The organism is Microbacterium sp. UCD-TDU (assembly GCF_000340625.1).
GTDB lineage: Bacteria > Actinomycetota > Actinomycetes > Actinomycetales > Microbacteriaceae > Microbacterium > Microbacterium maritypicum.
In genome coordinates this window covers 114196-320052 of the sequence record NZ_KB454448.1, presented here as the reverse complement: position 1 = coordinate 320052, position 205857 = coordinate 114196, and the positions used below count along the sequence as shown (strand labels likewise).

The window sequence follows — 205857 nt, the reverse complement described above, 5'->3', positions numbered from 1 at the left end:
ACGCATCTCTGCGTCGGACCCGCGCCACGGGTCAGGCCCCGAACCGCCCGGCAGCCGACTTGTCGGTCTGCACGTACTGGCCCGAGATCTCCTCGGTCTTGCCCGCGATCTGCGTGAGCAGCTGCTGCATCTCACTCAGCGAACGGTTCCACTTGGCCTGCGCCTGGTCGTATGCCTGCTGTGCGGCACCGTCCCAGGAAGCCCGCAGCTTGCCGACCTCGGACTCGAGACGGTCGAGCTCGGAACGAATACCCTGCGACCCGCTGCGGATCTGCGCTGCCAGAGCGTTGACCTGCTCCGGGCGAACTGACATTGACTGCATCATGTTCTCCTTGAAATCTCTGTGGTCTACGCTCAGGAACCCATCATCGAGCCGAGGCCCGAGATGGTCTGCTGGTGCGCTTCTTCGGTCGCGGCCTGGTCACGCTCGGTGCCTGCGAGGGCATCTTCGAGCGTCACGAGAACCTCGTTGAGCTGACGAGCCTGCTCGTCCCAACGCGACATCAGCGTGGTGAACGATGCGGCAGCCGCACCCGTCCAGAATCCACGCAGCTGCTCGATCTCACTGCGGACCTTCTTGGTCTGCTGGTCGATCCCGGTCTTGGTCTCCCGCACCGCCTGGGCTCCGCGACGCAGAGCCCCTTCTTCTGCGGAGATGACATCAGCCATAACTCACTCCCTCCGGTCCACTAAGGACACACGTGCGGGGGAGCGCATCCCTGATCTGGGACGACTTCGAAACAACCCCCCACGAATCTGTTTCAGGAGCCAGGGTAGATCAGATCGCAGCCAATCACCACAAGCGAAGACGGATCCGCACCGATATTTGTGCCTTCGATGGAGAAATAGGGCCGAGCGAGTGCTGTGGTGTGTGCGGTGTCGCCGGATGCGGACCCCACGCTCTCGTTGACGGATGCAGCCGCCCGCAACCCTCAGGGTTCGGTAGTCGGCACGGTGACGGCAGCTTCACAGGTGATCGATCCCGACAGCGCCGCGGGATGCCGCTCGGCATCATCGGCCGTGACGTTCACATCGTCACCGGGCTCCCATCCCTCGACGACGGACACCTCACCCTTGGACTTCCGATGGTGAGCACGGCGTCTGATCCCGAGAGATCGAGTTCGGCCGCTTCGAAGAGCACCAGACCCTCATCACTTCCGGCACCGACGGAGCCGCGATGGTCGCCGTCGAGCCGAATAGAGAATCGCCCTTGCGGATCATTCGAGATCGCCAGCCCGTGCACACTGTCCGCATCGCAGGTGATCTGGTCGGGCGTGAGCGTCAGTGTCCGCTCTTCGCCGTCCACCGCATAAGTCACGGTGAGCCCGGCCGTAGCGCCGGGAGCGCACCCGGTAAGGTTCAGCGCCATCAGCGCCGTAGCGAAGAAGGCCGCCGCCATCCGCCGCCTCACCGTCGTGAGCGTCTCGCGAGGACGATGGCGAGGATGATGCCGCCGATGACCATCAGCACAAGGACGATCCCGCCGCCGATTAGCCAGGGCGACAAAGGCGCAATGCCCGATGGCGGTGGCCTCACATCGGATGTCGGGGGCGAGGGCTGCGCGGAGGTGTCGAGGGCTGCAGCCGCCCGTTCGACGTCGTCCAAGTTCGGAAACGCTTGCGGATCCTCCGAATCGAACAACGGATTCACATCTGGGTACTTCGTCGGGTCCACCGCCAACATCCCGGTCAACGAAGCTGCACCGTAGCCACCGCTTCGATCCCACACCGGCTCGTGCTCGCCCTTTGTGCCGGTGTTGTGGATGAGGCTCTGGACCAGTTGACGCCCGGTCGCGTCCGGGTACTTCTGCTTGACCACAGCAAGCATGCCGGCAACGATAGGTGCCGCATACGACGTGCCCGATCCCAAGAGCTGCTCATCCCAAGAAGCCGCAGAGCCCTGCAACAGAACGTTAAGGCCCGGTCCCGCGATATCAACGTCGTCACTCAGGTTCGGCTTTCCCGAGTCGCCGATCTGGATGTTCCCGTCCTCGCCGAAAGCCTGCACTGCGACGACACCATTCATCGCTGCCGGGAACCCCGCAGAGCCGCTGTCATTCGACATGGCAGCGACGACGATTACGCCTGCCGCGTGCGCCTTCGCAATTTGGGCAACGCTGTCAACGCCCCCACCGGACGAGATCGAGATGATGTCGGCACCTGCATCCACCGCGTCGGAGATTGCACGACCGAGCCCATCCTGCCCCGCGTCATCAACGCTCTTGCCGTTCTCGAGAAGGCACTCCGCGTCGCCACCCCACACACTGTTTTCACTCTCGACGCCATCCAGCACACCACCGGAGTTGTAATAGAGCAGCTCCACACCCGGCGCCACACCCTTGATCGGCACCCCGCCCGCCGGAGCATCACCCGTGCCCACGATCATCGACGCGACATTCGTCCCATGAGACGCCGCGACATAATCGGTCGACGTCGCCGGATACGGCTGGCCACCCGCATCAAAGCAATACGACGGCTCCACGACCTTCACATCGGCCCCACGGAGACCGACCGCGTCGGGATTGATCTGACTATCGATCACCGCGACGGTCACCCCGTCCCCATCGAAACCCGCATCATGCGCAGCCTGAATGTTGCCCCGGTCGAACCACCACAGCCCCGACTCAGCCGTGCCGGCAACAGCCGCCGACGGCAGAACGCCAACCAACCCCACCACCACGGCCCCCAGCGCCGCCGCGAGCAGACTCGACGCGCGCGCCATCAGCTCTCGTCCCGTGAAGAGGCCACGCCTCGCAGGGCCTCGTTCCGCCATCCCGGCGCCTCGACCATGATCCGCTCCCTCCGGTCCGCGTGCGGACACACATGCAGGGAGCACGTCCCGGACGGAACGTCTTCGAAACAACCCCCCACGAATCTGTTTCAGCATGCAGGCTAAGCCAGATCGCCGCGAACCGCCAGAATGCTGCCACCGCCTGCGGCCGGAGATGTGGATCTCTCGCGAGTGAAACGAGGCGGGATGCAGTCCTCCCCCCGTGCGGATCCGCGTCGAGATTCGTGACTTCGATGGAGAAATCGATCCTCTCCGCGGCTGCGTGCTGTCGTGCACCTCAACTAGGGTGAAAGGCGGAATGCGCAGCCACCGGGTCTCCTCCGTCCGGCTGCACACCATGGAGGGGGCATCGTTCCATGACTCAGAGCAGCGCAGCGGCAGGTACCGTGCTGCGGCTTTCCGTCGTCAGCGACGACCGACGGCTCGATGTCGGCGTACCGTCGCAGGTTCCGCTCGTCGAGATCATCCCGGGATTCGCCCGCAGTCTCGGCGTGCTCGACCCGACGCTCACCCACGGCGGATACGCGCTGCAGCGCGCCGACGGCACCGCCCTCGACCCTGCTCGTGGTGCTGCCGCCCAGGGCGTGCATGACGGCGAGCTGCTGACCCTGGTGCGCGGCGGACTCATGCACGAGCCCCGCATCTATGACGACGTCGTCGAAGCCGTCATCGACGCCACGGCCGAGCAGCACGGCTCGTGGACGCCCGCCGACAGCTCGCGTACCGCGCTCTTCGTCAGCCTCACGTTCCTCTCCCTCTGTGCACTGCTCCTCGTAGCCACACCCCCGACCTCGCTGATTCCCGCGATCATCGCCGGTTCCGGTGCCGTGGTGCTCAGCGTCGCCGCCGCCGTCCTCATGCGCCTGCACCAGCCCGAAGCCGGACACGCACTCGGGCTGACCGCTGCGGCCTACGGCGGACTCGCCGGCTACCTCGCCGTGCCCACGCAGAGCATCTGGGGCTGGCCCCTCGCTGCCATGGGCCTCGGCCTCGTCATCGTCGGCGGACTCGGACTCGCCGTCACTCAGGACAAGCCCGAGATCCACCTCGTCCCCATCGCGCTCGGCGCGTCGATCGGGATCACGGCCACGGCCGCCGCCGTGTTCGGCGACCCACTCGCGCCCTACGCCATCATGCTCGCGACCACAGCCCTGCTCGCGAACGGCATCCCGTGGCTCGCACTCAGCTCCACCCGCATCCGGGTGATCTCGCCGCAGAGCGATGCCGAGATGTTCGCCGCGCCCGTGCCGATCGACGCCGACGAGGTCAAGCGCCGCGCCGCCGCGGGCACCCGCACGCTGATCGCGCTGCGCGCCGCGCTGGGGCTCGCCGCACTGATCGCGACACCGCTCGTCGCGGCCAGCGGGGTGTTCGGCGCCGTGCTGTGCGTGCTCGCCTTCGTCGGGATGATGTTCCAGTCGCGCCAGATCCACGCCCGCCTCGGTGTGCTCGTGCTGATGGCGATCGGGGCGATCGGCCTGGCCGCGACCGGTGTGACCGTCGCCCTCGCCCTGCCGGATGTGCGCACCTGGATGCTGCTCATCCTGGTCGTGGCGACCGTGATCCTGGTCGGACTCACCCTGCTCACGCCCAAGGCGCGTCTGCGGCTCACGCGTCTGGGCGACACGGTCGAGATCATCGCTCTCGCGCTGCTGCTGCCCCTTGGCGTCATCACGGCGGGGCTCGTCTGACCGATGGCGACCAAGAAAGATCTGATCGAAGCCCAGGGCTTCAGCAGACGACGGCTCCTCTCCGCCTTCACCGGCGGAGCCCCCGGAGGCAAGGAACTCGACCCGGCGAAGCCGCTGCGTGCCGTGGTCGCCGGTGTCGCCCTCACCGTCGGCGTCATCCTGGTCGGAGTGTTCTGGGGCATCATGCAGCCCGGCCTTCCCGGCGACTGGCAGAACAACCGTCTGATCATCGCCACCGACACCGGGGCGCGCTACGTCTCGGTCGAGGGCACCCTGTATCCGGTGATCAACACCGCCAGCGCCCACCTGCTGATCCCGGCGGGCGAGTTCAAGGTCGTGCGCACCGACCAGTCGGCACTCGACGGCATCCCCGTCGGAAGCTCGATCGGCATCCTCGGCGCCCCCGACGATCTGCCCGCGCCGAGTGCTCTCATCAACTCGTCGTGGACCGCGTGCGTCGACGACTCCGCCGGGACGGCCGTGTCGCTGTCGAACGACCCGATCGCCGACGTCTCGAACGGCACGGGCACTGTGGTGCAGCGCGGAGACGAGATCTTCGTGATCGCCGACGGTCTCCGTCACGCCGTGCCCGCCGACGACGCGAACGCCGTGCTGCGCGCAGTGGGTCTCGGCACCAGCGAGGTGTATGAGGTCGACGGCCGCTGGCTGAACCTCTTCGACGCCGGTGCCGACCTCGAGCCGATCCGTCTCAACGCCGTCGGCGCCTCCGTTCCCGGCACCGACCTGACCGCCGGCACGATCGTGCACGTGCAGGGCAGCCCGGCCGACGAGCGCTACGTGGCCCTCGCCACAGGGGAGCTCGCGCGTCTCAGCCCGCTCGCCTACCAGCTGTACCTGCTCGGCAGCGGAGCGGAAGCCGGCACGGAAGAAGAGGTCTCTCCCGCCGAGGTCGCCAACGTGCCGACCGTTCCGAACGCGGGTGGCGACGACTGGCCGACCCAGCCGCTGAAGACTCTCGCGTCGGGAGAGACCCCCTGCGCCGTCCTCGGCGACGACGCTCGCACGGTGCTCGGCTCGACATCCTCCGAGCTGCCGGAAGAGCGCAGCCGCGTCGACGTCGCCGTCGGCGGCGGCGCCCTCGTACAGGTGCGCGGCGCGTCAGACGATGCCGTCGGCATGGCTGTGCTGGTCGACGAGTCGGGCACCGCGTACGCGATCCCCGGAGCGGTCGTCGAGCCGGATGCCGAGGAGGCCGCGAGCGACGCCATCGCCCAGCTCGGCTACTCCCCCGCCGACATCGGACGTGTCTCGAACGCGTGGATCGAGTTCTTCGCCGCGGGACCGGCCCTGACCACCGAGGCCGCGAGAGAATCGCCCGGATCCGGGACGAAGTGATGCGTCGACGCGCCGCCCTCGCGACCCTCGTTCTGGGCGCAGCCGTGTTCGGCGCCCCCGCCTCCGCTCTGGCATCGACCTCCGCTCCCGCCTCCATCGTCTCGGCGGCGACCGGTGCCTGCGAGCCCGGAAACGTCGTGTTCACACCCGAGGCTCCTGCCGCACTCGCCGCGCTCGGCGCCGAAGACGCGAACCGCCTCGCCACCGGTGCGGGCGTCGTCGTCGCGGTCGTCGATTCAGGGATCGATGCCGGCAACCCTCACCTCGCAGGAGTGGTCGTCGGTGGCATCGACCTCGTCGGCGACGGCGAACGCGGTGACGGGATGAGCGACATCGCCGGACACGGAACGGCCATCGCCGGCCAGATCGCCGGGCAGCCGGTCGCCGGGTCCGGCGTGGTCGGGCTCGCCCCCGACGCCCGCCTGCTGTCGGTGCGGGTCTTCCGCAGCGATTCGCCGCAGGATGTCGACAAGGGGTTCGGCCCCACCTCTCAGCGCATCGCCGACGGCATCCACTGGGCTGCCGACAACGGTGCCGACATCATCAACGTCTCGATGTCACAGGCATCGAACTCCGACGACCTCCGCGCCGCCGTGGAGCACGCCGCGGCGGTCGGAGCACTGGTCGTGGCGAGCGGGGGCAACAGAGCATCCGACACCGAGGCCGAAGACGGACCCCGCTACCCCGCCGCCTACGAGCAGGTGCTCGGGGTCAGTGCCGCCGACGCGAACGGCTTCGCCACGGACGCCTCGATCCACGGTCCGCAGGTCGGCGTCACGGCTCCTGGAAGCAACGTGCTCACGTCCGCGACCGGTGGCGGCGACTGCCTCTTCGCCTCCGACGCCCCGGCGTCGAGCTTCGCGACCGGATATGTGAGCGCCGCCGCTGCGCTGGTCGCCGAAGCGCACCCGGAAGACCCTCCCGCCGGCTGGGCCTACCGCCTCACCGCGACCGCCCTCCGCGCAGATGCCGACAACCGCGACGACGTGAACGGGTGGGGATTCATCCAGCCCTCCGCCGCCATCCAGCTCCTGCCCGACGCCACCACCCGAGGGCCCGTCAGCCCCTTCTTCGACACGGCCGACAGCGCGGTGCGCCCGCCCGTGGCGACCGTCGACCCCGACCACGGTGCGTCGCCGTTCGCCCTCACCCGCGAGGCCACGCTGTTCGCAGCGATCGGCGGGGCAAGCCTGCTCGGCGTGCTCGGCATCCTCATCGTGCTGCGGCGACGCAAGGATGTCCCCGCGGAGGATCCCGCGGCATCGGAGCGCTCTGGTGGACTCCTCGAACGGCCGGAGCCGGCATCTTAGAGCCGCAGGAGCACGGCCAAGGTACCGACTCCTCCTTCGTCGCTCGAATGTAGAAATCCGGCTGGAGCGCTGTTCATCGATCGTGTACGGTGAAAAGAACGTCGAAGACGGTGAGCCCGGGGGGGATGTTGGCCTACGACAACGAAGCGATCTACGAGCTCCACGAGCAGTTGACTCAGAAGGTTGCGCAGATGAGCGAAGCCATCGCGCAAGCGGGGTCAGAGCCGGCCGAAGATCCGAGCGGACAGGTGTCCGTACGAATCGACGCAGACTCCATCGACATCTCCATCGGCAGTTTCTGGCGTGCGTCGATCCGCCCCGAGGACCTTTCGGGCGTGATCCTGGAGACGGTGAACACCGTGCTCCTCTCCCGCCTCGAAGCCTGGGGGAAGAGCTTCACCGATGATGCCCCGAGCGCGCCTTCGCTGCCGATACCCTCTCCGGCGATCAGCGCGAACGAGATCTCTGACCTCGTCGCCTCAGCTGACGGCGACGTGTTCCACAGGAACGTCAATCGATTCATCGACACGTTCTCGACCCAGCTGGACTCGACCCTCGCGGCGCTCACTGAACGCGCGAACCAGGTGCACAGAGGCGAAGACGCGCAGAGCAATGTCAAGATCGATCTGGACAGCAGAGGAGTGTTGGTCGGCCTTGAGTTCGATCCCGAATGGCTCCGCAGCGCCGACGGCGGGGAAGTGACCGACACGATCCGCGCCTCGATGTCGAAAGCACGGGAATCGGTGACCGCCGCAACACCGTCCGTACCCTTCGAGGGAACCCCGCTCGCCGAGTACGCAGAGGGAATCGCGGATCCCGTCGAGCTGATCCGAATGCTCACGAGAGGAAGCTGAGACGATGCTCTCACCAGAAGAGATCAGAGTCGCTTCCGAGGCCCTCGGCAGCGACGCGGCGGTCTGGGACGGTGTGTCCTCGCGCCTGTCCACCGCTTCCTCCGCCACCAACTCAATGCACTCCTCCGATGCCGCTTTCTGCTGGAAGGGCGATGAGTTGTACGCCCAGTACAGCGAGATCCTCGCGGCAGTGACGTCGTATCTGTCCGCCGGATCGTCGGCCGCCGCCGACGGCGCTCAGGTGCTCCGGGATGTTCGAGACCTCTTCATCGCCCAAGAAGATGAGACCGTCAGCAGCCTCAACGGCATGTGGGAAGTACAACTGTGAACGATGATCGGATGAAGGCGCGGGAGAACCGCACCGTCTGGAGGCGTCAATGTCCATTCCTGTGAGTGGTTCCGGAACACCCGACTGGGGCCAGCTCGTCGAAGATATCGAACAGCGCATCGAAGAGGCGCGGACGAAGGTCAACAACCTGCTCTCCGACGTGTGGGACTGGCTGCAATGGGCGGCTGATCGTCTACGCGATGCCTGGAACTGGCTGATGGAGCGGCTCGGCGAGTTCTGGGAAGTCATCTCCGATCCGTATCGTCGCCCAGGCTACCGCGAGCAGATCCGCTCCCTCGCCGGCACGTGGCGTTCAGACCTCGCGACACCGCTCTCCAATGCGAAGGACCAGATCGACCCGTCGGTTCTGCGGACCGACGAGGAGTGGGGTGGCAAGGGCGCCGAGCGCTATGAGCAGACGACTGCTGCGCAGCGCACGACGCTCTCCGACTTCGAGTCGGGTATCGCCAACCCTGTCGCTGGCGGGCTGGAGAAGCTGGCGGGCGGCCTCGACACGTTCACCACCCTGATGTGGACGACAATGGGCACCTTGGTCGCCGGAATCATCTCCGGTATCGCCGCCCTGGCCACCCTTATCGCCGCGCCGGCCGGAATCGTCGCCATGGTCGGTGCGCTCGCTGCCGCGCTGATCCAGATCGCCAGCGCGAATGTCCAGCTCGACAACGCCATCGATTCCGCGAAGAGTCAGTTCGCCGGCGTCGCGGGCAAGGCCACCGGGTGGCCGAAGTTCACGACGAGCTGATGCTTCCTAAGCCGCGGCTGGGAGAAATCGAATGACCGCTGCCCCCTCTTCCACACCTGACGGCGTGCGCCGTTCTGCCCGCGTTCGCGGAGTCGTCGCGATCGTCCTCGCGGTGTTCAGCGCCATCGGAGTGCTGGTGACCCTCGATCTGTGGAAGCAGACCGCGGCGGCCGGCATGGTCTCCCTGCCGAGCAACCTCCTCCTCACGGTCGCCTTCGCTGTCGCGGCTGTTCGGTCTTTCGCCCTCGCCCGACGCGGTGGTCACACAGAGGGCAGCGCCGCCGTCGATCGGCTCATCGCCCTCGCCGGGCTGATCGTCATCTTCGCCATGATCTTCTCGGCGATGACCGCCGCCGGTCGCGACGGGTGGATCGGGCTTGTGCTGTACGCCGTGATCCTTTCCGTCGCGCTGGAGACTCTCCTGATCCTGAACTGGAAGGCGCGCTCACTCTCAGGACCCCTCGACGCACAGCGCCCCGTCGGAGAGCGTCGGCGCTGAGAGCTCACGATCGGCGCCGCGGGGCGACGCGGAGCCCAGGCCGGTCGGTTCGACCGACCGTCGAGACTCTGACGCCGATGGGCCGGAGAGTCAGTCGCCGGTGACCCTGACCTCGGCCTTGGCCTTGGCCCCGAGAACGTGGGCACGCAGTACACGGGCGCTGGCGATCGACACGACGAACGTGACCAACAGAAGGATCAACGCCACGACTGTTCCTTGGCTGCTCAGCGAAACGCTGACGAAGAACATCACCAGGACGCCTAGCACGCAGAGCAGGGATCCCATCATGGCGAACCAGGTCAGCAGGCGCACCGACGGCGCCTTCTGCGACGTTGTCCGGCTGAACCGGTGACCATAGCCCGCGAACGCGAACGCATAGACGGCGATGATCGCCGCGAGCACACCACACCCGAGCAGCGGGCCATCGTCGGCCGCGTTGGCGATCGAGGCGACCGCCACGATCGCCGCGATGGCGCCGAAGACAATCAGGAGAACCGTGGCGACCCGAGGCCTTGCCACGACGTCGCCCACGGGCGTCACCGCATTCATCGCGACACCATGGTCGATGACCAGGTGACACTGCTGTTGGGCTCGATGCAGGAATCGGGGACAACGCCCTCATCGTACCGCTCGGAGAACCGCTCCGTCTCGTCGCTCATCGACAGTCCCCCCTCAAGGACTCTGCTCCACCATACGCCACGGCCCAACCATGCGTGACGGCGGCGGCCCGCAATCGGAGCCGGTCGGGACACAGCGGTCAGTTGTGTCGAACACCGGTCAGCCGAAGACGACGAACCCGAGTGCCACGAGACCGGCGACCGACACGACGCACGCACCGGCAGCGGCGACGAGCGTGAGGAGACTCCAACGCTGTCCCTGCTTCGCGACGGACGGAAGCTCCGGCTCCTCGACGCGGGTGGGTGCAGCGGCCCCGACCACGACCGGCGGAGCGACGGGGACGAGCGGGGCCGGGCGGGGCTTGTAGACCGCCGGAGCCGGGCCGTCGGTGGGCGCTGCGAACGACTCGACGCGCCGGGCAGCGGTCGTCTCGTGCGACGACGAGGGATCGCTCCCCGCATCGGCGACGCGCTTGCGCCGCAGACGACGGGCCGGTCGGGAGACCACGACCGTGGACTCGTCGGCGGCGTCCGTCTTCGGCTCCGCCGAGCGGTCGACCACGACGGTGGCCTCGTCGAGTGGATCCGCCTCGCCCTCTTCTTCGAGCGCTTCGACGTCTTCCGACGGTTCCGGCGCTCCGGAGCCGTCGGAGCTGTCGGAGCTGTCGGAGCTGTCGGAGCTGTCGGGCGACGGTGCGGGCGCGGGCGCGGCATCCGACACGTCTTCCGGCGCGGTCTTCGCGCGATTCACCACGATCGTGGCCTCGTCCGCGTCCTCGGGCGACTCCGCCTCCGCGGCATCCGAGATCGTGCCGGCACGCCGCCGGTCGCGGCGAGTGAGGATGATCGTCTCCTCGGTCTCATCGTCGGTCATCGCGCCCGCACCGGAATCGTCGTGCCCTCGAGCATCGAATCGGTGAGGGCGGATGCCGCGATCCGCCCGCCCGTGCTGTCGTCGGGACGCGTGCGGGCACCGCCGGAGACCACGTCGATCACGATTACCGAGACGTTGTCGCGTCCTCCCGCCTGGAGCGCCCTCCGGACCAGCGCCGCGGCGGCGGTCTCGGGCCGTCCGGTCATCGTCAGTGTCGCTCGGATGGCCTCGTCGCTGACCTCCCCGCTCAGACCGTCGGAGCAGAGCAGCAGACGCTCGCCGTCGACGACAGGCAGCAGCCAGCTGTCCGCGGTGCTGTCGGGCGCGCCGATGGCACGCGTGATCACGTTGCGCTGCGAGAACGACGCGAGGTCCTCCGCGCGCAGCTCACCCGCGTCGACGAGTTCCTGCCCGAGGGAGTGGTCGATCGTCAGTTGGGTCAACTCGTTGCCGTGATGCCGATAGACCCGGGAGTCGCCCACATTGAAGACGAGCCAGTGCGGCGTCCCCTCATGTTCCAGCAGCGCGACGCCCGTGACCGTGCTGCCGGCGCCTCGTCTGTGCTCGGCCGCGATGTCTTCGACCACGGCCGCCGCACGGCTCAGCGCATCACGAACGTCGTCGATCTCCACCGCCCGCCCCCGCAGCGGCTCGAACGCCGCGACGACGGCCGCGCTCGCTCTGTCGCCCGCCTCGTGCCCACCCATGCCGTCGGCCACGAGGAAGACCGGCGATGCATCCAGCACCGAGTCTTCATTCGCCGTGCGCTTGAGTCCAGTGTCGGTCAGCGACGCGACGTTGAGGACGACCGAGGAGACCGTCACGAATCGCGCTCCGCGACGACATGCATGCCGACCTCGCCCAGGATGAAGCGCCCCGTGCCGATGACGCTCTCGCCCGGGTCGAGGAGCATCTCCGCGCCGTCATCGGCGACCACCACGACACCGTTCGTGGCGTGCAGGTCTGTGAGGCGCCACTCGTCCTCCTGCACGACCAGACGGGCATGCGTCTTGGAGAGCGTGCGGGTGGTGTCGGAGATCGCCAGACGCTGCTCGCCCGGATCGCCGACCGGGTTGCGCCCGATCACGACGCTCGCGCCCGAGAGGGAGAATCGCCGGCCGTCGTCCAGCACGAGCACGCGTCGTACGCCGCGCTTGCGGGCGACGACGACGGTGGCGTCGAGATCGTCATCCGTCGGACGCGGCGTGACGACCGTCTCGTCGACCTCGGGGTTCAGCCCGCCGGGCGCAGCGGCGGGCGGTGCCGCCGGAACGAACGGCGTCGCGGGTGCGAACGGGGCGGCCGGCGCGAACGGTGCAGCGGGCGCTGCGGGGGCGACAGAGGCGACCGGGGTGATCGGCTGCTCGGGAGCGAGCATCGACGCCACGGGTTCGGCTGCGGGCGAAGGGACAACGGGCGAAGGGGCGACGGATACGTCGGGAGCCGGGCGGATCGTCGGCGCCTGCGGCTCGGCCTCCGGGGTTCCCTCCTCCCGGAACGACGGAGGAACCGAGCGCACGACGCGCTGCGGCGGCTCGACAGGCGCTTCGGGGGCATATACCTCGGGAGCGACCGGCTCGACGCCGGTCGGCGGTACAGGTCGTGGGACCGGCTCGAACACCGACGTCGACGGATGGGCGGAGGGGACCTCGATGAACAGCGGGGGTGCCGTGGGCTGCGGGGCCTGGACTTCGGGAACAGAAACCGGAGCTTCGGAAGCAGCGGGCTGCGCTTCGGGAGCGGCAGGCTGCGAGACATGGGGCTCCGCAGAGACGCCACCCATGGCGGCCATGATCCCCGTCGGCGGATGCGCCTCCTCCGGCGCGGACGGGAGCGGTGCAGAGTCCGGCTGCGCGATCGGGGCTGCCTGCTCGAACGCGACTGACGGCTGCGGTGCGGGCGGCTGCACCGCGACGGGCTGAGATACGACGGGCTGCGGTGCCGGCGACTGCACGGGCGGGGGCGCGAACGACCGAGCGGGAGGATCCGCGACCGGTGGCGGCGAAACGAACTGCTGCTGCGGCGGCTGCGGCGGCGCTCCCCAGGCAGACGGCGCAGGCGCGGGCTGGCCGGTCGGTACCACCGCTGCGGCTTCGGTCCCGACCGGTCGGGACGGTGGTGCGTAATCGGGGAAGACGAGCGCCGGCGCATCCGCCGAGCCGTTACCGGATGGCGCCAGGGAGGGGATCGTGTAACCCGAGGCATCCCGAGCGGGGGCGGCAGTGGGAGGTGCGCTGCGACGCGGACCGGGCTGGAGGGCCGCCAGGCGGTCGCCCTCCGGATACGGCGCCGCTCCCCAGGCGAGCACGGTCGCCCACACCGGTGGCAGCAGGATCGCGAGCACGGTCATGCCGGCACCGCGGCCGAAGCGCTTGTTGATGCGGTGGGTGGCGACGATCTTCAGGTAGAGACCGTAGAGCTGCACCAGAGGGATGAAGTAGAACACCACCGACCAGGCGGGGACGCCTCCTCGCGCCAGGATCTCGGCCTCGTTGAGAACGGGGACCCACCCCTTCCAGCCCTCGCCGTCGATGCGCGGGAACAGGCGTGACAGGGCGAACGCGTACCAGACGTACACGGCGATGCCGATGAGCAGTCCGAGACCGCCGAGGATGACGAGCACCGTGGCGAGGCCGCTGTCTGCGGGCGCGGTCATGAGTCCCCCTTCTTCCGGTCGCCGAGCGAACCGGTCAGTCCGAGCGTACCGAGCACGGGCCCGGCACCGAAGAAACGGTCCCCGCCGACAGGCCTCGCCCTCACGATGAAGGATGTGGGTCGCACGCGCATGATCAGCCGGTGCCACCACTTTCCGGTGTGCGAGAGTTCCGTCCGTTCGGCATCGACGATCTTCCACGCGGCGGTCGCGTCGTCATCCGTGGGCGGATGCTCGGCGAAGACGGCGCGATCGACGAGCACGGCCAGCCGCTCGGCCGCCTGCCGGTCGGTCGACTGCGCACGCTGGGCACGAGTCCCCTGCGGTTCCATGGCCACCCCGTGGTCGGCATACACGTCGGCGAGCTCCTCCCAAGCGCCGGCGAGGCGCACCTCCGGGTCCGCGGCGGTGCGACGCACGTGGGCGCGCTGCCGCTTCGAGAGCAGGAGCACCAGGAACGGGAGGGCGAGCAGCACCAGTGCGAGGAGACTGAGGCCGACGGCGGAGAGGATCGGCAGCAGGATCGCCAGCACCTCGGACTGCGGCTCCTCGAGCGGCGGCGCATCGTTGTTCGAGTCGCTCTGCGCCTGGGGAGGATCCAGAGCCTCGGAGCGCGGCTGCTCGGGCACGGTCGGGTGCTCGGGAAGCTGTTCACCCTCGGTGATGGAACTCGGCAGCATCGCGTACTGGGGTGTCGTGTCGACGGCAGTCCACCTGTCGCCCGAGCTGCGCACTTCCACCCAGGCGGTCATGTTGGCCCCGGTGCACGTCTCCCCGCACGCGGGAATCCCCGGCACCTCTTCTGCGGAGGCGAGTCGCGCGCCGAGCACAACGCGCGACTCGAGGCCCCAGTGCTCGGCGAGGAGCGCGGCCGCCACGGAGAACTGCTCGTCGTCTCCGACAGCCGACACGAGCAGCTCGGGCGCGGCATCCGCTCCCGCCCGTCGCTCCTGCTCGATCAGATCGGTGAACAGCTCCTCGATGCGGGCGGCCGAGTGACCGGCGTAGCTCGGAGCGAAGGCATAGCCCTCCGCTTCCTTCAGCGATGAGATCCAGCCCGCAGCAGCATCGTCGTCGAGCAGCGCATGGCTGAGATATCCGCGGTCGCGGAGGCGATCGATGAGCTCGAGGTATCCGGCTCCGGTGCGGGGCTGCTCCTGCATCTCGGCCCATTCGACGAGCGCCGGGTAGAGATCCGTGTCGAGGTTCGATGCCCCGCCCTGGAGCGCGGTCACGTCGGACGGCTTCCCCGGAGCGTCGAGGAGCACCGTATAACGATCGCCGGGCACGAGCCCTTCCCCGCCGCTGGGCGCTTCGGCCACCGTGATCGCGGTGTCGCCGCCGGCGTTCACATGGAACCCGTCGGCGAGGTCATCCGCACGCGGGCCGGAGAAGTCGGGCGCCTCGGCGAGACCGGCGGGGGACGGGACCCAGATGCCTCGGTACGCCTCGCCGATCGTCACCCCGAGCGTCACCCGGCCCGTCGCGGGGAGAGCGGTGCGGGGCAGACGGCTGAAGCGATCGTCCGCAGCGATGTGGAAGTCCTCGCCGTCGTAGGAATCGAGGGTGACCAGACGGATGCGGTCGAGAGCACCGGTGTCGCCCTCGAGCTGCAGAACGGTCTCGTCGAGCCTGTCGCCGGCGAACCAGGAACGATAGGAGCTGAGCGGACTGGGCTGCTGCTGCACGACGATCATGGGCTCGATCTCGTCGCGGAGCACGGAGCGGTCGGACCAGCCTGCCGCCGCCGGGGCGATCGCGAAGCCGGCGATGAGCGCGACCACGGCGAGTGCGGCGGAGAGCAGGTGGCGACGCACGGTCAGCCACGCCGGAGTCGCGCGGCGCGAGATGTTCGCCGCGGCCACGGCACGCAGGGCTTCCGCGCGCTGCAGCCGTGCGCGACCGACGAGCCAGACCACGGAGGACACGAAGAGCGCGACACCGATCAGCCATTCGCGCGGGGCGGGAAGATTCACCCCCATCACGGTGACCGCCGACGAGGTGCCGCTGATGCCGAAGGCGATGCCGAAGATGCTCATCGCCGCCACGACGGGCACGGCGATCGTGGCGCGTCGCCCGGATTCGAGCACGAGGAGGGCGGCGAGGAATGAGCCGAACAGCATCACGACAAGGAAGGGGATGAGGACGGCCTGGTACTCGCCCAACGGCGGATTCAGCGTCAGCATCTGCTTCCAGCCGACGACCACTCCGAGCACGGCATCGCGGAGACCGCCGAGGAACGCGGGGGCGGAGGAAAGCGCCGACGGGATGGCGAGGGGCACCGAGACCACCAGGTATACGCCGACCGCGACGAGCACGGCGATGAGCGTGCCCCAGCGCAGAGCACGTGCCGCCACGGCGACGGCGATGCCGAGGATGCCGCCGACGAATCCGACCACCAGCGCGCGGGGCGATTCGTACACGGGCCAGGCAGCGGCGGTCGCGAGCAGCACGCCGACCACCACGTATCCCAGCGACCAGAGCGTCAGCGCCGACGGGACGACAGTGCGGCGCGACCGTGCGATACCGCGCTTCTGTCCCGCCGCACTCATCGGAGAGCTCCCCGCGCGAGCATCTGCGGGAGGTCGCCGAGTGCGCCCAGCGTCATCACCGCGAGCTCTCGCGCCGTGCGCATCGTCGGCTGCTCGCCGAGTTCGCTGCGCACCGCGACGGCTTCGACAGCCGCCGGGAGCTTCACCGCGGCGTGACGGAGCCTTTCGAGCGGCATCCGCGAGCCGGTCAGCAGGAAGCCGATCGACAGGTCAGGATACGACTGCGCGGTGAGGGCGGCGACGGCTTCGAGCCGCATGACGCGATCCGCGGGATCGATCGTCGAGGTGGCGTCGAGCAGAGCCTTGGGCGTCACGGTCGGCAGGGTGCGGATCGAGAGCACTTCGGAGCGGCTCTGCTCCGGGATCTCGTTGCTCACGGAGAACAGCACATCGCGACCGTCGCGCACGCCCTGCAGCGCGAGGGAAGCCGCAGCGCTGACGGTGTTCTCGAACTCGTCGTCGCTCTCGTAGGACTCGGCGTCGAGGTCGAGGATGATGGCGATGCGCGCGTGCCGCGATTCCTCGTACTGGCGAACCATGAGCGTGCCGGTCTTGGCGGTGGACTTCCAGTGCACGTGCCGCTGGGAGTCGCCGACGACGTACTCGCGCACGGCGTGGAAGGAGAGGTCGGCATCGACGAGCGTGGTGCTCGGCGTGCCTTCGAGGTCGCGGATCAGCCCGGCGCTGGTGCTCGGAAGGCGCACGGTCACCGGATGCACGTGGATGCGCTGCACGTCGGGCCAGCGCAGCTCGCGCCGGAGGATGCCGATCGGGTCGCCCCGGGTGATCGTCATGGGCCCGACGTCGATGACGCCGCGGCGGTGCGCGGCGATCGTGAGCTGTTCGCGGTGGTGGGCGCCCGGACGCAACAGCGGGACGTGGGCCTCGACGAGCCCCTCCCCCACCGGCACGTCGACGATCCCGGGCAGCGAGAGGCGGGCACCGTTGTTGCGCACGTCGAGGGTGGCGCCGATCTCCGCTCCCGCGACGACGCGATCGCGATCGAGGGCGAGGTCGATCCGGTAGTCGTGGGCGCCCAGGATGAAGGGGATGCAGGCGAGCAGCAGCACCAGGGCGATCGCTGCCACGGCCCAGGCCTCGACCCACCCGAAGAGCAGCCCTGCCACGACGCCGAGCACCAGGGCGACAGCCACCAGCATCCCCGCCGCGGTGACCGTCTCGCGCACCCACGCCACGGCTGCTCTGGCCGCGCGTCCGGTGTTGCGGGCTGCACGGCGCACACCGAACACCGCTCCGCGCACGGGGCCGCGACGTGTCGTGTCGTACCGTGTGACGGTGCTCGTGCGGGTCGACGTGCTCGTGCGTGCCGCGGTGCGGGTGACGCGGGATTCGGTACTGAAGCTCACGCAGTGCCGTTCTCGCGCGGCGGCTCGACGTCGAGAAGAATCTGTCCGATGACGGCCACGGCCGTCACGCCGTCGAACTCGGCCTCGGGCTCGAGCACGAGACGGTGAGCGAGCGCCACCACGGCGAGCTCGCGCACGTCGTCCGGCGTCGCGAACGTGCGACCGTTCTTCGCGGCCCACGTCATGACCAGGCGGGAGAGCGCGAGCGCACCACGGACGCTGGCGCCCAGACGCACCTCGGATGCGCGACGGGTCGCATCGACGATGCGCATGATGTAGTCGGAGACGAGCGGGTTGACGTACACGCCGCGCGACATCTCCCCCATCGTCAGGATGGTGTCGGTGCCGACGATGCCGTCCAGCACCTGCTTCGGTCGGCCCGCCCCCTGCAGGATGCGCATGGTCGCGGCCTCGTCGGGGTAGCCGATCGAGGTCTTGATCATGAACCGGTCGAGCTGCGCCTCGGGCAGGCGGTACGTGCCGCCCTGCTCGATCGGGTTCTGCGTCGCCATCACGAGGAACGGCGCGCCGACGGGTCGGGTCACGCCGTCGACGGTGACCGTGCCCTCCTCCATGACCTCGAGCAGCGCGGACTGGGTCTTCGGGCTCGCGCGGTTGATCTCGTCCGCGAGCACGATGTTCGCGAACACGGGACCCGCGTGGAACTCGAAGGCACCTTCCTTCTGGTCGTAGACGGTGATGCCCGTCACGTCGCCGGGGAGGAGGTCGGGGGTGAACTGGATGCGGGTACTCGTGCCGTTCACGGTCTGGCCGACCGCGCGCGCGAGCGCCGTCTTACCGGTGCCGGGGAAGTCCTCCAGGAGCACGTGTCCTCCGCTGACGGCGGCGGCGAGCACCAGCTCGACCACATGTCGCTTGCCGAGGATCGCCTGCTCGATGTTGCCGGTGAGGATCGAGAACGTCTCCGCGAACCAGGTCGCCTGTTCGGGAGCGATGGTCACAGGTGCGGCTGAGGTGGCTGGCATAAGGCAAGAGTATTCGTCATGGGCGCGCTCGATGTGCGACCCGCATCAGGGACACACACCCGTGACGCGGTGGGTGATCGGGGACAGGGTGGCATATGCGCCGGTCCAGGTGACCTTCACGTCGAAGGCACCGGGGGTGTCCGCCACGGGAGTGGATACGAGGGTGTAGGCCGCACGGGCGGCACCCGACACCGTCACGACATCCGCCTCGCGCGGTGGCATGCAAGGCCGGAACACCGCGTTGACCACGGTGGGAGCCGTCGTCGCGGTGATGTTCACCGGATCGGAGCACGATCCGCTCTGCGTAGCGTGGCATGCCTGCGCCCGCACCTGGCCCGGCGACGAGTCGGGGTTCACGCTGAAGTCGGGACGCCAGTTGCCGTACATGTAGTACTGCGCGACGAATCCGTCCTCGACGTCGATGCGTGGAGCCGACGACAGCCGGTACTCGTATCGGTCGCCGTCGCGCACGGGCGTTGTCGCCACAGTGTAGGTGGTGTCACCACCGGGCCCGTTGACGAACGTGAACGTGAACACCGAGGTCGTCGAGGACTCCGCGACGCCGTAGCCGTTCGAGGCGCAGGCCTTCACGGAGTACACCTGGTACTGCTGGAGGCCCTGCAGCGAGGGCGAGGAGGACTGCACCTCCGCACCGGATACGGAGAGGCGGCCGTTCCCATCGGCGCTGCAGCTCGCGTTGCCCGAGCGCCATGCCACGTAGACGACGTCGACCCCCAACGCGCTCCCGTTGGCCTGTGCGGCGATGCCGGAGACGTTCACCGAGGTGTTCGACGCGGCACCCGCCTGCGTCGAGCCGGGGTCGAAGTAGACGGTTCCGGCGGCCGTCACCGATGTGCGGAAGCCCCCTCCCTCGTTCCCGCCGCCGGTGGGCGGCTGGAACTGGCTGATCGGGACGATCGTGATGGTCTGCGCACCGGGGGTCAGCACGATGTCCGCGGACGTCGTCGCTCCGGTCCGATTGATGACCTCCCCCGTCTCCTCGATCCGGAAGGACAGCGCGTCGTCGGTGGCGTCGATCGACAGCGCGACGGCTCCACGTCCGCGGTCCGACGTGCCGGGACGATACACCGGCGACGCCGTCGCGTTCGAGACCACCGGGGCCGCGTAGGCCCAGCTGGTGTGCGGTGATGTCGACGCCGATGTGCCGACCGCGTTGACGGCGGCGGCGGTGAACGCATGGGGTGCGCCGTTGACCAGGCCGTTCACCGTGCAGCGGTACACGCCGCCGGCCGGACTGCATGATGCGTTCGCGGGGGATCCGTCCTGCAGGATCGTCACGCCCGAGACGGCGGGGTGTGCCCTGCCCGCCTCGCCGAGCGGAACCTCGAGCACGACGGTCGTGCGAGTGAACCCGACGGTCGTGACGCTCGCCGGCGCCTGCGGGAATCCCTGGAGATCGAGCGTGAGTGTTCCCGTGCCGGTGCGGCCCTGCGCGTCCGACACGACGAAGGGAATGACGCACTGGCCTCCGGGGGCCTGCCCACCGCCCGGCCAACTCGCGGTGATGGCCTTGCTGCCGGACGCTGAGATCGAGGCGACGTCGCAGCGCGCGCCCGCTCCGAGCGACACCAGCCGCAGACCCGACCCCGGCTTGCCGGCGAAGGGGTCGTACTCGCCCGCGACGTCGACGACGTCGATCGAGCAGTTCGCACTCGTGACGATGCACTGCTTCGTGAACGTCGCTCCGCGGGGTGCGTCCGGCGGGGCCGCCCCCACGACCAGGCGCACGGACGCCGACGGCTGGCCGTACTGCGCCACCGTGACGCTGATGTTCTCGGCATTGCCCGGCCGCGCGTCGGCCCGAGCCTCGACCGTCAGCTTCGCCCCGTTCTGGGTGACGACGAAGGCGGAGCCGGAGTACACGATCCGATACTCGAGCGATCCGACGTTGCCCTCGCGCCCGCCCTCCCACACGGCCATGTTGGCGTAGAGGTCGATGCTCTCCGTCGCGCCGGGGGCGATCGTGTGCGCGATCGAGGAGAGCAGCAGCTGCGGCTCGGCGGGGCGAATGCTGATGGGCACGTCGATGTACGACCAGCGCTCCTGGCCCTTCAGGCGCACGGGGACAAGGCAGGTGTCCGACCATGGCGCCTCACGCCCGGCACGGTACACGCCGCCGTTCGAGCCCTCCGCCGCGCAGGATGCCGCAGCGCGCTGTGCGGTGAACTGCCCCGTCCCGACCTCCACGGCATCCGAGGACGACAGGTCGACGTACTCGCCCACGCGGAAGGAGGCGGACGCGTCTTCGTCGACCACCACCGGGGTGGCGCCCGGCTTGAGCTGCACCTGCATGTCGTCGAATGCGGGGATGCGGAGGAAGCCGTAGGCGACGACGTCGCGCCCTCCCGACTTCCCGCTGAGCTGGAACGGCACCAGCGCGCCGTCTTCGGGGGCCGTCCCCACGATGCGGTTGCCCTGCACCGTGTAGCCCGGCTGCGTGCCCCACAGGCTCAGCGTGAGCGATGAGGCGTCGCCCGAAGGCCAGCTCACACGGTCGGTGACGACGTCGATCCCCCGATCGGCGAGATCGTCGCGATCCCGTGCGGTGAGGACGGTGTCGGCCACGCTCGGCTGGTCGGTGACGGCGCCATCGGTCACCGTGACGACGATGAGGCCCTGGGCAGTGCTCCCGGTCCGCTTCGACTTCACGGTGTAGAAGTACGAGTTCGTGCCCGCCGTGTCCCCGGCGCGCAGCACCACGCGGCCGTCCTTCAGCGACGTGTCGGAGTCGATCAGCGCGTTCAGCCGCTCATACAGCGGATTCCCCTTGACCGGCGGTGCGTTGGGCACCAGCTCCGTGATCTCGAGCTCGCTCTGCGCGGGGTCGAGATCGTTCGAACGCGGATCCAGCACGATGGGGGTCCGGGAACCCGCCTCGACACGGACGTAGTCGCTGAACGTCACCGGCGCGGCATCGTCGACATCCGCATCGAGCACGCCGATCCGGACGAGACCGGTCCCCTCTTCGCCTTGGGGGTCGCGCACGGTGTAGCGGAACGAGACCTGACCTCCCGAAACGCCCGCGGCAGGAGCCCGATAGACGATGGCCTCGCCGCTCGCCGAGATCGTCGCGGTTCCTGCGCCCTTCTCCGGCTGCTCGATTCCCGCGAGCACCACGCGGTCGCCGTCGCTGTCCATCCCCGTCGCCGGTACCCGCAGCGACACCGTCTGCCCGCTCAGCACGCGGCCGGTGAGGGTCGTCGGTGTGGGAGCGCGGTTGGTGCCGGGCGGAAGCACGGTGACCGTCACGACGCCGTTGTCGGACAGCGACGGGTTGCGCTCGAGAGAGACCGAGTACGTGAGCCGGTAGGTGCCCGGGGTCGTCGGGGCCAGATAGCGCAGGGCGTTGCGGTCCGAGAAGACGAGCTCGTCCGCTTCACCGGAGCCGGTCACCTCCGGGAGCACGACCAGGGGCTCGCCTCGGGGGGCGACATCGTTCGCCGTGACATTGATACGGGTGAGCGAACCGGCTCGCACCGTCACCGCATCGGGGAATACGATCGGCCGTGTGACACTCGACGGCGGGGCCAGGAAGACCGTCACCGTACCCTCCACAGCCGCACCCGAGCCATCCGCGACGGTCACGGTGGCCTTGCCGATGACGCCCGGCTCACCGCTCTCGGTCGTCCCGTTGACCCGGATGCTCTCGTTGCCGACGACGCGCACGTTGAGTTGCGGGGTCGAGCTCTCGGCACCCGACAGCATCAGCACCCGGCCGCTGGTGTTCTGCACGGCTCCGAGGATGTCGACTGTCGTGTCCTCGCCCTCGCGCACGAAGGCGGTGAGCGGCGCCATCGCGAGTCCGGAAGACCCGTCGACGGCGGTGATACGGATGACCGCCGACTGCTCGGCCTGGGTCGAGACATCCTGCGCGGTGTACGTCACCACGTACTGACCGGGTTCGGCGACCGTCAGCTCGACCGTGCCGGCAGCGGCGTTCGGGGTCACCTCCAGGCCCTGTGCCGTGGCGGCCGTCTGCACGGCGTCGACGAGGCGATACGAGCCCGACCCACCGGAGAGGTGATCCGAGATCCGGATGGACTGACGTTCCCCGATGCGGGCGGTCAGCGCGACCGGCGACGCCAGGAGCGCCGGGCTCCCGGTGACCTGGACGTCGAGGGTCTTCTCGGCGGTCGCACCGTGCACGTCCTGGACGACGACGGTCACCGAGATCACCGCATCCGCGGCGTTCGGGTCGGTGTGCCGGATGGCGACGCGACCGTCGGCCATCGGCACCACCATCACCGGTGCGGAGGCGTCGGTCTCGTAGGCATCGCTGAGGACGAAGGCGTCTCCTTCGGGATCGACCCACCCGGAGAGGGCGGAGACCACGGTGCTTCCTCCCGCGAGGAGCTGCGGCGACGGCCATTCCTGCTTGCAGGCATCGACCCCGCACCACACCGGTGCCGAGTTCACGCCGGGGTCGACGACCGTCAGAGTCACGGTCGCCGGCGGGGACACGGCGGCGCCGTCGGTCACGGCGTAGGTGAAACTGGTCTGCCCCGACCCTGCCTTCACGTTCACGACCAACGACTGCCCGTTGGCGACGAGGGCCAGCTCCCCGAAGGCCGGGTCGGCGAGACCACCCGACACCGAATCGGGATCGATCGTCAGGACGTCTTTCTTGTTCGGATCGTGGTCGTTCAGCAGCACGGGGAGGATGACCTGCTCCCCGGCGCGCACACCGAACGCGTCGTCGACCGCGACGGGCGGGAGCTGCTCCGCCACATCCTCGACGATGATGGTGCCCTCCTGCTGCTCCGTCTCGTCTTCGATCTTCCACTGCTCGAGAGGGATGAGCACGCCGTCCGGTGCGTTCCAGATGAGACCGGTCCGCGTCTCGCTGAGAACCGCACGATCGCCGTTCTCCTGGAAGACGGGCTCGATCGTGGCGGAGTCGAGCGTGTCGTCGGGCACACGCAGAGGCACCGTCTCGCCGTCGGTCCACAGGGTGCCGCCACCCGTGTCGAGCCACGCCGCGTAGGTCTTTCCGCGGACCGTGACCGGCGCAGCCGGGACGCCCGTCGCCTCGGCCACCCGTTCGGACTCGCCCGAAGCGAGCTCCACGGAGACGAGACCGTCGGAGTCTGCGACCATCACCACGTCGCCCGATGCGGCACCGCCCTGCAGCCGCGCGTCCTCCGCCATGTCGAGCTCGACCGGCTGGTCCCGCCCGGAGAGCCACAGTTCGCCGGAGCCGGAGCGCAGCATGGCCCAGCGGTCACCGATGACGGTGAGCGCCAGCCCTTCCCCGGCCTCGGGTGCTTCGGGCACGGATGTCGAGTCGCCGAGGAACCGGTGCTCGTCGATGTCGAAGCGCCGTACCGCCTCCTCGTCCGCGGAGTACAGCACCAGCAGACCTTCGGGGGACAGACCGATCGCATCCGCCGTATAGGTCGGCGGGTCTTCTCCCTCTTCGACCTCGACCTCCGCGAACGGATCGACGAGGGCAGTACCCGCGCCCGGCGCGAGCGTGGACACCGAGACCTGCCCGGTGTCCGTCCGGTACGCCACGTACGGCCCGGCGGAGAGGATCTCCCGGGTGCCGGCGGGGGTCGGTTGCGACGCGAGCGGTGTCCCCTCCTCGGAGGAGTCGGAGAGCAGATCGGCGGGGCTGGCCGCGTCGACGTCCCACCGCTGCCTGTTGCCCTGCGCGTAGAGCACCGCGGTCGAGCCGCTCTGCCACACCGCTTCAGGGTCGTCGACGTTGCGGACCGTGTCGATCTCGGCGAGCTCGGTGTTCACGCGCGCATACTGACCGCTGTCGCGCATGACCCACACCGAGGATTCGAGGCGCGGAACCTCCTGCGACTGGTATCCCTGCGCCGTCACCGCGAGGGTGAGCACCACCCCGAGTGTCGCGAGTGCGGAGATCGTCGCGATCAGCCGGCGGCGCGGACGAGGCTTCGCCTCCGCGCGATCGCGGTCGCCGATCGCCATCAGAGAACCCCCGTGAGGAAGAGGACGGCGGTGCCCGCACCCGCGATGACGGCCGCGCCGATCAGCGCACCGATGACTCCGATCAGGAGCGGCGAGCGCCCTCTCCGCCGCGGCTGAGAGGGAAGCTCGTCGCGCTCCCGTTGTGAGGCCTGCGGGCGCGCAGCGCGCACCGCCCGGCGCGAGTCGGGAGCGACCGTCGTGATCACGGGTCCGCGGACGGTGGAATCCGAGAAGCTCACCGGGGCGGCGGCGGCCCATTCCGCGGATGCCGCCTCGAACGCGGTCGGGGAGATCCCGAGTTCATACTGCGCCCAGCGCAGGCGCTCGGCGAACTCCGCCATGCTGGCCGGCCGCTTGGCGGGATCCCGGTGCATGGCGACCGCGAAGATCTCATCGATGATCGGGGGGATCCCCTCCACCGGCACGGCGGTGTAGCGGGCCTTGATGATCCGCTCGGTGAGCTGGTCGCGGGAGTTCGAGCCGCGATCGGGTCGCTCGAAGGGGCTGCGGCCGGCGAGCAGGGTGTACAGCGTCGCCCCGAGGCTCCAGATCTCACTCGGCACCGACCCGGACACGCGCTCCTGCAGCACCTCGGGTGAGCTCCACGGCACGGACATCGCGATGGTCTCGCCGTCGCCTTCGTCGAGCACGGCGGAGGCGATCCCGAAGTCGGCGAGCACCGGGGCGCCGAGCGAGTTGACGAGCACGTTCGACGGCTTGATGTCGCGGTGGAGCAGTCCTGCGCGGTGCACGGTCTCGAGCGCACCGGCCATGCGCACACCGATGTCGAGAACCTCCGCCAGAGGAAGCCGCGCCTTCTTGTACCGCGCACTCATCGTGTCGGGGCAGTACTCCATCGCGAAGTAGGGGCGGCCGTCTGCCGAGATCGATGCCTGGTAGATCGTGACGATCGAGGGGTGCGCGCTCAGCCGGGCGGAGATGTCGGCCTCGACGTTGAAGGTGCGCAGCACCTCGGGGTTCACGGCATCCGCCAGCAGCACCTTGACGGCGGCCACCCGACGCGGCATGTCCTGTTCGTAGAGGAACACGTCGGCGAAGCCCCCGGAGCCGAGCGGGCGCACATAGCTGTAACCGGCCAGCGTCGGCGGTGTCGCTGCCATGCGCGTTGCCACTCATGCTCCCTATGGTCGACGGGGAGACGGTGCCCTGCACTCCTCCGGCACACGGCGCCAGAAGATCCCCCCGGTCACCGAGTATATCGAGGGCCTCGACGATCTCGATGACACCTCCTGGGCGGTCGGTCGCTCAGGCCCGCCAGCACCCCGCGATGTGATCGTCGACCATCCCGCCCGACTGCATGAGGGCGTACATGGTGGTCGGCCCCACGAACCGGAACCCACGACGACGCAGCTCCTTGCTCATCGCGGTCGATTCCGGAGTGACGGCGGGGACGTCGGCGAACGACGCCGGACGAGCGCCGGATGCCGCCGGAGCGAACGACCACATCAGCTCGTCGAACTCCCCCTCGGCCATGCCGCGCACGATGCGGGCGTTGCCGATCGTCGCCTCGATCTTCGCGCGGTTGCGGATGATCCCGGCATCGCCCATCAGGCGCTCGACGTCGGACTCGTCGTACTCGGAGACGATCTCGGGCTCGAAACCCGCGAACACCTCGCGGAACCGCGGTCGCTTGCGCAGGATCGTGATCCAGGAGAGACCCGCCTGGAACCCTTCGAGCGCCATCTTCTCGAACAGCGCGCGGTCGCCGTGCAGAGGCGTGCCCCACTCTTCATCGTGATAGCGACGGTACTCGTCGTCGTCGCCCACCCAGGCGCAGCGGTCGCGGGCGTCGGGGCCGGTGAGAAGAGAGGTCATCCGCTCAGGCTATCCGCGGCGACCGACACCGCGCGCTGACACGAGAAGGACGCGTCCCACCGGAATGCTGTGCGCGCGAAAGCTGGTGACATCGGAGCAGTTCCACCAGACTGTGCGCATGGATTCTGTGAACGAGTGGCTGCTGACGTGGGGCGACAACCTGTGGACGTGGATCGTCCTCCCCCTGGTCGTCCTCCTCGGCCTGTACTTCACGATCCGCTCCGGCGTCGTGCAGTTCCGGTTGATCCCGGAGATGTTTCGCACGTTGACCGATCGCACCCCACGCACCGAGAGCGGCGAGCCGCAATCCGTCTCGGCGTTCCAGGCGTTCACCATCTCCGCAGCCTCGCGCGTCGGCGTCGGCAACATCGCCGGTGTCGGCACGGCGATCGCGATCGGCGGACCCGGCGCGATCTTCTGGATGTGGCTGATGGCGTTCATCGGCGGGGCGTCCTCGTTCATCGAGTCCTCGCTCGCGCAGCTGTACAAGACGCGGGACAAGGACGGGTTCCTCGGCGGTCCTGCGTATTACATGCAGCGCGGACTCGGCGCGCGTTGGATGGGAGTCCTGTTCGCCCTCATCCTCATCGTGTGCTTCCCGATCGCGTTCAGCTCGCTGCAGGCCAACACCATCCAGGCCACCATCGCGGGGAGCCTGGGCGGCGGGGCCCCCGCATGGCTGCCGTGGGCCATCGGCGCGGCGCTCGCCGTCCTCATGGGCCTGGTGATCTTCGGAGGCGTGCGCCGCATCGCCTCCGTCACCCAGACCCTGGTCCCGATCATGGCGCTGCTGTACCTGCTCCTCGGGCTCGTCATCGTGGTGATTCACATCGAGCGCCTCCCCGAGGTCTTCGCCATGATCTTCACGCAGGCGTTCGGGCCGAACGAGATCGTGGGCGCCGCGCTCGGCTACATCATCCTCACCGGCGTCAAGCGGGGCATGTTCTCCAACGAGGCCGGGCTCGGTTCCGCACCCAACGCGGGCGCGAGTGCCGCAGTGACGCACCCGGTCAAGCAGGGTCTGGTGCAGACCCTCGGCGTCTACTTCGACACGTTCCTGGTGTGCTCGATCACCGCGTTCATCATCCTCGTCTCGGTCCCCGACCTCGCGAACGCCGAGCGGGGCATCGGGCTGACGCAGGGAGCAGTGGTCGGCGCGCTCGGCAGCTGGTCGAACATCCTGCTGATCGTGATCATCTTCCTGCTCGCATTCAGCTCGATCCTCGGCAACTACTACTACGGGCAGACGAACATCGAGTTCATCACGTCGACACCCGCCGTCCTGCTCGGCTACCGGCTGTTCGCCATCGGAGCCGTGTTCGTCGGATCGATCGTGTCGGCCGATGTCGTGTGGAACTTCGCCGACGGCGCGATGGGCTTCATGGCGATCGTGAATCTCGTGGCGATCGCGCTCCTCTCCGGAGTCGCCTTCAAACTCCTCAAGGACTACACGCAGCAGCGACGCGAAGGACTCGATCCGGTCTTCACCAAGGCCCGACTCCCCGAGGTCCGAGGAATCGAGGTGTGGGAGGACGAGCTCTCGGTCACAGGGCCGATCGACCTGCCGACGTCTCGCCGTCGCTGAGCCGCCACGGCGGCGACGTCAGGAGCCGAAGGTCGCCGCGTCGATGACGAACCGGTACCGCACGTCGGATGCGAGCACGCGCTCGTAGGCGGCATTGATGTCGGATGCGGGGATGGTCTCGATCTCGGCGGCGATACCGTGCTCGGCGCAGAAGTCGAGCATCTCCTGCGTCTCCTGGATGCCGCCGATGTTGCTGCCGGCGAGCGAGCGACGGCCGCCGATCAACGACATCACCCCGACCGAGAGCGGTTCGCCGGGAGCCCCGACGCACACCATGGTGCCGCCGACGTCGAGCAGGCTCAGATAGGAGCGCAGATCGATCACCGCGCTGACAGTGTTGAGGATCACGTCGAACGACGACCGCAGCTCACGGAAGGTCTCCCGGTCGCTCGTCGCGCGATAGTGGTCGGCTCCGAGCCGCAGCCCGTCGTCCTTCTTGCTCAGGGTCTGCGAGAGCACGGTCACCTCGGCACCGAGTGCGTGCGCGATCTGCACGCCCATGTGCCCGAGGCCCCCGAGCCCCACGACGGCGACGCGGGTGCCCGGTCCGACGTTCCAGTGCCGCAGCGGTGAGTATGTGGTGATGCCGGCGCACAGCAGGGGAGCTGCGACGTCCAGGGGCAGCGCGTCGGGGATCTTCAGGACGAACGCCTCCGTGACCACGACCTGCTCGGAGTATCCGCCCTGCGTGACGGTGCCGTCACGATCGGTGCTGCCGTAGGTGAGGACGGCCCCCTGAGTGCAGAACTGCTCGTCTCCGCGCAGGCAGTTGCGGCACTCGCCGCACGAGTTCACCAGGCATCCGACGCCGACGCGATCGCCGACGGCATGCCGGGTGACGCCCGCGCCGACCGCGGCGATGGTGCCGGTGATCTCGTGGCCGGGAGCGAGCGGGTACTGCTGAGGACCCCAGTCGCCGCGCACGGTGTGGATGTCGGAGTGGCAGATGCCCGCGAACGCGATGTCGATCAGCACGTCGAGCGGGCCGAGCTCGCGTCGCTCGATGACGGTCTTCTCCAGCGGGGCCCCTTCACGGGGTGCGGCATAGGCGTTCACAGCAGACATCTCGGACTCCTCGGATCGGGTACCTGCCGAGACTACCCAGCACCGGATGAGAATCGGCCGTCCCGGGCGAATCGGCGATTGTCAAGGCCGGGTGCGCTCCGCTCGGCCACGCCTAGGCTCACGCCATGACCACCTCAGACGACACGATCTCCCGGTACCTCACCCGCTATGCGGACAGCCTGACCGCGTTCGATGCCGAGACCGCGGCTGGTCTGTGGTCGACGCCGGGGACGATCGTGAACGACCGCTCCTCCGGTGTGCTGGAATCCCGCGATGCGATGGTCGACGGTCTGCGGCAGTCCTATCCGATCTACCAGCGGCTGGGCCTGGCCTCCGTCGGATTCGACCTGCTCGAGCGTCGCGATCTCTCCGACCGGCTCGTGCTCGTGCGCGTGCGCTGGCTGTTCTTCGACGCCGGCGGCGTGCAGCTGACCGACACCGACAGTTACTACCTCCTGCGCGACGAAGACGATGCGGGTCTGCAGGCGTGCGTGTGCGTCGAGACCGACGCGGCGCAGAAGCTCCAGACCCTCGCCACCGAACGCGGAGTGGATCTCACCGCGGCTCCCTGACACCCGATCCGCATCTCCACGCACACCTGTCGGGAGGATGCACACCTGTCGGGAGAATCGCGCGGATTCGCCGTGCGCTCGTCACGAACTCCCGACAGGTGGATCAGGTCCGGGCTGAACCGCAGGCCGTCAGCGCTGCTTCTTCTTCAACGCCTTCTCCTGGATCGGCGCCTGACCGGTCGCTGCGAGGTCGGCGTAGTACGCGCGGGCCTCATCCTGACGCTGCTTCTCCAGGCCGCTCGCGATGGGCGCGCGCACGTGCTCTGGCTCGTAGCCGAACGCGTTCACGAGGTCGAGCGCGTATGGACGAAGACGCGCGCACAGGCGGTCGATGTAACTCGACACGGCCGCAGCGCGCTGCGTCGACAGGCGTCCGTTGATCAGGTGCCAGGCGAGGTGCTTCTCGATGAGCTGCAGGCCGAAGAGATCGCGCAGCCAGGTGAGCACCTTCCGCGTATCCTCATCGTCGATCTGGTGGACGGCGTCGGTGAACGCCTCCCACTGCAGCAGCTCGCCGTGTGCGCGGGCCGCCTCGATGAGCTCGGCCTGGTTCTCGTTGAACAGGCGGGCGCCGAGGGCCTTGTCCTTCGCACCGGGGCGCAGGCGGGAGGCGATGTCGGCCACCATCTGCTGCACGCGTCCGGCGAGCAGGTCGTGCTGCTGCTCCTCACGCAGGCCGCGCTCGACCGAGCGGCTCACCTGACCGAAGTCGGAGACGGCCTGGCCGAGCTGGCGGAGACCGGCGCCGTGGAACAGCTTGCCCGCGGTCATGCCGACGGCGAACTTCGCGAGCGCCGCGGCATCCTTGCCCTGGAACTGCTTGGCGTAGTCGGTCAGCAGACGCTTGCCGACGAGCTGCAGCAGCACGTTGTTGTCGCCCTCGAAGGTGACGTAGATGTCGAGGTCGGCGCGGAGTCCGACCAGACGGTTCTCGAACATGAAGCCGGCGCCACCGGTGGCCTCGCGGGCCTCCTGCAGCGTGTCGAGCGCGTGCCAGGTAGACAGCGGCTTGAGCGCGGCGGCCAGGGTCTCGAGGTCTTCACGGTCGGCCGGGGTGTCGGTGCGGCCGGAGAAGACGCCGTCGAACTTCTGCAGGAACTCGTCGTGCGCGAAGATCTGCGCGTACGTGGTCGCCAGGCGCGGGAGCAGACGGCGCTGGTGCTTGCCGTAGTCCATGAGCACGACCTCCTGCCCGTCCGCACCGTCGAACTGGCGGCGCTGGGTGGCATAGGTGATCGCGATGTGCAGGCCGAGCGCCGAGGCCCAGGATGCCGCGCCGTCGAGCGACACACGTCCCTGCACCAGGGTGCCGAGCATCGTGAAGAAGCGGCGGCCGGGGCTGTCGATCGCGCTGGAGTACGTGCCGTCCGCTGCGACGTCGCCGTAGCGGTTGAGCAGGTTGGTGCGCGGGATGCGCACGTGGTCGAACGAGAGGCGCCCGTTGTCGATGCCGTTGAGGCCGCCCTTGAGGCCGTCGTCCTCGCGGCCGATGCCGGGAAGGTCGACGCCGTCCTCGCCGCGCAGCGGCACATAGAAGCAGTGGACGCCGTGGTTGACGCCGTTCGTGATCAGCTGCGCGAAGACGGTCGCCGCGACGCCGTGCAGCGCCGCGTTGCCGAGGTACTCCTTCGTCGCCCCGCGGAACGGGGTGTTGATCACGAACTCCTCCGTCGCCGGATCGTATGTCGCGGTCGTACCGACGGCCGCGACGTCGGAGCCGTGGCCGATCTCGGTCATCGCGAAGGCGCCAGGGATCGAGAGGTCCATCACACCGGGAAGCCACTTCGCGTGGTGCTGCTCGGTGCCGAGCTGCAGGATCGCGGAGCCGAAGAGTCCCCACTGCACGCCCGACTTGATCTGCAGGCTGGGGTCGGCCACCACCAGCTCCTCGAAGCCCGCGATGTTCGCGCCGTTGTTCTCCTCGCCGCCGAGCGACTTGGGGAACGCGCGGTGCACGGCCTTGTTCTCGACCAGGAGGTGCAGCTGGCTGAGCACGCGCTCGCGGTGATCGTCCTTGCCGAGCTCATCCTTGCGCCAGAACGCCGAGTCCTTGATCATCTCGCGGGCCTGGCGACGCACGTCTGCCCACGTGCCCATCAGTGCGTCGTTGACGCGGGCGACATCGATGTGCAGGTTCGCATCCGCGGTGTCGGTGGAGGTGCGAGTCGTCTTCGGACGGACGGCGGCGTCGACCATGTGCGTTCCTCTCAGAGGGAAGTGGGATTACAGCCATGGTAGGTCTGCCACAACCAGAGACGAACTGCCCTGTCCACATCCTCCAACGCCCGACGGGCACATCTCGTCGCCGCGTTGTCGTCAGACCACAGTCCGGACAGGCGGGACCGCTTCGGGCGTCGCGGGCGGCGGTGCGGCGCCCGCTTCCTGCCAACGCCGCTTCGTCCCCGCGCTCAACCGCCCCCATGTGCGGTCGCGGATGAAGATCGCGTCGATCGCGATCATGGTGAGCGAGAACCACGGGAGCCCCATGAGCACCGCGATGCCGATGTGGAAGGAGAGGATGCCCAGCAGGCCGATCAGCCGCGTCGGACGCGTCAGCAGCATGAGGGGGAAGGCGACCTGCAGGAGGATCGACCCCCAGCTCGCGATCGTGACCATCGGCCCCCACGCGGTGACGAGGTCGCTCAACACCGGCCAGGTGCCGAACCGCGCGGTCTGCAGCGGGTTGTAGACCGCATACCCCTCTTCCCACGGCGCACCACCCGCCTTGTAGAGCGCACCGGATGCGTAGACGAAGAACACCTGGGCGGCGAGGGCCACGAGGGCGAGATTGTGGAACATGGTTCCCAGCAGCGCCGGCTGGCTGTTCGGGGCGAACCACTCCCCCGACTTCGCCCGACGCCTGGCATCCAGCGACCACCGGGCTGCGGGGTCGGCGAAGAGCAGCAGCAGCAGCGCGATGCGGAACATGTTGTCGCCCTGGTCGCCCACCATGTCGTTGGCCTCGATGAAGCCCACCCAGAGGCAGAAGAAGATCGGGAGCACGATCCGGAAGCGCCACCCGAGGACGAACAGCACGGCGAGCACTCCGAGGAGAAGGTAGAGCGCCGTGTAGAGGACGTCGTTGCCCATCGCGGCATGGAACGCGCTGAACACCCAGATCTTCGGGAACTCGCTTACCGGCTCCGCGAGCTCGCCGTTCCAGGCCGAGCCCGATCCGAAGGTGTACAGGCGGGTGCCGAAGTTCGAGGCCAAGAGCCCGATCGCGGTGACGCCGAAGAGGATGCGGGTGACCGCGAGCCCGTAGAGAGCCTTCTTGCCGTTGAAGAGCCAGTCGCCGACGAACGCCGAGATGCGATCGACGGCCGAGAGCACCATCGCCCAGAGCCCGGCGATCATCGACGACACGAAGCTCAGCAACCGGGTCGCGAACGACCTCGGCACGGTGTTCGCCGTCGCGGGCACCGGATCACGGGGAGCAGCGGGAGGGGCGGTCGCCGGGGCGGGTGCCGACGTGGTCGTGCCCTGCGGCGCAGGATCCTTCCACTTCTTCGCGTCGGACTTCCGCGCCGAGGTCTTGACCGGGGCGCTCACGGCTGGATTCTCTCGAACTGGCCACGGAAGGTGTTCGCGAAGTTCTCTCGACTCTGCCCTTCCTCTTCTACAGGGAGTCGCCATCCGGTGGTCGAGAACGTGGGGTCCGGCCGCTGTGCGCTCGGGTCGTTGCGATCCTTGTAGGGGATCACGTTCTGACGGCTCACGCGGTACTGCACCTTGACCACGGCATCCGCACCCCAGATCGCATAGGCCACCTGGGTCGCATATGCGGTGGAGAGATGCTCCTCGGCCATGTAGGCCGTCGTCGACGGGTTCTCGTCTCCGGGGAGTTCCTCGAAGGAGCGCACCATCCACTCCTCCCAGCCCTCCTTCGCGAAGTCGAGACCGACCACCGCCTGCTGGTCGGCGTTGAGCTTGTTGTAGGCGTTCATCTGTCCGCTCGCCACCTCACTCGACTGGATGCCGGCCCGCGGCGGGAACAGGTTGTACCGGATCATCGACAGCTCGACGTCCGTGGCACTCACCCAGCCGGTCTCGACTTCCTCGCCGTCCTTCTCGATGACGGCGCGGACGTTGAAGTGGTAGTCGCCGTTGATGGGCTCGGGTGCGAAGACGCTCCACGATTGGCCGAACATCGGCAGCATGTATCCCGCCAGCACCTCCTGCGTGGGGATCTCCCGCAGCGCCGAATAGGGAGCGATCCACAGGAAGGACGCGCTGATGTGCCACAGCGTCAGGAGGCAGGCGGCGAAGGCGATGAGCTTCACCCACCAGGTCGGGCGCGGATGCACCGCGGCCGTCTCCGACGACACGGAAACGTCCGCCTCCGGCGAGGACTCGACTGTGGTGCTCATCCACTTCCCTCCCACCGCCGAGGGTCGGGACCGCCGTGGGGAAACGGCCCCGACCACTCAGCGTTCCTGCATCGCGATCTACTCCGTCTGAACCAGGGGCCGGCGGGATCTCGCGAGTCTCATCGTCCCCAGCCCGAGCGTGAGGAGCAGCGCGGCCAGCGCGATCCACCCGCTCTGGAGCTGCCCGCCGGTCGTGGCCAGGCCCGATGCCACCAGCTGGAACGTCGCCGACACACTGCCGGAGGTCGCCCCGGTCAGTGTCACGGTGTGGGTTCCCAGATCGATGGCCGTGGGGACCGTCCAGGTGAAGGTGACCGTACCCTGGGCGTTCGCGATCTGGCTGCCCAGCGCGAGCGGGTCGGAGGTCATCACACCGGTGACCGTCTCTCCGGGCGTGAAGCCCGTGCCGACTGCGGTCTGTTGCTTGCCGCGCTCCAGCACAGGGGACTTGATCGTGATGGCGATGTTCCCGGTGGGATCGGCCGCCGCATCCGCCGAGGAGCTCGTCGTGGCGGTAGCGGAGGCGGAGGCCGCAGCCGTGGCTTCGGCAGAGGAGTCCGCCGCAGCCGATGCGGAGGCCGTGGCCGAAGACGACGCGTTCGCCGCCGCTGCCGCCGAGGCGTTCGGATCTGCATCGGCCGAGGCCGAGGCGTCGGCCTCGCTCGTCGAGGTCGCATCGTTCTGCGCCGCCGCCTGAGCCGCGGCCGCTGCCGAGGCGTTCGCCGCCGTGGTGGCCGTGGTGGACGCATCCGTGGAGGCATCGGTGGTCGCTGCGGCCTGGGCCGCGGCGCTGGCCGACACGTCCGCCGCGGCGGATGCCTGGCTGGTCGCATCGGCGAGTGCCGCAGCCACAGCGGCTGCCTCGACCGAGGCGTTGCTGTCATCATCCGCCTGGGCGGACGCCGAGGCCGATGCCGAGGCGTTCGTGTTTATCTCCGCCGAGGCGTCCGCCGAGCCGACCGCATCCGAGGAGGCATCGGTCGAGGCGCTCGCGATCGCCGCTGCGCTCGCGTTCGCCGCTGCACTCGTGCTGGCATCGTCCGTGGCCGAGGCTTCGGCCGCCGTGTCCGTCGTGGCGTCGGCCAGTGCTGCCGCCTGCGCGGCGATCGCCGCGCCGGCGTTCGCCTCGGAGGTGGCATCAGCGGTCGCCGCCGCGGACGAGGTCGCCGTCGCCGCGGCCTCCGATGCCGCCTCGGCTGCCGGATCCGCCGCAGCCGATCCCTCCGCCGTCGCGTCGGAGAAGGCCGCCGCCTGTGCGGAGGCCTCGGCGACCGCGGCGGTGGAGGCGTCGGCATTGGCCGAAGCGGATGCCGAGGCCGCCGCGTTCGCGTTGGCCGAGGCCTCCGACGACGCATCCGCCGAGGATGTCGCCGTCGCTGCGGATTCGGACGATGCCGCGGAATTCGAATCGGCTGCTGTCGATGCCGCGGCATTCACGTCGCTCGACGCGTCTGCCTGGGCCGCGGCCTGGGCAGCGACAGCCGCTGCGGCGTTGGCCGTCGACGTCGCATCGGTCGAAGCCGTCGTGGACGCCGTGGTCGTCGCCGCGGATTCCGCGGCGGAGGTGGCATCGGCCGTCGCCGCCGCAGATGCGGTGGAGGTCGCATCAGCGAGAGCAGCGGCTTCTGCAGCTGCCTGGGCCGAGGGATCGCCGTCCGCGGTCGCGTCGGCCGACGCCGAGGCCGAGGCCGCCGCGTTGGTGTTGACATCGCCGGGGTCGCCCGCGGTCACCTCGGTGGTGTCCGAGCCGGTGACCGCACCCGCGGTCGCCGTGAGCGTGTAGCCCGTGCCCGGGGTGGTGTCGATCGGCACCGGATAGTTCGCCGTGAAGGCCCCGGACGCGTCGGTGGTCACCGCCACCGGACCACCGACATCCGCACCACCGCCGGGAGCGGTCAGCTGCAACGAGACCGAGGTGCTCACCGGCCACCCGGTACCGGTGACGGCGAGGTTTGTGCCCGCCGGAACCGTCGCCGCCGCATCGACGACGACCGGAGCCGCGGTCACCTCTGTCGTGTCGGTCGCTGTCTGAGCGCCGGCCGAGGCCGTGACCGTGTACCCGGTTCCCGCGGGGGTGCCGGCAGGCGCCGGGTAGTCGAGCGTGAACGCACCGAGCCCGCCCGTCGTCACCGTCTGCGGCGTACCGATGGCCCCGCCTCCTGGAGCCGCGAGCTGCACGATCACCTCGGTGTCGGCCGGCCAGTTGGTGCCGGACACGGCCAGGTCGCTGCCTGCCTGCACGGTCGCCGCCGCATCGACGGTCGCCGCGGCGGTGACCTCGGTCGTGTCCGTGGCGCTCTGGGCGCCCACGGTCGCGGTCACCGTGTAGCCGGTGCCTGGCGTGGCCGATGCCGGCACCGGGTAGTCGAGTGTGAACCCACCCGCTCCATCGGTCGTGACCGTCTCAGGGCCGCCGACGTCCGCGCCACCGCCGGGCGCCGTCAACTGCACCGACACCTCGGTGTTCGCCGGCCAGTTCGCGCCCGTGACGGGGAGCGTCGTTCCGGCCTGCACCGTCGCCGCCGCATCGACGGCAGCAGCGGCCGTCACCGCGGTCGTGTCGATCGCCGTGACGGCACCGGCCGTCGCGGTCACGGTGTAGGCGGCACCCGGTGTCGCAGACGCGGGCACCGGGTAGTCGAGTGCGAACTCGCCGGATGCATCGGTGGTCGCCGTCTCGGGGCCGCCGACGTCGGCGCCACCGCCGGGAGCCGTCAGCTGCACCGACACCTCGGTGTTCGCCGGCCAGTTGGATCCTGAGACCGGAAGACTCGTCCCCGCCTGCACCGTCGCGGCCGCATCGATCGCCGCGACCGGAGCGTCGGTCACCTCGGTGGTATCGGTGGCGGTCTGCGTACCCGCCGTGGCCGTCACCTCGTAACCGGTGGCGGCCGGGGTTCCCGCCGGGACGGGGTAGTCGAGGGTGAAGGTCCCCGCGACGTCGGTGGTGACCAGCTCAGGGCCGCCGATGTTCGCGCCGCCACCGGGCGCCGTCAGCTGCACCGACACCTGGGTGTTCGCGGGCCAGTTGGTTCCGGAGATGCCGAGGTTCGTGCCCGCCTGCACAGCCGGTGCGGCATCGACCGCTGCTGCGGCCGTGACCTCGGTGGCGTCCGTGGCGGTGACGGCGCCGGCTGTCGCGGTGACCGTGTAGCCGACGCCGGGGGCGGCGCCTGCGGGGATCGGATAAGAGAGCGTGAACGCGCCGCCGCCATCCGTCGTGATGGGAACGCCGGTGCCGACCGCTCCGCCTCCCGGTGCAGTCACCTGCACGGTGACCTCGGTGTTCGCGGCCCACCCCGAGCCCGTCACCGCGAGGTCGGTTCCCGCCTGCACAGTGGCAGCCGCATCGATCGCCGCGACCGCCGCAGCCGCAGACTTCACCGTCGAAGACCCGAGATCGAGGGAGACTCCGCCGCCGACCGCAGGTAGCAGGTCCACTGCGAGGGCGCGCACCCTGAAGCTGTCTCCGGGGATGTCCCCCGTGGCGGGCTGTTCGTTGATCGTGATGTCGACGAGATCGGAGAGCACGCCCTGGAGCACAGGATCGAGCGTCGTGAGCACAGGGCCCGTCAACGCGGCGAGCGCCGGCTGCACGAGCGGGATCACGCTGTTCAGGGCGGTGTTCACGAGTGGACCCGTCGTGGTGGCGACCGCATTCGTGACGGCCGAGACCACCGGGTTGAGGAGGACGCCGATGTTGAGGCCGGCGAGCGTGATGTCCGTCGTGACCGTGGGCACGGGGGTCGCAGTGCCGGCGAACTGCGCCAGCGAGCCCTTGACCGTCACATCCCCCGACACCAATGGCGTTCCGGTGAGCGGAACAGTGAGGTCGACGCCGACCGTCAGCGTCACCTGGAGCGCGTCGAGCGTGGACTTCAGGATCGTGGAGACCTTGCCGTTGAGGCTGTTCGGGTGCGTACCCGTCAGCGCGGAGGTGATCCCCTGCTGGATCGCGGAGATGGTCGTGGCCGAGAGCACCGGGGTATTCGCGGGCAAGGTGTTGAGGTCCGCCCCTGCGCCGGTCTCGACGAGGATCTTGGCGAGATCGACGGAGACCGTCCCGGTGCTCAGGTCGAGGAGCACCGATCCCGTCGAGTTCTCGATCGGGGTCTGCAGCACTTGGGTGGTCACGGTCTGGCCGACCGTGTCGAGTCCGGCGATCCCGACTGTTCCTCCGGTCGCGGTGAAGGCTGCGAGCAGCGGCACATCGGGGATCGCGTTGATCGTGCTGACGAGGGTCGTGACGAGAGCGGTCAGCGCTCCACCGGGGCCTGCGAGACCACTCACCGGAGTCGCGGTGCCCTGGATCGCCGAGGCCAGCGTTCCCGACAGCCCGGCGACCAGGTTGCTGTGCAGATCGAGGTTCAGGTCCGCGATGCGGTACTGGGACGTGGCCGCCGCGGCGTTCGATTCGGCGCGCGACGCGAGGGCGCCGATGCCGACCGAGGCCTGATCGAGGACCGCGTCGGTGAGGCCGGCGACGGCGAGCTGGTCGAAGAGGTCGGTGAGCTCGAGCGTGCCGGGATTCACACCGCCGTCGATGGCGCCCGTGTCGATCGCCCCGCCCGTGGTGATCGTGCCCGACGACGCGATCGACTGCGTCTGCGTCGGCGACGAGCTGAAGCTCTGCGCGGCACCCAGATCACCGAGCCGCAGCAGACCCGGCCCGGTGCCGTCGGTCAGCAGCGGCACGTTCAGGGTGCCGACATCGATGGCGAGTGCCTCCAGCAGACCCACATCCAGCCCGCCGAGCTCAGAGCCCGGGGCTGCGGGGTTGCTGGTGAGCGTGTGACCGAGAGCCGCGATGTCCAGGCCCCCGAGCAGAGCGGCGGGCAGCTGGATGATCTGCCCCTGCGCGACCGCCGGATCGTTCGGATTCGCCGTGTCCAGCGCATTCGCCGCAGTCGGCACCAACGCACTCGCGAGGATCACCGCGCCGACGGTGACGCCGGCGATGCCTCCTCCAACTGCTCTACGTCGCCGCAGAACCCTCTCCTGCGATTCCATTCGCTACTCCCGTGTGATGCGATCTTCCGCGTCACATGGCCCCCCACGGGTCGACGTCAGTCGGCCGAGCGATGTTGCGCCCATTTTTACGGGATCGCAAAGGGGATGTCCAGCATTCGTCCAGAAATTGTCCTGATTCCGGCATCCTGCGAGACATCGCGCCCCCGAGGATGCGTGCGGCGAGACAGGGCGCCGCCGTCAAGTCCACGCAGACGAAGAAACCGCCCCGCTGACCGAGGGTCTGCGGGGCGGTTCCAGATCGAAAACGGTCAGAGCGAAAGCCCGTGGCCGAAGCGGAACAGCGGATCGGCGGTGTCGAACGGCACGTCGGGACGCGAAGCCTCGACCGCGGCCATCGACCGCGGAAGGTCGAACGGCAGCGTGCCCTGCGCGGGGAACGCACCGCTGAGCACATCGAGCAGTGCCGCACCCGAAGCGCCCCAGTTGACGGTCACCGCGGCGGCAGCTTCCACGATCGGCGTCAGGATCGGCGGACGATCGGCGAGCACGTCGACGACGGTCGGCACGGCGTGCGCGACCTCGCGCACATGCGCGACCACCTGCTCCGAGAACGCGAGGGAACCGGCGTGGAAGAAGTTCTCGAACATCGTCTCGCGCTCCTCGAACGGGGCGTGCACGCGGATGATCGCCAGATCGGCCTCGCCCGGTGTCTCCACGACCTCCCCGAAGGATGCCGCTATCTCGGCGTCGATGCCCTCGACGTAGAGCTTTCGGCCGCGCGCGAAGGGCAGAGCTCCGTCGTTCGAGAGCACCGTGATCGAGGCGCGCTGGGCGTCTTCCCCCGCGGCACGGAAATCCGCGCGACCCACGATGTCGTCGGCCGCGTCTTCGTCGACGTACGGGTTCTCGAACAGACCGAGCTCGAACTTCTCGCGCAGGATGCGTCGCGCCGAGACGTCGAGACGGGCCTCGGTCACCTCGCCGTCGGCGACGAGCTCGAGCAGGAGTTCCGGATTCGCCTCACCGCCGAACTGATCGGCACCGGCGTCCAGCACCTTCTTCATGCGCTCGCGCGGCGTGAGGTGCTCCACACCCCAGGCACGTGCGGGGAAGGGCTGGCCGAAGATCTCGGAGTCGCTGATCAGGCCCCAGTCGGTGCACACGACACCGTCGAAGCCGTACCGCTCACGCAGCAGGCCGGTGATCACGGACTTGTTGAACCCGAATCCCACCTCCTCGTACTCCGTGCCGACGGGCATCCCGTAGTACGGCATCATCTGCCGGCTGCCCGCGGCGAGCGCGTCTTCGAACGGCTTCAGGTGAAGCTCGAACTCGCCGCCAGGGTAGACCTGCTCCCGACCGTAGGGGAAGTGCGGGTCCTCTCCGTCCTTCTGCGGTCCCCCTCCGGGGAAGTGCTTGGTCATGGTCGACACCGAGCCAGGGCCGAACGATGCGCCCTGGAAGCCGCGGATGTAGGCCGCACCGAGCCTGCCCGACAGCTCTGCATCCTCACCGAAGGTCGCCGTCTGCCGGGCCCACCGCGGCTCCGTCGCAAGGTCGACCTGGGGGTGCAGGGCCACGCGCAGCCCGACCGCCGTGTACTCCTGACGGGCGATATCGGCGAAGCGCTCGACCAGTGCCTCATCGCGGGTCGCCGCGAGGCCGAGGGTCTCGGGCCACTGCGAGAAGGGGCCGGCGAGGATCGAGGCCCCGGGGTTCTCGCTGAAGGAGTGGCGCGGATCGGTCGACAGCGTCACGGGGATGCCGAGGCGGGTGGATGCCGCCAGGCGCTGCAGCGCGTTGTGCCACGCCGCGATCTCCCGACCGGTGGGCGCGGCGCCGAGCAGGTTGAAGTGGGTCATCCGCTTGGTCTCGAGGAACTCGCGGGCCGACGGAGTCGCGAAGACGGGGTTCGGCTCTTCGAGATCGCCGATCGCGATCATCGTGTGGAAGAACAGCCCCGCCTTCTCCTCGATCGTCATGGCGTCGAGGAGCAGCTGCACGCGTTCGTCGACGGGCAGATCGGCGTCCAGCCAGGGACGGACGGTGGATGTGGCCGTCGTGTCGGAGATGGTCACTTGACTCCCTTGATGCGGTAGACGAGAACGGCGCCGGCGAGCGCGACGAGCGCACCGAACAGGTACCAGGTGGTGTAGCCGCCGAGCGGGGTGGCCGCTCCCAGCGCGATGATGCCGGGGGCGATGGCCGGGGCGATCGACTGCGGAAGGGCGTTGGCGATGTTCAGCACACCGAGGTCTTTCGCCACGTCGTCGGGGTTGGGCAGCACCTCGGTCGCGAGGGCGAGGTCGACGGAGAGGAAGGAGCCGGCACCCAGACCGATGATCGACTGCGCGATGATGACGGTCGTGACATCGGGAGCGATCGCGAGGATGACCAGGCCGACGACCATGACGATCCCGGCGATGGCGACGAACGGGCGACGCTTGCCGATCTTGTCGGAGAGGAATCCACCGAGCGGGGAAGAGATCGCCATCGCCGCCATCGAGGCCAGGTTGGCGGCGAGGATGACGCCGACGGCACCCTGCTCGTCGAGCCCGAACTTGGTGACGAGGTAGAGCGGAAGGAACGTGGCGATGCCGGCGTATCCGAACATCACGAAGAACTTGGTGAGCCAGGTCCAGCCGAAGTCGGGGTGCTTGCGCGGGTTGAACACGAACGAGCCGAAGAACATCGCGACGGTGAACTTCTCTGCGGGCTTCTCGGTGAGGCGTCGGTCCTTGAGGGTCAGCACGAACACGATCACGAGGATCAGCGCGATCACGCCGGGGACGACGAAGCGCTCGAAGTCGCCGGGGAGGAAGTTCACCAGGAAGCTGCCGGCGAGGATGCCGATCGGAGTCGTGATGCCGATGATGCCGGAGACCTTGCCGCGGCTGGTGACCGGCACCTGATCGGGCAGTGTCGCGTTGGCGGCGGCCAGCACGGCGTTCATCGCGGTCTGCACGAGGCACCACGCGAGCAGGACCATCCACACCGAGGTCGCCGACCCGATGAGGACGAAGCCGCCGAGGCCGATGATCGCACCACCGAGGATCCACGGACGACGCATGCCCCAGCGCGACGTGGTGCGGTCGGAGAGCCGACCGACGAGCGGGTTCGCGATGAGGGCGAAGATCGCGCCGACGCCCATCACGAGCCCGAGGCTGCCCTCGGTGTTCACGGGGTCGATGTGCTGGACCTTGAACGCCATCGACACCATGACCGGGGTGAGCAGGGCCAGGTAGACGCCGAAGTTCACGGCGGCGAGGCCCGGCGTGTACCCGCGCGGGGTCTTCAGCGGCGTGGTCCCCGGGGCTTTGAACCCGGTGGTGCCGACCGCGGCCGCGGAAGCGGCGGATGACAACTCTGTCATGACAGTCCTTTCGATTCACCGCACGTCATCGGCGACGCGGTTCTGGGTTGACCATACACCAATCTCGACCGATTGGTAACTGAAACCAGACCGCTTGGTAATGAGCGAGGATAGGATGCACAAGGAGGATGCGATGACGACCACAGCGACCGGCTCGCGACATGCCCGCGCCGCCGCCACGCGCCAGCGCATCCTGTCTGCTGCGCACGACCTGTTCGTCGCACACGGTTATCGGTCGACGTCCCTGCGCGACATCGCCGCCGCCGCCTCCGTCAGCCACCCGGGCCTGCTGGGTCACTTCGCCTCGAAGGACGACCTTCTCGGCGAGGTCGTCGCCGCACTGGAAGCCGACAACGAGAGCGTATTCAGCGCGATCGCGGCGGCTGCCGAACCCGGCGAGCTGGTCTTCTCCGGCATCGCCGAGCGGAACGCGCGCACTCCGGGCTACCTCGAGCTGTTCGCGGCGCTCACCGGCGAGGCCTCGGCTGCCGGTCACCCCGCGCACGCGCGGATGCGTGAGCGCTACTGCCGGCTGCGCTCGCTGAGCGTCGACGTCCTGGAAGACGCGAAGTACCACGGAGTGATCGCGGCCGATCGCGACGTCGACGGCGAGACCGTTCGGCACACGGCCGGGTGGGACGGCCTGCAACTGCTCTCGCAGTACCTTCCGGAGCGAGTCGACGTGGTGGAGACGCTCGAGGAACGCGAGAACCTCTGGGCGCTGCCGGTCGCGTGGCGCGATCCCGACGACGACCTCTCATCCGACGCCGACGCGGCCGGTCCCCTGCCCGAGCTGCGCACGACGGCGACGCCGGACACCGACCCCGGTTATGCGGTCGGCCGTCGCCGCCGCACGCAGATCCTCGCCGATGCGACGCGCCTGTTCGCCCGCGACGGCTACGGCGACACCAGCCTGCAGGACATCGCCACCGCGGTCGGGGTGTCGAAGTCGACCCTGCTGCACCACTACCCGTCGAAAGAGCTGCTGCTCAGCGCCGTCCTCACCGAGCGGGACAGTGCCATCAACGACAACCAGAGGTTCACCGGTGCAGCGTCCGCGGGAGAAGTGCTCCGCAGCATCCCCGATGGCGCCGCGCTGAGCGCTCAGGATGAGCCGGGCCTGATCGAGGTGTATGCGGTGCTGTCCTGCGAGGCGGTCCCCGCCGCCCACCCCGCGCACGACTACTTCGCGACGCGATTCGCGAATGCGCTGGAGTACTTCACCGAGCTCTTCCGCCTCGCCCAGGCCGACGGTGACCTGCCGGCGCATCGCGACCCGGTGCACGAAGCCACATGGCTCATCGCGATGTGGGACGGACTGCAGTACCAGTGGCTGTACGACAGGGAGCGGCTCGACATCGCCACGCACTTGCGCGCCCACCTCGACGACGTGCTGCCTCCGCGCTGAGTGCTGCGGCCTCGGATCAGGCGCTGACCCCGCGTCGGATCAGGCGGCGGCGATGACCGCCAGCACGCCCTCGCCGTAGGCCTCGCGCTTCTTCGCCCCGATGCCGGTGATGCCGTCGAGGTCGGCGAGGGAGGCCGGACGATGCTCGGCGAGCGCACGGAGGGTGGCATCGCCGAAGACGATGTACGCGGGAACGCCCTGCTCGCGCGCCGTCTCGGCCCGCCAGGCGCGCAGCGCTTCGAAGAGTCCGCGATCCCCCGCGTCCAAGGCGTCGGCGGCGCTGGCCTTGCGAGCACGGCCGGAGGAGGTGGGTCGCCCGATCGTGTCCTTGCGCAACGGCACGGCGGTCTCCCCTCGGAGCACACCGGCCGCCTGCTCTCCGGGCGCGAGGGTGCCGTAGTCTCCCTGCGCGACCACGATGCCGCGAGCGAGGAGCTGCCGCACGACACTTCGCCAGTCCTGGTCGGAGAGGTCGTTGCCGATGCCGTAGGTCGCGAGCTTGTCATGGCCCTGCTGCCGGATGCGCTCGGTCGAGGCCCCGCGGAGGATGTCGATCAGATGCCCGGCGCCGAACGCCTGATTGCGCTCGCGCTTGAGCCGCACGATCGTCGAGAGCAGCTTCTGCGCGGGGACGAGACCGTCGAACGTCTCGGTGTCTTCCAGGCACGTGTCGCAGTTGCCGCACGGCTGCGACTCCTGACCGAAATAGCCGAGAAGGTTCTGGCGTCGGCACTCCACGGTCTCGCACAGGGCGAGCATGGCATCGAGGTGCTGACCCATCCGCATCTTGAACGTGCGGTCGCCGGGGCTCTGGTCGATGAGCCTGCGCTGCTGCACGACGTCGCCGAGGCCGTACGCCATCCAGGCCACAGAGGGCTCGCCGTCGCGACCGGCGCGACCGGTCTCCTGGTAGTAGCCCTCGACAGACTTCGGCAGGTCGATGTGCGCGACGAAGCGCACGTCGGGCTTGTCGATGCCCATGCCGAAAGCGATCGTGGCGACCATGACCACGCCGTCTTCGCGAAGGAAGCGCGCCTGGTTCGCCGCCCGCACCTCGGCGGGCAGACCCGCGTGGTACGGCAGCGCATCGAGCCCCTGCGCGGCGAGGTAGGTCGCCGTCTGCTCGACCGACTTGCGGCTGAGCGCGTACACGATGCCCGCGGGCTGCGCGCCGTCGTCGCTCGCCGGCGTCTGGGATCTGATGAACGCGACCAGCTGCTTGCGCGGGTCGACCTTGGGCACGATCCGATACTGGATGTTCGGACGGTCGAAGCTCGCGACGAAGTGCTTCGCGGCGCCGAGCTGCAGGCGCTCGGTGATCTCCTTGTGCGTCGCCGCGGTCGCCGTGGCCGTGAGAGCCATGCGCGGCACCCCGGGGAACCGCTCGCCCAAGTCGCCCAGGGCGAGGTAGTCGGGGCGGAAGTCGTGACCCCACTGCGACACGCAGTGCGCCTCGTCGATCGCGATCACGCTGAGCGTTCCGCGCTGAAGAAGAGCAGTGGTCTGCGCGCTGGAAAGACGCTCCGGTGCGACGTAGATGAGGTCGAGCTCGCCGGCGATGTACGCCCTCTCGACCTCGCGACGCTCATCGATGGCCTGCGTGGAGTTGAGATAGGCGGCGTTGACGCCGTTGGCCCGCAGCGCATCGACCTGGTCGTGCATGAGCGCGATCAACGGGCTGATCACGAGCCCGGTGCCCTCGCGCACGAGAGCCGGCACCTGGTACGTGATGCTCTTTCCGCCACCGGTCGGCATCAGCACGACGGCGTCGCCGCCCGCGATGACCTGCTCGACGATGTCGGCCTGATCGCCGCGGAACTCGTCGTACCCGAAGACCGTGTGCAGCGCCTCGCGCGCGGTCGGATAGCGGCTCGGGGCGGCGGTGCGCACAGTGGACTGCGCGGACGTGGCGGACCGCGGAGCCACCGGGGTGACCGGCCCCTGCCCCCAGTCGAGCGGGGGCTCGAAGCCCGCGCCCTGCGGCTCCCAATCCATCGGCTCCGGCGGGACGGACGACTCCCACCCGTCGTCGTAGGGCTCGTCGGCGTGCGGCAGATCCGCGTACGGGTCACGGGGAGTCTGCGGCATCCCTCCAGCGTAACCACCCCCGCCGACGCGGGCGGCGCGTCCTCCACAGGCGAGGGGCGCGATCAGCTCAGGGTCGACCGATCGTAGGCGCCGATGAGGCCATCGAGGAAGGTCGCGACCGTCGCCCGTTCCTGGGCGCTCATGGCCGCGATCTGCGCCTCGACCTCGTCGATCAGCGGCGCCACGAGGCGCTCAGCATCGGCAGCGGCATCGTCGGAGGCGGTCACGATGAGTTTGCGCCCGTCGGAAGGGTGACGATCTCGGCGCACATGACCGCGGTCTTCGAGACGGTTGAGGACGAGGGTCATGGCCGCGGTCGAGATCTCGATGCGATGCGCCAGCTCGGTGGGCGTCGCGGGTCCGCGCGAGATCAGATGGTCGAGCACCTCGAGACCCGGGGCATCGAGTTCGAGCTGCTTCGCGACCGACCGTTCGAAACGCTGCTGTCGCATCGTGAGCTGCTGCACACGGGACCGGATGTCGCCGTCATCGATCTCGCCGGCGTCGTGCCGACGCGACGGGTCGTACCCCGAAGCGGCTTTCGACACCCGCTCGGCTCGTTTGACATCCATGCCCGCAATGGTAATACTCCATATTGCTAATTTGATTGATAATCAAGAATTGAGATGACATGAGCGACGTGACCGAGGCCCCATACCGCTGGCGTTGGGCGATTCTGGGGGTGATGCTGGCTGCCGAGGTCATGGACATGCTCGATGCGACGATCGTCAACGTCGCCGGCCCGTCCCTGGAGGCATCGCTGGGAACGAACGCCCTGGGCCTGCAGTGGGTGATCGGCGGCTACGCGCTCGCGCTGGGAGCCGGGTTGATCCTCGGCGGCCGTCTGGGCGATCGCTTCGGACGTCGACGGATGTTCCTCCTCGGGCTCACCGCCTTCACGATCGCCTCCCTGCTGTGCTCCCTCGCCCCGACCGCCGAACTGCTGATCGCGTTCCGCCTGATCCAGGGTGCCGCCGGCGCACTGCTGCTCCCCCAGGGACTCGGACTGCTGCGCGAGAACCTCTCGGGTGCCGAACTCGCGGTCGCCTTCGGCATCTTCGGCCCGGCACTCGGCCTGGGCGGCATCCTGGGCCCGATCATCGGCGGCGGACTCATCGAGGCCGACATCCTCGGTCTCGGATGGCGCTCGGTCTTCCTCGTGAACATCCCGATCGGAATCATCGCCCTGGCCGTCGCATGGCGCATCCTGCCGCGACGATCCGGCGATCGAGCCGTCCGCATCGACCTCCTCGGCGCCACCGTCATCGTCGCCTCCTCCGGCATCCTCGTCCTCGGCCTGACCTTCGGCCCCGAGCTGGAGTGGCCGCTGTGGGCCTGGGCATGCGTGGCCGCAGGGCTGGGCGGGTTCGTGATGTTCGGCTGGCAGCAGCGGCAGCTGCTCGCCCGTGGGGGCGTGCCCCTCGTCACGGCGACCATGTTCACCCGTCGCGCGTACACCTTCGGACTCGTGGGCATCGCCCTCTTCTTCAGCAGCCTCACCGGTACACAGCTCGTGCTGACCCTGTTCCTGCAGGTCGGCAACGGCTTCAGCGCCGGGGAGGCCGGGCTGAGCAACCTCCCCCTCGCGCTCGGCTCTGCGGTCGGCGGTGCGGTCAGCGGCGCGTGGCTCGCCGAGAAGATCGGCCGATCCGTGCTGCAGCTCGGGGCGGTGACCCAGCTGCTGGGCGCCGCGCTCCTCTGGCTCGAGCTGGAGCAGCCGGGCGACTTCACCATCTGGACCATCGTCCCCGGCATCGCCCTGTTCGGCGTCGGCGGCGGCGCGATCATCGCCGCCCTGTTCAGCACGATCCTCGCGGCGGTGAAAGACGAGGAGATCGGTTCCGCCTCCGGCGTCCTCACCGCGGTGCAGGCGATCGCGAGCGCGGTCGGTGTGGCGATCTTCGCGTCGGTCTTCTTCGATGCCGCAGCATCCGGCACCCCTTCGCAGGCCTACCAGCAGACGCTCATCGTGCCCGCGTTGATGCTGATCGCCTTCCTCGCCCTGACCTTCCTCTTCCCGAAGAAGAGCCGCGACGACGCACACGCCGCAGCAGTCGAGGAGACGGCGCACTGACTCGTCACCCGGGAGCGACCAAGGCGCTTCCGGCGGGCGTAGGTTGGAGGCACCCCGTTCGAAGGAGCACCCGATGACCGAGATCACCGTGACCCGCAACGACGAAGAATCGCGCTACGAGCTCCGCTCCGACGACGTGCTCGCGGGCTTCGCGGCGTTCGATCTGCGCCCCGGATCCATCCGCTTCACCCACACCGAGATCGACCCGGCATTCCAGGGGCAGGGACTGGCGGGGAAGCTCGCATCGGCCGCTCTGGCGGATGCGGCGGAGCGTGGTGACGCGATCGTGCCGCTGTGCCCGTACATCGCGAAATACCTCGAGACCCACGAGGTGCCGGGCGCGGAGATCCGCTGGCCGAAGCTCCCATCCGCCTCCGCCGGTTCTGCGGGCGAGGACCCGACGGGCCGAGCGGAATGATCGGGCAGCGCCGCCTCATCCTCGAACCCCGCGAAGTTCCGCTCGGCGGCGTACGCGGCATGAACGTGCTGCGCGCACTGCCGCACCGCAACCTGCCGACGATCGGCGCCTGGTGCTTCCTCGATCGGTTCGGTCCCGCCGACACCGAGATGCGGGTCGAACCGCATCCGCACATCGGACTGCAGACGGTGACCTGGCCGCTCGTCGGAGAGATCCGCCACCGCGACTCGCTCGGCAGCGACGCCGACCTGCGCCGCGGGCAGCTGAACCTGATGACCGCCGGGAAGGGGATCTCGCACTCGGAGTACTCGGTCGGCGACGGGCCCGTCCCCCTCGATGCACTGCAGTTCTGGGTGGCGCTCCCCGAATCCGCCCGCCACGGTGCCCCCGGGTTCGAACGGCACACCGCACTGCCCGCGCTCGCGATCCCGGCCGACGAGGGCGCGGATGCCGAGGCCACCGTCGTGCTCGGCGAGTTCGCCGGGGTACGTTCCCCCGCCACCGTGCACACCCCGATCGTGGGCGCCGAGATCGTGCTCTCCCCGGGCTCGCGGGTGCACCTGCCGCTGCGTTCGGGCTGGGAGCACGCGCTGATGCTCGTCGAGGGCGATGTCGTGGTGGCAGAGCATCCGCTCGATCGCAACGGTCTGCTGTATCTCGGCGACTCGCGCGACGAGGTCGAGGTCTCGACGACCGCGGGTGCACTGCTGTTCGTGCTCGGCGGCGAGCCGTTCGAGGACGAGATCGTGATGTGGTGGAACTTCGCCGGCCGCACGCACGACGAGATCGTCGAGGCCCGCGAGGAGTGGGAGGCGGAGTCCGCGACGGGAGCGGCGTCACCCCGCTTCGGCGCGGTCGAGGGTCACGACGTGCGCATCCCGGCCCCGCCGCTCCCCGACGTGCGGCTCATGCCACGCAGCCGGAAGCTCTAGGCCGATGTCGACGTCGAACATCTTCCCCGGCGCGCTCGCGCCGATGCCGGACGCCATGTCCGCCACGCTGATCTGGCCGGGTCCCGAGCCGGTCGCGCCCCCGCGATTCGTTGAGGGCTTCGAGCTCTTCGCGGCCTTCGCGCGTGAGGCCGGCGCCGACCCCGCCGCCCTTGCCGCCGACCTCGGCGCACTGTGGGACTTCGTCGCCGCGCATCCCGAGCTCCTGGCCGCCCCGGAGACAGCGGAGGCGGCGGAACGGTTCCTTGGCAATGCGATCGCCGTGGCGCATCCGGCGGCGAGGTGGCGCTTCACGAGCGAACCCGAGGTGGGCACCTCGACGATCTCGGTCCCGGTCGCCGGCCTGCTGAGGGGGATCATCGAGCACCCGGAGCAGCGCGAGCCGTTCCGGGAGATGCTCGCGTCCTGGCCGCAGGCCGACCGCGACGCCGAAGAGCACGCCGCCCTCACCCACGATGAGGTCGACATCGACTTCGTCGTCACCCCGGTGCCGTTCACGCGTCCGGTGCTCTCGATCCCGGAGTTCGTCGACGAATCCGGCCATGTCATCCACTACGGATCCCGCTGGGCCGGTGGCTCGCCTCCGGAAGACGCCTACTCCCGGGTGACCCATCCCGAACGATTCGCCCCGGTGATGGGCGTCGTCGACGCCCTGGTCGACCACCTCGAGACCTGGTACGACGTCGATGTCGACCGACGGTCCGACGAGTCGGGGGCACGCATCTGGCACCTGCGCCCCACCACGGGAGCGCAGATCACCCTCACCGAGACGGCCGAATCCGTCTTCATCCAGGCCGGAGCCCTGACCCGGGAATACGCGCCCAGTTGCACCTGCGACGCGTGCGACGAGACAGCCGAGAGTGTCGCCGACCAGATCGAGGAGACCGTGCTCGCGATCGCCGCCGGAGGGCTGCGGGAGGTCTACCCCGTCGGACAGCGGCGCTGGTTGCATACCGAGCGGCGCACGCCCGACGGCGGAGGACGATCGGGCGGCGGCCAACCCGACCCGTCGCTCTCGGCCGACGAGCTGGACGATGCCGCAGACCTCCTGGGGCGTCTCCCTGACGGCTGGTGGCCGGCCTGGACGCTGCGCTCCGCCCAGTCCTGACTCCCCCGCCCTGACTTCCCCGCCCTGACTCCCCGGTCCTGACTCAGCCCCCTGACTCAGCCGCGCTCCGGCGTGTGCACGCGCGCGAGGAAGCGCTCGGAGCGCGGCGACGGGCCCCGCGGGTCGAGGATCGAGACCACGACGGTCACCGCCGTCGCGAGGGGAATGGTCCAGGCGGCGGGCTGGGCGAGGTACGGCGCCGCCGCCCCGACGCCATCGATCAGGGCATGCACGAGCAGCGCGAGGCCGGCGGCGAGACCGCCGGACAGCATCCCGGCGACCGCCCCACGCGCGGTGAGTCCTCGCCACCAGACTCCCAACAGCACGACCGGTGACAACGTCGACGCCGCCACGACGAACACCACACCGACACTCGATCCGAGACCGGCCGGGGCCGTGAGCAGCGCCACGGCGAGCGGCACCAGCGCACACAGCACGGCCGAGAGTCGGAACGAGCGCACCGATCCTGAGAACACGTCCTGGCTGATCACTCCGGCGAGCGACACCACGAGGCCGGCGGATGTCGCCAGGAAGGCCGCGAACGCCCCGGCGACGATCAGTGCCGTGAGCAGCTCGCCGAAGACACCGGGGAAGACGCGGGAGGGCAGCAGCAGCACCACGGTGTCGGCGACGCCCGGCACCGCGAGGTCGGGAGCGGCGATGCGCGCCAGCAGGCCCATCGTGCTCGAGACCGCATAGAACGCACTGACCATGCCGATCACGATCACCGTCGTGCGTCGCGCCGAGACCCCGGTCGGACTCGTGTAGAAGCGCACCAGCACATGGGGAAGACCCATGGTTCCCAGCAGCAGCGCAAGCAGCAGCGAGGCCGTCTCGTAGGCGTCGAACCCCGAGGGGCCGGCCTCGACCGGGAAGACCAGCGCGGGGTCGAAGTCGTGCGGACCGCCGCTGAGCGCGAAGGCGATGAACACGACCGGCACGAGGAGAGCGGTGAGCTTGAGCCAGTACTGGAACGCCTGCACATACGTGATCGCGCGCATGCCGCCCGCGGCCACCGCTGCAGCCACGAGCACCGCGACGGTGACGGCTCCCACCCATTCCGGCAGGCCGGCCACGACGAGCAGGGTGAGGCCGGCACCGTGCAGCTGCGGCACGATGTACAGCCAGCCGATCACCAGCACCGCGATGCTCGTGACGCGTCGGGCCGACGTCGACTCCAGGCGCGCCTCGATGAAGTCGGGGATCGTGTAGGCGCCGCTGCGGCGGAGCGGGGCCGCGACGAACGCGAGGACCAGGAGGTAGCCGGCCGCGTATCCGATCGGGAACCAGAAGCCGCGGGCGCCGTCGAGCAGCACGAGGCCCGACAGCCCGAGGAAGGTACCGGCAGAGAGGTACTCGCCGCTGATCGCCGACGCGTTCCACACGGGTCGCACGGTGCGCGACGCCACGAAGAAGTCTCCCGTGGTGCGGGAGATACGCAGTCCGTAGACCCCGATCAGCAGCGTCGCGACGATGACGAGCGCGACGCCGATGAGATCGAGCACCACGTTCATTCGCGGTCCCGGAGCGCCCGGTACCGGCGCTCGTTGCGTGCGGCGGTGCGCACGTAGAGCACCGCGAAGACGACGATGATCGGATAGAACGCGTACGCCTGCAACAACCACGACAAGGGCAGACCCCAGACCAGGACCTGTCCGATCTCGGGGACGAGGGCGATCGTCAGGGTGAGCGCGATCACGACGACCACGAACCCGGCGACCGTGCCGAGCGCGAGTCGGAGCTGGCTGCGCATCAGCGCCCGGGCGTACACGGCATCCGCCTCGTCCACGGGCGAGCCGGGCAGGGCGATGCCGCGGGTGAAAGTCGCTGGTCGCCGATCGGGCAGGTCGGCCGTGACGCGCACGCGCTTCGGCTTCTCGGTCATCCGGCGCCCTCTCCACGCAGCAGGGCATCGCGCACCGCCGGCACCAGACGCCGACTGACCGGCAGCGGGACCGCGCCGATCGATACGGCGGGCTCCGCCCCGGACAGACGCGCCTCGGTCACGGCGGCCGTGCGCACGAGCGAGGAGCGATGGATGCGCAGGAATCCGGCCGCCGCCCACCGAGCCTCCAGCTCCGAGATCGGGATGCGCACCAGATGCCCAGTGCCGTCGCCGGTGTGCAGCCGCGAGTAGTCTCCCTGCGCCTGCACCCAGCGCACCTCGCTGCGGCGCACGAACCGCACGACGGATCCGACCGTGACCGGCAGCACCTCGTCATCGCCGAGGCCGGCGGTGTCGCCGAGCTCGACGACCCGGTCGACCGCCTGACGCAACCGCTCGAGGCGCACGGGCTTGAGCAGATAGTCGGCAGCGCGCAGCTCGAACGCCTCCACCGCCCTCGCCTCGTCGGCGGTCACGAACACGACGGACGGCGGTTCGGCGAGGGCCATCAGAGCGCGCGCGAGCTCCATCCCGTTCAACCCCGGCATGTGGATGTCGAGGAACGCGATCCGCACCGCCCGCTCGGACAGGACCCGCAGGGCCTCAGCCCCCGACGATGCCGTGAGGATCTCACCGACACGGGGGTCGGTGCGCAGCAGGTGGACCAGCTCGTCCAGGGCGGGTCTCTCGTCGTCCGCGACGAGCACATCGATCGGAGGTGCGATGGTCATCATGATCGTCAGTCGTTGTCCGGGTCGTGCTGCGGCTGCGATTTCGGGACCCGCATGCGCACCAGGGTACCGGCGCCGGTGTTCGTCTCGACCACCAGGCCTCCGTCGGCGCCGTAGAGCTGACGCAGCCGGGTATCGACGTTGCGCAGACCCACGTGGACGCCGTCGTCGCCCGCCGTGAGGGTCGCTCTCAGCCCCTCGGGGTCCATGCCGACCCCGTCGTCCTCGACCGTGATCTCGGTGTGGGTGCCGTCGTCGCGCGAGGCGATGCGGATCTCCCCTCCCCCGACGCCGGGTTCGAGACCGTGACGGACCGCGTTCTCGACGAGCGGCTGCACCGACAGGAACGGGATGACCGTCGCGAGCGTCTCCGGCGCGATCTGCAGGGTGACCCTCAGCCGGTCACCGAAGCGGGCCCGCTCGAGCTCGAGGTAGGAGTGGATGCTGCCCAGCTCTTCGGCGATCGTGGTGAACTCGCCCTGTCGACGGAACGAGTAGCGGGTGAAGTCGGCGAACTCCAGCACCAGCTCGCGCGCACGCGTGGGGTCGGTGAGCACGAACGACGCGATCGCCGTGAGGGCGTTGTAGATGAAGTGCGGGGAGATCTGCGCCCGCAACGACCGCAACTCCGCCTCGGCCAGCTGGGTCCTCGACGCATCGAGTCCGCCGAGTTCGACCTGCGCCGCGCACCAGTCGGCGACCTCTTCGGCCGCCCGCACCAGCGCTGCCCGCACGGATGCCGCGAAGGCGACCACGACACCCACCACGCGGCCGTCGACGAGGATCGGAGCCCCGACGGCCTCGAGCTCACCGTCCCTTCCGCGTGCCGGGAAGACCTGCCGTCGACCGGAAGCACTCACCTGCGCGGCGATGCGGCGTGCCGCGGACTCCAGCCCGTCGGAGGGGCCGTCGAACGACACGGTGCCCTCGGCGCTCACGATCGCGACCGCTGCGCTTCCGAGCAGTACGCGCAGGTGCCGTGCGGCCTTCACGACGTCGGGGGTGGAGAGCCCTGCACGCAGGTGCGGCGCCGCCAGGCTCGCCTGGTGCAGCGCTGTGAGCGCGGCCTGTTCGGCATCGCTTCCCAGGTCGGCGGCCCCGCGGGCGAGTCGGCGCGCGAGCAGGAGGAGCACCGAGAGGGCGATGCCGCCGAGCACGCCCAGCACGGCGGCGAGAACGACGTCGGTCATGGTCCCAGCCTAGGCACCGACGACACCGCGCTCAGCAGCAGCGGGCACCGGGGTTGCGATCCTGGTCGTCCATCCGCTGCCGCCAGAACTGCCGTTCGGTCAGCGGCTCCTCGTCCGGGTGCTGGCGACGCTGATGGGCGACGTACGTCGCATAGGCACTGTCGCCCATCAGTGTCGTGATGTACCAGCGGATGCCGCGCCCGGCCCGCGCCACGGCGCCGACGAGCGTCCGCAGGAGGGTGGTCGCGGCATCCGTCCGGTTCATGGTGTCGGCCATCTCAGTGGGTCGACGCCTTGCGCTCGTCGGCCAGGAGCGGCTCCCACTGCTTCTCGAGTTCGCGCTCCTCGGCGCTCGGCAGGAACCCTGCCGGAGCGAAGCGGCGCGAGGCCACGGGGGCCTCCTCGGTGTTCTCGCCGCCGCCGTTGCGGATCGCCTTGATCGTCACGATCACGGCGGCCACCATGACGACGATGGCGAGGGTCACGAAGATGATCGAGAGCGTGCCCTGCACGGCGGTGTTGCGGATGACGGCGTCGAGCACCTGGGGCTCACCGAGCGAGGTGTCTCCGCTGTCGCGGGCGGCGACGTAGCGGAAGTGATTCGCCCAGTAGCCGATCGCCGGAACCGGAGACGCGATCTTGTACAGCGAAGCCGTGATGGTCACGACCGCGGTGAACGCGAGCGGCAGCCCGATGATCCACAGCCACTTGACGTAGCTCCGACCGCGCTTGGCGACGATGGCCATCACCACGGCGAGCGCGATCGCGGCGAGCAGCTGGTTCGCGATGCCGAACAGCGGGAAGAAGGTGTTGATGCCGCCGAGCGGGTCGGTCACCCCGAGGATGAGGATCGCTCCCCAGCCGGCCACCATGATCGCGGTGCAGATCCAGACTCCGGGGCGCCACGAGACGTCGCGGAACTTGGGGAACCAGGCGCCGATCGAGTCCTGCAGCATGAAGCGGGCCACGCGGGTGCCGGCGTCGACGGCGGTGAGGATGAACAGCGCCTCGAACATGATCGCGAAGTGGTACCAGAACGCCATCATCGCCTGACCGCCGAGCGCCTGCTGCATGATGTGCGCGAGGCCGAGCGCGAGCGTCGGCGCCCCTCCGGTGCGGGAGACGATCGACTCCTCGCCGACCGCGGCTGCCGTGCCGGTGAGCATCTCGGGCGTGAGGTTCACCCCCGTCAGGCCCAGCGAGTTCACGAAGGCCACAGCCCCCTCGACCGTGCTCCCTGTCGCGGCCGTCGGCGCGTTCATCGCGAAGTAGATGCCCTGGTCGATCGAGATCGCGGCGACGAGGGCCATGATCGCGACGAACGACTCCATGAGCATGCCGCCGTAGCCGATGAAGCGCGTCTGACGCTCCTTCTCGATGAGTTTCGGGGTGGTCCCCGACGCGATCAGCGCGTGGAACCCGGAGAGCGCCCCGCACGCGATCGTGACGAACAGGAAGGGGAAGAGGGGTCCTGCGAACACCGGTCCCATGCCGTTCTCGCCGAAGACGCTGACGGCGGGGACGCTGATCTCGGGGCGCACGAGCACGATGGCTCCCGCGAGCATGACGATCACGCCGATCTTCATGAAGGTCGACAGGTAGTCGCGTGGGGCGAGCAGCAGCCAGACCGGGAGCACGGCGGCGATGAAGCCGTAGACGATGATGCCCCAGGCGATGGTCGTGCGGTCGAGGTGGAAGATCGCCTGACCCCACTCGGTCCCGGCGACCCATCCTCCGCCGATGATCGCGGCCATCAGCAGCACGAAGCCGATGATCGACACCTCGGTGACCTTGCCGGGACGGAGGTAGCGCAGGTAGACGCCCATGAAGAGCGCGATCGGGATGGTCATCGCGACCGAGAACACGCCCCACGGGCTCTCCCCCAGCGCGTTGACGACGACGAGGGCGAGGATCGCGACGATGATCAGCATGATCAGCAGCGAGGCGATGATCGCGGCGGTGCCGCCGATCCGGCCCAGCTCCTGACGGGCCATCTGGCCGATCGTGCGTCCGCCGCGGCGCATCGAGAAGAACAGCACGGTGTAGTCCTGCACGGCGCCGGCGAGCACCACGCCCACGATGATCCAGATCGTGCCGGGGAGGTACCCCATCTGCGCGGCGAGCACGGGACCGACGAGCGGTCCGGCACCGGCGATGGCAGCGAAGTGGTGGCCGTAGAGCACACGCCGGTCGGTGGGGACGTAGTCCTTGCCGTCCTGCTTCACCTCGGCGGGCGTGGCCCTGCGGTCATCGGGTCGGGTGATGTACTTCTCGATCACCTTGGAGTAGAACCGATAGCCGATGAGGTACGTGCACACCGCGGCGAACACGAACCAGATCGCGTTGACGGTCTCGCCGCGGACGATCGCGAGCATGGTCCAGGCGACGGCGCCCAGCAACGCGATCGCGGCCCACAGGATGATCTTCGGCAGAGTCCAGCGGTTCGCCTTCTCGTGGTGCTCCTCGCTGAGGGCGACGGAGGGGAGTTTCGGATCGGTGACGATCACGGGCTCGTCGTCGACGAGTCCGGCGCCGTCGCGGCGGCGCGACGAAGGTGCGGTCATGGAGGTCTCCTCGGGATACGCGACGTTGCGTTCCCCCACGTTAGGAAAGCGATGCCGCCGCACGGGGCCGAGCGAGTGGATGCTGCGACGAGCGGCGCGGATCACGCGGTGAACGGATGCGCATACGCAGCACAGCACCCCGCGGTCCATCGACCACGGGGTGCTGTGCGGTGTCGCGTGCGGACTACTCCCTCTTCTCCCCACGCGGTGCCGGGGTCTCCGGTGCGGGGGTCTCGGGCGCGGGCGTCGCCGGGGCGCTCGTCTCCGGTGCCGGGGTCTGCGGTGCCGGAGCCTCCGGTGCCGGGGTCTCCGGTGCCGGGGTCTCCGGCGCCGGAGGCTCGGGTGCCGGAGCCTCCGGTGCCTTCGCCTTCGGCACGTCGACCGTCAGCACGGTGCGTACATCCGAGTCGCCGTACTGCACGAGCCCGAGGTAGCGCGTGCCGGCGGTCAGACCGGTCCAGCTGAGGTCGTACGACATCTGCTTACCGCGGACCGCGGCGAGCGGGTTCGGCGTGGCGGTGAGGTCGCCCTCGCCGTCGGGCAGCACGTTGGCGTAGGTCATGTCCCACGTCATCGGGCCCGTCGTGGAGTAGATGTTCGCCACCACGAGGTACGTACCGGCCGTCGGCGACGGGATCGTGACCTGCTCGTCCGCCGAGCCGGTCGCCGAGCGCCAGCGCTGGTAGTACTGCAGGTCGTCCGGGCTCACCACCCGGTACACGGTGAGGTCGAGGTCGCTGCCCTTGTCGTCGGACGAATCGAGGTCGAACCTCGACAGCGTCGTCCCCTCGGGCACGTTCACGATCCACGACACGTCCTTGTTCGCGTCGCCCGACTTCTCGTCTCCCGAGTGACCGTCGACGGGGTTGTCCGCGTCGGCGAGCAGCTCGAACGGCGTCAGACCCGAGAGTCCGAGTGCCAAATCACCGGTGAGGCCGGGGGTGATGTCCACCGTGGTGCCGCCGTCGACGCCGGTGCCCGTGACCTCCGCCGGAGCGTCGGCCGTGACGGGGAACAGCGCGATCGGCGACCGCACCGAGTTCTTCGCACTCGTCCAGGTCAGCGAGCCGGTGGCCCACTGCTCCACCGGGGCGCTGGCGTTGTCGAACGTGACCGTGAAGGTCTTCGTCTGGCCGGGGCGGTCGAACTTGAGCTGCTGAGGTGTGACCTTGATCTTCACTCCGGGCACGGAGGCCTTGGCGGTGAAGGTGCCCTTCTCGGTGGAGGTGACCGTGCGGGTGACGGTCTGCGCGCTGGTCAGCGAGCCGATCGAGATCGACGCCTGGTTCAGATCGCTGCCGTCGATCGGGTCGATGCCGGGGAAGTCCGACAGGCCCTTCCCGTCGAGGAACGCCGCCCAGTCCTTCACCCCGTTGAGGTAGAGCAGACCCGGGTTCAGGTACCGCTTCGGGTCGACCTGACCTGCGCCCTGCTCGAACGGGTTCTTGTTCTTCGATCCATCGGGCAGCACCGTGTCGTAGGCGGTGGTCATCATGGCCGACTTGATCTCTGCCGGCGTCGCCTTGGGGTGCTCGCCGAGGTACAGAGCCGCGAGACCCGCGACGTGCGGAGACGCCATCGACGTGCCGGAGAGGATGCCGAAGGTCGGCTTCTCGCCCGGTGCGTTCTCGGTCGCCGCGAGGATCGCGACACCGGGAGCCGCGACGTCCGGCTTCATCACATCGCTGCCGTCGGCCAGCATCGGTCCGCGGCTCGAGAATCCCGCGATCTGCGGCGTCGGGGTGGTCACGCCCGTGGTGTTCTCACCGACGAGGGTGATCGGACGGTCCACGCCGCCCTGCACGTACGCGAGCACGGCGGCGCGGTGCACGGCGTTCAGGTGCACGGTCGGCACGGCGTGGAAGTCGTTGTCGAGCGAGTCGGCTCCCCCTGGCACGTTCACGAGGACCATGCCCATGCCACCGGCGTCCTTGACCACCTGCGACTTCTCGGCGCGGGCGTTGCCCCCGCGGTCGCAGACCACGATGTGGCCGGCGACCTTCGCGGGGTCGAGGGTGCCGGGCAGGCAGAGCTGCGGATCGGCGGCTCCTGCGGCGGCAGCGTCCACGGCGGCGATCGACGGACCGGTGACCTCCTGCCCGAACGGCACGCTCACCGAGGCTCCGGCCTGCGCGAATCCGTCGAACTGCACGGTGCCTTCCCAGGTGGGGATGGTGGAGGCGGCGACCGTCGTGTACCAGGGCGATGCGTGATCGGCCGTGACCGGGTCGGGACCGTCGTTGCCGGCGCTCGTCGCGACGAAGACGCCCGCGGCTGCGGCGTTGAAGAACGCGAGGTCCTCCGGAGCCATCACGGTGCTCGCGGCGCCTCCGCCGATGGAGTAGTTGATCACGTCGACGCCGTCGGCGACGGCCTGGTCGATCGCGGCGATCAGGTCGCTCTGCGCGCAGATGTCATCCGTGGTCACCGTCGTGTCTGGACCGACGTAGCAGGCCTTGTAGGCCGAGATCTTCGCCGCGGGCGCGACTCCCGAGATCGTGCCGAAGTCGACGTTCTCGATGCTGGCCTTGACCTTGAAGTTGCCCGCCGCGGTGCTCGCGGTATGGGAGCCGTGGCCGTCGCCGTCACGCGGCGAGAGGTAGTCATACTGGAAATCGAAACCGGCCGCCTCGGCTCCGGCGTAGAAGTACTGTCCGCCGATGAGCTTCGACGAGTAGTCGCTGTTGTCCCAGTCCTGGCCCTCGACCATCGCGGCCTGGAACTGCCCGCCATCCGACTTGTCGAAGTAGACGTAGGTGCCGTCGGTGTAGGGCTGAGCGCCCTTGTTGCGGTTGTGCTGCTTCTTCTGCTTCTTGATCTTCTTGCCCTCGAACGAGGGGTGCTCGGGGGCGATGCCGGTGTCGATCACGCCGACGACGACGCCCTCTCCGGCTTTCTCGACCCCTCCGGTCTGCTGCCACACGCCGCCGCGGCCCTTGCGGTCGTCGCCGAGCCCGAGGTAGTCGGTCGACGTCTGCGCATCGGGGTGACGGATCTCATCCGGGTACACCCCGATGACGTCCTTCGACGCACGAAGCGCGTCGACCTGTTCGCCGCTGAGGTCGGCGCTGAAGCCGTTCAGCACCACCTGGTAGGTGGTGTCGGGGGTGACGCCGATGTCGCTGACGAGGTCGGTCTGCTCGGTCTGCAGATGCTCGACATAGCGCTGCGAATCCTGCGACTGCGTCTCCAGCTGCTCGCCTTCGGCGGGCTTGGTGGCCTTCAGACCCTTGACGTCGCCTTCGTAGGTGGCGAGCGGATCCGACTTCATCACCACGATGTAGTGCCCGGGGGTGCCTGCGACGGGGACAGGGTGCGTCACCTCCTCCGTCGCGGCGTAGCCGGTGGTTGCCGTCGATGCGATGAACAGCGTGGCCAGGGTGGTGGCGGCTGCCATCCGGAGGGGTGTTCGACCCATGTGGTGCTCCCGATGATCACGGCGCAGCCGCGTTGCTGCACCGCGGCCAACATAGTCCGGCTCTCGGCGATCGACGCGAGATCTGGCCGATCGACCAACCCGCATTCGCCGATCGACCAGGGTTATCCACGGCCGCCCTCCCGATAGGTCGACAGTAAGCTGGAGAGGTGGCCCGCACCTCCGTCCTGTCGACCCGCGTACTGCTCGTCTGCGCGGCGATCGGTGTCGCGACGGGCATCCTCGCGGGCATCGCCGGCTGGGTGACACCCGTCCTACTGGCCAGTCCGCTGCTGTTCCTCTACGGCCTCGTGCTCGGTTCGCACGTGCTGCCGGGGATCATCGCGCAGGAGGTGCTGCGACTTCCGCTCGTCGCGCTCATCACCCATGTGTTCGCCGCCCTGATCGCGAGCGCTTTCAACCCCGCCTGGGCGCTGCGCTTCATCGGCACCGCTCTGCTGTTCGGCCTGATCCAGGAGGGGGTGGCCGCGCTCACCCGCTATCGCTCCTGGGGACCGTGGCGCTTCTTCCTCTCAGCGGCGATCATCGGCGTCTTCGTCGCGGTCGTGGTGTTCTTCGCCGCTCACCTCTCGGTGATGCCGCTGTGGGCGCAGCTGCTGTACCTCGCGATCTCCGTGCTCGGGCCCATCGCGTGGACCGCTGTCGGCCTCGCGATCGGCTCGGCGCTCAGTCGCGCCGGCGTCGCCCGCCGGTAGCCACCGCTCCCAGCCGTCTCGCGACCGCGCCCGAGATCGAGCTCACGAGCGCTTCGAGCGGACCACGACGCTGCAGCGCGGCCAGGATCGCGCCGATGACGAGCGCCCCCAGGATGTGGACCCCGAGGATCCCCGGCCCGAGATACCACCACGGGATGTCGGCCGGCGCGTCGATCTGACCGACGGACGCCAGCGCGACGGTCGCGGCAGCCGCCGCGAGGACGTGGAGCGTGTAGACCGTGAGCGGTGCGGCTCCCGCCGCCCTGATCGGCTCCAGCACACGGAGGACGGCCTTCGGGAGGACGCCGGCGAGGAACAGCATGCTCGCGATGACGAAGAGGGCGATGCCGACGCCGCGCAGGATGTCGAGGGTCGTTCCCGTGTGCGGAGTCTGTAGCGCGAGCGCCCACCACTCCGGGGAGAGCGGTGCGCCGAAGCCCGGGGATCCGATCAGGCCGTCGATCGCCTCGGCGGACTCCACCGGCATCGTCGCGATCACCGCAGCGCGCCCGAAGAGACCGTAGACCAGGGCGCTGGCCGACACCGCGAGCACGGCGAGAAGAGCGCCGACTCCGGCCATCCAGGCGAGGAGACGGGGCTCCGCCGCATTCCGGCGTGCGCCGATCAGCAGCTTCGCCACGGCCATGCCCACGAGCACGTAGACGATCCAGGTGATGACGGGGTATGTCCCGGTGACGAAGACCGCGCGCAGAGCCACCAGGGGCTCTCCCCACTGCGGCCAGCTCACACCGCCGCCCTCTCCGACGACGCCGATCATCCCTCGCAGCTGGGCGTTGAGGATGGGGCCGACGACCGCCAGGACTCCTGCCCACACGAGCAGTCCCTTCGCACCCATCCGCAGGAACGGGATGCTGCCCAGCATCGCCACCCCGAAGTAGACGAGGACGACGACGATGCTCCCCGGCGCCTGGGCGAGCGTGGCCCCGATCGCGATGACGAGGAGACCGCGCACAGCCATCGCCCACCGGGCCGCCGCGATGTGGCCTCTCTCGAGGTAGGAACGGGTCGCCAGGACCACGCTGATCCCGCCCACGACCGCGAACAGCGTCGACGCGTTCCCGTCGACGATGCTCGACAGCCACGAGATGTGGCCCGGCATGCCGGCCGGCGGGAGGAGGTGCGCGCAGAACATGCCGATGATCGCCAGGAACCGGGCGAAGTCGATGCCGACCATACGGCCGAGCTCGCCCTGGGATCCTGTCCCGCCATCGCGGCGCGTCGGCACGCGTCCGCTCTCCTGCGGCTTCGCGATCGCGATCGTGTTCGTGTCTTCTCGCACGGTTCTCCCCTTGTTCCGTTCGGCGCACAGAATGACGCCTCTACGACGATGCCCTGCGTGCGGGTGCCGCGCGTCCGCCTTCGGGATGACCGCTGTCATCCCGAAGAGGGCTTCTGCGCGCATGGATTATCAGGTAAGGCTCAGCTAAGTTAGAGGGGTACGATCCACCGACCCGGGACTCCACCGTGCGCCCATCCGCGCCCCTGCTCCGCGTGCGTGAGCTCTCGCTCACCCACGCCGATGCGGTGCACCCCTCACCACGCGATGTGACCTTCGACATCGAGGCGGGCGAAGTCGTGCTCCTGCTCGGACCATCCGGTTCCGGCAAGTCGACGCTCACCCTCGCGCTGAACGGCCTGATCCCCCACGCACTCCCCGCGCGCATGGTCGGCACGGTCGAGGCGGGCGGGATCGACACCGCGAGCGCGCAGACGGCCGCGCTGAGCACACAGGTCGCGATGGTCTTCCAGGACCCCGATGCGCAGATGGTCACCGGAAGCGTCTACGACGAGGTCGCATTCGGCCCCGAGAACCTGCTGCTCCCGCTGGATGTCGTCGAGAGTCGCGTCGGACAGGCGCTGCGACGGGTTGGCCTCTGGGATCGGCGCGATGAGAACCCCGACCATCTCTCCGGTGGAGGGCGGCAGAGACTCGCGATCGCGGGCGCTCTCGCGATGGGATCGGCGCTGATCGTGCTCGACGAGCCGACGGCCAACCTCGACCCCCAGGGCATCGACGACGTGTACGCCGCCCTGGCGGAGGTCGTCGCCGCCGGAGACCGCGCCATTCTGCTCGTGGAGCACAACCTCGACGCGGCGATGGCGTTCGTCACGCGTGCGATCGTGCTCGACCGCGAAGGTCGCGTCGCCTTCGACGGACCGACCGCCGAGGTCATCCGCGAGCATGCCGATGAGCTGGTAGGGATGGGCGTGTGGCTTCCCGGCGCCACCCTGGCTGCGCTGCGCCTTCGGGGTCAGGGGATCTCCCTCGACCCGCTGCCGCTGTCGCCGCAGGAGCTCGCTGCCGCGCTCGAGCGCGAGGGAGTCTCCTCCCGCTCCGCCCGGCCGCCCGGCGCCGGAGGTTCCGGGCCGCTGAGCGACGAGAGCGACGGCGAGACGAGACGCCAGGCGCCGCCGATCATCCGCGCCCGCGGGCTGACCGTGCGCCGTCGCCGGACCGAGATCCTGCACGGGATCGACCTCGACCTCGAGGCCGGCAGCCTCACGGCCATCGTCGGGGCGAACGGTGCGGGCAAGACCACGCTGATCCAGGCGCTCGCCGGCGTCGTCCCCCCGCCGCGCGGTCAGGTGTCCGTGGACGGCGTCGACGCGGGGGCCGCGTCTCCGCGCGACCTCGCCGCACGCATCGGGTTCGTGTTCCAGAATCCGGAGCACCAGTTCATCGCGGCGACGGTCTTCGACGAGCTGGCCCACGGTCTGCGACTGCGCCACGTGCCGGATGCCGAGGTCTCGACCCGCGTCGACGAGATGCTCACCCGCTTCGGGCTGGAGCACAAGGCGGATGTGCATCCGTTCCTGCTCTCCGGCGGCGAGAAGCGGCGACTGTCGGTGGGTACCGCGCTGATCACCCGTCCGCGCGTGCTGGCGCTCGACGAGCCCACCTTCGGACAGGACCGCGCCAGGGCCGCCGAGCTGCTCGATCTGCTGCAGAACCTGCGTGCGGAGGGGACGACGATCGTGATCGTCACGCATGACCTCCAGCTCGTGGCCGAGCACACCACTCATGTCGTCGTCCTCGCCGATGGTCGGGTGCGGGCGGTCGGACCCACCGCCGCTCTTCTGCAGGACGAGCAGCTGTTCCCCGCCGCGGGACTGCGCCTGCCGGCCCTGCAGCGCGTGCTGACCTCCGCCGGGCTCGGAGCCACCTCGTGACCACGGCGACGTTCGATCCCTACGCACGGATGACGGCGACATCGCGGCGACAGTTCCTGTACGCGCTGAACCCGCTCGCGAAGATCGCCGGATTCGCGCCGGCGATGGTGCTGCTGGTCTTCGTGCGGGATCTGGCCACCCCCGTGGCCTTCCTGGTGCTCGCCTACGCCCTGATCCTGGTCGGCGCACGCCTGACGTGCAGACTCCTCGCCCTGCTGCTGCTCGGGCTCCCCGCCGGCATGCTTCTGATCGGTGTCGGCTTCTCGCTGTGGGTCGATGCCGGCCTCGTCGCCGGCAGTGCCCCCGTCCTGCAGATCGGGGACTGGACGCTCTACAGCGGAGCCCTGCTGATCGGTTTCGCGACCGCGCTGCGGCTCGGCTCCATCATCGCGCTCGCGCTCGTCGGCGGGCTCACCACCAGCGGCCCCGATCTCGTGAGGGCCAGTGTGCAGCAGCTGCGTGTCCCCTACCGCATCGGCTACACGGCCCTGGCCGCGTTCCGGTTCGTGCCGCGGTTCGGCCATGAGCTGTCGGTGATCAGGGCCGCTCATCGGGTGCGCGGGTACCACGGCGGACGCGGACCCTTCGCGCGCATCGCTCGGGGGTGGGGGTACATCGTGCCGCTGCTGGCCGGGGCCATCCGTCACGCAGAGCGCGTGGCACTGGCGATGGACTCGCGTGCATTCGGTGCGCACTCGACGCGCACCGAACGACACCTCGTCCCGTTCCGCACACGGGACACCGTCTTCACCGTCGCGACCCTGCTGGCGTCGGCGGCGATCTTCGTCGTGTCCTTCCCCTGGCAGCTTCCCTGAAAGGCGCATCGTGGCCTACAGCAAGATGGTCAAACCCGAGTCGGCCGATCTCATCCAGCTGGTCGTCCTGCGCACGCGACGGCTGTCGACGCACTGGATCCGTGTGACGCTCGGCGGCGGCGAGATCGAGAAGTTCCGTCCGATGGGGTTCGACCAGTGGTTCCGGCTGTTCCTCCCGATCGGGGGTGATGCGGGCCTGGAGCGGGTGCCGGCGAAGGCGAACAAGGTGTTCGGGTATCTGAAGTTCCTGCGCATCCCCGACGGCGAGCGTCCGGTGATGCGCAACTACAGCGTGCGGGCATTCCGCCCGGCGACCGCGGATGCCGGCGCCGAGATCGACGTGGACTTCGTGCTGCACGGATCGGCGGCCGACGGTACCGCCGGACCGGCCTCGCGGTGGGCCGAGACCTGCCGGCCGGGCGAGCATGTTCTGATCATCGACGAGGGGCTCACGTTCAATCCGCAGCGCGGCGTGGATCGCGTCGTGCTCGTCGGCGATGAGACCGCCCTGCCCGCGATCGCCTCAATCTGTGCCTCGCTTCCCGCTGGCGCCATCGGTACCGCGATCGTGGAGACGCCGAGCGAGGAGGATGCGCTGGAGTTCGCGCATCCCTCGGGTATCGAGGTCGTGCGGATCGTGCGACCGCACGGCGTCGCTCCCGGCTCGCTCGCTCTGGACGCGCTCGCCCGCACCACCCTGCCGGAGGCTCCGTTCCACGCCTATGCGGCGGGCGAGCAGGCGCTCGCCTCCGGCGCCCGCAAGCACCTCGTCGGTGAGCGCGGGGTGGACAAGAATGCGGTGAGCTTCTGCGGGTACTGGCGGGTCGGTGCAGCCTCCCCCGCGTCGAAGGCCGCTCGCGAGGCCGCGGCGGAGCCCCTGGCATGAGCGCGGATGCCGCGGGCCGGTCGCCCCGCACCGGCGGACGATTCCGCTTCCCCACCGTCATCCTGCTGACCTGTGCGGCGCTCGGTGTGGCGGGAGCGGTGCTTCTCGCACCGATGAACTGGTTCTCGACCGTGCTGACCGGGCCGCTCCCGTTCGTGGGCATGGCGCTCGCCGGTCTCTGGCTGCTGCCATCGGTGATCGCGCTGCGGCTGCTGCATCGTCCGCTCGTCGGACTGCTCGTCGCGCTGATCGCCGGTCTCGTGATGGTGCCGTTCTCCGGATACGGTTTCAGCACCGTGCTGACCAATCTCTGGTGGGCGGCCTTCACGGAGCTGCCGTTCCTGTTCGTGCTCTGGCGCTACTGGGGCACCTGGATGCACTACCTCGGTGCCGTCATCGTGGGCATCGTGTATCCGATCTCGGCGTGGGCGTGGTTCGACCTCGGGTCCATGTCTCTCTTCGCCCAGATCGCCTTCTTCGTCGTGGCGATCGCCAGCTGCGTCGGTGGCACGGCCCTCGGCATCCTGATCGCCGACCGTCTCCGCAGGGCGGGAATCGGCAGGCACCGCTGAACCGCGAGAGCGCAGCCGCACACGCCGGGCGGTGACATCGCCGGGCCGTGACGTCGAGCCGCGACGTCGTCAGGCAGCGACGTGGTCAGGCAGCGACGTGGTCAGGCCGCGATGTCGAAGCGTGCGCGGCCTCCGAGCCTCGGGGTTCGCGCAGAGTCGACGTATCGCGGCGGAATGAACCACACCCGCCCCGCCGCACCGCTCCCGCTCCCGCTCCCGCTCCCGCTCCCGCTCCCGCTCCCGGCAGTATCGATGCGGATCTGCCACCCGTTGTCGTGGATGCGATGGTGACACGTTTCGCACAGCAGCACCCCGTTGGAGAGATCGGTCGGCCCGTGGTCTCGTCTCCACCATCGAATGTGGTGCACCTTCGTCATCTCCGGCGGCAACCCGCACATCGCGCATCCCCCATCACGCTCCACCAGCGCCAGCCGTTGCGCCCGGGTGAACAACCGCTTCTCCCGTCCCCAATCGAGGATCTCGCTGTCTCCGCCGAGAACACACGGGATCACGCCACCCCCGGCCGCCATCCGCCGCGCGGCCCCGACGCTGACCGGCTGATCGACCCCGTCCACGGTCGCCGACCCCGTGCCGGCCTCCAGATCGTCGAGGTTCATCCGCACGATCACCGTCGCACCGGCGACCGGCACCCGCTGTTCGCACCCGAGCACGTGCGCGCAGAACACCGCGAGAGCATCGGCCTGGATCATCGGCACCGTCCGCCGATCCGCATCGGGCGCCTCCGCAGCGGTCTCGACATCGAGCACCGCGTTCAGATGCACCATTCCCTCACGCTCGAACAGTGTCAGCGCGCGCCTGCCGCGGCGCTCTTCCTCCCGAGGCTCCAGACCATCCGGATCGAGCCATGCTTCTGCACGGACCACGAGCTTTCGCACATCGTCGAGCGCCAGACCTGCCACCTTCTCCGCCAGCATGCGCTCGGCTTCGACGACACGCTCCACCCCCGTGGCGATCCGACAACGATCGAGCAACCCGATGATCATCGCGGCGGCGGGAGCGCCGAGCGCCCCAGAATCCAGCGCCTGGCTCACCAGCGGATACTTCGCCGGCAGACGCGCACCCAGAAGGTCGCTCCGGGGCGCCGTCGCTTCTCCCACCTTGACGAGACGCGACGCATCACCGGTCGACACCCCCGTGGCTGCCGCGATCAACGTCGCCGGGTTGCGGTAGCCCTGCTGCTTGGCCAGACTCTCCGCCCCGAGCTCTGGACGTGACTCGCGGGAGATGCACGCCGCCACCGACACATGCACGGCATCCAACCGACGCCGCAGCACCCCGATGGACGCGCTCACCTCGATCAGCTGCTCGCGGGACAGCTCCCCGGAGTCACCGGCATCTGACCACGCCTCATCGAGGCGTGACATCGCCTCGTGCAACGCGGTCAATTTCGACATACTCGATTCTACCGCGAACCGTCTCGACATTCGAAGTTATGTTCTATTGAATACCGGTACGACCAGCATGTCGTGAAGACCGAGCACCGGGTCAGCCGCCGGGCATGCGTCGCTCCGGATGCCCGGTGGCACCGAGGTCCGGCAATAGACCAAGGACGGGAAGAGGCCCCGGATGTCGCATCCGGGGCCTCTTCTGCGCAGGTGACGTCAGCGCTTGCCGACGATCTGACGGCCGACGAGATCGCGCATGATCTCGTTCGTGCCGCCGTAGATGCGGTGCACGCGAGCATCGGTGAAGGCGCGGGCGATCGGGTACTCCATGATGTAGCCGTAACCGCCATGCAGCTGCACGCCCGTGTCGAGCACCTCCCACTCGCGCTCGGTAGCCCAGAACTTGACCTTCGCGGCGTCCTCGGCGGTGAGCGTGCTGTTCTTGTAGGCGAGCAATGCGCGGTCGATGTACGCCCACATCGCGTCCGTGGTCGCGGCCATGTCGGCGAGCCGGAAGCGGGTGTTCTGGAAGTCGGCGATGCGCTCGCCGAACGCTTCGCGGTCCTTCGTGTAGGCGACGGTCCAGTCGAGGGCAGCCTGCGCGGCTGCGGCGGCGGCGACGCCGATCGAGAGACGCTCGAGCGGCAGGTTCAGCATCAGCTGGATGAAGCCCTGGCCCTCTTTGCCGCTGATGAGGTTCTCGTCGGGGACGAACACGTCGGTGAAGCTGAGCTCGGCCGTGTCCCAGCCGTGGAAGCCCATCTTGCTGAGCTTCTTGCCCTGGTCGAAGCCCTCCATGCCCTTCTCCACGAGCAGCAGGCTGAAGGCGTCGGGACGGTTGCCCTCACCGGTCTTGACGAAGGTCACGACGACGTCGGCCGTCGTACCGGAGGAGATGAACGTCTTCGCGCCGTTGAGGATGTAGCCGCCGTCGACCTTCTTGGCGTTGGTCTTGATGCCACGCAGATCCGAACCCGCACCCGGGTCGGTCATGGCGAGCGCGCCGAGCACCTCACCCGTGGCCATGCGGGGCAGCCACTTCTCCTTCTGCTCCTGCGTTCCCATGTGCACGAGGTAGGGCACTGCCAGGTCGTCTTGGATGCCGAAGGCACCGGCCAGCGAACCGGCGCCGGAGGCGATGACCTCCTCCATCACGATCGTGCGGAAGCGGTAGTCCTGCAGCATGCCGGCGCCACCGAACTCCTCCGGGACCGACAGGCCGATCAGACCCGCCTCGCCGGCGGCCAGCATCGTCGCCCGGTCGATCTCCCCCGCGGCGTCCCACCGCTCGATAGCTTCGCCCGTCACGTGGCGCTTGACGAAGTCCTTGACCAGGTCCCGGAATGCCTCGTGATCCTCGTCGTAGATGTCGCGTTCCATGCCGTCCTCCTGAACGTCTCATGCATCGTTGCTCCGGCGATTCTACGTCGCACGACCGGTCCAGGACAGGACGTTGTGAGAATGCATCCCATAAATCGTGACACTGGGTACCGCGGTTGTCGGATGCCGCAACCGCGGCGTTCCGCGCCGATTCAGTGCGCGTAGTCGGGGGCGGCCGGCAGCGCGAAGAACTCCTCGAGCGTGTGGAATCCGCCCTCGTGATAGGCGGCGGCGAGGTCGACGCCGACGTAGCGGAGGTGCCACGGCTCCGGCGCGTACCCCGTGACCGGGGTGCCGACCTGCTCGTAGCGCACGATGAATCCGTACTCCCAGGCGTGCGCCGCGACCCAGTCGCTCTGCGCCGTGGCGCCGAAGCCGTCGAGGCCGCCGCAGCCCGTCCCGCACGCGACCACGTCGAGCGCGAGACCCGTCTGGTGCTCGCTGTGGCCCGGACGCGCCGAGCCGGCATCCGCCTCCGCCTGCCCCTGCGATCGCACGTGCGAACCGTAGGTCGTCACCTGCAGGCCGTAGGAGCGGTATCCGTTGTTCGCGCCGATCCGCCCGACACCGGCAGCGACCGCCGCGTCCGCCATCTCGCCGACGGCAGCGGCCACGTCGGTACGCACGCGCCCGGACGGCGTCGTCATCTGCAGCGGCACCGAGGCGAGGTCCGTCGGCTCGTACTCTGGCGGGTTCAGCGGCGACGACTTGTTCACCACGACCCACAGCCGCGCCGGATCGTGGAGCGAGATGCAGGGAGCGTTACCCGCGACGACGGCCTCACGGAAGGCCACGCCACCCCCGAACGCCGCGATCGTCGCCGCGTCATCGCCGTTCGCGATCGCCTGCTGCACCGAGGACTCTGCGCAGGGGTCGGCCGCCGTCGTCGCGGCGACCTTGACCGGCGGGACCTGCATGACCGCGACCGGCACCGGCATCGAGTCGGCGCCTGAGGACGGCACCGGACCGGAACCGATCGACAACAGGACCCCGATCGCGGTCACGGCGACACCGATCGGCAATGCGGGTCCGCGGATCGGGGACCGCGGTGCCGCATGCTGAGGGTGCGGCAGGAAGGGCATTGATCCATCTTCTCATTCGAAGATATGTCGCAGAGTCGCTTGCGTTAACATCGTCTTTCTGTTCGAATTGTCGAATGAGGTGGCAGGGACAGAAGCTCGGCGAGACGGATGCGGCGGCGCTGCCCGGCCTCGAAGACCGATCGAGCGTCCTGCGCTCGGTGACGACTCCCGAGTTCGCCGGGATGACGTTCCACGAGGTGCTGTCGAAGTCGGCGCTGAATCATGTGCCCGGCGCCTCGCGCATGCCCTTCGCCTGGACGATCAATCCCTATCGGGGGTGTTCGCATGCCTGCGTGTATTGCTTCGCCCGCGGAACCCACGAGTACCTCGACCTCGACGGCGGGGCCGACTTCGACTCGCAGATCGTCGTCAAGGTCAACGTGGTGGAGGTGCTCGAGAAGGAGCTGCGGCGCGGCAGCTGGCAGCACGAGACCGTCGCCCTCGGCACCAACACCGACCCGTACCAGCGGGCCGAGGGCCGGTACAAGCTCATGCCGGGCATCATCGAGGCCCTCGCCGCGTCCGGCACTCCGATCTCCATCCTCACGAAGGGGACGCTGATCCGCCGGGACATCCCGCTGCTCGTGAAGGCCGCGAATCGGGTGCCGATCGATGTGCAGATGTCGATCGCGATGTACGACGACGAACTGCAGAAGGCGATCGAGCCCGGAGCCCCGACGACTCAGGCGCGACTCGACACCGTGCGGGCGCTGGCGGATGCCGGGTTCCCCGTGACCGTGTTCCTCATGCCGATCATGCCGCACATGACCGACTCGCTCGCCGCGATCGACAGTGCCCTCGTGCGCATCAAGGAGGCCGGGGCGCGCGCCGTCATCTACGGAGCTCTGCACCTGCGTCCTGGCGTGAAGCCGTGGTTCTTCGAGTGGCTCGGCGAGGCGCGGCCCGACCTGGTGTCGTCTTACCGCGGGCTGTACCCGGGAGCGTCAGCCGAGGCCCCGAAGGGGTACCGACAGTGGCTCGCCAAACGCACTCGTCCGCTGATCCGCATGCACGGCCTCGACGGCCGCCACGAAGACGACTACTCCCGCCGCGGGTTCCGCCCGGGGCAGGGGCACGTGCAGACGACGGTGTCGACCGCCGCGACGGTGCGCTTCACACCCAGCGCACGATCCGAGGCGTCACCCGCGCAGCCGATGCTCTTCTGACCCGACGGTCGAGCGCGCATCCCGCAGCCGCGTAGGCTCGGGGATCATGGCGATCGGTTCCACAGTCCACACATTCGAGGTGCAGCTCGCTGACACCGATCGCGGCGTCTACGAGGACTACTCACTGCGGGTGGCGCGGCATCCGTCCGAGACCGATGCCTACATGCTCACGCGCGTGCTCGCCTACGGGCTCGAGTTCGCCGAGGGCATCGCCTTCGGCGGCAGCATCTCCTCGACCGAGGAACCGGCTGTGCTCGTGCGCGACCTCACCGGCCTCATCACCGCCTGGGTCGAGATCGGTGCTCCCGACGCCGAACGCCTGCACTACGGCAGCAGGCTCGCCGAGCGCACCGTGGTCTATACCCACCGCGACCCCGCCAAGGTGATGGCGCCGTGGACGGACAAGCGCATCCACCGCCGCGAGGACATCCGCGTCCACAGCTTCGACCCCGGCTTCATCGACAGCGCGGCCGGGCTGATCGAGCGCCGCAACACCATGACCCTCACGGTGACCGAGAGCGTGATCTACCTCGACCTCAACGGCACGAACCTCACCTCCACCGTGCACGTGTACGGGCTCTCCTGACCGACGACATGCGAAAGGCCCCGCCCCGCGGAAGCGGGACAGGGCCTTCGGCGAGATGACTCAGGCGGTCAGATCGGCCGCGGTCGGCACGCGACCGGCGATCTCCTCGATCACGTCGTCGTCGAGACGGGCGTTCTCGAACGGCGCGTCGATCTCGGCACGGTCGAGCAGCTCGGTCATGCGACGCTGGCGCTGACGCGTGATCAGCGTGACGACACGGCCGGAACGACCCGCGCGGCCGGTGCGACCCGAGCGGTGCAGGTACGTCTTGTACTCGTCGGGCGCATCGGCCTGGACGACCAGGTCGATGTCGTCGACGTGGATGCCGCGGGCGGCGACGTCGGTGGCGACGAGCACGTTCACGCGTCCGGACGTCAGACGCTCCAGGTTGCGCGTGCGCTTGGCCTGGTTCAGGTCACCGTGCAGCGAGACGGCCGGGATGCCGGCGTCGTCGAACTGCTCGGCGAGCATGTCGGCATAGGCGCGGGTGCGGGCGAAGACCAGCGTCTTGCCGTCGCGGTCGACGAGCGAGGTGAGGATATCAGCCTTGTCGCGGTGCTCGATCACGAGCACGCGGTGCTCGATCGTGCTGGAGTCCTGGTCTTCTCCGGCGACCTCGTACACGGCCGGGTCGACGAGGAACTCGTCGACGAGAGCCGCGACCTCACGGTCGAGCGTGGCCGAGAAGAGCAGCTTCTGGCTGCCGTCGGCGGTGTGACGCAGAATGCGCTGCACCGGCTCGACGAACCCGAGCTCGCACATGTGGTCGGCCTCGTCGAGCACCGCGATGCGGCAGTCCGAGAGGTCGAGCTTGCCCTGGTTGATGAGGTCCTCGACACGACCGGGGGTCCCGATCACGATGTCGACGCCCTTCTTGAGCGCGCCCACCTGGCGTCCCTGCGGCACACCACCGTAGATCTGCGTGGTGAACAGGCCGACGCTGCGGGCGATCGGCTGGATCGTGCGGTCGATCTGCAGCGCGAGCTCGCGCGTCGGAGCGAGGATGATCGCACGCGGCGACCGTCCGAACTCACGGCGCTTGCCGGCCTGAGACTGCAGCACGCGCTCGACGAGCGGAGCACCGAAGGCGATGGTCTTGCCGGAGCCGGTGCGGCCGCGGGCGAGGACGTCACGCCCTGCGAGCACGGCCGGGATGCTGGCGGCCTGGATCGGGAACGGCGTGGCCGCCCCCATGCCGACCAGGGTCTCGACGATGTTCGATCCGAGTCCGAGGTCGCCGAAGGTCACGCCATCGACCTCGACGGCGGCGACGGACTTCGCCTCGAGGCGCTCGTGCACGACATCGTCACCCGGTGCGAACTTCGCTCCGGTCGAGGCCGGACGGCTGGTGGCGTTCCAATCGTTGCGGCTCGGACGCTCGTTGCGCGCCGGACGCCCCCGGGTGTCGGAGGTCAGCGGGCGCGGGCGCTCGGTGCGGTAGGCGCCGCCGGTCGACGGACGCGAACGCTCGTCGCGGCCGCCCTCGTACGAACGCTGTGTGCGGTCGCGGTCGAAGGCACGACGTGCACGGTCGGCGTCGAATGAGCGCTCAGGGCGCGCGGCGCCGCGGTCGTTCGACCGGGTCCGGTCACCGGCACGGTCGTCGCGACGCGGACGCTCGTCGCGGTCGAACCGCGCACGCTCGGCACCACGGTCGTTGCCGAAGCGGGGACGCTCGGCGCCACGTCGATCGTCGCGACCCGGACGCCCACCATCGCGGTGGTCGTTGTCGCGGAAGCCCTGACGCTGGGTGCCGGCACCGCGGTCGTCACGACGCGCGCGGTCATCGCGCTCGAACCGGGGGCGGTCGCCGCCGCGCTCGTCGCGGTAGGTGCCGGGTCCGGTCGGACGCTGTCCGCCGAGATCGTCCCGACGCGGGCGGTCGCCGAAGCGTCCGCCGGCGGTGGGCCGGTCGTTGAAACGGGGGCGCTCGGAGCGCTCGTCGTTGCGGTGATGCGGGGCCTCACGACGCCCGGACTCCGCGCGGTTGCGGATGCCGCGGGCCTCGTCGCGGCCGGCGCGCTCAGACGCACCCCAGCGCTGCTTGGGCGCACCCGACTCGGCTTCGGCCGGACGGTAGCCGCGGTGGCCGGCGCTGCGGCTGCCGGGGCGACGGTCGTAACCGCCTGCGGCAGGAGCGGTGCGGCGATCGCCGGCATCCGCTCGTCCACCGCGCTCATCGCGCGCACCGTCACGGGCGGGGCCGCCGTTGTGACGATCGTGGAAGGAGGTCTTCTTCGCGCCGTAGCGCGGCTCGAAGTTCGCGGACGGGCGTCCGCCGCGGGGCTTCTTGTTCTTCGGCATTGCGTGTCTTTCTGTGTTCTCGCACGAGAACAGCGCCGCGCGCACGCGCGAGCACCCTGCGCCTGGTCGAACTCGACCAGCGGGGTTCCGGACTGTCAGCGGCCGGGGCCATTCATGTGATGGTTGATTAGCGTCGAGCGACGCTCACCATCGGCCCCTGGACTCACACTTCACACACATAAAACGTCCGCGCCAACGCGCGGGTGTCCGAAGCCGACCGGTCAAGTGTAGCCGACGCGCCTGAGAGACTGCCGACCCGATGGTGGCCGTACGATGACGAGGTGAGTACCGCTTCCCCCACCGGCGCCCAGATCACCCTCCGACTCGGCGAGGTGGACGCGCAGATCGCTCAGGTCGGCGCATCCCTGCGTTCGCTGCGCATCGGCGGTGTCGACCTCGTGCCGCCGTACCCGCACGACCTGCCCACCCCGGCCTGCTCCGGCGTGGTCCTCACCCCCTGGCCGAACCGGGTGCGAGACGGGGAGTGGGACGACGAGGGCACCACGCGACGGCTCGCGATCACGGAGCCGAAGCTGCGCAACGCGAGCCACGGCCTGCTGCGATTCACGGCCTACGAGGTCGCGCACACCGATAGCGAAGCCGTGCTGCGGGCGACCATCGTCCCCCAGACCGGGTACCCGTACTTGATCGAGACGACCGTGACGTACACCCTCACCACCGACGGCATCGAGGTGACACACACGCTCACCAACCGCTCGAGCACGCCGGCGCCGGTCGCCCTCGGCACGCATCCGTTCGTGACGATCGGCGACGTCGATCCGCACGACCTCGTGCTGCGGGTGCCCGCGGAGACGGCGTTCGAGACCGACGAACGGATGCTCCCCACCGGCACCCGACCGGTCGGACCCGAGCTGCGCGAAGGTGTGCGCCTGGGGGATGTCACCCTCGACACCGGATTCACCGATCTCGCACGCGACCCCGACGGGCGCGTGCGCCACTCGCTCACCGCGCCGGACGGTCGTCGCGCCACGCTCTGGCAGGGCGAGGGCTTCGACTACGTGCAGGTGTACACGACGCCCGCCTATCCCGGGCAGAGCCTCGCGGTCGCGATCGAGCCGATGACCGCGCCCGCCGATGCGTTCAACAGCGGCCTCGGCATCCGTCGCCTCTCCCCCGACGAGACCTGGACCCTGCACTGGGGCATCACCTTCGCCACCACTCGCTGAGCGCGCAGCCGCCGGCCTCGTCCGTCCACAACTCAAGAGTATGCGACCGAAAGGCCCCGAATCACGCATCTGGATGCGGATCCGGGGCCTTTCTCCTGAGTTATGACCGGCGGTGACCGGCGCTACTCCCCGCGCTCGCGCAGTTCGCGGCGGGTGAGCTGCGACGCGTGCGGCAGGCCGGAGGCGTCGATCAGCACCGGCTGCCCCGATGCCGCAGCGGCACCGGACGCATCGGGTCCGACCGGAGCCTCCGGCGTCGGGATCCCGCCGGCGTCCGCTCCCCCCGCCCTGCGAGCCGCACGCCGCTCCTTGGCGCCCTCGACGAGGTTGTAGAGGGTCGGCAGCACGATCAGCGTCAGCACGGTCGACGAGATCAGACCGCCGATCACGACGATCGCGAGCGGCTGCGAGATGAACCCGCCGTGCCCGGTGATGCCCAGAGCCATGGGGGTGAGGGCGAGGATCGTCGCGAGCGCGGTCATCAGGATCGGCCGCAGACGCTTCTCGCCTCCGGCCTTGACCGCCTCGATGGTCGACAGACCCTTCTCCCGATACTGGTTCACGAGGTCGACCAGCACGATCGCGTTCGTCACCACGATGCCGATGAGCATCAGCACACCGATCAGCGACGCGACGCCGAGCGGCACGCCCGTGAGGATCTGCAGCAGGATCGCACCCGTCGCCGCGAACGGCACCGACACGAGCAGCAGCAGCGGCTGACGCAACGACTTGAACGTCGCGACCATGACCACGTAGACGATCAGGATCGCCGCGAGCATGGCGAGGCCCAGCTGCGAGAACGAGTCGGCCTGCTGCGAGGCGACACCGCCGACCTCGGCGGAGGCTCCGTCTGGCAGGTCGACCGCCGCGAGCGCCTCATTCACCGACTGCGTGGCGGTGGCGAGGTTGTCGGATGCCGGGGGCACGGTGATCGTCGCCGTCCGACGGCCCTGCTCGGTGGTGATCGAGGTGGGTCCGTTCTGCTGCTCGACGGTGGCGATGTCCTGCAGCTGCACGATGCCGGCGGGGGTCGGGATCGCGAGCGTCCTGAGCGCCTCGACCGTGGTCGGCGGGTTCGGGGTCACGATGTAGACCGTGAGGGCGGTGTCGTCGATCTCGACGGATCCCGCCTGCTGCGGGCGCATGGTGCCCGACACGATGCCTCCGACGGCGACCTCGGAGAGTCCGCGCTGTGCGGCGGCCTCCCGGTTGACGACGACGGCGATGTACGGCAGCGAAGCGGCGAGGTTGTCGCTCACCTGGCCGACCCCGTCGCGCCCGTCGAGCTCTTCGACCAGCGTGGTCGTCGCGGTCTGGAGGTCGTCGGAGTTCGAGGCGCTGACCGTGATCTCGATGTCGCTCGATCCGAAGCCGGCCGATGCCGAGACGGCCACGTCTCCCACGTCGTCGCCGAGTCCGTCGATCGCGTCCTGCACGTCGGCGCGGAGCTTCTCCTGATCGGCATCCGAGTCGGTCAGCACCGAGTAGGTGACGCCCGCACCGCCGGAGAAGGCATCGCTGAGCGCGGAGCCGCTGGTGCCGATCGAGGCCTGCACATGCTCGATGCCGTCGATGTCGAGGAGGGCATCCTCGACCGCGACCGCGGCATCCGACTTCGCCTGCAGGCTCGCCGACGGGCCGAGGTCCTGCGTGATGGTCATGGTGTTCTGCCCGGAGTCGCCGAGGAAGTTGACCTTCATCAGCGGCGCAGCGGCCAAGGTGGCGCCGAGCACGACGACCGCGAGGATCACGGTGATGCCGGAGTGCTTCAGCGTCCAGCCCAGAATCGGGCGGTACTGCCGCTGCAGCCAGGTCGGCGGGGCGTCGGGGTGCTCGGGGTCGATGGCGTCGCCGTGCTCGTCGAGCAGCGGCTTGCCGGGCTTGAGGAACCAGTACGCGAGGACCGGCACGATCGTGAGCGCGACCAGCAGCGACGCGACCATCGCGATCGTCACGGTCATCGCGAACGGACGGAACAGCTCACCGACCATGTCGCCGACGAAGACGATCGGCAGGAACACCGCGACCGTCGTGATGGTGGATGCGGTGATCGCCATGGCGACCTCGCGCACCGCGAGACGGATCGCATCGCCCTTGTCGGCATCGCCGACGTAGTGGCGTTTGATGTTCTCGATCACGACGATGGAGTCGTCGACCACTCGACCGATCGCGATCGTGAGCGCGCCGAGCGTGAGCACGTTCAGCGAGTAGCCGAACGCCTGCAACCCGATGAACGTGATGAGCACGCTGGTCGGGATCGAGATCGCGGTGACGAGCGTCGACCGGACCGACAGCAGGAACACGAGGATCACGAGCACAGCGAAGACCAGGCCGAGAAGACCCTCGGTGGCGAGCGTCTCGATCGACTGCACGATGAACGGCGCCTGGTCGAAGATCACCGTGAACTGGGCGTCGGGGAAGGCCTCGCCGATGGTGTCGAGCGCGGCGATCACGCCGTTGGACACCTCGACCGTGTTCGCCGCGGGGAGCTTGGTGATCGAGATCGAGAGCGCGTCCTTGCCGTCCACGCGCGAGATGGAGGTGACGGGGTCGGACTCCTGCACGACCGATGCCACATCGCCGATGGTGGCATCGGTGCCGACCAGCGGAAGCGCGGCGATCTCCTCGACCGAGGTGATCTTCGCCCCGGTCTGCACGGTGAGCGTCTGCCCGTTCTCGGTGATGTCACCGCCGGGGAAGAGCGTGCCGTTCTGCTTCAGGGCATCGCTGATCGCCGTGGTGCTCGTGCCGACGGCGGCGAGTTGCGCGACGTCGGGGGTGATGCTGATGCGCTGCCCGACCCCGCCGACGATCTCGGCGGCGTTGACGCCGTCGACGTCTTCGAGCTCGGGGATCGCGACGGACTCGAGCTCGGCCTGGGCGTTGTCGGCATCCTCGAAACCGGTGACGGCGACCTGGATCACCGGGAAGTCGTCGATCGAGACCGAGAGCACCTGGGGGCTCACATCCTCCGGCAGCTGGGAGGAGATGCGGTTGATCGCCTGCTGGATCTTCTGCTCGGCCGTGGCGAGGTTCGTACCGTAGGCGAACATGGCCTGCACGATCGACGCGTTGGTGGTGCTGGTCGCCGTGGTCGATTCCAGACCCGGCACGCCCTGGATCGCCGCTTCGACCGGCGTGGACACGTCGTTCTCCACGACCTCGGGCGATGCGCCGGGGTAGGTCGTCATGACCACGAGCGCCGGCAGCTCGAGCGAGGGGATGAGCTCCTGCTTGAGGTTCGTGAGTGCGAGCCCGCCGAACACCGCCGCGACGATGGTGATGAGGGCGATGAGCGCGCGGTTCTTCAGGCTCAGGATGGCGAGTTTCGACAAGGCGGTTTCCTCGGTGTCAGGGGGTGGCTGTCGCTGCGGAAGGGGTGGAGACGGCGTCTCCGAGGATCCGCGCCAGTGCGGACTCGATGAAGGACTGGGCGAGGCGGTCGTCGCGGATCTGCATGCTCCACATGACGCCGTCGATGAAGATCATCGCCGCTCTGGCGCGTTCTTCGCCGTAGGTCGGCGCGAGCAGTTCGACGAGGCGGTTCGACAGGTGTCGCGCGAGTTCACGAAGGCGAGGGTCGTGCACGGCTGCCGTGACCACGGCGCGGTCGGCCTGGACGGCGTGGTGGTCGTCCATGCTCTCGAACACGAGAGCGGCGATCACCTCGGGGCTGTCGCCGCGCTCGGCGAGGGTCTGCCGGACACCGTCGAGACGCGCGTCGACCTCTTCGGCGAGCGCGCGGAAGGCCGCAGCCCTGAGGTCGTCGAGGGTGTCGAAGTACTGGGTCGTCGCCCCGAGGGGCACCCCGGCGCGCGCGGCGACCATGCGGTGCGTGACGGCCTCTGCGCCCACTTCGACGATGAGCTCTGCGGCAGCGGTGACGATCTCGAGACGGCGCGCTTCAGGGTCACGTCGACGACGCGCACCATGCTTCATCCCGCCCCCTTGGACATCCGTACATGTACGTTTGTACATTTTCGGATTGTGAGGATGCTGAGAGCGGTCCCTTCGAATCGCGCGATGCGTTCCATCCAGGCCGCTGGTGCAGCCGGTCGCGCGATTCGAAGACAGTTGCCTCAGACCAGAGCGGCCTCGACCTGTCCCCGCTCGAAGTAGGCCACGAGCTCGGGATCCAGCGGCGGGATCTCGATCGCCGAGCCGTCACCGCGCAACGACGCGGTGGCGAGGATGCCTGCGGCCACCGCCTCGCGCGCCGCGACGGGAGAGGTCTCGGTCAGACCCCCGTGGCGGACGAACCGCAGGAACTCGGCGACGAGCAGCGCGTCGGCGCCGTCGTGACCCGCATCCGGCACCTCGGGGACGATGAAGGTCTCGTCGGCGTCGGCCGCGCCGGCATGCCGCCGATTCCACAGCTTGACCTCGCTGCCGGCCACATCCCCGAAGTTCTCGATGCGCCCCTCGGTGCCGATCACGGTGTAGTTGCGCCAGTAGTCGGGAGTGAAGTGGCACTGCTGGTACGACGCGAAGATGCCGCCCTCCAGCTGCATGTTCACCATCGAGATGTCTTCGACGTCGACCACGGGGTGGAGCCCCGTGAGCGCGGTGGGCGGCCAGTTGTCCATGCTGAACCAGTCCGGCATCCGCTCCCCCGCCCTGTCGCGGCGGTCGGTGATGTCGCCGTAGACGCTCAGCGCCCCCATCGCGGAGACCCGCTCGCTGTAGGCGCCGGCGAGCCAGTGGATGATGTCGATGTCGTGGGCGCCCTTCTGCAACAGCAGTCCGGTGGTGCGGCGGCGGTCGGCGTGCCAGTCCTTGAAGTAGAAGTCGCCGCCGTGGCCGACGAAGTGCCGCACCCACACGGCCTTGACCTGGCCGATGCGGCCGCTCTGGATCAGCCCGCGCATGAGCGTGATCACGGGCATGTGCCGCATGTTGTGGCCGATGTAGAGACCCGTGCCGGTGCGGCGTGCGGTCTCGAGCATCGCATCGGCGTCGGCGAGGTCGATCGCGAGGGGCTTCTCGCAGAACACGGGCACTCCGGCTTCGAGCGCATGGATGCTGAGGGCCGCGTGCGTGTCGTCTGGCGTGAGCACCATGACGGCGTCGACACCCGAGGCCAGCAGCTCGTCGAGCGATTCGGTGATGAGGGCGTCCGGCACGAGGGCGCGGGCGTCCTCGCGAGCGCGCGGGGCGAGGTCGCATACCGCGCTGATGCGTGAGCCCTGCCCCGGGCGATGCACCTCTTCCTGGAGGGTCGAGCGCGCGCCGAAGCCGATGATGCCGATCTGGAGATCCACGATGGTCCTTCTGTGTGATGAGTCTGTGCGGATGCCGAGGTCAACGGGCCCGCGATGCGGGGGCGTCGAGGTCGGTCGATCCGCCGGGGAAGAGCGTCCACGCGAAGTCGTGCAGGCGCCCGGGTGCGGAGTCGCTCTCGAGGGCACGGTCGACGATGATGCGCGCCTGCCTCTCGTAGAAGTCGGTCGGACCGACGGTCGTGAGCGTGGGCGCGATCAGGCGGGCGTCGGGGGTGTTGCCGACACCCACCACCGCGACGTCGTGCGGCACCCGGAGCCCGAGCATGTGCGCGGCGTTGATCGCGGCGATCGCGGCGAAGTCGGTCGTGGCGTAGACCGCGTGCGGCCGGTTCTCGCCCGACAGCAGCTCGACCGCGGCGGTGAAGGCGCTCGCCTGGGTGTCGGCGTAGGTCACCGTCCAGGCAGGGTCGGGCTCGATGCCGGCCGCGGCCATCTTCTCGACGTAGGGCGTGTAACGGGTGACCTGCTCACCGGCGAGGCGCACCGCTCCCTCCGCGGCGATGCATCCGATCGCGGTGTGCCTCTCCAGCAGATGATCCATCGCGATCTCGCACCCCGGGATCGCGTCGGAGCGGATCACGTCGAATCCCTCCGGCTCGAGATGCTCCGAGAACACCACGAGGCGCTGCCCGCGGCGCACGAGGTCGGCGAGGTTCTGCCGCGCCTGGTCGTCGAGTCCCACGCCGTCGAGGTAGGCCACGTCGCTCTCGACCCGGTCGAGCGCGGCGTGCCAATCGCCGTCGGCGAGGATCAGCGTGGTGAGCCCGTGCCTGTTGGCCTCGGCGTTCACCGCGTCGGCGACGGCCAGCGACCACGGGTCGCTGAGCATGTGCAGAGATAGCTGCACCATGCCGCTGCGTCCGGTGCGGATCGCCCGCGCCGCGCTGTTGGGCCGGTAGTTCAGCTCGTCGGCGGCCGCCAGCACACGCGCGGCGGTGGCCTCGGCGACACCGGCGCCGGATGCGGCCCCCGCCCGTCCGGAGAACACGTAAGACACGGTCGCTGTCGACACGCCTGCCCGTTCGGCGACCATGCGCAGGGTCGGGCGCCGGGGCGCAGGGTGCTCGCTCTTCGCCATGTCTCAGCCCTTCGATCCGCTGAAGGCGATGCCCTGGATGAACTGCCGCTGCAGGACCATGAAGGTCACGAGCATCGGCAGGGTCGCCAGCAGCGCGCCCGCCATCAGCACCGGGTAGTCGGTGCCGTGGATGCCGACCAGCTGCGAGAGCCCGACCGACAGCGGCATCTTCGCGGGGTCGGTCGTCACGATCAACGGCCAGAGCAGATCGTTCCAGGACCACAGCACGGTGAACACCACAAGTGCGATGATGCCAGGCTTCGCGAGTGGAACCATGATCCGCCAGAAGGTCTGCCACGGATTGGCTCCGTCGATGCGGGCGGCCTCCTCGAGCTCGGCGGGCATCGACAGGAAGAACTGCCGCATCAGGAAGGTGCCGAAAGCACTGAAGATGCCGGGCACGATGAGCGCCTGCAGGGTGTTGAGCCAGCCGAGCGCCTGGATGATCTCGTACTGCGGCAGCAGGTAGAGCTGCGAGGGCACCATGAGCACCGACAGGAACACCACGAACAGCGCGTTGCGACCGGGGAACGGGATGCGCGCGAACGCGTAGCCCGCCATGGTGCACAGCACCACCTGGCCGACCGTGCGCCCCACGGTGAGCCACACCGAGTTCAGGAACATCTGCCCGAACGGCATCGAGTCGAACACCTCGGCGAAGTTGGTGAACACCCATTCACGCGGCAGGAACGACGGCGGCACCTGCACCGAGTCGGACAGCGTCTTGAACGAGGTCAGCAGCTGCCAGACGAAGGGGAAGACCATCAGCACCGCACCGAGGATGAGCACGAGGTGCACGATCCAGATGCCGCGGTTCTTCGGCGTCCCGGAGCGGCCGGCGGAGGCGCCGACCACGGCGCGCGTGTCGAGCGAGACGTCACTCATAGTGCACCCACTTCTTCTGCAGACGGAACTGCACGATCGTGAGGATCAGGATGATCACGAGCAGCAGGAAGGCGACGGCGGCCGCATAGCCGCGGTCGTTGTCGAGGAAGCCCGCCTCGTAGAAGAGGTAGACGACGGTGCGGGTGTTCGGCATCGCGGGGTTGCTGCGTCCGAGCATCATGTAGATGAGGTCGAACACCTGCAGCGCCCCGATCACGCTGATCACGCTGACGAAGAAGATCGACGGCGACAGCAGCGGGATCGTGATGGAGAAGAACTTGCGCACGGGGCCAGCGCCGTCGAGGTCGGCGGCCTCCATGATCGTGTCGGGGATGCCCTGGAGCCCGGCGAGGAAGATGACGATGTTGGTCCCGAGCCCCGCCCAGATGCCGACGACGGCGATCGCGACCAGCGCGGTGTTCGGGTCGGTGAGCCAGCTGCGCCCCTCGATGCCGATCGCACCGAGCGCGGCGTTGAGCACCCCGTAGTCGCCGTTGTAGATCATGCGCCAGACCAGCGCGATGGCGGCCGGCATGGTGACGACGGGGATGAAGTACAGCGTGCGGTAGGCGCTGCGGCCCTTGAGCCCCGCCGTGTTCAGCAGAGCGGCGATCCCGACCGCGAGCGGGATGCCGATGAGGGCGATGATCGTGTAGATCGCGGTGTTGCGAAGGGCTCCGATGAGCTCGGGGTCCTGGAACAGGCGCGTGTAGTTCTCGATGCCCACCCACTCGGATCCGCCGAACGGGCCCGACTTCGTGAACGAGATGATGAGCGTGCGGACGGTCGGCCAGAGGTAGAACACGGTGATGCCCAGTGCGGTCGGTCCGAGGAAGACCAGCGCCCACCAGGGCGAGGCTCCCGGGCTGCGCCGGCGACGGCGGATGCCGGAGCCCTGCGGCTGCGGCATCCGCTGCGCCGTCTCGACCGCGCGCGGTGCGATGACGGTCATGCGGTCACTCCTGCTCGGCGTCCAGTGCCGCCTGCATCTGGTCGGCGAGGTCCTGCAGGCCCTCCTTCGGGGTCACCGCTCCCGACCACACCTGCGAGAGCACCTCGCTCTCGATGCTCGTCCAGGCGGAGGTGTTCTTCGACACCGGGTAGGGCACGGCGTTGTCGAGGGCGTCGATGTAGACCTGCAGGTCGTACTGCGGGAGGGCATCGACCCATGCCTGCTGCATGCCCGTGAAGGCGGGGATCACGGTGCCGGTCTCGGCCTGGATCTTCGCAGCCTGCTCTCCGGAGGCGAACTCCGCGAACGCCTTGGCCTCGGCCAGGTGCGCGCTCTTCGCATTCGCGACGTTGCCGACGCCGTGGATCACGCTCTGGTTGCCCTCGACCCCCGCGGGGAGCGGGGCGACGTCGACGATGTCGCCGATGTCGGCGTTGTCGGCGTAGGCGATCGCCGCCCACGACCCGTTCTGGAACATGGCGACCTTGCCGGAGAGGAAGAAGTCCTCGGGGTTGGTGTCGGTCATCTGCTCCGCCGTGGGCGAGGACCCGGCGACGATCAGATCGGTCCACAGCTCGATGCCCTCGAGCGCCTCCGGCGAGGCGTATCCGCTCTTCGTGCCGTCGGCGGAGATCACCTCACCACCGGCCTGCGCGATGGAGTTGTAGAAGTTCTCCTGGCCGTACTGGCTGGCCGCCACTCCGAACTGGCCCTTCGCGGGATCGGTGAGCTTCGCGGCAGCGGCGGTGAAGTCGTCCCACGTCCAGTCCGACGACGGGTACTCGACGCCGGCGGCGTCGAACAGCGCCTTGTTGTACCAGAGGGCGACGGTGTCGAAGTCCCTCGGGGCGCCGTAGAGCTTGCCGTCGTAGGTGTAGAGGTCGATCAGGCCCTGCGGGTAGTCGGCGGCGTCGATCCCCCCGTCATCGAGCGGGGCGAGCTGACCGTTCGAGGCGTAGAGCGGGAAGTTCGGGCCGTTCATCCAGAAGACGTCCGCCGCCGAGCCGCCGGTCGCGGCCGTCTGCAGCTTGGTGAAGTACTCCTTGTACGGCGTGACCTGGACGTCGACCGTGACGTTCGGGTTCTCCTTCGTGAACGCCGCGGCGATGTCCTCCATGGCCGGCTTCTGGTTCTCGTCCCAGATGGCGTAGCTGAGGGTCACGTCGCCGTCGGAGCCGCCGCCCGTCGAGGCGGAGCAGGAGCTCAGGGCGAGGACGGCGACCGCAGATGCGGCGAGTGCGCCGAGAGCGCGGCTGGTCGTACGGGGCATCGGTGTCTCCTTCGACAGGTGCACGAGTGCGGGGGTGTTAATCGATTAGCGTTAATCGATTAGCAAGGAGGATAACGCGACGGAACCGCCCCTCGCAACCCCGGATCAGAGGAGGGAGCCGAGAGCCAGCCCGAGGCCGGCCGCGAGCACGCCGAGCAGCAGCATCCCGATCGCATTGAACGCGGATGCCCGGCGTTCGCCGTCACGCCACAGAGCGACCGTGTCGAGCATCGCCGTGCTGAACGTCGTGTAGCCGCCGAGCAGCCCCGCCCCGAGGAGGAAGGCGGCATCCGGCAGCGCGGCGGTCACGAACCCGAGCGCGAACGATCCCGAGATGTTCACCAGCAGGATGCCCCAGGGGAAGCGGCGTCCGGCCAGACGAGCGACCCCGAGGTCGACGAGATAGCGCAGCACCGCGCCGATCCCTCCGGCGCTCGCGGCACCGAGGAACAGCAGCGGACTCACGATGCTCCCCCGGTGCGGGGGCGACCGAGATGCAGCCCCAGTGCCGCCGCGCCGAGACCGAGCACGAGGGTGCCCACCGCGTAGACGATGGCGAGGACCGGCGCGCCCGTCCACAGGTCGAGCGTGCCCGTCATGAAGGCGCTGTACGTCGTGAAGCCTCCGAGCACGCCGGTTCCGAGCATCAGCCGCAGGTCGGCCGATGCCGGAAGACGCGCGGCCAGCACGCCGATCAGCAGCGCCCCGACCACGTTCGCGATGAGCACCGCGACGGGGAATCCCCCGGTGTCCGGGAGCACGAGCCCCAGGCCGAGCCGCGCCGCCGTACCCATCGTGCCGCCGGCGGCGACGAGGAGGATGCGGCGGAAGTTCACGTCCGCCACTGTAGTCCCCGACTGGCAGTGCGCCGTTCGGATGTCAAGGCGGTGGATTCCGGCTCGCGAACAGCGTTGACTTTCGACATGAATCCCCTGTGGAAGCTCGACCGGACACTGCCCGCCGGATCGCCCTTCGAGCCCGGAGCCGTGCACGACGTCGTGATCGTGGGCGCCGGGATCACCGGCCTCTCGACGGCGGCGATGCTCACCAGGGCCGGTCTCGATGTCGCGGTGATCGATGCGGGCGGCATCGCCCAGCTCGCGACGGGCGCGAACACGGGAAAGCTCTCCCTCTTGCAGGGCGCACAGCTCGCGACCATCCGACGGCACCACCCGGCAGCGCTCGTCCGCGCGTACGTCGACGCCAACCGCTCGGGGATGGAGTGGCTGCTCGCGTTCGCGGAACTCGCGGGAGTCCCCTTCACACGCCACACCGATCACTCGTACGCCCAGGGTCCCGCCGGGAAGGACACCGTCGACGAGCAGCATTCCGCCGCACGCGAGGCGGGCGTGCCGGCGAGGCTGCTGCCGCCCACCGCGCTGCCCGCCACGCCGTTCCCCGTGGCCGCGGCCGTGGCGCTCGACGATCAGGTCGCGATCGACCCCGTGGCCGTGTCGGTGGCCCTCGTCCAGGAGCTGCTCGCCGCGGGCGGCACGCTCCACACCGGCGTCAGAGCGACGAGGACCAGGGCGCTGACCGGAGGCGTCGACACCACGCAGGGCCCGCTCTTCGCCGACCACATCGTGCTCGCGACGGGCACCCCGATCACCGATCGCGGCCTGTACTTCGCCAAGACGCGGGGGCTCCGGTCGTACTGCGTGTCCTTCCGGGTGCCGAACGCCCTCCCCGAAGGGATGTTCCTCTCCGTCGACGGACCGACGCGCTCCATCCGGCCGGTCACCGCAACGGACGGCCCCGGCGGCGACGCACGGCTCGTCGTGGGCGGCAACGGCCACCCGGTCGGCCGCTCGGATGGCGAGGCGGCAGCGGTGGAGGATCTCATCGCCTGGACGCAGCTGCACTTCCCCGGCGCCGAGGAGACCCATCGGTGGTCGGCGCAGGACTACGAGTCGCACGACCTCATCCCGTTCGTGGGGGCGATGCCCCGCGGCCTCGGTCGCATCCGCTTCGCGACGGGCTACGCAAAGTGGGGGCTCTCGAACGCTCCCGCCGCCGCGCAGCGGCTGACCTCCGAGATCCTCGGCACGCCCCGACGCGACCGCCCGAGCTGGATCACGACGATCGGCACGCGCCTGACGGTCCCCGCCGACATCCGTCGTGGGGCCGTGGAGGGCGGCAAGGTCGCCACGGCGCTCGTCTCCGGTTGGGCGGATGCCGAAAGTCGCCGCACCCCTGTCCCCCAGCCCGCCGAGGGTGAGGGTGTGGTGGCGAATCGGGCCGGGCGCCCGGTCGCGGTCTCCACCGTGGACGGTGTGACCCGTGCCGTCAGCGGCGTGTGCCCGCACCTGGGCGGGGTGCTCGCCTGGAACGACGCGGAGTGCTCCTGGGACTGCCCGCTGCACGCCTCCCGCTTCGCTCCGGACGGTACGCGTCTGGAGGGACCGGCGCTGCGGGACCTCACCCCGCTGACGCCGACGGACCCGGGGTGATGTCACCGGCGGGAGGGGCACCGTCCCACCCTTGCTGCGGTGTGTCGCCGTTCTCCCGGAAGACGTACTGCGACACGAGCTTGCGCTGACTGCTCGACCAGTCGATCGCCGGCCGGCGCTGTTCCGGAGGCAGGTAGCCCAGCCGATAGACGGCCATGAGCTCGAGGTCGTCCGGCACCCGCAGCAGTTGCACGATCTCCTCCCAGCGCCCCGGGACCTCCATCGGGAACGAGATGAATTGGATGCCCATGCCGAGCTCGACCGTGGTGAGCCAGACGTTCTCCATCGCCGCGCCCATGCTGAACACCGAGTAGAACGAGGAGAGCTGTCCGGGCCGGTACTCGCTGCGGTCGAGCATCACGCCCAGCAGCAGCGGTGATCCCGCGACGAGCTTCCGGTTCTCGGCGCCGAGGGTCTTCGGCACCCCGAAGGTGTTCATCAGCGTCTGCCCGCGCTTGGTGAACACCTGACTCGTGAACGGCCGAAGAGCGGCGGGCAGCTTGTCGAACAGCATGCCGCTGCGTTTCTCCTCCATCTCAGCCTGGCTGAAGCGGAAATAGGGCTTGTAGCGCTCGAAGAACGTGCCGTTCGACATCGCCTCGGTCATGCTCTCCCCCGAGATGCGGGCGATCTGCTCGATCGTGTCGCGACTCTCGATCACGACGAACCGCCAGGGCTGACTGTTCAGCTGCGAGGGGGCACGCCCTGCAGCCTCCAGGAGGATGCGCTGGTGATCCTCGGAGACGGGGTCGGGCAGGAAAGCGCCGTTCGTGGTCTTGCGGCGTCGGATGGCATCGAGCAGTTCCATGCGTTTCACTTCCGGTCGGCGGCGGATCGCGAGAGCACCAGCCCCGCGACGATGAAGGGAGCAGCGGCGAGCGCGACCAGCGGGTGCCGCCGGGTGTGAGTGCCGAGGTAGGGGATCGCCGCGAGGGGCACGGCCGCGGGCAGCAAGGCGAGAGCGGCACGGCGACCGGCGGTGCGGGCACCCCGCGACCAGCCCGCCACGAGGGCCGACACAGAGGTCGCGCACGTGGCGATGTACAGCGCGTGGTGCAGCCAGCGGAAGCGACGGGTGTCGATCAGGCGCAGGGCGACGGATGCTCCGAGCGCGACGTTCACGGCGTAGGCCGTGGCCGCAGCGATGAACAGTCCCGTCGATCCTGTGTCATCGCGCCGCCTCATGGCATGACCCTACGCCCGGACCCGGGCCACGACCTCCCCCTTGCACCCGGGCGAGCCGGTCCGGTACGCGCTGTGCCCGGACGGAGAAGCCCCCTCGTGCGCGAGATCGCACACGAGGGGGCTTCTGCCGTCGGGCCCGGAGCTACAGGTTGCCCTCCGCGTAGACGCGAAGCGCGTCGCGGACGAACTCGGCGCCGTGCGTGCCTCCGGATGATGTCGCGTAGTTCGCACCGAAGCGCGGGTCCGCGACGTACATCTCGCCGAGCCCGATCACGTACGCCTTGACATCACCGCCGGGGGCGGCGGCAGGTGTACCCGGGATGCCCGTGAGCCACTCGACGTGACGCCGAGCGACCTGCTGGGCCGCGGGGGACGCCGGGTCGATGCCGCTCTCCGCCGCGGCGATCCAGTCGCGCCCGAGGTCGGACACGCGCTGCTGCCAGTCGGTGCGCTCGGCGTCGGTCATCCCCCGCCACCAGCTGTCGCCGTCGGCGTACGCCTTCTCACCCCAGCGCTCCTCGACCTCCTGCTTGTAGCGGGTGTGATCGAAGCCGTCGAACATGTTCTCTGCCATGAGGTTCTCACCTCCTCTCAATGCCGTGATGGTGGATTCGACCGACGCGATCTGCCGCGCCAGCCGGGTCTGCTCTTCGCGCAGCAGCGCGAGATGGGTCTCGAGTGCCGCCGCCTCGCTGCCGGCGCCCTCTCCGACGGATGCCGCGCCGAGCACCTCCGCGATCTGCGGCAGTCCGAGTCCGAGCTCGCGCAGCAGCAGGATGCGCTGCAGACGCACGAGCGCCTGCCCGTCGTAGTGCCGGTAACCGTTGTGGGCGATGCGCGACGGCGGCAGCAGACCGATGTCGTCGTAGTGGCGCAGCGTCCGGCTGGTGGTGCCGGCGAGGCGGGCGATCTCCTGGATCGACCAGTCCTCCTTCTCCATCGCTCCTTCTTCCTTCGTGCTCTGCGTGGTGTTGTCTTGAACTCTAGAAGTTGACGTTGCGTCAAGGTCAACTCGCTCCTGAAAACGACGAACGGCCTCACCCCTATCCGAGGGTGAGGCCGTTCGTCGGCGAGGCGCGAATCAGTCGGCGGTTGTTCCGAACGCGGTGAGCGAAGCCGTCAGCGCGTCGGCGACCGCCTGAGCATCGATGTCGAACAGCACGTCGACGTTCGGCACGCCCTGCCAGCGATCGATCATCTGCACGACGGTCTGTCCGCGGGTGTGCGTGCCGTTCAGCTCGACATCCACACGGAGGTTGCGCACCGTGAACCAGTCGGGGTTGAGGGCATAGGCGACGCAGGGCACGTCGTTGAGGTGCATGCCCTCGGTCTTCCACTCGGGCATCTCGTCGGGGTCATCCTGACGATCCGGGTATCCGATCATCTCGCACAGCGCCAGGCCCATCGGCGCGCGCGACTCCCAGAGCGTGCGGACATGGTCCGGCGTGAGGGCGAAACTCCGGGAGACGTCCAGTCCCACCTGCGTGAGGGGCGCGCCGGACTGGATGACGATCTCCGCGGCTTCGGGATCGTTGAAGATGTTCGCACTCGCGACGGGGGTCACGTTGCCCCACGTCAGCGCCGCCCCACCCATGTAGATGATGCGGCGCACCGAGCGCGCGAACTCCGGCTCCAGCTTGATGGCCAGAGCGACATTCGTGAGGGGTGCGAGAGCCATGATCGTCACCTCGCCCGGAGCCGACATGACCGTGTCGATCATCCGACGCACGGCGTCCGGTTCGACCTCGGCATGAGGATCCGGATCCGGGTACTCCCAGAAGCCCACCCCGCCGGGTCGGTGGATGTGCTCCGCGAAGTGCGGCTCGCCCACCAGCGGTCGGCTCGCACCCTTCCAGATGGGCAGGTCGGAACGGCCAGCCACGGCGGCGATCTTGCGGGCATTCGCCGTGGCAGTGTCGACATCCACGTTGCCGAAGACCGTCGTCAGCGCTTCGATGTGGAAGGCATCCGAGGAGAGCGCCCAGAACAGCGCCCCCGCGTCGTCGATCCCGGGGTCGGTGTCAATGATCAGTCGTTCCATACTCATACTTTCTGTCATGTCCTAGCGGCGAGCGTGCCGGTCGGACTCTTCACTGAGCGCGGTTGCGTTCGCCGTCTTCGCCCGCGCGGCGCGCGCGACGACGAACAGATACCAACAGTTGATCGCGATCAACGTGATGTTGAGTGCGACCATGGGCGCGCTGCCGAGCATCAGGTTGTACGCCATGAGCAGCGACGAGGCTCCGAGGTTCAACCAGCGCAGGCGCGAGATCGTCGGCTGCAGGATCGAGATGATCAGGAGAGCACTGCCGGCCCAGCCGACGATCTCGCGCCAGAGATCCATCAGGAGGTCACTTGCCCACGAAGAGGCCGTTGCGCCGCTTCGCAAGGACGTAGAGCACCACGCTGATCGCGCACAGGGTCGCGATGTAGATCGGGAAGACCCACATCATCCCCTGGCTCTGCAGCCAGAGCAGCAGGTACGAGGCGGTGCCGCCGAAGATGGCGACGCCGAGGCCGTACCCGAGACCGAGTCCGGTACCGCGGATGTGCTGCGGCAGCAGGGAGTTGGAGACGACGACGAAGATCGTCATGTTGAGAAGCAGCACGATCGCACCGCCGAACATCACGCCGGCGAGCGTTCCGATCCCGGGCTGCGAGTAAAGCAGCGCCAGGAAGATCGTCGGGATGGCCGCGATGCGCGCGATGACGAACCACCGGGACATCGGGAACCGATCGAGGATGCGGCTCAGCGCGAAGGCTCCGACGGTCAGGAAGACGCCCATTCCGGTGGTGATGGCGAACACGGCGGTGGGGTCTTCCCCGAACGTTCCGTTGGCCAGGTTCGGCAGACCCGCGATCCACGTGTAGTTGTATGCCTGGATCGCGCCCACGATGAAGACGGTGGCGAGCACGCTCAGCCAGTACTTGCGCACGTCGCGCCACACGGAGTTGTCCTTGGTGGGGATTGCACCGACCGTGCGGATCGCCGCCGTGTCGAGCGTCTCGGGGAGCGTGCGACGCAGCCACAGCACGATCAGACCGAACAGCCCGCCCACGATGAACGGGATGCGCCAGCCGTACGCGGCGAGGGCTTCGGGGCCCAGCAGCAGGCTGATGAGGAAGATCGACGTGGGCGCGAGCAGGTTGCCCAGATTGTTGAAGAACGCGAAGAAGCCGGCGACATAGCCGGGGCGGTTCGGCACCAGCTCGAGCGCGTACGCCGTGCCGAGCGGTGCTTCGACACCGGCGGAGAGTCCCTGCAGGAGGCGCGCGGCGACGACGATGATCGGTGCGATGACACCGATGCTCTGGTAGTCGGGGAGCACGCCGATGATGAAGCTGCCCAGCGCGACAGCGCCGACGGCGAAGATCATGATCTTCCTGCGCCCGAAGCGGTCGGCGACGAAGCCGAAGACGACCCCGCCGAGCGGACGTGCGACGAATCCGACGGCGAAGACGGCGAGCGCGTTCAACGTCGATGCGAGTGGACTGTCGGAGGGGAAGAACGCCGCGCCGAGATAGACCGACAGCAATCCGAAGATCGCCCAGTCGTACCACTCGAGCGCATGCCCCCAGCTCAATGCTCGGAGGTTTCGGCGCTCGGATCGGCTCGCTTTGCTCGTCAGCTGCTGCGGTGCGGCGGCCACTACTTCTTCAGTGCTCATGGAGCTCCTTTGCTCTGCCCCCGAGAGGGAGGTGATCGACCCTAATATGCGGATATCTCCTGGTCATGAAGCAGTTCCTGCCAGTCGGCGAGGAGTGCTCATCTTCGGGAAGCAGATCCGAACACGACTATAGTATAGCAGGAATCCCTTCTGTGACAGAAAGAAGTGCATCGTGAACTCCTCGCTCGACGACGACGACAGACGGCTCCTCGACGCCGCATCGGAACTGATCATCCGCGCGCACGACACGAACCTCCACCGCGTCGCCGCCGCCGCCCGCGGGGCCTCCGGAGCGATCTACCTCGGCCTCAGCCTGCGCACCCCTCGGGAGAGCGTCTGCGCGGAGAGCACAGCCCTCGCCAACGCCCGGATCGGAGGGGAGCAAGAGGTGGAGGCCATCGTCTCGGTCGGTCTGCGCGACGACGGCACGGCGGTCATTCTCAACCCCTGCGGCGTCTGCCGCGAGGTCGTGCCCGCGATCGCACCGGGCATCCGCACACTCGTCGACGACGGCGGCCACCCGGTGTGGGTGACCGCCGCCGATCTGCTGCCGATGCCGTGGGTTCGCGCGCGAACCTACGACTGAGCCGCCCGCGTGACTCAGCGCCAGGGCAGCGGACGCCGCAGCACCTCGCCGATGCGCTCGAGCACACCGTCGAAGTCCATGTCGAAGATCACGCGGTGGATCGGTCGTGTCTCGTCCTTCACGGGATGCACCCCCGCGAGGAAGCGGTCGCCCGTCTCCTCGTCGAGGAAGGTCTCCAGTGGGCGCATGACCGCACCGGTCACCAGCTCGGGATGCAGAAGGCTCGCGACGGCCATGCTGTCGTTGATCCCCATGACCCGACGCCCCTCCGGCTGCGGGTAGGAGCGCGAGTAGAAGCCGGCGTAGTCCCGACTGATCTCGGTGATCAGCTGCGCCGGGGCGAACCCCGTCGTGGAGGCGATCTCGAGGAAGAAGTCCTCGGGGACGAGGGCCTGGCGGGTGACATACGGCCCGCACCACGTGACGTCGCCCTGATGCCGAGCCACCATGCGCGCGGCATCGATGTCGAACGACACGTTGGGATCGCGCGAGACCCGGAATCGCCGATCCTCCCACGGTGCGGTGTCGTGATACAGGGCCGGACCGAGCGTGCCGACGATGGTGGTCGAGCGGAGCCGCGTCAGAAGCTCGGGTTCCGCCTCGAGCGCCACGGCGAGGTTCGTCTGCGGGCCGAGGGCGAGATAGTCGATCTCCCCCTCGTACCGCTCCACCAGGTCGAGCAGGATCGGGACCCCGCGCGGCTCCGCCGGCACGGAACGGGCAGGGCGCAGGCCCGTGTTGCCGAAGCCGTCCTCACCGTGGATGCCCGAGTTCATGCGCAGCTCCTGCACGATCGGCACGTCGGCACCGCGGTACACCGGCACATCGGTGCGCCCGCAGGTATCCAGCACGTACCGCGCATTGTCTGCGGCGCGCTCCCCCGTGGTGTTGCCGAAGACGCTGATCACCGCCAGGATCTCCACCTCGGGATCGGCGGCCAACAGCATCAGGGCCAATGCATCGTCCACACCGGTGTCGGTGTCGACCACAACTCTTCTCATCAGTGCTCTCCTCGTACGGGGATCAGGGGCGTGACAGTCCGAACGCGGCGAACGCGTCCTGTGCCGACTTCTCGGTCAAGAGGGTGACGAATCGCGCCGCGTCGTCCCCGGCTCCAGGACGGGCGCCGACGGCGAACCGTCCGTAGGACTGCAACTCGTGGGGTATCGGCTCGACGACCTGCGCACCGGGCACCGAGCGCAGCTCGCTGACCTGCTGGATCGCGACATCGGCACGACCGTCCAGCAGTGCTTCGGCCGTGAGCCCGCTCGCGCACCGCACGGCGCGCTCATCGATGCGCTGGAGAAGTCCGCGTTCGCGGAGCATCTGCATGAAGTGCACACCGCTCGCCCCGCTGAGCGTGTAGGCGACGGCGCGGGCGGCGAGCAGGTAGTCGAGGAACGCCGATGCCGAGTCGTCGGCCGGCCCCGGAGCGCCGTCGAGCCGCGCGAAGCCCACGGATGAGACCGCGATCTCTGCGACATGCGAGGGATCCACCAGGCCGCGAACCGCGAGGTCGGTGACAGAAGACGAGACCCCGAGCACCAGGTCAGGCCGCGCGCCCGCGGAGATGCGCTCCAGCAGCACGGTGGTGGGCTCGAACGTCGCCTCGACACGTGTGCCGGTCTCGCGCTCGAACGCGGGGATGACGTGCTCGACGAGGGGGTTCTTGACGACGAGGCCGCTGTACAGGGTGATCACGAGGGGTTCCTTCCGGAAGGCGTGGCGAACGCGTGCAGCTGCGCCGAGGTGAGGGGCGATGTGGCGAGGCCGCGCGTGAGGAAGAACAGCTGCGCGGTGTGCTCGAGCTCCTCCAGGGCGTCGACGGCGGTGTCCAGATCGACCCCCGCGACGACGGGGCCGTGGTTGCGCAGGAGCAGGGCGTGGGTGACGCGCGCGGCATCCTCCACAGCACCGGTCGCAGCCGGGTCGCCCGGGGCGTAGTAGGGAAGCATCCGCAGTGTTCCCACACGCATGCCGTAGTACGCGGTCAGGGGCGGGATCGGGTTGTCGGCATCGATGTCGGACAGGCACGACACCGCAGCCGCGTGGACCGAGTGCGTGTGCACGACCGCATTCGCATCCGGCCGCACGCGCAGCATCGCGACGTGGAGGAACGCCTCCTTCGTCGGCGGCGGACCCTCGAGGTGCGCGCCGTCGAGGGCGACCACCGACAGCTGGTCCGCGTCCACGTCGGCGAGACTCACCCCCGTCGGTGTGACCAGCACGCGTTCCCCGTCGCGCACGGCGAGGTTCCCGGTGCGGCCGTGCGTGAGGCCGCGGCGGTGGATCGAGTGGGCGACGCGCACGATCGCGCGGCGGGCGTCGGCGCTCATGCCCCGCGACCCTGTCGCGCAACCTCGACGAAGAGGTCCTCCTCGCCGAAGTTCCCGGATTTGAGGACCAGGTGCACGTCACGCGCTTCGTCGTGGATCCACGGCGCGCCCGGCGCGACCTCCTCCCCCACCACTGCGACGGTCGTGCCGAGGGCGCGGATGACCTCGCCGGAGGTCTCGCCCCCGGCGATCAGCATGCGCTTCACGCCACGATCGGACAGCTGCGATGCGATGAGGCCCGCCGTCCGTTCGTACAGTTCCCCGGCGCCCGGCACGTCGTGACGGCGCTGCGCTGCGGGGCTGGACGAGTAGATGAGCGCGGCGGCGTCGGAAGGCTGCCGGTCCCACCACTCCACAGCGCGTGCGGCGAGCAGCTCGGCGGTATCACCGGGCTCGGCCACGACGCGGTGGGAAGGTTTCCCCGATCCGACGAAACGGTCGATCTGCTCGAGCGTGCGCCGGGAACAGCTGCCCGCGATGATCGCGGTACGACCCGAGGGGGGCGCCGGCGCCGTCGTACCGCCAGCGGTCTGCCGCAGAGCGATCGCTCCGACGAGTCCGGCCGATCCCGCGACGAGCGGCTCGCCGCCGAGGGCGCCGGCGAGGACGGCGAGGTCGGCATCCGTGATGGCATCGGCCACGAGGTGACGGATCCCCTCGGCGCGTGCCCCTTCCAGGGCCTCGCGCACGGCGTCGGCACCGCGCTGCACGATCTCGAGGGGCAGGAGTCCGACCGGTGCCGTGCACTGGGCCGCGAGCAGCCGCGGCACCGAGGAGTCGCGCATGGGGGTCACCGGATGCTCGCGCATATGGGTCTCGGCCAGCAGCACGTCACCGACGAAGAGGTGACCGCGATAGACGGTGCGCCCGTGCAGGGGCGCGGCCGGCGTCGTCACCACCAGGCCGGCCTGAAGGGCATCGGCGATCGCCTCGGTGATCGGACCGATGTTGCCCTCGTCCGTGGAATCGAACGTCGAGCAGTACTTGACGTAGATGCGATCCGCTCCGTGCCGTCGCAGGACCGCGAGCGCGGCGAGGCTCTGCGCGACGGCCTCGTCGACGGGAAGAGACCGTGTCTTCAGGCCGATGACGATGCCGTCGGCCGGGACAGCGGGCTCGTCGATCTCGGTGTCGAGCGCGAGGAGGGTGCGCAGTCCCGCGCGGCGCAGAGCCGCGGCGACATCCGTCGCTCCGGTCACGTCGTCGGCGATGACGCCGATCATCGGTGCTCGTCCCGGAGCACCGTGGTCAATCGTCGCGCGGCCGCGGCGGGCCCGTCCAGGACCGTGACGCCGAGTCGGTCGGCGAGTGATGAGGCGGCATCCGCGAGCGAGTACTGGGCGAGCACCACCAGATCGAAGGGCTCATCGACGTCGGATATGGCTGCGGCGAGTGTCTCGACGAGCTCAGGGGCGGAGAGGGGGGCGGCTGCTGCGGGGATCACGACCGGGTACACGTGCGCAGCCGATCCGGCTTCCGCGAACGCCTGCACCAGACGCTCTCCGCTGTCGCTCGCAGCCGAGGGCAGCGAGGCGACGAGCAGAACTCGCTCGGGGTCGGCGGCGACGGCTTCGGCGAAGAGAGGGCCGTCCGCCGAGAGGACGGTGCGTCCGCCGGCGTCGCTCTCGCGCCGGTCGGCGCGCTCCCCGAACTGCGAGCAGGTGAGCAGCACGCCGTCCGCTCCCCCGGCGAGGGCGAGCTCGATCAGGCCGTCCATGCGCGCAGCCAGCGGCGCGGTGATGCCGCCCTCGGTCTGCGCGTCGGCGAGCAGCCGGTCATCGAGCAGGTTCCACACGGTCGCTGCAGGAAGCGCGGCGGTGATGGCGGCGGTCGCCGGAGCGATCGCCAGTGGCGTCGCGCTGATGAGCGCGATCCTCGGTTCGGTCACCGGAGGTTCCTCTCGATCCAGGAAAGCCCTTCGCGGGTGCCCGCGACGGGGGCGTACTCGCAGCCGATCCACCCCGGGTATCCGCTCTGCGCGATCCGGGCGAGCACGCGCTCGTAGGCGATCTCGCCCGTTCCGGGTTCGCCACGACCGGGGTTGTCGGCGATCTGCACATGCACGACTGTCGGCTGGAGCTGCTCGAACCGCTCGATGACGTTCCCGCGGTCGACCTGCGCGTGGTAGACGTCGAACAGCACACCGACGACGTCGGGATCCACGGCCTGGGCCACCGCCGCAGCGGTCTCCATCGACGCGAGGCCGTAGCCGGGCTGATCACGCTTGTTGATCGCTTCCAACGCGACCCGCACCCCGGTGCCACGCGCCTGCGCGGCCGCCCAGGAGATGTTGGACACATACGTCGCGAAGGCCGCGTCGGCGTCGGCGTCGGACGGCGCGATTCCGGCCATGGCGTGCACCACGCCGGCGCCGAGGACAGCCGCGTACTCCAGAGCCCGCAGCACCCCGTCGCGGAACTCCTGCTCCGCGCCGGGGACGTACGCCGCACCGGATGCCGTGGCCGACCCTGCGGCTCCGGCCGGCGTGTTGATGAGGATCTGCGTCAGGCCGGCGTCGTCCAGCAGACGACGCACCTCCGCGGGGGCGAGCTCATACGGCGACGCGAACTCCACCGCGGTGAAGCCCGCCTCGGCTGCCGCGTCGAACCGCTCGGCGAAGGGGACCTCGGTGAACATCCACTTGAGGTTGGCGGCGAGGCGCACGGGCCCCGACGACGTCTCGACGATCATGCGGTCACCGCGTCGTAGTCGGGGTTCACCACGAACTCGGGCGCCTGGCCGCCGAGAACCGCGATCACGTTGCGCGCAGCCATCCGGCCCGACTCGCCACGTGCCTCACGCGTCGCGCCCGCGACGTGCGTCGTGGCGAGGATGCCGGGGGTGTGCAGGAGCGGGCTCGACGCTCCCAGCGGCTCGTCCGCGAAGACGTCGAGCGCGGCGGCGCCGATGCGTCCGTCGCGCACGGCGTCGACCAGCGCATCCTCCTCGATGATGCCCCCTCGCGCCGTGTTGATCAGCACCGCGTCGGGCTTCATCATGGCCAGGCGAGAGGCGTCGATGAGGTGCCGGGTGGACTCGTCGAGGAAGAGGTGCAGCGTGACGAAGTCGGCCTCCCGCAGCAGTTCGTCGAGCTCGAGGCGACGGATGCCGTTGGCCTCGGCGAAGCTCTCGTCGAAGTACGGATCGTACGCGACGACGTGCATGCCGAAGCCCGCGGCGATCGTCGCAACCGCCTTGCCGATCGAGCCCAGCCCGAGGATCCCGAGAGTCGCGCCCCGCAGCTCCCGACCGGTGAGCTGCTGCCACGTCCCTGCGGCGAGGTTGCTCACGTTCTCGGGGATGCGCCGGGCGCACGCCAGCGCCAGGGCGAAGACGTGCTCGGCGACGGCCTGCCGGTTGGCGCCGGGGGTGACGCACACGGGCACCCGGCGGGCGGTCGCCGCGCTCACATCGACGCTGTCGTAGCCGACGCCCGTGCGCACGACGAGCCGCAGCTCGGGGGCCTGCGCGAACTCGTCATCGCCCAGAGGGCGGGTGCCGGCGATGATCGCCCGGACTCCGGCGAGCGCCCGTGCGCGATCTTCGGCGTCCAGGCGCTCCAGCTCGGGCTCGTGCCAAGTCGTGAGTCCGGCGCCGCGCAGCATCCGGTCGACCTCGTCGCCGGGCTCGAGGAATGCGGTGGTGATCAGCACGTCGTGGGAATCGGTCGATGTCACCAGATCCCTCCTTCGTAGTCGGGGGCGGCGAAGGCGCCGCCGTGCAGGGTGGGTGCAGGGGCATCGAGGTCGACGCCGTCGGCGTGGTCGGCGGCGTCATCGCGGGGCACGTAGCCGATCGCCGTCCACCCCGCATCGCCGTTCCACCAGCGGCCGGTGTTGGCAGAGCAGCCGTAGACGACCTGACAGCCCGACGGGGCGCTCTCGATCGCGCAGCGGAAGAGCTCGATGCCGTCACGCCAGCTGAGCCAGAGCGCGAGCTGACGCCTGTCCTCGGGCTCCGGGCGGAAGGTGCCGATGCGCACGAGCACCGACTCGATCCCCCACTTGTCGTGGTACAGGCTGGCGATGGCCTCGCCGAACGCCTTCGAGACCCCGTAGAAGGTGTCAGGACGAAGCGGTGCGCTCTCGTCCAGGACCTCGCTCGCCGGGTGGAAACCGACGACATGGTTGGAGCTGGCGTAGACGACGCGACGAACGCCGGCCCGTCGCGCCGCCTCGTAGACGTGGTACGTGCCGTCGATGTTCACACGGCGGATGTCGTCGTACGGCGCTTCGTCGGCGATGCCGCCGAGGTGCACGATGACGTCCACGCCCTCGGCCGCTGCCGTGAGAGCGTCGAGGTCGCCGAGGTCGCCGATCACGATCTGCTCGCCGGGGAAGAGCGACTCATCGGCGTCGGCGCGCGCGAACAGCACGACGCGGTCGTATCGGGCGGCGAGACCCTCGCGGATCACCCGCCCCATGCGCCCTGTTCCGCCGGTGTACAGCACTGTCGTCATCATCGTCCTCTCTTGCGCGCTCGGCTGTCAGCCGATGCTGCGGTCCTCTTCACCCGTCGATGCGTCGGCGAAGAATCCGATCGCGGCCCGCGGGGCGTGCCGGCGGTGCACCTCGCCGTCCTCCCATCGCAGTTCCACGTCGTGCCCTGGCACGAGGCTGGCTCCGGTGTCGGTGAGCAGCGAGCGCATCGCGACGATCGTCGCCGCGCTGGCGTCGAGGTCGAGCGTCGAGTCGACCCGTCCTGAAGCCAGCTCATACAGGTTCTTCACCGCATCGCCGGCGAACACGCGCTTCTCGTCGGTGCGGTCGAGATAGAAGGCGAGGTGGTGCGGGGTGTGCCCGGCACTGTCGATCGCATGGATGCCGGGGAACACCTCCTGGCCCGCTGTCATGCGTCCGACCCGATCGGTGCGGCGAAGCAGCTCCTGCACGTGGAGGTCGGGGAGGAACGGGGTGCCGGACGGTTGCTCCGCGGCCCAGCGCAGCTCGCGCTCCCCCACCCAGGTGGTCGCGTTGGCGAACATCGGGAAGTTCGAGACGTGGTCCCAGTGCATGTGAGTCAGCAGCACGTCCGTCACGTCGTCCGTGGTCAGGCCGTACCGCTCGAGGCCGGCGTGGATGAGGGGGATATAGGCGGGTTGACCGGCATCGATGAGCACTCGCCGCACGCCGTCGTCGAGCAGCCATAGGCTGCTCCAGCCGAAGGCGCCGTGAGAGCTCGACTTGCCGGGGAAGCCCTCGACAAGAGGACGTGCGACGTACCCGGATGATCCTGCTGATCCGGTCGTCGACGTCGACATGGTGCCCTCATTCTGCGCGCTCACAAAAAATAGTATAGCGCAATCCACGAGAACCGACAGCTCCCGGACTCCGCGGAGCCTCTGCCGCTCAGGCCTCCAGAAGCCGTTCGGTGGCGCCGATGATGTGGTGTCGCATCGCTGCGGCCGCGCCTTCCGCATCACCGGCGACGATCGCCTGGTAGACCGCGTCATGCTCCGGAGCGGCACTCACTGCACCCGTGCGTCCGAACTTCGAGAACAGGCGGAACCGCTGGATCTGCCCACCGAGTGCCGCGTACGACATCTCCAGGAAGGCGTTGCCGGACTGCGCCGCGATCATCATGTGGAAGCGCGCATCACTGCGCCAGTAGAGATCGAAACCCTCGGTCTCGGTGTCGGCGACCTCGGCCGAACGCCGGAAGTCCTCCACCGCCCCGCGTAGGCCCTCCAGGAATTCGGGGGTCGTGCGCTGCGCGGCCTCATAGGCGAGACGGGGCTCCAGCAGCACGCGGGCCTCGCCCAGCTGTTCCACCTCGTCGCGGGTCATGACCGGGGCCACCCGGTAGCCGCGCAAAGCCTCGCGCTGAACGAGTCCGGTGTGCTCCAGCCGCGCCAGCGCCTCACGCAGGGGCGTCTGACTGACATCCAGCTCACGCGACAGGGCTCCGATGTTCAGGCTCTGCCCCGCCGCCCGCTCGCCCGACATGAACTGGTGCAGCAGCACCTCGTACATTCGGTCGGCGATGGGCTGCTTCGTCGATCGCCCTGCCACATCTTCTCCCCTCGAAGTCCTTCCGTCGAAGACTACCGGTCGGCCCATCGGCGCTCGGACGGACGCGCGGCCGTCGCGGCGATGCGCCCGCACCGGAAGAGGGGGTTGACAGTATCGAGATATATCGTGTTATTGTGACAATACACGATATATCGTGACCCTCAACCCAGGAGAAGCAGACATGACCGAGAAGTGGCTCATCGCCCCCGGCGAGGAACGCGTCATCGACATCGAATCCGTCACCCGCCTCAAGGTGGGCCTCGTCGGCGGGCAGGTCGACATCATCGCCCACGACGAACCGGGCATCCGCATCGAGGTGCACGGCGTCACCACCAAAGACCTGCGCGTCGAGGCGCACGACGGCGAGGTCGAGATCGACCACCCGCAGCTGGGTTGGGACAACTTCCTCGAGGTGTTCCGCAACTTCGGCTCCGGCGGCCCCCGCGCCGAGGTGAGCGTGGCGGTCCCCCGCGCGATCGCCCTGAACCTCGGTGTCGTCAGCGCCGGCGCGCTGGTGTCCGGACTCCGCAACGACGCCAGACTCAACACCGTGTCCGGCGACATCATCGTCGACACCCTGATCGGCGACCTCACGGTCAACTCCGTCTCCGGCGACGTGCAGGTGCGCGGCCTCACCGGCTCGATCACCGCGAACAGCGTCTCGGGCGACGTGGCCGTCACAGGCACCGTGCGCCGTGCGACCGTCGACATCGTGTCCGGCTCCACGCTGGTCGATGCCGCGGGCGACGTGAACACCATCAACGTCAACTCGGTCTCCGGCGGCACCACCGTGCGCCTCGACGAGTCACTGGCCGCGAACTACGTCATCCGTTCTCTGAGCGGACGCCTGCTGATCGACGGCGTCGAGCGCAGCACCTCGGGCCCCAGCAACTACACCGGCACGACCGGAGAGCTCGCCGGGCGCTTCGTCGATCTGCGCGCCAACTCCGTCTCGGGTGGGGTCACCGTGCTCCGTCGCACCCCGGCATCGATCACGGAAGACGAGGAGTGGGAAGCATGAGCCCCGCCGTCTTCTCCCACGGCGACCTGCGCCTGTACCTGCTGTCTCTCCTCTCCGAGGCGCCTCAGCACGGGTACGGCATCATCCAGTCGCTCACCGATCGCACCGGCGGCACCTACACGCCCAGCGCCGGCACCATCTACCCGCGGCTCGCGAAGCTCGAGGAGGAGGGCCTGGTCACCAAGACCGTCGACGGTCGCACCACGATCTACTCCATCACCGATGCCGGCAGGGCGGAGCTCGCATCTCGCGAGGGCGACCTCGCCGGCATCGAGGCCGGGCTCACCGACTCGGTGCGCCTGATCGCGAGCGAGGTGCGGCAGAGCGTGCAGGACGCGATGAAGAGCCTGCGCGCCGACCTGGCCGCGGCTGAGAAGGGCGAGCGCGCGGCGGCGAAGAACCGGCCTCGTACGGCGACCGACGATTCCCGTCTCGTCAGCCGCGAGGAGATGCATCGTGCCGACGCCGTGATCAACGCCTTCCGCGCCAGGGTGCGCACCGACCTGCGCACCCATATTGCGAAGGGCGGCACGCTGTCGCCGTCGGTCGTGACCGAGCTCGAGACGGCGCTGGACACCGCGGCACGCGGCGTGACGGTCGCCCTGAGCGCTTCCCGCTCGTGAGCGGGTCGACCCGCGCCGCAGCTTCTCCGCGGCCGGATGAGACCCCGACCCGGACGGAGCCTTCCTCTCCGATGACGCAGCCGTCGCTCGGCGCCGCGCCGGCCGCGCACCCCGCACCGTCGACACGACGTCACGGCATCGTCATCCACAGAGGGTGACGGGAACAGAGGGTGACGCGAACAGAGAAGAGGCCCCGCAGGCGATCCGCCTGCGGGGCCTCTTCTGTGTTCGGAACGGGCCGCTACTGCTCGGGCCAGATCTCCTTCTGCTCGTCCGGCACCGACTCGCCCAGCGGCACGACCAGGATCGAACGATGCTGTCGGTGCGCAAGACGTGCGGCGACCGATCCGGTGAAGAACTCCCTGATCGACTCGCCGATGCCGCGCTTGCGCGTGCCGACGACGATCAGCTGCGCGTCGAGCTTGTTGGCGAGCTGCTTGATGGCCAGGGCCGGGTCGCCGACCAGTTGCCGAGCCGTCCAGGTGATGTCGGTCCCGGCCAGAAGTCGGGCCGCAGTGGCCTCGACGGCCTCGAACTCCGCGGCGCCGGCGTCGAAGTTGATGTCGATCGGAGCCGAATGGACGTATCCGTCCGGGTCCTCGTAGGTCACGAAGCGCGTGACGTCGACGTGCGCGACGACGAGTGGCGCACTCAGCAAGCGCGCGTAGCGGACGGCCTCGTCGATCACGTGCCGATCCTGGTCGACCTGCATGCCGACGATGACGGCTTTCTGCAGCGCCACGTTCTGAGCGGCCTCGTCGGAGGGAGTAGAGGTGTTGTCGGTCATGGAGATCGTTCCCTTCACCTGCCTGGCGTCGGCCAGAGGGTCTTACCCGCGTGCTATTCTGAATGCTACTCTTACCGGCTTTAGACCGGTGTCGTGAAAAATGCCGCGGGCCTTCACACCCGCCGCTTAACTCGTGAGGGGGTCTCGCGCATGGGCCGTGGCCGTCAGAAGGCGAAACACACCAAGATCGCCCGCGAACTCAAGGCGTACAGTCCGTCGGTGAACTACTCCGCTCTCGAGCGCGAGTTGGCTCACCCGACCGACGAAGACGCATATGTCGACAAGTGGGCCGATGACTATGCCGACGAAGACGAGGACGAACTAGAGAAGGCCTGACCGCCCCTCTGTTCGTCACACCCGCACGTGGTGCGGGTGTTTCGTCGTGGCCTGGTGCCGAGGAGACACTCTCGGCACCAGTGCTTCATTCGTCGTGCGCGGGGTTCGGCAGCTGAGAGGATCTCCTCATGGCCCGCGTCGTCTCCCTCTATCGCCACCCGATCAAGGGGCTCACTCCCGAGCACCGCGATTCCCTGACCGTCCAACCCGATGGCAGGGTCGCCGGCGACCGCGTGCTGGCGTTCCGATTCGCGGATGCCGCTGAGCCGGAGCACCGCGACGGCGTCGATCACTGGCCCAAGGCCAAGGGACTCGCCCTGCAGGACTTCCCCGGGCTCGCCGCGCTGCACACCCGCTATGACGACGAGACGCGGCGCATCCGCATCGAGCACGCCGGCGCGACTCTCGTGGAGGCCGACCTCGACGCACAGGGACGGCGCGATCTCGCGGATACTCTCTCCGAGTTCGTCCTCGCGACCCCGGAGGGGCGCCGCCTTCGTCGGCCAGGCCGCCTCCCGCTCGTGCTCGTCGGCGACGGGCAGACGCCTCGCTTCCACGACCGCGCGCGCGGCTACGTCTCGGTGCATGGCCGAGGCAGCGTCCGCGCACTGGGAGAAGCGCTCGGGATGGGCATCGACGACCGGCGCTTCCGCTCGAACATCGTGATCGACGACGCCGCTGCGTGGCAGGAGCTCGAGTGGACCGGCGAGGTTCGCGTCGGCGATCTCACCTTCCAGACCGCCGGCCCCATCGTGCGCTGCCTCGCGACCCATGCGAATCCCGACACCGGCGTGCGCGACGCCAAGGTGCTCACCACTCTCACGGGAGCGCTCGCGCAGCAGGAGCCGACCCTCGGACGCCTGCTGCTGCCCGGCTGGACGCCGTCGGATGACGGCTCGACCCCCGGCGGCGGAGTGATCCGCATCGGTGACGAGGTCCGCGCGCACCTGGCGTGATCATCGAGTGCCTCGACGCGGTATGTCAGCGCTCCCTTTCAGCGGCACGAGTGCGGCTGTGTTGTGATCATCCCGGGGTTGTGAGCGCAAACATTTTCTGATTTGATGTGCATGTGATCGACGGCGCCTCGGCGTCACTCCCCCGCCCAGGGCGATCCGCAGGAACATGACCTCAAAGAGGAGAACAGCATGGCAATCACCCCTCGCTTCACCCGCACTGCCGCGATCGTCGCGGTCGGCGCGGTGTCGGCCTTCGGCCTCGCCGCCTGCTCGTCCGGCGATTCCGGTGGCAGCGGCACCGACGGCGAACCCATCACGATCGAGTACCTGCACCGTCTCCCCGACGGCGAGGGCATGACACCGGCGTCCGAGATCGTCGACCGCTGGAACGCCGAGCACCCCGACATCCAGGTGAAGGCGACGAAGTTCGACGGCAAGTCGAGCGACATGATCCTCAAGCTCGAGACCGACGTGAAGGCCGGCAACGGGCCCTGCCTCGCACAGACCGGCTACTCGGAGGTGCCGCAGCTGTTCGTGAAGGGGCTGCTGCAGGACGTCGCCGACGAGGCCAAGAAGTACGAGGACCACTTCTCCGCCGGAGCCTTCAGCGGCATGAAGGTCGGCGACGCCATCGTGGGCCTCCCGCAGGACACCGGCCCCCTCGTCTACTTCTACAACGAAGCCGAGTTCCAGGCGCTGGGCCTCGACGCACCGAAGACGCTCGACGACCTGACGGCCGACTCCGCCACGGCCGCAGCCGCTGGCAAGTACGTCACGGCCTTCACACCCGACGAGGCGCAGAACTGGCTCTCCGCCCAGTCGGCTGCCGCGGGCGACACCTGGTTCACCACCGCCGGCGACGAGTGGAAGGTCGACGCCGAGGGAGCAGGCTCCGCGCGCGTCGCCGCGTTCTGGCAGGGCCTCCTCGACGGCAAGCAGACCCTCGCGACCGAGCGGTGGGGCGAGGGCTTCACCGCCGCGCTCAACGACGGCAGCCTCATCGGCCACGTCGGGGCCGCGTGGGAAGCCGGGTTCCTGCTCGACTCGCTCGACGACACGCCGGCCGAGGGACAGTGGCGCGTCGCCCAGCTCCCCGACTTCGGTGCCGGCGCCATGAGCGGCCCCGACGGCGGCTCCGGCGTCTCGGTGATGAAGGGCTGCGAGCACCCCGCCGAGGCGATGGAGTTCAACGACTGGTTCAACACGCAGGTCGACGACCTCGCGTCGCAGGGCCTCGTCGTCGCCGCCAAGGGCGAGGTGGAGACCCCCGAGAAGATGCTGCGTCAGTTCGGCGGCCAGGACGTGCTCGCCGAGCTCGCCACCGCGACCGGAGATCTGAACCCCGACTTCCCGTATGCACCGGGCTTCTCGACGCTGTCGAAGATGAACGAGACCGCCGCGGCAGCCGTCGCCGGCACCGCATCGGTGGCCGACATCTTCACCACGGCTCAGGACACCGCGGTGTCCTCGCTGAAGGACCTCGGCCTTCCGGTCGCGGAGTAAGTCGACGAGAAGGCATCATCGGATGATCGACGGCGGAGTGCACGCGCAATCGTGCACTCCGCCGTCGTCTTGAGATCGAGAGGCGACACCATGGTCACAGTGACCGAAACGCGAGGTGCGGCACAGGCGCCGACAGCGCGCATACCCGCGGACCCCACCCGCCGGCGCCGGTTCGGGACCCGCCGCGAAGGCCTCACGGGGTGGCTGTTCATGACGCCGTTCGCCGTGCTGTTCGTGCTGGTCTTCCTGGTGCCGATCATCGTCTCGATCCGCTCGTCGTTCTTCGCGCAGGTGCCGGCAGGGGATGGACTCTACGGCGGCGGCGAGCTCGTCGACACGTTCGTCGGGCTCGAGAACTTCGTCACCGCCGCGACCAACGGAGCCTTCTGGACCGGGATGGGGCGCGTGGTCCTCTACGCCGCCCTGCAGATCCCCGTGATGATCCTCGTCGCCCTCGGACTCGCGCTGCTGCTGGACTCGTTCATCGTGCGTCGCCCGACGCTGTTCCGCCTCTCCTTCTTCCTCCCGTACGCGGTTCCCGGCATCATCGCGGCGATGATGTGGCTCTATCTGTACACGCCGGAGGTGTCTCCCTTCCTGCCGTTCCTCCCCGACGGCACCGACTTCATGGCTCCGGGCACGATCCTGTTCTCGATGGCGAACATGACGACCTGGACGTACACGGGCTACAACATGCTCATCTTCCTGTCGGCGCTGCAGGCTGTTCCGCGCGATCTGTATGAAGCGGCCCGCCTCGACGGCGCCTCCGGCTTCCAGATCTCGATGCGGATCAAGGTGCCACTGGTGCGGGGAGCCGCACTCCTGGCGGTGCTGCTGTCGATCATCGGCACCATCCAGCTGTTCAACGAGCCGGTGGTGCTGCAAGCCGCGAACTCGTGGATGGGCAAGGACTTCACCCCCATGATGCTCACCTACAACACGATGATGGGCGAGATCTCACCGTCCGGCAGCGGTCCGGCATCGGCCTACTCGCTGCTCATGGCTCTGATCGCGGGTGTGCTCGCGATCGTGTACGCGCTGCTGCAGCGCCGGAAGGGCGACGCATGACCACCACACGCCTCATCACCACCGAAGCATCCACACGTCGACGCCCTCGCCGTCCGCGCGATGTGGACGCCCCACCGCCCTCGATCGCGCCCACCCCGCTCGCGCGTGCGTTCGGCATCATCGCGCTCGTCGTCGCCACCCTGTACTTCCTGGTGCCGGTGTACTGGCTCATCGTCGCCTCGACGAAGAACAACACCGACCTCACCTCGACCTTCGGCTTCTGGTTCGCCGGCTGGAACCTCGACACCAACTACGACAGCCTGATGAGCTGGACGCAGGGACTGTTCTGGCGCTGGGTGGGCAACTCGATGCTGTACTCCGTGAGCGCGGGCGTCATCGGCACCCTGTTCGCCGTGATGGCCGGCTACGCGATCGCGAAGTTCGCGTTCCCCGGCAAACGCATCGCCGTGGGCGTGATCATGGCGGGGCTCCTGCTCCCCGTGGCGCTGCTGACCGTCCCGCTGTACATCGAGTTCCAGGCCCTCGGACTGACCAACACCGTCTGGGCGATCATCATCCCCTCGGCGGTGTCGCCGTTCGGCGTCTTCCTCGGTATGGTCTACGCGCAATCATCGGTGCCGACCGAACTGCTCGAGGCCGCCCGCATCGACGGCGCCGGCGAGGCGCGCATCTTCTTCACGATCGTGATGCGCCTGCTGGGTCCGGCGATGGTGACGATCTTCCTGTTCATCTTCGTGGCCACGTGGAACAACTTCCTGCTGCCGCTCATGATGATCTCGAGTCAGGATCTGAAGCCCGTGACCCTCGGCCTCTACGGCATGGTGAGCTACTTCGCCCCCGACAAGGGCGCGGTCATGCTGGGCGCGCTGCTCGGAGTGATCCCGCTCGTGCTGCTGTTCTTCGCCCTGCAGAAGTACTGGCGCTCCGGCCTCGCCGCCGGCGCCGTGAAGGGCTGACCCTTCAACCGGAGTCCCCTGGCACCTCGACAACGCAATGACCGGAGGCCGCGCGCGCGAGCCTTCGGTCATGCGTGACCAACGGGCAGCCGCGAGAGGTCGACGGCGGCGGCCGCGAGCGCGTCATCGGTCAGCTCTCCTCCACGGTTCAAGCCGCGCAACGCGGATGCCACCTCGACGGGAAGCAGATCGGGAGCGAGCAGCACTTCATCGGCCAGTAGTCGGTGAAGTGAAGAGCTCGAACCGACGTTGCAGAGCGCGTCGACCACGACGGAGGCGTCGACGACGATCATCGGTCGTCTCGCCCCTCTCTGATCGCCGCGACGATCGCCTCCGGCGAGATGGCCGGTGCAGCAGGTCTCTCCCCGAGAGCGGCCAAGAGTTCAGGAACGGTGGGGCGGGACGCGATGAGCGCCAGCTCAGATGTCAGGTACTGCTGCAGCGACTGCCCCCGTGCTTCCGGACGCACAGCAGAACGGCCCGGAGGATTCCCTCCGGGCCGTTCTGCATCAGCGGATCAGCTGTGGCGGCGCCTGCGCAGCCACAGCCCCAGACCGAGACCCATCGCGAGCAGGGCCGCGAGAGCCGCACCAGCCCAGATCGCCCCCTCCGCGCCGGTGGTCGCCAGGTTGCCGCTTCCCGCCGCCGCAGTGACGGCGAGGTCCCCGCGCGCCAGCTCGACACCCTGGGCGTCGGTAGCGACGAGCGCGTGTGCACCGGCGGGTGTCGCCGCGGGAATCGTGACGGTCGCCACAGCCTCACCGTCGGCAGACATGGTCAGCTCCCCGATGCGCACCGGCTCGGAGTGCAGCCAGAGCTGCACCAGAGCGTCGGGCTCGAAGCCGCTCAGCTGCACGGTCAGGGTCGCCCCGGCCGCCACCGATCCGATGGAAGGGGTGACGGTCGCCTTCTTCCCCGGCTTCGCCTTCTCGACCTTCAACGAAGCGCTGGCCAGCTCCGCACCTGCCGCATCCTGCACGATCACCCGGTGCTTTCCGAGCTGCGTGTTCGCCGGGATCAGCAGACGCGTCGTCAACGCGCCCTTACCGTCGACCGCGGCATCCGTCAGCTTCACATCGTCGAGCCAGACCGACACCGTCGTTCCCGGGCCGAAGCCCGTGAGCGCCATGCCCACGGTCTCCCCGGCGCGCACCGCGTCGGCGTCGAGTCCGAGCTTCGGATCGGTCACCGGGTTGCAGTCGCTCAGGTCGTCGTCGGGGCGTGTCTCGGGTGCGTGACCGTCCTGAGGGGCCGACGAACCGTACACAGCCATCTCCGCGACGGCGGCGAACTGCGTGCCCGAGATCGACGAGGTGGCGGTCACCCGGATGTAGCGGGCCGTGGTCTCGGCGAAGTCCACGTCCTGCCACTCGGCGGCGTTCTTCCACTCTCCCGAGGCGACGGGGGCGTACGTCTGTCCGTCGGTCGACACCGCGACCTCGTAGCCCTTGATCGGACCGTTCTGGTTGGCACCGCGGCGCAGGTACGAGATGCCGTCGACCTGTTCGGCGGCGCCGAGGTCGAACGTCACCACGTGCGGGTACGACGTCGCCGCCGAACTCCACCGACTGTGCCAGAACGTGCCGGCGTTGCCGTCGAGCATGTTCGCGGCCGCACCGTCTTCACCCGACGTCTCCTCGGAGCTCGCCGTCACGGAGATCTGCGAGTTGGGGATGCGGGCCCGCGAGGACACCGACACCTCCTGGGTGGTGGTGACCGAGCGCACATCGCAGTCCGCGAGGTACGTCGCGGCGATCCCGATGCCGACGGTCGTTCCCGCAGCCTCCGCCGGTGCGGTGACCAGCCAAGTGGTCTCCACACTGTCGCCGGCCGCGACCTCGCCGAACAGGTTCGACGAGCCGTCGACGACCTCGACCATGTAGCCCTCCGGCACCTCCAGCTGCACGCCGATGTTCTCGACGGCGATGGACTCGCTGTTGGTGAAGGTGGTCGTGAACGCGGTCTGGGCATCGGGGCTCAGCACAGCCGCTTCGCCGGACACCGTCGCGCAGGGAGTGCCGCCGGTCGTGGGGCCGAGGTCGGTGACTGTGAAGTCGTCCAACACGAAGTCCACGTCCGGTCCCCCGACGCGCTCGAGTCCCACCCAGGTGTAGTCGCCGCATCCGACGATCACGTCCTGCGTGAACTCCGTCGTCTCCAGTGCCTGCGTGATCCCGGTGCGGCTGAGCGTGGTCGAGGTGACCGTGCCGCCAGCCACCGCGTCGGTTCCGGTCAGCCAGCGGTACGCGCCGCTCGCTCCGACCTGGTAGTCGAACCCGATGCGGTAGGAGTGTCCCTCCTGCAGCGGAACCAGCGTCGGGTCGGTGCGGTAGACGACTCCGTTGTTCTCGGAGTGCGACATGAGCGAGTGATCGCCGTTGAGCGTCGTGTCCACCGCGAGTCCCGCGAGGGGGCCGGCGTCGAACGGCTTGGCGGTGTTGCGCCAGTCGCTGCTCGCATATGGGTCGTGCCGGCGCGAGATGCTCGTGCGCGGGTCGTCGATGCCGTTGGCGTCGCCCTTCACGAACGGCCCCCAGCCGGCCTCGTTGCCCTCGAAGTCGTTCGAGTACACCGTGCCGGCCATGAACGGCGCCGTGGTGTCGGCCGAGACGCGGGCATTGTCGATGCGGACCTTCGCGTCTCCCGCGACGGCACCGACGGAGACGGTGACCTCACCGGATGCCGGAGCCAGGAACGACGTCGAGCCGCGCTGGTAGTACTGGCCCGCCTTGGAGTCGGCCCGCATGTAGTTGTACGTCGGCGAGAGGTTCCAGGTGCGCGTCACCGCACCGGAGCCGGTTTCGACCGAGACGCTCACGTCACGGGTGGCGGTGGGGTCGATCTGCACCTGCGCGGAGAACGCGTACCGCTGCCCGGGCGTGAGTCCGGTCACCGTCTGCGAGATCGACGACGCCGATGCGCCGAGAACGGCGATGTTGTCGCCCCGAGAGTCGTTCTTCGCGCTGCCGAGGTCGGTGCGCTCGATCGTCACATCCCCCTGCGGGTTCCAGACATCGAGCGAGCCGGAGTTGAACCCGGGGTCGTCGAGGCCGGCGTCGCGGTACTCGACGGCCGCGCGCTGCGCACCGCCCTGGGGCACCACCACGTAGGCCGTTCCCTTTTCCGCGCTGAGCGTCAGCTCACCGCCTGCCGCGTTGACCGTGCCGATCTTGACGCGTCCCTGGTCGCCGAGCTCGAACACGTCGAAGGCGGTGTTGCCGCGGAAGGCATCGGTGAGCCCGAACGTCTTGTCTCCCCCGGAGGCCGAGTAGAAGTACATCTTGTCGGCGTCGACGGGCGAGCCGGAGTCCTGGTTGGATTCCAGCGACTGCCACGGCAGCAGGTACGAGTCACCGCGCAGCACCGTGGCACCGTCCATCGTGATGACCCTGGTGCTGCCGTCCATGCGCACCGCCACGTCGTCCGTCAGGGTCGCCTCGGCGCCCGCCTCGTAGGTGAGCAGGTCGAAGTGCTGCAGGAACTTGGTCGGCAGGCTCTGCTTCCAGATGTTGTCGACGAAGCCGTCCCAGTTGCGGTTGCCGACCCAGCCCTCGGCGTCGATCAGTCGCTGCTGCCCGAGCAGGGCGTCGTCGTTCCAGACGTCGGTCTGCCCGTTCTGGATGAAGCGCACCATGGTGGAGTTGATGCCCTTGTTGTCCTTGCCGCCGTAGGCCAGGTCGTTCGGCCAGTGCGACCAGACCGTGCTGTCGACGAACTTGTCACCCCACTCGGTCGCGACCTCGAGGTCCATGCCGTTCAACTCGTCCGCGAGCTCTTCGGCGACCCACCCGTTGGAGTAGTACACGTCGATGTAGACGCCGCTGAGGCCGGGGACCTCGTCACGCAGCTGCTGGAAGCGGTCGAGCACCCGGCCGGTTCCGAGGTCGGTCTGCTGGTTGATGTAGTACGACTGGTCGAGCCAGTTCCAGCCCGGCTTATACGGGGCCGCGCCGTCGAGGATCGCGGAGTCGAAGGCGTTCGCCTGCGGATAGATCTCGGTGGCGTTGACGTGCACGCTCATGTCGGCGTTGAGCTTCGCGCCCTCGTCGACGAGGTTGTTCAGGTCGGAGAGGCCGCCCGCGCGCTCGTTGTAGTTCCCGCCGTAGTCGGTGTTCGCCGAGTCGTGGCCTTCACTGCCGTAGCCCTTGTTGAGCACCCACTGGCCGAGACCGTCCGTCTGGTTCGCGATGCGCTTGGTGTTGTCGAGCACCAGGTCGAAGTAGTTCGTCGCGCTGGAGGCGAAGTTGAAGGGGATGCGGCTGACCACGCGCTCGGCGACCCGGTCGGCACCGAGACGCGGGGTGTCGACCTCGCGGTAGCGGATCGCGGCATCCTGCCAGTCGACTCTCGCGTCGGCGTTGCGGTCGGCGGCGAGCAGGACGGTCACCTTGGGCAGGGCGTACGTGGTCACCCGGCTGTCGACGGCGGTGGTCGGATGGATCAGCCAGGCGCTGGAGCCGATCTCGGCGGTGCGTCCTGCGGCCTCGGTCACGCGGGTGGTCAGGCGGGTGTTCCACGATGCGGTGCCGCCGGAGGCCTGGGTGGTCGCGTTGGTGATCACACTGCCCACGAGAGCCCCGTTGCCGAGGAATGCGAAGGCCGCACCCTTCTGCCCGGTCGCCGTCGATGCGTTCACCGCGATGTGCTCATCGGCATTCTTCGTGCTGTCGGGGCTGATCACCGTGCGATCGAGCACCGACCCGGCATCCGCGGCACTCGCGGAGAGGAAGGCGTTGTCGGGAAGACCGAGCGTGGTCACGGTCGCCGTGCCCTCGACCGCGGTGACCTCGAAACCGACGGTGCCGTCCTTCGCGACGCGGATGCTGCTGCGCACGGTGACGTCGATACCCGTCAGCGTCGACACGTAGTCGATTCCGGTGGCCGACGGCGTCGAGGTGGTCTGCGACGCGTAGGCGGTGCCGTTGACCGACCAGGTCTTCGCCGAGGAGCGCTGGCCGGCGATGCTCTCGCTGCCCACTCGGTACCCGGTGATGCGGGGGAACTCCGTCGAGACGACAGCGGTCGTGCCGCCATCGGCGATCTCGACGGTCTCATCGGTGTCGGGGATCTCGGGCTCGGTGACGATCGGCGGCAGCTGCTCGTCGGAGAGGACCTCGATCTCGCCGGCCCCACCCCCCGTGGTCCCCTGCGCGTCGATCACGAGCAGGGCCACGTACCGGCCGTCCTTCGCCGTGTCGAGCGTGATGCGCTGCTTCTCGTCGTTCGCGGTCGGCGCATGAAGCGTCGCCGTTCCCGAGGCTGCGCCCCACCCGCCCTCCGCAGGCGAGTTGCGCGCGACATCGGGATCATCGCTCACGTAGACCTCGACCGTCTTCGCAGCGACGCCCTGCCCCCTCTTGACCGAGTAGTCGAGGGCCTTCACCGAGAGCGACCGTTGCAGATCGACGACGATCCAGTGCGGGAACGGGGCGTTGGCGGAGTACCGCGATGTCCACTGCGTCGCGAAATCTCCGTCGAACGCGCCCAGGGCCGTGCCGTCGAGGGATGGCGGAGCCGGGTAGGGATCCGACTCGCTCGACACCGCATGCAGGCGGTAGTCGGCCTTGGGGACCGGGATCAGGTCGGCAGCCTGCGCGGCTGGCGCCTGAGTGAGCACGCCACCGAATGCGAGCGCCGTCGCCAGCAGGGAGCTGAGGGCGACGGCGGTGCGGGGCGGTCGGGAAGGTTTCGACACGTCTTGCCTCTCGGTCGGGGTGACGCCGGGAGCACAGACGCTCCGGTGCGTCGCAGATGATCATCGACGACCCTCATCGATGTTTGCGCTATCACACTAAGCGGACTGCCGCCTCAATATCAAGGCTTTTCACGGAGCGAGCGCAAACATCCTCGAACTGTTACTGCGACGAAACCCACACTCAGCGCCGAGGCCCACCCTCACAGCCGCCGGTGACGATGGGTCTCGGCGCGGAGGATGGGCCTCGGAATGCGACAGAGCGGATCAGGAGCCGATGAACTCCTCGGTCTCCCCGAACGACGGTTCGTCGCGGATCTCGACCGTCGCGCCGAGGCCGTCGGTGTCGAGCACCACGATCTCGTTGCGCCCGGCCCTCCAGAGCGGCGCCGGCGCATAGAGCGTCTCCTGCGGACCGACCTTCCAGTAGCGCCCCAGCAGGAAGCCGTTCAACCAGACCATCCCCTTCGACCCCCCGGGGAAGGCGAGCCAGGCGTCCAGCGGCTCGGCGATGTCGAAGGACGCGACGGCGACACCGTCTGATGCCTCCGCTGATCGGTCGAGGCCCGGCGCCGCGGTCGGCGCTTCCTGGGGAACCAGGCGATGCGTCCAGCCGTTGACCAGCCGACGACCGATCATCACGCCACGCATGATGCCCTTGCCCTCCCCGGTGTAGGGACCGTAGTTGATGCGCCCGAGGCTCTCGACGACGAGCGTGAGCCGTCCCGCTCCGCCTTCGACGGGCAGAGCGAGGGAGGTCTGGCCGTCACGTTCGAGCACCCCGAGCGCCTGCGCGTCGAGGAACACGACGGCACGATCGTGCAGTCCGTCGATCGTGAGCATCGCATCGGCGGGGAAGGAGACATCCGCCTCGTAGGCGACCATGCCGTCTTCGGCGCCGAGCTCCTCGAACGTGCACGGGCGCGGTGAGACCTCTCCGGTCACGGGAAGAGTGGCGACCAGCTGCAGCAGGGAGCTTCGCTGCTCGAGCGGTGCGGACGCTGCGGCCTGTCGCCGCGGGCCCGCCGGAACCGGAGGGAGCCCGGATGTCTGGAACGGCGCGAACATCGCCCGCAGCGCGTGGAACTTCTCGTTGAGCGTTCCGTCTTCGCCGATGGGGGCATCCGAGTCGTAACTGGTGACGGTGGGCTGCAGCACCCGGTCGTGATTCGCCCCGTTCCAGAGGCCGAAGTTCGTCCCACCGTGCGCCATGTACAGGCTCACGGATCCGCCTGCGGCGAGCAGTTCCTCGATCGTCCCTCCGGTGCTCGCGGCGGAGCGCACGTGGTGCCGCTCGCCCCAGTGGTCGAACCAGCCACCCCACAGCTCGCTGCACATGAGCGCATCCCCTTCACGACGCAGCTCCACGGCCCGGGCGACGCCGGTGCCGAACGTGAACGTCGCCATGGCGCCGGGAACACTGCCGTGCTCGATCATGTCGCCCGTGATGCCGTCGGCGGTCGTGAGCATCTCGACCATGCCACGACAGCGGAGCCCCTCGCGCAGGTGCGCCAGGTAGGCGGCATCGCTGCCGAACGAGCCGTACTCGTTCTCGATCTGGATCGCGACGATCGGGCCGCCGTGCGAGGCCTGGAGCGGGACGAGCCGGGGGATCAGCTCGTCGTACCAGGCGTCGACCGCTGCGAGGAAGCCGGCATCGCTGGTGCGCAGCGCGGCGACGCGCCCCGAGAGCCAGAACGGGATGCCGCCGTTGGACCACTCGGCGCAGATGTAGGGACTGGGCCGGAGGAACACGTCCAGGCCGATATCTCCGGCGAGGCGGATGAAGCGCTCGATGTCGCGCCACCCGTCGAAGCGCACGTCGCCCTCGACGCGTTCGTGGAAGTTCCAGGCGACGTATGTGTCGACAGTGTTCGCGCCCATCGCGGCGAGTCGGCGCAGACGGTCCTCCCACTGGTCGGGATGCACCCGGAAGTAGTGGATCGAGCCCGCGAGGATGCGGTGGGCGACGCCGTCGCGGAGGATCTCCCCGTCGCGCCAGGTCAGGGTGGGCGCGCCGATCGGCGACGCGGCGGCCGGGGCATCGACGGCAACGGAAGAGCCGTCGAAAGCCGAGGCGAGAAGGTCAGACATAGCGCTCCAAGCACGAGTGTTTGCGTTCACATTATCGCATCACACGACTCGCCGCCTCCTGGATTTACGCCGATTGATCGCTACCATTGAGCACATGTCACCTCGTCGCCCGAGAGACGACCGCGCCCCCAGCCAGGTCGATGTCGCCCAGCTTGCCGGTGTCTCCACGCAGACCGTCTCCCGCGTCATGTCGGGGCAGGACAACGTGCGCCCCGACACCGCCAGGCGTGTGATGGCGGCGGTCGAGGAGCTCGGCTACCGCGTGCACGCCGCCGCCGCCTCCCTCGCCTCCGGTCGCACCCGCGTGCTGGGCGTGATCGTCGTCTCGACCGACCGGTACTCGTCTGCGGCCCTCGGCGTCGGCATCCAGCAGGCCGCTGCGGCGAACGGGTACACCGTGTCGACGGCGGCCGTCGCCGACCATGCGTCGGCCGAGGCGTTCCTGGAGGCCTTCGACCGACTGGAGCGACAAGGAGCCGAGGGCATCATCCTCGGCGTGCCGGTCGAGCTCGAGAGCCCTGCGATGCGGGCTCGGACCGAGCGCACACCTGCGACCCGGAGCGAGCGCACCTCTCTCGATGAGGACGCCCCGCTCGCCGTCGACCAGAGGGCGATCGCCCGCCTCGCCGTCGAGCATCTGCTCGACCTCGGGCACAAGACCGTCTGGCACGTCTCGGGCGACGACTACTGGACCGAGACGCAGCAGCGCAGCGAAGCCTGGGAGCAGACGCTCCGCGATCGCGGAATCGTGCCGCCGCCGCTGATCCCCGCCGACTGGACACCCGAATCCGGCTACCGCGCGGGTCGCACGATCGCGGCGATCCCCGAGGCGACGGCCGTGTTCGTCAGCAGCGACGAGATGGCCTTCGGTCTGATCCGCGCCCTGCACGAGGCCGGCCGCAGCGTGCCCGACGATGTGTCGGTGGTCAGCGTCGACGACATCGCCCTCGCCGCGTACGCCTCCCCCGCCCTGACGACCGTCCGTCAGCCCTTCGAGGCGATGGGCCGTGCCGCAGCCCTCCGGGTCATCGCCCAGATCGAGGGGCACGATGCGGTCGGCGACATGCCCTCCACCGACCCTCAGCTCATCGTGCGCTCATCGACCGCACCGCCGCGATCCGCCCGATAGCGCTCGGCCTCTCAACGCGGCTCGGGCTACGGGGCGGGTTCTTCGGGGTTCACCAGCGACCGTGCCGGCGCTCCCACTCGTCCTCCACCGTGCGACGACGACCCGCGACGATGCCGGCAGGGATCGCGACGACGAGCACGCCCGCGATCACGAGCAGCGGGATCTGCCAGCCCGCTGTCGTCTCGTGCAGCAGCCCGACCAGCAGCGGGAAGGTCGCGGCGATCGCGTAGCCGATGCTCTGCACGAACCCGCTCAGCGCGACGGCGCTCTCCGGCGTGCGGGCGCGGATGCTGAGCAGCACGAGGCTGAGCGGGAACATGATGGCGGTCAGGCCGAAGATGCTCACCCACAGCGGCAGCGCGACGGTCGGGACGAACAGGAGACCGGCGAGCCCGACCAACCCGCCGCCGACGGCCACGAAGAAGAGCGGACGCGTCGCCTGGAACCGGACGACGAGGATCGGCACCAGCAGTGAGCACGGCAGACCGATCAGCGCGAACAGCGAGAGCAGGAAACCTGCGGTCGCCGGAGTCACACCGCCGATGTCGACGAGCATGGTCGGCATCCACGCGAACGAGACGTAGGCCATGGTGGACGACGCTCCGAAGACGACCGCCAGCGCCCAGGCGAGGGGCAGTCTCCACAGGCGGGCGAAGTGCCGACGGTTCGCCGGAGCGGTCGAGATCGGACCGGTCGCGACGGCCACCGCATCCTGCACGTCGTCGACACCGTCGGTGGGGTCGGGGACGAGCAGTTCCGTCTTCACCGGCTCACCCGCTCGCGGGCCGTTCTTCAGCAGAGGCGCCACCCAGGGCACCAGCGCGATACCCGCGACGATGCCCCACATGCCCAGAGACACCCGCCAGCCCAGCGAGTCGGCCACCGGCACCGCGACCAGCGGAGGCAGGAAGGTCGACACCGCCATGGTGGTCGAGTAGATGGTCATCATGACCCCGAGCCGATCGGGGAAGTACTTCTTGACCAGGGGCGGCAGCAGCACGTTGCCCGAGCCGACGCCCGCGAACACCACGGCGGTCGCCGCGAGCAGGGTCGTCGAGTCGACGGCGAAACCGCGCAGGAGCAACCCCAGGGCCATCAGCGTGATCGCGACGACGGCCATCCGCTCCAGACCGAATCGGCGCTCGAACAGGGGCGTGAGCAGACCGAAGATCGCGAAGCACACCGGCGGCGCGGCACCGATCAGGCCGATGACGACCGGCGAGACCGGGAAGTCCGCGGCGACATGATCGATCACCGGGGAGAGCGAGGCGACCGCCGAGCGCAGCGAGAACGCCACCAGGACGATCCCCACGAGTGCGAGTGCCCGACCCTGCCACAGCGGTCGTGCGCTCGGCATCGTCATGAGGTCTGCGACCCCTCCACCCAGGCCAGATACTCATCCGAGACGGTGCCGGTCACATAGCGGCCATCGAAGCAGCTCATGTCGAGGTCGGTGAGCACCGATCCCTCGATGATCGCCGCCTTGAGGTCTTCGACCTCCTGATAGACGAGGTGGTCGCAGCCGAGTTCCTCGGCGATCTCGGGAATGGTCCGTCCGTGGGCGATGAGCTCGTGCCGCGAGGGCATGTTGATGCCGTACACGTGCGGGTGCCGCACGGGAGGAGCTGCGGAGGCGAAGGTCACCGAGGCGGCACCGGCATCCCGCGCCATCTGGATGATCTCCTTCGAAGTGGTCCCGCGCACGATCGAGTCGTCGATGAGCAGCACGTTCTTGCCCTGGAACTCGGTCGACATCGCGTTCAGCTTCTGGCGCACGCTCTTCTTGCGCACCGCCTGCCCCGGCATGATGAAGGTGCGGCCGACGTAGCGGTTCTTGTAGAAGCCCTCGCGATACTCGATGCCGAGCTTGCGGGCGACCTCCATCGCGGCGGGGCGCGAGGAGTCGGGGATGGGCATGACCACGTCGATCTTGTCCATCGGCACGTGCTTGGCGATCGTGTCTGCGAGACGATCGCCCATGCGCAGCCGCGACTCGTACACAGAGATGCCGTTCATGACGGAGTCGGGGCGGGCGAGGTAGACGTACTCGAAGGCGCACGGCGCGAGAGTCGCGGCCGTCGCGCACTGCTTGGAGAACAGCTCGCCGTCGTTGGTGATGAAGACGGCCTCGCCGGGCTCGACCTCGCGCACGACCTCGTAGTCGCCGTTCTCGAGCACGAGCGATTCGCTGGCGACGACCCACTCGTCCTTGCCGTGCGCACCGTCGACCGTCGAGGGACGACGACCCAGGATCAGCGGGCGGATGCCGAAGGGATCGCGGAATGCGAGCAGGCCGTAGCCGGCGATCACGGCGATCACCGCATAGGCGCCCTCGATGCGCTCGTGCGTGCGGGCGACGGCCTCGAACACACGCTCGGGGTCGAGGTCGACGGTCGAGGTCGTGTTCTGCAGCTCGCCGGCGAGCACGTTCAGCAGCAGCTCGGTGTCGCTCGAGGAGTTGAGGTGACGGCGGTCGCGCTGGGCCATGTCGGCCGTGAGCTCACGCGTGTTGGTGAGGTTGCCATTGTGGATGAGGATGATGCCGTACGGCGCGTTCACATAGAACGGCTGCATCTCCTCTTCGTTCGAAGCCGTGCCCTTGGTGGCGTAGCGCACGTGTCCGAGGCCCACGTTGCCGAGCAGTGCACGCATGTCACGAGTGCGGAACGCCTCGCGGACCATGCCCTGCGCCTTGGCGTTGTGCATCACGCCGTTCGCCTCGGCGGTGGCGATGCCCGTCGCGTCCTGGCCGCGGTGCTGCAGCAGCAGGAGTGCGTCGTAGATGTCCTGATTGACCGGGGCAGAGCCCACCATTCCGACGATGCCGCACATGGGCTCTTACTTCGCTCCGTCCGCGTAGGCGCCGACCAGGCGCACTGCTCCACCGTCGACGCCCTTGGCGCCCTGTTCGAATTCGCCGGTCGGGCGCGGGCCGAAGCCGACGGTCCCGACCTGCCACGAGGGCATGCCCTCGGCGTTCAGCGCCGCGATAGCGGCATCCTTCTTGTCTGCGGCGATCACGGCGAGGAAGCCGATGCCGAGGTTCCAGGTGCCCTCTGCCGACTCCAGCGTGGAGCCGGCGATATCGCTGAGCACGCGGAAGACGGGGCTGGGCGACCAGCTGCTGCGATCCACCTCGACCCAGCTGCCCTGCGGGAGCACACGGGCGAGGTTCGCCGCGATGCCGCCGCCGGTGACGTGGCTGAGGGCATGGACGCCGCCGGTGCCGGTCGAGCCGCCGAGCTGCTCGATCAGGCGCAGCAGGGGGAGCGTGTAGAGGCGGGTCGGCTCGAGGAGGGTCTCGCCCCAGGTGGTGCCGAAGTCCGCGGCGTGGTCTCCGTAGCCGATGCCCGCACGGGTCACGATGTGACGCACGAGGGAGTAGCCGTTGGAGTGCAGTCCGCTGGAGGCGACGGCGATCACCGCATCGCCGTCCTGCACGAGCTCCGCGCCCAGGATCGCATCCGCCTCGACGACGCCGGTCGCCGCACCCGCCACGTCGTAGTCGCGCGGACCGAGCAGGCCGGGGTGCTCTGCGGTCTCGCCGCCGACCAGCGCGGTGCCGGTGGCGGAACACGCCTGGGCGATGCCGCGCACGATGTCGGCGATCCGCTCGGGGACCACCTTTCCGCACGCGATGTAGTCCGTCATGAAGAGCGGCTTCGCGCCCACCACGACGATGTCGTCGACGACCATGCCGACCAGGTCCTGGCCGATCGTGTCGTGCTTGTCGATCGCCTGCGCGATCGCGACCTTCGTGCCGACGCCGTCGGTGCTGGTCGCGAGCAGCGGGCGACGGAAGTCGCGTAGCGCGCTGGCATCGAACAGTCCGGCGAATCCGCCGACACCGCCGAGCACTTCGGGACCGTGCGTCGCGCGCACGGAAGACTTCATCAGCTCGACGGCGAGATCACCTGCAGCGGTGTCGACGCCGGCTTCGGAATAGGGATTAGTGGGGGAGGCAGCCACGCCTCCAGCCTACCGCCCGCAGCCGGTCCGACTCTCCGCGACGTCGGACCTCGGATCCGGACGCTCGACCCGCCTACGATGGGGCCATGGCCGACAAGCCGCAGTGGCTCATCCGCGAAGACGCGAGCGTTCCGGTGCTCGTCGCGCTCGCGCTGCGGCAGCGCCTCGGGATCCGGGTTCCGGAAGACCTCCCGAGTCTGCGCGAGCTCGCCGTGCGCGCACCGGACGCCGCCGACGCCTCGCCCGCGATCGAGGCGCAGTGGCGCGACTATTGGGACATGACGGTCGAGCCTCGCGCGCATCCCTCCGACGTGCCGCTCGAGCTCATCGACGGATTCGACACCCTCGTCGCGCTGCCCGCCCGCGGCGCGGAGGAACTCGCCGCCGCTATCGCCCCGCAGGCCACGTCCGCCCTCCTCTACGCGCGGGCCGCACACGACCGGTATGTGAGCTCGATGAAGAGCCACACCGGCGGCGATGCCTACCGTGCGTATGCGAGTGCGATCGCGGAGTTCGAGCGCGAAGTCGGCCGGCGCGCGCACTCCTTCGAGCTGAACGTGCAGGTGCTGCCGTTCTCGCAACGCGGCATCTGGTGGATCGGGGCTCTCACGGTCGCCGTGACCGATGGTCTGCGCCGCGACGTCGTGGCGTTCGACGCCGCGATCCGTCCGGTGATCGCCGAACTCGCGTAGAGGTCAGTCGTCTTCGACGACGGTCTCGCGGTCGACCCGCACGACCCGGTCGTGACGACGGGCCAGGCGCTCCATGATCAGACCGGCGATGCCGCCGAGCGCGATGCCGATCGGCACCGTCCACAGCAGGAGGAAGCCGAACACCTGACCGGGCGGGTAGACGACGTCGAGAGCCTGCGACTCGTCGAAGCTGCCGGTCCACGTGAGGATGCCGGCCGCGATCACGCCGACCACGACGCCGATGCCCATGAGCACGCCGTACCGCGGCACACGGCGCACGGTCGCTTCGACGGTCTGGTGGGAATCGGTGGGGGCCATGCATCCATTGTCCCACCACCGACGGATGCCGCATACCCGAGATCGGGACGGAAGAACGGCCCTCCCCGCGTCCGCCGCGGGAAGGGCCGTTCCGTGTCGCGCCTCGACTAGACCTCGGTCGTCGTCTGGGCGGCCTCTTCCGTGCGGTTGCGACGGACGATCAGCACGCCGCCGGTCGCCGCGAGGGCGACGACGATCAGGCCGCCCACGATCCACGGCCACACCGGAGCGCCATCGGATGCGGCAGGCGCGGACGCGGTGGTCACCGCGGCGCTGGCCTCGGAGTCGGAGTCGGGCTTCTCCTCCGCGACGCCGCACTCGGCGCCGACCGGGATCACGGCGGTGACCGGGTCGAGCTTTTCACCCGCGGCGTAGGTGCCGAACGCGGATGCGCCGGCCTCGGTCAACGTGGTCGGGATCGCGTCGAGCGTCAGCACGCCGTCGACGACGGCCGCATCGCCGAGGCGGAACTCTGCGAGACGCACGCCCTTCTGGTCGATGCTCTCCCCGCTCTGCGTGGTGCCGGTCACATCGAAGACCAGGTAGCCCTTGTCTCCGGCGAGCTCGACGGCCGCGTTCGCGAGCGTCGTATTGAGCGCGCCGTCGTGACCGGTGAAGGTGATGCTGCCGCCGTAGGCGACCAGGCCCGCGAGGGTCTTGTCGTCGAACGATCCGGTGCCGTTCTGCCACACGTAGTCGGGGTACTGGTAGGCGACGTCGGTCAGCGTCCAGCCGCCCTTCGCGATGCCCTCGATGTAGGTGCGGAACGACTCCTTGTAGCCCCACTTGAGAGTGGCGCCCTCGACCGTGCACGCACCGATCGCGGTGGTCGCCCTGTTCAGGGTGAACGCGAGACCGCGGTTCACCGAGCCTTGGAACGTGAGCGTGTGCGCGCCGTCCTCGAGGGTCGACGGCAGCGCGCCCGACCAGGTGGCGACGCCGTTCGCGTCGGCCGTCACGGTGTCGAGCAGAACCGGGGTCGAGTAGACGACGACCTTGATTCCCTGCTCGTTCGCGCGGAATCCGGATGCCGACACCGTCGCCGGCTGCCCGGATGCGAGTGCCGACAGATTGGCCTCGTCGACCTCGATGCCCTCGGTCGCCGGCGGGGTCGCCGGGAGCGTGGTCTTGGGCTTCACGACCGCCGCAGCCACCGTGCCGCTCGAACCGGCAGGCGCCGGGGAGACCGAGCCGATCGTGAACGTCACCGGATTCAGCGTCGTGCCGTAGCCCGACAGCACACGGTCGCGTCCCTCCGCGCTCAGCGCCGCGGGAGCCGCCGTATACGTCACCGCACCGTTGGCCGCGATGCGCGCCGCGCTCGACAGGTCGAGTGTCGCGAACGGCACCTGTGCGCCGCCGCTCATGACGTACAGCGTCGCCGCATTCGCGGAGGTGATCCGGATCTGCGGGTTCGAGACGGTCACATCGAGCACGCCCTGATGTCCGGTGAAGCGCACCGAGCCCCGGTATACGACGCTGCCGAGGCCGGTGTTCACATCGAAGTCGCCCCCGACGGTCTGGCCGAACTGGAACTGACCGCCCGAGCGGGTCGCCCCGTCGGAGACCGCGATGGAGCCCTTCGCGATGTCGCCCGTGATGTAGTTCGTGAACGACGAGGAGATCGCCCAGCGGAGGGAGCCGCCGGGGACGTTCGCCGGCGGAGTCGGCGGCGTGACCGGGGTCTCCGGCACCTCCGGCACCTTCACGTCGAGCAGTGCGTCCCACTGCGCGGGCGTGATGGTCACGGTCGAGCGCGCGTAGATCGTGCTCCCACCGGGGTTCGAGTGCTGCTTCCACACGATGACCTCGTACGACTTCGTGCGGTCGAGGTTCTTCGCCGCGATCGTGAGATCGATCGAGAAGGCGCCGAACGTGACCTTCTGTGCCCACTGCATGGCGAGGAAGCCCCCGTCGGCGTTCACCGCTCCCTCGGTTCCGGCCTCGATCAGCGCGACGTAGGCGCCGGGGATCTCGCCGAGATTCGTGGCGGACGCGGTGACGGTCAGACCGTCCTTCGCCGTCGCCGTCTTCACGGTCGTGGTCACGGACGGGCCTGCCGGGAAGAGGGTGTCCCACTGCCCGTCGGTCACCGTGACGGCGCCCCGCGCGTAGATCGTGCCGGCGTCCGGCATCGAGTGCTGCTTCCACACGATGACCTCGTACGACTTCGCGCGGTCGAGCGTGTCGGTGGCGGCGGTCAGGTCGATCGTGAGCGCGCCTCCCGTGATGTTGCGCACGTACTGCATCGCCAGGAAGCCACTGCTGCCGGTGACGTTGGCCTCGGTGCCCTTCTCGATCAGCGCGACGTAGGCGCCGGTGATCGCACCGAGCTTCGAGGCGGACGCCGTGACGGTCAGGCCGTCCTTCGCGGTGGCGGACTTCACCGTCGGGGTCACGACCGGGGTGACGCCGTAGTTCAGGGCGACGCTGCGCTCCTGATCGGCGTTGATCACGCCACCGGCCGCATACGTGTAGACACCGTAAGAACCGGGCGTCGTGGCCGCGTCCTTCAGCGTCAACGTCGCCTGGAACGTCCCATCGGCCGCGATGTCGACCCACTGCGCGCGGATCGCGCTCTGGTACTGCGCAGGAACCTGGTTCAGCACGCCCTCGGCCAGAGCCCAGGCCTGCGCACCGACCGAACGGCTCGACGATGCGGCCCCCGTCGACGGCTGCCATGCCGAGGCGAAGTTGCCGAACACGACGTAGGTGCCCTGCGGGAGGTGCTTCGGGATCGGCACACCACGGCCCTCGGTCCCGAGGTTCGCGGCCGGGTCGTAACCCGAGCCCTTCACGACGACCTTGTCACCGGCCTTGAGCGCCACGCCTGCGGCCGGAGTCGTGCCATCGGCGAGGAATACCTCGATCGCCGGGGAGACCGGGGCGGGCTGCAGCCCCTCCCACTGCGCGTCGGTGAGGGTGATGGCTGCGCGGGCGTAGATGGTGCTCGCGTCGGGGTTCGAGTGCTGCTTCCACACGATGACTTCGTACGACTTCGTGTGGTCCAGTGTGTCGGCAGCGGCGGTCAGGTCCACCGTGAAGACGCCGCCGGAGATCGGGCGCACGTACTGCATCGCGAGGAACCCCCCGCTGCCGGTGACGTTCGCCTCGGTCCCCTTCTCGATCAGCGCGACGTAGGCGCCGGTGATCGCGCCGAGCTTGGCACCGGAGGCCGTGACGGTCAGGCCATCCTTCGCCGTGGCCGACTTCACGACCGCGGAGACAGCGGGAGTCTCGGTGTAGTTCAGGGCGACGCTGCGCTCCTGGTCGGCGTTGATCACACCACCGGCCGCATACGTGTAGATCCCATAGGACCCCGGCGTCGCTGCCGCATCCTTCAGCGTCACCGTCGTCTGGAACGTGCCGTCGGCGGCGATGTCGATCCACGAGGCGCGGATAGCACTCTGATACTGCGCGGGGACCTGGTTCAGCACACCCTCGGCCAGTGCCCACACCTGCGCACCGACCGAACGGCTCGACGATGCGGCGCCCGTGGACGGCTGCCATGCCGAGGCGAACTTGCCGAACACGACGTAGGTGCCCTGCGGGAGGTGCTTCGGGATCGGCACACCACGGCCCTCGGTCCCGAGGTTCGCCGTCGGGTCGTAGCCCGTGCCCTTCACGACGACCTTGTCGCCCGCCTTGAGAGCGGCGCCTGCGGCCGGTGTGGTCCCGTCGGCGAGGAACACCTCGATCGCCGCCGACTTCGGGGTCTCACCCGGATCGGTACCCGGCTCCGTTCCGGGGTCGGTACCGGGGTCCGTTCCCGGATCCGTACCGGGGTCCGTTCCCGGATCCGTACCGGGGTCCGTTCCGGGATCCGTACCGGGGTCGGTGCCCGGGTCGGTGCCCGGGTCGGAGGGCACCGCACCGAACACCGCATCCCACTGCCCGGCCGAGACGGCGACATCGCCCCGGCCGTAGATCGTGGTCTCGTTCGGATTCGAGTGCTTCTGCCAGACGAGCACTTCGTACGCCTTCGTGCGGTCCAGCGAACCGGCCGGTGCGTCGAGCGTGAACGTGCTCGCCCCTCCGGCGACGGTCGGCATGACGAACGCGGCGTATCCACCCCCGCCAGTGAGCCCGGACTCGGTGCCCTTCACGATGAGGGCCGCGTAGGCGCCTTCGACCTCGGGCAGACCGCTGACCTGCACCTGCACGCTCACCCCCGAGGTTCCCGCTGAGGCGACGGCGGCCGTGACAGTCGCGCCGGCGGCGTGCGCGGGCGGGACGATCACCGCACCGGCGGCGACGAGGACGAAGGAGACGAAAGCGGCGAGCAGCACGCGTATGCGGGCGCTCCCTGAGGATGCTGTGGCTGAGGCGTTCACGATTCTCCACGGCTCCGGGCGCGCAGAAGAACACGCACGCCGGCGGTGCCGCAATGCAGTCGGGCGAAGGTTGGTTTTGGTTAGGCTTAGCTAAGTAAGCGTCGACCCCGAGCGTAGGGGTGCGCATCATCGCGCGTCAAGTTTTAGGATAGCCTTGCCTAATGCGTCGCGTCTTCGCCCTTCTCCTCGCCGCCGCTCTCGCCGTCGGGCTCACCGCGTGCGCAGAGCCGGGGGCCACGGCCGCACCGGCTGCCGCCGCGGATGACGACTGTCCGCAGGCATCCGTCCCGCTCGCCGCGCTCGACCTGATCGATGACGTGCGCGGCCACGCCGGCCCCTCCACCGCCTGCCTCTCGACCCATGCGATCGAGCCCGTCGACGACGACAGCGCTCCGAGGCTGCCTGTGACGGTGACCGACAGCGAAGGCCACGAGGTCGAGATCGACGACATCGACCGCATCCTCCCGATCGACATCTCGGGCACGATCGCGTCGACCGTGTTCGCGCTCGGACTCGGCGACCAGGTCGTCGGCCGCGACGCCTCCACCGTCTTCGCCGGCACCGAAGACCTCCCGGTCGTGACCAAGACCGGCCACACGCTCAACGCCGAGGCGATTCTCGAGCTGGCGCCGACCGTGGTCCTCACCGACACCACGATCGGCCCGAAGGAGGTCCGTCAGCAGCTGCGCGATGCCGGCATCGCCGTCGTCGTGATCTCCAGCGATCGCCGTCTCGACACCACGAACGATCTGGTGACCGAGATCGCCACTGCGCTCGGGGTGCCGCGCAGGGGTGAGACCCTCATCGCACGGCTCGTTACCTCCGTCGACGAGACGCTCGCAGAGATCGCCGCCGTCGTGCCCACCGACGAGGCCGACCGCGCCCGGATGCTCTTCCTCTACGTGCGCGGCAGCGCCAACGTGTACTACATCTTCGGCGAGGACTCCGGGGCCGACTCCCTGATCGACGCGGTCGGCGGCGTCGATGTGGCGGCCGAGATCGGCTGGGAGGGCATGAAGCCGATGACCGCCGAAGCCCTTGTCGCCGCACAGCCGGACGTGCTGGTGATGATGACCGACGGGCTCGAATCGGTGGGCGGCATCGACGGACTCATCGAGCGGATCCCCGCCGTGGCTCAGACCCCTGCCGGCGTGAACCGTCGCGTGATCGACATGGCCGACAGCGAGATCCTCAGCTTCGGCCCGCGCACCGCCGACGTGATCGGCGCCCTGGCCCGCGCCCTGTACGCCCCCGAGCCCGCGACGTGACCGGGGAGGTCGTCACCCCGACTCCGACGAGGCACCGGGGCCTGCGCTTCGCCCTCGTGACCGTCGGCCTGGTCGTCGCGCTCACGATCACGTGCATCGTGTCGATCACGAGCGGGCAGTACGATCTCTCTCCCACCTCCCTGGTCGGCGTGCTGCTGCGCGGGGTCGGGATCGACACCGCGTGGGCGCCGACAGCTTCCGCCGACTACGGCGTGATCTTCAACCTGCGGATGCCGCGCATCGTGCTGGGCCTCCTCGTCGGCGCCGCCCTCGCCGTCTCGGGCGTTCTCATGCAGGCGATCTTCGGCAACCCGCTCGCGGATGCGGGGGTCGTCGGCGTCTCCTCGGGTGCCGCGCTGGGCGCTGCGGCGAGCATCACGTTCGGGCTGGCGACCTTCGGGATGTGGACCACACCCGCCTTCGCGTTCCTCGGCGGCCTGATCGCGGTGTTCTCGGTGTACTTCATCAGTCGCTCCGGAGGCCGCACCGAGGTCGTGACCCTCCTGCTCACAGGCATCGCGATCAATGCGATCGCGGGCGCCGGGATGGCCTTCCTCACCTTTCTCGGCACCACATCCACTCGCGAGCAGATCGTGTTCTGGCAGCTCGGCTCACTCAACGGGGCCCTGTGGTCGAACATCCAGCTGGTGGCTCCGCTCGTGCTGATCGGCGTGGTGGTCGCGCTGATCGTGGCCCCGAGCCTCGACCTCTTCGCCCTCGGCGAGCGCACCGCCCGCCACCTCGGCGTCAACGTCGAGCTGTTGCGGATCGTGGTCATCGTCATGGTGGCCCTGCTGGTGTGCGCGGCGGTGGCGTTCGCCGGCATCATCGGCTTCGCCGGGCTCGTCGTGCCGCATCTCATGCGCATGCTGATCGGCCCCGCCCACCTGCCGCTCGTGATCGCCTCGGCTCTCGGCGGCGCACTGCTCATCGCGGTCGCCGATCTGGTCGCGCGCACCGCCGTGCCGCTCGCGGACCTGCCGATCGGCATGATCACCTCTCTCGTGGGCGGTCCCTTCTTCCTGTGGCTCCTCGTGCGCACGCGGCGTCGCTCGGGAGGATGGGCATGACCGTGCGGCTGCGCGGAGCGGGACTCACGGTCGGTGTCGGCGAGGGGCGGACGATCCTCGACGACGCGTCCATCGAGATTCGCTCCGGAGAGATCCACGCCCTCGTCGGGCCGAACGGGGCGGGCAAGTCCACTCTGTTCGGCGTGCTCGCCGGAGACGTCGTGGCACAGGCCGGTTCGGTCGAGCTCGACGATCAGCCGATCGACCGCGTCAAGCCGCGCACGCTCGCCCAACAGCGTGCCGTGCTGCTGCAGGAGAACACCGTGACCTTCCCCTTCAGCGCAGAGCAGGTCGTGCGCATGGGGCGGACACCCTGGGCGCGTACGCCCCAGGCGGACGATGACGACGAGCGGGTGTCCACGGCGATGGCGCAGACCGAGGTGACGGCGCTCAGGGCCCGCGCGGTGCCCTCCCTCTCCGGCGGCGAGCGCGCCAGAGTCGCCCTCGCCCGCGTGATCGCCCAGAGCACCGGCATCCTGCTGCTCGACGAGCCGACCGCCGCCCTCGACCTGAAGCACCACGAAGACGTCATGCGGCTGATCCGTGAGCGTGCGGATGCCGGGATCGCGGTGGCCATCGTGCTGCACGACCTCAATGCCGCGCTCGCGCACGCCGACCGCGTCACACTCCTCGCCGACGGCCGCGTGGCAGCGACGGGCACTGCAGCCGAAGTACTGACGGCCGAGCGGATCGAGCAGGTCTACGGGCAGGCGGTCGACGTGTTCCCGCACCCCGCGACGGGGGTCCCCCTGGTGGTCGCGCGGCGCTGATCCGAGCCGGGCTACGACTCCTCGCGCAGCGAGCGGATCATGCTCCGGAGGATCTTCAGCGCTCCGGCCTGCTCGTCCTCGCTCATGCCGGACAGCATCCGGACCTCGACCGAGCGGACGGCAGCAGTCGCGGTCGCGAGGCTCTCCCGACCGCGATCGGTGAGGCGGGCGGGGAGGGCTTTGCCGACCGGGGCCTCCGTCGGTCTGGTCACGAGCCCGTCCCGTTCCAGCGCCTGGAGCAGCACGTTCATGGACTGCCGCGTGACGAAGGCGCCGCGTGCGAGCTCAGAATTCGACAGGCCGGGCCGTTGCGCGAGCAGTTCGAGACAGGAGTAGTGGGTGATGGTCATCCCGAGCGGGCGCAGGACCTCTTCCATCGCCGCGCGCAGGGCACTGGACGCCTCCTTGAGCAGGTAGCCCAACGAGGTGTCGAGGTCGATGCCGGCGCGGTCTTGACTCATGTCAGTATTCTGACATACGCTGACCCATGTCAGAAAACTGACACGAAACGAAGGACTCCCCTCATGCCTGTCACCGGCCCCGATTTCATCTCCCTGCAGGCACGCGATCTCGCCGCCTCGCAGGCGTTCTACGAGCACTACCTCGGCCTCGTCCGCTCTCCGGCCGGCCCCCCTCACGCCGTCGTCTTCGAGACGAGACCCATCGCGTTCGCCCTCCGTGACGTCGCACCGGACACCGATCTCACCGACATCGCCCAACCCGGCATCGGCGCGGCGATCTGGCTCCACGCCACCGACGTGCAGGCCATCCACGACGCGCTCCTCGCCGATGGCCACACCATCGTCGCGGACCCGATCGACGGACCCTTCGGGCGGACCTTCACCTTCGCCGACCCCGACGGGTACCGGATCACCCTCCACGACCGCGCCTGACCCACCGTCCGCGCTCCGCCTGCAGGGGGGGTGTCGGTCACCGCGATCGGCAGACGTGCGGAGCGCGCGATCCCCGCCCCTTCGCGCATCACCCCGACGACGAGCCATCGCGCGAAGCCGTGTCGGTCTCCGCGGAGCATGTCCGCACGGTCGCGCTACGTACGCACGGGAAGGACGTCGCTCAGGTCGGCGCGCGTCCCGGAGGCGTGGATGCGTCCGCCGGACGCGGCATCCGCCCATCGCTCCGCGCCGGTGGAGACGGCGATCCAGGTCGCGGCATCCATCTCGACGACGTTGGGCGGCGTACCACGGGTGTGTCGAGGACCCTGGATGACCTGCACCGCACCGAACGGCGGCACCCGCACCTCGACGCTGTTGCCCGGTGCCTTCTCGTCGAGCAGCTGCAGCAGGTAGCGCACGGCGGTGGCGAGGTCGGTGCGCTGCGGCTTCGCACCCGCGGCCTCCGCGGCGCGGACGGCATCGAGAGCCTTGCGTCCGTCCACGATGTCGATCTTCCTGGCCATCAGTCCAGACTACGACCGACCGCGCGCGACGAGTTCTAAGCTCGGACGCATGAGCATGCATCCCCAGGGCGCCCGCGCCGAGCTGCTCGCGGCTGTCGCCGACCACTCGTGGGGAGTGCGCATCCCCCCACTCGCCGACCCGCAGAGCGCCCACGATGCGGCCGTGCTCATCTTGTTCGGCGTGCTCGATCGCATCCCCGCGCCCACGACCGGCCCCGCCGTCGCGCGTGACCTCGACGTGCTGCTGCAGCGGCGCGCGCCCACGCTCTCCTCCCATCCCGGGCAGGTCTCCTTCCCCGGCGGCCGCGTGGATCCGGGTGATGCCGATGTCGTCGCGACGGCCCTGCGCGAGGCCGAGGAGGAGACCGGGCTCGATCCGACCGGCGTCGAGATCCTGGCCACGCTGCCCGTGATCCCGCTCGCCGCGAGCAACCATCTCGTCACACCGGTGCTGGCGTGGTGGAGGTCGCCCTCGCGGGTCGTGGCAGTCGACCATGCCGAGACGGTCGAGGTGTTCCGCGTGCCCGTCGCGCAGCTGCTCGACCCGGAGACCCGGTTCACATCGACCATCACACGGATGGGGCACACGTTCCGCGGTCCGGCATTCGACGTCGACGGCACGATCGTGTGGGGCTTCACCGCGATGGTCCTCGACGCGCTCTTCGACGCGGCCGGTTGGACCGTGCCGTGGGACGCCACCGTGGAGCGGACCGTCGACCTCTGAGCCGGACCGAAACCCGGAGCGCCACCCTCGGTAGTCTGGACGGGTGAAGATTCTCGTCCTCGGTTCCGGTGCCCGTGAGCACGCGATCATCCTCGCCCTGCGGGCCGAGCAGACGGAGCACGAGATCTTCGTCGCTCCCGGCAACGCCGGCATCGCCCAGGATGCGACCCCTGTCTCGGTCGATCCCCTCGACGGCGGCGCGGTCACCGCATTCGCGCACGAGCACGCGATCGACCTGGTCGTGGTGGGCCCGGAGGCTCCCCTCGTCGCCGGCGTCGCCGATGCCCTGCGGGTGCGGGGCATCCCCGTGTTCGGACCGGGCAAGGCGGCCGCACAGCTGGAGGGCTCGAAGTCGTTCGCGAAGCGGGTCATGGACGCCGCCGGCGTGCCCACCGGTCGCGCCGTCCGTGCCGCCACCACCGCCGAGGTCGAAAGCGCTTTCGACGAACTCGGTGCCCCCTACGTGGTCAAGGCCGACGGCCTGGCTGCGGGCAAGGGCGTCATCGTCACGTCCGACCGCGCCGAGGCCCTCGCGCACGCCGAGCAGTATCTTCCCGCCGGCCCGGTGCTGATCGAGGAGTTCCTCTCCGGCCCCGAGGTCTCCCTCTTCTTCCTGAGCGATGGCGACACCGTGCGTGCGCTCAGCCCCGCACAGGACTTCAAGCGCGCGCTCGACGGCGACGCCGGACCCAATACGGGTGGCATGGGCGCCTATTCGCCGCTGCCCTGGCTCGCCGAGCAGTTCGGCAGCGAGCAGGCCTTCGTCGAGGAGGTCACGCGAGACGTGGCGCTCCCCGTGGTGCGCCAGCTCGATGCCGAGGGCACGCCGTTCATCGGGCTGCTCTACGCGGGGCTGATCCTGACCCCGGCCGGTGTGCGCGTCATCGAGTTCAACGCGCGTTTCGGCGACCCCGAGACGCAGATCGTGCTGCCACGGCTGGTCACCCCACTGTCGGAGCTGCTGTTCGCCGCGGCATCCGGAACCCTCGAGGACCAGCCGGAGCCCGTGTTCAGCGACGAGGTCGCGATCACGGTCGTGCTGGCCAGCGAAGGCTACCCCGAGGCGCCGCAGACCGGGCGGCCGATCGAGGGCCTCGCAGACGCCGCCGCCGTCGAAGGCGTCCGCCTCGTGCACGCCGCGACCGCGAGCCCGGACGCGCCCGGTGGATCGCTCATCGCCACCGGCGGCCGTGTGCTGAACGTGGTGGCCGTCGCCTCCGACTTCCGCACTGCGCGCGACCGGGCCTATGAAGCGATCGCCCGCATCCGCCTCGACGGTTCGCACTACCGCACCGACATCGCCGCCCGCGTCGCCGAGTAGCCTCCGCGAGCACACGACCTCCCTACGCAGACTTCCCGTGCACTCGGCGAGTGCACGGGAAGTCGATGCGAATGCGTGGAGCTGACGCCCTTCAGAGGACCTTCGAGAGGAAGTCCTTCAGGCGCTCGTTCTTGGGCGAGCCGAAGAGCTCTGCGGGCGGGGCCTCCTCGACGACGACGCCGCCGTCCATGAAGACCGTGCGGCCGGAGACCTCGCGGGCGAAGCCCATCTCGTGCGTCACCAGCACCATGGTCATGCCGCCGGAGGCCAGATCGCGGATGACCTGCAGCACCTCGCCGACCATCTCCGGGTCGAGCGCGCTCGTGGCCTCGTCGAACAGCATGATCTCGGGGTCCATGGCGAGTGCACGGGCGATGGCCACGCGCTGCTTCTGCCCGCCGGAAAGGGACGCCGGCTTCGCATCCGCCTTCTCCGAGAGACCGACCCGCTCCAGGAGCGACAGCGCCCGTTCGCGCGCCTCGGCCTTCGTCATCTTCCCGCACTCGACCGGCGCGAGCGTGATGTTCTCGAGCACGGTCATGTGCGGGAACAGGTTGAAGTGCTGGAAGACCATGCCGATGCGCTGACGCACTTCGTCGAGCTTGACGCTCTTGTCGGTCAGGTCGACGCCGTCGATGACGACGTGCCCCGACGTGGGCTCCTCGAGCTTGTTGAGGCAGCGCAGCAGGGTGGACTTGCCCGAGCCCGAAGGCCCGATGACCGCCACGACCTCGCCATCCTCCACAGCCAGGTTGATGCCCTTGAGCACCTCGTTGTCACCGAACGACTTGTGCAGGTCCTGCACCAGGATCTTGCTCATGCGTTGAACGTCCTCTCCAGGCGGTTCGCGAGCAGCGTCAGCAGCGTGATCACGACGAAGTAGATGATGGCGACGATCGTCAGCACCTGGGCCGACAGGTACGTCGAGGCGATGATCTGACGGGAGACGAACGTGAGCTCCGCGAGACCGATCACGCTGATCAGCGACGTGTCCTTGAGGGTGATGATGCCCTGGTTGACGAACGAGGGGATCATGATGCGGAACGCCTGCGGGAGCACGACCTTCTGCATCGTCTTCCAGTGTCCGAGTCCCAGCGAGCGCGAGGCCTCGTTCTGTCCGGGATCGACCGCCTGGATGCCACCGCGGATGATCTCCGTCATGTACGCACCCGTGTTGAGCGAGAGCGTGATGGCACCGGCGACGAACGGGTTGAACGTGAGACCGGGGAACAGCTGCGGGATCGCGAAGAACACGAAGAACGCCTGGATGAGGATCGGGGTGCCGCGGAAGACGTAGACGTAGGCGGTGGCGATCCACCGGAACGGCGCGAACTTCGAGACTCGACCGAAGCCGAAGACGAGCCCCAGGATGAACGCGGCCACGATGGCGACGATCGTCGCGAGGATCGTGAGCCAGAGACCCTCCATGAGCGCGGGCCAGTACTGCACCGCGACCGAGATGATGTCGGTGGGCTGCGTCGACTTCTCGCCGCCGGAGAGATACGTGTCGACGATCTTGTCGTACTCGCCGGACGCCTTCAGGTTCGAGAGGCCCGCGTTGAACTTCTCGATCAGCTCGGGGTGCTGGCCCTTGTTGACCGCGAAGCCGTACTCGCCGCCCAGTTCCGGCTGACCGATGAGGCGGAAGCCGGACCCCTGCTGGATGCCGTAGGCCAGCACGGGGAAGTCCTCGAAGTAGCCGACGGCCTGACCGGCCTTGACCGCATCGACCATGTCGGTCGTGTCCTGATACGGGGTGACCCGGAAGCCGTACTCGCCCTTGTTCTCATCGGCGAAGGTCTGCCCCTGCGTGCCGGTCTTGACGGCGACGGTCTTGCCGTCCAGGTCGTCGAGGGACTGGATGTCGCTGGCTTCGAGCACGCCGAGCTGGACACCACTGGTGAAGTACGGCTCGCTGAAGTCGAAGGCCTTCTGCCGCTCCTCGGTGATCGACATACCGGCCATGACCGCGTCGACCTGGTTCGACTGCAGCGCCTGCACGGCGGCGTCGAAGCCGAGCTGGCGGATCTCGACCTCGAACCCCTGATCCTTCGCGATCGCGCGGAGCAGGTCCATGTCGATGCCGACGAGGTTGCCGTCCTGATCGGTGAACTCGAACGGCGCGAACGTCGTGTCCGTACCGATGACGTACTTGTCGCCGTCGCTCGCGGCGGTGGCGGGTGCGGCTCCGGCGAGGAGCGCTCCGACGGCGACGAAGGCGACGAGCGCGGCAGCGCCTGCGGTGCGCATCGAGCGGCGCAGACGGCTCACCGCGGCGGATGGGTTTCGGATCACGACGTGTGCTCCCCGGGTCGACAGCAGCGACCGGACGACCGCCGAGGATCTACCCTAGCTCCCGGCGAGTCGTGTGCCCGAAACGTCGATCCAGTAGCGCCGCACCAGGGGCTGCCCGGCTTCCGGCGCATCGATCACGTCTTCGAGCTCGCCACCGGCCCCTTCGATGGTGCGGATGGAGCCGATGTTGTCGTCGTCGCAGGTGAGCATCACACGGTCGTAGCCGTCGGCCTTCGCGGCGCGCAGCATGAGGCGCAGAGCCTCGCGCACGATCCCCTCGCGGCGCCTCGTCGGGATCACGGAGTAGCCGATGTGGCCGCCGAAGCGGCGGAGGTGGTCGTTGAGTTCGCGGCGGAAGGAGAGGAAGCCGACGACGTGGTCGCCGTCGGTGATCCAGTAGTAGTCGCACGGCACATGGCCCTCAGGGAGCTCGGCGCCCGGGGTCGCGTACAGCGCCGCCTTCTCGACGATGGCCTCTCCCGCAGCCCGGTCGGGGACGAAACCCTTCTCGATACCGCCGCCGTCGATGTGTCCGCCCTCGAACTCGGCCACCGCGGCGGCCCAGGAGTCGAAGAGGTCGATGCTCGGTCGTGAGAGTGCGATCGTCATCGCCCGATGACACCACATTCGCCGGACCACCGCAAACCTGTCAGCGACCTCGGAGGAGATCGGCGATGGAAACATCTTCATCGAGCTGCGGCCAGTGGATGCCCTCCCCGACGCCGATCAAGCGCCAGACCGCACGTTCCGCGACGCTCGCAGCGGCTAGCCGCGGGAACCAGTCGAGAGGAACGCTGATCGTGCGTCCGTCCTTCATCCGTACGTGCAGTTCGCGCTCATCGATCACGACGCCGACCGCGACAGCGTCATCCACCGAAGTGCTCATGCCACGCCTCCTCGATCAGATCGCGTCGGTGTTCGATCAACCGACGAAGCAGTCGCAGCTCTCGGTCGTCGAATCTCGTCTTCGCGGCCGATTCTACTGGCCGCAGCCAGAACTTCGCGGTGAATTCCGCCCGCTCCACGCGCACATGCGGGGGCTCCGATCCCTCGTTGCTGTAGAAGAAGAATCGGTACCCGCGCACTCGCATGACCGTAGGCACGGGGTGACGGTAACGTGATCGCCCTCCCTCTCCAGGGCGCGAACGACGACGATCCCGAGAGGTGCGGGATACACACCTCACGGGATCAATCGTGGAGGGAGGGTCGTCGACTACTCGGGACGCGCGGCCACGGGCTCCGCAGCCTCCGTCTTGTCATAGCGGCCGAGGAACAGCGAGGCGATGAGGGCGACCACCATCACGCACGCCGGCAGCAGGATCGCCTGCGACATGCCTGCGGCGAAGCCTTCGGCCACCTGTGGCGGCAGCGTCCCTCCGGTGGAGCCACCCGCCGGCGCATCGGCAAGACCCGGAAGGTTCGCCTCGAGCCGGGACTGCATGAACGCAGCAATGGAGGCCGAGCCGATGACCGAACCGATGGTCCTGGTGGTGTTGTAGATACCGGCACCTGCACCCGCCTGGCGCGGCGGGAGCTTGCGCGTCGCGGTCGTGGCGAGCGGACCCCACATTCCGGCGTTGCCGACGCCCATCAGCGCGGAGGGCAGCAGGAACATCCACATCGCGGTGTCCATGTTGATCAGAGCCGAGTACCAGATGAGTGCCCCGGCGACGCAGAGCAGCCCCGGGATCAGGATGATGCGCGGATCCACGCGGTCGAGCAGCTTCCCCGCGACCGGAGCGAGAACGCCCGAGAGCACGGCCATCGGGATCAGCAGCAGCGCGGCCTCGGTGGGGGTGAGACCGCGCGCGGTCTGGAGGAAGAACATCATCGGCAGCGACATGCTCGTCACCGTGAAGCCGACCGCGGCGATCGCCACGTTCGCTCCCGAGAAGTTGCGGTCGCGGAACAGTTCGAGCGGAACCAGGGGCTCGCTGCGGGTCTTGGCCTGCTGCAGGATGAACAGTCCGAGCACCACGAGTCCCACGATGATCAGGCTCCACACCGAGATCGGACCCCAGATCACACCCCAGTCGTACTTCTCCCCCTCTTGGAGACCGAACACGATGAGGAAGAGGGCCACGGCGCTCAGCACCACGCCCACGATGTCGAAGCGGTGCGGGTGAGTCGCCAGCTTCGGGACCAGGCGCCAGGCGAGCACGAAGGCGACGATGCCGACCGGGATGTTCACGAAGAAGATCCACTCCCAGCCGAACCCGTCAACGAGCAGGCCGCCGACGAGCGGGCCGACGAGGGTGGCGACACCGGCAGTGGCACCCCACAGGCCCATCGCGGCGCCGCGGCGGTCCGGCGGGAACGTGCGGGTGATCACGGCCATGGTCTGCGGGGTCATGAACGCCGCGCCGAGGCCCTGCACGGCGCGAGCGACGATCAGACCCTCGAGGGTCGTCGACAGTCCGCACCACAGCGAGGCGAGGGTGAAGACCGCGAGGCCGATCAGGTAGATGTTCTTCGGCCCGAACCTGTCGCCCAGGCGTCCGGTGATCAGCAGCGGCACGGCGTAAGCGAGCAGGTAGGCGCTCGTGACCCACACGACGTTGTCCAGGTTGTTCGTGTTCGGGTCGAGCGCCGCCTTGATCGCCGGGTTCGCGACCGACACGATCGTGGTGTCGACGAGGATCATGAAGAAGCCGATGACCAGCGCCCAGAGGGCAGGCCACGGGCTCGTGGGCTTGTGCCCCGCGGAGTAGGTGCCGGTCGACGGACCGGAGGTCGAGGGCGCGGACACCGGCGGGCGGTCTCCGTCGCGAGGGGTATCTGTCATTGCTGTGCGGCCTTTCGCTGAGCGCGGTAGCGGTCTGAGTTCTGGAATGCCGAGGGACCCCACGGCAGGACTTGGGTCTCGAGGCGGTCGAGGAGGGAGTCGAGCCAGCCGAGCTCCGCGGCCAGCAGAGCCTCCTGGCGTTCGATCTCGACGAGCACCTGCTCGGGAACGCTCTTCTCCCGTGCCGCGTGCAGACCGTCGCGGTGCCTCGCGTGATCCTCGACGAGGGCGAGGCGCCTCGCCCGAAGGAGGTCGATGACCTCCGGTCGCTCGAGGTTGTGCGCCTCGGCGAGCGCGATACGGAAGTCCGCAGGGCGATCGATGCGGGGCAGCTCGCGCTGCACCCACGTCATGACCGCTTCGCGTCCGGCATCCGTCAGGGCGTAGGTGGTGCGCTCCGGGCGGTTGCCCTCGCGGTCGATGCCCAACTCGTCGATCAGACCCGCGCGGTGCAGTCGGGAGACCGTGTGGTACAGCGTCCCGTTCGTGATCGTGAGCAGGCGGTCGTCGTGACGGGCGCGCATGAGACGCACCATCTCATAGGGGTGCATGTCGCCCTCACGCAGCAGCGCGAGCACCATCACCCCCATGGGGGTGAGCCGATCGACAGCGTCCTTCGCCATGCCCCTCACCTCAAATAGTCCATGTGGACTATACGCCTCTTTCGGCGGAGCGAACAGCCGCGATCCGCCTACAGCGACACGGCTGCGAGGTGGGCCGGATCGAGCGGGCGGTCCGCGTAGACGAGGCGCCAGACGGACGGATCGGGGTTGCCCGCATCCGGTGCCCTGTGCACGAGTTCGAGGCCGACCTTCTCGGCGACCTTCGCCGACGCATGGTTGTGCTCGACGAGATAGGCGATCACGGGGCGGTCGGGATCGACCGCACGCGCCTGCTCGACGGCGGCGAACGCGAGTTCGGTGGCGTACCCGTTCCCGTGATGATCGGTCGACAGCCGGTACCCGAGGTTCCAGACCGCGTCGCCGAGGAGCGTGCACCCGCCGTTTCCGATCACCTCACCCGATGAACGCAACCGGACCACCCACGATCCCAACCCGGCGCGAGCCCAGCTCGCCTCCCAGCGCGCCATGCCCGCACGAGTGTCTTCAGGCCGCTGGTGCCGAAGGGACGGGTAGTGCGTCCACACCCGCGGATCGGCGGAGATCGTGAACAGCGCGTCAAGATCGCCCTCGACCGGACGCGAGAGCCGAAGACGCGGCGTGAGGATGTCGTCCGTCATGCCACCAGGCTAGATCGCCCCTCTGACGCCGGGACCACGGCATTCGGTGACCGCGGGAACCGGGATAATGGGCGGGTGAGCACACCTTCAGAAGGCACGGCACAGAGCATCCCCGGCTGGCGGCACATCTACTCGGGCAAGGTCCGCGACCTGTACGCCTCGGAGGATCCTGCGGACACTCGCATCCTCGTCGTCGCCTCCGACCGCGTGAGCGCCTTCGATTTCGTGCTCTCCCCCGGCATCACAGACAAGGGTGCTCTGCTGACGCGGCTGAGCCGCTGGTGGTTCGCACAGCTCTCCGATTTCCCCAACCACATCGCCGAGGGCGAGCTCCCGGATGCGGTCGCCGATCGGGCTATGCTCGCGCAGTCGCTCGAGATGCTGCCGATCGAATGCGTCGTGCGCGGCTACATCACGGGGTCGGGCTGGGTCGAGTACCAGGAGAGCGGCACCGTCTGCGGCATTCCGCTGCCCGCCGGCCTGCAGAACGGCGACCGCCTGCCGGAGCCGCTGTTCACCCCGGCCTACAAGGCGCCGATGGGCGAGCACGATGAGAACATCACGTTCGAGCGCGCCGTCGAGCTGGTCGGCGTCGAGCGCGCGGCCGAGCTGCGCGACACCTCCCTCGCGATCTACGCCCGCGCGGCGGCGATCGCCGAGGAGAAGGGCCTGATCCTCGCCGACACCAAGTTCGAGTTCGGGACGGATGCCGACGGCACCCTGCGCCTGGCCGACGAGGTGCTCACGAGCGACTCCTCGCGATACTGGGATGCGGAGGCCTGGCGCACCGGCACAACGCCGAACGAGCGGATGGCGAGCTTCGACAAGCAGATCGTGCGCGATTGGATGGCCGCCAACTGGGATCAGCAGGGCGAGCCGCCGCTGCTCCCGGAAGATATCGTCGCACGCACCGCCGACCGCTACCGCGAGCTGATCGAGCGCCTCGGCGCCTGAGCGCTCCCGATCTCCGGGTCCCGATCTCCGGGGTCCCGATCTCCGCACGGACCTCCGCATGGACCTCCGCACGGATGCATGACGATCAGGCGGAGGCATGACTCTCGGCCGCGGACCCCTCATGCATCCGTCGCTCACACCTGCAGGTGTGAGAGGGATGAGCGTTCAGGGGAAACTCAGGAATCGGTAGTGTTGCTCCGGCACTCCTGCCATCCCCCGAACCTTGAGGAGCCCGCATGGCCCTGTGGAAGCTGCACGGAAACGGCCGCACGGTCGAGCCCGGCGCCGTCGTCCGTCCCGATGAGCGTCTGAACTGGCCCGCCACGATCGCGATCGGGCTCCAGCATGTCGTGGCCATGTTCGGCGCCACGTTCCTCGTGCCGATCATCACCGGGTTCCCGGTCGCCACCACGCTGCTCTTCAGCGGCGTGGGCACGATCCTGTTCCTTCTCGTGACCCGCAACAAGCTGCCCAGCTACCTCGGTTCGTCGTTCGCCTTCATCGCACCGGTCACCGCTGCGACCGCCTCCGCGAACATGGGAACCGCCCTGGCCGGAATCGTCGCGGTCGGCGTGCTCCTGGCGATCATCGGCGTCGTGGTGCACACGGTCGGCGTGAAGTGGGTCGACCGTTTCCTCCCGCCGGTCCTGGCCGGAACCATCGTCGCGCTCATCGGTTTCAACCTCGCGGGCGCAGCGCACAACAACTACGCCGCCGCCCCTGTGACCGCGACGTTCACCCTCGCCATCACGATCCTCTTCGCCGTCGTCTTCCGCGGATTCCTCGGACGCATCTCGATCTTCCTCGGCGTCATCGCCGGGTACATCTTCGCGGCGTTCCGCGGTGAGCTCGACTTCTCGGCCGTGGAGAAGGCCGACTGGGTCGGTCTTCCCACCTTCACCTTCCCGAACTTCACCGAGCCCGGCACCCTCACGGCACTCGCGATGTTCCTCCCGGTCGTCCTCGTGCTGATCGCCGAGAACGTCGGACACGTACGCGGTGTCGCGACCATGACCGGTGACGCGACCGTGAACCAGCAGACCGGCAAGGCGCTGATCGCCGACGGCGTCTCGACGACCCTCGCCGGATTCTTCGGCGGATCGGGCACCACGACCTACGGCGAGAACATCGGCGTGATGGCGTCGACGCGCGTGTACTCCACCGCGGCCTACTGGGTGGCCGGCGCAGCCGCGATCCTGCTCAGCCTCTCCCCCAAGTTCGGCGAGGTCATCAACTCGGTGCCCGCCGGTGTGCTCGGCGGCGTGACGACCGCACTGTACGGCCTGATCGGCGTCATCGGCATCAAGATCTGGGTCGACAACCGCGTCGACTTCTCGCGCCCGGTCAACCAGTACACGGCAGCCGTCGCGCTCATCATGGCCGTCGGCGGGTTCATGATCAAGGACGAGGCCTCCGGCTTCGAGCTCGGCGGCATCGTCATCGCCACGGTGGCGGCGATCCTGATCTACCACCTGGGCAACCTGATCGCCCGCCTGCGCAAGACGGGTGCCGACGACCCGAAGCCGCTCGAAGCCGTCGGCCCGCTCGGCGGAGACCCCGCCTGATCACTCCCGCGCATACTCCGGTCGCACTCCGGTCGCACTTTCTGCCGCTCTCGGGCCTCTAAGACGACAGAAAGTGCGACCGGAGCAGGAGTGGCTGCTCAGGAGATGAGGGCGAGAACGGCGTCAGCGGGAACCACCGCTGCGAGCTCCGCACGCTGCGACAGGATCCCTGCCCGGTGGGCGGCGACCGTGGTCTCCATCTTCATGGCGTCGAGGACCGCGACCGGGTCGCCCTCCGCCACATCGGCTCCGTCGTCGACGAGCCAGCGCACGAGCGTGCCCGGCACCGGCGCGCGCAGTTCTGCCGGGTCGGTCGAGGACGCCTCCGCCGCAGGATCGGCCGGCCTGCCGAATCCGGCCAGCATCGCGGCGGGCAGTCCGAGCACGACCCGTCGCCCGTCGATCTCGACGGGGAAGCGCTGCAGAGCAGCATCCGGCACGACTGCAGGCCGCGCCTGCGTCTCCAGCTTCGGCAGCAGGGCGCTCTCGATCCACTGCGTGTGCACCGCGAAGGACTCCGTGGCGAACGCCTCGTGGTCGAGCGCCATCACGTCGAACTGGATGACCGTCGCCGGGCCATCGACGGTGAGCTCGCGCAGAGCCCGCCGCGCGCGCACGATGGCCGCGTCGCGGGACTCGGCGTGCACGATGAGCTTGGCGATCATCGAGTCGAACGCCGGCTGCACCACATCCCCCTCTTCGATGCCGCTGTCCCAGCGCACACCAGGGCCGCCGGGGATCCGCAGCCGCTCGACGCGACCGGGGCTCGGCAGAAAACCGCGGCCGGGGTCTTCGGCGTTGATCCGGAACTCGAAGGCATGCCCGACCGGCTTCGGTGTCTCGACGATCGACGGGCCTTCCCCGAACGCGATGCGGAACTGCTCGCGCACGAGGTCGGTTCCGGTGACCTCCTCGGTGACCGGATGCTCCACCTGGAGTCGGGTGTTGACCTCGAGGAACGAGATGGTGCCGTCGGCCGCGAGCAGGAACTCCACCGTGCCCGCCCCGCGATACCTCACCTCACCGCAGATAGACCGCGCCGCATCGTGGAACCGTGTGCGCTGCTCGACGGAGAGGCCGGGAGCCGGCGCCTCCTCGATGAGCTTCTGATTTCGGCGCTGCATCGAGCAGTCGCGATCGCCGACGACCACGACGCCGCCGAGCCCGTCACCGAGCACCTGCACCTCGATGTGTCGCGGGCTCTCGAGGAAGCGCTCGACGAAGCACTCCCCCCGGCCGAACGCCGCTACCGCCTCACGGGTGGCCGCATCGAAGGCCTCGGCCACCTCGGACAGCTCCCGCACGACCTTGAGCCCGCGACCGCCCCCGCCGAACGCCGCCTTGATCGCGATGGGCAGTCCGTGCTGCTCGGCGAACGCCACGGCCTCCTCGGGCCCGGCCAGCGGCTCATCGGTGCCGGCAGCCAGCGGCGCTCCGACCTGCTGAGCGATACGGCGGGCGGTCATCTTGTCGCCGAGCGCGTCGATGCTCGCGGGCGTCGGTCCGATCCAGACCAGCCCCGCCTCCTCCACAGCCCGCGCGAACGCAGCGCTCTCCGACAGGAATCCGTATCCGGGGTGCAAGGCGGTCGCCCCCGACTGCCGAGCGGCGGCGAGCAGCGCATCGATGGAGAGATACGTGTCGGCGGCGGTGACACCACCCAGTCCCACGGCCTCATCGGCCAGACGTACATGCAGGGCGTCGGCATCCTGATCCGCATAGACCGCGACGGATGCGTACCCGGCTTCGACACAGGCGCGGATGACGCGCACCGCGATCTCGCCACGATTCGCGATCAGGACCCGCTGCGTGGTCGGCACGGTCGACACGGTGGTCATGAGGACTCCTTGACGGTGAAGCGGAGGCGCACTCCCGGAGCCAGCTGACCTGCGAGGTCGAGACTGCGATCCGTGAGCGCTCCGATGATGGGGTATCCGCCGGTGAGCGGATGGTCGGGCAGGAACAGGACCGGCTGTCCGTCGGGCGGCACCTGGATCGCACCGGTGACGGCGCCCTCGCTCGGGATCTCTCCTCCGAGAGCGCGCTCCAGCGGCACCTGGCCCTGCAGTCGGATGCCGACGCGGTCGGAACGCGGCGTGACGGTCCATTCCTGACCGGTGAGGGTCTCGACCGCTGCGGTCGTGAACCAGTCGTCGCGCGGGCCGAGGGTGATCTCCAGGTCGACGAGATCGCCGGGGGCGGGGAGCTCGCGGGCGACGACAGACGGGTCGACGGCATACCGGCCGGCGTCGCCGATGGGGAGCACCGTGCCCGCTGTCAGTGCGAGGGGCCCGAGCCCGGCGAGGGTGTCGGCGGCACGACTGCCGAGGGCCGAGACCGCATCCACTCCACCGCGGACGGCGATGACGTACCGCAGCCCGCGCTCGGGGTGAGCGAGCGTCAGTTCGTCGCCGTCGACGGTGACGAAGGGCTCGCCGTGCGCTACAGGACGAACGTCTCCTCCGGCCTCTTCCAGCGTGAGCGCGCCGGAAGCCCCCGTGACGGCGGCGACACCGGCTCCGCGGAACCGCAGCACGACACCCCCGACGCTCTCGAGAACCGCCGCCAGGGCCGTATTGCCCACTGCGCGGTTCGCGTCGCGCATCGCCCGGCGGTCCGCCACCCCGGAGGCCGAGACCCCGAGCGCGGCATAGCCCGAGCGGCCGGCATCCTGCACCAGCAGCTGCAGTGACGCACGGACGACCTCGACGGCCGCCTCTGCGCCGCGAACCGTGCCCTCCGCATCGACGGGGGAGGGTTGCGGCACGGCTCGCCGGGCGGGAGCCGGAGCGCCTCCGGTTCGGTCCAGCCGAGCCTCGTCCCGCACACGCTCGAACCGCACGGCGGTCCCCGGCGACAGCAGGGCGGGCGGGTCCCGGTCGATGTCCCACATCGCGGCATCCGTGCGTCCGATGAGCTGCCATCCGCCGGGGCTCTCGCGCGGGTACACCCCGGTGAACTCCCCCGCGAGCGCGACAGATCCGGCGGGCACACGGGTGCGCGGAGACGCGCGGCGCGGCACATCGAACAGGGGGTCGCTGCTCACGACGTATCCGAACCCAGGGGCGAATCCGGAGAATGCGACCCGCCAGTGGGCGGCGAGGTGCCGGTTCACGAGTTCCTCCGCCGTCACGCCCAGCAGAGATGCCGCTTCCTCGAGGTCTTCGCCGTCGTAGCGCACGGGCACCGTGACCTCTCCCGTGCCTGGCAGATGCGCGGTGTCGATCGGCGTCGCGGCGAGCGCGGTCGCAAGGTCGGATGCCGAGACGCGAAGCGGATCGAAGCGCACGAGCACGGTACGGGCGCCGGGGATGCGCTCGACGATGCCGGGAACGCCCTCCCAGGCGAGGTTCAGACGCATCGCCTGGTCGAGGTCGTCCGCCTCGACGAGAAGAGCATGATCGGATGCCGTGCGGATGCGCATCAGACGAGGTGCTCCGTGTTCATCGTGCGCCCGCGAACGGTGCGATCGTGATGCCCGCGTCCTGCAGCATCTGCTTGGTCGCCGCCGCCATCGCCACCGAACCAGGGCTGTCGCCGTGCACGCAGATCGACTGGGCGACCACGGGTACGTCGGTGCCGTCGATCGCACGGATCACGCCCTCGGAGGCGAGGCGCACCATGCGCTCCGCGACCGCGTCGGGATCGTGCAGCACCGCCCCCTCCTCGGCACGCGACACCAGCTGCCCGTCGGGCTGATAGGCGCGGTCGGCGAAGGCCTCCGCGGCGACCGCGAGTCCGGCGCGCGCGGCGACATCGAGCACGACGCCCCCGGAGAGTCCCAGCAGCACCAGGCTCGGATCGATCGCGCGGATCGCCGCCACGACGGCCTTCGACTGCCGTTCGTCGCGCGCGATCGTGTTGTAGAGCGCACCATGCGGCTTGACGTATGAGACCCTCCCGCCGACAGCGGCGGCGAGTCCCACGAGAGCACCGAGCTGGTACTCGACGTGCGCCTGCAGCGAGGCCGAGTCGATGTCGACCTTCGTTCGTCCGAAGTTCTCGTAGTCGCGGTAGCCGGGATGCGCGCCGATCACGACGCCGCCCTGCACTGCTGCTGCGAGCGTCTCGCGGATGCCCTCAGGGCTCCCCGCATGGAACCCGCATGACACGTTGGCGCTCGTGACGAGGCGCAGCATGCTCGCATCGTCACTGACGATCCGGTCGGCGACGTTCTCGCCGAGGTCCGAGTTCAGGTCGATCGACGTCATGCGATCACGCTCCGATTCCGAGGAAGGCGAAGATGGGGCCGACCGAGACGATCCCCATGTACCAGGTCAGCAGCGTCACGAGCGTACCGGCGACGAGCAGCCACATCGGGTACTTCTTCGAGCCGAGCAGGTCGCGGCGGAACCAGCCGATGTACATGAACACCGTGAGTCCGATCGGCAGGATCAGGCCGTTGAAACCGCCGACGAAGACGAGGATCGCCGCGGGTGCCGTGCCGATCGACAGATACACCGCCAGCGACACCACGATGAAGGCGACGGTCGCCAGCTGCAGGGGCCAGCTTCCCTTGAGCTTCGTGGTGAAGGTGGAGAGGAAGGTGGCGGAGGTGTACGCCGCCCCGATGACCGAGCTGATCGCGGCGGCCCAGAAGATCGCGCCGAAGATGCGGAGTCCGGCATCGCCGAGCACCGCGCCGAACGCCTGACCGGCGGGGTTCGCGCCCTGACCGGAGAGGTCGAGCGTGACGCCCGAGGCCACGACCCCGAGGATCGCGAGGAACAGCACGTAGCGCATGACGCCGGTGACGAGGATGCCGTTGGTCGCCGCGCGCATCACGGAGCGGGCGTGCTCCGGTCCGGTGTGGCCGGAGTCGAGGTAGCGGTGGGCGCCGGAGTAGGTGATGTACCCGCCGACGGTTCCGCCGACGATGGTCGTGATGGTGGCGAAGTTCAGTTCATCCGGCACGAACGTCTGGCGCAGGGCCTCGCCGATCGGCGGCTGCGCGATGACGGCCACGACCACGGTCATGACGATCATGCCGATGCCGAGCACGACGAGCACGACGTCCATCACCGGTCCCGCCTTCTTCACGAGGAAGATGATGATCGCGAGGGCCGCGGTGACGATGCCGCCGAGCTTGGTGTCGATTCCGAGTAGAGCGTTCAGTCCGAGCCCACCACCGGCGATGTTGCCGATGTTGAACGCCAGCCCGCCGATCACGACGAGCACGGCGATCAGGTGCCCCGAGAAGGGGATGGCGCTGTTGGCGAGTTCGCCGGCGCGCTTGCCCGACGAGGTGATCATGCGCCAGACGTTCAGCTGCACCGCGATGTCGACGAGGATCGAGATGAGGATCGCGAACGCGAAGGCCGCCCCCATCGTCGCCGTGAACGTGGCGGTCTGCGTGATGAAGCCGGGGCCGATGGCGCTGGTGGCCATGAGGAAGATCGCGCCGATGACGGCGCTGCGGCCCGCGCGCTTCTTCGCGGACGAGAGGCGGGCCTCGTCCTCCGGGGAGAGGGAGGCGGTGGTCTGCTCAGACATGCGGGGGGATTCCCATCGTCGTTGGTGGGTGTCGGGTGACCCCCAGTGTAGAACGGATAGAACCCGATTGTTCAACAATCGTGTTACGGCCGTGCTACAGAGCGGTTGCTTTCGTGTGATCCCTCACGGCCACCCGCAGACGATCCGACCACGGCGCCACCTACGATGAAGGCATGAACCAGCAGGGCGTGCTCGCCGACGTGCTCCGACAGCGCATCATCGACGGCGACTTCGCTCCGGGGTCGCGACTGTCCGAGTCCGCCCTCGCCGAGCAGTTCGACGTCTCGCGCAACACCCTCCGTGAAGCATTCCGTGTGCTCGCCGAGCAGGGGCTCGTCGAACACATCCCGCATCGCGGCGTCTCGGTGGCATCCCCCACCATCGCCGACGTGATCGACATCTACCGCGCCCGCCGTGTGATCGAGTGCACGGCGCTGCGCCAGTCCGAGCCGGAGCACCCCGCCGTACAGCTCATGCGCGATGCGCTGGCCGAGGCCGAGGAGCAGCTGCCGCACGAGGACTGGCGGCGCATCGGCAGCGCCAACATGGCCTTCCACGACGCGATCGTCGCCCTCGCCGACAGCGCACGCCTCTCCCGCACCTACCGAGACGTCGCCGCCGAGCTGCGCCTCGTCTTCCTCGAGATCGACGAGCCGCGATCACTGCATGAGCCGTTCGTCCGGCGCAACCGCGCGGTGCTCACCGCCTTGCTGGAGCGCGGGCCCGAGGCGGCCACCGAAGAGCTCGAGCGCTACCTCACGGCATCCGAGCGCAGCGTGTTGGGGGCCTTCGCCCGCATGGGTCACCCCTGACCCCCGACCTCTCGCGACGTCGGACAAACACGTTCGACCAGAACAGCATTCGGTATTTCTGACCTGAGTGCATAAATCTGTGAACGTGCCGGGAGATGCCTTGCGATCCCGTGAGAGGCATGGTTACCGTGAGCGGACTTCGGAGCGATCGACGACGCAGAGTTGCCCGCCTTTCTCCCCGAGGGCCGCGCACCGAGGGGGCGCGCGGAATCGTTCAGATCGAAAAGGACAAGTACTTTGCGACTCACGAGAAAACTGGCGTTCGCCGCTACCGCGGCTGCTGCGCTCTGCCTCGGCACGGTCATCCCCGCTGCCGCGAACTCCGCACCCGACGCCGACGACATCCCCACCTTCCAGGAGTTCGAGGCGTCGACCTACCGAGACATCGACGGAGCCTACGTCGTCAACGGGGACGAGGTGATCTCCAACCAGGGCGAGCTGCGGTCGTTCTACGAACAGCTCCTGGGCGCCGATCCCGTGACCAACGGCCTCATCGTCAACACGGTCAACAGCATCGACGACAAGTGGTCCGACGCGCAGGCGAGTGCTCTCACCTATTGCGTCAGCACGGCATTCGGTGCACGTCACGCCGACGTCGTGAGCGCGATGGAAAGCGGCGCCGCGCTCTGGGAGGCCGCATCCTCGAAGATCGACTTCATCTACGACAGCAGCGCCGATGCCAACTGCACGACGCGCAACAACGCCGTCCTCTTCTCCGTGGAGCCCGTGCAGACGACGCAGTACATCGCCCGAGCCTTCTTCCCCAGCACGGCGCCGCGCCTGCAGAACGTCCTCATCGACGACTCGATCTGGACCCCGGGCTCGTCCTGGACCCCGACGAATGTGCTGGGTCATGAGCTCGGCCACGTGCTCGGCTTCCGCCATGAGCACACCCGCCCCGAGGCCGGCACCTGCTTCGAGGACAACAACTGGCGTCCGCTGACGCCGTATGACTCGTCGTCGATCATGCACTACCCGCAGTGCAACGGATCATCCGCCGATCTGTCGATGACGAGCGTCGACACCGCCGGAGTCGTCGCACTCTACGGAAACTGACACCGTCCACTCGAACCCTGTCGGAATCAGCGGGGCCCGGTCGTTCACGACCGGGCCCCGCGTCCGTACTGTTCGTCACGCGCGACGAACGACGCCGGGCTCAGCCGACACCGACCCACGGCTGTGGGCCTGGCCCGGAGGGGGCGCCAGGGCCACAGCCGTGTTCATCCCCTCCGCCGCAGGGCGCCCACCGGCGCGACCACTCAGGCGGAGGCGCGGATCACCAGCTCGGTCGGCAGGATCGTCGTGGTCGGCGGCTCTTCGCCTGCCAGTCGCGACAGCAGGACCCGGGCCATCGCCTCACCCTGCGCGTACATCGGCTGACGCATCGTGGTCAGCTGCGGATCGGTGGTGATGGCGACCGAGGAGTCGTCGAAACCGACCAGGGCGATGTCCTCCGGCACGCGCACACCCGCTGAGCGCAGTGCCGTCAGTGCGCCACGAGCCATCAGGTCGCTCGCGACGAAGATCGCATCCGGTCGTCCGCCGTCGAGCAGCCGCCTGGCGGCTTCCGCTCCGCTCGACTCGCTGTAGTCGCCTTCCTCCTCCGCATACGGGGTGAGTCCGGCATCAGCGAGAGCCGCGCGGAACCCCTGCACACGATCTTCCGAGGCGACCATCGTGAGCGGACCCGAGATCGTGGCGATGCGCGTGCGCCCGATGTCGATCAGGCGGCGGGTGGCGTTCTTCGCTCCGGCCACGTTGTCGACGTCGACGACGTAGTCGCCGTCGCGTCGACGCACGGGGCGTCCGCCGAAGACGACCGGCACGGCATCCGCGATCCGATCGACGAACGCGTCGCTCGTGTGATGCGACACGATCAACGCGCCGTCGACGCCGCCGTTGCGTACGAAGCTGGTCATCTTGTCGCCGGGGTCATCGCTCGCGATGAGCAAGTTGAGCAGGTAGTCCGAGCCGCCGAGTGCTCCCGTGATCCCGGCGACGATGGCCGCGAAGAACGGGTCGCCGAAGAAGCGGGTGGTGTCCTCCGGCACGATCAGGGCGATCGCGTGCGTCTGCCGGGAGGCGAGGGAGCGTGCCGCGCGGTTGGGCACGTAGTTCAGCTCGTCGATCGCGGCGCGCACGGCGGCGAGGGCCTCCGGACTCACGGCGGTCGACCCGTTCACGACGCGCGACACCGTCGATCGGGAGACACCGGCGGCGGATGCCACCTCTTCGATGGTCGCTCGGGGCGACATCAGCGTACGCACTCTTCCATCGCCCTATTCTCACCGGTCGGCGCGGGCTGCGACGACACTCCCCCTCCGCGTCGTGCAAACTGTCGCCTCTCGACCCCCCGGACGGGACCGCTCCGACGATGCGAATCGGGAGCGACGCGCTCATCAGAGCGCGCGGTCGCCGATGATGCGCGCGTACTCCCGCCCCGAGTCCTTGAGGGTGCGCTCCTGGGTGTCGTAGTCGACGCGGACGATGCCGAAGCGCTTGTCGTAACCCCACGCCCACTCGAAGTTGTCGAACAGCGACCAGTAGAAGTAGCCACGCACGTCCACACCCGCCTCCGCGGCGTCGAGCACCGCGCCGAGATGCAGTCGCAGGAACTCGGTGCGGTCGGCATCGTGCACGCGCGTCTCGCCGTCTTCGACCACCACGACGTCGTCGTAGGCTGCGCCGTTCTCGGTCATGTAGAGCACGGTGCCCGCGGGCTCGGCGTACTCGGCCCAGACGCGCTGCAGCACCCGGGTGAGACCCTCGGGCTGCACCTCCCAGTTCTGCGCCGTGCGCGGCAGGCCCCGCTCGACCGCATGGATGTCGTCGCTCGACGGATAGGGGCTGCGCCGCACTCGCTCGGTCTCGGGCTCCGCGGAGACGGGCCCTTCGACCGGCGCCGTGCCCGAGACGAGGTCGCCGTGGTAGTAGTTCACCCCTTGCGTGTCGATGTGCTGAGAGATGGTCTCGAGGTCGCCGTCATGGACCGCCGCCTCGAACCGTGCGACAGCCTCGGCGTCGACCGCGCGGATGTCGTCGACGATGTCGGCCGGGTAGCTGCCGCGGTAGATCGGGTCGAGGAACCAGCGGTTGAACTGTCCGTCCACGCGCCGGGCCGCGTCGATGTCGGCCGGATTCTGCGGATCGGCGGGGTCGGCGACCGTGTGGTTCAGGGTGATGCCGAGGTTGAGCGAGGCATCACGTCCACGGAGCTCCTGCACCGTCTTGCCGTGCGCGAGCAGCAGGTGGTGCGAGGCGAGCAGACCTTCCGCGATGCTGGTGTGCCCCGGTGCGTGCTCGCCTGCGGTGTAGGAGAGGAACGATGAGCACCACGGCTCGTTCAGCGTGGTCCACACGTTCACGCGATCGCCGAGAGCATCGTGCATGGTGCCGGCGTACTCCAGGAACCGGTCGACGGTGTCGCGATTGGTCCAGCCGCCCGCCTCCTGCAGCGCCTGCGGCATGTCCCAGTGGTACAGCGTCAGCCAGGGGAGGATGTCGGCGCTGAGCAGTTCGTCGACCAGGCGCTCGTAGAAGTCGACACCGGCCGCGTTCACCGCTCCCCCGTCGGGGCGCACCCGCGACCACGACGTCGAGAAACGATACGTCTGCAGGCCGAGCTGCTTCATGAGCGCCACGTCCTGCGGGTAGCGGTGATAGTGATCGCAGGCCACATCGCCGTTCTCCGCACCGACCACGGCACCCGGCTCACGCGAGAAGGCATCCCAGATGGATGCGGTGCGTCCGTCCTCGAACGCCGCCCCCTCGATCTGGTAGGCGGCGGTCGCGGCGCCGAACAGGAAGTTCTCGGGGAAGGAGCGGGTCATAGGGGTCATCCTTTCACCGCGCCCGCCATGATGCCACTGACCAGCTGGCGTCCGGCGACCACGAAGAGCACGAGCAGCGGGAGGGTCGCGAGCACCGCGCCGGCGAGCACGATCGAGTAGTCGATGTAGTACCCGGACTGCAGCTGGCTGAGCGCCGTCTGCAGGGTCGGGTTCTGCGGGGAGAGCACGATGAGCGGCCACAGGTAGTCGGTCCACGCGGTCATGAACGTGAAGAGTCCGAGGATCGCCATGGCCGGCCGGGCGGCGGGGAGCCCGACGGTCAGGAAGGTGCGGAACTGGTTCGCGCCGTCCATCCTCGCGGCCTCGATCAGCTCGTCCGGGATGACGTCTACCAGGTACTGCCGCATGAAGAACACGCCGAACGCGGTGACCAGCGTCGGCACGATGACCGCACCGATCGATCCGGTCCAGCCGAGCTCGCGCATCAGCATGAACAACGGGATGATGCCCAGCTGCGTCGGGATCGCCATCGTCGCGATGACGAAGATCATCAGTCCGTCGCGGCCCTTAAAGCGCAGCTTCGCGAAGGCGTAGCCCGCGAGCGTCGAGAACGTCACGACCGAGAGCGTGATGATGCCCGAGATGAGGAACGAGTTGCCGAGGGCGAGCCAGAACGGGATCGCGTCGAACACCCGTGCCGCATTGGCGAGGAAATTGCCGCCGGGGATCAGCGGGAGCGTCTCACCTCGCGTCGCGTTCGTGCCGCTGGCGACCACGACCGACCACCACAGCGGGTAGACGCTGCCGATGATGAACGCGGCCAAGAGGCCGTAGGTGAGGAAGCCGGGGCGGCTGCCGATGCCGGCGGTACCGCCGGCGACGGCTCGACGCCGGCGGATGTTCTCGGGGACGCTCAGCGCCTGGGTGGCGGTCATCGCGCGTTCTCCTCGGTCGTGGTGGCGATCGTCGATCCGGCGGTGCGCGCGCGGCGACGGGCCGCACGGCTCTTAGGGGCGTCTCCGGTGGAGATCCGTCGGGAGATGAGGAAGTTGATCACACCGATCCCGACGATCAGCAGGAACAGCAGGATCGCGACGGCGGACGCCTCTCCGAGGTTTCGTCGGAAGAACGCCAGCTCCCACAGGAACAGCACCGTCGTCTGGAACTGCCGGTCGCTGCCGCCGATGCCGCCCGCGGTCGACACGTCGAACAGACGCGGCTCGGCGAAGATCTGCAGCCCGCCGATCGTCGCGGTGATGATGACGAAGATCAGGGTCGGACGGATCGTGGGGATCGTGATGGAGAAGAAGCGTCGCGCGGCTCCCGCCCCGTCGAGCGCCGCGGACTCGTACAGGTCGCGCGGCACGGCCTGCATCGCAGCCAGCAGGATCAGGGCGTTGTAGCCCGTCCAGCGGAAGTTCACCATGACCGCGATCGCGATGTGCGACAGCGCGGTGTTGTGCTTCCACTCCTGGTCGGCGATGCCGATGAGGTTGAGGAGATTGTTGGCCAGGCCGTCGGCCTCGTTGAAGATGCTCGAGAAGATGATGGCGACGGCGACCGGGGTCACGACGAACGGGATCAGCACGCTCATCCGCCAGAAGGTCGGCGCCCGCAGGCCGCGGTCGAGCAGGTAGGCGATCACGAGGGCCACGGCCAGCTGCGGGATCGCGGAGAGCAGGAAGATGCTCAGGGTGTTGCCGATCGAGTTCCAGAACATCGCATCGCCGAGGATCTCGACGAAGTTGCCGACCCCGACGAACTCCCCCTCGCCCTTCAGCAGATCCCACTCGTGCACGGCGACCCAGACCGTGTAGAGCAGGGGGAACAGGCCCACCAGCCCGAACAGCAGGAAGAACGGCGAGATGTAGAAGTACGGTGAAGCGTTCTGGTCGAACCGTGAGACGCGGTGGCGCCAGGAGCGCTTCGACGGCGCATCCTTCGCCGGGGCTGCCTTCTCGCGGCTTTCCGCGGGCGGGGCGATGAGAGTCATGGGGTGTCCTTGTCCCGGAGTTCCGAGGAGTTCCGGTCGCAGTTCCTGTCGCCGACCGTGGGGCGAGGAGACAGGAACTGCGACCGGAAGGGGGATGTCAGCCGACGAGGTCGTTCAGCAGACCGACGGCCTGGTCCCAGGCGCCCTGGGTGTCGGTCTCGCGGCGATCGAGGCTGCTGAGCGCCGGGCCGAAGACGTTCTCCTGGATGACCGAGTCATCGGCACCCTTGAACTGGGCCACGACGCCCTTGGCGCGCTCGGCGAGGATCGCACCGGTCGGGGCGTCGTTGAAGAAGGCGTTCGGCGTCGCGTCGGCCGCGAGCGTCTCCTGCGCCTTGATCGTCGAGGGGAAGTTGCCGGCAGCAGCGGACTGCTTCACCTGCTGCTCGGGCTGCGTCAGCCAGTCGGCGAGCTCCGCGGCCGCCTTCTTGTGCTGCGACGACTCCGGGATCGACAGGAACGCACCGCCCCAGTTGGCTGCGCCTCCGGGGAACACGTCCGCGAAGTCCCATCCGGTCGATGCGTCTCCGCCGCCGGCTTCGACCTGCCCCTGCACGACGCCGAGCATCCAGCCCGGGCACACGAACGTCGCGAAGGTCCCGTCGACGAACGACTTGCCGCCGTTCCAGTCCCACGCCGTCTGCGCGGCGGACTGGCCGCCCTCGGTCGCGGCGCCCAGGAGCTCGAAGCGCTCCTTGAGCTCGGCGTTGTCCTCGACGTTCAACGTGCCGTCGGCGGCGTAGTACCCCTCGTCCAGCTGGTTGACCATGGCGTTCCAGACGAAGCCGGAGTGGTCGTACCAGGCCTTGCCGGTCTTCGCGGTGTAGTCGGCGCCGACCGCGAAGTAGTTCTCCCAGTCTCCGTTCAGCAGCTCGGCCACCGATTCGCGGTCGCTCGGGAGCCCCGCCGCCTCGAAAGCAGCGCCGTTGTAGCAGATGCCGCTCGGGCCGATGTCGGTGCCGTATCCGATGACGCGACCCTCGGCGTCGGTCGCCTGACCGTACTTCCAGTCGACCCAGTCGTCCTTGCGGTCTTCGATGCCGTAGTCGCGCAGATCGACGAACGTGTCCGAGACGTCCATGATGGCGCCGAGCCAGCCCTCCTCGATCGCGACCACGTCGCTGAGGCCGGAACCGGCGGCGATCTTGGTGAACGCATCGGTGCGGGCGTTGCCGCCGGTGTCGATGTTGGTCGCCTCGATCTTGACGTTCGGGTGCGCCTTCTCGTACTCCTTGTAGAGGTCTTCGTAGCCGAAGGTGCCGAACGTGGTGACGGTCAGTGTCACCTGTTCGTCGGCGCTTCCTTCCCCGGAATCTCCCGTGTTTCCGGAGCAGCCGGCGAGGGCGAGGGCAGAGACGGATGCCACGGCGGCAGTCACGAGGATCCGGTGGCGGGCACGTGTGTTCACAGTTCACTCCTTTGTGGTGGTCGTGCGGTGTGTGGTGCTTCGGGGCGTCGTGGGAGCGCTCCCACGGACTGACCAGTCACTCTATGGGAGCGCTCCCACGGTGTCAACCCGACCGACGCGGGGTACCCTTGGGCAGTGCCCGAAGCCACCCTGTCCCCCGCCCTCGTCCGCGCCGAAGCCCTGATCCGCAATGTGCCGGACTACCCGCAGCCGGGCATCATCTTCCGCGACATCACGCCGCTCCTCGCCGACGCCGAGGCCCTCCGAGTGACGACCGAGGCGATCATCGAGCCCTTCGCCGGCCAGTTCGACGTGATCGCGGGCATCGAGGCGCGAGGGTTCATCCTCGCCAGCGCCGCCGCCATCGCCGCAGGCGTAGGACTCATCCCGATCCGCAAGGCCGGCAAGCTCCCCCGCCCCGCGGCATCCGTCGACTACGCCCTCGAATACGGCACCGCCACGATCGAGATGCACGACGATCTGCCGGCCGGATCCCGCGTGCTGCTCATCGACGACGTGCTCGCCACCGGAGGAACCCTCGCCGCGGGGCGCGAACTCGTCGAGCGCCTCGGAAGTCATGTCGTCGGCATCTCGGTGCTCTTCGAGATCGACGGCCTCGGCGGCCGCGAAGCGGTCGGTGACCTGCACACCGTCTTCCACTCCGCGTAGTCGGTCTTCCGCTTCGCACAGTCGCGCACACGCGCCGGGAAAGAGCGCGGGCCCGGAGCAGTAGACTGGGTGCGCCCGTCCGCCCGCGACTCCCGGAGCCGTTCATGCCCACCATCGTCGTCGACGTCATGCCCAAGCCCGAACTGCTCGACCCGCAGGGGAAGGCCGTCTCCGGCGCCTTCGCCCGCCTCGGCGTCGAGGGCTTCACCGACGTGCGCATCGGCAAGCGCTTCGAGCTCACCGTCGAGGGCGAGGTCACCGACGAGGTTCTCGCCGAGGCCAAGCGCATCGCCGACGAGGTGCTCTCCAACTCCGTGATCGAGGATGTCGTCGGCATCGAGGTCGCCGAGTGACCGTCCGCATCGGCGTCATCACCTTCCCCGGCTCGCTCGACGACCGCGACGCACAGCGCGCCGTGCGCATCGCCGGCGCCGAGCCCGTCGCGCTGTGGCACGGCTCGCATGACCTCGAGGGCGTCGACGCGCTCGTCCTCCCCGGCGGCTTCAGCTACGGCGACTACCTGCGCGCCGGTGCGATCGCCGCGCTCTCGCCGATCATGAGCGAGGTCAAGGACGCCGCGGCGAAGGGCATGCCCGTGCTCGGCATCTGCAACGGCTTCCAGATGCTCGTCGAGGCGCATCTGCTCCCCGGCGGCCTGATCCGCAACAACCACCAGCACTTCGTGCGCCGCGACCAGCGGCTCACGGTGGAGAACTCCGACACCGCCTGGACCAATGCGTTCCGCAAGGGCCAGGAGATCGTGATCCCCCTCAAGAACGCCGACGGCGGCTACATCGCCGACGAGCAGACCCTCGACCGCATCGAGGGCGAGGGTCTCGTCGCCTTCCGCTACGCCGGGGTCAACCCGAACGGGTCGCTGCGCGACATCGCCGGCCTCACCAACGAAGCCGGAAACGTGGTCGGCCTGATGCCGCACCCCGAGCACGCCACCGAGGCAGGATTCGGCCCCGACACCTCCGTCGCCATGCGCAGCGGTGTCGACGGACTCGACTTCTTCACGAGCGCCATCGCCGCGGTCGCCCGCGTCGCCGCGTAACCCCGGGTCACTCGACCGGCAGAGCGAAGGGGTTGTCCCCGGCTGCCGCCAGCAGGTACCACGCGGTCGCACCGGTGTGCAGGCTGGCGTAGTAGAGGTCGCCGAATCCGGAGTCGAGGCCGTCGTTCGAGGTCGCGACGATGCCCTTGCCGTCGCCGTTGGGCGCGTCGCGCTGCGCCAGACGGATACTGCTCAGCAGCGTCTCGGCGCGATCGGCGTCGCCCGCTCCGTCGCGCAGCTTGAGGGCGAGAGCCAGGTGCCCGCCACCCTCGAACCATGCCTTGGACACGTCGACCTCGCTGATCGACGGCCCCGTGTACGGGCCATCGGTCGCGATCAGGTTCGCGAGTGTCCAGTCCAGAGCGGCGCCGTAGCGCGGATCGCCGGTGGCGAGTGAGCTCCACGTCTGGGCGTCCAGGGGGATCGGGCGGGTGTTGACGGTCGAGCCGTCGAGTCCCGTGCCGGTGTTCACATGGCCGTCGGCGCTCTGCATCGCCGCGACGAAGTCGGCCGCCACGGCCGCTCTCTCCGACCACACCGGGTCCCCCGTGAGCTCTGCCAGCTGCGTGAAGAACCCCGACACATCGCTGTTGTGCTCGGTGGACTTCCAGCTCAGCGACGTGCCGTCCTCGAGCTGACCGCCGGTGTAGCCGTACGGGACCCTGACCACGTCGGCCGTGTTGTCCTGGATCCACTGCCCCACACGCAGCGCCCCGTCGAGGTACCGCTGATCCCCCGTGGCATGCGCGAGACGCGTGAGGGCCAGCCCGACCCATGCCTGATTCCCTGTGAACGAACCGGGACCGGTGATCTCCACTCGCCCCTGACGGATTCCGTGCGGCTCGTACGACGCCCGGGTGCGGCCGTCGCCGATCGGGTCGTTGTCCTGCACGAAGAGGAGCGTGTCGCCGATCGCCCGCGCGCGACGGAGATCATCCGGAAGGCCGCGCGCAGTGTAGGCGATGATCACGAGCGCGTCGTCGTAGACGAACGAGGGGGTGAAGTCCCAACTCGGAGTGGTGAAGAATCCGCCCTCGTAGCTGCGCGGCAGGCAGTGACCGGCCCCGTCGCAGAACTGGTCGACGCGCGCATCCAGGAACTCGTACGCCAGCGCGACGGACTGCGCGGCATCCGGAGCGCCCGCCCCGGAGCCCTGGTCGTCTGCCGGACGGATGGCACCCCAGGCGGCAGGAGCCGCTCCCACGAGCACCGCCGCGGCGACGAGCGCTGCGGCGATCGCCCACGGCGCCGATCGGCGCGAAGAACCGGACATCGGGACCCCTCGGTCAGAGCCGCGCGCCGTCAGGACCACGCGGGCGGCCCTGAGGCCACGAGACCCACACTGACAGCCCCGTCGAGACCGCAGAAGCGGCGAAAGTCTAGGGATGCCTCTCCCATCGGCGAATCCGATGCGCGCCGATCAGCCGACCGGTCCCCCGATCCCCGGAGTCCGGGCGGTGCGCTAGGCGAGCGCCGACGGCCAGACGCCGATGATGAGCGCCATGACGACGACGGTCACCAGTTCGTGAGCGATGTTCAGGGTGGTGAGCCTGGTCGAGCGCCCCTCGAACGCGTCATGCGTGATGAAACGGGCGGCAGTGAAGCCCGCCCACAGCGTCACCGCGGTGACGACGGCACCCCAGAAGTACGATCCGCCGTAGAAGTGCCACGCGATCGAGGAGGCTCCGGCGAGCACCCACGCCGTGATGAAGCTCACGATGACGGTGGTGATGATGGGCCAGACCGCCGTCGCCGCCGGACGATCCATGTCGACGTTCGCGAGCTTCGACCACCGCGTGCCGAACACCTTCGGTGCGTACCAGATCGAGCCGACGATCATGCTCGACGCGGTGGCCAGCAGGACCGCCCAGTAGTTGATCTCGGGAACCATGACAGCCTCCACTCATCGGATGCCTCACCCTACTCCCCGCGGGCGATCGCGCCGTCGGCGACACCGGCCTGAGACCGTGACGGATGCATGACCCCGCGGGCGAAGAGCTCATGCATCCGGCGAATCCTCCTGCAAACGCCCGCACGCCCACGCGTGGCTCCCCTCACCGAACCGATTCGATCCCCGCTCTGGCATGAATGTAAGCGTTTGCACTAGCCTGTTCCCATGGCACAGCTTGAGCAGATCGCAGCCCCCGGTTCCGAGTGGTGGCGCAGCGCCGTCATCTACCAGATCTACCCCCGCTCCTTCGCGGATGCCTCGGGTGACGGCATCGGCGACCTGCCGGGCATCACGAGCCGTCTCGACGCCCTGCAGGAGCTCGGCGTCGACGCGATCTGGCTGAGCCCGTTCATGACCAGCCCGCAGCGTGACGCCGGCTACGACGTGGCCGACTACCGCGACGTCGACCCGCTGTTCGGCACGCTCGCCGACTTCGACGACATGCTCGAAGCGGCCCACGCGCGCAACATCCGCGTGGTGGTCGACCTGGTGCCGAACCACTCCTCCGACCAGCACGTCTGGTTCCAGCAGGCGCTGAAGGCCGCGCCGGGAAGCCCCGAGCGCGCGCGCTACATCTTCCGCGACGGCAAGGGCGAGAACGGCGAGCTCCCGCCGAACAACTGGGAGTCGGTGTTCGGCGGCGGCATGTGGGAGCGCGTCGTCGAGGCCGACGGCACCCCCGGTCAGTGGTACCTGCACATCTTCGACGCCACGCAGCCCGACTTCGACTGGACCAACGAAGAGGTGCGCGAGGAGTTCCGCTCCATCCTGCGCTTCTGGCTCGACCGCGGTGTCGACGGCTTCCGCGTCGACGTGGCGCACGGCATGATCAAGGCCGACGGCCTGCCCGACTACACGCCCCCGAGCGATGCCGACTCCATGGGCGGCGGCGAGTCGAACGTGCCGTACTGGGGTCAGGACGGCGTGCACGACATCTACCGCGACTGGCACAAGGTGCTCGCCGAGTACGACGGCGACCGCGCGCTGTGCGGCGAGGCCTGGATGCCGACGCTCAAGCAGACCGCTCTCTGGGTGCGTCCGGACGAGATGCACCAGACCTTCAACTTCCCGTATCTGATGACGCCGTGGGATGCGAAGGCGCTGGGCGATGTCATCCGCGAGTCCCTCGATGACTTCGGCGCGGTGGGCGCCCCCAGCACCTGGGTGCTGTCGAACCACGACGTCGTGCGCCACGCCTCGCGCCTCGCGCTGACCGCCGAGAACCCCCAGGGCGAGGGCATCGGCCCGAACACCCCGAACAAGCCGGACACTGCGATCGGATTGGCACGCGCCCGCGCCGCGACCACGCTCATGCTGGCGCTGCCCGGTTCCTCGTACCTGTACCAGGGCGAAGAGCTCGGGCTGCCCGAAGCCATGGAGATCCCGGACGAGTACCGTCAGGACCCGACCTGGTTCCGCACGAACGGTGAGCGCTACGGACGCGACGGATGCCGCGTGCCGCTGCCCTGGGAGGCGGAGGCTCCGGCCTTCGGCTTCAACGACACCGGTCTCTCGTGGCTCCCGCAGCCCGCCGACTGGTCGGCCTACGCCCGCGACGTCGAGGAGGTCGACCCCTCGTCGACGCTCGCGCTGTACAAGCGTCTGCTGGCTGCTCGTCGTGAGCACGGCTTCGGCAGCGGCTCGCTGGTGTGGGAGGACGCCGGTTCCGACGCGGTGGCCTTCCGCCGCGGTGACGTGCACGTGGTCGCGAACCTCGGCACCGCGCCGATCGATCTGCCGGCCGATGCCCTCGTGATCCTGCAGAGCCAGCCGTTCGAAGGCGCATCGGTCCCGGTCGACACCGCCGTCTGGTACACCACCGCACTCCAGGCCTGACAGGCCCTTTCGGTCGCGATTCCTGCCGCTCACTCCCTCGTGAGGCGACAGGAATCGCGGCCGGAGCACTTTTCGAGAAGGAACACATGGCCAGCATCGATGAGGTCGCCCGGCTCGCCGGAGTCTCCACCGCGACCGTCTCGCGCGCGCTGAGCGGACGCGGCCATGTGTCCGAGTCCGCGAAGGAGAGGGTGCAGGCCGCGGCGCAGTCGCTCGGCTACGTCGTCTCGTCGCGTGCGTCGAGCCTGGCCTCCGGTCGCACCCGCAACGTCGGCGTGATCGTCCCTTTCCTCGACCGGTGGTTCTTCAGCACGGTGCTCTCCGGCGTCTCCGCCGCTCTCATGCGCGCGGGCTACGACATCACGCTGTACAACATCACCGCCGACAAGGACGTGCGCCGCCACGTGTTCGACACGTTCCTGCGTCGGCAGCGCGTGGATGCCGTGATCGCAGTGTCGATCGAGCTCGACGAGGACGAGACCCAGTACCTGCTCGACCTCGGGCTTCCCGTGATCGCGATCGGCGGTCCGAACCCGAAGCTCGACACCCTCACGGTCGACGACGTCGCGGTCGCGCAGCTGGCGACCGAGCACCTGATCAGCCTCGGCCACACCGACATCGCGCACATCGGGGCGAACCCCGAGTTCGACATCGACTTCCACATCCCGACCAACCGCCGCCTGGGCTTCGAGAAGGCTCTGGCGAAGGCCGGCCTCCCCCTGAACCATGCCTTCCTCGAACCAGCAGACTTCACCGTCGAGGGCGGATACCGGGCGGCCAAGCAGCTGCTCGGACGCCCGGGACCCCGCCCGACCGCGGTGTTCGCAGCGTCGGATGAGATGGCCATCGGGGCCCTGCTCGCGGCTCGCGACCTCGGCTTCAGCGTGCCGGAGGAGCTGTCGATCGTCGGCATCGACGGGCACGAGCTCGGCGAGTTCTTCCGCCTGACCACGGTCGATCAGTTCCCGCTCGGACAGGGAGAGCGGGCAGCGGATGCCGTGCTGGCAAAGCTCGCCACCCCGGATGCCGTGCACATCCCCTCGGCGCTGCCCTACGAGCTGAACGTGCGGGGGACGACCGCGCGCCTGCTCTAGCCGCGAAGCAGGGTGGCGTCGCGCCAGGTGCGATAGCCGCCGTCGAGGTTGCGCGCGTCGACACCGTGCTGCCGGAGGATCCGGGTGGCGATGTGCCCGCGCAGTCCGACCTGGCAGTGGACCACGACGAGCCCGTCCGGCAGTTCGTCCCGCCGATCCCTGAGCTCGTCGACCGGCACGTTGAGGGCCCCGGGAATCGCCCCGCCCGCGAACTCCGCGGGCGAGCGCACGTCGATCAAGGTCGCTCCCGCCTCCTGCGCGGCCTCGAGCTCGTGCCACTGGATCGTCGGAGTGGTGCCGGTGCGGGTGTTCTCCGCGACGTAGCCGAGGATGTTCACCGCATCCTTCGCCGAGCCGAACTGCGGCGCGTAGGCGAGCTCGAGATGCGCGAGCTCGGCCGCGGACATGCCGGCCTGCATGGCCGTCGCCACCACGTCGATCCGCTTGTCCACACCGTCCCGCCCGACGATCTGCACCCCGAGGATGGCGTCGGATCCAGGGTCGGCGAGCAGCTTCATCGACAGCGTCTCGGCACCGGGGTAGTACCCCGCATGGGATCCGGGGTGCACGTGCACGACGTAGAACTCACGCCCCGCCGCCCGGAGCTGCCGTTCGCTCCACCCCACCTTCGCCGCGGCGATCCCGAACACGCGGACGATCCCGGTGCCGAGTGCGGGTCGCACCGTCTCGGTCCGCCCCGCGATGAGATCGGCCACCATGCGGCCGTGTCGGTTGGCGAGGCCGGCCATGGTGATGAGAGCCGTGTCGCCGCCCACGAGCTCGAGCTTCTCGACGCCGTCTCCCACAGCGAACACGTCGGGCGCGCTCGTCCGGCACATCGAATCGACCGCGATGCCGCCGGTCTCACCGAGGCGGATGCCGGCGCCCTCCGCCAGCGCCGTCTCCGGTACGACGCCGGAGGCATCGATGATCAGTTCCGCGGCGACCGTCGACCCGTCGCTGAGCGTGACGGCGCCGCTCCCCGCCGTGGCGACCTCGACGCCGAGGCGCACGTCGACACCGCGCGCACGGATCTCGGCGGCGATCGGGGCGGCCATCTCCGCATCGAGAGGAGAGAGCAGGTGGGGACCTCGCTGCACGAGGGTGACCGACGCTCCCCGTGCGACGAGGTTCTCGACCGCTTCCAGGCCCGTATAGCCACCGCCGACAACCACCACCGGCACTCCGGGGCGCGAGAGCGACGCATCGATCACGTCTGCGTCTTCGACGGTGCGCAGACTGCGGACGGGGACGTCGGAGAGGGGCTCATCCCGCCGCGGGCGCGCGCCGGTGGCGAGGATCAGTGTGTCGTAGGGCTGCGTGAAGCGACGCCCGGTGTCGAGGTCCATGACCTCGACCACCTTCTGGGCGGTGTCCACGCGCACCACATCGTGACGCACGCGGACGTCGAGTCGGAAGCGGCTGCGCAGCGACGCGGGCGTCTGCAGGAGCAGCGACTCGCGTTCTGCGATCGCGCCTCCCACGTAATAGGGGAGCCCGCAGTTCGCGTAGGAGACCTCGGGTCCGCGTTCGAAGACGACGATCTGCGCGTGCTCGTCGAGCCGGCGCAGGCGCGCAGCCGCGGACATGCCCCCGGCGACACCGCCGACGATGACGACCGTGAGCGGTGCGGCGGACGTCATCGCTGGAACATCCGTGAGAAGAATCCGCCCTGCGTCTGCTCCTTCGGGTGCCCGGAACACCACTGCGATGCGGGAACCGTTCGCCGCACATCATCGACGTGCTCACCGCACCCCGCCCAGGTCGTCTTGCCACAGGTCTTGCAACGGACTGCTCGGCACATTGTTCTCGACTCCTCACCGATACCCCCACGGGTATCTGAGTCTCACTATACCCCAGGGGGTATAGTGAGAAGTCCAGCCGACACTCAGGGAGCGAACATGTCATCCGCAGACGCCGAGACTCAGCGCAAGATCGTCAATCGACTCAAGCGCGCGCAGGGACAGCTCGGGGCCGTGATCGCCGCCGTCGAAAGCGGAGGCGACTGCCGCGCAGTGGTCACACAGCTCGCCGCCGTCACCTCGGCGCTCGACAAGGCGGGCTTCCAGATCATCGCCTCCGCCATGAAGGACTGTCTGACAGACCCGGAGGCGGAGACGGTGACGGCCACCGACACCGGTGGGGTGTCGATGGCCGAACTGGAGAAGCTCTTCCTCTCCCTCGCGTGATCGCGAGCACGGCCGGTCGCGCAGATACTCGCGGCCGGCCGTGCATCTCGGTCAGCTCGCGACGATGAGACCCTTCGTCGCCGTGCGGGCCGCCTCGAAGCGACGCTGCACGTCGGGCCAGTTCACGAGCTCCCAGAACGCCTTGACGTAGTCGGCGCGCACGTTGAGGTAGTCGAGGTAGTACGCGTGCTCCCAGACGTCCAGCTGCAGCAGCGGGGTGACGCCGAGCGGGGCGTTGCCCTGCTGGTCGAACAGCTGGAAGATCACGGGGCGCGCTCCGACGCTGTCCCACGCCAGCACTGCCCAGCCCGATCCCTGCACGCCGAGCGCGGTCGCGGTGAAGTGCGCGCGGAAGGCCTCGACCGAGCCGAACGCGTCGACCAGTGCGGCCTCCAGCTCGCCCTCGGGGGCGCCGCCACCCTCGGGCGAGAGGTTCTGCCAGAACACCGAGTGGTTGATGTGGCCGCCGAGGTTGAACGCGAGGTCCTTCTCGAGCTTGTTGACGTTCGCGAGGTCGCCGGCGCTGCGGGCGGTCGCGAGCTGCTCGAGTGCGGTGTTCGCGCCGGTCACGTAGGCCTGGTGGTGCTTGGAGTGGTGCAGCTCCATGATCTTGCCCGAGATGTGCGGCTCGAGGGCCGAGTAGTCGTAGGGCAGCTCAGGGAGCGTGTAGAGAGTGGACATGACGTCTTCCTTTCAGTGGTGGGTGTCGTTCGGAAGGGCGTGGAAGCGGCGGTCGAGGTAGACGAGCGGGCGGCCGGTCGGCCCTGCCACCACGTCGATGACCTCGGCGATGACGACGGTCGATGAGCCGACCGCCACGGTCTGGATCGTCCGACAGCGCAGCGCCGCCCTGGCCTCGGGGAGATGAGGTTCTCCGGTCGGCAGTGCGGCCCATCCCTGCTCGGGCGTGAATCGTTCGGAGCCGCTCACGGCGAAGCTCTGCGCGAGGTCGGCGTGCTCGTCGTCGATCAGGTGCACCACGAAGGTCGCAGCCCCCAGGATCGCCCCGGCGGAACCGGTCGCACGGGTCACGGAGAACACGATCGCGGCAGGGTCGACCGCCACCGAGGCGACGCTCGAGGCCGTGAGACCGACCGGACCCTCGGGTGTGCTCGCGGTGATGATCGCGACGCCGGCGGGGTGCGTGCGGAACGCGGCCTTGAGCGCCTCGCCGATCGGGGTGGGTACGGGTGTCGCGGTCATCGGCCGGCCTCCATCATCTGTTGGTGCTTCGCATGCATCAGCATCTCCTCGCGCTCGACGAGCTTGGTCCGCTCCCGACCGCGGTCGGCACCGGCGCTGCGCTCGGCCGCATCGATGCGCAGCCACCCGTCGAAGTCGACGGCGTGGGTGAGATGCGCGATCGGGTCGTCGTCGCGGGCTTCGCGCTCCAGGGCGTCGAGGTCGTCCACGAGATGTCCGATGGTCTGTGCGGCGTCCGATTTGGTCGAGCCGATCAGCCCGACCGGGCCACGCTTGATCCAGCCGGTCGCGTACAGTCGCGGGATCGGTGCACCCTCCGCGTCCACGACGCGTCCTTCGACGTGCGGCACGACGCCGAGATCGCCGTCGAACGGCATCCCGGGAACAGGGGTCGAGCGGTAGCCCACGGCACGATAGACCGCCCCGACGTCGTAGCGCAGCAGGTGCCCGGTGCCGACCATCCGGCCCAGCTCGTCGGAGGCGGTGCGCTCCATCTCGATGCCCGTCACGGCGTCGGAGCCGAGCAGTCGCACCGGGCGCTGCCGCATGTGCAGGTGGATGCGGCGCGAGGCGGTGCGGCTCGCCGGATCGAGGGCCGCCCACTCGGTCAGGGTGCGCACGATGATGCGGCGCTGCGAGAACTGGGCGACCATCCGCTCGGCGTGCTCGTCGAGAGCGAGCTCCTCCGGGTCGACGATCACGTCGACGTCGTCCTGCTCGGCGAGCTCACGCAGCTCCATGGCCGAGAACCGCACGTCGGTCGGACCCCGACGGGCGAACAGGTGCACGTCGCGCAGCGGGCTGGCCGCGAGCTGATCGAGCACGGCATCCGGAGTGTCGGTGTGGCTCAGGGCCGAGGCGTGCGTGGCGAGGATCCTCGTCACGTCGAGCGCGACGTTGCCCGCACCGAGCACCGCCACCGACTCCGCCGTGAGCGGCCAGGTGCGCGACACATCAGGGTGCCCGTCGTACCAGGCGACGAAATCGGCCGCGCCGAAGGATCCGGGCAGGTCGATGCCGGGGATGTCGAGGGCGACGTCGAGATCTGCCCCCGTCGCCACGATCACCCCGTCGTACGCCGCACGCAGCTCGCCGATCCCGACGTCGACACCGATCTCGACGTTGCACCGCAGCCGGATGCGCGGGTTCACGAGCACCTCGTGCAGCGCATCGGTGATCTTGCGGATGCGCGGATGGTCGGGGGCGACACCGTAGCGGACCAGGCCGTAGGGCGCCGGCAGCTTCTCGAACAGGTCGATCGATGCGTTCGGCACGCGGCCGAGCAGGATGTCGGCGGCGTAGATGCCCGCAGGGCCAGCCCCGACGATGGCGATGCGGGGTTCGGCGACGGTCATGCGTGTTCTCCCTGGGGCGCGAGCGCGGCGATGATCGGGTGGTCGAAGGCGAGCATCCCCGTCTTCGCGGCGCCTCCGGGAGAGCCGATCTCGTCGAAGAACTCGACGTTGGCCTTGTAGTAGTCCTGCCACTCGTCGGGCAGATCGTCTTCGTAGTAGATGGCCTCGACGGGGCANGCGAGCGCGGCGATGATCGGGTGGTCGAAGGCGAGCATCCCCGTCTTCGCGGCGCCTCCGGGAGAGCCGATCTCGTCGAAGAACTCGACGTTGGCCTTGTAGTAGTCCTGCCACTCGTCGGGCAGATCGTCTTCGTAGTAGATGGCCTCGACGGGGCAGACCGGCTCGCAGGCACCGCAGTCGACGCACTCATCCGGGTGGATGTAGAGCGACCGTTCACCCTCGTAGATGCAGTCGACGGGACACTCGTCGATGCAGGCCTTGTCCTTCACATCGACGCAGGGCAGAGCGATCACATAGGTCATCGCGGGGTCTTCGTTCGGGTCACGCTGTCCTCGTTCGGTCGTTCGGCCCGTATCGGGGCCACCTGACAACCGTAAAACCTCAAGTATACTTGAGGTCAAATCGAGGAAGGCACCGGGATGAGTCCGCACGCACCCGACGAGCCGCTGACGATCGGCGAGATGACCAGGCGCACCGGAGTCGCCGCTTCCGCTCTGCACTTCTACGAGTCGCTCGGCCTCATCGCCTCGACCCGCACCCCCGGGAACCAGCGCCGCTACGCCCGGCACATGCTGCGCCGCGTCTCGCTCATCACGGTCGCCAAGCGCCTGGGCATCCCGCTGTCCGACGTGCAGACGGCTTTCGCCGACGTGCCCCTGACCGAGACTCCGAGCCACGCCGACTGGCAGCGGGCCTCGAGGCGCTGGAAGCGCGAACTCGAGAAGCGCCGTGAGGGCATCGAACGACTCGAACGCGAACTCACCGGATGCATCGGGTGCGGCTGCCTGTCGATGAAGGCGTGCGGCCTGCTCAACCCCGACGACGCCCTGGGCACCCACGGCGCCGGCCCCCAGCGCCTGCAGGACTGACCCCTCGTCGCCGCGTCGCTATCGCCGAGACCCACGCTCGCCGCCGGGACCCATCGCCGGAGACGTCGGCGGCAGTGGGTCTCGGCGAGGGGCGTGGGTCTCGGCGGGGCAGGACTACGACAGGTCAGGCGACCTCGAAGTCCGCGGAGAGGAGAGCCTCGTCGCGGGAGCTGGGGCCGACGAGCAGCTCGAAGGCGCCGGCCTCGACGATGCGGTTGCCTGCGGCATCCACGATGGTGCAGTCGGCGACCGGCAGCTCCACCCGCACGCGCGCGGACTCGCCGGGAGCGAGGTCGACCTGACGGAAGGCCTTGAGCTCCTTGTCGGTCCAGCTCACGCTCGTCACGGAGTCGCGCACGTACACCTGCACGGTCTCGCGCACGGACCGCTCCCCGGTGTTCGACACCGTGACATGGCCGACGATGGTCCCGGACTCCCCCAGCGAAGTCGCCTCGAGCGACAGGTCGGAGTACTCCACGGTCGTGTACGAGAGGCCCTCGCCGAATGCCCAGGCTGGCGACTGCGTGAGGTCGGCATAGCGATCGCCGTGCTGTCCGCGGATCTGGTTGTAATAGGTCGGCTGCTGGCCGACGTGGCGCGCGAACGAGATCGGCAGGCGTCCCGACGGCTCGGCCGCGCCGGAGATGATGTCGGCGAGTGCGCGTCCGCCCTGCATGCCGGGGTTCGCCGCCCAGATCACGGCGGCGGCCTTCGACGCGGAGGCCGGGAGCACGAGCGGCTTCGAGGCGAGCAGCACGATCACGACGGGCGTGCCGGTCGCGATGAGCGCATCGATCAGGGCGTTCTGCCCGCCGATGAGCTCGAGCGTCGCGGTGGAGCGCCCTTCGCCGACCAGCTCGATCCGGTCGCCGACGACCGCCACGACGACGTCGGAGTCGGATGCCGCGGCGACGGCCTCCGCGATCAGCGCGGCATCCGGCTCGCAGGCCTTCACCACCGGCGGACGCGGCTGCTTGTCGGGGAAGAACGGCCCCTGCGGGTCTTCTTCGAGCGTGAGGATGTCGGCGCCGCGGGCGTGCGTGACGGTCCAGCCGTGGACCGACTGCAGACCGTCGAGCACGGTCGTGATCATCTCGCGGGGCTGGCCGTCGAGCCAGCCCGCCTGACCGGAGCCGCCTGCCCAGTCGCCGAGCTGTGTCTGGGCATCGTCGGCGAGGGGCCCGGTCACGGCGACCTTCAGCGCCGCCGTGGGATCGAGCGGCAGCACACCGTCGTTCTCGAGCAGCACGAGCGAGCGTCGGGCGACCTCGAGGTTCAGCTCGGCGTGCGCCGCACTGCCCACCACGGCGTCGAGCTCGGTTCCGGGAAGACGCGGGTTCTCGAACAACCCCAACTCGAACTTGAGAGTGAGGATGCGCGCGGCCGCCGCATCGAACGCGTCGTCGGCGAGCATGCCCTGGGCCGCCGCGTCCAGCGCTCCCTCGAAGAACGACGGCGTGGTCATGATCATGTCGTTGCCCGCCCGCACGGCTGCCGCGGCCGCGTGCGTGATGTCGGGCTGGATCCGCTGCTCCCACACCATGCGACCGACGTTGTCCCAGTCGGTGATGAGCGTGCCGGTATAGCCCCACTCGCCGCGCAGCACGTCGCTGAGCAGCCAGTCGTTGGTCGTGATCGGCACGCCGTCGGTGGTCTGATAGCCGAGCATGAACGTGCGGCATCCTTCGCGGGCGACACGCTCGAACGGCGGCAGGAACCACGAGCGCAGCTTGCGGCGCGAGATGTCGGCCTCGCTCGCATCACGCCCGCCCTGCGTCTCGGAGTACCCGGCGAAGTGCTTGGCGGTCGCGAGGATCGCGGTCGGATCGTCGAGTCCGTCGCCCTGGTAGCCGCGCACCATCGCCGAGGCCAGCTCGCCGATCAGGAACGGGTCTTCGCCGAAGGTCTCGTCGATGCGACCCCAGCGCAGGTCGCGCGCGATGCACAGCACCGGAGAGAACGTCCAGTGGATCCCGGTCACCGCGACCTCTTCGGCGGTCGCGCGGGCGACGCGTTCGACGAGCGCGGAATCCCACGACGCGGCCATGCCGAGCTGCGTGGGGTAGATCGTCGCACCGGGCCAGAACGAGTGCCCGTGGATGCAGTCCTCCGCCACCAGCAGCGGGATGCGGAGCCGGGTCTGGGCGGTCAGCTCGTTCGCCCGCAGGATGCGCTCCGGCGAGGTGTGCAGGATCGATCCGGCGTGACGGCGGGCGATGTGGTCGTCGAGGTCGTCGCGGGCGTCGAGCTGGAGCATCTGCCCGACCTTCTCCTCCAGCGTCATGCGGCTGAGGAGGTCGGCCACGCGTTCGGGGATCGAGAGAGCGGGGTCCTGGTACGGGAGCTGCGTGGTCAGAGTCTGAGAGGTCATCACTTCGTGTTCTGGGTCGAGTTCAGTGTCGAGGTCTTCGGGGAGTCGGCACTGTCGGGTGAGGTCGCCGAGGTTACGGGATCGGGAGTCTTCTCGGGCAGGGGCACGCTGCGGACGGCCGTGACGGCGTCGTTCACGTTCAGCCCCTTCTTCTTCATCGCTCTGGCCCGCTCGCCCGCGGAGCGCAGGCGCGGGTTGACGTACTCGTCGATGCCGAAGTTGATGAGCGAGAGGGCGACGCCGATGATCGCGATGCAGAGGCCTGCGGGCACGTACCACCACCACAGACGCGGGAACGCACCGTTCTGCTGGGCCCAGAACAGGATGGTGCCCCAGTTCAGGTTGCTCACCGGGATCACCCCGATGAACGCCAGCGTGGTGAGACCGAGGATGGCCGCCGTCACGGTCCCGACGAAGCTCGAGGCGATGAGCGCCATCAGGTTCGGCAGCATCTCGACCGTGATGATGCGGCGGAGAGGCTCGCCGTTGGCGCGCGCCGCCTGGATGAAGTCGCGGTTGCGCAGCGACATCGTCTGGGCACGCAGAACTCGGGCACCCCACGCCCATCCCGTGATGCCGAGCACGGCGGCGATCACGATCAGCGGCGGGTTCTCGAACTGGGAGGCGATGATGATGATCAGCGGGATGCCGGGGATCACCAGGAACACGTTGGTCAGCGCCGATAGCGACTCGCTCTTCCACCCGCGCACATACCCGGCGATCACGCCGATGGTGATTGCGATGACCGTGGCGATGAAGGCGGCGAGGAAGCCGACGACGATGACGCCACGGGTGCCGTAGATGATCTGGCTCAGCACATCCTCCCCCATGTGCGTCGTGCCCAGCCAGTGCTCCCAGGAGGGGGGCTGGCGCAGGGCGGTGCGGTCCTTCTGCGTCGGACCGTACGGCGAGATCCACGGCGCGAGGATGGCGATGAGCACGAACACCCCGAGGATGATGAGCCCGGCGATCGACTTGGGGTTGCGGAACATCGCGAACGCCTGGGCGAGCTGCGACCAGAACGTCTTGCGCGGCGGGGCGGCGGCGGGTGGGGTGCGCAGCGTGGCGGTCTCCGGCATGCCGGAGACGACGGCCGACCCGTCGGGCGCCGTGCTGTGGGCGGTGGTGGGAACGGTCATGTCAGGACTCCATCTGGCGCGTGCGCGGGTCGAGGTAGGCGTAGACCACATCCGCGAGGATGTTGGCCACGAGCACCGACAGCGTGATCACGAGGAACACGCCCTGCATGAGGGCGAAGTCCTTGGCGTTGGTCGCATCGAGCAGGAGCTTGCCCACGCCCGGATAGCTGAACACCATCTCCATGACGATGGTGCCGCCGACGATGAACCCGATCGACAGCGCGAAGCTCTGCACCTGCGGCAGCACCGCGTTTCGGGCGGCATAGCCCCAGAGCACCCGCTTGTTGGGCATGCCCTTGGCCTGCGCGACCGTGATGTAGTCGTCGTCGAGCACGGTCAGCATCATGTTGCGCATGCCGAGCACCCAGCCGCCGAGCGAGGCGACCACGATGGTCAGGGCCGGAAGCGTGCCGTGCATGATCACCTGGCCGATGAAGTCGAAGCTCCATTCCGGGGATTGTCCCTTGTCGTAGGCATGCGATGAGGGGAACCACTTCAGGGTGGAGGAGAAGATCGCGATCGCGATGAGGCCCAGCCAGAAGTACGGGATCGTGTTGAAGAACGTCGTCACCGGGATGATCGCGTCGAGCTTGCTGCCGCGCTTCCATCCGACGACCGCTCCGGCGACGGTGCCGATCGTGAACGAGATGATGGTCGCGATGCCGACCAGCCCGAGAGTCCACGGCAGAGCGGCGGCGAGCACCTCGGCGACCGGGCGCAGACCGTGCAGCGTCGAGATGCCGAGATCGCCGCGCAGCAGCATCCCCCAGTACTCGATGTACTGCTGCCAGATCGACTTGTCGGTGTCGATGCCGAGCAGGACGCGCAACGATGCCTCGGCCTCGGGGCTCACGCTGCGGTTGCGCGCGAGGTACGAGCTGACCGCATCACCCTTCATGAAACGCGGCAGGAAGAAGTTGATCGTGATGGCCGCCCAGAGCGTGAACAGGTAGAAGGCCGCGCGACCGGCGAAGAAGCGCCATGGCACGCGCCGTCGTCCGCGTTCTGCCGCGGTCGCGGTGGTGCCCACCTCGAGGGCGTCGCGGGCGACGAGGTCGTCGTCGTCGAGCTGGGGGAACGCGGTGCTCACAGTGCGCCTCCGGTCGATGTTGCCTGTGCGAAGAACTTGTCCGGGTCGGGGGAGGCGGATCGCAGTTCGCGCGTGTACGGGTCCTGCGCGTTGAGGATCACGTCGTCGGCGGCGCCGTACTCCACGACGCGGCCCTGGTTGAGCACCATGATCTCGTCGCTGAAGTGACGGGCGGTGGCGAGGTCGTGGGTGATGTAGAGCACGCCGAGCCCCTCTTCGCGCTGCAGGTCGGCGAGCAGGCTCAGCACACCGAGGCGGATCGAGACGTCGAGCATCGACACGGGCTCGTCGGCGACCAGGAGTGAGGGACGCGAGGCGAGGGCGCGCGCGATGGCCACCCGCTGCCGCTGGCCGCCCGACAGCTCGTGCGGTCGGCGGTCGATCACGGCGTCCGCGTCCAGGCGTACGCGGTCGAGGAGTCGGCGCACCTCGGCATCCGTCTCCCGCTTCGGCACGACGTCGTCGAGGCGGATCGGACGCTCCAGGTGGTAGCGGATCGAGTGGTACGGGTTGAGCGAGGCGAACGGGTCCTGGAACACCATGCGCAGCTGCTGCCGGTACTTCCGCAGACCTCTGCCTCGCCGAGGGATGGGTGCGCCGTCGAGCAGCACTTCTCCGCTGGTCGGGGTCTCGAGCTGGGTGAGGATCTTCGCGATCGTGGACTTGCCGCTTCCGGACTGGCCGACCAGCCCGATCGTCTGCCCGGAGGTCAGGGTGAAGCTCACATCGTCGAGGGCTTTGATCTGGCCGGCGCCGCGGACGTTGTAGGCCTTCGTGACGCTTTGGAATTCGAGGGTGGTCATCGCACCAGCACCCCTCTCTCCCCGGTGAGTCGGGGGAACGACGACAGCAGCGTCTTCGTGTATTCGTGCGCGGGCTGCGTCCAGATGCGCTCCGCGGTCGCGAGTTCGATGATCTCGCCCTCGCGCATGATCGCGATCCGGTCGCTGATCTCCAAGAGGAGAGGAAGGTCGTGGGTGATGAAGATCACCGAGAAGCCGAACTCGTGCCGCAGCTGCGAGATCTGCTTGAGGATCTCCCGCTGCACCAGCACGTCGAGGGCGGTCGTGGGTTCGTCCATGACCATCAGCTGCGGGCGCAGGGCGAGGGCCATCGCGATCATCACGCGCTGGCGCATGCCGCCGGAGAGCTCGTGCGGGAAAGAGCGCATGCGCTGGCGTCCGACCTTGACGATCTCCAGCAGCTCCTCGGACTCGGCACGCCGCTGCGCGCGGTTCATGTCGGGACGATGGATCTCGAACACGTCCTCCAGCTGCGACCCGATCGTCGCGACGGGGTTGAGGGCGTTCATCGCGCCCTGGAACACCATCGACACCTTGTCCCAGCGGAATCGCTGCATCGCGTCGACGTCCAGAGCGTTGATGTCGATGTCGATGCCGGTCACGTCATGGAAGGCCACGCTGCCGCCGGTGATGACGGCCGGAGCGCGCAGCAGGCGCTGCACCCCGTAGGCGAGGGTGGTCTTTCCGCATCCGCTCTCCCCGGCGAGGCCGAGGATCTCGCCGCGCTGCAGTTCGAGGGTGACGTTCTTCACCGCCTCGACGGGCGGATCGACGTCGTACACGACGGAGAAGTCGCGCACGGTGAGCAGGGGATCTGGCATGGGGGTGTCCTTCGTCGACCTGGTCAGGGGAGCCCGGCCCGTGTGAGCGGGCTCCCCTGCGGGTGGTGCTTACTCGGCGGGCTTCAGCTTCGTGAGGATCTGCACGATGTTCGGCTGCGTCGGGTCGGCGGACGCGTAGGTGTCGTCCTCCGAAGGCCAGCCGACGTAGTTGCGCGTGTTGAACTCACCCAGCAGCGGGTGCGCGCCCAGCGGGATGGCCGGCACCTGCTCGGAGAAGATCGTCTGCAGCGTGTCGATGGCGGTGGTGCGCTCCTCGTCGGACGAGGCGTTCGCGTAGGTGTTCAGCGCGGCTGTCGCCTCCGGGTCGTCGAAGCGACCGAAGTTGAAGCCTGCCTTGCCCTCGGGGGAGATCCACCGCGGATCCATGGTCGAGGTGTAGAGGCCGTACGCCGTGCCGCTGTCCTCCAGCCAGTGGATGATCGCAGAGAACGTGCCGTTGTCGCGGGGATCGGCCCAGCCACCCCAGTCGGGCATGTCGATCTTGACCTCGGCGCCGATGCTGTCCTTCACGTCCTCGGCGATGAGCTCCTGCGCCGTGTTCCAGTCGCTCCAGCCGGACGGGACGGAGAGCGTGAACGAGACGGGCGTGCCGTCGGGGTCGATCAGGGCGTCGTCCTTCCAGGTGTATCCGGCGGTCTCCAGCAGGTCACGCGCCTTCTCGGCGTCGACCTTGTAGTCGACTCCCTCGAACTCCGGCTGGATCTCGTCTTCGAGGATCGACGACAGTCCCGTGACGGACCAGACCGGCTCGCTGGCACCCTCGCGCGCGATGTCGACGTAAGCGTCGCGGTCGATCACCCAGGCGAGCGCCTGACGGAAGGCGGGGTCGTCGAACGGCTTCTGCTGCAGGTTCATGAACAACGTGGCCGAGCCGGTGGTCGGGGAGGCGAGGAACTTGTTGTGCTCGGGGTCGGCCGAGAGGAACTGCTCCTCGATCTGCGGGATGAACGCCTGCGCCCAGTCGGCGTCGCCGTTCGCGAGGGCCGTGGTGAGGGCGGTGTTGTCACCGTACGAGACGTAGTGCAGCTCGGGCACGGCGAGGTCGCCGCCCCAGTAGTCGTCGCGCGCGTCGAGCGTGACCGACTCGGTCGACCAGTTCGCCATCGCGTAGGGGCCGGTGCCGACGAGGTCGTCGCCCTTGACGGGGTCGGTGGCCGGGTCCTCGAACTTCTCCCAGATGTGCTTGGGGACGATCGGCACGTGCAGCACGCGTGCCTGGTTGACGTACTTGGAGTCGCCGAAGCTCAGCACGACCTTGTCACCGTCGACCTCGGCGCCCTCGTACTTGAGGCCGGCGGTGTCGAGGGCGGGGATCGAGGCGGTCTCGAACGAGAAGACGATGTCGTCGGCCGTGAACGGCTCGCCGTCGCTCCAGGTGACGTCCGCGCGCGGGACGACCGTGAGCTGCGTGTAGTCGTCATTCCACTCGAGGCTCTCGGCGAGCCATGGCGTGGTACCGCGATCTCCCGTCTGGTTCACCAGGGCCAGGGTCTCGAACACGACCTTGGCGTAGCCGTACTTCGACGCGGCGGAGTCGCCGACGAACGGGTTGTTCGACTCGGTGGTGATCGCACCGTCGGGCTTCGCGATGGTGAGGGATGCGGATCCGGCGCCGTCGCCGGATCCACCGCCGGCCGAGCAGCCGGCGAGGGCCGACACACCGAGCGCGGTGATCGCGGTCGCGGCGATCAGAGACTTTCTGAGCTTCATTGCTTCTCCTAGGCACGGGTCTTTGTGCTGTGTCGCCGGCGAACGGGGGTCCGCCGGCCGTCGTGATTTGCTTACTGTCGAGAAAGTAAGCTTCCGTGAGGTTACCGAGTAGTAAGTTTGATCGCAAGCACAGTCCGACGATGGAGAGGAGGCCGCGGTGGCAGACAGCGACCAGACCGTGCGCGTGCGCCCGGCGACCCTCGCGAAGCGCGAGCAGATCCTCAAGGCAGCCGTGGAGATCTTCGGCAACAAGGGGTCGACCAACGGCACCCTGGCCGATGTGGCTGAGCAGGTCGGCATCACGCATGCGGGCGTCCTCCACCACTTCGGCTCGAAGCAGAAGCTGCTGCTCGAGGTGCTCGCCTACCGCGATCAGGCCGACGTCGCGGAACTCGCCGAGAAGCACATCCCCGGCGGACCCGAGCTGTTCCTGCACCTGGTGCGCACGGCATTCGCGAACGAGAAACGGCCGGGCATCGTGCAGGCGTACACGGTGCTCTCCGCCGAGTCGGTGACCGACGACCACCCCGCCAGGGACTACTTCGAGGAGCGGTACACGACCCTGCGTCGAGAGGTCACCGCCGCATTCCACGAGCTGTGCGCTCAGGAGGGCGTGCGCGATCCGGGCACCATCGCCGCAGCCTCCGCCGCGATCCTCGCGGTGATGGACGGCCTGCAGCTGCAGTGGCTCCTGCACCCCGAGATCGTCGAACTCGGGGAGACGAGCGAGTTCGCGATCCAGGCGATCGTGAACGCCGTGCTGCGCCCGGGGCCGCAACTGCCGACCTACGTGCACCCCGCCTGATCCGTCGATCGCGCACCCTCGGCACGAGCCGCTCGCGGGGCTAGGCTCGGGCCATGACGATCGATCTCGAAGCGCTCTACATCGACCTGCACCAGCACCCCGAGCTCTCGTTCCAGGAGACGCGTACCGCCGGCATCGCCGCCCAGCATCTGCGCGACCTGGGCCTCGAGGTCGAAGAGGGCGTCGGAGTCACCGGCGTCGTCGGCGTGCTGCGAAACGGCGAAGGTCCGGTCGTGTGGGTTCGGGCCGACATGGACGCGCTCCCGGTCGAGGAGCAGACCGGCCTGTCGTACGCGAGCACCGCCACGGGCATCGACCCGGCGGGCACGACCGTTCCCGTCATGCACGCCTGCGGTCACGACATGCACGTGACCGCCATGATCGGCGCGGTCGAGAAGCTCGTCTCCGAGCGCTCCGACTGGTCGGGAACCCTCGTCGTGCTGATCCAGCCCGCCGAGGAGTACGGCGCCGGGGCGCGCGCGATGCTCGATGACGGCATCCTCGGCCGCTACCCGAAGCCCGACGTGGTGCTCGGCCAGCACGTGACGCCGCTTCCCGCCGGCGTGATCGGCGTGCGCAGCGGCACGCAGATGGCGGCCTCCGACGGGCTCACCGTCACCCTGCTTTTCGAAACATTTTTAAACCTCCGCGNCACGACGCTCTTCCGATCTGAGGTCTGACTCGTGATCAGCACCGGGCTGAGCTTGTTGGCGTTGTCGCTCGAGGTGAACGTCACGCGGACGAACTCGCTCTTCACGGCGCCGAGGGCCTCGATGAGGTACTGCGGGTTCAGGCCGAGCGTGACCTCGTCGCCACCGGAGAGGATCGCATCGACGGACTCGGAGGCGCGTGCGTGGTCTCCTCAAAAGGCGTTCGAAAAGAACAACATCATCCCCGCCGAGGCGAAGCTCGAACTGAGCCTGCGCTACCCGAACGAGGAGACGCGCGAGAAAGTACTCGCGAGCGTGGAGCGCATCGTGCGGGCCGAGGCCACGGCCTCGGGCGCGGAGCGCGAACCCGAGATCCGCACCGATCACACGCTGCCGGCCACGATCAACGACGAGCACGCCACCGCACGCGTCACCGCAGCACTGCAGCGCGCGCTGGGCGAGGCAGCCGTCATCGACCCCGGCATGTTCACCGGCAGCGAGGACGTCTCCTGGTTCGCCCGCGACGCCGGAGTGCCTCTCGTGTTCTGGTTCTGGGGCGGTATCGACCCCACGCGGTTCGCCGAGGCGGTCGCCGCCGGTCGCCTGGGAGAGGACATCCCCACCAACCACTCGCCGTTCTTCGCGCCGGAGATCCACCCGACGATCGAGGTCGGCGTGACCGCCCTCTCGGCCGCGGCCCGGGAGTTCCTCGCCTAGAGGCGGAAGAGAGTCGATCTACAGCTCGTCGAGGTACTGAGCTCGGGCCTTCATCGCGTGGATGATCAGCTCGTAACTGTCGTCGTAGATCAGCATGACGAGCTCGAGGAGACGGCCTGAAGGGTCGGCGGCGATCATGAGCCAGCGGCGCGGGTCGTCTTCGTCGTCGAGCGGGCGCGAGTGCAGGACATGCTCGACGGCATACAGCACGGAAGAGTCGTCGAGCTGGTCGCGCCGGTAATGTTTGCGGGCTGATCGGTGCAGGTCAGGCAACGTGCGCCCACTCGCGCACTGCGGCGCGAATCGCCTCAGAACGCGTGGCGATGCCCTCGGCCTCAGCGCGCGCTGTCAGCGCTGCGATCGTGGACGCATCGAGCCGCACAGGGATCACCGCGCCGGGGCCATCGCCCACCGTCGGTCGACCTCGACGCGGTTTCGGGAGTTGCGACAAGTCGTAGCCGACCTCGGCCTCGTCCGCCCACGCCTGAATCTGCTCGTCAGTGACGGGTTTTCCGTTCACCAGGTGCTCACTCATGCACTTACTGTATACGAAAATCACGGAATTGTGTATACGAAAAGAAAACCCCTCGTTGCCGACTGCCGCGCTCATGCAACGGTCTGCTGCGTCCGCAGGAAGACGTGCAGGCCGAGGGCATCTCTCCTGCTCGGCTGTTCGACACAAAGATGGCGGTGCAGCAGGTCGGCGACCTCTCCCGGAATCGGGTCGATCGCGTGGGCCTTCTTCACGTCTTGGGAGCCGAATCCGGCCAAGAGCGTCACGGACTCTCCGTCCGTGCCCTTCACCTCTACGCGGGCGTAGTCCGTGTCGAGGCGGATCAGCACACGAGCGATGGAGGCCCAGGGGAGCGCTCGCTCCGCCCCGGCACCGATGATCCGGATCCCCCCGTCATCCCACTCGATGACGTAGCGCTTCCTTCGCCGGGCGAAGATCCACAACAGGGCGAGCACGATGACGACAGCCACGCCACCGCCGACCGCGACGACACCGGACCTGCCGAGCATGGAATCGGTCTCGAGGGAGATCGCGATCAACGCCGCCGTGGCAGCGGACCCTCCCACAGCCACGCAGCCGACGATGATCGCCACGAGCTGGCGCATGGAGACTCGCGTCGCCCGGATCGTCAGGCGGTACCCGTCACGCCCCTGCCCGATCGGCTCCCACATCCGTTCACCCCCTGTGCCTTGAGTCGGTCCCGCGCGCCCCCTCGGCCCACACGCCGAGAACTCGGACCGGGAGGGTCATGTTCGACCCGGGCTCAGCCGCCGATCGCGTTCATGCCGCGCGCCGGTTGCAGGAACGAGGGGTCGTTGATCGCGTGCCCCGGGAGCTTGCCGTGCACGCAGGAACGCAGCATCGCAGCGATCCCGTCGGAGCGGGCCCCCGCCGCAGAGGCCGACTCCCCGCGAAGCACGTCGACCAGGTCGTACTCGACGTTCGAGAACAAGCAGTTGCGCAGCTGACCGTCGGCGGTCAGGCGCAGACGGTCGCAGGCGCCGCAGAAGGGGGCGGTGACCGAGGCGATCACACCCACCTCGTGCGGTCCGCCGTCGATGCGCCACTTCTCGGCCGGCGCTCCCCCACGACCCTCGACCGGGTCGAGACGCCAACGCTCGCCCAGGGATGCGAGGATCTCCTCGCGCGTGACCATCGAGGCCCGGTCCCAGGTGTGCCCGGCATCCAGCGGCATCTGCTCGATGAAGCGCAGCTGCGCGCCCATCCTCATCGCGAACTCCACGAGGTCGACCAGCTCGTCGTCGTTGACGCCGCGCATGGCGACCGCGTTCAGCTTGAGAGGGCGGAGGGACGAGGCCGCCGCCGCGGCGATGCCTTCGAACACGTCGTCGAGTCGGTCGCGCCGGGTGAGATCGGCGAAGCGCTGACGGTCGACCGTGTCGATGCTGATGTTGAGGCGCGTGAGACCGGCATCGATCAGGTCGGGGAGCTTCGGGGCGAGGCTGATGCCGTTGGTGGTCATCGCGACCTCGACGGGGCCGTCCTCCCCCTCGATGCGGGCGATGCGCCGCACGACCTCGACGATGTCGCTCCGCAGCAGCGGCTCGCCACCGGTGAGGCGGAAGGTGCGGATGCCGAGAGCGGCGGCCACCTCGGCGACCTCGACGATCTCGTCGGTGGAGAGGATGCTCGTGCGGGCGAGCCATTCGTTGCCCTGCTCGGGCATGCAGTAGGTGCAGCGCAGCGAGCAGCGGTCGGTGAGCGAGATGCGCAGATCACGATGCACACGGCCATGCGTGTCGACGAGACCACCACCGAGGGCCTCGTGGCCGGCCGCCTGCGGCGCCGATGCGGCGTGCGGCGGGCGCACACCGATCACGACCGGTACGGCCGTCATGGCGCTCCCCTGCTCCCCGTCATCGTTCGAGACTAACCCGCCGAGACCCGATCGGGGCCGCCTCCGCGACGGCGAGCGGGAGATTGCCAGCGTTGCGACGGCCTCCCCGGGGCTGCTCAGACCACGGATACGAAGCGCACGCGCTCGGGGTCTATCCGCAGGCGGACCTGATCCCCCGGCACGAGCCCGTCCGCTTCGGCGAGCGAGACGTCGATCGCGCACGCCCGGGTTTGCACCCGCACCCCGGCGAGCGTGGATTCGAGTCGTGTGACCTCGGTCTCCCAGGCATCCGATTCCGCCTCACCGACGACCTGCACATGCTCGGGACGGAACACTGCGGCGAGCGGCGAGCCCACGACCGCGGCGAGCGCGAGCGAGGCGGCATCCGTGCTCGCGAGACGCCGGTGACCGCTGCGCCACCCGCCGCCCGCCGCGACGCCCACCAGCCGATTGACGCCCGCGATCGAGGCGACGAAGTCCGAGGCGGGCGCCGACAGCACGTCGCGCACGGGCCCGGTCTGCGTGACACGCCCCGACTCGATGACCACGAGACGGTCAGCCAGCGCGACGGCGTCCGCGGCGTCGTGCGTGACCGCGAGCGTGGTGATCCCGGTGAGCTGATCGCGCAGCATCTGTCGAATGTCGCCCGCCGTCGCCGGATCGAGCGCCACCAGCGGTTCGTCGAGCAGCACCGCGCGCGGAGATGCGGCGAGCGCTCTGGCGACCGCGACGCGCTGCCCTTCGCCGCCGGAGAGCTCGCGCGGCATGCGATCCCCCGCGCCGGGGAGTCCGACGCGTGCAAGCCACTCATCGGCCGAGTCACGCGCGGTGCGGGCGTCCTCTCCTGCCGCGCGCGGGCCGAAGGCGACGTTCTCGCGCACCGACAGGTGGGGGAACAGCCGCGCATCCTGGCCGAGCAGCACGATGCCCCGGTTCATGGGTGCGGTCCGCACGCGCGGAGCGGCGACGCGGTCGACCACGCGTCCGGCGACCTCGATCTCCCCTGCGGTCAGCGGCTCGAGCCCTGCGAGCGCCTGCAGCAGGGTCGATTTGCCTGCACCGCTGGGCCCCATGATGGCGACGGTCTCGCCGACCGCGACTTGCACCGCGACCTCGACGGCGAAGTGCTCGCGTTCGACGACCACCTGCGCCCGCAGCCCCGGCACTGCGCCGGCGTGGTGCTCCGACGGGGTCATCGTGTCACCCCCGGTCGCCAGCCGCGCACGAGCAGCAGCACGACGATCGCGGTGGCGAGCAGCAGCAGCGCGAGGGCGACCGCGGTGCCCTGCGAGACTCCCGCTCCGTTGAACGCCGTGTAGATCGCCAGCGGCATGGTCTGCGTGACCCCAGGCCGATTTCCGGCGAACAGCGCCGTCGCCCCGAACTCGCCGATGGCCCGCGCGAAGCACAGCACGACACCGGCGACGATGCCCGGAGCCGCGAGCGGCAGGGTGATGCGGCGCAGGATCGTCCATCGACCGGCTCCGAGCGCCGCCGCCGTGCGTTCGTAGTCCACGCCCGAGGTGCGCACCGCCCCCTCCACGGCCAGCACCAGGAACGGCAGCGCGACGAACGTCTGCGCCAGCACCACCGCCGGGGTGCTGAAGGACAGACCGAGTCCGCCGAGCCACCCGGCACGCCCGAACAGGTACAGCAGCGCGACACCGCCCACCATCGGCGGCAGCACCAGTGGCACCGTGACGACGGCGCGCAGCACCGCTGCCAGTCGAGGGCCGGAGCGGGCGATGTACAGCGCGAGCGGCACACCCACGATGATGCACACGACGGTGGCCACGAGGCCGGTGCCGAGCGAGAGCAGGAGTGCCGAGAGCGCAGCCTCCGACGTCACATCCGCGAGGAAGGTCGACCACTGCACCCGCGCGACGAGAGCGGTGAGCGGCAGGACCAGGAAGACCAGCCCGACGAGGGCGGGAACCGCGAGAGCGCGCGGAGCGTATCCGTGCGCGGGTGCCGCGCTCACGGGGCTCCGAAGCCGAAGTCCGCCAGGATCCTCTGACCCTCCGCCGACAGCACGAAGGTCACGAACGCCTCGGCCGCCTCGACGTTCGGCGCGTCGGAGAGCGCGGCGATCGGGTAGTGGTTGACGACCTCGTCTGTACCGTCGGGCACGATCACCTCGACATCGTCACGACCGATCACGTCGGTGGCGTACACGAGTCCGGCGTCGGCTTCGGAGGCGGCGACCTTCGTGAGCACGGCCGTCACGTTCTGCTCGAGACTCGCGGCGTCGACCGTCACGCCCGCCGTGGAGAGCAGCTTCGCGGAGGCCGCGCCGCAGGGCACCTCCGGCGCGCACAGCACCGTGGTCACGTCGGCCAGATCGGCCAGCGCCCCGACCCCGCCCGGGTTGCCCGTCGGCACGGCGATCACGAGGGTGTTGGAGGCGAACAACGCAGGATCCACCGCGGCATCGGCCGCCTTGTCCATGTTGGCCTCGTCGGCGGATGCGAACACGTCGGCCGGCGCGCCTTCGAGGATCTGCGTGACCAGGGTCGACGAGCCGTCGTACACGGGGCTGAACCTCACGCCCGGGTTCTCGGCGGTGAAGGCCTCCCCGATCGCGTCGAAGGCCCCGCTGAGGGAGGCGGCGGCGTAGACCGTGAGATCTCCGCTCAGGCCGCCCTCCGCCGTCGTCGGCGTCGCCGTGCTCCCGTCGGCGCTCGCACAGCCTGTGAGGGCGAGCGCGACGGCGGCGAGGACGGCGGCGGCGGAACGGCGGAACGTGCGGTTCATGTCAGCCCTTCGGGACCTCGACGACGACCTGGGTCGCCTTGACGGATGCGGTGGCGAGCGAACCGACCTCGAGCCGGAGTTCGCGCACCGCTTCGGACGAGATCAGCGAGACGACCCGATGCGGTCCGGATTGGATGTCGATCTGCGCCATCAACCCGTCGACCTGCACCCGGGTGACGATGCCGACGAAGCGGTTGCGGGCGCTGGAGAGCACGTCTCCGGCCTTCTTCGCCTCCTCCGCGAGGGCGACGGCTCGCGCCGCGACGGCATCCCCGGGGATCTCGGCCGGAACCGCATCGGTGACCGGCAGCAGCCCCTGCTCGATCCATCGACGGACCGTGTCGTCGCTCACCCCGAGCAGCTGCGCGGCACGGGCGATCCGGTAGGTCTGCATGAAGAGAATCTACCGCAGATACGGAGATATGCACCGGTAATCTCCGATTCTGCGACGCCGCGCGGCCGAACACCCCACCCTCAAGCGCTGCGATCCCTGTGTCCCCCGAATGGCCGATACCGCGTGCGTCGGATGTCCGACATGATGACTATCACCATGACGGCACCGAATCCACCGGCGGACGACCTGTCCGACTTCGCCGAGCTGATGACGCACGAGCAGGAGTTCCTCGCCCCTCGTGATCTCATCGATCCGGTGGTCCGCCGAAGGCGCAGGCGCCGGGGTCTCATCATCACGGCGATCTGCGTCGTCCTGTTGCTGGCCGCCACCGGCGGCTACGTCGGGTGGGCTCTCACCGCTCCCGTGGGTGCGCCCACCGTCACCACACAGACACCGCAGGCCCCGACCGTCGGTGCGGCGTCGGTCGCCACGCCCCCGGTCGGCGCCTCGGCGATCAGCGTCTCCGGCGCGGACGCCTACCTGGGCGAGTCGGCGAGTGGGATCTGGACGTCGAGCGGCACCGGCGAGCCGCTCCCCATCGCGAGCATCACGAAGCTCATCACCGCACTGGTCATCCTCGAGGCCTCCCCTCTCGCCTCCGCCGAAGACCCCGGGCCCACGATCACGTTCGACAAATCCGATCACGACCTCTACGACAGGTACTACGTGATGGGGGCGACCATCGCCCCCATGCCCACCGGCACCTCGATGTCGCTGCGCGATGCCCTGGCCGCCATGCTGATCCCCTCGGCGAGCAACTACGCCGAGGCGCTGTCATCCCGCATCTTCGGATCGCAGAGCGCGTTCCTCGGCGCGACGCGCGACTGGCTCGCCGCCCATGGGCTGACGGGCACGACGATCACCGAGCCCACGGGGATCAGCCCCCGCAACACGAGCACGCCCGCCGACCTCCTGACGATCGGGAAGCTCGCCGCCGCGAATCCGGTGATCGCTCAGATCGTCGCGACCCCATCGATCTCACTCCCCGGCGCCGGCCCGCTCAACAACACCAACGGACTTCTCGGAACCAGCGGCATCACGGGGTTGAAGACCGGCAGCCTCGGCGAGGGCACCTACAGCCTGCTGTACACCGCGACCCTCGTCGTGGGCACCACCGACCCTCTGGCGGTGACCGGTGTCGTGCTCGGAGGATCCTCGCGCGAGTCGGTGAACGCCAGCGTGATCGCCACTCTGGACAGCGTCCGCGCCGGTTTCCACCAGGTGCCGGTCGCGACCTCGGGACAGGAGATCGGCACGATCTCGACGCCATGGGGCGACACCGCCCAGCTGGTCATCGGAGAGGCGGCATCGGTCTTCACCTGGTCGGACACGCCGATCACCGTGACGACGGACATCGAGACTCCGCCGACCTATCGGAATGGCTCGGTCGTGGGCAGCGTCACCTGGACCGCGGGCCCGAACACCGTCACCGCCCGGGTCCAGATCAAAGGCAGCATCGACTCGCCGTCCGAGTGGTGGCGACTCACCCACCCGTCCGAGCTCGCTTCGATGACGGATGCCGCGGGCTGAGGCGACACGGGCGATCCGATCGACCGTCGTCCGAGCACGCCCGCGTTCTGTCCTATCCTGACCGCGTAGGTCTTCGGAAGGAACACCATGGCGGATGCTGTCGTTCTCGTATCGGGCGGTGCCGCCGTGACACCGTTCACGGATCCCGACCGCGCCAGCGGGTCCGGCCTCGCCGCCGGCAACACGCTCACCGCCCTTCGGGCACATCTTCTCGAGCGTGGCGCTGCGGTCTTCACCGCACCCGCCCGCATCGGAGACGGCGAGGTCCGAGAAGACGCCGGGTGGCAGGGTTTCGCTGATGTGCCCGTCGTGCTGCCAGCGGAGATGACCGTCAACGCGGTCGGCGGGATCGACGAGGGCGGCGCCCGCTTGGCCGCATTCCTGCGGTGGCTCGGGGAGGAACACGGCCTCACCGACGTCGACCTCGTCGCGCACTCGATGGGCGGTCTGTTCTCCCGCGCGGCGATCCGCCACCTGCAGGGATCCGGACCGTCGGTGCATCGACTCGTCACCCTCGGGACCCCGTGGGAAGGTTCGCTGCTCGGCGATGTGCTCACCGGCGAGATCTCCGCGAACGACGCCGCCGGCGACGAGGGGACCGCCCAGATCCTGGAGCGATCGCGCAGCTACGCCGCCGAGAACTCGCAGGGCGCTGCCGACCAGGTCTCGCGCCGGTTCCTGCGGGAGTGGAATGCGGCCCAGATCGGAGTGCTGGACACGATCACCGTCACCGCGATCGGCGCCGGGCACTTCCACGCGGCATCCGCACCACTCCAGCTGTGGCCGCACGACGGGCTCGTGTCGCAGCGGAGCGCTCGGGCGGACGACGTGCCGAGCGAGGTCCTCCCCCGCGCTGTCCGTCACAGCTTCCACGACGACGTGCACAGCATCTTCTTCGCCGACGCCTTCGGCCTGCCATGGGAGCGGGCGCTCACCTGGGACCCCGAGGTGTTCGCGGTCGTCGACGATGCGCTCCAGGCCTGAATCAGGGGCATACGCTGAACCCATGCAGCCCCTCGTCGCCCCGGTCGCCGCGCTGGAACCCGAAGAACTCGTCCGCACGGCCCGGCACGCGGTGCTCTCCGGCATCGGTGAAGAAGGTCAGCGCCGCCTCAACGCCGCGCATGTCACCATCATCGGCGCGGGTGGGCTCGGCTCCCCCGTCCTGCTCGCCCTGGCCGCCGCGGGCATCGGCACCATCACGGTGATCGACGACGACATCGTGGAGCTCACCAACCTGCAGCGCCAGCTGGCGCACCGGGTGGAGGACATCGGAGCCTTGAAGACCGCATCCGCCGAGCGTGCCATCACCGCCCTCGCCCCGCACACCGTGGTGACCCAGGTGCCCGAACACCTCGACGCCGACAATGCCGAACGCCTGCTCACCGGCGCCGATGTGGTGGTCGACACGAGCGATTCGTTCTCGACCCGCCGCGATGTGGCCGCGGCGGCCGAAGCGCTCGGACTCCCGCTCGTGTGGGGTGCCGTGCAGGAGTGGCATGCGCAGGCCACGGTCTTCTGGTCGGCCCCGCCGGAGGGGGAGCCGGTGGTGCTCGCCGATCTCTTCCCTCTGGGCACCGAGGGCGAGCCGCCCAGCTGTGCTCAGGTCGGTGTTCTCGGGGCCCTGTGCGTGCAGGTCGGCGGGCTGCTGGCGGGCGAGGTGCTCAAGCTCCTGAGCGGTGCCGGCGAACCGCTGCTCGGTCGGCTCGCGGTGATCGATGCGCTCACCTCCCGCCAGCACGAGATACCGATCCGTCCGGCGTCCACGGCGACGAGGGCGGTGCGCGCATGACCGGCCGCCGCACGGTCGAGGAGCAGCTCGCCCGTGTGCTCGATGCCGTCCGCCTGATCGAGAGCGAGACGCGTCCGGTGGCTGATGCCGCAGGACGCACCCTCGCCGCTCCCGCAGCCGCCGCCCACGACATCCCCCTGTTCGACAACTCCGCGATGGACGGCTTCGCCGTGCGCGGCGCCGATGTCGCCGAGGCCTCCGAGGAGCACCCGGTCACTCTGCGCGTGGTCGCCGACCTCCCCGCGGGCGTCGACCTCGACCCCCCGCTCGGCGTGGGCGAAGCCGCCCGCATCATGACCGGGTCCCCCACGCCCACCGATGCCGACGTGATCGTGCCGTTCGAGGACACGGCCGGTGGCCTCGCCGACTCGCTCGACGAGGTGAGGGTGTTGCGTGCTCCGGCGAAGCCTGGGGTGTTCGTGCGCCGACGCGGGGCCGACCTGCACGCAGGCGACGAGGTCGTGCATGCCGGCGAGCGCCTGGGGCCTTTCCAGCTGGCCGCCGCGGTCGCCGCCGGGGTCGCCGAGGTCTCGGTGACGCGAGCTCCGCGCGTGGCGGTGGTGTCGACCGGGAGCGAACTGCTCGCACCGGGGGAATCCCCCACCCGCGGCCGCATCCCCGACTCCAACGGCCCGCTCCTCGAACACCTGGTCTCCGAGGCCGATGCCGAGGTGGTGCTGGTCGCGCGCGTTCGGGACGAGGCGGACGCCGTCAGGGCGGTGACTGCCGAAGCCCTCGCCCTCGGCGCCGATGTGATCGTGTTCACCGGCGGGGTGAGCGCGGGGGCCTACGAGCCCGTGCGCGGGGCCTTCGACGGCGGCGGACAGGTCGAGTTCAGCGCGGTCGCCATGCAGCCAGGCAAGCCGCAGGCCTTCGGCGTGCTCGATGACGGGTGCCTGGTGTTCGGCCTGCCGGGGAACCCTGTGAGCGTGGCGGTGTCGTTCGAGGTGTTCGTGCGCCCCGCCCTGCTCGCGATGCAGGGGCGCGCCCTGATCCACCGCCCTCGTGCACCGTTCACCGCCGACGCATCGTGGACGCCGCCTCCGGGCCGTCGCCAGTATCTGCCGGCCGTGGTCGACTTCGCCGCGCGCACCGTGCGCCCTGCGACCGCCGGCGGATCGGGATCCCACCTCGCTGGCGGACTCGCCCGTGCGCACGCGTTCGCGATCGTGCCGGCCGAGGTCGAGACCGTCGCCGTGGGCGATGCGATCGATGTCATGCTGGTCGGATGAGCTTTCCCCACCTTGACGCCGGCGGCCGCGCGCACATGGTCGATGTGACCGCGAAGCAGCCGACCGTCCGCACCGCGACCGCCCGCGGTTTCGTGCGCTGCAGCACCGACGTGATCGCCGCCCTCCGCGACGGCACCGTGCCGAAGGGCGACGTGCTCGCCGTGGCGCGCATCGCCGGCATCCAGGCGGCCAAGTCCACGCCTTCGCTGCTGCCGCTCGCGCATGTGATCGGGGTGCACCGCGCGAGCGTCGAGCTCGACATCGTCGACGACGGCGTTCGCATCGAGGCGACGGTGGGCACCGCCGATCGCACCGGGGTGGAGATGGAGGCTCTCACCGCCGTCTCGGTCACCGCTCTGGCGGTCGTCGACATGATCAAGGGCGTCGACCGCGCGGTCGTTATCGAAGACGTGCGCATCGTGGCGAAGTCGGGAGGGCGCTCGGGCGACTGGGTGCGCCCCGGAGAAGCCGCCCCCGGAGATGCCCGATGACGCGGGTGCGCTACTTCGCCGCCGCCGCAGAGGCCGCGGGGACGGGCGAGGAGGAACGCGGCGAACGTTCCCTCCTGGCCCTGCGGACCGCCGTCGTGGCTGAGCATCCGTCACTCGCCGACATCCTGCCGCGCTGCGCGGTGCTCGTCGACGGGGTGCGCACCGACGGCGACATCGCCCTCGACGACGCCGAACTCATCGACGTGCTCCCGCCCTTCGCGGGCGGCTGACCGCGCGAGAGCGGCGATGATGCGCGGGACTCAGCCGCCAATACCCTTCCACGACGACGTCCCGTCGACCTCGAGCTGACGCTTCCACACCGGCAGGTCTGCCTTGATCGCCTCGATGACGGCCCGGCACACCTCGAACGCCTCGGCGCGGTGCTCGGAGGCGACCGCGATCACGACGGCCGCATCGCCGACGTCGAGGCGTCCGATGCGATGGCTCACCGCCACCACGGCGGGGGCCTCCGCTCCGGCACCGGCCTCCTGTGCGATCCTTCGCAGTGCCGCCTCCGCATCGGGGTGAGCGCTGTACTCCAGTCCGACCACGGGCGTCTCGGCGTCCGGGTCGTTGTCGCGCACGCGACCGACGAAGGTCGTCACCGCTCCCAGCCGGGGATCCTCGACCGCGGCCAGGTGCGCATCCAGATCGAGTCGCGCTTCCGATACCGCTGCGATTCGCACGTCGTTCATGAGTGGTCTCCGCCCTCCACTTGATCCAGGATGTGCGCGGCGACGCCGAGCACCACGGGTACGCCGGAGGCGACGGCACGGGTCGACCCCGGCAGGTTCACCACGAGCATGCCCGCCGGGTCGACGATGCCGGCGAGCCCACGCGACAGCACGGACAGCGGGGTGTCGGCGAGGCCGCGACGACGCAGCTCCTCGGCGATGCCGGGAAGCTCGCGGGTGATCACACGCCGTGTCCCCTCGGGTGTCAGGTCACGCGGGCCGACGCCCGTCCCACCGGTGGTCACGACCAGGCGGATGCCACGGGCAGCGGCTCGGCGCAAGGCGTCCGCCACCGACCCCGCGCCGTCGGCGATGACCTCGGCGTCGGGGCAGTGCCACCCGGCCTCACGCAGCAGCCCCACGGCGATCGGACCACCACGATCCTCGCGCTCTCCGGAGAACGATCGATCCGAGACGGTGATCACGAGTGCGGGGAACAGGCCCATGGCTCCCACCATAGGCCCGAGCGGGTGACCGCGCACGCGTCTCAGTTGACCCGGATGAGCGAACGCTGCCAGCCCGACGACCCGTTCGGGGCGATGGGTGCGCGCTCCTGGATCTGCAGGTCGCCGTTCTTGTTCACCGCGCGCACCGCGACGTAGTGCGTGCCCGGTGTGGCATCCCACTCCATGAACCACTGCACCCAGGTGTCGTCGTTGATCGGCGCCGACAGCGTGGCCTGAACCCAGTCGCCGTCGTCGATGCTCACCTCCACACGCTCGATGCCGACCGACTGCGCCCAGGCGACTCCGGCGATCGGGATCCTCCCCGCCGCGACCGCCTCGCCGATCTTGGGGGTGTCGACGCGAGAGGCGAACTTGATCGGCGCCTCGGCGCTGTAGCCACGCGGCGTCCAGTACGCCTCGTCCTGGGCGAACGTCGTCACCTTGAGCTCCGTGAGCCACTTGGTCGCCGACACGTACCCGTAGAGTCCCGGAACCACCATCCGCACAGGGAAACCGTGTTCGAGCGGCAGCGGTTCGCCGTTCATCCCGACAGCGAGGATCGCATCGAGGTCGTCATCGGTGAGCGCCGAGAGCGGCGTGCTCGCGGTGTAGCCGTCGACGCTGCGCGAGAGCACCATGTCGGCGCCCGACTTCACCCCCGCCTTCTTGAGCACGTCGCGCAACGGCACCCCGAGCCACTTCGCGTTCCCGACGAGCTCGCCGCCGACCTCGTTCGACACGCACGTGAGTGTGATGGCGTACTCGTCGAGGCCCATGTCGAGGATGTCCTGGAAGCTCATCTCCACACGCTGGTCGACCATGCCGTCGATCACCAGACGCCAGGTGTCCGGATCGATCGAGGGAACCGTGAGGGCCGTGTCGACGCGATAGAAGTCCTTGTTCGGGGTGAACAGCTTGCTGAGTCCGGGGATGTCGAGCTCGGCGCCGTCCGGAACCGTGACCGTCGTGCGGGGGGAGGGCAGCTTGAGCGCGCTCCTGATCGCCTCCACCGACGACACGGCCATGCTCACCGTGCGAGCCGTGATGCCCACCACCAGCGCGGATGCTCCGGCGAGAGCGGCGAAGACGAAGAAGCGGCGCCTGTCGATCCCCGGCCGCGAAGGTTCCGCATCGGCGAGGTCGGCACCGGTCTCAGCGGCCTCCGCGGACACCGTGTCGTCTGTCTCGTCCCGCGTCGCTCCGACCACGGATGCCCTCCACCCGCGCAGACGACGGCACAGGAGAACGAGGACGAACGATCCGACGACGGTTCCGAGCACCGGGGGCAGGAAGGCGAGCGGGGTCACCGCGGCGCGGGTCACGATCGCCGCGGTCGAGAGCACGCCCGCGATCACCAGCGCGATCACGCCGAGCGGCGGACGCACCAGCTGCAGGATGCCGGCGATCGCCGAGGCGATGAACACCGCGAGACCGAGGCCGGCCAGCAGCGCGATCTTGTCGTACTCGCCGAAGGTCGCGATCGCGAACTCCTTGAAGGGCTGCGGCACGATGTCGATCACGAACCCGCCGACCGCGAGGATCGGACTGGCCGCTCGCGCGAACAGCAGCGCGAACAGCTCGGCCGTCGCGAGGAAGACGCCACCGCCGATCACGCCCGCGAGGGCGGCCCAGACGAGGAATCTCTTGCCACTGCGGCGCTGCACCATGATCGTCTCCTGTTCCACCGGGTTCGGTGTGATCCCCCGTTGTTCGGAGCCGAGACGCGATCGGATGTGAGGATCGACGCAAAGGCGCTCCGGCAGGTCAGAGACGCCGCACGGTGATGGCCTCGCGCCCCTGGAACTGCCGCAGCGTGCGCATGCAACGGGAGCACAGGATCTCGACCCGACGCGGGTGGCCCTCGCCGCACACGCAGTCGACCGTGACACGCCACTTCGCCTTGCGCCCGCACGGCTGGTAGCCGTCGTCGCCGCCGTGGTCGCACTCGCACCGCTGCCGTTCGCGGTCGACCCCCGCGAGTTCGTCGATCTTCGCGACTTCGTCGATGTCGGTGTCGGCCTCGACTTCCTGCGTTCTCCCCACCAGCCGATGCTCCCAGGACCGCGGCTGCGCGCGCAACATGCTCTCGCGCGGGCGCGCCCCGGTCAGACCCCGACCACCCGCGGATCGGTGGGAGCGTCCGGGATCGCCGTCGGCGCGGGAGGAGGAGCCGGGGCGAGCTGGCGCTGCGGCACCCCGTGCGCCTCCCGGTGCAGACGCTCCATGCGGCTGTCGAGTTCGGCGGCGGCATCCGCTGCATCCGAGAGGCTGTCGACGAGGTGCGAGGGCACCTGGTTCGAGAACTTGTAGTAGATCTTGTGCTCGAGGCTCGCCCAGAAGTCCATCGCTATCGTGCGGAACTGCACCTCCACCGGCACCGAGAGCGCACCGGTCGACAGGAACACGGGCACCTCGATGATCGCGTGCAGGCTCTTGTAGCCGTTGGCCTTGGGGTGGGCGATGTAGTCCTTGACCGTGCGCACGGTCACGTCGTCCTGCGCGGTGAGCAGGTCGAACAGTCGGTATACGTCGGCGACGAAGCTGCAGGTCACGCGCACACCGGCGATGTCGGTGATCTCTGCGCGAATGCGGTCGAAGTCGGGCTCGTCGATGCCCTTGCGGGCGATCTTCTCGACGATGCTGTCGGGCGACTTCAGCCGACTCTTCACGTGCTCGATGGGGTTGTACGCGTGGTCGTGCGTGAACTCGTCGCGCAGGATCGAGATCTTCGTCTCGACCTCGCGCATCCCGAACTCGTACTCGCGCAGGAACCGCTGCAGCTCATCGCGCAGCACGCGGGCCTGGTTGATCGTGTCCTCGGTGACGTGAACAGTCGTCATACCCTCGACGTTACGGCTTCGTGATCGGAAACCGCTGTGGATCCCTGATGTCCGCGCGGGCGTCGACGAGGTGCTGACCGGAGAGGACGCCGGGGAGCCCGCGCCCGAGGCGGGTGGCGAACAGCATCACGATCGCGATGAGGATCAGGAGCGACGAGGCGAGGTCGAAGAATCCCCCCAGCAGTGCGAGCGCGCTGAGCCCGCCGATGCCGCCCACCCACCGCAGGAGCCGGGCGAACGGTGCCGGCAGGGGTGAGCCCGTGTACCGCAGCTGCACGGCGATGTCGCCGATCGAGCGTCCGGTGATCAGGATCAGCACCAGGAAGAGGGCCGAGGGGACGATGGTTCCCGCGGCGGACGCGAGGCCGCCGTCGAGCACCGCTGCGCGATCGTCGGCTACGAACTGCAGCCACAGCTGCACGGTCACGCCGACGCCCACGCTCAGGAACCCGAAGGCGAGGGCATCGCACAGCATCGCGAGGGCCCGGCGACCGCGGGTGACGGGACGCGGGAGGTCAGCGTCGGGGCTCGCCTTCGCGCCGCGCAGCGCTCTCGGGACGAGGAGGGCCACCGCGCACCCGACGACGGCGCCGAGAGTGTTCGTCATGAGGTCGCCCACGTCGAAGAAGCGGTACGCGCACGGGTAGACGCCCCACACACCGGTCAGCTGCGTGGTCTCGACCAGCAACGACAGACCGAAGCCTGCGGCCAGCGCGGTCAGGATGCCGCGGCCGGCGAGCACGCGGACGAAGAAGCCGAGCGGCACGAACAGCACCACGTTGAACACCAGCTGCAGCAGGGCCGGGTGCCGCAGCGGGTTCCCCGGCGCCGCGAGGGCCTTCTGCACGTCGCGCACGACCGACATCGGATCGGTGATCGCCCCCACGCAGCGGATCGTGTCGGGGTCGGGCAGCGGAAGCAGGGTGTAGGTCCAGATGGCCCAGAAGTAGATGAGGGCCGCGAGCCAGAGCAGCGTGCGCCCGAAGCCGAGTCGCCCGCGCCGCCGGTAGCTGACCGCCACGAACGGCACGAAAAGAAGGATGCCGAAAGCCACCCCCACCGCGATCGCGATGAATCCGAGCAACACCTGATCTTCCACCGCGTGCCAGTGTAGCCCCGCCCGTAAGGATTGCGTGAGGACCGCACATCCCACCGTAGGGATTCCGTGAGGATCGCGTGAGGATGCCATCAGGAGGCGTAGTGTCGCCCGACGTGCCAGACGAAAACAGGGAGGCCGCGGACGCACCGCCGCGCGCCAAGCGCATCCTCATCGGAGAACCGCTGACGAGTCAGCAGGTCGACGACCAGCTGCTCCCGAAGCGCATGGCTCTGCCGATCTTCGCATCCGATGCCCTCAGCTCGGTGGCCTACGCCCCGCAGGAGCTGGTGATGATCCTGCTGATCGGCGGGCTCACCTTCCTGTCGTTCACGCCACTCGTCGCGATCGCGGTCGTCGTGCTGCTGATCGTGGTCGTGCTCAGCTACCGCCAGCTCATCAAGGCCTATCCGTCGGGTGGTGGCGACTACGAGGTCGCGTCGAAGAACCTCGGCGAGATCCCCGGCGTGATCGTGGCCGCGGCACTCCTGGTCGACTACGTGCTGACCGTGGCCGTGTCGGTCGCCTCCGGTGTCGACAACATCATCTCGGCCGTGCCGGGGCTCGACCCCTTCCGCATCGAGCTCGCCGTCGGCTTCGTGGTGCTCATCATCGTCGTGAACCTGCGCGGGGTGCGCGAGGCCTCCTTGGTCTTCGCGATCCCGACGTACGTGTTCATCGGCTCGGTCGGCGTCATGATCGTGACCGGCCTGATCCGCACCTTCCTGGGCGACGCCCCCGTGGCCTCGAGCGCCGAGTTCTCGGTGCAGGCCGAGAGCCTCGGCCAGGCGGCCGTGATCCTGCTGATCCTGCGCGCGTTCTCGAGCGGATGCTCCGCCCTCACCGGCGTCGAGGCCGTGTCGAACGGGGTCCCCGCGTTCCGCGCCCCGAAGGTGCGCAACGCCCAGTCGACCCTCGTGCTGATGGGCTCGATCGCCATCTGCCTCTTCGCAGGGCTCACCGCCCTCGCCCTCATCACCGGCGTGCACTACGCCGAGAACCCGTGCGACCTGGTCGGGTTCGACTGCACGAATCCGCAGCCCTCACTGATGGCCCAGATCGCCGCAGCGACCTTCGGCGGCGGCAGCATCGCGTTCTTCATCGTGCAGGCGGCGACCGCGTGCGTGCTCCTGCTCGCCGCGAACACCGCGTTCAACGGCTTCCCGCTGCTGGGGGCCGTGCTCGCCCGCGACGGCTACGCTCCGAAGTCGCTCAACACCCGCGGCGACCGCCTCGTGTTCTCGAACGGCATGATCCTGCTGGGCATCGCGGCGATCGCGGTGCTCGTGATCTTCCAGGCGAAGCTGACCACACTGATCCAGCTGTACATCATCGGTGTGTTCGTCTCGTTCTCGCTCGGACAGATCGGCATGGTGCGGCACTGGCGACGCGTGCTTCGCGGACCGGTCGAGGACACGAAGGACTCGGGAGTCGACGGAGCCACGGCATCCGATCGCCGCTCGGCGAAGGTCGGGCTCATCATCAACTCGGCCGGCGCTGTGATGACCGTGCTCGTGCTGGTCATCGTGACGATCACCAAGTTCACGCACGGCGCGTATCTGGTGTTCTTCGCGATCCCGATCCTCGCCTTCCTGATGTTGGGCGTGAAGCGGTACTACCGCGACGTCGAGCACGAGATCGCGATCGACGACACCACCCGGTTCGGTGCGACGGGCGACCTCGCCATCGTTCTCGTCAATCGACTGCAGAAGCCGGTCGTGAAGGCCATCGACTACGCGATCGCGGCCAAGCACGGCAAGACCCTGGCGGTGCACGTGGCCGTGGCCTCCGACGATGCGGCGCAGCTGCAGAAGGACTGGGCCGACCACCTCGTGCCGATCCCGCTCGTGATCGTCGAATCCCCGTACCGCTCGTTCGCGCAACCGGTCACGCAGTTCATCAAGCAGTACCGCGAGAAGCACGGCTCGTCCGTCGTCACCGTGTACCTGCCGCAGTACATCGTGGGTCACTGGTGGGAGTCGTTCCTGCACAACCGTCGCGCCCGGCGTCTCGCCAACCAGCTGATGCTCGTGCATGGGGTGTCGATCACCCTCGTGCCGTGGCTGCTCGACTCGTCGGAGCTCATCTACGGCCGCCGCTCACGCCCGTTGCCCGGGCAGGAGCGCGCCGGTCGTCCTGTGGTCGTGAACGGGCGACGCGCGCATCGTCCTGCCGGGCCCCCGCAGGACGGCGCCCCGGAGGCCTGAGTCCGCGTCGTCCCCCGCACCTTCCGGATCTCGCGTTCGAATCTCCGTGAACCCGATGGTCGGGATCGCGCAACACAGAGTGTGAGCATCCACGACGAATCGATCTTCCGCCCCGCCCTCGACCCGGCGTCCGTCTCGCTGCCGCCGACAGTCCAGGTCGATCTCACCTGGCTGTGGACCGACCTCGGAGCCAAGCCCGACCGGCATTGAGCGAGGCGGTCAGCGCAGAGCCTCGAGGTTGAGGGGGACTAGCGCCGCAGCGCTAGCCCGAGACCAGCATCAGCGCGAGCACGGCGGCGAGCACGGTCGGTACCGCGGCCACCACGCCCCACAGCATGAAGCGGCTCCATCGGATCGTCACGCCCAGCGCCACGACCCGGTGGTGCCAGAGCAGGGTCGCCAGCGAGGCCCAGGGCGTGATGAGCGGGCCGAGGTTCACTCCGATCAGCAACGCCATCAGGGCGACGGGATCACCCGCTGCGGGCTCGAGCACGAGATACGCCGGAAGATTGTTGATCGCGTTGGCACTCACGGCCCCGAGCGCGGCGAGGCGGAACAGGTCGCCGGCGGAATCGCCGTTCGCGGTCGGCGAGGTCAGGAAGTCGAGGAGCCCCTGCGCGTGCGCGGCCTCCACGAGCACGAATAGTGATGCGGCGAGCGCGAGCGCCTGCCACGGGACCAGCGAGAGCCGCAGGGCACGCCGCCTCCGTACCGCGAACAGGCCGATCAGCGCGAGGGCGGCGACCGTGGCCGGGATCCAGACGTCATGGGTGAGGGCGAGCAGTGGCATCAGCACGAGGAGGATGCCGGTGGCGCTCCAGAACAGCGTCGGATCGGCGGGTCTGCGCGGCACCGGCGTCTCGTACGTCCCGAAGACGGTACGACGATGCATGATCGTGAGGATCGCGACGGGAACGAGGATGCCGACCAGGGTGGGCGCCCAGCTGAGAGCGATGAACGCCCCCGGCCCGTCACCGATCGCGGGGGCGGCGAGCAGGTTGGTGAGGTTCGAGACCGGGAGGGCCAGCGATGCCGTGTTGGCGAGCCAGACGGTCGCCAACGCGAACGGGAGGGGTGAGACGCCGATGCTCTGCGCCAGGACGACCACGACCGGGGTGACGATCACCGCGGTCGTGTCGAGCGACAGGAACACCGTGCTCACCACGGCGAGCGCGACCACCAGCGCCCAGAGCGCCAGCACCCGCCCCCGGCCCCAGCGGGCGAGCCGCTGCGAGACCACGTCGAAGACGGCCGCGTCGCGGGCGAGCTCGGCGACGATCGCGATGGCGACGACGAACCCCAGCACGGGGGCTATCCGCGCGCCGAGAGCTCCGGCATCGGCGCGCGGCAGGAACCCGGTGACCACGCAGACGAGCGCGACGGCGACCAGTCCGGCGACGATCCACGTCCCGGCCCCGATCCTCATCCTTCTGATTCCCACCTCGTGAGCATAGGGCTCGATCGTGAGCAACCCGCATGCATCCGCTCGGAGGGCGTAGGGGAAGCGTGAGGATCGCTGTGACGGGAGCCATGCGGGAGTTGTATCGGATCCGTGCTCGACATCATCTACATCGCGCTGACTCTTGCGCTGTTCGCCCTCGTGTCCCTGGTGGCCAAGGGGGTGGAGCGGCTGTGATCGTCTTCGAGATCCTCGCCGCCGCCCTCGCGGTCGCCGCCGTCGTCTACCTCGTGGTCGCGCTCGTCGCGCCGGAGAGGTTCTGATGGACGCGTCGATCTGGTTCGGCATCCTGCAGCTCACGGCCGTGGTGGTCGTGCTCGTGCTCCTGTACCGCCCTCTCGGCGACTACATCGCCCATGTCTTCACCTCGGCGCGCGACCTGCGAGTCGAGCGCGGCGTGTACCGACTCATCGGCGTCGACTCCTCATCCGAGCAGACCTGGCGCGCCTACGCCCGCGGCGTGCTCGCGTTCTCTGTGGTCGGTGTCCTCCTCGTCTACGGCCTGCAGCGACTGCAGGCGTTCCTGCCGCAGTCCCTCGGACTCCCGGCCGTGCCGGAGGGTCTGTCGTTCAACACCGCCGCCTCGTTCGTGGCGAACACCAACTGGCAGTCCTACTCCCCCGAGCAGACCGTGGGCTACACCGTGCAGCTCGCGGGCCTCACGGTGCAGAACTTCGTCTCGGCAGCAGTCGGCCTCGCGATCGCGATCGCGCTGATCCGCGGTCTCGCCCGTCGCGGTTCGACAACCATCGGCAACTTCTGGGTCGACCTGATCCGCGGCCTCGGGCGCATCCTGCTGCCGATCGCCCTGATCGGGGCGGTGGCGCTGCTCGCCGGCGGCGTGATCCAGAACTTCGCCGGTTTCACCGACATCACCACCGTCTCCGGTGGCACCCAGACCATCCCCGGCGGTCCGGTCGCCTCGCAGGAGGCGATCAAGCTCCTCGGCACGAACGGAGGCGGCTTCTTCAACGCCAACTCCGCGCATCCCTTCGAGAACCCGACCGGCTTCACGAACCTGCTGCAGGTGCTCCTGATCCTCGTGATCCCGTTCTCCCTGCCCCGCACCTTCGGGCGCATGGTCGGCGACCACCGCCAGGGCTACGCGATCGCCGCCGTGATGGGCACGATCTTCCTGGTGTCGACCTTCACGCTCTCGGCGCTCGAACTCGCCGGCCGCGGCACCGCACCCGAACTCGCCGGAGCGGCGATGGAGGGCAAGGAGGTGCGCTTCGACATCCTGGGCTCGACGCTGTTCGGAAGCGCCAGCACCCTCACCTCGACGGGTGCCGTCAACTCGATGCACGATTCGTACACGGCGCTCGGCGGGATGATGCCGATGCTGAACATGATGCTCGGCGAGGTCGCCCCCGGCGGCGTCGGCTCGGGCCTGTACGGCATGCTCGTGCTCGCGATCATCGCGGTGTTCGTCGGCGGACTGCTCGTCGGCCGCACCCCGGAGTACCTCGGCAAGCGGATCGGTCCGCGGGAGATCAAGCTCGCGAGCCTGTACATCCTGGTGACCCCGACACTCGTGCTGGTCGGCACCGCGCTGAGCTTCGCCGTTCCCGGCATCCGCGAAGACGTGGAATCCACCAGCATCCTGAACCCGGGCGTGCACGGCATGAGCGAGGTGCTCTACGCGTTCACCTCGGCGTCGAACAACAACGGCTCCGCGTTCGCCGGACTCACCGCGAACACCCCGTGGTTCAACACCGCGCTCGGTATCGCGATGCTGCTCGGACGCTTCCTGCCGATCGTGCTCGTACTGGCCCTGGCCGGCTCGTTCGCCGCACAGGAGCGCATCCCCGCCACATCCGGCACCCTGCCCACGCACCGACCGCAGTTCGTCGGCCTGCTCCTCGCCGTGACCGTCATCGTCACCGCGCTCACCTACTTCCCCGTGCTCGCACTGGGACCCCTCGCTGAAGGACTCGTCTGACCATGACCCTCATCACCACTCCCTCCGAACAGCAGGATGCCCCGGCATCCACCCCCGCAGAACCGCCACGCTCCTTCGGCTGGTCGCAGCTCGTGCAGGCCCTTCCCGGAGCCCTGCGCAAGCTCAACCCGGCAGCCCTGTTCCGAAACCCCGTCATGCTCCTGGTCTGGGTCGGCGCCGCCTTCACCACGGTGCTCGCGATCGCCGAGCCGTTCCTGGGCGGCCCGGCCGACTCGGGCGGCACCCCGGTCCCGGCGCCCTTCACCTGGGGCATCGCGATCTGGCTGTGGCTCACCGTGCTGTTCGCCAACGTCGCCGAATCCGTCGCCGAGGGCCGCGGAAAGGCCCAGGCCGCGAGCCTGCGCAAGACCCGCACCAGCACGATGGCCCGTCGGGTGGTCGGCTACGACAAGGCCGCAGACGCCGCAGCCGAGCGCACCGCGACCGCCCAGGTCTCGTCCGCCGAGCTGCAGCGCGACGACATCGTGATCGTCACGGCGGGTGAGCTGATCCCCGGAGACGGCGACATCGTCGCGGGTATCGCCACGGTCGACGAATCGGCCATCACGGGCGAGAGCGCCCCGGTGATCCGCGAATCCGGCGGCGACCGCAGCGCCGTGACCGGCGGCACCCGCGTGCTGTCCGACCGCATCGTGGTGCGCATCACCTCGAAGCCGGGCGAGACCTTCGTCGACCGCATGATCGCGCTCGTCGAGGGTGCGAGTCGTCAGCGCACCCCCAACGAGATCGCCCTCAACATCCTGCTCGCGAGCCTGTCGATCATCTTCGTGGTCGTGGTGCTGGCCCTGAACCCGATCGCCTCGTACGCTGCATCCCCCGTCAGCATCCCGGTGCTCATCGCCCTGCTCGTCTGCCTGATCCCGACCACCATCGGGGCGCTGCTGTCGGCGATCGGCATCGCGGGCATGGACCGTCTGGTACAGCGAAACGTGCTCGCGATGTCAGGCCGGGCGGTCGAAGCGGCAGGAGATGTCACCACGCTGCTGCTCGATAAGACCGGAACCATCACCTACGGCAACCGTCGTGCGCACGAGGTGCTGCCCCTTCCCGGCATCGATGCGGACGAGCTCCTCCGCGTCGCGGCGCTGTCCTCCCTCGCGGACCCGACTCCCGAAGGCGCCTCGATCGTCGAGCTCGCCGCGGGACTGGGCATCCAGGTGACAGCACCGGATGACGCGGTGGTCGTCCCCTTCACGGCGCAGACGCGCATGTCGGGCCTCGACCTCAGCGACGGCACGCAGATCCGCAAGGGCGCCGGCTCCGCGGTGCGGGCCTGGCTCGGACTCGACGGCGACGACATCGAGCTCACGACGCGCACCGACTCGGTGGCCGAGAGCGGCGGCACCCCGCTCGTGGTCGCGGTGATGACGCCCGGTGCCCCCGGCCGCGTCCTCGGGGTGGTGCACCTCAAGGACATCGTCAAGGACGGCCTGCGCGAACGCTTCGAGGAGCTGCGCGCGATGGGCATCCGCACGGTCATGATCACGGGTGATAACCCGCTCACAGCGAAGGCGATCGCCGCCGAGGCCGGTGTCGACGACTTCCTCGCCGAGGCGACTCCCGAGGACAAGCTCGAGCTGATCCGCCACGAGCAGCAGGGCGGTCGGCTGGTCGCGATGACCGGCGACGGCACCAACGATGCCCCCGCTCTCGCACAGGCCGACGTCGGTGTCGCGATGAACACCGGTACGTCGGCGGCGAAGGAGGCCGGCAACATGGTCGACCTCGACTCCGATCCGACCAAGCTGATCGACATCGTGCGCATCGGCAAGCAGCTGCTCATCACCCGCGGAGCTCTCACCACCTTCTCGCTCGCGAACGACATCGCGAAGTACTTCGCGATCATCCCCGCGATGTTCATGGGGGTCTTCCCCGGACTGGCGGCGCTCAACATCATGCAGCTGCATTCGCCGGCTTCCGCGGTGACCAGCGCGATCATCTTCAACGCGATCGTGATCGTCTTCCTGATCCCGCTCGCCCTGCGCGGAGTGAAGTACCGGCCGGCGAGCGCCTCGCAGATCCTGCAGCGCAACCTGCTGATCTACGGCCTCGGCGGCGTGATCGCCCCGTTCATCGGCATCAAGCTCATCGACCTCGTGATCAGCCTCATCCCGGGCTTCTGACCCGGCTCTGAAAAGGAATCCAGACATGTCCTCCACACGCACCGCGGCCCGCACCACCGGTGTCGCCGTCCGCGCGATGCTCGTCCTCACCCTCGTGCTCGGCGTCGGCTACACGCTGCTGGTCACCGGCATCGGCCAGCTGCTGCTCCCCTGGCAGGCGAACGGCTCCCCCCTCCCCGATGAGCGGGGCAGCTCGCTGATCGGCCAGTCCTTCACGGATGCCGACGGCGAAGCGCTCCCGCAGTACTTCCAGTCGCGTCCGTCCGCCGCGGGCGACGGCTACGACGGCGCCGGCTCCAGCGGCAGCAACCTCGGCCCGGAGAACGCCGACCTGGTGGCCTCGATCGAGGAGCGCAAGGCCGCGATCGCGGAGCGCGAGGGCGTCGACCCGTCGCAGGTGCCGGCCGATGCGGTCACCGCCTCGGCCTCGGGCCTGGACCCGCACATCAGCGTGGAGTACGCGCTGCTCCAGGTGCCGCGCGTGGCCGAGGCCCGCGGACTGTCCGCGCAGGAGGTGCGCGACATCGTGGAGTCTAGGATTCAAGGGCGGGATCTGGGATTCCTCGGCGCAGAACGCATCAACGTCGCCGAGCTCAATCTCGCGCTCGATGAACGGGAGGGCGAATGACCGCAGCGCCGCTTCGTCGATCTCACGGCCACTCACGCCGGGGGCGGCTCCGAGTACTCCTCGGAGCCGCCCCCGGCGTGGGCAAGACCTACGAGATGCTCGCGGAGGGGCGTCGCATGCTCGACGAGGGTCACGACGTCGTGATCGCGATCGTGGAGACGCACGAGCGCGCCGCCACGCAGGCGCAGACCGCCGGGCTCCCCGTCGTGCCGCGGCGGGTCGATCTGCACCGGGGCATCGCCCTGACCGAGCTCGATGTCGACGCCGTACTGGAGCGGGCGCCGGAGATCGCCCTCGTGGACGAGCTGGCCCACACCAACGCCCCCGGATCGCGCAACGCGAAGCGCTGGCAGGACGTCGACGAGCTGCTGGACGCGGGCATCGACGTGGTGACCACCGTCAACGTGCAGCACATCGAGTCTCTGAACGCCGTGGTCGAGAAGATCACCGGCATCGCGCAGCAGGAGACCATCCCGGACGCCGTGGTCCGCGCCGCCGACGAGATCGAGGTCGTCGACCTCGCCCCGCAGACCCTGCGCGATCGACTCTCCGCCGGGTTCGTCTACCCGGCCGAGCGGATCGACGCCGCCCTGTCGAACTACTTCCGCCTCGGCAACCTCACCGCGCTGCGCGAGCTCGCCCTGCTCTGGCTCGCCGATGAGGTCGACAGTGCCCTGCGCAGCTACCGCGCCGAGCAGGGCATCGAGGGCACCTGGCAGGCCAGAGAGCGCGTGGTCGTCGCCCTGACCGGCGGCCCCGAGGGCGAGACGCTGCTGCGCCGCGGCGCCAGGATCGCCGCGCGCTCCGCCGGCGGCGAGCTGCTCGCCGTGCACATCTCGGCACAGGACGGCCTGCGCGACGAGACTCCCGGCGCCCTCGCCGCACAGCGCACGCTCGTGGAGTCGCTCGGCGGCACCTACCACCAGGTCGTCGGCGACGACATCCCGGCCACGCTGGTCGAGTTCGCGCAGGGCGCCGATGCCACGCAGCTCGTGATCGGCGTCAGCAGGCGCAGTCGGCTGACCGCCGCACTGACCGGCCCCGGGATCGGCTCGGAGGTCATCCGCCGCTCCGGCGATATCGACGTGCACATCGTCACCCACGCGGCGGCGGGTGGGCGGATGGTGCTCCCGCGCATCACCGGCGGAGCCCTGGGCTGGCGGCGGCAGCTGCTCGGCTTCGGCGTCGCCCTCCTCTTCGGGCCGATCCTCTCGTGGATCATGTTCACGTTCCGCAGCCCCGAGTCGATCACCGCCGAGGTTCTCGCGTATCAGCTGCTCGTCGTGGTCGTGGCCCTGATCGGCGGCATCCGCCCCGCGGTGTTCGCGGCGGTGCTCTCGGGCGTCACGCTCGACTTCCTCTTCGTCGCTCCGCTCTTCACGATCACGATCGCCCATCCGCTGCACGCGCTCGCCCTCTCGCTCTACGTCGTCATCGCGATCCTGGTCAGCATCATCGTCGACCAGGCCGCGCGTCGCGCCCGCACCGCCCAGCGCGCCGCGGCCGAAGCCGAGCTGCTCGCCGCGGTCGCCGGCAACGTGCTCCGCGGTGACAACGCCGTGCTGGCGCTGGTCAGCCGCACCAGGGAGGCGTTCGGCCTCAGCGGCGTGCGCCTGCTCGCACCCGACGGCGAGGTGCTCGCCAGCGACGGCGAACCCCTGGCCGACGGGCGTGCCACGACCATCCCGGTCGGCGTCGTCCCCGGCGGCGGACCCCGTGCGGTGCTGGAGCTGAACGGTGAGCCTCTCGCCGGACCCGAGCGTCGTCTGCTGGACGCGATCGTCGCCCAGCTGTCGGCCGCGATCGAGCACACCGACCTTCGTGCGACCGCGAGCGAGGCCGAGGCGCTGGCCGAGACCGATCAGGTGCGCAGCGCCCTGCTGTCGGCCGTCAGCCACGACCTCCGGCGCCCGCTCGCCTCGGCGGTCGCGGCCATCGGCGGCCTTCGCGGCTCCCACGGCCTGTCGGCATCCGATCGGGAAGAGCTGCTCGCCACCGCCGACGAGAGTCTGGCGACGCTGTCGACGCTGGTCACCGATCTGCTCGACGTGAGCCGCGTGCAGGCGGGTGTGCTCGCCGTGTCCTCGTCTCGGATGGATGCCGCCGGCTGCGTGCTCGCGGCCGTGGACGAACTGGGCCTCGGTCCGTCGGACGTCGAGCTCGCCCTCGACCCCGACCTGCCCCCGCTGCACGCCGACCCGGTGCTGCTCCTGCGCGTGCTGGTCAACGTGATCGCCAATGCGCACCGGCACTCCCCGGATGACACCCGGGTCATCGTGTCCACGAGTGCCCTCGGTGATCGCGCCGAGATCCGCATCATCGACCGCGGAGAAGGCGTCTCACCTGAGCGGCGCGACCGCATCTTCCAGCCGTTCCAGCGATTCGGCGACACCGACAACACGACAGGGCTCGGGCTCGGGCTCGCCCTGTCGCGCGGGTTCACCGAGGGGATGGGCGGTACCCTGACACCCGAGGACACTCCTGGTGGAGGCCTCACCATGGTCATTTCCCTGCCGCTGGCTGCAGGACACCGCGACACGGAGGGCACGGAGTGAAGCTCCTCATCGCCGACGACGACCCGCAGATGGTTCGGGCCCTGAGGATCACCCTCGCCGCGCACGGATACGAGGTGGTGGTGGCCCCCGACGGCGCCGCCGCGATCGCCGCCGCCGCGCAGACCCACCCCGACCTCATCATGCTCGACCTGGGTATGCCCCGACTCGACGGCATCGAGGTGATCCAGGCGCTGCGCGGGTGGACCAACGTGCCGATCATCGTGGTGTCCGGCCGCACGGGCTCGGCCGACAAGGTGGAGGCGCTCGACGCCGGAGCCGACGACTTCGTGACCAAGCCGTTCCAGGTCGACGAGCTGCTCGCACGTCTGCGCGCGCTCTCCCGTCGTTCGATCCCGGCCAGTGGCGAATCGACCGTGGCATTCGGCGACGTGGTGGTCGACCTCGCGACCAAGACCGTGACCCGCGGCGGCGCGCGCGTGCACCTGACACCGACCGAGTGGCGGATGCTCGAGCACCTGTCCCGGCATCCGGGGGCTCTGGTCACCCGCCAGGATCTGCTGAAGGAGATCTGGGGCAGCGAGCAGGTCTCCGACTCGGGCTATCTGCGCCTGTACATGTCGCAGCTGCGCAAGAAGCTCGAGCAGGCGCCCGGCGCTCCCGTGCACCTGCTCACCGAAGCCGGGATGGGCTACCGACTGGTGCTCTGAGCCGCGGAATTCCTCCGACGGATCGCGGCGACGACGGCGACGAGCACCAGCACGACGGCCACGACGATCGCAGCGACGGCGGTCGGGGTGCTCGCAGGCTCCCCCGTGAGCCTGCCGACAGCGAGCCAGGACAGACCCCACGCCGTCGCGAGCGCCGGCGCGATGCGTCCGGTGACCCACGCCGCGGCTGCACCGATCACCAGGACCACGGCCAGCACGGCGATCGCCCAGGCATCCGCCGCCTGCGCCCAGCTCTCGGGAGCGATCTGCGTGAGCCAGGCCGCCGTGTTCGCGACGGTCGCGATCGTGACCCAGCCGAAGTGCAGACCGTTCGCGCCGTCGGTGAGGATGCGATCGGCGAGGTTGCGTGCCGGGAAGCGTCCGAGCACCACGATCACCCGGGCGAGCACGGCCAGCAGCAGCGCGATCACGATGACCGTGAGCCACAGCGTGAGGTACTGCGCCGTCACCAGCCACAGGCCGTTCAGCACCATCGATG

Annotated in this window: 182 protein-coding genes and 3 pseudogenes (1 of these 185 only partly in view); 67 read left to right on the top strand and 118 right to left on the bottom strand. The window is 69.1% G+C overall.

Going from position 1 to position 205857, the window contains the following annotated elements; genetic code table 11:
* Window positions 1-31: 31 nt before the first annotated feature.
* The 4 genes from D514_RS36785 to D514_RS36770 all read right to left on the bottom strand — a co-directional run bounded on the left by D514_RS36785 (window position 32) and on the right by D514_RS36770 (window position 2721).
* Window positions 32-322 (bottom strand): WXG100 family type VII secretion target, encoded by a 291-nt coding sequence (locus D514_RS36785; protein WP_176697137.1) that lies wholly within the window; start codon window positions 320-322, stop codon window positions 32-34.
* A 32-nt stretch (window positions 323-354) separates the two neighbouring features.
* Entirely contained in the window at window positions 355-669 is a 315-nt protein-coding gene (locus D514_RS36780) for a WXG100 family type VII secretion target (RefSeq protein ID WP_017831420.1), read from the bottom strand.
* A 358-nt stretch (window positions 670-1027) separates the two neighbouring features.
* Window positions 1028-1399 carry a hypothetical protein gene (locus D514_RS36775; RefSeq protein WP_017831418.1) on the bottom strand — a complete coding sequence of 124 codons (372 nt, stop codon included), beginning with the start codon at window positions 1397-1399 and terminating at the stop codon, window positions 1028-1030.
* An 8-nt stretch (window positions 1400-1407) separates the two neighbouring features.
* Window positions 1408-2721 (bottom strand): S8 family serine peptidase, encoded by a 1314-nt coding sequence (locus D514_RS36770; RefSeq protein WP_017831417.1) that lies wholly within the window; start codon window positions 2719-2721, stop codon window positions 1408-1410.
* Between the two features lie 425 nt (window positions 2722-3146).
* Here D514_RS36770 and eccD point away from each other — a divergent pair, with 425 nt between their 5' ends.
* The 7 genes from eccD (at window position 3147) to D514_RS36740 (ending at window position 9591) form a co-directional block, all read left to right on the top strand.
* Window positions 3147-4481 (top strand): type VII secretion integral membrane protein EccD, encoded by a 1335-nt coding sequence (eccD, locus tag D514_RS36765; protein WP_017831416.1) that lies wholly within the window; start codon window positions 3147-3149, stop codon window positions 4479-4481.
* A gap of 3 nt (window positions 4482-4484) precedes the next feature.
* Window positions 4485-5837, top strand: coding sequence for a type VII secretion protein EccB (gene eccB / locus D514_RS36760; RefSeq protein WP_031206453.1), 1353 nt, complete (start codon window positions 4485-4487; stop codon window positions 5835-5837).
* A complete protein-coding gene (locus D514_RS0119810) occupies window positions 5837-7147 on the top strand; it encodes a S8 family serine peptidase (protein WP_051056635.1) in 1311 nt (436 codons plus the stop codon). The genes eccB and D514_RS0119810 overlap by 1 nt, the downstream gene beginning before the upstream one ends.
* Window positions 7148-7338: 191 nt before the next feature.
* Entirely contained in the window at window positions 7339-8001 is a 663-nt protein-coding gene (locus D514_RS36755; protein WP_144053104.1) for a hypothetical protein, read from the top strand.
* Between the two features lie 4 nt (window positions 8002-8005).
* Window positions 8006-8329 carry a hypothetical protein gene (locus tag D514_RS36750; protein WP_017831414.1) on the top strand — a complete coding sequence of 108 codons (324 nt, stop codon included), beginning with the start codon at window positions 8006-8008 and terminating at the stop codon, window positions 8327-8329.
* A gap of 49 nt (window positions 8330-8378) precedes the next feature.
* Window positions 8379-9092: a hypothetical protein gene (locus D514_RS36745; protein WP_017831413.1), complete on the top strand. Its 714-nt coding sequence runs from the start codon at window positions 8379-8381 to the stop codon at window positions 9090-9092.
* 31 nt (window positions 9093-9123) lie between these two features.
* Window positions 9124-9591, top strand: coding sequence for a hypothetical protein (locus D514_RS36740; protein ID WP_144053103.1), 468 nt, complete (start codon window positions 9124-9126; stop codon window positions 9589-9591).
* Window positions 9592-9681: 90 nt separating this feature from the next.
* On the opposite strand, the gene D514_RS36735 is transcribed toward D514_RS36740, so the two are convergent.
* From D514_RS36735 to D514_RS36695, 10 genes are all read right to left on the bottom strand, one after another.
* Window positions 9682-10140, bottom strand: a complete 459-nt coding sequence (locus D514_RS36735) for a hypothetical protein (protein WP_144053102.1) — start codon at window positions 10138-10140, stop codon at window positions 9682-9684.
* A 228-nt stretch (window positions 10141-10368) separates the two neighbouring features.
* On the bottom strand, window positions 10369-11082 hold the full coding sequence (locus D514_RS36730) for a hypothetical protein (protein WP_031206451.1): 714 nt from the start codon (window positions 11080-11082) through the stop codon (window positions 10369-10371).
* Window positions 11079-11906 (bottom strand): PP2C family serine/threonine-protein phosphatase, encoded by an 828-nt coding sequence (locus D514_RS36725; protein WP_017831409.1) that lies wholly within the window; start codon window positions 11904-11906, stop codon window positions 11079-11081. The genes D514_RS36730 and D514_RS36725 overlap by 4 nt, the downstream gene beginning before the upstream one ends.
* The gene (locus D514_RS39440; RefSeq protein WP_031206449.1) at window positions 11903-13738 is read right to left on the bottom strand and encodes a DUF5684 domain-containing protein; all 1836 of its coding nucleotides are present in this window, start codon (window positions 13736-13738) and stop codon (window positions 11903-11905) included. Before D514_RS39440 ends, D514_RS36725 begins: the two co-directional genes overlap by 4 nt.
* The gene (locus D514_RS0119800; RefSeq protein WP_051056634.1) at window positions 13735-16287 is read right to left on the bottom strand and encodes a transglutaminase domain-containing protein; all 2553 of its coding nucleotides are present in this window, start codon (window positions 16285-16287) and stop codon (window positions 13735-13737) included. The genes D514_RS39440 and D514_RS0119800 overlap by 4 nt, the downstream gene beginning before the upstream one ends.
* The gene (locus D514_RS36715) at window positions 16284-17654 is read right to left on the bottom strand and encodes a DUF58 domain-containing protein (protein WP_017831408.1); all 1371 of its coding nucleotides are present in this window, start codon (window positions 17652-17654) and stop codon (window positions 16284-16286) included. Before D514_RS36715 ends, D514_RS0119800 begins: the two co-directional genes overlap by 4 nt.
* Window positions 17651-18616: a MoxR family ATPase gene (locus tag D514_RS36710; protein WP_031206447.1), complete on the bottom strand. Its 966-nt coding sequence runs from the start codon at window positions 18614-18616 to the stop codon at window positions 17651-17653. The genes D514_RS36715 and D514_RS36710 overlap by 4 nt, the downstream gene beginning before the upstream one ends.
* A gap of 69 nt (window positions 18617-18685) precedes the next feature.
* On the bottom strand, window positions 18686-24601 hold the full coding sequence (locus D514_RS36705; RefSeq protein ID WP_017831406.1) for an Ig-like domain-containing protein: 5916 nt from the start codon (window positions 24599-24601) through the stop codon (window positions 18686-18688).
* On the bottom strand, window positions 24601-25734 hold the full coding sequence (locus tag D514_RS36700; RefSeq protein WP_236611000.1) for a serine/threonine-protein kinase: 1134 nt from the start codon (window positions 25732-25734) through the stop codon (window positions 24601-24603). Before D514_RS36700 ends, D514_RS36705 begins: the two co-directional genes overlap by 1 nt.
* Before the next feature lie 133 nt (window positions 25735-25867).
* Window positions 25868-26437, bottom strand: a complete 570-nt coding sequence (locus D514_RS36695; RefSeq protein WP_017831404.1) for a DNA-3-methyladenine glycosylase I — start codon at window positions 26435-26437, stop codon at window positions 25868-25870.
* Window positions 26438-26555: 118 nt separating this feature from the next.
* Here D514_RS36695 and D514_RS36690 point away from each other — a divergent pair, with 118 nt between their 5' ends.
* Entirely contained in the window at window positions 26556-28022 is a 1467-nt protein-coding gene (locus D514_RS36690; protein WP_036323930.1) for a sodium:alanine symporter family protein, read from the top strand.
* Between the two features lie 18 nt (window positions 28023-28040).
* Here the strand turns inward: D514_RS36690 and D514_RS36685 are convergent, their stop codons facing one another.
* Entirely contained in the window at window positions 28041-29087 is a 1047-nt protein-coding gene (locus tag D514_RS36685; RefSeq protein ID WP_017831402.1) for an NAD(P)-dependent alcohol dehydrogenase, read from the bottom strand.
* Window positions 29088-29212: 125 nt separating this feature from the next.
* On the opposite strand from D514_RS36685, the gene D514_RS36680 reads away from it, so the two are divergent.
* Window positions 29213-29659: a hypothetical protein gene (locus D514_RS36680; protein ID WP_017831401.1), complete on the top strand. Its 447-nt coding sequence runs from the start codon at window positions 29213-29215 to the stop codon at window positions 29657-29659.
* 129 nt (window positions 29660-29788) lie between these two features.
* Here D514_RS36680 and D514_RS36675 read toward each other — a convergent pair whose 3' ends face one another.
* The 6 genes from D514_RS36675 to D514_RS36650 form a co-directional block, all read right to left on the bottom strand.
* Window positions 29789-31855: an acyl-CoA dehydrogenase gene (locus D514_RS36675; RefSeq protein WP_017831400.1), complete on the bottom strand. Its 2067-nt coding sequence runs from the start codon at window positions 31853-31855 to the stop codon at window positions 29789-29791.
* Between the two features lie 120 nt (window positions 31856-31975).
* Window positions 31976-33211 carry an HTTM domain-containing protein gene (locus D514_RS36670; protein WP_017831399.1) on the bottom strand — a complete coding sequence of 412 codons (1236 nt, stop codon included), beginning with the start codon at window positions 33209-33211 and terminating at the stop codon, window positions 31976-31978.
* Window positions 33208-34029, bottom strand: a complete 822-nt coding sequence (locus tag D514_RS36665; protein WP_017831398.1) for a DUF5819 family protein — start codon at window positions 34027-34029, stop codon at window positions 33208-33210. Before D514_RS36665 ends, D514_RS36670 begins: the two co-directional genes overlap by 4 nt.
* Before the next feature lie 78 nt (window positions 34030-34107).
* Entirely contained in the window at window positions 34108-39039 is a 4932-nt protein-coding gene (locus D514_RS38235) for a choice-of-anchor G family protein (protein WP_144053101.1), read from the bottom strand.
* A 269-nt stretch (window positions 39040-39308) separates the two neighbouring features.
* Window positions 39309-41078, bottom strand: coding sequence for a glycoside hydrolase family 3 protein (locus D514_RS36655; protein ID WP_017831397.1), 1770 nt, complete (start codon window positions 41076-41078; stop codon window positions 39309-39311).
* Window positions 41075-42373, bottom strand: coding sequence for an MFS transporter (locus tag D514_RS36650; RefSeq protein ID WP_017831396.1), 1299 nt, complete (start codon window positions 42371-42373; stop codon window positions 41075-41077). The genes D514_RS36655 and D514_RS36650 overlap by 4 nt, the downstream gene beginning before the upstream one ends.
* A 133-nt stretch (window positions 42374-42506) precedes the next feature.
* Between D514_RS36650 and D514_RS36645 the strand changes: the two genes are divergently transcribed.
* Window positions 42507-43781, top strand: coding sequence for a TetR/AcrR family transcriptional regulator (locus D514_RS36645; protein WP_144053100.1), 1275 nt, complete (start codon window positions 42507-42509; stop codon window positions 43779-43781).
* A gap of 39 nt (window positions 43782-43820) precedes the next feature.
* Here D514_RS36645 and recQ read toward each other — a convergent pair whose 3' ends face one another.
* Both recQ and D514_RS36635 read right to left on the bottom strand, forming a co-directional pair.
* Window positions 43821-45869: a DNA helicase RecQ gene (gene recQ, locus D514_RS36640; protein WP_017831394.1), complete on the bottom strand. Its 2049-nt coding sequence runs from the start codon at window positions 45867-45869 to the stop codon at window positions 43821-43823.
* Between the two features lie 62 nt (window positions 45870-45931).
* Window positions 45932-46441, bottom strand: coding sequence for a MarR family winged helix-turn-helix transcriptional regulator (locus D514_RS36635; RefSeq protein ID WP_017831393.1), 510 nt, complete (start codon window positions 46439-46441; stop codon window positions 45932-45934).
* 59 nt (window positions 46442-46500) lie between these two features.
* Between D514_RS36635 and D514_RS36630 the strand changes: the two genes are divergently transcribed.
* From D514_RS36630 to D514_RS38230, 4 genes are all read left to right on the top strand, one after another.
* Window positions 46501-47943: an MFS transporter gene (locus D514_RS36630; RefSeq protein WP_017831392.1), complete on the top strand. Its 1443-nt coding sequence runs from the start codon at window positions 46501-46503 to the stop codon at window positions 47941-47943.
* Window positions 47944-48016: 73 nt separating this feature from the next.
* A complete protein-coding gene (locus D514_RS36625) occupies window positions 48017-48361 on the top strand; it encodes a GNAT family N-acetyltransferase (RefSeq protein ID WP_017831391.1) in 345 nt (114 codons plus the stop codon).
* Entirely contained in the window at window positions 48358-49293 is a 936-nt protein-coding gene (locus tag D514_RS36620) for a pirin family protein (RefSeq protein WP_017831390.1), read from the top strand. Before D514_RS36625 ends, D514_RS36620 begins: the two co-directional genes overlap by 4 nt.
* A gap of 4 nt (window positions 49294-49297) precedes the next feature.
* Complete coding sequence (locus tag D514_RS38230; protein WP_017831389.1) at window positions 49298-50419, top strand: DUF6226 family protein; 1122 nt, start codon at window positions 49298-49300, stop codon at window positions 50417-50419.
* 56 nt (window positions 50420-50475) lie between these two features.
* Here the strand turns inward: D514_RS38230 and D514_RS36615 are convergent, their stop codons facing one another.
* The 7 genes from D514_RS36615 to D514_RS0119785 form a co-directional block, all read right to left on the bottom strand.
* Window positions 50476-51933 carry a cation acetate symporter gene (locus D514_RS36615; RefSeq protein WP_017831388.1) on the bottom strand — a complete coding sequence of 486 codons (1458 nt, stop codon included), beginning with the start codon at window positions 51931-51933 and terminating at the stop codon, window positions 50476-50478.
* Window positions 51930-52304, bottom strand: a complete 375-nt coding sequence (locus tag D514_RS36610) for a hypothetical protein (RefSeq protein ID WP_017831387.1) — start codon at window positions 52302-52304, stop codon at window positions 51930-51932. Before D514_RS36610 ends, D514_RS36615 begins: the two co-directional genes overlap by 4 nt.
* Complete coding sequence (locus D514_RS36605; RefSeq protein ID WP_017831386.1) at window positions 52301-53035, bottom strand: LytTR family DNA-binding domain-containing protein; 735 nt, start codon at window positions 53033-53035, stop codon at window positions 52301-52303. Before D514_RS36605 ends, D514_RS36610 begins: the two co-directional genes overlap by 4 nt.
* 8 nt (window positions 53036-53043) lie before the next feature.
* Entirely contained in the window at window positions 53044-54225 is a 1182-nt protein-coding gene (locus tag D514_RS36600; protein WP_017831385.1) for a sensor histidine kinase, read from the bottom strand.
* 31 nt (window positions 54226-54256) lie between these two features.
* Window positions 54257-54502 (bottom strand): YbdD/YjiX family protein, encoded by a 246-nt coding sequence (locus D514_RS36595; protein ID WP_017831384.1) that lies wholly within the window; start codon window positions 54500-54502, stop codon window positions 54257-54259.
* Between the two features lies 1 nt (window position 54503).
* Window positions 54504-56789: a carbon starvation CstA family protein gene (locus D514_RS36590; protein WP_017831383.1), complete on the bottom strand. Its 2286-nt coding sequence runs from the start codon at window positions 56787-56789 to the stop codon at window positions 54504-54506.
* Between the two features lie 184 nt (window positions 56790-56973).
* Window positions 56974-60207, bottom strand: a complete 3234-nt coding sequence (locus tag D514_RS0119785) for a S8 family serine peptidase (RefSeq protein WP_236610999.1) — start codon at window positions 60205-60207, stop codon at window positions 56974-56976.
* A 167-nt stretch (window positions 60208-60374) separates the two neighbouring features.
* On the opposite strand from D514_RS0119785, the gene D514_RS36585 reads away from it, so the two are divergent.
* Window positions 60375-60920: an ECF transporter S component gene (locus D514_RS36585; RefSeq protein ID WP_017831382.1), complete on the top strand. Its 546-nt coding sequence runs from the start codon at window positions 60375-60377 to the stop codon at window positions 60918-60920.
* Here the strand turns inward: D514_RS36585 and D514_RS36580 are convergent.
* Window positions 60892-62220, bottom strand: a complete 1329-nt coding sequence (locus D514_RS36580) for a heparan-alpha-glucosaminide N-acetyltransferase domain-containing protein (RefSeq protein WP_017831381.1) — start codon at window positions 62218-62220, stop codon at window positions 60892-60894. The two genes, D514_RS36585 and D514_RS36580, sit on opposite strands and share 29 nt — an antisense overlap.
* A 185-nt stretch (window positions 62221-62405) precedes the next feature.
* Here D514_RS36580 and D514_RS36575 point away from each other — a divergent pair, with 185 nt between their 5' ends.
* From D514_RS36575 to D514_RS36560, 4 genes are read left to right on the top strand one after another with little or no spacing between them, the layout of a single operon-like run.
* A complete protein-coding gene (locus D514_RS36575; protein ID WP_017831380.1) occupies window positions 62406-64112 on the top strand; it encodes an ABC transporter ATP-binding protein in 1707 nt (568 codons plus the stop codon).
* Between the two features lie 29 nt (window positions 64113-64141).
* On the top strand, window positions 64142-64927 hold the full coding sequence (locus D514_RS36570) for an energy-coupling factor transporter transmembrane component T (protein ID WP_036323926.1): 786 nt from the start codon (window positions 64142-64144) through the stop codon (window positions 64925-64927).
* A 10-nt stretch (window positions 64928-64937) separates the two neighbouring features.
* Window positions 64938-65813 (top strand): siderophore-interacting protein, encoded by an 876-nt coding sequence (locus D514_RS36565; protein WP_017831378.1) that lies wholly within the window; start codon window positions 64938-64940, stop codon window positions 65811-65813.
* Entirely contained in the window at window positions 65810-66385 is a 576-nt protein-coding gene (locus tag D514_RS36560; protein WP_017831377.1) for an ECF transporter S component, read from the top strand. Before D514_RS36565 ends, D514_RS36560 begins: the two co-directional genes overlap by 4 nt.
* Before the next feature lie 101 nt (window positions 66386-66486).
* On the opposite strand, the gene D514_RS36555 is transcribed toward D514_RS36560, so the two are convergent.
* The 3 genes from D514_RS36555 to D514_RS36545 form a co-directional block, all read right to left on the bottom strand.
* Complete coding sequence (locus D514_RS36555; protein ID WP_144053098.1) at window positions 66487-67800, bottom strand: HNH endonuclease signature motif containing protein; 1314 nt, start codon at window positions 67798-67800, stop codon at window positions 66487-66489.
* Window positions 67801-68007: 207 nt separating this feature from the next.
* Complete coding sequence (locus D514_RS36550) at window positions 68008-69171, bottom strand: acyl-CoA dehydrogenase family protein (protein ID WP_017831375.1); 1164 nt, start codon at window positions 69169-69171, stop codon at window positions 68008-68010.
* A gap of 152 nt (window positions 69172-69323) precedes the next feature.
* On the bottom strand, window positions 69324-70253 hold the full coding sequence (locus D514_RS36545) for a M15 family metallopeptidase (protein ID WP_017831374.1): 930 nt from the start codon (window positions 70251-70253) through the stop codon (window positions 69324-69326).
* Between the two features lie 74 nt (window positions 70254-70327).
* Here D514_RS36545 and D514_RS36540 point away from each other — a divergent pair, with 74 nt between their 5' ends.
* Window positions 70328-71419: an Rv2578c family radical SAM protein gene (locus tag D514_RS36540; RefSeq protein WP_017831373.1), complete on the top strand. Its 1092-nt coding sequence runs from the start codon at window positions 70328-70330 to the stop codon at window positions 71417-71419.
* A gap of 46 nt (window positions 71420-71465) precedes the next feature.
* Window positions 71466-72005: a YaeQ family protein gene (locus D514_RS36535; protein WP_017831372.1), complete on the top strand. Its 540-nt coding sequence runs from the start codon at window positions 71466-71468 to the stop codon at window positions 72003-72005.
* Between the two features lie 60 nt (window positions 72006-72065).
* Here the strand turns inward: D514_RS36535 and D514_RS36530 are convergent, their stop codons facing one another.
* Window positions 72066-74309: a DEAD/DEAH box helicase gene (locus tag D514_RS36530; RefSeq protein WP_017831371.1), complete on the bottom strand. Its 2244-nt coding sequence runs from the start codon at window positions 74307-74309 to the stop codon at window positions 72066-72068.
* A gap of 281 nt (window positions 74310-74590) precedes the next feature.
* Between D514_RS36530 and D514_RS36525 the strand changes: the two genes are divergently transcribed.
* Window positions 74591-75496: an aldose 1-epimerase family protein gene (locus tag D514_RS36525; RefSeq protein WP_017831370.1), complete on the top strand. Its 906-nt coding sequence runs from the start codon at window positions 74591-74593 to the stop codon at window positions 75494-75496.
* A 122-nt stretch (window positions 75497-75618) separates the two neighbouring features.
* Here D514_RS36525 and D514_RS36520 read toward each other — a convergent pair whose 3' ends face one another.
* From D514_RS36520 to D514_RS36480, 9 genes are all read right to left on the bottom strand, one after another.
* A complete protein-coding gene (locus D514_RS36520) occupies window positions 75619-78831 on the bottom strand; it encodes an efflux RND transporter permease subunit (RefSeq protein ID WP_017831369.1) in 3213 nt (1070 codons plus the stop codon).
* Window positions 78832-78847: 16 nt separating this feature from the next.
* Entirely contained in the window at window positions 78848-79435 is a 588-nt protein-coding gene (locus D514_RS36515) for a TetR/AcrR family transcriptional regulator (protein ID WP_017831368.1), read from the bottom strand.
* A 140-nt stretch (window positions 79436-79575) separates the two neighbouring features.
* Window positions 79576-80760: a Gfo/Idh/MocA family protein gene (locus D514_RS36510; RefSeq protein WP_031206433.1), complete on the bottom strand. Its 1185-nt coding sequence runs from the start codon at window positions 80758-80760 to the stop codon at window positions 79576-79578.
* Between the two features lie 37 nt (window positions 80761-80797).
* On the bottom strand, window positions 80798-81856 hold the full coding sequence (locus D514_RS36505) for a LacI family DNA-binding transcriptional regulator (RefSeq protein WP_017831366.1): 1059 nt from the start codon (window positions 81854-81856) through the stop codon (window positions 80798-80800).
* 3 nt (window positions 81857-81859) lie between these two features.
* Window positions 81860-82741 (bottom strand): carbohydrate ABC transporter permease, encoded by an 882-nt coding sequence (locus D514_RS36500; protein WP_017831365.1) that lies wholly within the window; start codon window positions 82739-82741, stop codon window positions 81860-81862.
* Window positions 82734-83693: a carbohydrate ABC transporter permease gene (locus D514_RS36495; protein ID WP_017831364.1), complete on the bottom strand. Its 960-nt coding sequence runs from the start codon at window positions 83691-83693 to the stop codon at window positions 82734-82736. Before D514_RS36495 ends, D514_RS36500 begins: the two co-directional genes overlap by 8 nt.
* Before the next feature lie 4 nt (window positions 83694-83697).
* The gene (locus D514_RS36490; RefSeq protein ID WP_017831363.1) at window positions 83698-84963 is read right to left on the bottom strand and encodes a sugar ABC transporter substrate-binding protein; all 1266 of its coding nucleotides are present in this window, start codon (window positions 84961-84963) and stop codon (window positions 83698-83700) included.
* Window positions 84964-85068: 105 nt separating this feature from the next.
* Window positions 85069-85428: a CrcB family protein gene (locus tag D514_RS36485; RefSeq protein ID WP_017831362.1), complete on the bottom strand. Its 360-nt coding sequence runs from the start codon at window positions 85426-85428 to the stop codon at window positions 85069-85071.
* Complete coding sequence (locus tag D514_RS36480; protein WP_236610998.1) at window positions 85425-85799, bottom strand: CrcB family protein; 375 nt, start codon at window positions 85797-85799, stop codon at window positions 85425-85427. Before D514_RS36480 ends, D514_RS36485 begins: the two co-directional genes overlap by 4 nt.
* A gap of 87 nt (window positions 85800-85886) precedes the next feature.
* Here D514_RS36480 and D514_RS36475 point away from each other — a divergent pair, with 87 nt between their 5' ends.
* Entirely contained in the window at window positions 85887-87413 is a 1527-nt protein-coding gene (locus tag D514_RS36475) for an FAD-dependent oxidoreductase (protein WP_017831360.1), read from the top strand.
* Here the strand turns inward: D514_RS36475 and D514_RS36470 are convergent.
* From D514_RS36470 to D514_RS36445, 6 genes are all read right to left on the bottom strand, one after another.
* Window positions 87382-88221, bottom strand: coding sequence for a nitroreductase family protein (locus tag D514_RS36470; RefSeq protein WP_017831359.1), 840 nt, complete (start codon window positions 88219-88221; stop codon window positions 87382-87384). The two genes, D514_RS36475 and D514_RS36470, sit on opposite strands and share 32 nt — an antisense overlap.
* A gap of 5 nt (window positions 88222-88226) precedes the next feature.
* A complete protein-coding gene (locus D514_RS36465) occupies window positions 88227-88598 on the bottom strand; it encodes a hypothetical protein (protein WP_017831358.1) in 372 nt (123 codons plus the stop codon).
* Window positions 88599-88740: 142 nt separating this feature from the next.
* Window positions 88741-89538: a MerR family transcriptional regulator gene (locus tag D514_RS36460; protein ID WP_017831357.1), complete on the bottom strand. Its 798-nt coding sequence runs from the start codon at window positions 89536-89538 to the stop codon at window positions 88741-88743.
* Between the two features lie 141 nt (window positions 89539-89679).
* Entirely contained in the window at window positions 89680-90639 is a 960-nt protein-coding gene (locus tag D514_RS36455) for a nucleoside hydrolase (RefSeq protein WP_017831356.1), read from the bottom strand.
* A gap of 21 nt (window positions 90640-90660) precedes the next feature.
* Entirely contained in the window at window positions 90661-90942 is a 282-nt protein-coding gene (locus D514_RS36450) for a hypothetical protein (protein WP_017831355.1), read from the bottom strand.
* 7 nt (window positions 90943-90949) lie between these two features.
* Complete coding sequence (locus D514_RS36445; protein ID WP_031206429.1) at window positions 90950-92266, bottom strand: MFS transporter; 1317 nt, start codon at window positions 92264-92266, stop codon at window positions 90950-90952.
* 172 nt (window positions 92267-92438) lie between these two features.
* Here D514_RS36445 and D514_RS36440 point away from each other — a divergent pair, with 172 nt between their 5' ends.
* The gene (locus D514_RS36440; RefSeq protein WP_017831353.1) at window positions 92439-92852 is read left to right on the top strand and encodes a hypothetical protein; all 414 of its coding nucleotides are present in this window, start codon (window positions 92439-92441) and stop codon (window positions 92850-92852) included.
* 14 nt (window positions 92853-92866) lie between these two features.
* On the opposite strand, the gene D514_RS38225 is transcribed toward D514_RS36440, so the two are convergent.
* From D514_RS38225 to D514_RS36395, 10 genes are all read right to left on the bottom strand, one after another.
* On the bottom strand, window positions 92867-93853 hold the full coding sequence (locus tag D514_RS38225; RefSeq protein WP_081603948.1) for a nucleoside hydrolase: 987 nt from the start codon (window positions 93851-93853) through the stop codon (window positions 92867-92869).
* 22 nt (window positions 93854-93875) lie between these two features.
* On the bottom strand, window positions 93876-94553 hold the full coding sequence (locus D514_RS36435; protein WP_017831351.1) for a substrate-binding domain-containing protein: 678 nt from the start codon (window positions 94551-94553) through the stop codon (window positions 93876-93878).
* Entirely contained in the window at window positions 94550-95188 is a 639-nt protein-coding gene (locus D514_RS36430) for a class II aldolase/adducin family protein (protein WP_017831350.1), read from the bottom strand. The genes D514_RS36435 and D514_RS36430 overlap by 4 nt, the downstream gene beginning before the upstream one ends.
* A complete protein-coding gene (gene otnK / locus D514_RS36425) occupies window positions 95185-96411 on the bottom strand; it encodes a 3-oxo-tetronate kinase (RefSeq protein WP_017831349.1) in 1227 nt (408 codons plus the stop codon). Before otnK ends, D514_RS36430 begins: the two co-directional genes overlap by 4 nt.
* Window positions 96408-97076, bottom strand: a complete 669-nt coding sequence (locus tag D514_RS36420) for a hypothetical protein (protein WP_017831348.1) — start codon at window positions 97074-97076, stop codon at window positions 96408-96410. The genes otnK and D514_RS36420 overlap by 4 nt, the downstream gene beginning before the upstream one ends.
* Window positions 97073-97879 (bottom strand): hydroxypyruvate isomerase family protein, encoded by an 807-nt coding sequence (locus D514_RS36415; RefSeq protein WP_017831347.1) that lies wholly within the window; start codon window positions 97877-97879, stop codon window positions 97073-97075. Before D514_RS36415 ends, D514_RS36420 begins: the two co-directional genes overlap by 4 nt.
* Window positions 97876-98865: a phosphoglycerate dehydrogenase gene (locus tag D514_RS36410; RefSeq protein WP_017831346.1), complete on the bottom strand. Its 990-nt coding sequence runs from the start codon at window positions 98863-98865 to the stop codon at window positions 97876-97878. Before D514_RS36410 ends, D514_RS36415 begins: the two co-directional genes overlap by 4 nt.
* Window positions 98862-99647, bottom strand: coding sequence for an NAD(P)-dependent oxidoreductase (locus tag D514_RS36405; protein WP_017831345.1), 786 nt, complete (start codon window positions 99645-99647; stop codon window positions 98862-98864). The genes D514_RS36410 and D514_RS36405 overlap by 4 nt, the downstream gene beginning before the upstream one ends.
* 27 nt (window positions 99648-99674) lie before the next feature.
* Window positions 99675-100472: an MBL fold metallo-hydrolase gene (locus tag D514_RS36400; protein ID WP_201764757.1), complete on the bottom strand. Its 798-nt coding sequence runs from the start codon at window positions 100470-100472 to the stop codon at window positions 99675-99677.
* Window positions 100473-100536: 64 nt separating this feature from the next.
* Window positions 100537-101199, bottom strand: a complete 663-nt coding sequence (locus D514_RS36395) for a GntR family transcriptional regulator (protein ID WP_036323857.1) — start codon at window positions 101197-101199, stop codon at window positions 100537-100539.
* Between the two features lie 181 nt (window positions 101200-101380).
* Here D514_RS36395 and D514_RS36390 point away from each other — a divergent pair, with 181 nt between their 5' ends.
* Window positions 101381-102220, top strand: coding sequence for a DUF4097 family beta strand repeat-containing protein (locus tag D514_RS36390; RefSeq protein ID WP_017831342.1), 840 nt, complete (start codon window positions 101381-101383; stop codon window positions 102218-102220).
* The gene (locus tag D514_RS36385) at window positions 102217-102843 is read left to right on the top strand and encodes a PadR family transcriptional regulator (protein WP_031206418.1); all 627 of its coding nucleotides are present in this window, start codon (window positions 102217-102219) and stop codon (window positions 102841-102843) included. Before D514_RS36390 ends, D514_RS36385 begins: the two co-directional genes overlap by 4 nt.
* A 241-nt stretch (window positions 102844-103084) precedes the next feature.
* Here D514_RS36385 and D514_RS36380 read toward each other — a convergent pair whose 3' ends face one another.
* The gene (locus D514_RS36380; RefSeq protein ID WP_017831340.1) at window positions 103085-103630 is read right to left on the bottom strand and encodes a universal stress protein; all 546 of its coding nucleotides are present in this window, start codon (window positions 103628-103630) and stop codon (window positions 103085-103087) included.
* Window positions 103631-103780: 150 nt separating this feature from the next.
* Here D514_RS36380 and D514_RS36375 point away from each other — a divergent pair, with 150 nt between their 5' ends.
* From D514_RS36375 to D514_RS36355, 5 genes are all read left to right on the top strand, one after another.
* Entirely contained in the window at window positions 103781-103966 is a 186-nt protein-coding gene (locus tag D514_RS36375; protein WP_017204296.1) for a DUF3073 domain-containing protein, read from the top strand.
* A gap of 128 nt (window positions 103967-104094) precedes the next feature.
* Window positions 104095-104922, top strand: coding sequence for an MOSC domain-containing protein (locus tag D514_RS36370; RefSeq protein ID WP_017831339.1), 828 nt, complete (start codon window positions 104095-104097; stop codon window positions 104920-104922).
* A gap of 189 nt (window positions 104923-105111) precedes the next feature.
* Window positions 105112-106425, top strand: a complete 1314-nt coding sequence (locus D514_RS36365) for an ABC transporter substrate-binding protein (RefSeq protein ID WP_017831338.1) — start codon at window positions 105112-105114, stop codon at window positions 106423-106425.
* A gap of 90 nt (window positions 106426-106515) precedes the next feature.
* On the top strand, window positions 106516-107493 hold the full coding sequence (locus D514_RS36360; protein WP_017831337.1) for a carbohydrate ABC transporter permease: 978 nt from the start codon (window positions 106516-106518) through the stop codon (window positions 107491-107493).
* Window positions 107490-108410, top strand: coding sequence for a carbohydrate ABC transporter permease (locus D514_RS36355; RefSeq protein WP_017831336.1), 921 nt, complete (start codon window positions 107490-107492; stop codon window positions 108408-108410). Before D514_RS36360 ends, D514_RS36355 begins: the two co-directional genes overlap by 4 nt.
* Window positions 108411-108478: 68 nt before the next feature.
* On the opposite strand, the gene D514_RS36350 is transcribed toward D514_RS36355, so the two are convergent.
* From D514_RS36350 to D514_RS36340, 3 genes are all read right to left on the bottom strand, one after another.
* The gene (locus tag D514_RS36350) at window positions 108479-108703 is read right to left on the bottom strand and encodes a hypothetical protein (RefSeq protein WP_017831335.1); all 225 of its coding nucleotides are present in this window, start codon (window positions 108701-108703) and stop codon (window positions 108479-108481) included.
* A gap of 224 nt (window positions 108704-108927) precedes the next feature.
* Window positions 108928-114105 (bottom strand): endo-alpha-N-acetylgalactosaminidase family protein, encoded by a 5178-nt coding sequence (locus tag D514_RS36345; RefSeq protein ID WP_017831334.1) that lies wholly within the window; start codon window positions 114103-114105, stop codon window positions 108928-108930.
* 264 nt (window positions 114106-114369) lie between these two features.
* On the bottom strand, window positions 114370-116196 hold the full coding sequence (locus tag D514_RS36340; protein ID WP_017831333.1) for a beta-galactosidase family protein: 1827 nt from the start codon (window positions 116194-116196) through the stop codon (window positions 114370-114372).
* A 94-nt stretch (window positions 116197-116290) separates the two neighbouring features.
* Between D514_RS36340 and D514_RS36335 the strand changes: the two genes are divergently transcribed.
* Entirely contained in the window at window positions 116291-117325 is a 1035-nt protein-coding gene (locus D514_RS36335; protein WP_017831332.1) for a LacI family DNA-binding transcriptional regulator, read from the top strand.
* Between the two features lie 49 nt (window positions 117326-117374).
* On the opposite strand, the gene D514_RS36330 is transcribed toward D514_RS36335, so the two are convergent.
* From D514_RS36330 to purM, 3 genes are read right to left on the bottom strand one after another with little or no spacing between them, the layout of a single operon-like run.
* Entirely contained in the window at window positions 117375-118688 is a 1314-nt protein-coding gene (locus D514_RS36330) for a CynX/NimT family MFS transporter (protein ID WP_017831331.1), read from the bottom strand.
* Window positions 118685-120157 carry an amidophosphoribosyltransferase gene (gene purF / locus D514_RS36325; protein WP_017831330.1) on the bottom strand — a complete coding sequence of 491 codons (1473 nt, stop codon included), beginning with the start codon at window positions 120155-120157 and terminating at the stop codon, window positions 118685-118687. Before purF ends, D514_RS36330 begins: the two co-directional genes overlap by 4 nt.
* Before the next feature lie 6 nt (window positions 120158-120163).
* Window positions 120164-121294 (bottom strand): phosphoribosylformylglycinamidine cyclo-ligase, encoded by a 1131-nt coding sequence (purM, locus tag D514_RS36320; RefSeq protein ID WP_017831329.1) that lies wholly within the window; start codon window positions 121292-121294, stop codon window positions 120164-120166.
* An 86-nt stretch (window positions 121295-121380) separates the two neighbouring features.
* On the opposite strand from purM, the gene D514_RS36315 reads away from it, so the two are divergent.
* Window positions 121381-121986, top strand: a complete 606-nt coding sequence (locus D514_RS36315; protein WP_017831328.1) for a hypothetical protein — start codon at window positions 121381-121383, stop codon at window positions 121984-121986.
* Window positions 121987-121989: 3 nt separating this feature from the next.
* Here D514_RS36315 and D514_RS36310 read toward each other — a convergent pair whose 3' ends face one another.
* Together D514_RS36310 and D514_RS38220 are read right to left on the bottom strand one after the other, a co-directional pair.
* Entirely contained in the window at window positions 121990-122304 is a 315-nt protein-coding gene (locus D514_RS36310) for a hypothetical protein (RefSeq protein WP_017831327.1), read from the bottom strand.
* Window positions 122305-122411: 107 nt separating this feature from the next.
* Window positions 122412-126638 carry an HtaA domain-containing protein gene (locus D514_RS38220; protein WP_144053096.1) on the bottom strand — a complete coding sequence of 1409 codons (4227 nt, stop codon included), beginning with the start codon at window positions 126636-126638 and terminating at the stop codon, window positions 122412-122414.
* Between the two features lie 161 nt (window positions 126639-126799).
* On the opposite strand from D514_RS38220, the gene D514_RS36300 reads away from it, so the two are divergent.
* From D514_RS36300 to D514_RS36290, 3 genes are read left to right on the top strand one after another with little or no spacing between them, the layout of a single operon-like run.
* The gene (locus D514_RS36300; RefSeq protein WP_017831325.1) at window positions 126800-127906 is read left to right on the top strand and encodes a hemin ABC transporter substrate-binding protein; all 1107 of its coding nucleotides are present in this window, start codon (window positions 126800-126802) and stop codon (window positions 127904-127906) included.
* Window positions 127903-128976 carry an iron ABC transporter permease gene (locus D514_RS36295; protein WP_017831324.1) on the top strand — a complete coding sequence of 358 codons (1074 nt, stop codon included), beginning with the start codon at window positions 127903-127905 and terminating at the stop codon, window positions 128974-128976. The genes D514_RS36300 and D514_RS36295 overlap by 4 nt, the downstream gene beginning before the upstream one ends.
* Window positions 128973-129746, top strand: coding sequence for a heme ABC transporter ATP-binding protein (locus D514_RS36290; RefSeq protein WP_017831323.1), 774 nt, complete (start codon window positions 128973-128975; stop codon window positions 129744-129746). The genes D514_RS36295 and D514_RS36290 overlap by 4 nt, the downstream gene beginning before the upstream one ends.
* Before the next feature lie 11 nt (window positions 129747-129757).
* Here the strand turns inward: D514_RS36290 and D514_RS36285 are convergent, their stop codons facing one another.
* Entirely contained in the window at window positions 129758-130207 is a 450-nt protein-coding gene (locus tag D514_RS36285; protein WP_017831322.1) for a MarR family winged helix-turn-helix transcriptional regulator, read from the bottom strand.
* Window positions 130208-130270: 63 nt separating this feature from the next.
* Between D514_RS36285 and D514_RS36280 the strand changes: the two genes are divergently transcribed.
* Window positions 130271-130639 (top strand): VOC family protein, encoded by a 369-nt coding sequence (locus D514_RS36280; protein ID WP_017831321.1) that lies wholly within the window; start codon window positions 130271-130273, stop codon window positions 130637-130639.
* 155 nt (window positions 130640-130794) lie between these two features.
* Here D514_RS36280 and D514_RS36275 read toward each other — a convergent pair whose 3' ends face one another.
* Window positions 130795-131163 carry a sterol carrier family protein gene (locus tag D514_RS36275; protein WP_017831320.1) on the bottom strand — a complete coding sequence of 123 codons (369 nt, stop codon included), beginning with the start codon at window positions 131161-131163 and terminating at the stop codon, window positions 130795-130797.
* A 49-nt stretch (window positions 131164-131212) separates the two neighbouring features.
* Here D514_RS36275 and D514_RS36270 point away from each other — a divergent pair, with 49 nt between their 5' ends.
* Together D514_RS36270 and purD are read left to right on the top strand one after the other, a co-directional pair.
* Window positions 131213-131887: a CoA pyrophosphatase gene (locus D514_RS36270; RefSeq protein ID WP_017831319.1), complete on the top strand. Its 675-nt coding sequence runs from the start codon at window positions 131213-131215 to the stop codon at window positions 131885-131887.
* Between the two features lie 43 nt (window positions 131888-131930).
* Entirely contained in the window at window positions 131931-133208 is a 1278-nt protein-coding gene (gene purD, locus D514_RS36265) for a phosphoribosylamine--glycine ligase (protein ID WP_017831318.1), read from the top strand.
* 91 nt (window positions 133209-133299) lie between these two features.
* Here the strand turns inward: purD and D514_RS36260 are convergent, their stop codons facing one another.
* The 8 genes from D514_RS36260 to D514_RS36225 all read right to left on the bottom strand — a co-directional run bounded on the left by D514_RS36260 (window position 133300) and on the right by D514_RS36225 (window position 139528).
* Window positions 133300-134028 (bottom strand): amino acid ABC transporter ATP-binding protein, encoded by a 729-nt coding sequence (locus D514_RS36260; RefSeq protein WP_017831317.1) that lies wholly within the window; start codon window positions 134026-134028, stop codon window positions 133300-133302.
* A complete protein-coding gene (locus tag D514_RS36255; RefSeq protein WP_017831316.1) occupies window positions 134025-135503 on the bottom strand; it encodes an amino acid ABC transporter substrate-binding protein/permease in 1479 nt (492 codons plus the stop codon). Before D514_RS36255 ends, D514_RS36260 begins: the two co-directional genes overlap by 4 nt.
* A 54-nt stretch (window positions 135504-135557) precedes the next feature.
* Window positions 135558-136112, bottom strand: coding sequence for a GNAT family N-acetyltransferase (locus D514_RS36250; protein ID WP_017831315.1), 555 nt, complete (start codon window positions 136110-136112; stop codon window positions 135558-135560).
* Window positions 136113-136152: 40 nt separating this feature from the next.
* Window positions 136153-136389 carry a DUF2442 domain-containing protein gene (locus tag D514_RS36245; RefSeq protein WP_036323853.1) on the bottom strand — a complete coding sequence of 79 codons (237 nt, stop codon included), beginning with the start codon at window positions 136387-136389 and terminating at the stop codon, window positions 136153-136155.
* Entirely contained in the window at window positions 136370-136606 is a 237-nt protein-coding gene (locus tag D514_RS36240) for a DUF4160 domain-containing protein (protein ID WP_031206413.1), read from the bottom strand. The genes D514_RS36245 and D514_RS36240 overlap by 20 nt, the downstream gene beginning before the upstream one ends.
* Window positions 136607-136716: 110 nt before the next feature.
* Window positions 136717-138288, bottom strand: a complete 1572-nt coding sequence (locus D514_RS36235; RefSeq protein ID WP_269078444.1) for an MFS transporter — start codon at window positions 138286-138288, stop codon at window positions 136717-136719.
* A complete protein-coding gene (locus D514_RS36230) occupies window positions 138285-138911 on the bottom strand; it encodes a PadR family transcriptional regulator (RefSeq protein WP_017831311.1) in 627 nt (208 codons plus the stop codon). Before D514_RS36230 ends, D514_RS36235 begins: the two co-directional genes overlap by 4 nt.
* Window positions 138912-138979: 68 nt before the next feature.
* Window positions 138980-139528 (bottom strand): GNAT family N-acetyltransferase, encoded by a 549-nt coding sequence (locus D514_RS36225; protein WP_017831310.1) that lies wholly within the window; start codon window positions 139526-139528, stop codon window positions 138980-138982.
* A 75-nt stretch (window positions 139529-139603) separates the two neighbouring features.
* Between D514_RS36225 and D514_RS36220 the strand changes: the two genes are divergently transcribed.
* Window positions 139604-140482 (top strand): phosphoribosylaminoimidazolesuccinocarboxamide synthase, encoded by an 879-nt coding sequence (locus D514_RS36220; protein ID WP_017831309.1) that lies wholly within the window; start codon window positions 139604-139606, stop codon window positions 140480-140482.
* A gap of 236 nt (window positions 140483-140718) precedes the next feature.
* A complete protein-coding gene (locus D514_RS36215) occupies window positions 140719-142047 on the top strand; it encodes a uracil-xanthine permease family protein (RefSeq protein WP_017831308.1) in 1329 nt (442 codons plus the stop codon).
* A 98-nt stretch (window positions 142048-142145) separates the two neighbouring features.
* Here the strand turns inward: D514_RS36215 and D514_RS36210 are convergent, their stop codons facing one another.
* Genes D514_RS36210 through D514_RS36195 form a run of 4 tightly spaced genes read right to left on the bottom strand, consistent with a single transcriptional unit; the run spans window position 142146 to window position 147540 of the window.
* A complete protein-coding gene (locus D514_RS36210) occupies window positions 142146-143885 on the bottom strand; it encodes a biotin carboxylase N-terminal domain-containing protein (RefSeq protein WP_017831307.1) in 1740 nt (579 codons plus the stop codon).
* Window positions 143882-145471 carry an urea amidolyase family protein gene (locus D514_RS36205; protein ID WP_017831306.1) on the bottom strand — a complete coding sequence of 530 codons (1590 nt, stop codon included), beginning with the start codon at window positions 145469-145471 and terminating at the stop codon, window positions 143882-143884. Before D514_RS36205 ends, D514_RS36210 begins: the two co-directional genes overlap by 4 nt.
* A 19-nt stretch (window positions 145472-145490) precedes the next feature.
* Window positions 145491-146258 (bottom strand): LamB/YcsF family protein, encoded by a 768-nt coding sequence (locus D514_RS36200; protein WP_017831305.1) that lies wholly within the window; start codon window positions 146256-146258, stop codon window positions 145491-145493.
* Between the two features lie 4 nt (window positions 146259-146262).
* Window positions 146263-147540, bottom strand: a complete 1278-nt coding sequence (locus tag D514_RS36195; protein WP_017831304.1) for an NRAMP family divalent metal transporter — start codon at window positions 147538-147540, stop codon at window positions 146263-146265.
* Window positions 147541-147713: 173 nt separating this feature from the next.
* On the opposite strand from D514_RS36195, the gene D514_RS36190 reads away from it, so the two are divergent.
* Window positions 147714-148352 (top strand): GntR family transcriptional regulator, encoded by a 639-nt coding sequence (locus D514_RS36190; protein ID WP_017831303.1) that lies wholly within the window; start codon window positions 147714-147716, stop codon window positions 148350-148352.
* A 237-nt stretch (window positions 148353-148589) separates the two neighbouring features.
* Window positions 148590-149408, top strand: coding sequence for a M57 family metalloprotease (locus tag D514_RS36185; RefSeq protein ID WP_017831302.1), 819 nt, complete (start codon window positions 148590-148592; stop codon window positions 149406-149408).
* A gap of 203 nt (window positions 149409-149611) precedes the next feature.
* Here D514_RS36185 and D514_RS36180 read toward each other — a convergent pair whose 3' ends face one another.
* The 5 genes from D514_RS36180 to D514_RS36160 form a co-directional block, all read right to left on the bottom strand.
* Complete coding sequence (locus D514_RS36180) at window positions 149612-150607, bottom strand: LacI family DNA-binding transcriptional regulator (RefSeq protein ID WP_017831301.1); 996 nt, start codon at window positions 150605-150607, stop codon at window positions 149612-149614.
* A gap of 144 nt (window positions 150608-150751) precedes the next feature.
* A complete protein-coding gene (locus D514_RS36175; RefSeq protein WP_017831300.1) occupies window positions 150752-152182 on the bottom strand; it encodes a GH1 family beta-glucosidase in 1431 nt (476 codons plus the stop codon).
* Window positions 152183-152187: 5 nt separating this feature from the next.
* A complete protein-coding gene (locus D514_RS36170; protein ID WP_017831299.1) occupies window positions 152188-153078 on the bottom strand; it encodes a carbohydrate ABC transporter permease in 891 nt (296 codons plus the stop codon).
* The gene (locus tag D514_RS36165) at window positions 153075-154136 is read right to left on the bottom strand and encodes a carbohydrate ABC transporter permease (protein ID WP_017831298.1); all 1062 of its coding nucleotides are present in this window, start codon (window positions 154134-154136) and stop codon (window positions 153075-153077) included. The genes D514_RS36170 and D514_RS36165 overlap by 4 nt, the downstream gene beginning before the upstream one ends.
* A gap of 97 nt (window positions 154137-154233) precedes the next feature.
* Entirely contained in the window at window positions 154234-155544 is a 1311-nt protein-coding gene (locus D514_RS36160) for an ABC transporter substrate-binding protein (RefSeq protein ID WP_017831297.1), read from the bottom strand.
* A gap of 135 nt (window positions 155545-155679) precedes the next feature.
* Here D514_RS36160 and D514_RS36155 point away from each other — a divergent pair, with 135 nt between their 5' ends.
* The 3 genes from D514_RS36155 (at window position 155680) to purQ (ending at window position 157270) form a co-directional block, all read left to right on the top strand.
* Entirely contained in the window at window positions 155680-156213 is a 534-nt protein-coding gene (locus tag D514_RS36155) for an adenine phosphoribosyltransferase (RefSeq protein WP_017831296.1), read from the top strand.
* A 104-nt stretch (window positions 156214-156317) separates the two neighbouring features.
* A complete protein-coding gene (gene purS / locus D514_RS36150) occupies window positions 156318-156566 on the top strand; it encodes a phosphoribosylformylglycinamidine synthase subunit PurS (protein ID WP_017831295.1) in 249 nt (82 codons plus the stop codon).
* On the top strand, window positions 156563-157270 hold the full coding sequence (gene purQ, locus D514_RS36145; protein WP_017831294.1) for a phosphoribosylformylglycinamidine synthase subunit PurQ: 708 nt from the start codon (window positions 156563-156565) through the stop codon (window positions 157268-157270). Before purS ends, purQ begins: the two co-directional genes overlap by 4 nt.
* A 7-nt stretch (window positions 157271-157277) precedes the next feature.
* Here the strand turns inward: purQ and D514_RS36140 are convergent, their stop codons facing one another.
* Both D514_RS36140 and D514_RS36135 read right to left on the bottom strand, forming a co-directional pair.
* Window positions 157278-158543 carry a hypothetical protein gene (locus D514_RS36140; protein WP_017831293.1) on the bottom strand — a complete coding sequence of 422 codons (1266 nt, stop codon included), beginning with the start codon at window positions 158541-158543 and terminating at the stop codon, window positions 157278-157280.
* Window positions 158544-158732: 189 nt separating this feature from the next.
* Window positions 158733-159161: a DUF1761 domain-containing protein gene (locus tag D514_RS36135; RefSeq protein ID WP_017831292.1), complete on the bottom strand. Its 429-nt coding sequence runs from the start codon at window positions 159159-159161 to the stop codon at window positions 158733-158735.
* A gap of 225 nt (window positions 159162-159386) precedes the next feature.
* On the opposite strand from D514_RS36135, the gene D514_RS36130 reads away from it, so the two are divergent.
* Window positions 159387-161057 carry a glycoside hydrolase family 13 protein gene (locus D514_RS36130; protein ID WP_017831291.1) on the top strand — a complete coding sequence of 557 codons (1671 nt, stop codon included), beginning with the start codon at window positions 159387-159389 and terminating at the stop codon, window positions 161055-161057.
* A gap of 86 nt (window positions 161058-161143) precedes the next feature.
* The gene (locus tag D514_RS36125; protein WP_017831290.1) at window positions 161144-162151 is read left to right on the top strand and encodes a LacI family DNA-binding transcriptional regulator; all 1008 of its coding nucleotides are present in this window, start codon (window positions 161144-161146) and stop codon (window positions 162149-162151) included.
* Here the strand turns inward: D514_RS36125 and D514_RS36120 are convergent.
* Window positions 162148-163794, bottom strand: coding sequence for an FAD-dependent oxidoreductase (locus tag D514_RS36120; protein ID WP_017831289.1), 1647 nt, complete (start codon window positions 163792-163794; stop codon window positions 162148-162150). The genes D514_RS36125 and D514_RS36120 overlap by 4 nt on opposite strands.
* A gap of 258 nt (window positions 163795-164052) precedes the next feature.
* On the opposite strand from D514_RS36120, the gene D514_RS36115 reads away from it, so the two are divergent.
* Window positions 164053-164340: a metal-sensitive transcriptional regulator gene (locus tag D514_RS36115; protein ID WP_017831288.1), complete on the top strand. Its 288-nt coding sequence runs from the start codon at window positions 164053-164055 to the stop codon at window positions 164338-164340.
* 51 nt (window positions 164341-164391) lie between these two features.
* On the opposite strand, the gene D514_RS36110 is transcribed toward D514_RS36115, so the two are convergent.
* From D514_RS36110 to fdxA, 4 genes and pseudogenes are all read right to left on the bottom strand, one after another.
* A complete protein-coding gene (locus tag D514_RS36110) occupies window positions 164392-165021 on the bottom strand; it encodes a superoxide dismutase (protein WP_017831287.1) in 630 nt (209 codons plus the stop codon).
* A 12-nt stretch (window positions 165022-165033) separates the two neighbouring features.
* Entirely contained in the window at window positions 165034-165543 is a 510-nt protein-coding gene (locus tag D514_RS36105) for a flavin reductase family protein (RefSeq protein WP_017831286.1), read from the bottom strand.
* A complete protein-coding gene (locus D514_RS36100) occupies window positions 165540-166898 on the bottom strand; it encodes an FAD-dependent oxidoreductase (RefSeq protein WP_017831285.1) in 1359 nt (452 codons plus the stop codon). The genes D514_RS36105 and D514_RS36100 overlap by 4 nt, the downstream gene beginning before the upstream one ends.
* A gap of 179 nt (window positions 166899-167077) precedes the next feature.
* Window positions 167078-167380 (bottom strand): annotated as a pseudogene (gene fdxA / locus D514_RS39060) (ferredoxin); the annotation flags it as partial.
* A gap of 117 nt (window positions 167381-167497) precedes the next feature.
* Between fdxA and soxR the strand changes: the two are divergent.
* Window positions 167498-167947, top strand: a complete 450-nt coding sequence (soxR, locus tag D514_RS36095; protein WP_017831283.1) for a redox-sensitive transcriptional activator SoxR — start codon at window positions 167498-167500, stop codon at window positions 167945-167947.
* 124 nt (window positions 167948-168071) lie between these two features.
* Here soxR and D514_RS36090 read toward each other — a convergent pair whose 3' ends face one another.
* The 6 genes from D514_RS36090 to D514_RS36065 all read right to left on the bottom strand — a co-directional run bounded on the left by D514_RS36090 (window position 168072) and on the right by D514_RS36065 (window position 175902).
* Window positions 168072-170318, bottom strand: a complete 2247-nt coding sequence (locus D514_RS36090; RefSeq protein ID WP_017831282.1) for a glycoside hydrolase family 3 N-terminal domain-containing protein — start codon at window positions 170316-170318, stop codon at window positions 168072-168074.
* A complete protein-coding gene (locus D514_RS36085; RefSeq protein WP_017831281.1) occupies window positions 170318-171457 on the bottom strand; it encodes an ABC transporter permease in 1140 nt (379 codons plus the stop codon). The genes D514_RS36090 and D514_RS36085 overlap by 1 nt, the downstream gene beginning before the upstream one ends.
* 1 nt (window position 171458) lies before the next feature.
* Window positions 171459-172547, bottom strand: coding sequence for an ABC transporter permease (locus D514_RS36080; protein WP_017831280.1), 1089 nt, complete (start codon window positions 172545-172547; stop codon window positions 171459-171461).
* Window positions 172544-173350, bottom strand: a complete 807-nt coding sequence (locus D514_RS36075; RefSeq protein ID WP_017831279.1) for an ABC transporter ATP-binding protein — start codon at window positions 173348-173350, stop codon at window positions 172544-172546. The genes D514_RS36080 and D514_RS36075 overlap by 4 nt, the downstream gene beginning before the upstream one ends.
* Window positions 173347-174171: an ABC transporter ATP-binding protein gene (locus tag D514_RS36070; RefSeq protein WP_017831278.1), complete on the bottom strand. Its 825-nt coding sequence runs from the start codon at window positions 174169-174171 to the stop codon at window positions 173347-173349. The genes D514_RS36075 and D514_RS36070 overlap by 4 nt, the downstream gene beginning before the upstream one ends.
* A 69-nt stretch (window positions 174172-174240) precedes the next feature.
* Entirely contained in the window at window positions 174241-175902 is a 1662-nt protein-coding gene (locus tag D514_RS36065) for an ABC transporter substrate-binding protein (RefSeq protein ID WP_017831277.1), read from the bottom strand.
* Window positions 175903-176059: 157 nt separating this feature from the next.
* On the opposite strand from D514_RS36065, the gene D514_RS36060 reads away from it, so the two are divergent.
* Both D514_RS36060 and D514_RS38580 read left to right on the top strand, forming a co-directional pair.
* A complete protein-coding gene (locus D514_RS36060; RefSeq protein ID WP_017831276.1) occupies window positions 176060-176707 on the top strand; it encodes a TetR/AcrR family transcriptional regulator in 648 nt (215 codons plus the stop codon).
* 53 nt (window positions 176708-176760) lie between these two features.
* Window positions 176761-177330, top strand: a pseudogene (locus tag D514_RS38580) (M20/M25/M40 family metallo-hydrolase); the annotation flags it as partial.
* A 47-nt stretch (window positions 177331-177377) separates the two neighbouring features.
* On the opposite strand, the pseudogene D514_RS38795 reads toward D514_RS38580, so the two are convergent.
* A pseudogene (locus D514_RS38795) lies at window positions 177378-177560 on the bottom strand (DNA polymerase III subunit beta); the annotation flags it as partial.
* Between D514_RS38795 and D514_RS38570 the strand changes: the two are divergent.
* Window positions 177481-178074 carry a peptidase dimerization domain-containing protein gene (locus D514_RS38570; protein ID WP_236611005.1) on the top strand — a complete coding sequence of 198 codons (594 nt, stop codon included), beginning with the start codon at window positions 177481-177483 and terminating at the stop codon, window positions 178072-178074. The pseudogene D514_RS38795 and the gene D514_RS38570 overlap by 80 nt on opposite strands.
* 18 nt (window positions 178075-178092) lie before the next feature.
* Here the strand turns inward: D514_RS38570 and D514_RS39055 are convergent, their stop codons facing one another.
* The 8 genes from D514_RS39055 to D514_RS36015 form a co-directional block, all read right to left on the bottom strand.
* On the bottom strand, window positions 178093-178347 hold the full coding sequence (locus D514_RS39055) for a hypothetical protein (RefSeq protein ID WP_031206407.1): 255 nt from the start codon (window positions 178345-178347) through the stop codon (window positions 178093-178095).
* Entirely contained in the window at window positions 178340-178609 is a 270-nt protein-coding gene (locus D514_RS36045; protein WP_031206405.1) for a ribbon-helix-helix domain-containing protein, read from the bottom strand. Before D514_RS36045 ends, D514_RS39055 begins: the two co-directional genes overlap by 8 nt.
* 71 nt (window positions 178610-178680) lie before the next feature.
* Window positions 178681-179259 carry a hypothetical protein gene (locus D514_RS36040; RefSeq protein ID WP_017831271.1) on the bottom strand — a complete coding sequence of 193 codons (579 nt, stop codon included), beginning with the start codon at window positions 179257-179259 and terminating at the stop codon, window positions 178681-178683.
* A 92-nt stretch (window positions 179260-179351) separates the two neighbouring features.
* A complete protein-coding gene (gene moaA, locus D514_RS36035) occupies window positions 179352-180446 on the bottom strand; it encodes a GTP 3',8-cyclase MoaA (protein WP_017831270.1) in 1095 nt (364 codons plus the stop codon).
* A gap of 116 nt (window positions 180447-180562) precedes the next feature.
* Window positions 180563-181642 carry a sulfate/molybdate ABC transporter ATP-binding protein gene (locus D514_RS36030; RefSeq protein WP_051056632.1) on the bottom strand — a complete coding sequence of 360 codons (1080 nt, stop codon included), beginning with the start codon at window positions 181640-181642 and terminating at the stop codon, window positions 180563-180565.
* Window positions 181639-182427, bottom strand: coding sequence for a molybdate ABC transporter permease subunit (modB, locus tag D514_RS36025; RefSeq protein WP_017831268.1), 789 nt, complete (start codon window positions 182425-182427; stop codon window positions 181639-181641). The genes D514_RS36030 and modB overlap by 4 nt, the downstream gene beginning before the upstream one ends.
* The gene (gene modA / locus D514_RS36020; protein WP_017831267.1) at window positions 182424-183200 is read right to left on the bottom strand and encodes a molybdate ABC transporter substrate-binding protein; all 777 of its coding nucleotides are present in this window, start codon (window positions 183198-183200) and stop codon (window positions 182424-182426) included. The genes modB and modA overlap by 4 nt, the downstream gene beginning before the upstream one ends.
* Before the next feature lies 1 nt (window position 183201).
* Window positions 183202-183594 (bottom strand): molybdopterin-binding protein, encoded by a 393-nt coding sequence (locus D514_RS36015; RefSeq protein WP_017831266.1) that lies wholly within the window; start codon window positions 183592-183594, stop codon window positions 183202-183204.
* A gap of 141 nt (window positions 183595-183735) precedes the next feature.
* Here D514_RS36015 and D514_RS36010 point away from each other — a divergent pair, with 141 nt between their 5' ends.
* From D514_RS36010 to D514_RS35985, 6 genes are all read left to right on the top strand, one after another.
* Window positions 183736-185124, top strand: coding sequence for a D-alanyl-D-alanine carboxypeptidase family protein (locus D514_RS36010; RefSeq protein ID WP_236610997.1), 1389 nt, complete (start codon window positions 183736-183738; stop codon window positions 185122-185124).
* Window positions 185125-185211: 87 nt separating this feature from the next.
* On the top strand, window positions 185212-186108 hold the full coding sequence (locus tag D514_RS36005; RefSeq protein WP_017831264.1) for a triacylglycerol lipase: 897 nt from the start codon (window positions 185212-185214) through the stop codon (window positions 186106-186108).
* 22 nt (window positions 186109-186130) lie between these two features.
* Entirely contained in the window at window positions 186131-186916 is a 786-nt protein-coding gene (locus D514_RS36000; protein ID WP_017831263.1) for a HesA/MoeB/ThiF family protein, read from the top strand.
* The gene (gene glp, locus D514_RS35995) at window positions 186913-188148 is read left to right on the top strand and encodes a gephyrin-like molybdotransferase Glp (RefSeq protein ID WP_017831262.1); all 1236 of its coding nucleotides are present in this window, start codon (window positions 186913-186915) and stop codon (window positions 188146-188148) included. Before D514_RS36000 ends, glp begins: the two co-directional genes overlap by 4 nt.
* Window positions 188145-188639: a cyclic pyranopterin monophosphate synthase MoaC gene (moaC, locus tag D514_RS35990; protein WP_031206403.1), complete on the top strand. Its 495-nt coding sequence runs from the start codon at window positions 188145-188147 to the stop codon at window positions 188637-188639. Before glp ends, moaC begins: the two co-directional genes overlap by 4 nt.
* Window positions 188636-188869, top strand: a complete 234-nt coding sequence (locus D514_RS35985) for a MoaD/ThiS family protein (protein WP_017831260.1) — start codon at window positions 188636-188638, stop codon at window positions 188867-188869. Before moaC ends, D514_RS35985 begins: the two co-directional genes overlap by 4 nt.
* A gap of 30 nt (window positions 188870-188899) precedes the next feature.
* On the opposite strand, the gene D514_RS35980 is transcribed toward D514_RS35985, so the two are convergent.
* From D514_RS35980 to D514_RS35955, 6 genes are all read right to left on the bottom strand, one after another.
* Window positions 188900-189334 carry a molybdenum cofactor biosynthesis protein MoaE gene (locus D514_RS35980; protein ID WP_017831259.1) on the bottom strand — a complete coding sequence of 145 codons (435 nt, stop codon included), beginning with the start codon at window positions 189332-189334 and terminating at the stop codon, window positions 188900-188902.
* Window positions 189331-189819 carry a molybdenum cofactor biosynthesis protein B gene (locus tag D514_RS35975; protein WP_017831258.1) on the bottom strand — a complete coding sequence of 163 codons (489 nt, stop codon included), beginning with the start codon at window positions 189817-189819 and terminating at the stop codon, window positions 189331-189333. The genes D514_RS35980 and D514_RS35975 overlap by 4 nt, the downstream gene beginning before the upstream one ends.
* A gap of 41 nt (window positions 189820-189860) precedes the next feature.
* Window positions 189861-191486, bottom strand: coding sequence for a molybdopterin-dependent oxidoreductase (locus tag D514_RS35970; protein WP_031206401.1), 1626 nt, complete (start codon window positions 191484-191486; stop codon window positions 189861-189863).
* A gap of 97 nt (window positions 191487-191583) precedes the next feature.
* Window positions 191584-191862 carry a hypothetical protein gene (locus D514_RS35965; protein WP_144053095.1) on the bottom strand — a complete coding sequence of 93 codons (279 nt, stop codon included), beginning with the start codon at window positions 191860-191862 and terminating at the stop codon, window positions 191584-191586.
* Between the two features lie 62 nt (window positions 191863-191924).
* Window positions 191925-192659: a GTP pyrophosphokinase family protein gene (locus D514_RS35960; protein WP_017831255.1), complete on the bottom strand. Its 735-nt coding sequence runs from the start codon at window positions 192657-192659 to the stop codon at window positions 191925-191927.
* A 10-nt stretch (window positions 192660-192669) separates the two neighbouring features.
* On the bottom strand, window positions 192670-193758 hold the full coding sequence (locus D514_RS35955; RefSeq protein WP_031206400.1) for a VanZ family protein: 1089 nt from the start codon (window positions 193756-193758) through the stop codon (window positions 192670-192672).
* Between the two features lie 83 nt (window positions 193759-193841).
* Here D514_RS35955 and D514_RS35950 point away from each other — a divergent pair, with 83 nt between their 5' ends.
* Window positions 193842-195962 carry an APC family permease gene (locus tag D514_RS35950; RefSeq protein WP_144053094.1) on the top strand — a complete coding sequence of 707 codons (2121 nt, stop codon included), beginning with the start codon at window positions 193842-193844 and terminating at the stop codon, window positions 195960-195962.
* A gap of 81 nt (window positions 195963-196043) precedes the next feature.
* Window positions 196044-196172: a hypothetical protein gene (locus tag D514_RS39435; protein WP_017831252.1), complete on the top strand. Its 129-nt coding sequence runs from the start codon at window positions 196044-196046 to the stop codon at window positions 196170-196172.
* Between the two features lie 52 nt (window positions 196173-196224).
* Here D514_RS39435 and D514_RS35945 read toward each other — a convergent pair whose 3' ends face one another.
* A complete protein-coding gene (locus D514_RS35945; RefSeq protein WP_017831251.1) occupies window positions 196225-197388 on the bottom strand; it encodes an SLC13 family permease in 1164 nt (387 codons plus the stop codon).
* A 206-nt stretch (window positions 197389-197594) separates the two neighbouring features.
* Between D514_RS35945 and D514_RS35940 the strand changes: the two genes are divergently transcribed.
* From D514_RS35940 to D514_RS35915, 6 genes are read left to right on the top strand one after another with little or no spacing between them, the layout of a single operon-like run.
* Window positions 197595-197684, top strand: coding sequence for a potassium-transporting ATPase subunit F (locus tag D514_RS35940; RefSeq protein ID WP_017201862.1), 90 nt, complete (start codon window positions 197595-197597; stop codon window positions 197682-197684).
* Entirely contained in the window at window positions 197684-199363 is a 1680-nt protein-coding gene (gene kdpA, locus D514_RS35935; protein ID WP_017831250.1) for a potassium-transporting ATPase subunit KdpA, read from the top strand. Before D514_RS35940 ends, kdpA begins: the two co-directional genes overlap by 1 nt.
* Window positions 199364-199365: 2 nt before the next feature.
* Window positions 199366-201507 carry a potassium-transporting ATPase subunit KdpB gene (gene kdpB, locus D514_RS35930; protein ID WP_017831249.1) on the top strand — a complete coding sequence of 714 codons (2142 nt, stop codon included), beginning with the start codon at window positions 199366-199368 and terminating at the stop codon, window positions 201505-201507.
* Window positions 201508-201532: 25 nt separating this feature from the next.
* Window positions 201533-202135, top strand: coding sequence for a potassium-transporting ATPase subunit KdpC (gene kdpC / locus D514_RS35925; RefSeq protein ID WP_017831248.1), 603 nt, complete (start codon window positions 201533-201535; stop codon window positions 202133-202135).
* The gene (locus D514_RS35920) at window positions 202132-204690 is read left to right on the top strand and encodes an ATP-binding protein (protein ID WP_036323848.1); all 2559 of its coding nucleotides are present in this window, start codon (window positions 202132-202134) and stop codon (window positions 204688-204690) included. The genes kdpC and D514_RS35920 overlap by 4 nt, the downstream gene beginning before the upstream one ends.
* On the top strand, window positions 204687-205358 hold the full coding sequence (locus tag D514_RS35915; protein WP_017831246.1) for a response regulator: 672 nt from the start codon (window positions 204687-204689) through the stop codon (window positions 205356-205358). The genes D514_RS35920 and D514_RS35915 overlap by 4 nt, the downstream gene beginning before the upstream one ends.
* On the opposite strand, the gene D514_RS35910 is transcribed toward D514_RS35915, so the two are convergent.
* Window positions 205340-205857: the 3' portion of a tryptophan-rich sensory protein gene (locus D514_RS35910; protein WP_017831245.1), read on the bottom strand. It continues 286 nt past the right edge of the window; 518 of the gene's 804 nt are visible here — the last part of the coding sequence; the start codon falls outside the window, past its right edge; it ends in the stop codon at window positions 205340-205342. The genes D514_RS35915 and D514_RS35910 overlap by 19 nt on opposite strands.

What these genes read in the sequence shown, in the direction of transcription:
- D514_RS36785 (WP_176697137.1), bottom strand. Translation starts at nt 322, where the DNA reads ATGCAGTCAATGTCAGTTCGCCCGGAGCAGGTCAACGCTCTGGCAGCG.
- D514_RS36780 (WP_017831420.1), bottom strand. Translation starts at nt 669, where the DNA reads ATGGCTGATGTCATCTCCGCAGAAGAAGGGGCTCTGCGTCGCGGAGCC.
- D514_RS36775 (WP_017831418.1), bottom strand. Translation starts at nt 1,399, where the DNA reads ATGGCGGCGGCCTTCTTCGCTACGGCGCTGATGGCGCTGAACCTTACC.
- D514_RS36770 (WP_017831417.1), bottom strand. Translation starts at nt 2,721, where the DNA reads ATGGCGCGCGCGTCGAGTCTGCTCGCGGCGGCGCTGGGGGCCGTGGTG.
- eccD (WP_017831416.1), top strand. Translation starts at nt 3,147, where the DNA reads ATGACTCAGAGCAGCGCAGCGGCAGGTACCGTGCTGCGGCTTTCCGTC.
- eccB (WP_031206453.1), top strand. Translation starts at nt 4,485, where the DNA reads ATGGCGACCAAGAAAGATCTGATCGAAGCCCAGGGCTTCAGCAGACGA.
- D514_RS0119810 (WP_051056635.1), top strand. Translation starts at nt 5,837, where the DNA reads ATGCGTCGACGCGCCGCCCTCGCGACCCTCGTTCTGGGCGCAGCCGTG.
- D514_RS36755 (WP_144053104.1), top strand. Translation starts at nt 7,339, where the DNA reads ATGAGCGAAGCCATCGCGCAAGCGGGGTCAGAGCCGGCCGAAGATCCG.
- D514_RS36750 (WP_017831414.1), top strand. Translation starts at nt 8,006, where the DNA reads ATGCTCTCACCAGAAGAGATCAGAGTCGCTTCCGAGGCCCTCGGCAGC.
- D514_RS36745 (WP_017831413.1), top strand. Translation starts at nt 8,379, where the DNA reads ATGTCCATTCCTGTGAGTGGTTCCGGAACACCCGACTGGGGCCAGCTC.
- D514_RS36740 (WP_144053103.1), top strand. Translation starts at nt 9,124, where the DNA reads ATGACCGCTGCCCCCTCTTCCACACCTGACGGCGTGCGCCGTTCTGCC.
- D514_RS36735 (WP_144053102.1), bottom strand. Translation starts at nt 10,140, where the DNA reads ATGAATGCGGTGACGCCCGTGGGCGACGTCGTGGCAAGGCCTCGGGTC.
- D514_RS36730 (WP_031206451.1), bottom strand. Translation starts at nt 11,082, where the DNA reads ATGACCGACGATGAGACCGAGGAGACGATCATCCTCACTCGCCGCGAC.
- D514_RS39440 (WP_031206449.1), bottom strand. Translation starts at nt 13,738, where the DNA reads ATGACCGCGCCCGCAGACAGCGGCCTCGCCACGGTGCTCGTCATCCTC.
- D514_RS0119800 (WP_051056634.1), bottom strand. Translation starts at nt 16,287, where the DNA reads ATGAGTGCGGCGGGACAGAAGCGCGGTATCGCACGGTCGCGCCGCACT.
- D514_RS36705 (WP_017831406.1), bottom strand. Translation starts at nt 24,601, where the DNA reads ATGGCGATCGGCGACCGCGATCGCGCGGAGGCGAAGCCTCGTCCGCGC.
- D514_RS36695 (WP_017831404.1), bottom strand. Translation starts at nt 26,437, where the DNA reads ATGACCTCTCTTCTCACCGGCCCCGACGCCCGCGACCGCTGCGCCTGG.
- D514_RS36690 (WP_036323930.1), top strand. Translation starts at nt 26,556, where the DNA reads ATGGATTCTGTGAACGAGTGGCTGCTGACGTGGGGCGACAACCTGTGG.
- D514_RS36685 (WP_017831402.1), bottom strand. Translation starts at nt 29,087, where the DNA reads ATGTCTGCTGTGAACGCCTATGCCGCACCCCGTGAAGGGGCCCCGCTG.
- D514_RS36680 (WP_017831401.1), top strand. Translation starts at nt 29,213, where the DNA reads ATGACCACCTCAGACGACACGATCTCCCGGTACCTCACCCGCTATGCG.
- D514_RS36675 (WP_017831400.1), bottom strand. Translation starts at nt 31,855, where the DNA reads ATGGTCGACGCCGCCGTCCGTCCGAAGACGACTCGCACCTCCACCGAC.
- D514_RS36665 (WP_017831398.1), bottom strand. Translation starts at nt 34,029, where the DNA reads ATGAGCACCACAGTCGAGTCCTCGCCGGAGGCGGACGTTTCCGTGTCG.
- D514_RS38235 (WP_144053101.1), bottom strand. Translation starts at nt 39,039, where the DNA reads ATGGAATCGCAGGAGAGGGTTCTGCGGCGACGTAGAGCAGTTGGAGGA.
- D514_RS36650 (WP_017831396.1), bottom strand. Translation starts at nt 42,373, where the DNA reads ATGACAGAGTTGTCATCCGCCGCTTCCGCGGCCGCGGTCGGCACCACC.
- D514_RS36645 (WP_144053100.1), top strand. Translation starts at nt 42,507, where the DNA reads ATGACGACCACAGCGACCGGCTCGCGACATGCCCGCGCCGCCGCCACG.
- recQ (WP_017831394.1), bottom strand. Translation starts at nt 45,869, where the DNA reads ATGCCGCAGACTCCCCGTGACCCGTACGCGGATCTGCCGCACGCCGAC.
- D514_RS36635 (WP_017831393.1), bottom strand. Translation starts at nt 46,441, where the DNA reads ATGGATGTCAAACGAGCCGAGCGGGTGTCGAAAGCCGCTTCGGGGTAC.
- D514_RS36630 (WP_017831392.1), top strand. Translation starts at nt 46,501, where the DNA reads ATGAGCGACGTGACCGAGGCCCCATACCGCTGGCGTTGGGCGATTCTG.
- D514_RS36625 (WP_017831391.1), top strand. Translation starts at nt 48,017, where the DNA reads ATGACCGAGATCACCGTGACCCGCAACGACGAAGAATCGCGCTACGAG.
- D514_RS36620 (WP_017831390.1), top strand. Translation starts at nt 48,358, where the DNA reads ATGATCGGGCAGCGCCGCCTCATCCTCGAACCCCGCGAAGTTCCGCTC.
- D514_RS38230 (WP_017831389.1), top strand. Translation starts at nt 49,298, where the DNA reads ATGTCGACGTCGAACATCTTCCCCGGCGCGCTCGCGCCGATGCCGGAC.
- D514_RS36615 (WP_017831388.1), bottom strand. Translation starts at nt 51,933, where the DNA reads ATGAACGTGGTGCTCGATCTCATCGGCGTCGCGCTCGTCATCGTCGCG.
- D514_RS36610 (WP_017831387.1), bottom strand. Translation starts at nt 52,304, where the DNA reads ATGACCGAGAAGCCGAAGCGCGTGCGCGTCACGGCCGACCTGCCCGAT.
- D514_RS36605 (WP_017831386.1), bottom strand. Translation starts at nt 53,035, where the DNA reads ATGACCATCGCACCTCCGATCGATGTGCTCGTCGCGGACGACGAGAGA.
- D514_RS36600 (WP_017831385.1), bottom strand. Translation starts at nt 54,225, where the DNA reads ATGACCGACGTCGTTCTCGCCGCCGTGCTGGGCGTGCTCGGCGGCATC.
- D514_RS36595 (WP_017831384.1), bottom strand. Translation starts at nt 54,502, where the DNA reads ATGGCCGACACCATGAACCGGACGGATGCCGCGACCACCCTCCTGCGG.
- D514_RS36590 (WP_017831383.1), bottom strand. Translation starts at nt 56,789, where the DNA reads ATGACCGCACCTTCGTCGCGCCGCCGCGACGGCGCCGGACTCGTCGAC.
- D514_RS0119785 (WP_236610999.1), bottom strand. Translation starts at nt 60,207, where the DNA reads ATGGGTCGAACACCCCTCCGGATGGCAGCCGCCACCACCCTGGCCACG.
- D514_RS36570 (WP_036323926.1), top strand. Translation starts at nt 64,142, where the DNA reads ATGACGGCGACATCGCGGCGACAGTTCCTGTACGCGCTGAACCCGCTC.
- D514_RS36560 (WP_017831377.1), top strand. Translation starts at nt 65,810, where the DNA reads ATGAGCGCGGATGCCGCGGGCCGGTCGCCCCGCACCGGCGGACGATTC.
- D514_RS36555 (WP_144053098.1), bottom strand. Translation starts at nt 67,800, where the DNA reads ATGTCGAAATTGACCGCGTTGCACGAGGCGATGTCACGCCTCGATGAG.
- D514_RS36550 (WP_017831375.1), bottom strand. Translation starts at nt 69,171, where the DNA reads ATGGAACGCGACATCTACGACGAGGATCACGAGGCATTCCGGGACCTG.
- D514_RS36545 (WP_017831374.1), bottom strand. Translation starts at nt 70,253, where the DNA reads ATGCCCTTCCTGCCGCACCCTCAGCATGCGGCACCGCGGTCCCCGATC.
- D514_RS36540 (WP_017831373.1), top strand. Translation starts at nt 70,328, where the DNA reads ATGAGGTGGCAGGGACAGAAGCTCGGCGAGACGGATGCGGCGGCGCTG.
- D514_RS36535 (WP_017831372.1), top strand. Translation starts at nt 71,466, where the DNA reads ATGGCGATCGGTTCCACAGTCCACACATTCGAGGTGCAGCTCGCTGAC.
- D514_RS36530 (WP_017831371.1), bottom strand. Translation starts at nt 74,309, where the DNA reads ATGCCGAAGAACAAGAAGCCCCGCGGCGGACGCCCGTCCGCGAACTTC.
- D514_RS36515 (WP_017831368.1), bottom strand. Translation starts at nt 79,435, where the DNA reads ATGAAGCATGGTGCGCGTCGTCGACGTGACCCTGAAGCGCGCCGTCTC.
- D514_RS36505 (WP_017831366.1), bottom strand. Translation starts at nt 81,856, where the DNA reads ATGGCGAAGAGCGAGCACCCTGCGCCCCGGCGCCCGACCCTGCGCATG.
- D514_RS36500 (WP_017831365.1), bottom strand. Translation starts at nt 82,741, where the DNA reads ATGAGTGACGTCTCGCTCGACACGCGCGCCGTGGTCGGCGCCTCCGCC.
- D514_RS36495 (WP_017831364.1), bottom strand. Translation starts at nt 83,693, where the DNA reads ATGACCGTCATCGCACCGCGCGCGGTCGAGACGGCGCAGCGGATGCCG.
- D514_RS36490 (WP_017831363.1), bottom strand. Translation starts at nt 84,963, where the DNA reads ATGCCCCGTACGACCAGCCGCGCTCTCGGCGCACTCGCCGCATCTGCG.
- D514_RS36475 (WP_017831360.1), top strand. Translation starts at nt 85,887, where the DNA reads ATGAATCCCCTGTGGAAGCTCGACCGGACACTGCCCGCCGGATCGCCC.
- D514_RS36470 (WP_017831359.1), bottom strand. Translation starts at nt 88,221, where the DNA reads ATGGAACTGCTCGATGCCATCCGACGCCGCAAGACCACGAACGGCGCT.
- D514_RS36465 (WP_017831358.1), bottom strand. Translation starts at nt 88,598, where the DNA reads ATGAGGCGGCGCGATGACACAGGATCGACGGGACTGTTCATCGCTGCG.
- D514_RS36460 (WP_017831357.1), bottom strand. Translation starts at nt 89,538, where the DNA reads ATGGAGAAGGAGGACTGGTCGATCCAGGAGATCGCCCGCCTCGCCGGC.
- D514_RS36455 (WP_017831356.1), bottom strand. Translation starts at nt 90,639, where the DNA reads ATGGAACGACTGATCATTGACACCGACCCCGGGATCGACGACGCGGGG.
- D514_RS36450 (WP_017831355.1), bottom strand. Translation starts at nt 90,942, where the DNA reads ATGGATCTCTGGCGCGAGATCGTCGGCTGGGCCGGCAGTGCTCTCCTG.
- D514_RS36445 (WP_031206429.1), bottom strand. Translation starts at nt 92,266, where the DNA reads ATGAGCACTGAAGAAGTAGTGGCCGCCGCACCGCAGCAGCTGACGAGC.
- D514_RS38225 (WP_081603948.1), bottom strand. Translation starts at nt 93,853, where the DNA reads ATGAGAAGAGTTGTGGTCGACACCGACACCGGTGTGGACGATGCATTG.
- D514_RS36430 (WP_017831350.1), bottom strand. Translation starts at nt 95,188, where the DNA reads ATGAGCGCCGACGCCCGCCGCGCGATCGTGCGCGTCGCCCACTCGATC.
- otnK (WP_017831349.1), bottom strand. Translation starts at nt 96,411, where the DNA reads ATGATCGGCGTCATCGCCGACGACGTGACCGGAGCGACGGATGTCGCC.
- D514_RS36415 (WP_017831347.1), bottom strand. Translation starts at nt 97,879, where the DNA reads ATGATCGTCGAGACGTCGTCGGGGCCCGTGCGCCTCGCCGCCAACCTC.
- D514_RS36405 (WP_017831345.1), bottom strand. Translation starts at nt 99,647, where the DNA reads ATGACGACAGTGCTGTACACCGGCGGAACAGGGCGCATGGGGCGGGTG.
- D514_RS36390 (WP_017831342.1), top strand. Translation starts at nt 101,381, where the DNA reads ATGACCGAGAAGTGGCTCATCGCCCCCGGCGAGGAACGCGTCATCGAC.
- D514_RS36385 (WP_031206418.1), top strand. Translation starts at nt 102,217, where the DNA reads ATGAGCCCCGCCGTCTTCTCCCACGGCGACCTGCGCCTGTACCTGCTG.
- D514_RS36380 (WP_017831340.1), bottom strand. Translation starts at nt 103,630, where the DNA reads ATGACCGACAACACCTCTACTCCCTCCGACGAGGCCGCTCAGAACGTG.
- D514_RS36375 (WP_017204296.1), top strand. Translation starts at nt 103,781, where the DNA reads ATGGGCCGTGGCCGTCAGAAGGCGAAACACACCAAGATCGCCCGCGAA.
- D514_RS36370 (WP_017831339.1), top strand. Translation starts at nt 104,095, where the DNA reads ATGGCCCGCGTCGTCTCCCTCTATCGCCACCCGATCAAGGGGCTCACT.
- D514_RS36365 (WP_017831338.1), top strand. Translation starts at nt 105,112, where the DNA reads ATGGCAATCACCCCTCGCTTCACCCGCACTGCCGCGATCGTCGCGGTC.
- D514_RS36360 (WP_017831337.1), top strand. Translation starts at nt 106,516, where the DNA reads ATGGTCACAGTGACCGAAACGCGAGGTGCGGCACAGGCGCCGACAGCG.
- D514_RS36355 (WP_017831336.1), top strand. Translation starts at nt 107,490, where the DNA reads ATGACCACCACACGCCTCATCACCACCGAAGCATCCACACGTCGACGC.
- D514_RS36350 (WP_017831335.1), bottom strand. Translation starts at nt 108,703, where the DNA reads ATGATCGTCGTCGACGCCTCCGTCGTGGTCGACGCGCTCTGCAACGTC.
- D514_RS36340 (WP_017831333.1), bottom strand. Translation starts at nt 116,196, where the DNA reads ATGTCTGACCTTCTCGCCTCGGCTTTCGACGGCTCTTCCGTTGCCGTC.
- D514_RS36335 (WP_017831332.1), top strand. Translation starts at nt 116,291, where the DNA reads ATGTCACCTCGTCGCCCGAGAGACGACCGCGCCCCCAGCCAGGTCGAT.
- D514_RS36330 (WP_017831331.1), bottom strand. Translation starts at nt 118,688, where the DNA reads ATGACGATGCCGAGCGCACGACCGCTGTGGCAGGGTCGGGCACTCGCA.
- purF (WP_017831330.1), bottom strand. Translation starts at nt 120,157, where the DNA reads ATGTGCGGCATCGTCGGAATGGTGGGCTCTGCCCCGGTCAATCAGGAC.
- D514_RS36315 (WP_017831328.1), top strand. Translation starts at nt 121,381, where the DNA reads ATGGCCGACAAGCCGCAGTGGCTCATCCGCGAAGACGCGAGCGTTCCG.
- D514_RS36310 (WP_017831327.1), bottom strand. Translation starts at nt 122,304, where the DNA reads ATGGCCCCCACCGATTCCCACCAGACCGTCGAAGCGACCGTGCGCCGT.
- D514_RS36300 (WP_017831325.1), top strand. Translation starts at nt 126,800, where the DNA reads ATGCGTCGCGTCTTCGCCCTTCTCCTCGCCGCCGCTCTCGCCGTCGGG.
- D514_RS36290 (WP_017831323.1), top strand. Translation starts at nt 128,973, where the DNA reads ATGACCGTGCGGCTGCGCGGAGCGGGACTCACGGTCGGTGTCGGCGAG.
- D514_RS36285 (WP_017831322.1), bottom strand. Translation starts at nt 130,207, where the DNA reads ATGAGTCAAGACCGCGCCGGCATCGACCTCGACACCTCGTTGGGCTAC.
- D514_RS36280 (WP_017831321.1), top strand. Translation starts at nt 130,271, where the DNA reads ATGCCTGTCACCGGCCCCGATTTCATCTCCCTGCAGGCACGCGATCTC.
- D514_RS36275 (WP_017831320.1), bottom strand. Translation starts at nt 131,163, where the DNA reads ATGGCCAGGAAGATCGACATCGTGGACGGACGCAAGGCTCTCGATGCC.
- D514_RS36270 (WP_017831319.1), top strand. Translation starts at nt 131,213, where the DNA reads ATGAGCATGCATCCCCAGGGCGCCCGCGCCGAGCTGCTCGCGGCTGTC.
- D514_RS36260 (WP_017831317.1), bottom strand. Translation starts at nt 134,028, where the DNA reads ATGAGCAAGATCCTGGTGCAGGACCTGCACAAGTCGTTCGGTGACAAC.
- D514_RS36250 (WP_017831315.1), bottom strand. Translation starts at nt 136,112, where the DNA reads ATGACGATCGCACTCTCACGACCGAGCATCGACCTCTTCGACTCCTGG.
- D514_RS36245 (WP_036323853.1), bottom strand. Translation starts at nt 136,389, where the DNA reads ATGAGCACTTCGGTGGATGACGCTGTCGCGGTCGGCGTCGTGATCGAT.
- D514_RS36235 (WP_269078444.1), bottom strand. Translation starts at nt 138,288, where the DNA reads ATGACAGATACCCCTCGCGACGGAGACCGCCCGCCGGTGTCCGCGCCC.
- D514_RS36230 (WP_017831311.1), bottom strand. Translation starts at nt 138,911, where the DNA reads ATGGCGAAGGACGCTGTCGATCGGCTCACCCCCATGGGGGTGATGGTG.
- D514_RS36225 (WP_017831310.1), bottom strand. Translation starts at nt 139,528, where the DNA reads ATGACGGACGACATCCTCACGCCGCGTCTTCGGCTCTCGCGTCCGGTC.
- D514_RS36215 (WP_017831308.1), top strand. Translation starts at nt 140,719, where the DNA reads ATGGCCCTGTGGAAGCTGCACGGAAACGGCCGCACGGTCGAGCCCGGC.
- D514_RS36210 (WP_017831307.1), bottom strand. Translation starts at nt 143,885, where the DNA reads ATGACCACCGTGTCGACCGTGCCGACCACGCAGCGGGTCCTGATCGCG.
- D514_RS36205 (WP_017831306.1), bottom strand. Translation starts at nt 145,471, where the DNA reads ATGCGCATCCGCACGGCATCCGATCATGCTCTTCTCGTCGAGGCGGAC.
- D514_RS36200 (WP_017831305.1), bottom strand. Translation starts at nt 146,258, where the DNA reads ATGACGTCGATCGACCTGAACTCGGACCTCGGCGAGAACGTCGCCGAC.
- D514_RS36195 (WP_017831304.1), bottom strand. Translation starts at nt 147,540, where the DNA reads ATGTCTGAGCAGACCACCGCCTCCCTCTCCCCGGAGGACGAGGCCCGC.
- D514_RS36190 (WP_017831303.1), top strand. Translation starts at nt 147,714, where the DNA reads ATGAACCAGCAGGGCGTGCTCGCCGACGTGCTCCGACAGCGCATCATC.
- D514_RS36180 (WP_017831301.1), bottom strand. Translation starts at nt 150,607, where the DNA reads ATGTCGCCCCGAGCGACCATCGAAGAGGTGGCATCCGCCGCCGGTGTC.
- D514_RS36175 (WP_017831300.1), bottom strand. Translation starts at nt 152,182, where the DNA reads ATGACCCGCTCCTTCCCCGAGAACTTCCTGTTCGGCGCCGCGACCGCC.
- D514_RS36170 (WP_017831299.1), bottom strand. Translation starts at nt 153,078, where the DNA reads ATGACCGCCACCCAGGCGCTGAGCGTCCCCGAGAACATCCGCCGGCGT.
- D514_RS36165 (WP_017831298.1), bottom strand. Translation starts at nt 154,136, where the DNA reads ATGACTCTCATCGCCCCGCCCGCGGAAAGCCGCGAGAAGGCAGCCCCG.
- purS (WP_017831295.1), top strand. Translation starts at nt 156,318, where the DNA reads ATGCCCACCATCGTCGTCGACGTCATGCCCAAGCCCGAACTGCTCGAC.
- D514_RS36140 (WP_017831293.1), bottom strand. Translation starts at nt 158,543, where the DNA reads ATGTCCGGTTCTTCGCGCCGATCGGCGCCGTGGGCGATCGCCGCAGCG.
- D514_RS36135 (WP_017831292.1), bottom strand. Translation starts at nt 159,161, where the DNA reads ATGGTTCCCGAGATCAACTACTGGGCGGTCCTGCTGGCCACCGCGTCG.
- D514_RS36130 (WP_017831291.1), top strand. Translation starts at nt 159,387, where the DNA reads ATGGCACAGCTTGAGCAGATCGCAGCCCCCGGTTCCGAGTGGTGGCGC.
- D514_RS36125 (WP_017831290.1), top strand. Translation starts at nt 161,144, where the DNA reads ATGGCCAGCATCGATGAGGTCGCCCGGCTCGCCGGAGTCTCCACCGCG.
- D514_RS36120 (WP_017831289.1), bottom strand. Translation starts at nt 163,794, where the DNA reads ATGACGTCCGCCGCACCGCTCACGGTCGTCATCGTCGGCGGTGTCGCC.
- D514_RS36115 (WP_017831288.1), top strand. Translation starts at nt 164,053, where the DNA reads ATGTCATCCGCAGACGCCGAGACTCAGCGCAAGATCGTCAATCGACTC.
- D514_RS36110 (WP_017831287.1), bottom strand. Translation starts at nt 165,021, where the DNA reads ATGTCCACTCTCTACACGCTCCCTGAGCTGCCCTACGACTACTCGGCC.
- D514_RS36105 (WP_017831286.1), bottom strand. Translation starts at nt 165,543, where the DNA reads ATGACCGCGACACCCGTACCCACCCCGATCGGCGAGGCGCTCAAGGCC.
- D514_RS36100 (WP_017831285.1), bottom strand. Translation starts at nt 166,898, where the DNA reads ATGACCGTCGCCGAACCCCGCATCGCCATCGTCGGGGCTGGCCCTGCG.
- soxR (WP_017831283.1), top strand. Translation starts at nt 167,498, where the DNA reads ATGAGTCCGCACGCACCCGACGAGCCGCTGACGATCGGCGAGATGACC.
- D514_RS36090 (WP_017831282.1), bottom strand. Translation starts at nt 170,318, where the DNA reads ATGACCTCTCAGACTCTGACCACGCAGCTCCCGTACCAGGACCCCGCT.
- D514_RS36085 (WP_017831281.1), bottom strand. Translation starts at nt 171,457, where the DNA reads ATGACCGTTCCCACCACCGCCCACAGCACGGCGCCCGACGGGTCGGCC.
- D514_RS36075 (WP_017831279.1), bottom strand. Translation starts at nt 173,350, where the DNA reads ATGACCACCCTCGAATTCCAAAGCGTCACGAAGGCCTACAACGTCCGC.
- D514_RS36070 (WP_017831278.1), bottom strand. Translation starts at nt 174,171, where the DNA reads ATGCCAGATCCCCTGCTCACCGTGCGCGACTTCTCCGTCGTGTACGAC.
- D514_RS36065 (WP_017831277.1), bottom strand. Translation starts at nt 175,902, where the DNA reads ATGAAGCTCAGAAAGTCTCTGATCGCCGCGACCGCGATCACCGCGCTC.
- D514_RS38570 (WP_236611005.1), top strand. Translation starts at nt 177,481, where the DNA reads ATGAGGTACTGCGGGTTCAGGCCGAGCGTGACCTCGTCGCCACCGGAG.
- D514_RS36045 (WP_031206405.1), bottom strand. Translation starts at nt 178,609, where the DNA reads ATGAGTGAGCACCTGGTGAACGGAAAACCCGTCACTGACGAGCAGATT.
- D514_RS36040 (WP_017831271.1), bottom strand. Translation starts at nt 179,259, where the DNA reads ATGTGGGAGCCGATCGGGCAGGGGCGTGACGGGTACCGCCTGACGATC.
- moaA (WP_017831270.1), bottom strand. Translation starts at nt 180,446, where the DNA reads ATGACGGCCGTACCGGTCGTGATCGGTGTGCGCCCGCCGCACGCCGCA.
- D514_RS36030 (WP_051056632.1), bottom strand. Translation starts at nt 181,642, where the DNA reads ATGACCCCGTCGGAGCACCACGCCGGCGCAGTGCCGGGGCTGCGGGCG.
- modA (WP_017831267.1), bottom strand. Translation starts at nt 183,200, where the DNA reads ATGAACCGCACGTTCCGCCGTTCCGCCGCCGCCGTCCTCGCCGCCGTC.
- D514_RS36015 (WP_017831266.1), bottom strand. Translation starts at nt 183,594, where the DNA reads ATGCAGACCTACCGGATCGCCCGTGCCGCGCAGCTGCTCGGGGTGAGC.
- D514_RS36010 (WP_236610997.1), top strand. Translation starts at nt 183,736, where the DNA reads ATGATGACTATCACCATGACGGCACCGAATCCACCGGCGGACGACCTG.
- D514_RS36005 (WP_017831264.1), top strand. Translation starts at nt 185,212, where the DNA reads ATGGCGGATGCTGTCGTTCTCGTATCGGGCGGTGCCGCCGTGACACCG.
- D514_RS36000 (WP_017831263.1), top strand. Translation starts at nt 186,131, where the DNA reads ATGCAGCCCCTCGTCGCCCCGGTCGCCGCGCTGGAACCCGAAGAACTC.
- glp (WP_017831262.1), top strand. Translation starts at nt 186,913, where the DNA reads ATGACCGGCCGCCGCACGGTCGAGGAGCAGCTCGCCCGTGTGCTCGAT.
- moaC (WP_031206403.1), top strand. Translation starts at nt 188,145, where the DNA reads ATGAGCTTTCCCCACCTTGACGCCGGCGGCCGCGCGCACATGGTCGAT.
- D514_RS35985 (WP_017831260.1), top strand. Translation starts at nt 188,636, where the DNA reads ATGACGCGGGTGCGCTACTTCGCCGCCGCCGCAGAGGCCGCGGGGACG.
- D514_RS35980 (WP_017831259.1), bottom strand. Translation starts at nt 189,334, where the DNA reads ATGAACGACGTGCGAATCGCAGCGGTATCGGAAGCGCGACTCGATCTG.
- D514_RS35975 (WP_017831258.1), bottom strand. Translation starts at nt 189,819, where the DNA reads ATGGGCCTGTTCCCCGCACTCGTGATCACCGTCTCGGATCGATCGTTC.
- D514_RS35970 (WP_031206401.1), bottom strand. Translation starts at nt 191,486, where the DNA reads ATGGTGCAGCGCCGCAGTGGCAAGAGATTCCTCGTCTGGGCCGCCCTC.
- D514_RS35960 (WP_017831255.1), bottom strand. Translation starts at nt 192,659, where the DNA reads ATGACGACTGTTCACGTCACCGAGGACACGATCAACCAGGCCCGCGTG.
- D514_RS35950 (WP_144053094.1), top strand. Translation starts at nt 193,842, where the DNA reads ATGCCATCAGGAGGCGTAGTGTCGCCCGACGTGCCAGACGAAAACAGG.
- D514_RS35945 (WP_017831251.1), bottom strand. Translation starts at nt 197,388, where the DNA reads ATGAGGATCGGGGCCGGGACGTGGATCGTCGCCGGACTGGTCGCCGTC.
- kdpA (WP_017831250.1), top strand. Translation starts at nt 197,684, where the DNA reads ATGGACGCGTCGATCTGGTTCGGCATCCTGCAGCTCACGGCCGTGGTG.
- kdpB (WP_017831249.1), top strand. Translation starts at nt 199,366, where the DNA reads ATGACCCTCATCACCACTCCCTCCGAACAGCAGGATGCCCCGGCATCC.
- kdpC (WP_017831248.1), top strand. Translation starts at nt 201,533, where the DNA reads ATGTCCTCCACACGCACCGCGGCCCGCACCACCGGTGTCGCCGTCCGC.
- D514_RS35920 (WP_036323848.1), top strand. Translation starts at nt 202,132, where the DNA reads ATGACCGCAGCGCCGCTTCGTCGATCTCACGGCCACTCACGCCGGGGG.